The sequence below is a fragment of the Methylobacterium sp. J-043 genome (assembly GCF_022829505.1).
Classification (GTDB): Bacteria; Pseudomonadota; Alphaproteobacteria; order Rhizobiales; family Beijerinckiaceae; genus Methylobacterium; species Methylobacterium extorquens_A.
Window position 1 is genome coordinate 1 of record NZ_JAKSYB010000065.1, and the last position, 204927, is coordinate 204927.

Here is a 204927-nt window from a genome sequence, read left to right on the forward strand (position 1 = left end):
GTGGGCGAGGGTGACGAGAGCCGGCCAGGCGGGCGCGACACCGGCGTGTGCGGCAGCGTCGGTGGGGAAACGATAGTGACGGGCTCCGGCCGCGACACGGTATTCGGCGATGCCCGTCAGGTGCGTTTCGACGCGAAGGGGCTGGTCGAGCGAGCCGAGAGCCTGTACACGGGCATCGGCGGGGATGACACGATCGAGGCGGGCGCGGGCGACAACCTCGTCCTCGGCGGCTTCGGCGGCGATACGATCACCACCGAAATCGGCGCGGACGTCATCCTGGGCGACAGCGGCGAGGTGCTCTACACGGGCGGTCGTCTCGTCCAGGCGCGCAGCCTGGATGCCGGGATCGGGGGTCGCGATGCGATCAAGGCGGGTGAGGGAGCCAACATCGTCATCGGCGGCATGGATGCCGACGTGATCGAGACCGGCTCGGGTCGCGACGTGATCCTGGGTGATAGCGGCCTCGTGCGCCGCGACGCCGACGGCCTTGCGCAGGCGGTGTCGACCGACACCGCCCTGGGCGGCGACGACACGATCCGGGCGGGTGAGGGCGACAACCTGGTCCTCGGCGGTGTTGGCGCGGACACGATCGACACCGGGGCCGGCACGGACATCGTGCTGGGCGACAGCGGTGACGCTCGGTTCGAACTCGGTGTCATCGCCTCGGTGACGACGCTCGATGCCCTCAACGGCGCGGGCGACACGATCCGGGCGGGCAACGGCGACAACCTTGTCTTCGGCGGTCTGGGCGGTGACGCGATCACCACCGGCACCGGCAACGACACCATCGTCGGCGACCAGGGCCGGGCCGGCTTCGCCGGCGGCGTCATGGTCCTGCTCGAGACGATCGACCCGAATGCGGGCGGCGACGACCAGATCGTGGCGGGCAACGGCGACAATCTCGTCCTCGGCGGGATCGGTGCGGACCGCATCGTGACGGGTACGGGTGCCGACATGATCCTCGGCGACAACGGCCGGGCGGATCTCGCCCTGGTCGCGGGTCGCGCGGTGATCCGGCGTGTGGCCTCCACGGATCCGCTCGCGGGCGGCGACGACCGCATCGAGGCGGGTGAGGGCAACGATTACGCTGCCGGCGGTACCGGTGCCGACGTGATCCTGGGCGGCGGTGGCCACGACGTGCTGTTCGGCGACCACATGCTGTACGACCGGGCTCTGCCGGTGAACCAGCGCGCGGTCTCGATCTTCACCGCAATCACCGATGGCGGCGGCAACGACACCATCGAGGGCGGCGCGGGCGACGACTTCCTCTACGGCCAGCAGGGCAACGATTGGCTCTCCGGCGGCGAGGGAGACGACGACATCACCGGCGGGCATAACGTGCTCGGCGGGGCCGACGGCGACGACCTCATCAACGGCGGCGTCGGCGCGGACGTGATCCTCGGCGACAACGGCGTCATCACCCGCAACGTGCTCGTGGACGACGTGAAGTCGGTCACGTGGCAGCGCAATCCCGGCACCTTCGCCGACACGGTGATGCGCGACGTGCTGCGCTTCGATCTCATCGACTTCGTCGGCGGCAGCGACGCGATTGCCGGCGGCGCGGGCGATGACCGGATCTTCGGTCAGATGGGCGACGATCTCATCTATGGTGAGGAAGGGGCCGACGAGATCGTGGGCGGCCTCGGCCGCGACAGGATCGATGGCGGCACCGATGTCGACTATCTCCTCGGTGACGAGGGCCGGATCGTCCGCGCCTTCACCAAGGACGGCGCGGCGGTCCTCAACAGCGACGGCACCTGGCACCGCGACGTGGTGCTGGAGGAGATCGGCACCGTCACGGCTGCCATCGCCACCGACGCGCAATCAGCCGCCGTACGCACCGCCGACCTTGCCGAGAAGCTGGCGCAGGCCGACCTCGTCCTCGCGGTGGGCGCCCGTGACGGGTCGGGCACGCGCCTGACCTCGGCCACGGGGGGAGCCTGGGCGACCTCTGCGCTGACCGTCTCGCTGGCCAGGGCCGACGACGACATCATCGCGGGCGGCGACGGCAACGACGTGCTGTTCGGTCAGCGCGGCAACGACAGCCTGTTTGGCGGGGCCGGCGACGACCTGATCTACGGCGACCGCGCCTCGAACCTTTCGGAGATCGCCTCCGACAAGCCGACCATCGTCAACGCCATCCGGCTCATCGGTGCCGCGGCGGAGACCGGCCTCGTTCTGCCGCTCGGCGGCGAGGTCGTGGTGCCGGCCCTCAACCTCCTGCCCGGCGCGTTCGGCGCCGGGGCCCCGCGGATCGAGGTATATCCCTCGATGGCGGGCGTGGTCTCCGACATCACCGGATCCGATCCGATCCGGCGCGGTGACGGCGCGAGGCTCACCGTCTACGCCTCGCTGGTTCCGAGCCTCTACGGCACCAACAACGTGCTGGCGGGCAACGACGTCATCGAGGGTGGCGCGGGCAACGACACGATCTACGGCGACAGCAGCGAGACCTACACGCTCGACGTGACGGCCTACGCCGCGCTCAACGGACAGATCGACAAGGTCTCGGCCTCGGTCTCCGCTCTGCTCGGTGTCTTCGCCACGCTCAGCCGCGGTGTCGACCTCCTGCAGGGCGGCCCGAGCCGGACGATCACCTACGGCAACGACACCATCACCGGTGGCGAGGGCGACGACGTCATCGTCGGCGATGCCGCCCGCACCATCGTGCAGGGCTCGGGGCCGCTGCGCAGCTTGTCTCTCGATGCCGCCCTCGCGCTCAGCGACGCTCTCTCCGACATGCGCTCGGTCATCACCGACCTCGCCATGACGGGCCGGGTCGCGCAGGCCGCGGTGACGGTGAAGCTGGAGACGATGGCGCAACTGCCGCTGAACCAGATCCTCGCCTACGGCCTGCCGGAGGGCATGGGGAGCAACCACGTGGTGTCGATCGGCAACGACAGCATCGATGGCGGCGCGGGCGACGACCTCGTGGCCGGCGACACCCTCGTCATGTTCCAGCCGGGGGTGGCGCGCGGCCTCGCGATCCACGATCCCGCGACCGCGGCCGGAGCGGCCCAGGTCGAGGCGGCCGTGGCGGCCCGTGCCGCCGAGCGGTTCTCCGCGATGCAGCAGCATCTGACGGCGGACTACCCGGTCGATCTGAAGTCGGTGGCCCTCCACTGGATCGTCTCCATCGCCTCGCGCGGCGACAGCTTCCTGAGCGGGAACGACCGGATCGAGGGCGGCGACGGCAACGATCTGCTGATCGGCGATACCGGCTTCATCCAGTTGCCGGCCGCCAATGCGCCGCAGAGCCAGCGCGTGACGGCCGCGACCCTCGCCGAGGATCGCAACCAGGTCGAAGCCCGCGTGCTCGGCGCTGGCGCCACCGGCCTCGACGGGGATCTCGACGCCTGGAACCGCTCGGCCTGGGACGCCCTGGCCGGGAGCGTCGTCAGCTGGCGCAACCCGCTTTACGGCGGTCTCGCCTGGAGGAGCCCGTTCGGCTTCGGCGGCCAGCAGAATCTGACCGCGGGCTACCGCGGCTGGATTGGAGCTCCGAGGGATGCTCGGCTCGACCTGCAGAGCGTGCTGTTCGACATTCGCTTCATCCTGGGCGTTCCGGACGCGGCGCAGCCGGCCTCCGGTGTCTATGCCGGCGCGATCAAGGCGGGTGAGGACATCATCTCGGGCGGTGCGGGCAACAACCGGATCTTCGGGGCGAAGGCGACGCTCGTCCCGACGGTCGATGCCAACGGTCAGATGGTCGGGCCGAATGCCTTCACGGTGCTGCTGCCCACCAACCTCGGGATGCTGCAGGGAAGCTTCACGCCGTTGATGTTCCCCAACAGCATCGGCGTGATCAACACGGCCGGCGTCGGAACGCAGTTCCTCAACTTCCACTACGGCGTCGCCGTCGCCGGGAAATGGGGTGCCACGTCGCTGGCGACCTACGGGCAGACCTACGGCGCTTCCGCTGCGAACCCGTCGGGGCTCAACGCTGCGGCGCCGCAATACGGGGTTCCGCAGGGGGCGCAGACCGGCGCGGATCAGGTCAGCGAGGGCGACAGCGGCATCAAGGTCATCGGCTTCCATAAGAAGCGGGCGATCTGGTCGTTCGATGCCGGGGTGACCCTGCCGTCCTTCTCGGCGACGGCGGCCAACACCCTGACGCCGACCTCGGTTGCCGGTCGCCCGGCCACGATCGAGGCGATCGCCCACAAGCCGCTGCTGGCCAATGAGGTGATCCGTTCCATCGAGGGCGGCAACATCGTCCTGCGCGGTGCCGACCGGCCGGCCTCCAACCCGTCGAAGTACGACACGTGGTTCTTCGACGAGGCCAAGGGCAGCTTGGTGGAGCAGGCGAAGAGCGAGGATGACATCCTCTTCCTCGCCAAGCGCTTCGGTGATCCGACGCTGCCGACGAAGTGATCGCGGCCCGCAAGGCTACCCGGCGACACCTCGAAGCCGCCGCCCGACTTTGATCGGGCGGCAGCTTCGATCATGGTCGTGGATGCAACTCGGACGGTTCGGCCAGGGCACTCACCGCCGAAACCGGTCTGAGGATCGAGGATCGCCGAAGTCCGGGCGAAGGGATGGGGCGATGCCGTTTCTGCAAACGATCTCGATCGACGCCGCAGAGGCCTCGGTCCATGCCGATGCGCTGACGCGGCTGCGGGAGGATGCGCTTCAGGCTGTTGTCATCCGCAACGTCCTGACGCCGGCCGAATGTGCGTCGATCGTCGCGGATCTCGCGGTCAACCGGCAGGGCTTCCCCACCACCTCGTTCCCGGCGCCGTTCCGGTCGCACTTCTACGGGATGAACCTGAACCTCGCGGATCCGGATCTGCGCGCCTACTTCGACATGGCGCCCGGCTTCACCCGCAGCCTCGGCGACCTGATGGCGCCATGGGGCGGGTTCGAGACCCGCATCCTCGCATTGCTCTCGCGCCTTGATGGCGGGCGGCCCTACGGCCCACCCGCCCTGCACGATGGGCGGACATACATGCCCACGACCCTGCGCTCGCACCACGAGGGCGGATACATTCCCCCGCATTTCGACAACGAGCAGAAGGACCGCCCGAGCTACCGCCACCTCGAAAGCGTGGTCGAGGGTGACATCTTCTCCTTCGTGCTGACCCTGTCCAAGGCCGAGCGCGGCGGGATGCTCGAAGTCTTCGACGCCAAGGCGGAGGCGTGGTCGGGTCGGTTCCAGAATCGCGATCGCCCGAGGGACAAGCCCGACCTCGCGCGGTTTGCCCGCCACGCCTTCGATGTCGAGGCCGGGACCATCGTGATCCTGCGTTCGGGCCGCTTCCTCCACCAGGTCACGCCGGTGGAAGGCGCTCGCCTGCGCTGGACCGCCTGCTCCTTCATGGCCCGATCCCGAATCGATGACGCCGTCCATTGCTGGGGCTAGGCGGGTGGTGCGGGTTCCTGCCTATTTCGATGCGTTCCTCGCGGCGATCGCGGAGGGGGCTGCGATCGATCATGTCCATCTCGGCCATTGGGACGAACCGGGGGCGATCGGCCCGGCCCGGGCGCGGGCGGGTTTCGTGCAGGCACAGGAACGGTTGAGCGCGGCGCTCGTCGCGTGGCTCGGCCTCGCGCCGGGCCACCGCGTGCTCGATGTCGGCTGCGGCTTCGGCGGCACCCTGCAGGCGATCCGGCGGAGCGATCCCGAGGTGGAGGTGATCGGGCTCAACCTCGATCCGCGCCAGCTCGCGATCGGACTTCGCCGGGACGACCGGCCGCGCAACGCTGCCTGGGTCGCGGGTGATGCCTGCCGCCTGCCTTTCGCGGGAGCCGCGTTCGATCGGCTCCTCTGCGTCGAGGCGGCGTTCCACTTCGCCTCCCGGCGCGCCTTTTTCAGTGAGGCGCACCGCGTGCTGACCCGGGACGGGGTTCTCGTGACGAGCGACATCGTCCTTACTCGGCCGCCGGAGCGGTTCGCGCTGTTCGCGGATGGGCTCGAAGCCGCCTTCGGCCCCTGGCCGGACAAATGGGCGGGGCTCGATGCGATCCGGCGCGATGCGGACGCCGCCGGCTTCACCTTCCGGGTCACCGACGCCACGGCGAACATCGAGCCGAGCTATCACACCATTGCCTCGGATCGGCGTGGCCAACCGACCGGTGGTGACGTCTTGCGGGAGCTGCACCGTCTCGGCTGCCTGCATTACCTCTATTGTCGCCTCGACAAGCGATGACCCGAATCGGTCCGCCCAGGCCTCAAGACGATGTGAGGGCGGGACGCGTCGATTGAATTCCTCAAGTTCTGCCGCAGCCTTAAATTCGCTTCCCTCACGCCTGATCGCATCGGGCGTCCCTCCGGTCATCGCGAAACCATGCTAGAGCCGTCCTCCCCCACGCATCGGCGTATCGCCCTCGTCTGCATGACGCCGCGCCCCGATGCGCAGGAACTCGGCGAGCTGCTGCTGCCGAGCTACGGCATCCGGCGCATCCACGCGGCTTTGCTCGGCGATCCCGATCTCGCCGACGCGACCGTGCGACTGTTCGACCGCCGCACCGCCGATATCGAGGCTTACGTCGCCGACATCCTGGAATTCGAGCCCGACCTCGTCGGCTTCTCGATCTATGTCTGGTCGGCGCCGGCGATGATCGCGGTGGCGCGGGCCCTGCGCGCACGCCGCCCCTCGCTCGCCATCGTCTTCGGCGGTCCCTCGGCGCGATCCGCCTTCTTCGATCTCGAACCGTACCGCCCGGCCCATGCCTATCTCGACGCCGTGGTCGAGGGCGACGGCGAGGAGATCATCTGCGAGATCGCGCGGCTGCCGGAGCTCGACCGGGCCGCGTGGGAGCGGGTGCGCGGGTTGACGTTGCCGACCGCAACCGACTGGCTGCGGACCGAGCGGCGCCCGCCCATCACCGCCCTCGACCGGATCGCCTCACCCTACGCACACGGGCTGATGCCGCAGGGGGGCGTCGCCTATCTGGAGAGTTTCCGTGGCTGCCCGCTCTCCTGCCGCTTCTGCGAGTGGGGCACCAAGGAGAACAGCAAGGCCTCCTTCTCGGCCGACTACATCGCCCGCGAGCTCGACGCCTTCCGCACCCTGGAGGCGCCGGCGGTGTTCCTGCTCGATGCCGGCCTCAACCTGAACATCGGCGCCTTCCGCAACCTGCGGCTCGCCAACCAACGGTCGGGCTTCCTCAAGGAGACGCTGCTCTGGGCGGAGATCTACCCGTCGATCGTGCGCGACGAGCATCTTGCCTTCATCGAGGAGATCGGCACCGCCTATCTCGGCGTCGGGATGCAGTCGATGGACCCGGCGGTGCTGCGCTTGCACGACCGCCCCTCGGATTCGCCCCGCTTCGAGGCGGCGGTGCGCGCGCTGGCCCGCGTCACCAATATCGAGCTGCAGATCATCGCGGTGCTGCCCGGCGATACGCCGGAGGGTTTCTTCCGAACCCTCGATTACGCCCTGTCGCTGCCCGCGAGCGTTCGGGTCTATCACTGCCTCGTCCTGCCCGACGCGCTGCTGACCCGCAGCCGGCCCGAGTGGAATGTCCGCTTCGACCCCCACACGCTGACGATGCGCTCCTGCGAGGGATGGAGCGAGGAGTCGGTCGCGCGCACCCGCGCGGAGCTGCGCCGCCGGGCGCTCGCCGCTGGCGGCAAGGCTGGCGAGTTCTGGTGGGCGTTCCCGCGTCAGCCCGAGCGCGTCACCCAAGCCCGCGCGTCGTGGCGGCAGGCCGCCGCGCGATGAGCGCGGCCCGCTCCGGCCTGCGCATCGCCCTGGTGGCGCAGTACCCGGAACGCGATCCGGCGATGCCGAGCTTCGTGCCCAATCTCGGCTTGCGCATGGTCGAGGCCACCCTGCGCGCCGCCGCCCTTCCCGGCCTCGTATGCCGGGTCTGGGATCTCACCGGCGGCGACGCCGAGCGGGTTGCCCGCGAAATCACCGCTTTTGACCCCGACATCGTCGGCTTCTCGGCCTATCTCTGGTCGCTGCCCTTTCTCTGCCGCGTCGCCGCGCTCATCAAGCAAGACGACCCCGCCCGGCTCGTCGTGTTCGGCGGACCTTCCGCGCGGCCGGTCATGTTCGCGCGTCCGCCGTTCTCGAACGCGGCGGACGACATCGACGTCCTCGTCATCAACGAGGGAGAGGAGACCTTCCTCGAGATTGTCTCGCTCGAACAGCGCACGCCGGACGCGCTGGGCACGCTGCGCGGCGTCGCCGTCCGGGACGGCGCGGGCTGGCGCGAGACCCCGGCGCGTCCGCTGGCCAACCTCGACAGCCTCGCCTCGCCCTACACGCTGAACCTCGTGCAGCACGGCGGCCTCGGCGTGCTGCAGACCTATCGGGGCTGCCCGTTCACCTGCTCGTTCTGTGAGTGGGGGACGATGGAATCACCCAAACGCGTGCGGGCGGTCGATCATCTGACCCAGGAGTTCGAGGCCATCGCCGGCCACGATGTCTACGCGGCGCTCCTCGTCGATGCCGGCCTGAACCTCAACCGCAACGCCTTCCTCAACCTTCGGCGCGCAGCCGATGAGAGTGGCTTCTTCGAGCGCCACGGGCTGATCTGCGAGGTCTACCCGGCGGCGGTGCGGCAGGAGCATCTCGATTTCCTCGCCACCGTCAGCAACGCCTATGTCGGCATCGGCCTGCAGAGCTTCGACAACGCGGTGCTGGCCCATGTCGATCGTACCTACGACGAGCGTCGCTTCGACGAGACCTTCGCCCGGCTCGATGCGGTGGCGAGCCTCGCCGTCGAGATCATTCTGGGATTGCCCGGCGACAACCCTGAAACCTTTCGCCGCAACTTCGAGCGCGCTCGCCGGCTCCCCTGCGCGCTCCGGGTGTATCACTGCGTCGTCCTGCCCTCGGGCCTGATGGTGCGTTCGCCCCCCGAGCATCGCCTCGAATACGACCCGGTCTCCCTGAAGATGACCGCCTGTACCGGCTGGAGCGAGGCCGCCCTCGCGGCGGAGTGCCGTTTCCTGACCCGGCAGGCCTCGCTCCAGGGCGGACGCTCGGGCGAGTTCTTCTGGACGTTCCCACCGCCCCGGTGAGACGGTGCGGCGCCTGAGCGACGTCCAAAGCCGCCATCCCGAAGGGATCAGCCGGATTTGGTATGGGGGGCGTTCAACTCACCTCGAAGCTCGTCCACAGCCCCGTGTCGAACCGCTCCAGCACGGTCGCACTGAGCAGCCATCGACCGGGATTGTCCGCGACGAAGGCGATCTGCGCGCTGCGGCCCTCGGGGATCTGCACGGTGTCGAGCCAGTAGGGCTCCCAGCCGTCATCGAGCTGGTGCAGCAGGCGGAAGACGTGGCCGTGCAGGTGCAGGCTTTGGATGAAGCCTGTGTCGTTGCGGATCGACAGCACCACGACCCCGCCGCGCTTGACCGAGAACAAGGGGGCTGCCCCTGCCGCCCCGCTCGCGCCGTTGATCTGCCAGATCTTGGCGGGATCGCCGGAATAGGGCGTCTCGGCGCCGGGCCTCGCCTTGTCGGGCCGCACGCCGCCCGTCAGCACGAGTTCGCGGCGGAGTGCGCTTTGCAGCCGGATCTCGGCCGGCAGGCGCTTGTTCTCGGGGATCGAGCCGATCGCGGCGCGGCCGGATTGCGCCAGCGGCTCGCCGGTGGCGGTCAGCGTCGCCAGCGGCAAGCCCTGGCCGATCAGTGCGGTGATGGTGCCGGCCGGTCCGGCTTGGGCCGGGAGATCGAGGAGCAGGTCGTAGCGCGTGCCCGGCGCGAAGGGGAGGGTGGCCTTCAGCGGCTCGAAGGTATCGGTCGGCTGCCCGTCCACGGCCGCGACATAAGCCTTCACATTGTCGAAGCGGATGCGCAGGCCCCGCGCGTTGCAGGCGTTGGCGAGCCGCAAGCGGAGGCGGCTGCCGGGCCGCGCGTCGAGCGCAAGCGGGATCGGCTGTCCGTTGAGCGTCACGACGCTGCCGAGCCGCCCGGCCGCTGCGGCGAAGGCGACCTGCCCGAAGGGCTGGAGCGCACCGGCCTCGTCGAGGCGCCAATCCTGCACGAGCAGGGCAAGATCCCCATCCACCGGGGGCGGGGCTGGCTCCTCCACGATCAGCATGCCGGCGATACCCCGGCCCGACGGCTCGCTCGATCCGCCGACGACGAGCGGGCGGATCAGGAAGCTGCCGGCATCCGGCGGCGTGAAGTCGTAGGTGAAGCTCGCGCCCGGCTTGATCGGCTCCTGGGTGACGCCGCCGACGCCGTCCATGGCGTTGGCGATCCGCACCCCGTGCCAATGCAGCGAGAGCGGCTTGTCGGTTCCGTTCTCGACGCGCAGGCGGATTGCTTCGCCGAGCTTGATCCGCAGGATCGGCGCCTCCGCTTCGCCCAAGCGCCATACGGCCGTCTCGGGCGCAGGATCGGGCTTCAGGCGGAGCTTGGCCGACGCGGCCTTGATCGATTTCGGCTCCGGGGGAGGGGCTTTCCCGGCGGGCGCTTGGGCCGAGGCCGTCCCTTGGGCCGAGGCCATCCCCGGCATCAGGGCGAGGGCGGCGCTGCCCGCGAGCAGATCGCGCCGTGAGAACGATCCCGGCGCGGGCTCGTCCGTCGGGTCGGGATTTCGCATGGCGTCTCGCGTCGTCGGTCGGTCGGGCTCGCGTTGTAGACAGGCTTCGTCCCAGCCGCCACCGCACGCGGCGCCCCGCAAGTTTTTTGCTGCGGCCCCGAGCCCGCGTGCTATAGACGCGCGCTTCGACGGCCCGGTATCCGGGCTCGTGTCGATGGCGCTCGCGGGCGTGGCGGAACTGGTAGACGCGCTGGATTTAGGTTCCAGTGTCGCAAGACGTGGGGGTTCGAGCCCCTCCGCCCGCACCATGTCCGTATCGGCGTCAGGAACCCGAGCGGTTCCCGCCGGAGCGCCCGCACGGGGCTTCCCTGGCGCAGCGGCACGCGAAGACGAGATTGCGGTTTTAGAAAACAGCGGACGAACGACGATGCAGGTGACCGAGACGACCTCCGAGGGGCTGAAGCGCGAGTTTCAGGTGCTCCTCCCCGCGAACGAGCTTGAGGATCGCCTCAACACCGAGCTCTCGAACATCAAGGGCAAGGTCCAGATCAAGGGCTTCCGCCCCGGCAAGGTGCCGGTCGCGCATCTGCGCAAGGTCTACGGCAAGTCGGTGATGGCCGACGTGCTGCAGAACGCCGTCAACGAGGCCAACCAGCAGATCGTCTCCGACAAGGGCCTGCGCCTCGCGCTCGAGCCGCAGATCGAGTTCCCGAAGGACGAGGAGCAGACCATCATCGAGCGCGCGCTCGATGCCAAGGGCGACCTCGCCTTCAAGGTGAAGCTCGAAGTGCTGCCGAGCTTCGAGCTCGCCGACCTCTCCGACGTGTCGATCAAGAAGCTCGTGCTCAAGCCCTCCGACGAGGAGATCAACGAGACGCTCGAGCGCATGGCCAAGGACAGCCGCTCTTTCGAGCCCCGCGAGGAGGGCGCCGAGGCGCAGTCCGGCGACCGCGTCACCATCGATTTCGTCGGCCGCATCGACGGCACCGAGTTCGAGGGCGGCAAGGGCGAGGACGTCGATCTGGAACTCGGCTCCAACACCTTCATCCCCGGCTTCGAGGACCAGCTCGTCGGGGCCAAGGTCGGCGACAGCCGCCTCGTGAAGGTCGCCTTCCCGGCCGACTATCAGGCCGAGCAGCTCGCCGGTAAGGACGCCGAGTTCGACGTGACCGTGAAGGTCGTCGCCGCCCCCGGCGAGACCCAGATCGACGACGAACTCGCCAAGCGCTTCGGCATGGACGACCTCGAGAAGCTGAAGGAGGCCGTCTCCAAGGCCGTCGGCTCCGATTACGAGGCCCAGTCCCGGCGCAAGCTCAAGAAGGAGCTTCTCGACGCGCTCGACGGCAAGTACGCCTTCGACCTGCCCCCGAGCCTCGTCCACCAGGAATTCGCCGCCGTGTGGGCGCAGGTCGAGCAGGACCTGAAGACCCGCGGCAAGACCTTCGAGGACGAGGGCACGACCGAGGAGGCGTCGCAGGCGGAGTACCGCAAGATCGCCGAGCGGCGCGTCCGCCTCGGTCTGGTGCTTGCGCAAGTCGGCGAGACCGCCGATATCAAGGTCTCGGATGACGAGGTCAATCAGGCCCTGTTCGCCCGGATCCGGCAGTTCCCGGGCCAGGAGAAGCAGGTCTACGACTTCTACCGCAACAATCCGCAGGCGCTCGCCGAGCTTCGCGCGCCGCTGTTCGAGGAGAAGGTCGTCGACCATGTCCTCGCTCAGGTCCAGGTCGTCGAGGAACCCGTCTCCAAGGAGGCGCTCTTCGCCGAAGACGACGAGGCCGACGCCGTGAACGGCGCGGCCGCGACGGACGAGAAGCCGAGCGAGTCCACCAACGAGGCGGCGGCCGACAAGGCTGCCGGCTGATCGCCGACCCACCGGCTCCGCGGCGGGCGGCGATCTTCGAGATCAGGCGGCGTTAACGCTTGCCGTGTTCGCTGTAACCATCCGGCCTCGGGCGATTCGCCCCGAGGCCGGACCCGGAGCCGAGGGCTGATATGAGAGATCCGGTCGATTACTTCCACAACTCGCTCGTGCCCATGGTGGTCGAGCAGTCGAGCCGCGGCGAGCGTGCCTTCGACATCTACTCGCGGCTTCTGCGCGAGCGGATCATCTTCCTCACCGGCCCCGTCGAAGACCAGGGCGCGTCGCTGATCGTCGCCCAGCTTCTGTTCCTGGAAGCCGAGAACCCGAAGAAGGAAATCTCCTTCTACATCAACTCGCCCGGCGGCGTGGTGACCTCGGGCCTGTCGATCTACGACACGATGCAATTCATCCGCTGCCCCGTCACGACGCTCTGCGTCGGCCAGGCCGCGTCGATGGGCTCGCTCCTGCTGGCCGCGGGTGAGGCCGGCCACCGCTTCGCCCTGCCGAACGCCCGGATCATGGTGCACCAGCCCTCCGGCGGCTTCCAGGGACAGGCGACCGACATCCTGATCCATGCCCGCGAGATCGAGGCGCTGAAGAAGCGTCTGAACGAAATCTACGTGAAGCATACCGGCCGCGACTACGAGACGATCCATCAGGCGCTCGAGCGCGACAACTTCATGACCGCCGACGCGGCCAAGGAGTTCGGCCTGATCGACGACATCCTGCACAAGCGCCCCGAGCCGGCCGCCGCCTGAGCGGGAACGGAAACCCGAGGCGCCCGGGGCACGCAGGCCCGACCATGTCGGGTCATGCGTCCTTTGGGCGCCCACCCCAGCCGATAGGTCGGTTGATCCCGAGCCGGCTGCATGATTGCATCGGGATTCGAGCGCCTCAATCCCGACGCATCCGCCCTGTGTGACTGTTTCTTTAGGCGGATGCGCTTACATCGTATGATCGACGCGCGTGCCCTCCTGGCTGGGGCCGCGCCCGCGAACCGGAGACCGACATGAGCAAGACAGGCGGCAACGACTCGAAGAGCACGCTGTACTGCTCGTTCTGCGGCAAGAGCCAGCACGAGGTTCGCAAGCTGATTGCGGGCCCGACGGTGTTCATCTGCGACGAGTGCGTCGAGCTGTGCATGGACATCATCCGCGAGGAATCGAAGTCCTCGCTGGTGAAGTCCCGCGACGGGGTGCCGACCCCGAAGGAGATCCGGCGGGTCCTCGACGACTATGTCATCGGGCAGGACTTCGCCAAGAAGGTTCTCTCGGTGGCCGTGCACAACCACTACAAGCGGCTCGCCCACGCGACGAAGCACAACGACGTCGAGCTCGCCAAGTCCAACATCATGCTGATCGGGCCGACGGGCTCGGGCAAGACGCTGCTCGCGCAGACGCTCGCCCGCATCCTCGACGTGCCCTTCACCATGGCCGACGCCACCACGTTGACCGAAGCTGGCTATGTCGGCGAGGACGTCGAGAACATCATCCTCAAGCTGCTCCAAGCCTCCGACTACAACGTCGAGCGGGCGCAGCGCGGCATCGTCTACATCGACGAGATCGACAAGATCTCCCGCAAGTCGGACAACCCCTCGATCACCCGCGACGTCTCGGGCGAGGGCGTGCAGCAGGCACTCCTGAAGATCATGGAGGGCACCGTCGCCTCCGTGCCTCCGCAGGGCGGCCGCAAGCACCCGCAGCAGGAGTTCCTGCAGGTCGACACCACGAACATCCTGTTCATCTGCGGCGGCGCCTTCGCTGGGTTGGAGCGCATCATCTCCCAGCGCGGCAAGGGTACCTCGATCGGCTTCGGCGCCAGCGTCCAGGCGCCCGACGACCGCCGCACCGGCGAGGTGTTCCGCTCGGTCGAGCCCGAGGATCTGCTGAAGTTCGGCCTCATCCCCGAGTTCGTCGGCCGTCTGCCGGTTTTGGCGACGCTGGAGGATCTCGACGAGGAGGCCCTCAAGAAGATCCTGCAGGAGCCCAAGAACGCGCTGGTCAAGCAGTACCAGCGGCTGTTCGAGATGGAGAACGTCGAGCTGACCTTCCAGGACGAGGCGCTCAGCCTCGTCGCTCGCAAGGCCATCGAGCGCAAGACCGGCGCCCGCGGCCTGCGCTCGATCCTGGAGACCATCCTCCTCGACACGATGTACGACCTGCCCGGCCTCGACTCCGTCGAGCAGGTGGTGATCGGCCCGGAGGTGGTCGAGGGCAAATCCAGGCCGCTGTTCATCCACGGCGACCGCAACAAGGAAGCCCCGGCCAGCGTCAGCGCCTGACCGGCAAACATCCGGGGCCGCACGGTTTTTGAGCCGGCGGCCCTTTTTCGTTCCGGGGGGTGCCCGCGCTTGAAAGCACCTCCCGCAACGACCATTTCAGGCGCAACGCAGGGCTCCACGCTTCATCCCCCGAAAGGTCGGGCCCGCGCCACCAGCCGCAAACTGATTATCCGCTTCCGACCCTTCGCGGCCCGGTCGGCACCTGGCAAGATGCTTGCTCGCCGTTGAGGAGCGACTGCCCGGCGTCAACACATAAGGGAAGAACCCATGACCCAGTCGAAATCGCGCCAGCCGGTCGTTCCCGGTTCGACGGGCTCCTACGCCGTCCTGCCGCTGCGCGACATCGTCGTGTTTCCGCACATGATCGTGCCCCTGTTCGTGGGCCGCGAGAAGTCGATCCGCGCGCTCGAGGAGGCGGTGCGCTCTGACCGTCACATCCTGCTCGCGACGCAGATCAATGCCAGCGACGACGATCCGGCCACCGACGCGATCTACACGATCGGTACGCTCGCCTCCGTGCTGCAGCTCCTCAAGCTGCCCGACGGCACCGTGAAGGTGCTGGTCGAGGGCGCCGGCCGTGCGCAGATCGAGTCCTTCGTGCGCTCGGACGAGTATTACGAGGCGCAGGCGCTCACGCTCACCGACGATCTCGGCGACCGCGTGGAGGCCGAGGCGCTCGCACGCTCAGTGATCTCCGAGTTCGAGAACTACGTGAAGCTCAACAAGAAGATCTCTCCCGAGGTCGTCTCCGCCGTCACGCAGATCGACGAGCCGTCCAAGCTTGCCGACACCGTCGGCTCGCACCTCGCGGTCAAGATCGCCGACAAGCAGGCGATCCTCGAGATCCCCACGGTGGCGCAGCGCCTCGAGCGCGTGCTGTCGCTGATGGAGAGCGAGATCTCCGTGTTGCAGGTGGAGAAGCGCATCCGCACCCGCGTCAAGCGGCAGATGGAGAAGACTCAGCGCGAGTACTACCTCAACGAGCAGATGAAGGCGATCCAGAAGGAACTCGGCGACGAGGACGGTCGCGACGAGCTCGCCGAACTCGAAGACAAGATCGAGAAGACCAAGCTGACGAAGGAGGCCCGCGAGAAGGCCACTGCCGAGCTGAAGAAGCTGCGTCAGATGTCGCCGATGTCGGCCGAGGCCACGGTCGTGCGCAACTACCTCGATTGGATGCTCGGCATCCCGTGGGGCAAGCGCTCGAAGATCAAGAAGGACTTGCTCGGAGCTCAACAGGTCCTCGACTCGGATCACTTCGGCCTCGACAAGGTCAAGGACCGCATCGTCGAGTACCTCGCCGTGCAGCAGCGGGCGAACAAGCTCACCGGCCCGATCCTCTGCCTCGTCGGCCCGCCCGGCGTCGGCAAGACCTCGCTCGGCAAGTCGATCGCCAAGGCCACCGGCCGCGAATTCGTGCGGATGTCGCTCGGCGGCGTGCGTGACGAGGCCGAGATCCGCGGTCATCGTCGGACCTATATCGGCTCGATGCCCGGCAAGATCGTCCAGTCGATGCGCAAGGCCAAGACCTCGAACCCGCTCATCCTGCTCGACGAGATCGACAAGATGGGCATGGATTTCCGCGGCGATCCGTCCGCGGCGCTCCTCGAGGTTCTTGATCCGGAGCAGAACGCGACCTTCAACGACCATTACCTCGAGGTCGATTACGACCTGTCGAACGTAATGTTCGTGACGACGGCGAACACGCTCAACATCCCCGGCCCCCTCATGGACCGGATGGAGGTGATCCGTATCGCCGGCTACACCGAGGAGGAAAAGCTCCAGATCGCTCGCCGCCACCTCATTCCCGAGGCGGTCAAGAAGCATGGGCTCACCCCCGACGAATGGTCGATCACCGATGACGGCCTGATGATGCTCATCCGCCGCTACACGCGGGAGGCGGGCGTCCGCAACCTGGAGCGCGAGCTCTCCAACCTGATCCGCAAGGCGGTGAAGGAGATCTTGCTCACCAAGGTGAAGCAGGTCGAGGCCAACCCCGAGACGCTTCCGGAATTCCTCGGCCCGCCGAAGTTCCGCTACGGCGAGATCGACGCGGACGATCAGGTCGGCGTGGTCACGGGTCTGGCCTGGACCGAGGTGGGCGGTGAGTTGCTGACCATCGAGGGCGTCATGATGCCCGGCAAGGGCAAGATGACGGTCACGGGCAACCTGCGCGATGTGATGAAGGAGTCGATTTCGGCGGCGGCGTCTTACGTCCGCTCGCGGGCCATCGATTTCGGCATCGAGCCGCCGCTGTTCGAGCGCCGGGACATCCACGTCCACGTTCCGGAGGGGGCGACCCCGAAGGACGGTCCGTCGGCCGGTATCGCCATGGCCACCGCGATCATCTCGACGCTCACCGGGATCCCGGTGCGCCGCGATGTGGCGATGACCGGCGAGGTGACCCTGCGTGGTCGCGTCCTGCCGATCGGCGGCCTGAAGGAGAAGCTGCTCGCCGCACTCCGCGGCGGCATCAAGACGGTGATGATCCCGGAAGAGAACGCCAAGGACATCGCCGAGGTGCCCGACAGCGTGAAGAACGGTCTGGAGATCATCCCCGTCTCGCGGATGGATCAGGTGCTGCAGCACGCCCTCGTGCGCCAGCCCGAACCCATCGAGTGGGACGAGCCGCTCCCGGCCAAGACGCCGAAGCGGGATGAGGACGGCGCGGCGGTCATCGCCCACTGATCCTCGGCTCGCAACTCACGGACGAAGCCCCCGGAGCGCTGCTCCGGGGGCTTTTTCGTGCGCTGAGTCAGGGGAAGAGCGCGAGCCCGGCCTTGCGCAGCCGCGATCCCTTCCGTAACGCTTCGCGGCGCCGGTTCGGGCGGTTAGCTCAGTTGGTAGAGCGTCTCCTTTACACGGAGAGGGTCGGGGGTTCGAGTCCCTCACCGCCCACCAATCCGGGCGCAGGATGGTTCAGAGGCGGGCGTGACGGTTCTTGCCGGCTCCGTTGGGCGTCTGCGACGGAACACCCTCGTCGAGACGTTCGTCCGCGATCGGTGAGAGCATGCTCAGTGAGTGAGCATTCCGGTCTGGTATCGAGCAGACGATCGGCATCGTCTGGCGCAGGCGAAAACGCTAAACCAATGTCCTCCTTCGCGTTCCCCGTTCAGGCGTGAGCGGGGGGCGACATGGAAGGTGGGCTGATCTGGCTCGGCCTCATCGCCGGTATCCGGGGATTAAGCGGCGTCGGCGATCTGTTTGCGGCCTGGGCGAAGGCGCGGGGGGAGCCGCGCTGAAATCTGTCGTTCCCGAGGGGAGGGGGGCGAGCCGAGCGCGTGCGCTACCGCGAAGCGAGCGCCGCCTGCCGATTGCGCGGCTCATACCGGTTCGGCGCGTCCCGTGCCGCCGCGTTGTCGTTGTCGCTGGGCTGAGGGCTCGTGTTCCCGGTCCGATCCGTCTTCTCTTTACCGCGAAGCAACAGCGGCACGATGCGTGTCGAGCGTCGGTAGATCCAGGCCTCGTGCCGGCGGCGCAGGGGGCGTCCGTACTGGACGGTTTCTTTTCCACACATGGTCATTCTTCACGGTGCCGTCTGGCTGACTAGTTCCTGACGCTAGCCGCGAACTGCCTCGGCGCATTGCCTGTACGTCCCAAAATTTACGCCGCTGCGCTTTGCCGCACGGATGCGGCGATGTCGCAACGCGGTAGGGAGTGGATTGGCTGGCGTCGAAACCCGGATCGGCATGAAGCGCCGTCAGCCGGAGAAGATTTTTTGCATCGCCGAAACGTCGATGCGGATGAATTGCCCCGGCTGAGCCGCTCAACTCTTTGGTGCAGAAGAAGGCGCATGTCAGCGCCCGCTGCGTTGCGCCGGTTCGACACGAGGGCACCGGCGCGCCGGAATGACGGATTTCCTGTTCGTTCACGACCACTTCCCGGGACCTTTCGGCTTTGTCGCCGAAGCGCTGATGGATCGAGGCCATCGCTGCGCTGCCATTGCCGGAGAGGCCGCACCGGGCTTGGCCAACTTGCCGATCCTGCGGTGGCGTCCGGGGCGCAAGGTGACGCCGGGCCTGTTCCCGCTGGCCCATCCAACCGAATCGGCATTCATCAACGCCACAGCCGCCCTGCGATGCGCGCTCGAACTGCGCAAGCATGGCTTCGATCCGGCCGTCATCGTCGGGCATCCGGGGCGCGGAGAATCGCTGCTGCTCAACCAAGTCTTTCCCCGGGCGCGTCGGCTTGCCTACGCGCCGTATTACCGGGCGGACGGGGATGCCCTCGGCTTCGATTCCGAGTGGACGCGCCCGCCCAATCTCGAGGACCGCGTGCGTGACCGCGCCGGAAATGCGGCGCTGGCCATGGCCTATGCCGAGGCCGAACGGCTGGTCTGCCCGACTGAGTTCCAGCGCAGCCTGCTGCCGGTGGGCTTGCGGGCGCAGGCCAGCGTGATCCACGAGGGGATCGACACGGACGAGGTGCGCTACGATCCCAATGCCGTCGTGCACCTGCCGAACGGACGCACGCTGACCAAGGCGCGGCCGGTCATCACCTTCATCGCCCGGCAATTGGAGCCGCTGCGCGGCTTCCCGACCTTCATGCGCGCCTTGCCGGCGCTGCTCGAAGCCGTGCCCCAGGCGGAGGTTCTGGTGGTCGGGAGCGATGGGCGCCGTGATGCCGCGGCAAAGGGGGTCCAGCCGCGGACGTGGAAGGAACGCCTGCTGGCCGAGTTGGACGGACGGCTCGATCGCGAGCGCGTTCATTTCCTCCCCCGTCTCACGCACGAGGAAATGGTTGCCGCCCTCTCGGTCGCAACGGCGCATGTCGCCTACACCTATCCCTTCTCGCTCTCGCGGGTCTTCCTGAAGGCGATGGCGTGCGAATGCCTCGTGATCGCTTCGGATACCGCGCCGGTGCGGGAGGTGGTGCGGGACGGCGTGAACGGGATCATCCGCGACTTCTTCGATGCCGACGCGCTGGCGGAGGCACTCATCGAGGCCTGCCGCGCGCCCGAACGATGGCGGCCTCTGCGGGAGGCAGCCCGGCGCACGGTGATCGAACGCTACGACCGGCGGCGTCACTGCCTGCCGACTTGGCTCGCGCTCCTGACCTATCTCGCCGACGCGCCGGCCCGTGCGTGAGCGGCGCGGGCTTGATGTATCGGACCGGATATTGGATCCCGGCTCATGCACCAAGCTTTTGGTTTTGCATCCTCTTTTTCCCGAAAGCCGAAAGCCGAAAGCCACCTTTCGGGATGATGATCTAGCGCGCCTGGAACAGGTGGAGGCTGAAGCCGCTGTCCTCGTCGACCCAGAGGCGGACCGGCTCCCAGCCCTGCGCCGAGGCGAGGGCTCGAAACGTATCCGGCGCGTATTTGTGGGAGGTGTCGGTGCGAATGGTCTCGCCCGCTGCGAAGCGGATCGTCCGGTCGCCGAGCTGGTAGGCGCCGGGCCGGGTTGCCACCAGACGGGCCTCCACCCGGAACGGCCCGTCGGCGAGCCGTGCCTCGTGGCGGAAATGGCTCCGGTCGAAATCGCTGCCCAGCTCCCGGTTCATGCGCTCGAGAAGGTTGAGGTGCAAAGCCGCCATCAGCCCGCCGGCCTCTCCGTAGGCACGGTGTAGGCGGGTCGGGTCGTGCGTCGGGTCGGCCCCGACCAGGAAGTGGCTTGCCCCCAGCGTCTCCCGCGCCCGCGCCAGGAAACCCGCCGCCTGCTGCGGCGTGAAGTTGCCGACGCTGGTGCCGGGAAAGAAGCCGAGGATCGGCGGCACGGCCGCCCCCGGCGGCAGGCGGATCGGCTTCGAGTAATCGGCGCAGACCGGCATCATCGTCACGTCCGGATAATCCGGGGCGAGGCGCGCAATCGCCGCTTCAAGATAGGCTCCCGAGATGTCGAGGGCGAGGTAAGAGGCCGGCCCCTCCAAGGCGTCGAGCAGGGTGCGGATCTTCCGGCTGGCACCGCTGCCGAATTCCACGACGCTGACGCCCGGGCCGACCAGCGCAGCCACCTCTGCCGCGACCCGCGGCAGGAGCGCCATTTCCCGCTTTGTCGGATAGTAGTCCGGATGCGCGCAGATCCGGTCGAACAGACCCGAGCCGGTCTCGTCCCAGAGGTATTTGCCGGGCAGGGTCTTCACCTCGTCCGACAGACCGGCAAGAGCGTCCCGAAGGAACTCGGCACGCTCGTCGGCCGCTGCCTCTGCCGCGGTCATCGCGGTCCGCTCGGTCGGGTCGCGGTGAGAATCACGAGCGCGATGCGCTCGGCCGCCGCATAGCCCGGATTGTCGAGTTCCTCGCCATACGCGTCCGGATCGAACTCGCGGTACGAGACATCGAGACCGGCCCGCGCGCCGATCGCGGTCGCCTCTTCCCGGAAGCCGTCATGGCCTTCGACGATGGCCGTGCCGGCGAACAGGACAAGGCTACCGCCCGGCGCCAAGCGTTCGGTCGCCGTCTCGACCACGCGCAGCGACAGCCCGGCCCCGAGCGGTCCGCCGCCGTGCCGGTAGGCCCGACCACCCGAATCCACCATGAAGGGCGGGTTCGAGACGATGAGATCGAACGCTCCCTCGACGCCGCTCAGCATGTCGCTGTGAACGGGCTGCGCGTTGCCCGCGCCCGCGAGCCAGGCATTGACGCGTGCGACGCGGAGCGCCGCCGGGTTGACGTCGATGAGAACGACCTCGGCTTCCGGCAACCGCTTGGCGACAAGGATGCCCGCTGCGCCCGAGCCGCAGCCGATATCGGCCACCCGCCGCGGTGCTGGGTGTCTGGCACTGGCCAGCTCTGCGAGATGGGCGAGGACGGCCTCGGCAAAGCGCATCGTGTCGGGGCCGAAGAACACGGCATCGGCCGCGAGCGGGGGATAGGACCCGTGCAGAAACAACGAGCCGTCGAGGCTCGACAGCCGAATCCGCGCCTTCATGAGAGGACCGTCCGGCCCCTCCGAGCGGTCGAGCACGCCCGCCCGCTCCATCAGGTCGGTCAGGTCCGCCGGGATCAGGCCCGCGCGAAACGGGCGGCTCCAGCCCAGAACGTCCCGTAGCGATCGCGCGAGGGCGTTCTCGGGCCGGGCGTTCACCCGCGCATGCGTGGCGGGCGTGACGGTGGTGAAGCGGTAGCCGGTATCCCGCACCGCGCGAGCAAGAGCGAGGAGCGCGTCCCCGCTGCCTATGTCCGGTTCCTGGGAGGCCGAGGGATGCGTTGCAACATCGGCCCCCGTCATCCTCAACCCTCCATCTGTCCGGCAAGGAAGGCACCCGAGCGCAGATCCGCCGCGACCTGTTGCGCGTCCCATTCCACGGCGTCTGCTTGACGGTGGTAGGGGCAGACCCAATCGTCCGGCACGGCCCGCCCGCTGAATTGCCGCGCGGCAGAGCGCTCGCCATGCTGCGCAAGCATCGGGTTGGCGGACCCGGCCCAGGCCACGTCCCGCTCGACGATCGAATCGCGCAGCCGGTCGTAGCGTCCTTCGGCCCGCAAGCGCTCGAACTGGTCGTGCAGGTTGAACACCAGAACCGGATGCTCGAAGCGGCGCGCCTTGCGGCTCGCGCCGGGATGCAGCCCGACGATGAAGAAGCCTTCGCCCCCGAGGCTCATCGAAAAATGCGTGTCTTCCGGGTTGGCCGACACGCGCGGATCCTGGGCATGACCTAACTCGCTGTCGCGGTCGGACAACGACTGCATCCGCCGCCAGAGTGCCGCCTCGAACGCCTCCTCTGAGAGGTGGTGGGGGCCTTCGAACACCACGGCGAAGCTCTGGAACTGGTCGCGCCGGGCGCGATAGCGGCAGATGAAGGCCAGCAGCGCCGGGTAGATCCGCGCGTCGTCGCCGTCGGAGGCGACGTCTCGGGCGACCAGCACCTTGAGCTGGCCGCGGGACAGAGCGGACTTGGCGCCGACGCAAGGGAAGGGCTGTTGGCGAATGAAGTGCCGGAACCGCTCAGCGAGCGGATGGCCGGTGTCGTCGGTAGGCAGCAGCATGACACCTCGTGGAACGCAGACAAAAGAGCGACGCGACCGAGCCTGTCGGCCCGGCACGGTGAAGATTGTGGGAGAGAAGGCGGCTGACCCACAGTCCGCCGACTCCCGGAAAAGATGAACTGCGCGGAGGAACCTCAGTCTGTGCCCATTGTTCCGCCGGGTCTGGGGATAACTAATGAGCTACGATACGGCTTCATCTATATGTTGTCTTGATCCGCCGCGGCATCGTAGCGCAGTAATCTATCCGATCGTGACCGTTTCTTGGACGCGGAACTTCAAGATTCGATCTCGTAATGGATCGGCTTGAAGGAGAAGTTGTTCGACTGCAGGGCGGAGCAGGCTGTAAGACCGATGACGAGGTCGGCCTCGGCCACGAAACTCACCCGGTCGCCGGCCCGGCTCAGCGGCGGGCGCACCGCGATCTCGCCGCTCTGCCCATCGATGGTAACGTGCATGAACACGTTGAAGGCCACCGGGATGCGGTCCGGCTCGATTCCGTAGGGCGCCAGCGCTTCGGCGAGATTGCCGAAGCAGCCCCGATGGGGGTGCTCGTCGCCGTAGATGATCCGGAAGGTGTCGGCCGAGCAGGGTGTGAGCAGGAAGTCGTGCCGGCCCACCGTGTCCTCGACGATGCGCAGGAGCACGTTGGAGCGGTTGGAGTAGATCGGGTCGCCCGTCGTCAGGAAGATGCGCGAGGCGTAGTCGATGGTGCGGCCCGAGGAGATCACCTCATCGAGGTCGTCTCGGCGGAAAGCCACGAGGTCGGCCACCTGCTCGCCCTGAGGATCGATCACGGTGAGGCGCTGGCCGCGATCCAGCGTGAAGGCCGCCCCCGAGCGCGGTGGAATCTCGTGGCGCATCGGTCGGCTCATCCGTCGTTCTCTCCTTGCAGCGGGTGAGGCCCGCGGGCTCGCGTGCCGATCCGCGGCGGCTCCAAGCTTGGCCGCCGCCGCATCACGACGGGGGATCGGACGAGACCCCCGTTGGGTTCCCGATAAATGTCGACGTCTCGAACAACGGGGCGGCACCGGAGATGCCTGCCCGTGGATGCCCGATCCGACGAACGCTCCCCCCCCGCGTGGCAAGGACAGTGGAGATCACCCTCGCCATGCCGCCGAACTCACCCTCCGAGGGCTTCTGCTCGGGGCGGTGATCACCGTCGTGTTCATGACCGCCAACCTCTATATGGGGTTGAAGACGGGCGTGACCTTCTCCACCTCGATTCCCGCGGCGATGCTGTCGATGGGGCTGCTGCGCCTGTTCGGTGGGTCCGGCATCCTCGAAAACAACATCGTCCAGACGCAAGGGTCGGCGGCCGGCACGCTGTGCAACGTCATTCTGGTCCTGCCGGGCCTCGTGCTGATCGGCCACTGGCACGGTTTCCCGTTCTGGCAGACGACGGCCGTCTGCCTCGTCGGCGGTCTGATCGGCCTCGTCTACTCGATCCCCCTCCGCCGCGCCCTGGTGATGGGCGCCGGGCTTCCGTATCCCGAGGGCACCGCCGCCGCCGAAGTGTTGCACGCGGGTGAGGCCGGCGACCGGGGTGGTCTGCGCATCCTGCTGGGCGCGGCGGGGGCGGGCGGGCTGATCGGCTTCGCCACCACCGGCTTGCGCCTCCTCGCGGACGGCCTCCACACCACCCTCGCCGTGGGACCGGCCCTGTTCCGGTTCGCCACGGGCTTCTCCCCCGCTCTCGTCGGGGTGGGGTATCTCGTCGGGCTCGGCGCCTACCTCGCCCTTCTGGCGGGCGTGGCTCTGGCTTGGGGCGCCGCGGTGCCGCTGCTCACCGCCTTCGGTGACGGGGCCGGCTCCGGCCCTGCTGAGGTGACGGCGAGAGCGGTCTGGTCGGAGAAGGTCCGTCTCATCGGTGCCGGCATCATCGCCGTTGGCGCGATCTGGACGGTCGCCACCCTCGGCCGCTCGATTCTGGGAAGCATCCGTTCCGCCTTCGGTGCCGCGCAGGGCGGTGGGCAGGCTCTGCGCCGGTTGCCGCGCCAGGAGCGCGACCTGCCGATCACCTGGGTTGCGGGCACCTCGCTCCTGCTTACGCTGCCCCTGGCTTGGCTGTTCTTGAATTTCAGCGCGGAGGCCGAACTCGGTGGTCTGCGCTTCGCGCTGGTCGCCGTCGCCACCGTCTTCACGGTCGGCTTCGGCTTCCTGATGGCGGCCGCCTGCGGCTATCTCGCGGGCCTTCTCGGCTCCTCCTCCAGCCCGATCTCCGGCATCGGCATCCTGACGACGCTCCTCGCCGCGCTGCTGCTCCCGCTGCTGCTCGGCCGATCCGCCGGGCCGGAGGGTGAGCGCTTCGTCGTCGCCGCCGTCCTGCTCCTGTCGGCCATCGTCGTCACCACCGCCTCGATCGCCAACGACAACCTTCAGGATCTCAAGACCGGCCAACTCGTCGATGCTACCCCCTGGCGCCAGCAGGTGGCGCTCGCGGCGGGCGTCGTGGTTGGCGCCCTGGTGATCGCCCCGCTCCTCGACCTTCTCTACAACGCCTACGGTTTTGTCGGCGCCCTTCCGCGCGAAGGCATGGACGAGGCCGCCGCCCTTCCGGCACCGCAGGCTGCTCTGATGACGCAGATTGCCGGCGGCATCGTGCGCAACGAGTTGCCCTGGTCGATGGTGGCGACGGGGGCGGGCCTCGGGGCGATCCTTGTCGCGGTGGAGGCGCGTCTGCACCGCAGCGGCCGTTCTTTTCCAGCGCTCACCGTCGGGATCGGCATGTACCTGCCGCTGGAGGTGGTGGTGACGATCGCCTGCGGCGGCCTCGTCGGACGCCTCGCTGAGCGCCGGCTGCGCGGGGCGGGCGACGCGGCGCGGGCCGGAGGACGCCGCCGCGGCGTGCTGCTGGCCTCGGGCTTCCTCGTGGGCGAGAGCGTCGTCGGCGTCCTGCTCGCTGCCGCCGACACGCTGAGCGGACGCGGCGGTTCCCTTGCCTTCGCGGCCGATGCGCTCGGCGGGGGAGGGCCCTGGCTCGGCCCCATCGTCTTCCTGCTGGTGCTCGCCGCCTTCTACCGCATCGCTTCGCGCACGGACGAGACGGGCCGCCGCAGCGACGCCTGACCCGTCCTCGATTTCGTCGCGATTGCAAGCGAGCATAAGGGCGCGACCGCCCCGTTGCGACGGATATCATGAACGCCCACGCCTCGTCCCTGCCGCGCCGGCAGAGCCATCTCGACGTCTACCTGCGCGTCCTCAGCGCCCTGATGCTGCGCGACATGCGCAGCCGCTTCGGCGGAAACTACTGGGGCTACCTAGTACAGGTGCTCTGGCCCTGCGTGCATCTCGGGATCATCGTTGGCGCCATGACATTCCGCGGAATGAAGTCGCCCATGGGTGACGAACCGATGGTCTTCGTCGCTTCGGGCGCATTGCCGGCCCTCGCCTTCCAGTACATCTCCCGCGAGGTGATGAAAGGCTACATGGTCCACAAGCCGCTGACTTACTTCCCGCAAGTAAAGCGCTTCGATACCGTCGTCGCACGCATCCTTGTCGAGATCGTCAGCAGCTTCATGGGGGTCTGCCTCGTTTTTGTGGTCCTTGTCTGCTTCGGTGTCGATCCCGTTCCCGCCGACATGACGACGGCCATCACTGGATATCTGACGGCGATCGCGCTCGGAATCGGTGTCGGGACGATCAATGTGGGGATTTGCTCGGTTTTTCCCGGTTGGGCACTCGGTTACATCTTGGTGACGCTCACCTTGTATTTGACGAGCGGCGTGTATTTTATGGCGTGTTATATGCCTGATGAGATTTATTACTACATGAAATGGAATCCCATCACGCAGCTCATTGAATGGGTTCGCCTCGCCTACGACCCGACCATTCCTGCTCAGATCGACTATCTTTATCTCTTCTGCTGGGTCTTCGGCAGCCTCACCATCGGTCTTCTCATGGAACGCTACGTCGTTCGGGCCCAGCAGTGACCGGACTTCGGTGCTGCCGGGTGTAGCCGGAATCGGTGTTTGAGCTCGGTTTCGGCGGTTCCAGAGAAGATCCGCCGTCGGGCTGGGCCCGGTCGACCGACGTTTTCCAACTGGGCCGTACGGAGATGAGGAGGCGGCTCAAAAATTCGGCGGCGCCCCGAAAAAAGGGGGTTGAGTCCCGCCAATCCTCCCCGTATAGAACCGCCCAACGCCGACGCACTCAGCGCCGCCGGCGAGGCCAGGGACCGGAAACGGTCACGGCAGAAGTGATGGGGCCTTAGCTCAGCTGGGAGAGCGCTTCCATGGCATGGAAGAGGTCATCGGTTCGATCCCGTTAGGCTCCACCATCATATCTTCCCAAGAATGACATAGAGGCTGGGCGGGTCGCGCGATGATGCCGACCGCCGCCGCATGGTTCGGGTTGTCGTTCGGACGAAGTGCCGTCGGCACGGACTTCATCACTCACTCCATCGAAGCCTCTACCATCGCGCATGGTCCGCAGCACGAGCCTCGAAGGTTCTGCTCTGCAGAGCCCTCTCGGATCAGGCTCGATCATCCTGTGACAGCCGCCTGATGCCCGAGCGGGTCCCGTCGTTCCCCGTGGATCCTACTGAGCGATCTGCCAGGGGCTGATGATGCGAGTCGGTTTCGGGCCGGTCTCGGCGCGAGCCTGCCGGGTCAGCGGTTCGATCGCTTCCTCCGGAGCCAGACGGCGGGCTTTCGCGAGCGCTTTACGGGCTTCCTCGGCGGGCATCGCGCCCTGCGGCAGCATCATCGCCATCAACTGGCGGCGGGTCGTCGCATTGATCGCGCGCGAGCGCTTCACATCCTCGAAGTCGCTCATCCGGTGGCGGGCCGCCTTGGCGCCGCGACCGCGATCGTCGTGGCCCATGAACACCTTCGGGCCGCCTGGCATGACGACGATGTCGCCGGGCCGCAGAGTCTCGTCGCGGAGAAGCGCCGCGGTCGGATTGGCCGCGATCGCCTTCGAGTCGACTGGCTGCTTGCCGCTGATCCCAGTACCGTCATCCTTCGGCAGGGCCGCGTAACGCACCTTCGGCCGGCTCCGATCCGCGGTGCTGCGATGCCGTCGCCAGCGATAACGCTCGTTGACCTCGCCGCCGCCGTAAACCTGAATAGGAGCGACCATCGGGGCGGGCGCTGCCCGCTGCGGCGAAAAAAGTTGCTGAAACAGGCCGCCGAGACCGCCCTCTTGAGCATGAACGCCAGCAGCAGTGGAGAGAATGAGGGCGGAAGAGGCCAGGACGAGCGCGAGGCGTCGTCCGGAGCGGCGCAGGGTCGAAGGCATCGACGGCTCCTGAAGCGAGGCGGTCGCGTTCGACCGATGCGTTTTCAACCGGAGCCGATCTTAACGGTTCCGGCGAGAACTTGGCGCGAATGTGAATTTTTCATGAGTACGCCGTTCGAATACGCAGCAGCAGCAGCGGGAAAAGGCTGCTGACGGCCAGCTCACGTCTCTGTGAACCGAAGTTCGGGCCAGACGGTTGCCGAATAGCGCAGCCGTTGATCGCGCGCTGGACGGAGCCCATTCCGCGATGCCTACATCCGATCGCGTCGTTCCCGACGCTGCTGCCGCGGTGGACAACCCCCGCTACCCGACCTTGTGGACCATGGCACTGGCGACGGCGCTCCTCGGCATCGTCGCTCTTCCACGCCGGTCTGCTCAGCCTACTGATCATGATGCGGATCGTGCCGGCGATCACGCGCGCGGCGCGTCGGGCGGCGATGAGGCGCGCCAGGAGTCACCCTCGCACGAGGGCGCCGATGCCCATCGGGTCGCGCGGACCGAGCAGAACCGTGGCCGCTCCGCCGACACGCCGACGGAGGTGCCGGCCGAAGGCTGGAAGGACATCCTGAAGCGGACCTACCGGGATATAGGCGAGAATCGCCTGACACTGGTGTCGGCGGGCGTCACTTTCTTCGTCCTTCTCGCCATCTTCCCGGCCGTTGCCGCGCTGGTCTCCGTCTATGGGCTGATCGCCGACGTTTCGACCATCAACCACCAGATCGAGACGCTGCGCGGCGTCCTTCCCTCGGGGGGCGTCGACATCGTCGCCGAGCAGGTGAAGCGAGTGACGGAGAAGGGTGATACGACGTTGGGGCTGACCGCCCTCATCGGCATCGCCCTTTCGGTCTGGAGCGCCAATGGCGGCGTGAAACACGTCTTCGACGCACTCAACCTCGTCTACAACGAGCGCGAGCGGCGCGGCTTCTTCAGGCTCAACCTTGTCTCACTGGCCTTCACGGCGGGCGCTCTGCTCTTCGTCGTGCTCGCGCTGGCTGGCATCGTCGCGGTGCCGCTGGCGATCCAGTTTGTGGGCCTGTCGGGCGACGCATGGTGGCTGGCCCTGCTGCGCTGGCCGGTCCTGTTCCTGATCGTCATCCTGATGCTCGCGGTGCTCTACCGCTACGGGCCCAGCCGCGACGCCCCACGCTGGCGCTGGGTGACGACGGGCGGCATAGTCGCCGGATTCCTGTGGCTGGCCGGCTCGCTGCTGTTCTCGTGGTACGTCTCGAACTTCGGCAGCTACGACAAGACCTACGGCTCCCTCGGCGCCGCGATCGGCTTCATGACCTGGATTTGGATCTCGACCACGATCGTGCTGCTCGGCGCGCAGCTCAACGCGGAGATCGAGCACCAGACCGCCAAGGATACGACGGTCGGCGCGCCGCAGCCGCTCGGCACGCGCGATGCCCGCATGGCGGATACGGTGGGAGCCGCCGCCTGACGGCCGCTCCCTCTCCATCAGTTCTTCGCTTGGCTCGGGTCGTCGGCCGGATTCAGGTAGTTCACGCCGAACGGCCCGCTTCCGTTCACTTGGAGGACGACCGGTTCCTTGGTCGTCCAGAGGGCATGCGGCATGTTCTCGGGCAGGAACACGAAGCCGCCAGTCCGCAGTTCGACGCCCTTGGCCCGGTCGATCGTCGCGCCGTGCTGGTGATGGATCGAGCCCGACAGGATCGTCAGCGTCTCGGCCCTCGAGTGGGTGTGCGGGGCGATCACCGTGTCGGCGGGGAACCGGATCCGCAGAACGAAGGGGCCGGGTTTGGCCGGATCGCCGGCCAGGGCGCTGATTTCGGTCCCCTTCGGAAGGTTGGGCGGCCCCTTCTCCCATTTCACGGCAGCGCCATCCGGCAAGGTCACCGCGCCGGGTCCGTCTCCATGCGCCTCGCCGGCCGCGCGAGCGGTGCCGAGGGAGAAGGAAAGAGCGAGGGCGAACGCGGCGCTCCCGATGATCGCAGCCGAGCCTGATCGAAGCGTCACGTTCATTCTCCCCTGGGCTTTTCGGTCCCGGCGGTCCGGCCGCCAGAAGCCGGAAGCCATTCCCCGTGCCCTTTCGTGCCCTTCCTGTGGCTTGCACACAAGAGAACGGCGGGGCTCGCGCCCCGCCGTTCCATCGTACTCCAAGAGAGATTCAGCCTCAGTAGGCGGTGCGACCGTAGGAGCCGACACGATCGACCGGCTGGGCGCCGTAGGCCGTGTAACCGGCCGGGCGGCGGACTGAGCCCGTGGCGATGTTGTCCGCCGCATTGGCCGTGCCGCCGACGACACCGCCGACCACGTTGCCGGCCGCATTCACGGTTCCGCCGACGATGTTGCCGGCCGCGCCGATCGTGCCGCCGACGATGTTGCCGGCCGCGCCGGTCACGCCGCCGACGACATTGCCCACGCCGCCGAGGAGGCCGCCACGCTCACGCACCGGGTCGATATGCGCACCCCATACGTTGAGGCTGCCGTCACGGTTGTAGCTGGCGCTGTCGGAAGCGATGCCCTGGGCGAGGCTCGAGGTCGCGGCAAGGCCGAGAGCCAGGGCGAGGGCAGCGGTGATTTTGGTGCGATTGGTCATGATCGATCCTTTATCCGTTCATGCGGGCGACGATCCACTTCGTCTGATCTTACGTTCGATCAAACTAGCTGCGCCCGTCTTCGATGAACGGGATTTGGGGTCGACTGTCTGAGTGACAATAGCGGGTTTGTCGCAGTGCACCATCGATATATTTCGGATTTACCTTTTGCGCCCGAAATTTTGTGCAGCGACATTGCGCGCGGCCAAAAAATCCATTCATTTTGAGGGCGTTGCCTCCGCTGGCTAGGCTCGGTTTTGTGCGGTGCACGAGCGCACATAGGCCCGGTGATCGGCAGTTTTTCGAGCGTTCTGCCTTTCGCGTGGCGTCGGGGCCCCTGCGAGGAACGGGACCGGTTCCGTGCCATGCCGACCATCGCGGACCAGAGAACCGGGGACCTGCGGCATTTCCCGGCGACGGAGCGATGTTCTGAAGCGGCGAAAATGCTCTATGGATCGGCGGCCCCGCCCTTGGGGGCCCGTTCGCCGATGGCTGTTCGACCGATGACCGAAGAGACGCAACTGCAACCGGCCAAGCCCGTCGGCGCCGACGACCGGGTGATCCTCGTCGATGGCTCGTCCTTCATCTTCCGGGCGTACTTCCAGTCGATCAATCAGGACCAGAAGTACAACACCCGGCCCTCCGACGGCTTGCCGACGGGGGCGGTGCGCCTGTTCTGCACCAAGATCGCGCAGTTCCTTCAGGAGGGCGCCGCCGGGGTGAAACCAACCCATCTCGGCATCGTCTTCGACAAGTCCGAGGGCTCGTTCCGCAAGGAGCTGTTCCCCGACTACAAGGGCCACCGCCCCGACGCGCCGGACGACCTCAAGCGCCAGATGCCGCTGATGCGCGATGCGGTGCGCGCCTTCGGGCTGCATGCGGTCGAGCTGATACGCTACGAGGCCGACGACCTGATCGCGACCTACGCCCGGCAGGCTGAGGCGCGCGGCGCCGAGGTCATCATCGTGTCCTCCGACAAGGACCTGATGCAGCTCGTCTCGGACAAGATCCGGTTCTACGATTTCGAGTCGGGCGCCAAGGGCAAGCCCGGCTACCGCCCCGAGCGCAACCTCGACCGCGAGGCGATCATCGCCAAGTGGGAAGGTCTCGCGCCAGAGCAGATCGGCGACGCGCTGGCGCTGATCGGCGACACCTCCGACAACGTGCCGGGCGTGCCGGGCATCGGCCTGAAGACGGCCGCCGCCCTCATCAAGGAATACGGCAGCCTTGCTCAACTTCTGGAGCGGGCCGCCGAGATCAAGCAGCCCAAGCGCCGGGAGATGCTGCTCGCCAACATCGATCAGGCCAAGCTCTCGCGCCGCCTCGTGGCGCTGGAAGAGAGCGTGCCGGTGCCGGTGCCGCTCGACGAACTCGGCGTGCCGCAGCCCGATCCGCAAAAGCTCGTCGGCTTCCTGAAGGCGATGGAGTTCAACACCCTGACGCGGCGCATCGCGCAGATGCTCCATGTCGACCCGGAAGCGGTCAAGCCTGATCCGGCGTTGCTGCCGGGCGCACAGCCCCACGCCTACACCAACGCGGCCGGCGGCAGTGATGCCGTGCCGTTCTTCGGCGACGACGTGCCGGTCGATCCCGAGACCGCCGCCGCACCCGAGCGGACGGCTGGGGAAACCCCGCCCGAGGCGGGCGAGGCCGATCCCTTTGCCGATCTCGATCTGCCGGATCAGGCTCCGGCGAAGAAGCGCGGCGCCAGCGAGCCGACACCTGCGACCCTGGTTGGCGCCCGCGCGGCGGAGTCGGTCAAACCGTTCGATACGGCTGCCTACGAGACGATCTCCACCGTGGAGCAGCTCGAAGCCTGGATCGCCGAGAGCTACGAAGCGGGCGTGATCGCGGTCGATACCGAGACCGACGCGCTCGACGCGGCCAAGGCCGGGCTCGTCGGCGTCTCGCTCGCCACCGCGCCGGGGCGGGCGGCCTACATTCCGCTCGCCCACGTCAAGCCCGAGGTGAAGGGCGGCGATCTGTTCGGCGAGAGCGGGGCAGGGGCGGATGCCTCCGACAAGCAGCCCGGCCAAATCGATTTCGACACCGCCCTCAAGCTGCTGAAACCGCTCCTGGAGGATGCCGGCACGCTCAAGGTCGGCCAGAACCTGAAATACGACCTCTCGGTGCTCAACCGCTACGGCATCGACGTGGCGCCCTTCGACGACACGATGCTGATCTCCTACGTGCTCGATGCCGGCAAGGGCGGGCACGGCATGGACGAGCTCGCCCGCCGCCATCTCGGCCACCAGCCGATCACCTTCGCGGATGTGGCCGGCACCGGCCGCAACAAGGTCACCTTCGACCGCGTGGCGATCGACAAGGCGACGGCCTACGCGGCGGAGGACGCCGACGTCACCTTGCGCCTGTGGCGGATGATGAAGCCGCGCCTCGTCGCCGAGCACCGGGTGACCGTCTACGAGACGCTGGAGCGCCCGCTGGTGCCGGTCCTGGCCCGGATGGAGCGGGCCGGCATCGCCATCGACCGCAACATGCTGAGCCGACTCTCAGGCGACTTCTCGCAGATCCTGGCGCGGCTGGAGGAAGAGATCCAAGACGACGCCGGCGAGCGGTTTCAGGTCTCCTCGCCCAAGCAGATCGGCGACGTGCTGTTCGGCAAGATGGGCCTGCCCGGCGCGAAGAAGACGCCCTCCGGCCAATGGGCGACGCCCGCGACGCTCCTCGAAGAGCTGGCCCAGGCCGGCCACGATCTGCCGAAGAAGATCCTCAACTGGCGCCAGCTCTCCAAGTTGAAATCGACCTATACCGACTCGCTGCAGCAGCACGCCGACCGGGGGACCAACCGGGTACACACCTCGTTCTCGCTCGCGGCCACGACGACGGGCCGGCTCTCCTCCTCCGATCCGAACCTTCAGAACATCCCGGTCCGCACGGAGGAGGGAAAGCGGATCCGCCGCGCCTTCGTCGCGCCCGAGGGCAAGAAGCTGATCTCGGCCGATTACAGCCAGATCGAGCTGCGCCTGCTCGCCCACATCGCCGACATCCCGCAACTGCGCGAAGCGTTCGAGCAGGGGATCGACATCCACGCGGCCACGGCGTCTGCCATGTTCGGCGTCGCCCTCGACCAGATGACCGGCGACCTGCGGCGGCGGGCCAAGACCATCAATTTCGGCATCATCTACGGTATCTCGGCCTTCGGCCTCGCCGACCGCCTCGGCATCGGCCGCGAAGAGGCTTCGGTCTTCATCAAGCAGTATTTCGAGCGCTTTCCCGGCATCCGCGACTACATCGACACCACCAAGCGCTCGTGCCGCGAGAAGGGCTACGTGACGACCCTGTTCGGCCGCGTCTGCCACTATCCGCAGATCCGCTCCAACAACCCGTCCGAGCGGGCGAGCGTGGAGCGCCAAGCCATCAACGCCCCGATCCAGGGCACCGCCGCCGACATCATCCGCCGCGCCATGACGCGGATGGAGGGGGCGCTGGAGGCCAAACGGCTCACCGCGCGGATGCTGCTGCAGGTGCACGACGAACTGGTGTTCGAGGTGCCCGACGACGAGGTGGAGGCGACGATCCCCGTGATCGCCGGAGTGATGGAGGAGGCGCCCGCGCCGGCCCTGACGCTGAGGGTGCCGCTGGTGGTCGAGGCGCGGGCGGCGGGGAACTGGGAAGAGGCGCACTGACCTCTTTCGGTCCCGACTTCAGAAATCGCCGGCCGCCTTGTGCGCGAGGCGGATCGGCTCCGGCAGGCGGTACTTCGGCGAGCAGGCCAGGACCAGTTCGACGGCACTCGGGATATCGGCGCGGTGCCCCGGCGAGATGAACAGCGGAAGCGTGGCGGTGCGCGTGCGGACCACGGCGCCGATGGTCTCGCCCCAGTCGATCAGGGGGACGTGCGCGCCCTTCTAATCGGGCAGGGCAGCGTTGGTACCGACGAGCCGCGTCTTGCCGACGCCGATGGTCGGGCGCTCCAGCCACAGGCCCATATGGCTGGCGATGCCGATGCGGCGCGGATGGGCGATGCCCATGCCGTCGAACAGGAAGACGTCGGGCTCCGCGCGCAGGCGCCCGAACGCCTCTTCCAGAACCGGTCCCTCGCGAAAGCTCAGCAGGCCGGGGATGTAGGGGAACGGCGTCGGCCGCTCGGCGAAGGCGCTCTCAACGAGGAGAAAGCCCGGAAAGGTCACGACGACGATGGCGGCGCGGGAGCGCTCGTTCTTCACGCTGACATCGACGCCAGCTACCAGCCGCACCGCGCCGAGATCGATGGCTCGGTCGGCCACGATCTCGCTGCGGAGCCGGCGCTGGAGCGCGACGGCCTCGGTCGGCGTCAGGTCCCAGGCATGGCGCGGGTGAAGCTCCATGCCGCGGGCCCCGTCAGTTGGCGAAGCGGAAATGCAGCACGTCGCCGTCCTGCACCACGTATTCCTTGCCCTCCAGCCGCAGCTTGCCGGCATCGCGCGCGCCGGCTTCGCCGTTCAGCGCGGTGTAGTCCTTGAAGGCGATGGTCTCGGCGCGGATGAAGCCCTTCTCGAAGTCGGTGTGGATCACGCCGGCCGCCGCCGGGGCACGCGTCCCCTTGGTGATCGTCCAGGCACGCGCCTCCTTCGGGCCCACCGTGAAGTAGGTCACGAGGCCGAGCAGATCGTAGCCGGCGCGGATCACCCGGTTCAGGCCGGGCTCGGTCAGCCCGACCGCCTCCAGGAACTCGGCCTGGTCGGCTTCCGGCATCACCGCGATCTCGCTCTCGATCTTGGCCGAGACGACGACCGCGACCGCGCCCTCCGCCTTGGCCCGGTCGAACACGGCCTGAGACTTGTCGTTGCCCTTGTCAGCGTCGCCTTCGTCCACGTTGCAGACGTAGAGCACAGGCTTGGCGGTCATCAGGCCAAGCTGCTGGAACAGCCGCTCCTCCTCGGGCTTGCGCTCCACGAGCCGGGCCGGCTTGCCCTCGCGCAGCAGCGGCAGGGCGCGGTTGACGAGGTCCAAAAACTCCTTGGCCTCCTTGTCGGCGCCCTTTGCGCGCTTCTCCAGGGCGACGACGCGTTTCTCCAGGCTGTCGAGATCGGCCAGCATCAGCTCGGTCTCGATCGTCTCGATGTCGGCGATCGGATCGACCTTGCCCTCGACGTGGGTGACGTCGCCATCCTCGAAGCAGCGCACCACGTGGGCGATGGCATCGACCTCGCGGATGTTGGCGAGGAACTGGTTGCCGAGGCCCTCGCCCTTCGACGCGCCGCGCACGAGGCCGGCGATGTCGACGAAGGTCAGCCGCGTCGGGATGATCTCCTTCGAGGAGGCGATGCGGGCGAGGTCATCGAGGCGCGGATCGGGCACCGCGACCTCGCCGACATTCGGCTCGATGGTGCAGAACGGATAGTTCGCGGCCTGGGCCGCGGCCGTCTGCGTGAGCGCGTTGAAGAGGGTCGACTTGCCGACGTTCGGCAGGCCGACGATGCCGCATTTGAAGCCCATGGCTGGTCCTAGAGGTCCGTTGTGATCGGTCGGGAGCCGCGCCCGGAAGCCCGCTGCATCGGGGTCCGGCGGCTTCGTGTCAATTCGCGTCGCGCGCTTTCGCCTTGCCGGCCTCGCTAGGCGTCTTCACCGTCTCCCAGCCGCGGCCGGCCATGGCGAGATGCACCTTGTTCTGGAAACTCGCATCCTCGCCCGCCGCGAGCAGGGCTGCGTGGTCGGCGGTGGCGCGGCAGAGATCCTCGACCCAGGGCTCCTCCGACTTGGCGAAGTCGTTGAGGACGTAGGCGTGCACCAGCGCCTTGTCACCGGGATGGCCGATGCCGAGGCGGACGCGGCGGTACTCGTTGCCGCACAGCGCCGTGATCGAGCGCAGGCCGTTATGCCCGGCATTGCCGCCGCCGAGCTTTACCCGCAGCTTGGCCGGCGCGAGGTCGAGTTCGTCGTGCAGCACGATCACGTCGGCGAGCGGGATCTTGAAGAAGCGCTGCGCCTCGCCGACCGATCGGCCGGATTCGTTCATGAAGGTCTGGGGCTTGAGCAGGATCGCGCGCTCGGTGCCGAGCACCACCTCGGCGGCCTCGCCCTGGAAACGGCGGCGGAACGGGGCCGCCCTGTGGACGCGGGCGATCTCGTCCACGGCCATGAAGCCGATGTTGTGGCGGTTGCGCGCGTAGCGCGAGCCGGGATTTCCCAATCCGACGATGAGCCGCATGTGCGCTCCCGATCCATGCCCCGACAAATGGAAATGCCCCGGCCGGGCGGCCGGGGCATCGATGGATGCGCAAGGTGCGGGCGCTCGCGGCGCCCGCTGCGGCTTACTCCTCGGTCTCGTTCTTCTCGCTGGTGGCCTCGGCCTCGGCTTCCGCCTTCTCCTCGGCCGCCTCGGCGGACTGCGCCTCGGCGATCGCGGCTTCCTCGGCCTCGACCTCGGCGCCGAGCACGGTCGGCGGCAGCAGGTTGGCGACCGTGTCGGTCGGCTCACCCGTGTAGGTGCCGGCTGGCAGGCGCAGGTCGGAGGCGTGAATCACGTCGCCGATCTCGCGGCCGGTCAGGTCGACCTCGATCGCATCCGGGATCTGGTCGGGCGCCACGTCGAGGGCGACCGTGTGCAGCGCGACGTTGAGGGTGCCGCCCTTCTGCTTGATGCCGGGGGCCTGATCCTCGTTCACGAAGTGGACGGGAACGTCGACCGTGACGGTCTGGCCGGAGACGACGCGCAGGAAATCGACGTGCAGCGGCACGCCGCTCACCGGATCGAGCTGGTAGTCGCGCGGGATCGCGCGGGTCTTCTTGCCGCCGGCATCGATCTCGAACACGGTGGTCTTGAAGCCGCCGGCGTAGATCAGGGTGCGGGCGCGGATGAGGTCGATGGCGATGGCCTGCGGGGCCTGGTTTCCGCCGTAGATGACGGCGGGAATCTGGCCCTGGCGACGAACGGCCCGGGCGGCCCCCTTGCCGACCCGGTCGCGTGCCACGGCCTCAAGCGTCTTGGTGGCGCTCATGGCGTGATCCTTTTGTAAGATATGGAGCCGGGCCAACGACAAAGGCCGCCCGAAGCGGACGGCCCGACCGTTCCCCAGCGCGCCCGTGCCTCCAAGGGTGTCTCAAGGGCGCGGGCGGGCCATACACGCAATGGGGCCCGGTGGCAACGGCGGACCGGACGATGGGCGTGCTACCGGTTCGCGGTTGCCATGCCGCGGCGGGCTTCGGCCTGCTTGCTGGTGTCGTCGAAGTACTTGGTGGCGTCGCCGAGCTGCACCGAGGGCTGGCAGTCCGGGGTGCAGGAATAGGATTCCCGATCCAGGCCGCGCTGCACGGTGATGATCGACGCCTGCGGCGCCTGCACGCTGATGGTCGATTCGGCGAGCATCGCCCCCTTGCCGTCGAGGGCGATCAGATTGGTGGTGCCGAAGCTCTTGCCCGTCAGCACCACGACGCCGTTCTTCTGCAGCGTGATGTCGGCGATCATCGGGTTGCCCACCACGACGGTCTGGGTCTTCTCCGGCAGGCGGATCACCTTCGCGTTGTCGACCTGCACCGAGACGGTGCCCTGCGGCACCGGCTCGTTCGCGCGGACGGGCGCGGTGAGCGCGAGAAGCACCAGGGCGGCCGGGCCGGCGCGGAGCGGGAGGCGGTGAGGGCGCAGGCGGGGCATGAAGGGTCGGTCCGATCGCGCGTAGGGCAACGCTCTCCGTTGAAGGCTGTGCCGTGTCCGCGGCACGAATCCGGAGCGGAGGCGTCTCTCGTGGCGTGAACGAAACAGGAAACTGATGAAGGAAGCGCTAACCTTGTCCGGAAGTCCAACGCTCACGAGCCTCGTCCGGCGCCAGCGAACCATTCGACCGATCGTCGAAACGCATCATTAACTGCCGCTCGCAAACACCCGGCTAGTGGCTTGGTTAGGAGGTCGATTTAACCCAAATGCAACGCGTCGGGATTACAACTCGGTCTGTCGCCGATCGGGGCTTCTGCAGAATTCCGACGGACGCCCATCGGATCTAATCAAGTGGAGATCATCGTGAAGAATATCGCCAAGCGCTTCATCTCTGACGAGTCCGGCGCGACTGCTATCGAATACGGCATGGTTGCTGCCATGATCGGTATCGCGATCGTCGGCATTTTCGCCAGCTTCAAGACGAACCTGACGACCGCCTTCGCAACGCTCGGAACCGGCCTCAACACGCAGACCACCAAGCTCGGCACCGCCAACTGATCGATCGGTCAGGCGACAGTGGCTTTCAGGGCGTGACGAGTATACTTCGTCACGCCCCGCAAAAGCCTAAGGTAGGTTGGACGCTCTGATGCGTATCTAGACCGACGAACAGGTGGGGAAGGAACCATTCCGTGTTGAGCATGGCAGCCTACCTCCTTCTGTGTGTCGTCTTTCCATTTCTCATGGCTTATGCCGCCGCCAGCGATTTGCTGACGATGCGGATTTCCAATCGCGTGACCGGTCTCGTTTTTATCGGGTTCGTACTCTACGCAGTGGTATCCGGTATGGACTGGAGCGATCTGTCCCGGCACCTGGCGGCCGGCGCCCTAACGCTCGTCATCACCTTTGCCTTGTTCGCCCGGGGCTGGATTGGAGGCGGCGACGCCAAGCTCGCGGCGAGCACGGCGCTCTGGATCGGCCTTGCGAACCTTCCGGAATACTTGATCCTGACCTCGATCCTGGGTGCGCCTCTCACCCTGTCGATCGTGTCCGCCCGCAAGTATCCGCTGCCGAAGCTGGCGCTCAAGCTTCCCTTCGCCGTTCATCTGCACGACACGAAGACCGGGGTTCCCTACGGCATCGCATTGGCCGCCGCCGCGCTGCTGGTGCTCCCGAACTCCGTCGGATTGGATCGGCTCGCTCTGCCTTGATCGGCGGTGAAGGATCCGATCGAGTAGGCCGCCGACGAGGCGGCCATCGTGTTTTGCCCGATCTCGAGCGATTGCCGGTTGGGACACCATTGCGAAGGCCGCTGTGACGATCGGTTAACCCTAACTTGACGAATGCCGGGCAAGTCTCGGAACCAGACGGCGACGGAGCCGTCGTCACGGTCCCGCGCCTGCCATGAAACCAGCCCGTCTTGCCGTCCTGGGGATCGCACTCGTTGCGGGCTGCGGCGCCGCCTTCTTGATGCAAGGGGAGGAGAAGGCGCCGGAGCCTGCGCCCGTCGCGAAAGCCGAGCCCGTCGTGCCGGTCCCGATGAGCGAAGTCCTCGTCGCCGCTGCCGAACTGCCCATGGGCCAGACCCTCAAGCCCGAGGATCTGCGCTGGCTGCCCTGGCCGGAACAGGCGATCTCGCCGGGCCTGATCGAGCGCCGCGCGGCGCCCAAGGGACTCGAGGACTCGGTCGGTGCGATCATCCGCACCGGCTTCTCGGCCAACGAGCCGATCCGGCCCGAACGTCTCGTCAAGGCCGGCAGCGGCTTCATGTCGGCGATCCTGCCGCCCGGCATGCGGGCCGTGGCGATCACCACGGATACCCGCGGATCGAGTTCGGCGGGCGGCTTCATCCTGCCGAACGATCATGTCGACGTCATCAAGACCAGCAACGACGGCAGCGAGCAGTTCGCCGAGACGCTGCTGACCGACGTGCGCGTGCTCGCCGTCGGCCAGATCGTGCAGGAGAAGAACGGCGCCAACGTCGTGACGGCGGAGACCGCCACCCTGGCCCTCACCCCGGCACAAGCCGAGACCGTGACGCTGGCTCAGAAGGTCGGGCAGCTCTCCCTCGTGCTGCGCAGCATCCAGGATTCCGCCCGAACCGCTTCCCTCTCGCAGGAGGCCGACATGCCGCCCGAGGGACCCATGACCGTGGTGCGATTCGGCGTCGCCAAGCAGCAGCGCCGGTGAGGACAGGACCGATGACGACCGCCCCTCGCTTTCGCGGACTTGCCTGTCTCCTGCTCGCCGGCGCTTGTCTCGCCCCGGCCGTCCTGCTCGGCCCGGTCCCGGCGCAGGCCAGCCCTGCCGGCGCTTCTCCCGTCCTGACGATCGGGCCCAACGAGGCGGCCGTGTCCCGGCGGGTCGAGTTGAGCAAGGGCCGCTCGCTCATCGTCGATCTGCCGCGCGACGCCAAGGAAGTGTTCGTGGCCAACCCGGCGGTCGCGAACGCGGTCGTCCGCTCCAGCCGCAAGCTCTTCCTGATCGGCATCGACAACGGCGCGACCTCGATCTTCGTGATGGATGGCGAAGGACGCCAGATCGCAGCGCTCGACGTTACCATTGCCCGCGACATCAACGTCCTGCGGCAGTCGCTGCAGCAGAGCCTGCCCGGCGGCCGGTTCGACGTGAAGGCGGTCGGGGATTCGCTGGTCCTCTCAGGCAGCGTGAACTCGGCCTCGGAGGCGCAGCAGGCGCTCGACATCGCCAACGCCTTCGTCGGCCTCGCGGCCGGCGGCGGTGTCGCGACCCGCGGCGCCGTCATCAACAACCTGACGATCCGCAACAAGGATCAGGTGATGATCCGCGTCACCGTGGTCGAGGTGGCACGCACCGTCCTGAAGCAGTTCGGTATCAGCACCAGCGGCAATTGGTCGGCGTTGAACCCGATGGGCGGAAACGTCCTCACGAACAACACGGGCTTTCCGTTGACCGGGTCACGGAGTCCGGATGCCAATGCTCTGACGGCATCCGTCCAGACGGGCGGGTTTTCCTTCAAGGCCACCTTGCGCGCCTTCGAGCAGGCCGGCGTGTCCCGCATTCTGGCCGAGCCGACGCTGACCGCGATTTCCGGTGAGTCTGCGAAATTCACGGCGGGCGGCGAGATTCCGGTGCCGCTAAGCTGCTCGGCCGCCTCGACCGTCTCGATCGGCACGTCGGTCAGTCAGGGTTGCGTCGTCGCGCTGACATACAAACCCTACGGCGTGAGCCTGGCGTTCACCCCCGTCGTCATGGCCGAGAACCGCATTTCGGTCCGGATCGCCACCGACGTCGTCGATCTCGATCCTCAGAACAGCTTCACCTACTACCTCAACGACCGTCCGACACCCGTGCCGGGCACGACGAAGCGCAGCTCCGAGACCACCGTCGAGCTCGCCTCCGGCGCGACCATGATGACCGCCGGCCTGATCCAGCAGAAGAACCGGGCGGCGATCTCCGGCCTGCCAGGGCTGATGAACCTGCCGATCCTCGGTGCCCTGTTCCGCTCCCGCGACTACCAGCGCGACGAGACCGAACTGATGATCATGGTCACCCCCTACATCGCGCAGCCGATGGAGGCGCGGCAGGTGCAGCGGCCGGACGATGGCTTCGTCGATGCGCCGGACGGGCAGGCGGTGCTGCTCGGACGTCTGAACAAGATCTACGGCACGGTCGGCGGCGGCACCCTCGGGCCGGCCTATCGCGGCCGGGTCGGCTTCATCGCCGACTGACCCCGTCCATCAGGATCGAATCACGATGTCCTTCCCCGTCCGCACCCCCGTTTCCCGCGTCTGGCCGGTGGCCGCCGCCGTGCTTCTGTCCGCCGGGCTCGGTGCCTGCCGCGCGGACCGGGTCGCCACCACCGGCTCGACCTACCCGATCGACGTGCGCACCCGCCACCCGATCGTGCTCGCCGATGCCGACCGCAGCCTCGATGTGTTTCCCACCGGAATCGGCCATATCGATCCGCGCCAGCGTGCCGACATCGAGGCCTTCCTCGTGGAGTACCGGCGCTACGGCCGCGGCATTCTCCTCGTCGAGCTGCCGCGCGGCGTATCTCCGTCTTTGGCCGGGCCCGTCGAGCGCACCGGCGCATCGATCCGGCGCCTCGCGGCGGAGATGGGCGTGCCGGCCGGCGGCGTGCGGGTGGCCGCCTACCCGATCGCCAACCCCACATTGGCCTCGCCCCTGCGCCTGAGCTTCCAGCGGATGCAGGCCAAGGTCGCCGACAAGTGCGGACTCTGGCCGCGCGACCTCGGCGCCAGCGACCTGCGCGCCAACTGGTCGAACGAGCCGACATGGAATCTCGGCTGCGCGATGCAGTCCAACGTCGCCGCCCAGGTCGCCGATCCGATCGACCTCGTACGCGGCCGGCCCGAGGGCCGTATCGATACGGTCCTGCGCACCAAGGATCTCGGCCAGCTCCGCGAGGGCAAGGATCCGTCAACGCAATGGCGTCAGGATGGGCAGACGAATGTCAGCAGCGAAGTGAAGAGCCAGTAGCCTGCCTGGTCGCTCGCGCGCCGCCTCGAACCCTTGTCGATCACCGGCCGCGCCACTCGGCATAAGAACCGGAAACCACGCATCATGCCGGACCCATACGAGGTTTCAGAGCGGACGATCGCCCCGGTGCCGCGGATCACGATCCAGGCTTTCTGCGAAACGCCGGAAACGGCTGCGATGATCGAGGGCATCGCTGCCGAACGCCGGATGCAGAAGGCCCACGTCAAGGTGCAGATGGGCGGGGGAGCGGCAGCCCTCGAGGCGTACCGGCACGCGCCCACGCCCAACGTGATCGTGCTCGAATTCCTGAATCTCAAGTCGCGGCCGCTCGAATGCCTCGATCAGCTCGCCGAGGTCTGCGACGAGGGCACGAAGGTGCTGGTGATCGGCCACGTCAACGACGTGTTGCTCTACCGGCAGTTCATCCAGCGGGGGGTGAGCGAGTATCTGATGGCGCCGGTCGAGCCGGTCGCGATGATCGCCGCCGTCTCCGACCTGTTCGCGGCGCCGGGCGCGAAGCCGGTGGGGCGTACGGTCGCTGTCTACGGCGCGCGCGGCGGCGTCGGCAGCTCGACGGTCGCCCAGAATCTTGCCTGGACGGTGGCCCGCGAGCACGGCACCGCGACGGTGATCGCCGACCTCGACGTTGCCTTCGGCACGGCGAGCCTCAACTTCAACCAGGACCCGCCCCAGGGCATCGCCGAGGCGGTGTTCGCGCCCGAGCGCCTCGATGCCAACCTGCTCGACCGCCTGCTCTCGAAATGCGCCGACAACCTGAGCCTGCTCTCGGCGCCCGCCACCCTCGACCGCACCGTGGACCTGACCGAGCCCGCCTTCGATGCGCTCACCGACCTGCTGCGGGCGGCGGTGCCCTGCATCGTCCTCGACGTGCCGCATCAATGGTCGGCCTGGACCCGCCGCGTGCTGATCAGCGCCGACGAGATCCTGATCGTCGCCCCGCCGGATCTGGCGGGCCTGCGCAACGTCAAGAACCTGCTGGCCCTGCTGCATCAGCAGCGTCCCAACGATGCGCGGGCACGGGTCGTCCTCAACGGCGTCGGCGTGCCGAAGCGGCCCGAGATCGCGGCGGCCGAATTCGCCAAGGCGCTCGACGTCCCACTCCAGGCGGTCATTCCCTTCGATCCGGCCCTGTTCGGCACCGCTGCCAATAACGGCCAGATGATCGCCGAGGTGCAGGCCGGCTCGAAGCCCGCGGAGATCTTCTCCGATCTCGCTGCGGCCGTGACCGGGCGGGCCGAGATCCGCCGGGCCCGGGCCAACCTCCTGGAGCCGCTGCTGGCCCGGCTGACGCGCAAGAAGGCGTCCTGACGGTGTCCTGCGCTCTTTCCTCCCAAGACTGCTGAAGGCGCGGCGCCATGTTCGGTCGACGCTCCAATACCGCCGCGGCGCCCGCCCCGGCCGCACCCGCGGCCGGACCGGTGACCGTCACCCCGCCGGTCCTGCAGCAGGAGGCCGTGCGCGCGCGTCCCGAGCCGCCGAGCGCCCCGGTGCCGCAGGTGCAGCAGCCGAAATCCGAAGATTACTTCCGCACGAAGAGCATGATCTTCGGCGCGCTGATCGAGGCGATTGACCTCGCCCAGCTCGCACGGCTGGAAGGCGAGGCGGCGCGCGAGGAAATCCGCGACATCGTCTCCGAGATCATCGGTCTCAAGAACATCGTGCTGTCGATTGCCGAGCAGGAGGAACTGCTCGACGACATCTGCAACGACGTGCTCGGCTACGGTCCGCTGGAGCCGCTTCTGGCCCGCGACGACATCGCCGACGTGATGGTCAACGGCGCCAACCGCACCTTCATCGAGGTCGCCGGCAAAATTCAGCTCACCTCCGTGCGCTTCCGTGACAACCAGCAGCTGATGAACATCTGCCAGCGGATCGTCAGTCAGGTCGGTCGCCGCGTGGACGAGTCCTCGCCGATCTGCGACGCGCGCCTGCCCGACGGCTCGCGCGTCAACGTCATCGCCCCGCCGCTCGCCCTCGACGGTCCGGTGCTGACCATCCGTAAGTTCAAGAAGGACAAGCTCACCCTCGACCAGCTCGTGCGCTTCGGGGCGATTTCGCCGGAGGGCGCCAAGATCCTGCAGATCATCGGCAAGGTCCGCTGCAACGTCGTGATCTCGGGCGGCACCGGCTCGGGCAAGACGACCCTGCTCAACTGCCTCACCGCCTTCATCGAGCAAGACGAGCGCGTCATCACCTGCGAGGACGCCGCCGAGCTTCAGCTCCAGCAGCCGCACGTGGTGCGCCTTGAGACCCGTCCGCCCAACCTAGAGGGACAGGGGCAGGTCACCATGCGCGACCTCGTCAAGAACTGCCTGCGCATGCGCCCCGAACGCATCATCGTCGGCGAGGTGCGTGGACCGGAAGCCTTCGATCTGCTGCAGGCGATGAACACCGGCCACGACGGCTCCATGGGCACGCTGCACGCCAACTCCCCGCGCGAATGCCTTGCGCGTATAGAGTCGATGATCACAATGGGCGGCTTCTCGCTGCCCTCGCGAACGTTGCGCGAGATGATCACCGGCTCGATCGACGTGATCGTCCAGGCCATGCGCATGCGCGACGGCTCCCGGCGCATCACCCACATCACCGAGGTGATGGGGATGGAGGGTGAGGTCATCATCACCCAGGATCTGTTCGTCTACGATGTGCTCGGGGAGGACGCGAACGGGCGCCTGCTCGGCCGCCACCGCTCCACCGGGATCGGCCGGCCGCGCTTCTGGGAGCGGGCGCGCTATTACGGCGAGGAGCGGGCGCTGGCCGCCGCCCTCGACGCCGCCGTGGTCGATGTGGAGGCGGCATCGTGAGCGCGCTCAACGCCCCTCTGGCGGTCGGGCTCGTGGCGGTGGCCGCCGGTTCGCTCGCCTACGTGTTCCTGATGCCCGCCCTCTCGGGCGAGCGGCGGGCGGACCAGCGTCGCAAGGCGCTGGGGCAGCCGCGGGCCGTCCTCGCGGAGCGCGGCGCGGCCGCCAACCGCCGCGAGCAGGTCGCCAAGAGCCTCAAGGAGCTGGAAGCCAAGAAGGACAAGACCAAGGTCACGCTCGAACTTCGCATCGCCCGCGCCGGCCTCGATTGGAGCCGCCAGAAGTATCAGGTCGTCTCGGCGATCACCGCCGTCGTCCTCGCGCTGGCCGCCTTCCTCGCCTCGCAGAATGTGATCGTCGCCGGGCTCGCGTTGTTCGTGGGCGGGCTCGGCCTGCCCGCTTGGTGGCTCAAGCGGCGGCAGAAGCGGCGGGTCGCAGCCTTCATCGAGGAATTGCCCAACGCCATGGATGTGGTGGTGCGGGGTCTACGCTCTGGCATCCCCCTCGGCGACTGCCTGCGCATGATCGCCCGCGAGGCGAAAGAGCCGCTGCGCAGCGAGTTCCGGGTGACGATGGAGGCGCAGGCGCTCGGCCTGTCGATGTCCGACGCGATCCTGCGCATGTACGAGCGCGTGCCCGTGACGGAGGTGAACTTCTTCTCCATCGTGATCGGCATTCAGCAGAAGGCCGGCGGCAACCTCTCGGAGGCGCTCGGAAACCTGTCGCGGGTGCTGCGCGAGCGCAAGAAGATGGCCGGCAAGATTCAGGCGATGAGCATGGAGGCCAAAGCGTCGGCCGCCATCATCGGTGCCCTGCCGTTCGTCGTCGGCGGGGGGACCTACCTTTCGAGTCCCGATTACACCGCGCTCCTGTGGACCACGGCGATCGGCAAGATCGCCCTCGTGATCTCGGGTCTGTGGATGCTGACCGGCGTCTTCGTGATGAAGAAGATGATCAATTTCGACATCTGAGTCGCGCACCGGATGGCGACGTGAAGGGGCGGTCCGAGCCGCTCCGCAAGGGACGGACTGGGCCGGACACCGATGCTGGATGACTTCGTCAACGCTGCGTTCGCGCCCCGCACCATCGCCGCGGTGCTGGCCGGCATCGCCGCAGCGGCCACGGCTTTCACCCTGGTGCAGCCGCTGCTGGAGGGTGACCCGCTCGCCAAGCGGATGAAGCTGGTCAGCGACGAGCGCGAGCAGATCCGTCAGCGCGAACGCGAGCGGCTCAACAGCCGCGGTACGCTGCGCGTCGAGCCGAAGGCCTACATGAAGCGGGTCGTCGAGCAGTTCAACCTCGGCCGCTGGCTCGGGACGGAGACCGCCAAAGCCAAGCTGATCCGGGCCGGGTATCGCGGTGCGGGGGCGGAGACCGCTTTCCTCTTCTTCCGCCTCGTGATGCCGATCACCCTCACGGCCGTCGCGCTGTTTTACCTGTTCGTGCTCGAAGTGCTCGACCAGCCGTTCGTCATCCGGCTCGGCCTCGTCTTCGCTGCCGGCTTCTTCGGCCTCAAACTGCCGGAGGTGTACCTGTCGAACGTCACCTCCAAGCGGCAGGCGGAGATCCGCCGCGCCTGGCCCGACGCCCTCGACCTGTGTCTGATCTGCGTCGAGTCAGGCATGTCGGTCGAAAACGCTTTCCGGCGGGTCAGCCTGGAGGTCGCGAGCCAATCGGCCGTGCTCGCGGAGGAGCTGGCGCTCCTGACCGCCGAGCTGTCCTTCCTGCCCGAGCGGCGCGTGGCCTATGAGAATCTCGCCCTGCGCACGGGGCTGGAGATCGTCAAGTCGCTGACCACGGCGTTGATGCAGGCCGAGCGCTACGGCACGCCGGTGGGGCAGGCCCTGCGTGTGCTGGCGCAGGAGAGCCGCGACTTTCGCATGACCGAGGCCGAGAAGAAGGCCGCCTCGCTTCCGCCGAAGCTCACCGTGCCGATGATCCTGTTCTTTCTGCCGGTGCTGTTCGTGGTTCTTCTGACGCCCGCGGGTATCCAGGTCTACGAGGCGATGAAGTAGACGGCTTCGGGGGCCGCGGGCCGCCTTGGCCCGAACCCGGATGCACGTGGCCGTTCGATGCTGTAGCCACACGCGGATCTCCACCGCGACGCGGCACCCCATGGCTCTGCTTTCCCTCGACGATCTCGCGCCCGGTCAGGAATACGCGGCCGGGCCGATCACCGTCAGCCGTGACGAACTCGTCGCCTTCGCCCGGGACTACGATCCGCAGCCTTTCCACCTCGACGAGGCGGCGGCGAAGGCGACCTTCGTCGGCACCCTGATCGGCTCGGGCTGGCAGACGGCGGCGGTCGGCATGCGGCTGCTCGCGGACGGCCTCGTCTCGCACGCGACCTCGATGGGGTCGCCCGGTATCACTGCCCTGCGCTGGCTCAGACCCGTCCTGCCGGGTGACGCCCTGAGCGCGGTGATCCGCGTCGAGGAGGTCCGCCCCTCATCCTCGAAGCCGGACCGCGGCATGGCGCGGCTCTCGATGACGCTGACGAACGGGCGCGGCGAGGCGGTGATGACCCAGGCCTTCGCGGTGCTGTTCGCGCGGGCCGGCGCTGCGCCCGCACCGCGCCCGGTCGAGCTCTCGACCGAGACGGCCCCCGTGACGGAGCCGGATGATGCGGTGCCGCTGCCCTACCTTGCGCGGGCGGAGCTTGGCACGACCCGCGATCTCGGTGCCCACCGCTTCGAGGCGGACGACATCATCGCCTTCGCGCGGGCCTACGATCCGCAGATCTTCCATCTCGATGCGGAGGCTGCGCGGACGACGCATTTCGGCGCGCTCTGCGCCTCGGGCTGGCAGACCGCGGCGGTCTGGATGAAGCGGCTCAACGCGACCTTCGACCGGGACATCGCACTCACCGCCCGCTCCGGCCCGGTGCCGCAGCTCGGCCCCTCGCCGGGCTTCAAGGATCTGAAATGGCTGCGGCCGGTCTATGCCGGTGACACGATCCGCTATGCCAGCACACTCGTTGATCGCCGCGCCTCCCGCTCGCGGCCGGGCTGGGGCATCGCCACCCACCACAACACCGCCGAGAATCAGTGCGGCGAGCCGGTCTTCGCGTTCACCGGCACGGTGTTCTGGCAGTGGGAGCCTGCGGCCGCATGAGCGCTCCGTCCGCCCGCCGGATCCTCGTCGCCAGCTTCGTCGGCACCGCGATCGAGTTCTACGACTTCTACATCTACGCCACCGCCGCCGCTCTGGTGATCGGGCCGATCTTCTTCCCCCAGGGCGAGCCCGGCGTTCAGACGCTTCAGGCGTTCGCGACCTTCGCCATCGCCTTCCTCGCCCGGCCGGTCGGCGCGGCGGCGTTCGGGCATTTCGGCGACCGGATCGGGCGCAAGGCGACGCTGGTCGCCTCGCTGATGATCATGGGGCTGTCCACGGTCCTGATCGGCTGCCTGCCGGGCTATGCCAGCATCGGCTGGTGGGCGCCGGCCCTGCTCTGCCTGCTGCGCTTCGGCCAGGGCGTCGGCTTCGGCGGAGAATGGGGCGGGGCGGCCCTGCTCGCGGTTGAGAACGCGCCGCCGGGGTGCCGCGCGCTCTACGGGATCTTTCCGCAGCTCGGCGCGCCGATCGGCTTCATCGCCGCCAACCTTCTGTTCCTCGGGCTCAGCGTGGCGTTAAGCCCGGCGGATTTCGAGGCCTGGGGCTGGCGTCTGCCCTTCCTGGCCTCGGCCGCCCTCGTCGGCGTCGGGCTCTATGTTCGCCTCAAGCTCACCGAGACGCCGGCCTTCCGCGCCGCCCTCGAACAGGCCCCGCCGGAGCGGGTGCCGCTCGCCACGATCTTTTCCGCGCATCGGCGCGCAACGCTGCTCGGCACGCTCGCCATGGTGGCGGCCTACGCGGTGTTCTACCTCTCGACCGTCTTCGCGCTGAGCTACGGCACCGGCACGCTCGGCTACCCGCGAAAGACCTTCCTGCTGTTCGAGTGCGTCGCGATCCTGTTCATGGCGCTGTCGATCCCTCTTTCGGGATGGGCGGCCGACCGGCTCGGGCGCAAGCCCGTAATGCTCTCGGGGCTCGCCGTCACGGGGGCGCTCGGCGCGGTGCTCGGGCCGATGCTCGGCAGCGGCGAGCCCGCCCTGGTGCTCGCTTTCCTCTGCCTCGCTCTCTTTGCCATGGGCTGGATCTTCGGGCCGATGGGCGCGCTGCTGCCCGAACTGTTCCCGACCCGGGTGCGCTATACCGGTGCCTCGGTGACCTACAATCTCGCCGGTATCGTCGGCGCTTCGGGCGCCCCCTTCGCCGCGCAATGGCTTGCCGGCTGGGGTGGCATCGGATGGGTCGGGCTCTACCTGACGGTCGCTGCCGGGATCAGCCTCGCCGCCATCGCCTGCATGCCAGAAACTGGCCACGACGCCTGACGCCGCAAAAGCACGCGATCCCAGGCGGATCAGCCATGCATCGAGCGAATAGATTGTGCGCTATTTATATTGCGCGCAATCTAAATTCTCGATAGGAAGAGGCCAAGCCGAACAGATCGGCCCCGCTCCACTCCCATCACGAGGACAGACTCATGACCGTCGATGTGAAGTACCGCACCACTGCCTCCGCCACGGGTGGCCGCGACGGCTCCGCCCGCACGGAGGACGGCAGCTTCCAGGTCCAGCTCTCGACCCCAAAGGAACTCGGCGGTGCGGGCGGCCCCGGTGCCAATCCCGAGCAGCTCTTCGCTGCGGGCTATTCCGCCTGCTTCATCGGCGCCCTGAAGGTCGCCGGCGGCCAGCTCAAGCTGAAGGTGCCCGCCGACACCACCGTCACCGCCCAGGTCGGCATCGGCCCGCGTTCCGAGGGCGGCTTCGGCATCACCGCCGACCTCAAGGTCAGCCTGCCGGGCCTCGACCGCGCCGACGCGGAGCGCCTCGTCGAGGCGGCCCACCAGATCTGTCCGTATTCCAATGCGACGCGGGGGAATGTCGATGTCGGCCTTACGGTCGCCTGAGCCTTACCCTGATCGATAGCCTCGAAGCGCCCTCGGCCCAAGGCCGGGGGCGTTCTTGCGTCACGTGCCCTCGATCGTCCGTTTCTGCACGCCGCCTTTTGCCATCACCGGCTTCTTCGCGCTGATGATGCGGGAGTTCACCCCGGTCCAGCCGATCTCGCCGGAAAGCCGGCCGTACTCGATCTTCGGGCAGCGGTTCATGATCACCGTGACGCCCGCTGCCTCGGCCCGCGCGGCGGCCGCGTCGTCGCGCACGCCGAGTTGCATCCAGATCACCTTCGGCGGCACCGGCAGCGCCAGTGCCTCATCGACCAGCGGACCCGCCGCAGCGGAACTGCGGAAGATCTCGACCATGTCGACCGGACCGGTCAGGTCGGACAGCCTCGCGATCACCGGCCGGCCGAGCAGGGTCTGGCCCGCCAGCCCCGGATTGACCGGCGTCACCGCGTAGCCGCGCTCGGCCAGGTACTTGAAGACGATATAGCTTGGCCGCGCCGGATTGGCCGAGGCGCCCACCAGGGCGATCGAGCGCGCGTCCTTGAGGACGGCGCGGATCTGCGCATCGGGATAGCGGTCGTGCCGGGTGGCGATGCCGTCGGGCGCGTCGTCGATCGTCGGGATCATACCGCCCTTGTCCGCCATGCGTCGGCGTGCTGCAAGGCAGGGCATGAGCGAGACCGTGTTGAGCCTGGAGGAGACCGCCGCCTTCCTCGAGCGCGACTTTCCGCAGATGAATGCGGGCGAGCGCCACTACCATCTGGAGGCGGTCGGTCCGCTCACCGCGCGGATGCGCCTCGATTACCATGAGCGCCACCTGCGCCCCGGCGGCACCGTGTCCGGCCCGTCGATGATGGCCTTGGCCGATTACGTCCTCTACGCGGCGATCCTCGCGAATATCGGCCCGGTGGCGCTCGCCGTGACGACGAGCCTGAACGTCAACTTCCTGCGCCGCCCCGGCCCCGCCGCCCTCGTTGCCGAATGCCGGCTCCTGAAGCTCGGGCGGCGCCTCGCGGTGGGCGAGGTCGCGATCCGGAGTGCGGGCGGGGAGGCGATCGTCTGCCACGCCACCGGCACCTACTCGATCCCGCCGGAGCGGTGAGGCCGTCGATGCTCGTGATGGAGCCGGTGGGCGGATCTACTCGGCCGGCGCCGCGAGCGGCGTCGAGGGCGATTTCGGCGGCGCGTCCGTCGGGCGCGGCTCGTAGCCGAAGGTTTCCGGCATGAACAGCAGGTAGAGCGCGAAACCCGCCGCCGCGATCGCCGCCAGCACGAGGAAGGCCGCCGAGTAGCCCGCACTCACGATGACCACCCCGGCCAGCGTCGCGCTAAGCGCCGCGCCGAGACCCTGTGCGGTGGCCGCCGCGCCCTGGGCGACGTTGAACCGGCCGGTGCCGCGGGTGAGGTCGGCGACGACGATCGGGAACAGCGCGCCGTAGATGCCGGCGCCGACGCCGTCGAGGCACTGGACCGCCACGAGATAGAACGGGTTGTCCGAGACCGTGTAGAGCACGCCGCGCAGGGCCAGCACGCCGAAGGCGACGAGGAAAATCGGCTTGCGCCCGAAGCTGTCGGCCTTGGCGCCCACCAGCACCGCCATCGGCACCATCACGCATTGCGCGGCGACGATGCAAACCGCGATCAGCGAGGTCGCGTTGTCCTTGCCGACGACCTTGGTGAGCAACTGCCCGACGGAGGGCAGCATCGCCGCGTTGGCGAGGTGGAACGCGGCGCAGAGAAGCGCGAACAGCATCAGGTGGCGGTTGCGCAACAGCAAACTCAGACCCGAGGGCTGCTCGCAGTTCTGGTCTTCGGCGCAGTCGAGGCCGCGGGCGAGGTCGTCGTCGATTTCCTCGGCCGGCACCATCAGCATCGCAACGATCGAGCAGGCTGCGAGAAGTCCCATGAGCCAGAACACGACGACGGGGCCGAAGACATAGGCCAAGCCGCCCGCCAGCATCGCCGAGACCGCGTTGCCCGCATGGTTGAAGCCCTCGTTGCGTCCGATGCGCTTCGAGAACAGCTTCGGGCCGACGATCCCCAGCGTGATGCCGGTCAGCGCCGGCGCGAAGATCGAACCCGCCATGCTGGCCAGCGCCTGCGTGGCGGCCACGAGCGTGAAATTCGAGATCCAGGGGAGAACGAGACAACTCAGCGTCACGACCACCGCCGCGGCGATGACGACGCCGCGCTTGGCATTGGTGCGGTCGATCAGGGCGCCCGCGGGCGTCTGGGCGAGCAATCCGGCAACGCCGGCGATCGTCATCACAAGACCGATCGTCGCCTCGTTCCAGCCCTGATCGGGCCCGCGCACGGCCAGAAGGTAGATGGCGAGATAGGGGCCGAGGCCGTCGCGCACGTCGGCGAGGGTCACGTTGAGCAGGTCGAGCCCACGCAATGCGCGCCGGGAGGGCTGGCGCGACACGGGATCGATCGAGGGAAGTGCGTCGCCACGCATCGGCAATGTCCACGGGTCGGCGCAGCGTCCGGAAGGGCGAAGGTCGGCCTTCGAAAACGACGTTGCGAAATGAGTGTTTCCAGGGGTCGGGCGGCACAAACGGCGTCTCGCGACGATCGCAAGCCCGTTCGATCCCGGCGCTAAAGCCCGCTCGGCCGGATCGTTCCGATCGGAGATGATGGTAATCCCGGCATCGCGATCACGAATGCGTGGAATGTGGATGACGGCGGCCCCCGGTAACGCCGCCTTAGCCATGGTCGGATCGAGCGCCGCCGTCGCGGCCCGGCGAAAGGTTTGCTTAGAGCGCCGCACCGGAAAAGAGGGGACCATTCGTCAGAACGAAGCCGATGCGTACCCCCGAAGGCGAACGGAACTGGATGCGGGAAGGATCGCTGTCGGCGCAATGGCTTGCGCTGGCCCTGCGCGTCCGCTCCGCCCGGAGCTGGATCATCCTCGGCGTGCTTGCGCCGATCGGGATGCTGGTGCTCTCGGCCCTCATGCTACTCGAACTTCGCCAGGACGCTTGGGACAAGGCCGAGCAGACGTCGAAGAACCTGCTTCAGGTGATCGAGCGTGACATCGCCCGCAACGTCGAGATCATCGATCTGTCCCTGCAGGGGGTCACCGACAACCTCAAGGCGGCTGGACTGGCGGAGATCAGCCCGTCCCTGCGCCGCCTCGCCCTGTTCGATCGTGCCGCGACCGCCCGCGACATGGGGGTCATGCTCGTCGTCGACGAGAACGGCGACAGCATCATCGATGCGAACTCTGACACGCCCCGCCGGCTCAACAGTGCCGACCGCAGTTATTTCCAGGATCACAAGACGCATGCCGACCTCGGCCTGCACATCAGCCGGCCCTTGATATCGCGTCTGCTCGGCGAACCGGTCATCGTATTGAGCCGGCGCATCGACAAGCCGGACGGTAGCTTCGGCGGCGTCGTGTTGGCGAGCCTGAAACTGTCCTATTTCAGCCGCTTGTTCGCCCGGATCGGGCTTGGTCGCGAAGGCGGGATCAACCTCTATCTGCGGGATGGCACCCGCGTGATGCGGTACCCTTCCGTTGAGGGCGACATCGGTGCGAACATCGCCGGTGCCCCGACCTTCCAGAATTTCGTGGTCAAGCGCGACGGCAGCTTCAAGGGCGTCTCCGTCCGCGACGGCGTCGAGCGGTACTACGCCTTCACCCAGGTCGGCGATTTGCCGCTCGTTCTCAATGTCGCCCTCGGAACGCGGGAGATCGAGGCCGAATGGCGGGAGAAGGCGGCCGTCATCGGCTTCGCGGTTCTCGCCCTGTGTGGATTGACCGTTCTGCTCTCGCTCCTGTTCGGGCGGGAACTGCGCCGCAGTGCGGCCATGCAGGCCGAACTGGCTCGGCTTGCCCAGACCGACGTTCTGACCGGCCTACCGAACCGGCGATGCTTCGAAACGGTCTTCGCTCAAAGCTGGGAGACGTCCCGGAATACGGGCAGCCCGCTCGCGCTCATCCTGATCGATGCCGACCACTTCAAGCGCTACAATGATCGCTACGGCCACGCGATCGGCGACGCCGTGCTCAAGGGGCTCGCGGCCAGCTTGAGCGCCAGCGTTCGCCGACCAGGCGACCTCGTCGCCCGCATCGGCGGAGAGGAGTTCGCGGTGCTGCTGCCGGGGACCGACCGTAACGGCGCGACTCGCATCGCCGAGGCGATTCACCATGCGATCGCTGGATTTGCCGTGCCCTCCGCCGGCATCGCTCCCCGAACGATCACCGTGAGTCTCGGCCTCGCCGTGCGTTCCGGCAAGGAAACCGCCGAGGATCTCTACCGGCGGGCCGACGCGGCACTCTACGAGGCTAAGGCGGGCGGGCGGAATCAGACCCGATATGCGGCCTGACGAAGCGGCACAGTCGGCCGTATCGGGCGGAGCTTCATCGTCACAGCCGCCCCGACTCGGCCACCCGCGCACCGATATCGTGCGGGCGCGGGTGGAGTGTTGCGCTTACGGGCAGGGGTGGCGGGCGCCATCGTTGCCGAGATAGGTGCCGCTGCGCGCGTCATAGGAGCGGAAGCGGCGGGCGCAGGCCGCCACAGCCTCCGGATCGCCGCCGCCCTGAACCACGACGGGCGCGGCCTGGGCCTGTGAGTTGGCGATGGCACCACCGAGGATGGCACCGGCCGCGAGGCCCGCGACACCGGCGCCGACGGCGGCTCCGACGCCCGGACCGCGGCGATAGCCCCGACCGTAGCCGTAGCGGCGGTGCCCATAATGGCGGTGGCCGTAGCGGCGGTACTGGACATAGTCGGTCGGCAGGTCGCCCCGAACCAGGGCTTCCACCGGGCTCTGAGGCGCGGGTGCAGCCAAAGCCGGCGTGCCGACGAGCAGAGCGGTCATGGCAACGAGGGCGAAGGTCGATTTCATCGGTTTGAATGCTCCATCGGTCGTCGAGCCTCAGTTCGAAACGGGAGCGCCGGCCGGTGCGAACGGCCGGCGCTCCATTCTCTACAACGTGCGAAGCGGGTACCCGCGTCCGGCGGCGGGGAGGCCGCCGGATCGGGGCCGGACCGACGGTTCAGTCGCGAACGGTCAGGGAAGCCGGCTTCGGCGCGGCGAGAAGCCCGCCGATGAAGGCGGCGATGGCGCCGAGGATCAGCGCGATCGCGGCGTAGAGGGCGCCCTGGGTCGCGACGGATTTGGCGGTCTTGGCCGCCTCTTCTGCCTGCTTCTTGGCGGTGGCGACCGCCTGCTCGTACTGCTTCTGGTAGTCCTGGACCTGCTGGCGCGCCTGATCGACCGGGATGTTCTGCGCCTTGGCGAGCGCGTCGGCAGCGCGCGTCTCCGCCTGCTGCTTGTCGGCGGCGTCGCCCGAGAGCAGGGCACGCACGGCCGAGACGGCGGCATCGCGGGCGGCCTGCGGGTCCTGGCCGGCGGCCTGATCCTTCACCCGCCGCTCGATCTGATCGAGCGGGTTGGAGACCTTGGTCAGCGAGGGAGCGGCGGCCTGCGCTGCGGTCTGAATCGTTCCGCCGACGAGGTTACCGGCTCCGCCGAGGGCCGAGCCCACCGTGCTGACGGCGCTGCCGACGATGCCGCTGGCGGCGGAGGTCAGCAGGTAGAGGACGACGAGGGTGGTGACGACCCACGACACGAAGCCGTGCAGCCCGGCGACGCCGCGCAGGGGCTTGCCGGAAAGGCGACCGGCGATCAGGCCGCCGACCAGGGAGGCGATGACCCCGGAGGCGACGAACCACGCGCCGGCCCCGAGGGAGAAGTTCGACGCCGACGGGTTCTCGGCCGTATCGAGGCCGACCGAGGCGAGGCCGGCGGCGACGCCTCCGAGGTTGATGACGACCTGCGTCACCAGCGCGGTCGCGGCGCCTGCGAAGACGGCGCCCCACGAGACCTGATTGAGGGCGACGGTCTCGTGGGCGAGGCTCCGCGTGCCGTCGATGGGCGAGGGTTGGAAGCCGGAAGGGTAGGACACTCTGGTACTCCGAGTCTGGGGCCGTTCGAAGAGGAAGGGGGCAGGCGTCAGTTGCGCCCGCGCACGAGAAGGCCGAGGCCGAAGCCGACGAGGCCGGCAATGAGGAGGGACGTGTGCGGCCACTCGACCGAGCGCTCGTGTCCCTCCTGCAGGGAGCGGCGGCCGCGATCGTAGAGGACCTCGGCGGTGTCGTAGGCCTCGTCCGCGGCGTGCCGCGCGGCGTCCTTGGCCTGACCGTAGACGTTCTCCACCCGGCCCGCGGCCTCGCGCAGGCGGCCCTCGGCCGAATCGTCGCGGGAGCCGGTCAGATCTCCGATCGCGCCCTGAAGCTTTCCGCCCAACTCCCGGGCGGCGCCGGTGATCCTGTTGCCATCGACCATGGTCGCATTCCTCGCTCGAAAAGTCCTCGTCGTGTCGCCTTTCGGGGGGCAGACCGACGTTCGTTGCCGGTCGTGAGCTTGACCGGGCAGCGGTGCACGAACGAGTTGCGAACACTGTGGTTCCGCGGCCGCACTGCGAATCCTGTGTCACAATCGCGCCAGGTCTCCCGCTTCTTTTCAAGGAATGCCGTCTCCTGAAGTGTTCGGATTGCCGCCGGATCGCGTTCAAGGACGGTTCAACCGATTTGCCCTACGTGTCGGGATAGGGCGCGGCGCCCCGCCGCCCCGAGATGTCGGGAGATCGACATGCGTTCGTCTCTGCTGCGCACCATCACCGTTCTGATCGGACTCGCTGCCGCCCCGGCCCTGGCACAGGCGCCGAGTCCGGCCACGCCATCCCCCACCACGAAGCCACCGGCCAGCGCCCCCGCAACCGCGCCGGCCGCCACACCTGCCGCAGCCGCCAAGGCGGATGCGAAGGCGGAATTGATCGACATCAACTCGGCCAGCGCCGAGGAACTGAGCCGGCTCAAGGGCATCGGCGAGGCCCGCTCGGCGGCCATCGTCAAGGGGCGCCCCTATCGCGGCAAGGACGAACTGGTCCGCAAGAAGATCGTGCCGGAAGCGGTCTATGCCGGCATCAAGGACCAGATCATCGCCAAGCAGAAGTAGCGTTTCATCCGCCGGTGGATCGGCGGAGCTATCGGGACGGCGCGCGCGGTGCTACGCGCGGGTCGTCCCGCCCTTCGAGCACGCTTGAACCCACGATGGCCGCCGCCCCTTCCCGGATCCGCCTCCACCACGGCGACCTGCCGCCCGATTTCGAGCCGGGCGAGGCGATCGCGATCGATACCGAGACGCTGGGGCTCAACCCGCATCGCGATCGGCTCTGCGTCGTGCAGGTGTCCCGCGGCGACGGCAGCGCCGATGTGGTGCAGATCCGGCCCGGCGACCCGGCGCCGGAACGGCTCATGGCGGTCCTAGCCGATGCGGGCGTCGTCAAGATTTTCCACTTCGCCCGGTTCGATCTCGCGGTGCTGTTCAACGCCTTCGGCGTCATGCCGGCGCCGGTCTATTGCACGAAGATCGCCTCGAAGCTCGCCCGCACCTACACCGACCGTCACGGCCTCAAGGACGTCGTGCGCGAGCTCGTGGGCGTCGATCTCTCCAAGCAGCAGCAATCGTCCGACTGGGGCGCGGGTACCCTGAGCCAGGCGCAGATCGACTACGCGGCGTCCGACGTCCTTCATCTGCATGCCGCCCGCGAGCGTCTCGATGCCATGCTGGCCCGTGAGGGTCGCACCGAGATGGCGCGGGCCTGTTTCGACTTCCTGCCGACCCGATCCAAGCTCGATCTCGCCGGCTGGCCGGAAGTCGACATCTTCGCCCACGCCTGAGACTCAAGGGCCCTCCAAGGTCAGGGCTGATCCGGCGAAGTAGAGAGCATCTGAGCGAGCCGCGTCACTGCGGTGCCGGGAGCGATGCCGGCCGGCAACGCCGCGCAGGAAGCATGTCGGGATGCGAAGTTTCATGCTGCTTTCGGTGCGAGGGCGCACGCGGGTGCCGTTGATCATTTCGCAAAGACGAGGCCATAACTTTGCCACCGCACCGGGGTATCCGGCCGGCGGGGCGCGACCGCAAGCGCGCCGATCCTTCAGGAACGCGATGCAGGCGGCCGACACCATCCAGGGGGAGACGGATCTCCTCGCGCTCGCCGCGAACGAGAACGCGCGTCGCAAGCGGGCACATGGGCGCGCGCGGCGGCACAGCGCGCAGGTCCGGACGCTGCGCCGGGTGATCCCGGTCACCGCCGGCATCGCGGTGCTGGCGCTTGCTGCGATCGTGCTCTGGAGCCCGCTCACGGGCAGCATACCCAACGTCTCCTTCGGCCCGATCAGCGTTTCTGGCACGAAAGTGACGATGGAGAATCCGCGCCTGTCCGGCTTCCGCAAGGGCGAGCGTGGCTACGAAGTGGTCGCCGACGCGGCGCAACAGGACGTGCGCAAGCCCAGCATCATCGAGCTTCAGGCGATGAAGGGCCATGTCGCCACCGACGACAAGGGCGGCCGCGCCTATCTCCAGGCTCAGGGCGGCGTCTTCGATTCCACCCGCGAATCGCTCAACCTCGAGAACGATATCCGGCTCTGGACCGACAAGGGCGAGGAGGTTCGCCTCTCGGTCGCGACCGTCGATTTCAAGACCGGCAGCCTGCGCTCGTCCAAGGCCGTCACCGTCACGGTGCCGTCGGGCTCCATCGTCGCCGACACCCTCGACGTGGTCGAGAACGGCCGCGTCGTATCCTTCGTCGGCCGCGTGCACGCGGTGTTCCACGGTGACGAGGCCGAGAAGGAGAGCGGTGCCAAGGTCGCCTTGCGGACGGATTCGGAGCGCATCCACACCTCCGCTGCGGAACCCACGCGATGACCCCGCGTCTCGGCCCGGCGCTTGCCGCCGGCCTCGCTCTCCTCCTGGCGCAGCCCGCGACCGCGGCTCCGACCAAGGAGACGGTGAAGGAGAAGCCCGCCGCGCTCGGCACCGTCGGCGGCGGCAAGGGGCCGATCAAGATCGACGCCGACCGGCTCGACGTGTTCGACAAGGAAAACAAGGCGATCTTCGCTGGCAACGTCGTGGCGGTGCAGGGCGAGAGCACGATCCGCTGCTCGGCGATGACGGTCCATTACAAACGCGACAAGGACAAGGACCCGAACAAGGACGCGGCGAAGTCGGAGGCGGAAGCCGCCGAGGACGCGAAGGCCAAGGCGGCGCTCGGTGGCAACGGCATCCGCAAGGTCGAATGCGCCGGCCCCGTGACCGTCGCGCAGAAGGATCAGATCGCCACCGGCGACAACGCCGTGTTTGATCAGGAGGCCAAGCGCATCGTGCTGACCGGCAACGTCGTGCTCAGCCAGTGCCAGAACGTCACCCGTGGCTCACGCCTCGTCTACGACATGGCGAGCGGCCGGGCCAACATGGACCCGGTGGCCGGCGGACGCGTCTCGGCGATGTTTGTGCCGGGCGAGGCCGGTCAGGCCAAGGGCGGTCAGCCGAAGGGCTGCACCCAGCCGGCCATCGCGGCCAAGCCCGGTGCCAAGGGGGCCGACAAGGGTGCCGAGAAGCCGACCGTCAAGACGCGGGCGCAGGCGAACTGACGGTGACGGGGGCCGGAATGCCTGCGGGCGTGCCGCTTCGCGCGGTCGCCGAGCCGAGGCCGGCGAGCCGGGGCCGTAAAGCCTCGTGGTTCGGTCGCCTTCTCGGGCGCGGTGGATCGGAGCCGCAGCCGGCGCCCGGCGGCGCGCTCGCCGAGGGTGGCGGTCCGGGCGTGCTGCACGTGCGCGGCCTTCGCAAGAGCTACGGCGCGCGCACCGTGGTCCACGAGGCCGGGCTCACCGTCCATAACGGCGAGGCGGTGGGGCTGCTGGGCCCCAACGGCGCCGGCAAGACCACGATCTTCTACATGATCACCGGCCTCGTCCCGGCCGACCGCGGCTTCATCAGCCTGGACGGGATGGAGATCACCCACCTGCCGATGTACCAGCGGGCCCGGCTCGGCATCGGCTACCTGCCGCAGGAAGCCTCGATCTTCCGCGGGCTCTCGGTCGAGGACAACATCCGCGCCGTGCTCGAAGTGGCCGAGCCGGACCGCAAGGCCCGCGAGCGCAAGCTCGACTCCCTGCTCGAAGAGTTCGACATCGCGCGCCTGCGCAAGTCGCCGTCCATCGCGCTCTCGGGGGGCGAGCGCCGCCGCTGCGAGATCGCCCGGGCGCTCGCCTCCTCGCCGACCTTCATGCTGCTTGACGAGCCCTTCGCCGGTATCGATCCGATCGCCGTCGGCGACATCCAGGATCTCGTGAAGCACCTGAAGCAGCGCGGCATCGGCGTGCTCATCACCGACCACAATGTCCGCGAGACGCTCGGCCTGATCGACCGCGCCTACATCGCCCATTCCGGCCGCATCCTCACCGAGGGCACGCCCGAGCAGATCGTGGCCAACGAGGACGCCCGCCGGCTCTATCTCGGCGAGGATTTCCGGCTTTAGGCCGGGGCGGCATTCCTCCCTCCTAGCGACGGACGGTAGCGCTACGGAGGCTCAGGTCGGTTCTCGCAGAGGGCTGCCTTGTCTGACGATGCTATATCAGGAGCCTGATGGGTCCTTCGCACGCTGGCCGGGCCGTGGAGACATCCTCCCCTCGTTCGCGCAAAGGACGGCCCGAAGCGAGTTTTCGCCGGTGCGGTAACGACCGCTGAACCATGCTCACCGCTGCAGTTCTGCCGGAAACACTTTCTTCGCACGCCCCTGGCAAATGCAGGCGTGGCGATGCGCCAGTGCTCACCAATAGAATCGGCTGGGGGCGGCTTGCCTCTGTTGCTCGGCTACCGCGGTGCGAGAATTTGGGTGACGGGCGGACAAACCGCTTTGACGTCTCGAACCGATGGCGCTAGATCTAGAAAAGGAGAAGCAAAGAACGTGCCGAGTTCGATGCGGCTCGTGCGCGGGCTGCGATTTTTCAATGATTTCTGAAGGTTGGGCGTCGCGATGAGTCTGCTCCAGCGGCTCGAGATGCGCCAGGGTCAGGCCCTGGTGATGACACCGCAACTGCTGCAGGCGATCAAGCTTCTGCAGCTCTCGCAGCTCGATCTCTCGGCTTACGTCGATGCCGAACTGGAGCGCAATCCGCTTCTGGAGCGCTCCGAATCCGAGGGGGAGCCCGAGCGCGAGGCGCCGGAGGCTTCGGGCGACGGCGAGTATGACGGGGGCGACGGGCCGGAGCCTGAGGGATGGCTCGGTTCCGAGATGACCCAGAGCCGCAGCGAGATCGAGGGCGACCTCGATACGCGCCTCGACAACGTGTTCGCCGACGAGAATCCCACCCCGCGCGAGACCGGAACCGGGGACATGCTCTCGCTGACCCCGGCGCCTTATGGCAATGCCGGCGGCAGCTTCGACGGGGAGCTTCCCGATTTCGAGGCGACGCTGACCGCCGAGACGAGCCTGCGCGAGCACCTCGCCGCACAGCTCGACCTCGCGACGCAAAATCCGTCCGACCGACTGATCGGCAGCTTCCTCATCGATGCGGTGGACGATGCGGGCTACCTGCGCGAGGACATCGACGGCGTGGCCGAGCGGCTCGGTGCCTCGCTCGATGACGTCGCCCGCATCCTGAAACTGGTCCAGACCTTCGATCCACCGGGCGTGGCCGCCCGCGACCTCGCCGAATGTCTCGCGATCCAGCTTCGCGAGCAGGATCGGTTCGATCCGGCGATGCAGGCGCTGGTCTCCCGCCTCGATCTCGTGGCCAAGCGCGACTTCCCGGCCCTGCGCCGCCTCTGCGGCGTGGACGACGAGGATCTCGTCGAGATGCTGTCCGAGATCCGCCGCCTCGACCCCAAACCTGGCCGCGCCTTCGGCGCCCACGCGGTCGAGGTGCTGATCCCCGACGTGTTCGTTCGCCCCGCGCCGGACGGCTCCTGGCTCGTCGAGCTGAACTCCGAGGCGCTGCCGCGGGTGCTGGTCAATCAGAGCTACTATGCGCGGGTCTCGAAGGGGGCGGTGGCGGACGGCGACAAGGCATTCCTGTCCGAGTGCCTGCAGACGGCGAACTGGCTCACCCGAAGCCTGGAACAGCGGGCGCGCACCATCCTCAAGGTCGCCACCGAGATCGTCCGCCAGCAGGACGCCTTCTTCCTGCACGGTGTCGCCCACCTGCGTCCGCTCAACCTCAAGACGGTCGCCGAGGCGATCGGCATGCACGAGTCGACCGTCTCCCGCGTCACCTCCAACAAGTCGATCGGCACCAGCCGCGGCACCCTGGAGATGAAGTACTTCTTCACCGCCGCGATCCCCGGCGCGGCCGGTGCCGCCTCCCATTCCTCGGAATCCGTGCGGCACCGCATCAAGCAGTTGGTCGATGCGGAAGCCGCCGATGTCCTGTCCGACGACGCGTTGGTGCAGCGGCTGCGCGATGAGGGCATCGACATCGCCCGCCGTACTGTCGCGAAGTATCGGGAGTCGCTGCGGATCCCCTCGTCGATCGAGCGCCGCCGGGAGAAGATGGCCACGGCCGCCCGCTGACCCTGGTCGCGTCGACGGTGTGAAAGCCTTGTGCCGGCTCGCCTTCGCGTTTGACTTGCCCCGTCCCCCTTTCTAACTCTCGATGTCCCGGGACGAAGAGCGGAGACGTCGATGGCAGGTTTGCGGGTGACGGGGCATGGCCTCGATCTCGGTACGGCCCTGCGAGGCCGGGTCGAGGACCGCATGGCGGCGACCCTCGCGAAGTATCTCGATCCGCATATGAGCACCAGTTGCACGGGGCACGTGACCCTGCGGCGCGATGGGCCGGCATACCGAACCGATTGCGTGCTGCATCTGGTCACCGGGCTGACGCTGGAAGCCTCGGGTGCGGCGCACGACGTGCATGCGAGCTTCGAGCAGACCGCCGACAAGCTCGAGAAGCGCCTGCGCCGCTACAAGCACAAGCTGAAGGATCACGGCGCGCCGAGCCACAACGGGGCCGACATCGAGGCGGCCTACGCCGTCTTCGCCGCGCCCGACGAGGAGGTGGACGAGGAGCCGCTCGACGCCGAGGCGGAGGAGGGGGCGCACCCCCCGGTGGTGGCCGAGAGCACGCGCACGCTCAAGCGCCAATCCGTCAGCGAGGCGGTCACCGCCCTCGACATGACCGGCGCCCCGGTCGTCGTCTTCGTTCACGCTGGCACCGGGCGCATCAACGTCGTATATCGGCGCAGTGACGGTGCGATCGGGTGGGTCGATCCGCCCGGCGAGCGGGACTGAGACAGAGGCTCGTCTCAAACCCACTCGGACGGGAAGTTCGGGGTCCTTCACGAAGCTCCGGAGACCGGCGCCGGGAACGGTTTCCGGGATCCGGACAGGCTCGTAAGGCGCTCCATGCCGGGGACGTCGAATCTCGGCAGTCGTGCATGGGAACGCGGGATCGCTGGATGGATCCCGCCCACGAGGCGTTTAGTTTTCATGCCGATGCTCGAATTTCTGAACCCGGACTCGGTCGTTTCTTCCTTGCGCGTGCGGGACAAAAAGCACGTCCTGCAGGAACTGGCCGCCCATGCGGTTCGCCACCTCCCGCACCTGTCCGAGCGCGACGTCTTCGAAACCCTGCTCCACCGTGAGCGCCTCGGCTCCACGGGGATCGGCGACGGCGTGGCGATCCCCCACGGCAAGCTCCCCCAACTCGACCGGCTGTTCGGTCTCGTCGCCCGGCTGGAAAAGCCCGTGGATTTCGACGCCCTCGACGGTCAGCCCATCGACGTCGCCTTTCTCCTGCTCGCTCCCGAGGGCGCGGGGGCCGACCACTTGAAGGCACTGGCCCAGGTGGCCCGGCTCCTGCGCGAGCCCGGCATGCTGGAGCGCATCCGCAGCGCCCGCGACGCGACCGCCCTCTATGCCCTGCTGGCCAACGGCCCGACGACGCAGGCCGCCTGACATGGCCGTGTCTTCTCCGAGCGCCGCCCTTGGCGCCGGCCTCGTTCTGGCGGCGCTCCTCGCGCCCGGCAGCCTGCGCGCGGAAGGCGAGGCGGCCTGTGCCCGCGACGTGCTCGTCGCGGGCTCGATGCAGCGGCAGGCGATCGAGCAGCTCGAAGGTGGTGGTGAGGACGAGGCGAGCCTCTGCCGCGTCTGGCGCCGCCACGTCGAGACCATGCGCCGGATCGCCGGCGTCTACGGTCGCTGCCTGTCCGGCCCCGAACGAACCGAGCGCCTGACCCAGGTCCAGACCTCGGAAAAGGAATTCTCGGGCCTCCTGCGCAGCCGCTGCCGCGGGATGTGAAGCGCCGCGCTGTCATGCGAAGCTCGATTGCCCCGCGGTGAGATCGAGCGCGGCTGTTCGTGCCGCGCAATTCGTGCATGATCGGTGCAATCGCCCGTGAGCCCTTTCCGGGCCCCTCCGGCTCAGGAAGCTGATCGCGCGTGCCTGCCTTTCCCTTCACCGCCATCGTCGCCCAGGAGGAGATGAAGCGGGCGCTCCTGATCGCGGCGGTCGATCCGTCCGTCGGCGGCGTCCTCGTCTTCGGCGACCGGGGCACCGGCAAGTCCACCGCGGTGCGGGCGCTCGCGGCGCTGCTGCCGAAGATCCGGGCGGTCGCCGGCTGCCCTTATTCCTGCTCGCCCGACAGCCCGGCCGAGGCCTGCCCGCACTGCGTGCGCGGACGCGGCAAGAGCCACCAGATCCCGGTGCCGGTGGTCGACCTGCCGCTCGGCGCCACCGAGGACCGGGTGGTCGGCGCGCTCGATCTGGAGCGGGCGCTGACCAAGGGGGAAAAGGCGTTCGAGCCGGGCCTGCTGGCGCGGGCCAACCGCGGCTTCCTCTACATCGACGAGGCGAACCTGCTGGAGGATCATCTCGTGGACCTCCTGCTCGACGTGGCGGCCTCGGGCGTCAACACCGTCGAGCGCGAGGGCCTGTCGCTGCGCCATCCGGCCCGCTTCGTCCTCGTCGGCAGCGGCAACCCGGAGGAGGGGGAGTTGCGTCCGCAGCTTCTCGACCGCTTCGGTCTCGCCTGCGAGGTGACGACGCCGACCGACATCGCCACCCGCATCGAGGTCGTGCGGCGGCGCGACGCCTACGAGCGCGACGGCGAGGCGTTCTGTGCCGCGCAAGCCAAGGCGGAAAAGGCGCTCCAGAAGACGATCCTCTCGGCGCGCGAGCGTCTCGGCAGCGTCAGCGTGCCCGACGCGGTGCTGGAGAACGCCGCCCGGCTCTGCCTCGCGCTCGGCACCGACGGTCTGCGCGGCGAACTCACGCTGATGCGCACCGCCCGGGCGCTCGCCGCCCTCGACGGCGCCGAGATGGTGTCCGTCGCGCATCTCAGGCAGGTAGCGCCGAGTGCGCTCCGCCACCGCCTGCGCCGCAACCCCCTCGACGAGTCGGGCTCCACGGCGCGCGTGGCGCGGGCCGTGGAGGAGGTGTTGGGACCGGGCTGAGCTTCAGTCGTCCTGGTCGATGTCCTTGTCGAGGACCGTCTTCGATTCGACCGTGGTGTCGGCCTTGAGCTGGTAGACCAGGGGGATGCCGGTGGCGATCTCGAGGCTGGCGATGGTCTTGGTGGTCATGCCGTCGAGCACCATGACCAGGGCCCGCAGCGAGTTGCCGTGGGCCGCGACCAGCACCCGCTCGCCCGACATGACGCGCGGCAGGATCGTCTGGATGTAATAGGGCAGCACCCGTGCGGCGGTGTCCTTGAGGCTTTCGCCGCCGGGCGGGGGCACGTCGTAGGAGCGGCGCCACTCGTGAACCTGCGCGTCGCCCCAGCGCTCGCGGGCATCGTCCTTGTTGAGGCCGGAGAGGTCGCCGTAGTCGCGCTCGTTCAGTGCCTCGTTGCGGATCGTCTCCAGGCCGCCCTGGCCCATCTCCTCGAGGATCAGCGAACAGGTGTTCTGGGCGCGCCGCAGGTTCGAGGTGAAAGCCACGTCGAATTGCGTGCCCTGGCCCTTGAGCCAGCGCCCGGCGCGGCGGGCCTCGTCGATCCCGAGCTCCGTCAGCTCCGGGTCGCGCCAGCCGGTGAACAGCTTCTTCAGGTTCCATTCGCTCTGGCCATGCCGAGCGAGGACGAGCAGGCGCTCCATGGGACGGGTCTCTCCGGAGAAGGGGACGGGGCGGCCGCACGGCGCCTCGCGATCTTGGGCGGGCCTCTATCAGACGCGGCGGCCCCTCCCAAGCCTAAGCCTGACGTTCCGTTGGATTCGTTATTCGTACGTGAGTCTAGTCGCGAAGCCCCAGCACGTCGTCCATGCCGTAGAGGCCGGGCGGCTTGTCGAAGGCCCATTGCGCCGCCCGCACGGCGCCGCGGGCGAAGATGGCCCGGTCCTCGGCGTGGTGCGAGAGCGTGATCCGCTCCGAGGGGCCGGCGAAGATCACGCTGTGGTCGCCGACCACCGAACCGCCGCGCAGGGTCGCAAAGCCGATATCGCCGGGCCGACGCGCCCCGGTATGGCCGTCGCGGGTCGAGACGCGGGTCTCGGCCAGAGACACGTCCCGCCCTTCCGCCGCCGCCTCGCCGAGCAGCAGGGCCGTGCCGGAGGGGGCATCGACCTTCATGCGGTGGTGCATCTCCAGCACCTCGATGTCGAATTCCGGGCCCAGCGTGGCGGCGACCTTGCGCACGAGGCCGGCCAGCAGGTTGACGCCGAGCGACATGTTGCCCGAGCGCACGATGCGGGCATGGTAGCTCGCCGCCTTCAGCCGCGTCAGGTCGTCCTCGGACAGCCCCGTGGTGCCGACGACGTGGACGATGCGGGCCTGCGCGGCGAGTTCGGCGAAGGCGACCGTCGCGGCGGGGGCGGTGAAGTCCAGAACCCCGTCGGCGGCTACGAACCGCGACAGGGGGTCGTCACTCACCGGCACGCCGAGTTCGCCGAGGCCGGCCAGGATCCCCGCATCCTGGCCAATGACGGCCGAGCCCGCGCGCTCGACGGCGCCGTGCAGCGTGCAGCCCTCGGCCTCCGCGACCGCACGGATTAGCATTCGTCCCATGCGCCCTTCGGCGCCCACAACGACGAGCTTCATCATGATCGACTCTTCGCTCCGATGAATGGCCGGCTCACCCAGCGCTGATCGCACGGGTGGGGGCCGTTGACTTGTCTATACCCGCTGCGCCGCGATAAGCGGCCCCAGCACATCCGATACGCCGCTGACGGTGATCTGCGTGCCGACGCAGAGCAGCAGGAAGGCCGACAGACGCCCGAGCACCCGTGCCCGCACCGATCCGATCAGGGTCACGACCCGGTCCGCCGAGCCGTAGGCAAGACGGATCACCCCGGCGATGGCCAGGGCCGCTAGGGAGGCGCCGAGGAAGAAGCTGGCGAGGTCGCCAGGCTCGGAGGGGCGGTTCGCACCGAGCGCGATGGCGACGGCAATGGTGCCGGGCCCGGTGGTGAAGGGCAGGGTGAGCGGAAAGAACGCGACCTCGGCGAGGTTCTCGCCGGTCTCCGGCTCGGTCTCGACCTCGGCATGCTTGCGGGCCTCCCGCGCCTCGGGGGCGGTGAGCATGGTCCAGGCGAAGGCCGCCACGAACAGGCCGCCGGCGATGCGCAGGGCCGCCAGCGACACGCCGAAGAAGTTGAGGATCGGGGCGCCGGCCCAGAGGGCGGCCAGCATGACGAGGGCGGCGTAGAAGCCGATCCGCCGCGACAGCTCCGCCCGCTCGGCCTGTGAGCGGTCGGAGGTGATCTGCGCGAACATCAGCGCGGAGCCGACCGGGTTCACGATCGAGAACAGGCTGGACAGCGCGAGCAGGAAGCTCGTCAGCACGGTTTCGAAGCCAACGGATGGCAGCATGCTCGCTCGGCTCGACAAGGGGAGGGAAACGCGCCGGCTTTAGCCCGGCTGTCCGGCGGGCACCAGCACCCGCGCCGGCACGCGGCTTTCCAGCCGGCGCACCTGCCGCACGGCGATCGGCCGGTAAAGCTGCTTCGTCGCGTCCACGACGTGCAGGCCGGCGAACGGCATGGCGAGGCCGGTGCCGAACCGCTCCCAGGCTGCGGCGGTGCGGAGCCAGAACCGGCTGCGGATCGGCGGCATGTAGAGTGTCTCGGCCCAGCCCTCCGGCGAGAACAGCGTGTCGCGCATCAGCCGCGAGAGCTGCGACCGGCTGTAGGGCTGGCCGTGGCCGAACGGCGTCGCGTCACGCCGCGCCCAGACGCCGGTACGGTTGGGCACGACGAGGATCAGGCGTCCGCCCGGTGTCAGCACCCGCCACACTTCGGCGAGCAGCTCGCTCGGGCTTTCCACCGCTTCGAGGCCGTGGACGAGGATGACGCGATCGACCGCCGCCTCGGGCAGGGGCAGCATGGTGAGGTCGGCCAAAGCCGTCACCGAGCGCCCGCTGGAGGGCCAGTTCACGACCCCCTGCGTCGCCGGCATGAAGGCCAGCGTCCGCTCGGCAATGACGTGGACGGGGCCGAGATAGGGCGTAACGTAGCCCAGCCCGAGCACGCGCAGCCCCGAGACGGAGCCGAGGAAGCCGTGGATCGTCCGGCCGACGACACGGTGCGTGACGACGCCGAGCGGACTGGCGTAGAACGCGCGCAGGTCCGTGACGTCGAGGCGCATCGGATGGGGTGCCGGCACGGCCGGTTGTCCTCCGCAGGGCTGATTCCGCATCAATGGGGATCGCGCAGACGTCAGGCAAGCGTGGCTGCGTCTCCGATGCCGGAACCGTCGCCGCCATGCAACGGTTCCTCGCCGAGGTTTGCAGTGCGCGTCCCGGCGCCGATCTCTCTCGGCGGCCCTAACCCCGTGACCGCCCGGGCGGAAAAATCAGTTTTCGCGAAAGGTCTCCGATGACGAGAGCAGCCCCCGAAATCCGCACCTTCCTGTGCCGGAGCGACAATATCGGCGTGCTGATCCGCGATCCCGCCAGCGGCGCCTGCGCCGCCATCGACGTGCCGGAGGCCGGACCCGTGCTTGCCGCCCTCGACGCGGAGGGCTGGCAACTCACCGACATTCTCGTCACCCACCGCCACGGCGACCATATCGAGGGGATCCCCGAGGTGGTGGAGCGCACCGGCGCGCGAGTGACCGTGCCGGAGAAGGCACGCGGGGCGGTGCCGGGCGCCGCCCGTACCGTCAAGGAGGGCGACACGGTGACGGTCGGCGGTCTCACCGCCGCGGTCTGGGAAACACCGGGGCATTGCGCCGACCACGTGACCTACCATTTCGCCGATGCCGGCGTGGTGTTCTCGGGCGACACCCTGTTCACCCTGGGCTGCGGCCGGGTGATGGAGGCCGAGCCCGAGACGCTCTGGCACTCCCTCAGCCGCTTCCTCGACCTGCCCGACGCGACCACGGTCTATAGCGGTCACGATTACGTTCTCTCGAATGGCCGCTTCGCTCTGGCCGCCGATCCGGACAACGCCGATTTGAAGGAGCGCGTGGCCGAAGCCGAGCGGCTGGCCGAGCAGGGCCGCTTCCTGATCCCGTCGACCATCGGCGAGGAGAAGGCGACGAATCCGTTCCTGCGCGTGGGCCAGCCGGTGCTCGCCCGCTCGGCTGGACTCGAGCCGGGCTCCGACCCGGCGGCGGTGTTCACCGCGCTGCGGGCCTGGAAGAACCGATTCTGAGAATCGGGCGAGGGGCAACGCACGGCTCTCGCTCGAAGCCTGACGCGGCGGAGCTGGCCGTCGCTGACGGAGGCTGGCACGGAACCGGGGTGATCGCGGTCGAGCGATAGCCTCGGGGTCCGGTGGACGATCCCTTGACCGCGCCGCCTGTGCTCCGCCAGACCTTGCCTTCGAGCCTCCGGCGTGTGATCGAAACCCACGGTTTGCGCATCGCAACACGACCCGCTCGTCCGCGTATCCTCGGCGAAAGGCCGGTTCCCTTGCCCACCCTGTTCCGTTTCCTCGCCACGATCGCGATCCTCGTGGGCCTCGTCTTCGCCGGGATGTTCGCACTGGCGACCTTCGTCGAGCCGACGCCGCGGGAGATCAGCGTCACCATTCCCCCGGCGAAGCTCCAGCCGGGCGGGCGATGAACGCGGACGGTTCCGCGCTGCCAGGCGGAGCGGAGGATCCGGGTCAGCTCTTTCTCGACATGCTCGCCGCCGAACGCGGTGCGGCAGCCAACACCCTGGCCGCCTATCGGCGCGACCTCGACGACTATCTCGGCTACCTCGCGCAAGCCGGGATCGACCCGGAGGAGGCGCAGGCCGATCAGGTTCGCGCCTACATCGCCTCCCTCGAGCCGCGCGGATTGAAGGCGTCGTCGGCCGCCCGGCGCCTCTCCTGCATCCGCGGCTTCCACCGCTTCCTCTACGCGGAGGGCCATTCCGAAACCGATCCGACCGCACCGGTCGCCGCCCCCCGGCGGGCCAAGGGTCTGCCGAAGGTCCTGTCGGTGGCGGAGGTCGATCGCCTGCTCGCGACCGCGCGGGACCGGGTCGAGGCCGCGGGCGACGACCGGGCCGAGGCCCGTTCCGCCGCGCGGATGCTCTGCCTGCTCGAACTCCTCTACGCCACGGGCTTGCGCGTTTCGGAACTCGTGGCCCTGCCGCGCTCGGCCGCCGCCACCCGCGAGCGCTACCTCGTGGTCAAGGGCAAGGGCGGACGCGAGCGCCTCGTGCCGCTCACCGACCTCGCCCGCGAAGCCATGCGCACCCACGTCGCGTACCTCACCGCGGAGGGGGCCTGGCTGTTTCCCGCCGAGAGCGAGAGCGGACATCTCACCCGGCAGGCCTTCGCCCGCGACCTCAAGACCGCCGCCGCTGCGGCGGGTCTGCGGGCCGACCGGGTGAGCCCGCACGTCCTGCGCCACGCCTTCGCCAGCCACCTGCTCCAGAACGGCGCGGATTTGCGCATCGTCCAGGAGTTGCTGGGGCATGCCGACATTTCGACCACGCAGATCTACACGCACGTCCTCGATGAACGGTTGAAGGGCATGGTGCGCGATCTTCACCCCCTCAACGACCGAGGCGAACAGGTCGGGGTGAGCAATGTTTCCCCTAAAGAACCGTATTAAAGTGTACATTGTTGGGTCTTGATGGATAGGGCAATGGAATTTCGAAAATCTGCCTAATAAGCGCTCGGCGATGCTGTTGACATCGAAGTCGCTCTCAGACCAATCTTGAGACCACTAGGATGAGGGGAGGCGGCGCAGCGGTCCGTATGGGCCGGTGCCAGGGATACGATGCGCCTCGATCTCTCGACGCTTCTCTTCATGACGGTCGCCGTCACCTTCGTGGTGGGCGTGCTATTCCTGTTGTCGTGGAGCCAGACCCGAGGCGAGCGCTCCCTGGCGGTCTGGGGCATCGCCCACATCGTCGGCAGTGGCGCGTCGCTGATGCTGGGCCTGCGGGGGCAGATCCCGGACAGCCTGTCCATCGGCCTCGCCAACGCGGTGATGATCGGCGGCTATGGGTTGATCTGGAGCGGCGTGCGCGCCTTCGAGGGCCGCCCGTTGCGGCTCGGCTGGGTCTTGGCCGGCGCGGTGACCTGGCTCGCGGCCTGCTTGATCCCTGCCTTCTTCGAGTCGCTCGCCGCCCGCGTCAGCCTCGCCTCGATCCTCGCCGGGCTCTACTGCGCCTCCGGCGCACGCCTGATCTGGCAGGGCCGCGGCGAGCCCCTGGTCTCCCGTTATCCGGCGCTGGTGTTGCTGGCCACCTATGCCGGCCTCTATTGGATCCGCATACCGTTGGCGTTCGCCATGCCGACGCCGGCCTCGGTCGCGATCGCCTCGCCGTGGATCGCCATCCTCTGCTTTGCCGGCACGCTGTTCTCGGTCGCAATCGCCTTCGTGTTCATGGCGCTGACCAAGGAGCGGGCCGAGCGTGAACAGCGGCTCGCAGCCGAGACCGATTCGCTCACGGGGATCGCCAACCGCCGCGCGCTGGTCGCCGGCGCCGAGCGGCGCCTCGCCGTCGCACCGGCTGCGCTGCTCCTGTTCGACCTCGATCACTTCAAGGCGATCAACGACCGCTACGGCCATAGCGTCGGGGACGCGGCTTTGGCCGCCTTTTGCCATGTCGCCGACCCTCTGCTTCCGCCCGGGGCGGTGTTCGGGCGGATGGGCGGCGAGGAATTCGCGTGCCTGCTGCCGCGGCTCGACGAGCGGGCGGCCTTGCGGGTCGCCGAGGATGTCCGAGCCGCGGTCGCGCGCTTCGTTCATCCGGATTATCCGGAGCTCGCGATGCGCGTGAGCGTGGGCGTGGCGGTCGAAAGCCAGATCCGCGGCAGCCTGGATTACCTGCTGCGCCGGGCCGACGACGCCCTCTACCGCGCCAAGCATGCCGGACGCGACAGGGTGGTCGCCGCGGGCGAGGATCGCCTTCCCTTCGCCGAGACGGCGGGCCCGTGCATCGGCCTTCGCGCCACGGAAGGTCGACGGAGCCGGATGCGGTCGCCGTGAGCGTCACGCGCGCCGTCCACACCGATCTGCCTGCCATTCACCGAACCTGAACCGTGCTCCATCGACGGCGAGCCCCTTCGTGAGGCATCGTCACGCCCCGTGAGAGAGGGCGGTGGAACCGCTCCGGGGAGACGGTGACGATGCGGCGGCCGGCTCGGTGGATCATCCGTGGTGCCGCAGCTTGCGCCGTTGCCCTCGGCGCCCCGGCGATGGCCTCGGAGCCGGCCGAGAGCCGGATCGAAGCGCTGCTCGCCCGGATGACGCTGGAGGAAAAGGCCGGCCAGCTCAACCTGATCTCGCACGAGCCGGTCCTCGACCTCGATGCCTTCCGCCGCGGCGAGGTCGGGGCGGTCATCAACTTCAACAATGCCGGTCTCGTCGCGCAGGCCGACCGGCTCGCCCGCTCCTCGCGGCTCGGCATCCCGCTGCTCGTCGGCCTCGACATCGTTCACGGCTACCGCACCATCTTCCCCCTGCCGCTCGCCATGGCCGCGAGCTTCGATGCCGGGCTCGTGCGCCGCGCCGCCGCCGCGCAGGCGCGCGAGTCGGCGGCGGTCGGCCTCAACTGGACCTTCTCGCCGATGGCGGACGTCGCCCGCGATCTGCGCTGGGGCCGGGTGGTCGAGGGCCTGGGCGAAGACCCGTGGCTGACGGGGCGGCTCACCGCCGCGCAGGTCGAGGGCTTTCGCGATGGCGGACTCGCGAGCACGCTCAAGCACTTTACAGGCTACAGCGCCGTGCTCGGCGGGCGCGACTACGACGCCACCTTCGTGGCGCCCACCGAACTGCACGACCTCCATCTGCCGCCGTTCCGCGAGGGCATCCGGGCCGGCGCCGACGCGGTGATGACGGCGCTGACCGCGCTGAACGGCCTGCCCACCACCGCAGACCCGGCGCTGATGACGGGTCTGCTGCGTCGACAGATGGGCTTTTCCGGCCTCGTCGTGGCCGATTGGCAGGCGATCGCCAGCCTGACGAAGCACGGTGTCGCCCGCGACGGGGCGGAGGCCGCGCGCAAGGCGCTGGCGGCGGGCGTCGACATGGACATGACGAGCGGGCTGTTTCTCCGCCACCTGACCGAGGAGGTGCGGGCTGGGCGCGTTCCCGAACCTGCGGTCGATGCGGCGGTGCGCCGGGTGCTTCGGCTGAAGTTCGGACTCGGCCTGTTCGACCGTCCCGTGGCCGATCCGGACGGGGCTGAAGAAAAGCTTTTGCGCCCCGAGACCCGGAGGCTCGCCCGCGACGCGGCGCGGGCGAGCCTCGTCCTGCTCCAGAACCGCGAGGATCTGTTGCCGATCGATCCGGCCAAGGTGCGCCGCATCGCCGTCGTCGGTCCCTTCGCCGATTCCGCCTGGGATCAGGTCGGGCCGCACGAGGGCACGGGGCAGGAATGGGACGCGGTGACGATCCTGGCGGGCCTGCGCGAGCGCGCCGCCGCTTCCGGCGTCGCGATCGATTTCGCGCCGGGCTGCGGGCGCGTCTGCGACAACCGGGAGGGGTTTGCAGCCGCGGTCGAGGCGGCGGCCGGCGCCGACCTCGTCGTGGCGGTGATGGGCGAACCGCGGGACCGCTCGGGCGAGGGCTCGTCGAGCGCCACCCTCTCCTGGCCCGGCCTTCAATACGATCTGCTCGCAGCGGTCGCCGGTGCCGGCAAGCCGGTCGCGCTCGTCGTGGTCGGCGGGCGCCCGACCGAACTTAGAGATGCCCTTGGGCAGGCGCAGGCGGTGCTGATGGCGTGGCTCTCGGGCACCGAGGGCGGGCCGGCGGTGGCCGAGACGCTGTTCGGCGACGCCAACCCGGCGGGTCGGCTGCCGGTCTCATGGCCGCGCACGGTCGGGCAATTGCCGCTGACCTACGACACCCTGCCGGGCGGGCGCCCGCACATCCCCGGCTCGCGCTGGACCATGGGCTACGCCGACGAATCGCCGCTGCCGCTGTTCCCGTTCGGCTACGGCCTCTCCTACACCCGCTTCGCCTATGGCGAACCGGAGATCGTGACGCCGCATGTCGGCGTCGGGGACCGCTACGACGCGGTGCTCGAGGTGCGCGCGTCGGTCACCAATTACGGCACGCGGCCGGGCCGGGCGGTGGCGCAGCTCTATCTTGGCCAACCGGTGGCGAGCCGCAGCCGGCCGAGGCGGCTGCTGAAGGGCGTCGCGCTCCTCGACCTCGCCTCGGGCGAGACCGGGGTCGCGAGCTTCCGCGTGCCGGCGCGCGACCTCGGCTACCATGAGCCGGACGGCACGCTCGTGGTCGAGGCCGGGACCTACCTCGCCCATGTCGGCGGAGACGCGATCGCCACCCGCAGCGCCGGCTTCACCGTCGAGACCGGCTGGCGCGGGCCGCCGGGCAGCGACGAGGCGCGGCGCTGACGCGATTCAGCCGAAGGTCTTGCGCGGATCGAACGCGTCGCGCACCGCCTCGCCCGCGAAGACGAGCAGGCTCAGCATCGTCGCCACCACGAAGAAGCCGGTGAGCCCGAGCCAGGGCGCGTTGATGTTGTCCTTGCCCTGGGCCAGCAGCTCGCCGAGCGAGGGGGAGCCGGGCGGCAGGCCGAAGCCGAGATAGTCGAGCGAGGTCAGGGTCGTGACCGAACCGTTGAGGATGAACGGCAGGAAGGTCAGGGTCGCCACCATGGCGTTGGGCAGAAGGTGGCGCGTCATGATGCGCACGTTCGACAGGCCGAGAGCGCGGGCCGCGCGCACGTACTCGAAATTCCGCGCGCGCAGGAATTCCGCGCGCACCACGCCGACCAGCGCCGTCCACGAGAACAGCGTGAGTATGCCGAGCAGGGTGAAGAAGCTCGGCACGAGGAAGGCCGACATGATGATGATGAGGTAGAGCGTCGGGATCGCGCCCCAGATCTCGATGATCCGCTGGAAGATCAGGTCGGTCCAGCCGCCGAAATAGCCCTGCACCGCCCCCGCGATCACGCCGATGACCGACGAGACGCCGGCGAGCACGAGGCCGAACAGGATCGAGATGCGGAAGCCGTAGATGACGCGCGCCAGCACGTCCCGCGTGGCGTTGTCGGTGCCCAGCCAGTGCCACTCGATGTCACGGCAGCCGAGTTCTCGCCCATCGGTCTTGACTCCCGCACGCTCGGCGACCGGGCGGCACTCGGCGTCGCTCAGCATCCAGGTCGGCGGCGAGGGAGCCGGGGTCGGCAAGTCCCGCATGAAGGTGTTGTCGGCGTAAGGGATGGGCGGCCAGAGCACCCAGCCGTTCTCCTCGATTTCCTTGCGCGTCTCGGGCGCCCGGTAATCGGTCTGGGCCAGGAAGCCGCCGAACTTCTCGTCCGGGTAATCGACCAGGACGGGAAACAGCCACTCGCCCTTGTACTGCATCACGATCGGGCGATCGTTGGCGATGAGTTCGGCGAACAGGCTCAGTACGAACAGCACGGCGAAGATCACCGCCGACCAATACCCGCGACGGTTGGCCCGGAAATTCGCGAGCCGCCGACGGTTGAGCGGCGACAGGCTGCGGCGGGTGGCGGTCGGCAGAGGCTGCATCTGCGGCGCGTTGCCCGGCGCGGTGACGGGCACCGCATCGGGTTCGGGTCGCAGGTGCTCGTTCATCGGCTCCAACCCTTACGCTCGGGCGGCCGATGCCGGCTCAGTCGAGCCGAACTGCGGTGCCCTCGATCTCGCTCGGCCGCAGCGCACCCTTGCGCTCCAGATGGCGGCGCAGCAGACGCACGTTGCGGCGGTTCGCCTTGAAGGCCGCGTCGAGCAGGTCGCCGGCCAGCGGCACCGAGCCCACCGCACCGTCGATGGCGACGTTGCCCATCATGCGCCAGACGAGCCAGCGCGGCGCGCCGAGCCGTTTCGCCTCGTAGACGATGTACGAGGCGATCGCCATGCCCGCGATGTCGCCGAGAATGGGGACGAGACCGATCACCGCGTCGAGACCGACGCGGCGGTTGATGCCCGGCACGAGGAAGGCCGAGTCCATCAGGTGGGCGAGCTGCTCCAGGCGCAGGAGGCTCGCCTCCGTGCTGGTATCGGTGAGGCGGCGCAGCTGCGCCGCGGCGGCAGACTCGCGAAAGACCTTATCGGAGGTGTGAACGGAGGTGCTCATGGCGACGATGTGGTCCCGGCCCAACCGTTGCACAAGGAAGCGGATCGCGCGGTCGTTCACGTCTCGCGGAATAATCCCGCCAAGCGTTCGACCGCCGCATCGAGGGTGGCGTCCGTCTTGGCAAAGCAGAAGCGCGCGAGGTTCGTCACGCTGCCTCCCTCGTAGAATGCGCTGACGGGGATCGCCGCGACTCCGTGCTCGGTCACGATCCGCTGGCAGAAGGCGACGTCGTCGGCGGCGAGTTCCGCGATATCGACGGTGAGGAAGTAGGTGCCGGCACTCGGCAGCACCGTGAAGCCGATTTCGGACAGCCCCGACGCCAGCCGGTCGCGGGAGCGGGCGAGGTCGGCCCGCATGCCGTCGAAGTATGCGTCGTCCTTGGCCAGGCCGTAGGCGACCGCCTCCTGAAGGTTCGGCGGCGTAGTGAAGGTGAGGAATTGGTGCGCCCGCGACAGCACCCGCATCAGCGACTCGGCCGCCATCACGAACCCGACCTTCCAGCCGGTGAGGCTGAAGATCTTGCCGGCCGAGCCGATCTTCACCGTCCGCTCGCGCATGCCCGGCTGCGCCATCAGGGGCCGGTGGCGCCGGCCATCGAAGATCACATGCTCCCACACCTCATCGCAGATCGCCACCGCGTCGAAGCGCCGGCAGAACTCCGCGAGCAGGGCGAGGTCGTCGGGTTCGAAGACGGTAGCGCTCGGGTTGAGCGGGTTGTTCAGCAGAACGATTCGCGTGCGCTCGGAGAACGCCTCGGCCAAAGCCGCCGCCTCGATCCGGAAATGGGGCGGCTTGAGCGTGACGAAGCGCGGCACACCGCCGGCCCGCCGCACCAGCGGCAGGTAGGCGTCGTACATCGGTTCGAACAGCACGACCTCGTCGCCCGGCCGAACCAGCGCCATCAGCGCGCCGGCCAGCGCCTCGGTCGCGCCCGAAGTCACCATCACCTCGCGCTCCGGATCGAGGTCGAGACCCTGGTGGTGCCGGTAATGGGCGGCGACGGCCGAGCGGAGCGAGGGCAGCCCCATCATCGGCGGGTATTGGTTGCTGACACTCTCCAGCGCTCGTGCCGCGGCGGCGCGCACGTCGTCGGGCCCCTGACTGTCGGGAAAGCCCTGGCCGAGATTGATCGCCCCGTGCTGCCGCGCGAGCCGCGACATCGATTCGAACACGGTTTCCGGCAACTCGGCGAAGACGGGATGGCCGGTGAGCGGGGGGATGCGATTCGCGGCAGGACTCATAAGCGATGTCTTCGCAGAGAGACCGCGCCGCTCCAAGCGCTCCCCGTAAGATGGAATGGAGAAGAGAGCGGGGCTGCGCATGGTATCGCCATCTGCGAAGACAAGAGGCGTCCTGTCGAACCTTGTCGAGAACGTCGGCGTGCCATCAGCGCAGCGTGCGCTCACGCACACGAGTTAGCGAATGAACCGCGAAATCCCGGTTTTGCGCTGCGTCGGCGGGGTGACGAATGTTGACGATCATCAGTCGTAAGCGCATGTTCACCCCACGGTCGGACCGGCCGCCGCGTTCAAGGGACTTCGCCCCCTCGTTTCTTGGATGTGGCAGGCCGGTCCGGTCGTGCTTCATGGAAAAAGGCCGCCGCTCGACACGGCGGCCTTTTTCGTGTCCGATCAGGCGGTGCACGTCCTTGCGGCGGCGCTGTCACCATCGGCGGATCATGCGTCTGGGAACTTGCCTGCTGCTCGCCGCCGTGTCGGGTGTTCTGGGCCTTACCTTGCGTCTTACGCTGCCGGTCACGCCGGCCGATGCGTCGTTTCGCGACGTGATGCGCCTCTATCAGTCGCAGGCTGCGACGACGGGCAGCAACACGCTGGAAACGTCGTCGCCGTAGGAAGACCGCAATGACCGGCGAGGCTCGCCGGCCGTACCAAGTCCGCCCGCCTTGTCCGAAACGGGTTCGAGCCGGATGGATTTTCCGCCGGCCGGATCGTGACCCCGGGCCGGCTCGCGGTGTCTGGCCGTGCTGTCGCCGATGAGTGTGTGAGGGATGAACGAGAGTTCGCCGATACGCAGGGAGACCGCCCGGGAATACCGGACCGCGGACCCGGTGACGACCGCGCCGATCCGCCGGCGCCGCAAGTTCGGCCGCTGGATGCTCGCGCTGCTGATCCTCGGCGGGGCGGGCGCCGTCGCTCACCGCACCTACGACGCCCGGCAGAAGCCGGCCGAGGAGACGGCACAGGCGCCGGGCGGCGGCCGTCCCGGTCACGGCGGACGGCCGGCCGACATGAAGCAGGCGGTCGGCGTCGCACCGATCGTGACCGGCGACATGCCGGTCGTGCTCCAGGGCCTCGGCACGGTGACGCCGCTCGCCACCGTCTCGATCCGCTCGCAGATCAACGGCTACCTCACCAAGATCGGCTTTCGCGAGGGCCAGATGGTGAAGGAGGGCGATTTCCTCGCCCAGGTCGATCCACGGCCCTACGAGGCGTTGCTCGCCCAGTATCAGGGTCAGCTCGCCCGTGATCAGGCGCTGCTGCAGAACTCGAAGCTCGATCTCCAGCGCTACCAGACCCTGAACCGCCAGGATTCGATCGCGAAGCAGAACGTCGACACCCAGGCTGCCCTGGTGAAGCAGAACGAGGGCACGGTCGCGGCCGACCAAGCGCTCGTCGATCAGCAGAAGCTCAACCTCACCTATGCCCGGATCGTCTCGCCGGTGGAGGGCCGGGTCGGCCTGAGGCAGGTCGATCTCGGCAATTACATCACCGCCGGTTCGACCAACATCGTCGTCGTCACGCAGTTGCGTCCGATCTCGGTGGTGTTCGTTCTGCCGGAGGACGAGGTGGCGCGGGTGATGCGCCGGGTGCGCGCGGGCGCTACGCTCACCGTGCGCGCCTACGACCGCAGCGACCAGCACGAGATCGCCGTCGGCCGCCTCGACACGGTGGACAACCAGATCGACACCACGACCGGCACGGTGAAGCTGCGGGCGATGTTCGAGAACGAGGACGAGAGCCTGTTCCCGAACCAGTTCGTCAACGCGCGCCTCACCGTCGAGACGATCCGGAACGCGGCCCTGGTGCCCAACGCCGCGATCCTGCGCGGCACGCCGGGCACCTACGTCTACCTGATGGACGGCGACGAGAAGGTCACCGTGCGCCCGATCAAGACCGGCGAGACCGATGGGGTGAACACGGTGGTGCTCACCGGCCTCACGGCGAGCGACCGCGTCGTCACAGACGGCACCGATCGCCTGCGCGAGGGTGCGCCGGTGCGCGTGGTCGGCCAGACCCCCGGCCCCCAGGCCGGCGCACCGGCAGCAGGCGCCCCCGGTGCGACACTTCCGACGACGCCCGCGGCTTCCGCCGACGGCGCGAATCCGGGCAGCCAGGAGCGCCGGGGACGCCGGCGCCCGGCACCGTAGCGGGATGCGGCCATGAACCCGTCCCGCCTCTTCATCCTGCGGCCCGTCGCGACGACGCTGTCGATGCTGGCGATCCTGATCGTCGGCGCGGTCTCTTACCTGAACCTGCCGGTCTCGGCGCTGCCCGCCGTCGATTACCCGACGATCCAGGTGCAGACGTTCTATCCCGGTGCCAGCCCGGAGGTGATGACCTCGGCGGTCACCGCGCCGCTGGAGCGGCAATTCGGCCAGATGGCCAACCTCAACCAGATGTCCTCGCAGAGTTCGGCGGGGGCGTCGGTCATCACCCTCCAGTTCAACCTCGACATCCCGCTCGACATCGCCGAGCAGTCGGTCCAGGCCGCGATCAACGCGGCCGGCAACCTGCTGCCGACCGACCTTCCGGCGCCGCCGATCTACGCCAAGGTCAACCCGGCCGACGCGCCCGTGCTGACCCTGGCGCTCACCTCCGCGACGATCCCGCTGACGCAGGTGCGCGACCTCGCCGAGACGCGGCTCGCCCAGAAGATCAGCCAGATCGCGGGTGTCGGCCTCGTCAGCATGGGCGGCGGGCAGCGGCCGGCGGTGCGGGTGCGGTTCAATTCCCTGGCGATGGCCGCCTACGGCCTCAACATCGACGACCTGCGCACCACGATCGCCAACCTCAACGTCAACACGCCCAAGGGCAACATCGACGGGCCGACCCAGTCCTACGCCATCAACGCCAACGATCAGGTGCGTGACCCGGCGGTCTATGCCAGCGCGATCATCGCCTACCGCAACGGTGCACCGGTCCACCTCACCGACGTGGCCGAGGTCGTGGACGGGGCCGAGAATACCCGGCTCGGCGCCTGGGCCGACCGCACACCCGCGGTGATCCTCAACATCCAGCGCCAGCCCGGCGCCAACGTCATCGATACGGTGGACCGTATCAAGCGGCTGCTGCCGCAGCTTCAGGCGACGATGCCGGCCTCGGTCTCGGTCGCAACGCTCACCGACCGGACGACGACGATCCGCGCCTCGGTGCACGACGTGCAGTTCGAGCTGATGCTCGCCATCGGCCTCGTGGTGATGGTGATCTTCCTGTTCCTGCGCAGTTTTTCGGCGACTCTGATCCCGAGCCTGTCGGTGCCGCTCTCGCTGATCGGCGCGCTCGCGGCGATGGATGCCTGGGGCTTCTCCCTCGACAACCTCTCCTTGATGGCGCTCACCATCGCCACGGGCTTCGTGGTGGACGACGCCATCGTCGTCATCGAGAACATCGCCCGCCACGTCGAGGAGGGTGACAGCCCGTTCGAGGCCGCGCTGAAGGGAAGCCGCGAGATCGGCTTCACTATCATCTCGCTCACGGTCTCGCTGATCGCGGTGCTGATCCCGCTCCTGTTCATGGGCGACGTGGTTGGTCGCCTGTTCCGCGAATTCGCGATCACCTTGGCTGCGACCATCGTCATCTCGGCGGTGGTGTCGCTCACCCTCGTGCCGATGCTGTGTGCCCGGCTCTTGAAGCCCGTCGCCCACGGCGCCGACACGCCGGCCGCGCGCCGTGGAGGTCCGGTCGCCCGTGCCGGCCGGCGGCTCAACGACGGCGTCATCGCCCTCTACGGCCGGGCGCTTCGCGTCGTCCTGGCCAACCAGGGCCTGACGCTGCTCGTCACCCTCGGCACCGTGGCGCTCACCGCCTACCTGTTCGTGGTGATCCCCAAAGGCTTCTTCCCCGTGCAGGACACGGGCGTGATCCAGGGCATCTCACAAGCCGACCAGAGCGTCTCCTATGAGGCCATGGCGGAGCGCCAGCAGGCGCTGGCCGACATCGTCCTGAAGGATCCGGACGTGGCGAGCCTGTCCTCGTTCATCGGGGTGGACGGGCAGAACGTCACGCTCAATTCCGGCCGCTTCCTCATCAACTTGAAGCCGCGCGATGCGCGCGGCGCCGATGCCAGCGCGATCATCCGCCGCCTCAACGCCGCGACGAGTTCTGTCCCCGGCGTCCGGCTCTACATGCAGCCGGTGCAGGATCTGACCATCGATACCGCCGTCTCGGCGACGCAGTATCAGGTCATCCTCGAGAACCCGAACCTCGGCGACTTCGAGACCTGGGTGCCGCGCTACGTCGAGGCGCTGCGCCGCTCGCCGCTGCTGGCCGACGTGACCAGCGACTACCAGGGCAACGGCCTAGCCGCCTACGTCACCATCGACCGACCCACCGCCGGGCGCTACGGCATCACGCCGGCCACGATCGACAACGTGCTTTACGACGCCTTCGGCCAGCGCATCGTCTCCACCATCTTCACCCAATCGAGCCAGTACCGGGTGATCCTGGAGGCGAACCCGAAGCTGCACACCTCGCTCGCCTCCCTCGACAACCTCTACCTTCCGTCCTCGACCGCACCGTCGGGCCAAGTGCCGCTCTCGGCCGTCGCGAAGATCGAGGAGCGGCGCGCGCCGCTGCTGATCGGCCATCTCGGACAGTTCCCGGCCACGACCGTCTCGTTCAACCTCGCGCCGGGCGTGGCCCTCGGCCAAGCCGTCGACGCCCTGGAGGCCGCGCGAAAAGACATCAACCTGCCGGCGAGCTTCAACGTGGTGCCGCAGGGCTCGGTCTTCGCCTTCGAATCGGCGCTCTCCAACGAGCTGTTCCTCGTCTGCGCGGCGATCGTCACCGTCTACATCGTGCTCGGCGTGCTCTACGAGAGCTTCATCCACCCCATTACCATCCTCTCGACCCTGCCATCCGCCGGCATCGGCGCGCTGCTCGGGCTGATGTGGTTCGGGCTCTCACTCGACATCATCGCGATCATCGGCATCGTGCTCCTGATCGGCATCGTGAAGAAGAACGCGATCATGATGATCGACTTCGCGCTCCAGGCCGAGCGCGAAGAGGGTAAGAACCCGCGCGATGCGATTTACGAGGCCTGCCTGCTGCGCTTCCGCCCGATCCTGATGACGACGCTGGCCGCCCTGTTCGCGGCGGTGCCGATGATCGTCGGCTCGGGCGTCGGCTCGGAACTGCGCCAGCCGCTGGGCATCGTCATCGCCGGCGGGTTGATCGTGAGCCAAGTGCTGACGCTGTTCACGACGCCGGTCATCTATCTCGCCTTCGACCGGTTGGAGCGCCGGATCATGCGGCGGCGGGAGCGGGACGGGCTGGCGCCCGGCGGGGCGGTGCCGTGAGCTTCATGGCAATACCGATGGTGCGCATCCCCTCTCCCCGCACGCGGGGAGAGGGCTTCGGCGACCCCGTCGTCGGCGAAGCAAGGCGGCAGCCGAAGGTGAGGGGGCTTGACCGGCGGCGTCTCATCCGGGGCCGCCCCCTCACCACCGCTCCGGCTTCGCCTGCGCTTCCCGCAGGCACGACAGGGTGCCTACGGGCCTCTCCCCGCGTGCGGGGAGAGGGGGGAGCCGTCGGCCCGCGCGCGAGCCGCTCCCCATGAACCTCTCCGAACCCTTCATCCGCCGCCCGGTCGCGACGACGCTCCTGACCATCGGCCTGTTGCTCGCCGGCATGTTCGCCTATGTGCGGCTGCCGGTGGCGCCGCTGCCGCAGGTCGATTTCCCCGTCATCCTCGTCCAGGCGCAGATGGCCGGCGCCTCGCCCGAGACCATGGCCACCACCGTGGCCGCGCCGCTGGAACGGCGGCTCGGGGCCATTGCCGACGTCAACGAGATGACCTCGACGAGTTCGACCGGCACGGTGCGGATCGTCCTGCTGTTCGGCCTCAACCGCGACATCGACGGCGCCGCCCGCGACGTCCAGGCGGCGATCAACGCCGCGCGGGCCGACCTGCCGACCTCGCTGCGCACCAATCCGACCTACCGCAAGTTCAACCCGGCCGATTCGCCGATCCTGATCCTCGGCCTCACCTCCGATACGTTGACGCCGGGGCAGCTCTACGATTCCGCCGCGACGGTCGTGCAGCAGCGGATGAGCCAGATCGAGGGGGTCGGCAATGTCGATATCGGCGGCTCGTCGCTGCCGGCGGTACGGGTCGAGCTCGATCCGACGGCCTTGTTCCACTACGGCATCGGCTTGGAGGGCATCCGCGCGGGTCTGGCCTCGGCCAACGCCAACTCGCCCAAGGGCGACATCGTCGCGGGCGATCGCCGCTACCAGCTCTACGCCAACGACCAGGGCCGGCAGGCCTCCGACTATCGCGACATCGTCGTGGCCTACCGCAACGGCGCCGCCGTGCGGCTCGCCGACGTCGGCGAGGTGGTCGATTCGGTCGAGGACAAGCGCAACCTCGGCTTGGTCGACGGCAAGCCGGGCGTGATCCTGTTCATCTACAAGCAGCCCGGCTCCAACGTCGTCGAGACGGTGGAGCGCGTGCGTGCGGCGATCCCGCAGGCGAAGGCGGCGCTGCCCGGCGACATCGACCTCAACATCTCCGGCGACCGCTCGGCCACGATCCGCGCTTCGCTGGCGAGCACCGAGGAGACGCTGGTCATCGCGGTCATCCTCGTGATCTTCGTCACCTTCATCTTCCTGCGCTCGTGGCGGGCGACGCTGATCCCGGCGGTGGCGGTGCCGATCTCGATCATCGGCACCTTCGCGGCGATGTGGATGCTCGGCTACTCCCTCGACATCCTGTCGCTGATGGCGCTCATCATCGCGACCGGCTTCGTCGTGGATGATGCCATCGTCGTGCTGGAGAACATCCAGCGGCACATCGAGGCGGGCAAGCCACGGGTCGAAGCGGCCCTGCTCGGCGCCCGCGAGGTCGGCTTCACCGTCGTCTCGATGAGCCTGTCGCTCATCGCCGTGTTCCTGCCGATCCTGCTGATGGGCGGCATCGTCGGCCGGCTGTTCCAGGAATTCGCGGTCACGCTGTCGATGGCGATCCTCGTCTCGCTCGTGCTCTCGCTCACGACGACGCCGATGATGTGCGCGCTGCTCCTCAAGCCCGAGGCGCAGATGCATGCCGGCAAACGCCCCAACATTCTGCTGCGCGGATTAGAGGGCGGCTTCGACGCGGTGCTGCGGGGTTACGAGCGGACGCTCCGTTTCGCCCTCCGTCACCGGCGGCTGACGGTGCTCAGCGTGTTCATCGCGATCGGGCTCACGGTCTACGGCTACATCATCGTGCCGAAGGGCTTCTTCCCCGATCAGGATACCGGCCAGCTCATGGGCGGCATCCAGGCCGACCAGCGCATCTCGTTCCAGTCGATGAAGGACAAGCTGGAGCGCGCGAGTGCCATCGTGCAGGCGGACCCGGCGGTGGAGAGCATCGTCGGATTCACCGGCGGGCGCGGCACCAACTCCGCCAACGTCTTCGTCGGGCTGAAACCCCGCGGCGAACGCGAGCCCATCGAGACCGTGATGGCCCGACTTCGGCCCAAACTCGCCCAGGTCGCGGGCGCGCGCCTGTTCCTGTTCCCGCGCCAGGATCTCAGGATGGGTGGGCGCCAGAGCTTCGCCCAGTACCAGTACACGCTTCAAGGCGACACCGCGGCCGAACTCTACGCCGCCTCGCCGAAGCTGCTGCAAGCCTTGCAGAAGCGCACCGACATCTTCGCCGACGTGACCTCGGACCAGCAGGAGGGCGGGCTGGAGAGCCGCCTCGTCATCGATCGGGCGACCGCCTTCCGCTACGGCATCACCCCGGACCAGATCGACAACACCCTCTACGATGCCTTCGGCCAGCGGCAGGTCTCGACGATCTACAACCCGCTCAACCAGTACCACGTGGTGATGGAGATCGCGCCGCGATACCTCCAGAACCCGGAGGTGTTAAAGACGATCTACGTCTCGACCACGGGCGGCCGGGCGCGGGGCTCGGCCACCACCAACGCAGTCGCCGGCACGGTGGCGGGGGGCGGGACCACGACGGCTTCGCAAGCCTCGACCTCCGGCACGTCCACCACCGACACGGCGGCCACCATCGCCGCCGACTCGGCGCGAAACGCCGCGGGCAACGCCATCGCCGCGAGCCGGGGCAGCGCCTCGTCGAGCGCGCCGGTGTCAAGCGCCAAGGAGACAATGGTGCCGCTCTCGGCCTTCGCCCATTTCGAGACCGGCAACGCCCCCGTCCAGGTGGCGCACCAGGGCCTGTTCGTGGCCACCACCATCTCGTTCAACCTCGTGCCCGGCAAGAGTCTGGGCGAGGCCACCGCAGTTATCGACCAGACCATGCTCGATCTGCAATTGCCGCAGACCATTCACGGCGAGTTCGCGGGCGCGGCCAAGAGCTACCAGGAATCCTCATCGCGCCAGCCGCTGCTGATCCTCGCTGCCCTGCTCGCCGTCTACGCCGTGCTCGGCATCCTCTACGAGAGCTACATCCACCCGATCACGATTCTCTCGACCCTGCCCTCCGCCGGGATTGGTGCCATCGTCGCGCTGCTCACGACCGGAACCGAATTCACCATCGTCGCCCTGATCGCGGTGTTCCTTTTGATCGGCATCGTGAAGAAGAACGCCATCCTGATGATCGATTTCGCCATCGATGCGGAGCGCAGTCGCGGCCTGACGCCGAGGGAGGCGATCTACGAGGCCTGCCTCCTGCGCTTCCGCCCGATCATGATGACGACGCTCGCCGCCATCCTCGGCGCGGCGCCGCTCATCGTCGCGGGCGGCGAGGGGGCCGAGCTGCGCCGGCCCCTCGGCATCGCGATCGTCGGTGGACTCATCGTCAGCCAGATCCTGACCCTCTACACGACACCGGTCGTCTACCTGTATCTCGACCGTCTCCGGCTCTGGGCGAAGCGTCGCCGGGGCGGACCGGCGGCGGTGCCGGCCGAGTGAGGATGGATGTTTCGTGATCCGTGATTTGCGCGAAGGCCGCCTGCGTCGAGCGGGGAGGGGAGGGGCTGCGGCTCTGCTCCGTCTCTCGGGCGTCGCCGTGCTGGCCGCGACCACCTCCGGCTGCCTAGTCGGACCCGATTATGCGCGCCCCTCCGTCGAGACGCCGCTCGGTTTCAAGCAGGGCGGGATGCGCGAGGACAGCCTCGCCTATGTCCAGGCGCAGAAGGGTTGGCGCCCGGCACTGCCGAACGACGCGGCCGAGCGCGGCGACTGGTGGCGGGCCTTCAACGACCCGACCCTCGACCGGCTGATCCGCTCCATCGACGTCGACAACCAGAACCTCCGCGCCCAGGTCGCGGTCTACGATCAGGCCCGCGCCCTCGTCGCGCAGGCGCGCGCCGCCCTGTTTCCCACTGTGATCGGCGCGCCGGGCATCACCCGGTCGCGGGCGCTGGGCGCCGAGCGCACCACCGTCTCGCTCCAGGGGCAGGCGAGCTGGGAACTCGATCTGTTCGGCGGCATCCGCCGCCAGATCGAGAGCGATGTCGCCTCCGCCCAGGCCTCGGCCTCCGATCTCGCCCTCGTGCGTCTCAGCCTTCAGGCGGAACTGGCCACCAACTACCTCCAGCTGCGCTATCAGGATTCGCTGAAGCGGGTGCTGGAGGAGAATGTCGAGGGCTTCAAGCGCAGCCTCAGCATCGCCGAGAACCAGTACAACGCAGGTGTCGCCGCCCGCTCCGACGTCATCACCGCACAGACGCAGCTTCAGACGACCCAGGCCTCGCTGATCGCCGTCGATCTCCAGCGGGCGACCTTCGAGCACGCGGTGGCGATTCTCACCGGCCGCCCACCCTCCGAGGTGAAGCTTCCCTTCGCGCTCCTGCCGGTGCGTCCGCCCTCGGTGCCGGTCGGCATCCCGTCCGATCTCTTGGAGCGTCGGCCCGACATCGCCGGGGCCGAGCGGCTGGTTCAGGCGCAGAGCGAGCAGATCGGTGTGGCGGTCTCCGCCTTCTATCCGACGGTAACGCTCTCGGCCTCGGGCGGCATCTCGGGCGCGACGAGCAACGGTGTGTTCTCGGCTGCCAACCGCGTCTGGTCGATCGCCGCGAACGGCTCTCAGGTGCTCTTCGACGGCGGCGCCCGCGCCGCGGTGCTGCAAACGGCGCGGGCTGCCTACGAGGCGGCGGTGGCCAATTATCGCCAGACGGTGCTGACCGCCTTCGGCGAGGTCGAGAACGGGCTGGCCGGCGTGCGAATCCTCGCCCGGCAGCAGGCCAAGCAGGACGAGGCGGTCGCCTCGGCGCGTCGCGCGGTCGAGATCACCCTCAACGAGTACCGGGCCGGCACGCAGAACTACACCACTGTCGTGACCGCCCAGGCGCTGCTCATCAACAACGAGGTCACCGCGCTCCAGATTCGCCTCAACCGCTTCACCACCGCCGTGGCGCTGATCCGGGCGCTGGGGGGCGGCTGGGATGCCCGCTCGCTGCCGACCGGCGAGGAGCTGAAGGGCGTGCGCCTGCCGATCGACGGAGGCTCGGCCGTTCGCACCGACGAGTAGGTCTTGCAGGGCAGCTCGGCCGGAACAGGAACCGCCGGCCTCTGTTGAAACCGGGATTCCAGCGGCCGGCCTCTTGCCGGCCGAAAGCCCCGGATGGTCCATGCCCGACGCCCCCGTTCACGACACGCCCGACACGCCGAAGACCCCGGCCTGCACCTTCGTGATCTTCGGTGCCGGCGGCGACCTGACGAAGCGCCTCCTGATGCCGGCCCTCTACAATCTCGCGGGCGGCGGGCTGCTCGACGAAGGCTTCTCCGTGCTCGGCGTCGACCACAACCCGCTGACCGACGAAGGCTGGCGGGACGACCTGACGAAGACCATGGAGTCCTTCACCCGGGATCCGTCCGCCGAGTTCCATGCCGAGCGGATCGACCCGCGCCCCTGGGGCTTCATCCGCGAGCGACTGCATGTGATGCAGGGCGATTTCGCCGACGAGGCTACCTTCAAGGATCTCGCCGGGCGCCTTCACGGCAACGTCGTGTTCTACCTCGCGGTCGCGGCACGGTTCTTCGGCCCTGTGGTCGAGGGGCTCGGCAAGGCCGGCCTGCTGAAGCAGACGGACGACGCGTTCCGCCGCGTCGTCATCGAGAAGCCGTTCGGCTCCGACTTCGCTTCCGCGAAAGCGCTCAACGAAACCATCCTGGCGCAGGGCGACGAAAGCCAATTCTACCGGATCGACCATTTCCTCGGGAAGGAGACGGTTCAAAGCATCCTGGCGATCCGCTTCGCCAACGCGATGCTGGAGCCGATCTGGCGGCACCAATACGTCGATCACGTCGAGATCACCGCCGCCGAGACCATCGGCGTCGAAGAGCGCGGCCGCTTCTATGAGCCGACGGGCGCGCTGCGGGACATGGTGCCCAACCACCTGTTCCAGCTTCTCACCATGGTGGCGATGGAGCCGCCCGCTGCCTTCGACGCCGAAATCGTGCGCGACGAGAAGACGAAGCTGGTCAAGGCGGTCCGCCCGATCACGCCGGAGAATGCCGTGCGCGGCCAGTATGCGGCGGGACGCGAGGAGGGCAAGGACGTCCCAGGCTACCGCGACGAGCCGGATGTGGCCGAGGACTCACGGACCGAAACCTACGTTGCCCTCAAGCTTGAGATCGAGAACGAACGCTGGTCGGGTGTGCCGTTCGTCCTGCGCACTGGTAAGCGGCTGGCCGAGCGGCGCACCGAAATCGCGGTGCATTTCAAGCCGACGCCGCTCACGCTGTTCCGCGGGGCGGAGGGCGGCGACCTCACCCCGAACGTCATGCGCCTGCGCCTGGACCCGGCGCCCGGTTCGGCCACGCGCCTCAACGTGAAGCGGCCGGGGCCGCAGATGCATCTCGCCGCGATCGAGACCGGCTTTAGCTACGGCGACTTCTTCGACCCGGCGCCGACCGTCGGCTACGAGAGCCTGATCTACGATTGCCTGATGGGCGACCCGACCCTGTTCCAGCGCGCCGATACCATCGAAGCGAGCTGGGCTGCCGTCGATCCGCTGCTCAAGGCGTGGAAGGACGCGCCGGTCTGCTTCTATCCGGCGGGTACGCCCGGCCCGAAGGAGGCGGATGATCTGCTGGCGCGCGACGGGCGCACGTGGCTGCCGCTGGGAGAGAAGTGACCGCGGCTTCCGGATAAGCGCCGACCGAGCAGAGCAACCCCTCGCCCCGCTTGCGGGGAGAGGGGAAGACAGCGGCGACGGATGTGAAGTAAAGCGGCGAAGATGCGGCGCCCTCAGACCGCCTGCGTCTCCAACTCGCGCAGGATCGCGTCGCCCATCTCGGCGGTGCTAATCGGGGTCTGGCCCTCGCCGACGATATCGCGGGTGCGGGCGCCGGCGGCGAGCGCCCGAGTGATTGCGCCCTCCACGAGGTCGGCGGCGTCGCCGAGGCCGAAGGAGTAGCGCAGGCACATGGCGAGCGAGCCGATCATCGCAATCGGGTTGGCGTAGCCCTTGCCGGCGATGTCGGGGGCCGAGCCGTGGACCGGCTCGTAGAGCGCCTTGCGGGTGCCGCGCGCGTCGGTGGCGCCGAGCGAGGCGGAGGGCAGCATGCCGAGCGAGCCGGTGAGCATCGCCGCGACATCCGAGAGCACGTCGCCGAACAGGTTGTCGGTCACCAGCACGTCGAACTGCTTGGGGCGGCGCACGAGCTGCATGGCGCAGTTATCGGCGAGAACGTGCTCTAGCTCGACCTCGCTGTAATGCTCGGCATGAACCTGTGTGACGACCTCCTTCCACAGGACGCCGGTCTTCATCACGTTGTTCTTCTCGGCCGAGGCAACCCGGCCGGAGCGCTTGCGGGCGAGGTCGAAGGCGACGTGGGCGATCCGCTCGATCTCGGCGGTGGTGTAGACCTGCGTGTCGACCGCCCGCTTCGAGCCGTCTTCCAGCGTGGTGATCTCCTTCGGCTCGCCGAAGTAGACGCCGCCGGTCAGCTCGCGCACGATCATGATGTCGAGGCCCTCGACCAGCTCGCGCTTGAGGGCCGAGGCGTCTGCGAGCGCCGGGTAGCAGATCGCCGGGCGCAGGTTGGCGAACAGGCCGAGATCCTTGCGCAGGCGCAGCAGGCCCGCCTCGGGGCGGATGTCATAGCTCACCCCGTTCCACTTCGGTCCGCCGACCGCGCCAAGCAGAATCGCGTCGGCCGCGTCGGCGCGGGCCAGCGTCTCGTCGGCCAGCGGCTTGCCGTGGGCGTCGATGGCCGCGCCGCCGACGAGGTCGTGCTCGGTTTCGAAATCGGCGAGGCCCGCGCTCTTGAGCCAGCCCACCACCTTCTCGACCTCGGCCATCACCTCGGGGCCGATGCCGTCGCCGGGCAGGAGCAGAAGCTTGTAAGTGGTCATGGGGCTGAAATCCGGGCTGATGGCACGCGCCACGTCGCCCGCGCTCTATCGGCGCGGCCCGGCCCCCGCAAGTCCGTCGCTCGGTCCGGCGCTAACCCGCGCGCTTGCCCGAGCGGAACGGGCGCAGCATCCAGGCCATGCGCCCGACCTCGTCCTCCTCCGGGCGCTTGGCGGGGCGCACGGCCCGCTCGGGCGCGGAGGAGCCGATCTCGTGGATGATCTGTTCCAGTAGAGGCGGAATTTCCTGGCCGTACTCGTCGAGGAGGACGGCGGCGTCCAGCAGGGCCTGGACCTGATCGTCGGGAATGGGACGGCTCATGATCTGCGCGTCGAGCGCCTGATCGGCCAGCAACGTCGCGAGGCGGGAGACCTCCGACAGACCGGCCGGTGCCGAGAGACCGCTGCTCATCGATGGAATACCCTCATGATCGAACGGAGGCCCACGATAATCCGTGTTGGTGAGCCAATCCTTTCACCATGTTCGATTCTCGCGTGCCGAAAACGACCTGATCGTGATGGGAAGCATTGCCACGAGTGCTTTCCGAGCGTGGGCCGGAAGGGCTAAGGTTGCGCCGTGCACAATTCGCGTTTTCCCGACCCCATCGCCGCCGGACGCGGCTCCCTCTCACCCGAGACCGGGCCCGCCCGACGTGGAATGGGGATCGTCGCTGTGCCGCTCGTCCTGCTCGCGGCGTGGGCGGGGCCGTCCCAGGCCGGCGCGCCGCGCGGCGGCGCCGGTGCCTGCTATGTTACCGGGGGCGGCGCTCTGGAGATCTGCCGTTCGGCCGACGAGGCCGAGGGCGTCTACGCTGTGCCGCCGCCCTGCCGGTTCGTTCACGACGTGCAGATCCTGCGGTTGAAGGATACCGGGCCGCCGGGCCCGCTTCAGGTGATCTACCGAGCCGAACCGCCGCGCCAGGGCGCTCGCCGCAGCGACGACGCCTGCCCAGCCGATCTGCGCGCCACCGATCCCGCTTCGGGCGGCGCCGTGCGGATCGGCCGACAGATCGAGACGCTGGCGACGATCCTGCCGCCGACCGATCCGCGCTTCTGGAGCGAAGGGCTCAAGGGTGCCGGTTCGGCGCGGGCCGAACAGCCGCGCCGCCGCAGCCGGGCGACCCGGCAGGCACGGCGGGAGGCCCGCCGGGCGGCGCGCGAGGCGGGCCGAGACGATAAGATGACCTTCCGCGCTCAGGCCTCCGCGCCGGAGGACGATCCGTCCGGCAATGCGATGCTGGTCGCGGGGCGCGATTGGGCGGGCGACCCGTACTACGCCATCCTCGCCACCGCGACGGAGCCGTCCGGGGAGGGCCGCCGCCGGGTGCTGGTCCAGGCGCGGACCTACGATTTCCAGAGCCTCGACCTGCGCGTCGAGTCCGATCCCGGCACCGAATGGCGGCCGTTCGGAGCGCCTGCCACGGAGGAGAAGGGGCGTCGGCGTGGGCGCGCACGACCGGCGGCGATGAAGCCCGCCCCGGTGCTGGACGATACGGGCAAGCCGATCGTCGGAAACTGCGCCGCGCCGGACTTCGAGGCGCGGGGCCTGACCGGTTCGATCAGCGCGGTCGATCGTGTCTACCACTACTTCTATACCGACGTCGTGCCCGCCGATTGCGATGCGCCGCGGAGCCGGCGGCGGATGGCGCTGTACCTGCGCACGAGCCGCGATCCGCTGGCGGAGCGCACGTGGTCGGCCCCCGTCACGCTGATCGAGAGCCTGCCGGCCGAGACCGAGATCCGCGTCGCCAAGGCGCGGGGTATGGACCGTTGGGCCGTGGCCTATTCCTGCTCGCGGCCGGTCACGGTCTCGGGCGGGCCCGTCGCCGACATCTGCCTGCACTACACCGCCGATCTCTCGCCCGGCAGCCTCACCGCCCTGACGCTCTATGCCGAGCCCGTCGCGGCCGGCCACGCCACCGCCTATCTCGGCCTGCGCTCCGGCGGCGACGCGCTCGGGCGCTTCACCCGTGACGGCTTCGGCTGGATGACCGACCGCTACGGCAATCTCGACGCGCCGACGATCTACCCCGACAAGGGCGGCTTCCTGACTTGGCTCGACCGCCGGGCCCCGCGGATCGACGGCAGCGATGCCTCCTCGCTCTACGGCCGATCCGTCTACTGGGCGACATGGACGGTTCGCCCCCGCGCCGCCACGCCGTGATCGCGTGACGATTTCGGGCCCGCGTTCGACAGAGGGATGGATGTCCCCCGTGGCGCCGTCGATGTTCGAGAGACCTTGAACACCCGTCGCCGGGCCGGACATCGTCCCGGCGCGGGTGATGCGTACTCAGATTGCCTCTCGAAGGTGCGGTAAGGAGCAGGCCATGACGGTCACGACACTCGACTCCCAGTCCGAGCGGCGCGGGGCCGACGTTCTGCTGGAGGTGCTGCGCTCGGAGGGCGTCCGGTACATCTTCGGCAATCCCGGCACGACCGAGCTGCCGCTGATCGATGCGCTGACGGACGCGCCCGACATCGCCTACGTGCTCGCCCTTCAGGAGGCGAGCGCCGTCGCCATGGCCGACGGCTACGCGCAGGGCGCACGCCGGCCGGGCTTCCTCAACCTGCACACGGCCGGCGGCCTCGGCCACGGCATGGGCAACCTGCTCAACGCCCAGATCTCCGGCACGCCGCTCGTCGTCACGGCGGGCCAGCAGGATTCGCGGCACGTCATCACCGATCCGCTGCTGTTCGGTGACCTGACCACCATCGCCGCGCCGACCGTGAAGTGGGCGCGCGAGGTGACGCATGCCGACCAGCTTCCGGTGCTCTTGCGCCGCGCCTTCAACGATGCCGCGGCGGCGCCCTCCGGGCCGGTCTTCCTGTCGCTGCCGATGGACGTGATGGAGGCGATGACCTCCGCGCCGCTCGGGGAGGCTTCGAATATCGACCACCACGCGGTGGCCGGCTCCCTCGACCGGCTCGCGGACTATCTCACGGGCATCGCGCCGGGGCGGCTTGCGCTGATTGCCGGCGACGAGGTCGATGCCAGCGACGCCTCGGCCCAGGCGGTGCGGCTCGCCGACCTTCTCGCCGCACCGGTCTATGGTTCGTCCTGGCCGGCGCATATCCCGTTCCCGACCGCTCACCCGCTCTGGATGGGCAACCTGCCGACCAAGGCGAGCGGCATCGCCGAGATCCTGGGCCGCTACGACGCGGTGTTCGCGCTCGGTGGCAAGTCGCTCATCACCGTCCTCTACACCGAAGGCTCGGCCGTCCCCCCCGGCACGCAGGTGTTCCAGCTCTCGGCCGATGCACGCGACCTCGGCCGCACCTACGCGACGCAACTCTCGACGGTGGGCAACGTCCGCGCTTCGCTCGACGTGCTGCTGCCGCTCTTGGAAGCACGGCTCGCGCCCCGTGCCGAGACCTATGCCCGCCTGCGCCGTGAGGCCGTCGCCGCCTACGACGCGCGCCGGGCCGCCCTGGCGGCCAAGGCGCAGGCCGCCTTCGCCGATCCGGTCATTCACCCCCTCGTCGCCGCCTGGGAGATCGCGCGCGTCGTGGGCTCCGATGTCGCGATCATCGACGAGGCACCGGCGACGCTCGGGCATCTGCGCACGATCCTGCACAGCACCTGGACACGGCAGTATTCATCGATCCGCGGCGGCGTGCTCGGCTGGGGCATGCCCGCCTCGGTCGGCTTCTCGCTCGGGCTCGACCGGGCGCCGGTGGTCTGCATCGTCGGCGACGGCGCGGCGATGTACTCGCCCCAGGCGCTCTGGACCGCCGCGCACGAGGGGCTGCCGGTGACCTTCGTCGTCATCAACAATGCCGAGTACAACATCCTGAAGCAGTTCATGAAATCGCAGATGCACTACGCCTCGGTGCGGGCGAACCGCTTCATCGCCATGGACCTCACCGAGCCGCGCATCGACTTCCTGGCGCTCGCCACTTCGATGGGCGTGCCTTCCCGGCGGGTCGAGCGGGCGGCGGACATCGCCGGTGCGGTCGAGGCGGGTATCCGTTCGGGCGCGCCGAACCTCGTGGAAGTGGTCGTCAGCGCCGCGTGACGGCCTCAGTAGCCCGGCCGATGCCGCCGACCCTCGTCTTCGACACGGATTGCGTGCTCTGCGCCGGGATGCTGCGCTTCGTGCTGGCGCATGAGCGCAGCCACAGCCTGCACTTCATGGGCGCGTGGTCCGGCGAGGGGCTCGACCTCGCCGCCCGCCACGGCTTCACCGAAGCCGATCTCAACGGCACCTTCCTGCTGGTTCAGGATGGGCGGGCGCTGACGCGTTCGGATGCCGCGCTCGCCGTGGCGGGGTATCTCAAGGCGCCCTGGCGCTGGTGCCGGGTGTTCGGGATCGTTCCGACGCCGCTGCGTGATCGCCTCTACGGCTTCGTCGCACGATACCGCTATCGCTGGTTCGGCCGTCGAGAGGATTGCGCCCGGGTGCCGCCGGACCAGCAGCACCGCTTCCACGGCGTGCGGCCGGCGGACCCGCCGCAACCAGAGTAAGGAATCAGGCCTTGCGTGCCACGGTGAACCGGGCGGCATCCTTGAGCACCTGCGCCCGCTCGCCCCAGGGGGCGACCGCCTCCTCGCAAACCGCCACCAGCCGGTCGCACTCCGCCCGCGCGCCGTCGAGGCCGAGGCGGTCGACCAGCGTCGCCTTGCCAGCCTCCTTGTCCTTGCCGGTGGCCTTGCCCATCGCTTCCGGGGAGGCCTCGCGGTCCAGAATGTCGTCGGCGACCTGGAAGGCTTGGCCCAATGCCTTGCCGTAGCGCAGCAGTGCCGCCCGCTCGTCCGCATTCGCGCCGCCGACGAGAGCGCCGGCCTCGACCGAGAAAGCGAGGATCGCGCCGGTCTTCATCGCCTGCATCCGCAGGGTGTCGTCGATATCCATGGTGGCCGGGCCGAAGCGCCCCTCGGCCGAGAGGTCGAGAAGCTGGCCGCCGACCATGCCGCCGAGCCCGGAGGCGCGGGCGAGGCCGAGCACGAGTTCGGCCCGGATCGCCGGATCGGGCTGCCAGCGCGGGTCGGCGGTCACCTCGAAGGCCAGCGTCTGAAGCGCGTCGCCGACGAGGATCGCGGTGGCCTCGTCGAAGGCCTTGTGGACGGTGGGCTTGCCGCGGCGCAGGTCGTCGTCGTCCATCGCCGGCAGGTCGTCGTGGACGAGGCTGTAGCAGTGGACGAGTTCGACGCCGGCGCCGGCCGCGAGCGCGGCATCCTCGGCCCCGCCGAGCATCCGCGCGGTCTCGATGGCGAGGAACGGCCGCAGGCGCTTGCCGCCGCCGAGCACGGCGTGGCGCATCGCCTCCATCAGCCGGGGCGGCCGGGCAATCTCGCCCTCTTGCAGGGTCGGCCCGAGCAGATCAACGAGGAAGGTCTCGACGGTGTCGGCGACCCCAGCGAGCCTGTGGGTAAAGTCACCCGTATAGGCGTCCGCCTTGACCGAGGGGTGGGAAGCCTGCGTTGAGGTCATCGGAAGGGGCCTGGATCGGGGAGGGGCGGACGCGACGTGGCGGTGCCGGAGGACAGCGAGGCGGAACGGCACGGGCGCGACCTGCGAAGGATTCCTTCGCCGAAGCCCCTCGCGAGGACTCCCGCGCCGCGGAACCCCGCCCCGAGGCGTCGAACCGGGCTGCGGCGCGCCGCCACCCTGATCACGCTCGCTCCCATTGCCATTCTTGCCTTCACGCTCACGCTCGCGCTCGTCTATAGCGTGGCGACCCCGCCCTCAACCCTGATGCTGGGCCGTTGGTTGACGCTTCAGGGCGCGCAGCGGGACAGTGTGAAGCTGGAGGCGATCGCGCCCGCCCTGGTCCAGGCGGTGATGGCCTCCGAGGATCAGCGCTTCTGCCTGCATAACGGCGTCGATTGGGGCGCCCTGCGTGACGTGGTGGACGACGAGGAGGGCCCGAGCCGCGGCGCCTCGACCATCACCATGCAGACGGTCAAGAACGTCTTCCTGTGGCCGGGCCGCTCCTACATCCGCAAGGGGCTCGAAATCCCGCTTGCGGTGATGGCCGACGCGGTCTGGGGCAAGCGCCGGACGATGGAGATCTATCTCAACGTCGCCGAGTGGGGGGAGGGCATCTTCGGGGCCGAGGCCGCCGCCCGCCACTGGTTCCGCAAGAGCGCACGCGACCTGACCCGGGGCGAGGCGGCCCTGCTTGCCGCCGTGCTGCCGAACCCGATCCTGCGCAGCGCCGGCAAACCGACCCGCGGGGTGCGGGCGATCGCCGGGCGCATCCAGAGCCGGATGGGTCAGGTGGATGGGCTGATGGGATGTTTGAAGCGCTGACCGGCGGAGCCCGGTCTCTGGCGAGCGGGCCGGCCAGCGCCGGGGCACCTGACCGCAATCGTGCCGAGGGATGTCGCCGATCCATGGACAAGATCGACCTGAAGAAGCGCTTCAAGAAACTCTACAGCGCACCGACGCGGGAGTTTGCCGAAATTCACGTTCCGACCCGGACCTTCGTCAAAGTCGATGGCGAGGGCGACCCCAATGTCGCCGAGTCCTACCGCACGGCGGTCACGTGGCTCTACGGCGTCAGCTACGCGATGAAGTTCGCTGCCAAGTCCCTCGGACAGGACTATGTCGTGCCGCCGTTGGAGGCGCTCTGGTGGGCCGACGATCCCGGCAGCTTCGTTCGGCGCGAGAAGGAAAGTTGGCGCTGGACCGTCATGATCTCAGCTCCTGATTTCGTCACGGACACCATGTTCGAGGCCGCCGCGACGAAGATGGGTGACAAGCTCGGAGCGCCGCCGAACGCGATGCGCTTCGAGCCCTACGACGAGGGCAGGGCGCTCCAAATCCTGCACATCGGGCGATACGACGACGAAGGTCCGACACTGAAGCACCTGCACGACGAGGTCATGCCGAGTCGGGGCGTGACCTTCAACGGCCCGCATCACGAGATCTATCTCAGCGATCCCCGCAAGACGGAGCCCGCCAAACTGAAGACGATCCTGCGCCAGCCCATCCGGTAGGAGCCTCGGAGGCGACGCACGTCGTCGGATTTCGCCTCAACCCTTCTCCGCCTCGCACAGCTGCGTCACCGCCCGCTCGTAGCCCTTCGCGTCGAACTTCCTGAGCGAGTTCTCGCTCTGGTAGCGCACGCTCCCGAAAATCTTCCGGGTCTGCCAAGGGCGGTCGTGCAGCCCGAAGATCCAGGCAACGTTGGTGAAGGAGTTCGCGTCGCGCCCATCGAGGAAGTAGCGGTTGTTGAGCCGCAGCGTCCGGGCGAACGCCTCCTCCGGGGAGGGCGACCATTCGAGGATCTTCTTGCCCCAGTACATGCGGAGCTGGTTGTGCATGTAACCGGTCTCGCGCATCTCGCGCATGGCGACGTTCCAGTAATGGTCGTGGGTCTTCCCCTCCGCCAGTTCCTCTTCGGAATAGAGTTTCGGGCGCTCGTCGTCGGCATGCTCAGCCAGCGTCTTGCGGGCCCAGTCGGGCACGGCGTGGGCGTAGTCGTCGTAGCCCTGGGTGTGGAAGACGTGGTTCATCGCCAGTTCGCGCCGGACGATCAACTCCTCGAGATAGGCCGAGCGGTCGTCGGGGTCGCCGTCCTTGGCGGTGCGGATCGCCAGTGCGATCTCGACCGGCGAGATGTGCCCGAAATGCAGGTAGGGGCTCATGTGGGAGGCCGCCCCCGCCTCCGGCTTGTTGCGGCCGGCGCCGTAGCCGGCGAACGCGTCCTTCACGAAGCGCTTGAGATGCCCGGCGGCCTCGGTGTAGCCGCCGCGGAAGCGCTTCACCGGGCCGACCGTGGTGTCGAGCGTCAGCTTCGCGAGAAGCTTGTCCGGGTCCGAGACGTCGAGCCCGTCCTTCAGTTTCAAGCGCTTGAGTAGCCCTTCGGCCGGGTGATCGACCCTGCGCGGTTTGACGGGTTCGAGGTAATCGTCCCAGAGCTTGCGCAGCTTCGGGCGCAGGGTGCGGGCGGCGTATTCGTGCTTGGTCGAGGCGGTCTCGACCGGCACCACCACATCCCCCTCGACCTGGACGATCCGGCCTTGCGCCGCGCGTCCGATCTCATCGTACCAACGCTTCTGGATCGCGAGGTAGCCGCGGTCGAGCACCAGCAGCGCGGCTTTGTCCGAGAGGTCGACGGCGACCTCCGCGGGCGTCGCCCGGCGTACGAAAAAGGCGATGCCGCGCTTCTCCAGGGCGGCGGCCGCGTCGGCGAGCCCCTGGAGCAGGAAGGCGTAGTGCCGGGCATTGGCCTCGGGGAAGCCGTTGGCGCCGTCGAGCAGGCCGAAGCAGACGAGAAGCGGGAGTTCGAGGCGGTTGGCCTCCTCGATCGCGAGTTCCAGCGCCGGATTGAACGGAACGCGCATGGCCTGCTGCATCAGGTACAGCACGTGATCGGCGCCCTCGCGTGGCGGAACGTCGTTCAGCACCCGGATGCGGGCCGGTTGGATCGCCATGGTTCGAAAACGCCCCGTCTCGGCTGCTTCTGTTCGGTCCATCTCCGCCGAGGCAACCGGACGCGCCGATTCGGGCCCCGCCTTCCATTTCGCGGGTCGGACGTCCCGTTCGGGGCAGGGAATGCGTCAGCGCCAAGAACGTTGCATCGGGCTCGGCCCGACGCGCTCCCCGCCTCCGTGCGTCGCCGGCTGCGGATCAGAAATCGCCAACCCGTTCAGGAATTTGTCGTGCGCGAAAACAATGGGCACAGTTCAATTTACTGCATAGATCGCGGCGATCCATTGCATCCAGGCCTCGAATTCATATGCGGCATTTGAGTGACAGACCCCGGCCGACGTGTGCCTCCGCACGCGCAAACGCGACCATTGCCGGCCAAGCGTCTTGCAAAATTCAGGGCAAAGATCATTTTGTGCATTGCGGGAGCGCAGACGGCGTCTGTCTCCCGCTGCCCTCCTTGGGCGTTTCCTCCCTAGACTTCGGGCCGCCCTCACGGGCGGCTTTTTTTTGTCCTGAGTCCGGGGGCGATTATCCGCGGGCGCGGGCGCGGATCATGAAGTTGTCGTAGGTGTATTCGGCCACTTGGAACCAGAGGTATTCCTCGTTCCGGAAGGTCTTCATCGCGTCGTAGATCCGCTTGAAGTCCTGGTTCTTGGCCGAGAGGTCGGCATAGACCTCGTTCGAGGCCTTGAGCGCGGCTTCCATCACGTCCTGCGGGAAGGGACGCAGCTGCGCGCCGCCAGAAACGAGCCGGCGCAGGGCCTGCGGGTTGCGCGCGTCGTAGCGGGCCTGGACGTCGGCATTCACTTGCGCCGCGGCGGCCTGAAGAATGGCCCGGTACGACTTGGGCAGGCCCTTCCAGGCGTCGGCGTTGATCCAGAAATGCAGGAGCGCGCCGCCCTCCCAGAAGCCGGGATAATGGTAGACCGGCGCGATCTTCTGGAGGCCGAGCTTCTCGTCGTCGTGCGGGCCGATCCATTCGGCCGCATCGAGCGCCTTGCTCTCCAGCGCGGCATAAATTTCCGGCCCCGGCGTCGCCTGCACGGCCGCGCCGAGCTTGGCCAGCACCGTGGCGCCGAGCCCGCCGATGCGCAGCTTGAGACCTTGGAGGTCGCCGACCGTCTTGATCTCCTTGCGGAACCAGCCGCCCATCTGCGCCCCGGTATTGCCGCCGGGCAAAGCCACCAATCCGTTCTTGGCGAAGATCTCGACGAACAACTCCGCCGCGCCGCCCTGGAGCCACCACGCGTTCTGGCCGCGGGCGTTGAGCCCGAACGGCATCGCGGTGGCGAGGGCGAAGGCTGAGTTCTTCGCCATGCCGAAGCTCGCCGGGGCGTGGCCCATCTCGGTCTTGCCGCCGCCGACTGCGTCGAGCAGCCCCTCGGCGGGGACCGACTCGCCCGCGGCCGAGACCTGGATCTGGAAGCGCCCGTCGGTCGCCTCGGCCACCGCTTTCGCAAGACTCTCGGAGGCGCCGAACAGGATGTCGAGGTTGCGCGCATAGCCCGAGGCCAGGCGCCAGCGCAGCTCCGGCGCGGGTTGCTGGGCCTGGGCCGGGCTCGCCAGCGTTCCGGCGCTCAATCCGGCACCGAGGCCGGCGGTCAGCACGGCGCGGCGCTGCAAGGATTTCGGCACGGACTTCGGCAGGGGCTTTTCCATGGATCTCCCGGCTCGTCCCGATCGCTCGAACGCCCTTCCGTGGGCCGACCGTTGCCATACACGTGAAGCCCGCCATCCGGAAACCGGGGCACGCCCGGTCGCCTCGCGTGGCGCGGCGTGATAGCAGGCTCGACGTGAACACCGAAAAGCTCCACCTCCACACCGTCTGCGGCCTCGACGAACTCGTCGAGCACCAGGCCCGCGGCGTCAGCCACGTCCTGTCGATCCTCGATCCCGATCGGGCGGACCCGGAGGCGTTCGGTGCCTACGGCACCCATCGGCGCACCATCCTGCGCTTCCACGACGCCATCGAGCCGGCGCCGGGCGTCGTCCTGCCGGAGCGCGAGGACGTCGAGAAGATCCTCGCCTTCGGCCGTGACGCCATCGCCGATGGCGGCGAGATCCACATCCTCGTCCACTGCCATGTCGGCATCTCGCGCTCGACCGCCGCACTCGCGACCCTGTTCGCTGAGGCCGAGCCCGACACGTCGGCGCAAGACCTGATCGCCCGCCTCCACGCGCAGCGGGAGAAGGCGTGGCCGAACGCGCGCATGATCGCATTTGCCGATGAGATGCTCGGGCGGCAGGGCAGCCTCAGCGAGGCGGTGCGCCGTCTGCACGCGCTGCAATTGCGCAAGCGCCCGCATCTCGATCAAGTGATGCGCGACCTCGGCCGCGGCGCGGAAGTGGACGCGGCCCTGCGGGACTGACGGTCCGCTTCAGTTCGATTTGGCCGGCGTAAAGTTGCCGTCGCGCCAGACGTAGAGCACGTAGCCCTGGGCGGTGATGTCGCCCTTGTTGTCGAAGCCGACGGGTCCGAGCACCAGATCGAAGCGCTCGCCGTGCAGGGCCTTGGCGATCGGCGCTGGCTCCGTGCTGTGGGCGAAGTTACCGGCCTCCACCAGCGTCTGGAGCGCGGCATAGCCGTAGATCATCGAGCCGTCGGCCTCGACGCCGTGCGCCTTGAACTCGGCCACCACGCCTTGCGCCTCCGGCTTGCGGCTCGGATCGAGATAGAAGGTCATCAGCACGCCGTTGCTGGCAGGGCCGGCGATCTTGGCGAAGTCCGGCGTGGCAATGGCCGAGGTGCCGAACCATTGCGGGCGAAAGCCCCGTTCGGCCGCGATGCGGACCAGCCGGCCCATCTCCTGCGCGTCGCCGCCGTAATAGACCACGTCGATATTCGCCGCCTTCAATCGGTCGGCGAGGGCCACGTCGTCCGCATCGCTCGGCTGGAAGGCCGTCGCCATCGCCTCGTTGACGCCGATGCGGTTGAGATTGTCCTTGGTCGCCGCCGCGAGGGTGCGCGAGGCCGGCGACAGATCGTTGAGGATAGCGATTCTCCGGTCGCGGAACCGCTCGGCCAGGATCGCCGCCGAGAGCTTGGCCTGGTCGTCGTCCCGGCCGCAGACCCGGAAGATCGTCGGCAGGCCGCGATCGGTCAGCTTGGCGGCGACCGAGGCCGCGGTGATCATCACGATTCCGTTGGCGGCGTAGACATCGGAGGCTGCAAGCGACGCATTCGAGCAGACATGGCCGACAACGAGCCGCACGCCCGCGTTCACGTAATGGTTGGCCACCGCCACAGCCTGATTCGAATCACAGGAATCGTCCTGCACGTCGAGCACGATGAGCTCGCCGTCGATGCCCCCCTTCGCGTTGGCATCCCGCGCCGCCGCCTCGACGCCGCGCAGAACCTGAGCGCCGACGGTGACGTAGGGCCCGGTGCGCGGCACCGCGACGCCGACCTTGACCTCCGCCGCGGCCGGCGCGGCCGAGAGGAGGAGCCCGGCCAGCAGCGCGAGCGAGGCCGAACCGAGGGCGTGGGGGCGTCGGACCGTCATGGCGCCTCTTTCCCAGCCCGCTGCCCCTTTGCCAAGGTCTGCCGGTCCGGACCGTTGTCGTCTGTCAGGACAGCCATCCTGTGCAGGCTCCCGTTCCGGGGCCGGCACAGCCGCGCATCCGACATCACCTTCGCTGCATGGAATGACGCGGGCTGGGCCTTTGGCAAGTCGCGATCTCGACGAAACGGGGCGGACTTTCGCGGGGGAGCGAACGTGCAGGGTCCATCCGCAACCACACGCCACCCGGACGATGCGCTAGGCTTTCGTTCTTGCATCGTCTGTTTCCGAAGGCCGGCGACCACCTTTCGGGACGATGCTTTACCGCGTGACGGTGTAGATCGAGGCGCCCGCCGCGATGGGCGAGGCCACGGTGGAGAACACGCTCAGTACCTTGCCCAGTTCCGCGAACGGCGAGCTCGATACGTAGATGAGATCGCGGTTCCGCATGCGGAAGCTCTGGGTCAGGAACATCCCCTGCGCGTCGCGCAGGTTCACCCGGTACACCACCGGCACCTGCGGTGAGGCCAGGAGCGGCGAGTTCGGCCGCAGCCGCCGCACCACCGCTGCCGGCTCGTAGCGGAAGATGAACACGCCCGCCGGATCGGCCTGGGTCTCGCGCAGACCGGAGGCCCGTGCCAGCGCCTGCGACAGCGTCAGCCCGTCCGCCGTGAACGGCACCTCGGTGGTGTTGCCGAGTGCGCCCACCGAGAGGAAGGTCTGCGGATCGCGCACCAGGGTCAGGGTGTCGTCGGGACGCACGAAGATGTTCTCGCGCGGGTTGGAGACCACCGTGGTCATCGGCACGGTAACGGTGCGGTTACCGCGCGACAGGCGCACGAAGGTCTCGGCCACCGGGGTGCGCACGCCGCCGGCCTGGGCGATGACGTCGAGCAAGCGGTCGCCGCGGCCCGAGAGCGGCACGCGCTTGCCCATGGCCGCCTCGCCGGAGACGGTGACCGATTGCGAGACCGGCTTGGTGACGGAAACGAGCACCTGCGGCTGGATCGCCTTGCCGGCGAGTTCGGTCTCGATCAGCGCCTGGACGTCCTGGGTGCGGCGTCCGACGACCTTGATCCGGCCGGCGTAAGGAACGGTGATGCCGCCATCGGGCCCGACCACCTGCTCGGGGATCGTGGCGGACTTGGAGCCCGCCGAGAAGCGGTCGGAGACGAGCGGGCCGGAGAACAGACCGCCGGCCCCGGCCTCCCAGACCTGAACCGCCACCGAGTCGCCGACGCCGATCACCGGCTCGACCGAGGGGCGATGGTCGCCGAAGGTGACGAGGAGGCTGTCGAGGGGGCGGGTGCGCAGGGCCTCGACGAGGGCGGGGGTGATGTCGATGATCTCGTAGCGGGCGAACAGGCCCTCGGCGGTGGCGACGTCGGCGCCGCCCTCGATCGCCGAGGTGGTCGGCCCCGCGGCCGGAAGGACCGAGCATCCCGGAAGCGCCAGGGAGGCGGCAAGGATCGCCAGGGCCGCAGCGCACTTCATCGGAGACTCCATCCGGGGCGGGGCAGGGCGTAGAGCCACGTCCGTCCCCTTCCCGGTAGCCACGCAGTCACTGCGATTCATTGAATACGGGCCCCGGCCTGATCTTGATTGACGCGTACGATGCGCCGACGGCCGGCGAGGGCTCACGCAGCAATGCGTCACCACCGTGGCACGGCTACGCTTATCCCCCAAATCCTGAACGTTTCGGGGTGACGGCGTCCCGCAGGACACAGCCGAGCTCGGCCGCGGTGAGATCGATCCGGGCGGGTGCCGGGCCGCCCGCCCGGCCAAAACGGAACAGCGCGTAGTCCGTCGCCATCGGGCCGGACTCCGGCGGGCGGAGGTTGGGCAACGACGGCGCATGGTCACCGAACACGCAGAGCGTCGCCCGCCGCCCGGCGAGTCCGTCGATCAGCCGCTCGATCGCTTGGCCGGTATGGGCGACATGGTGGAGGTACTGCGCGAGCGGCTCGTCGATGCCGGTGAGCCGGCCGGGCTTCCAGGGCCCGTGATTCTCCATCGTGACGGAGAACACGAACGTGCGCCCCGTCTTGCTCCCTTGGCCGTTTGCCACCTCCGCCAGGATGCGATCGGCGACGGCGACGTCGCCGATATAGGGGCCGATCCGAGGGGCATCGGAGAAATCCTCCTCCATGACGAGGCGCTCGAAGCCGAGGCGCTGAAACACCCGAGCCCGATCGAAGAAGTCGCGGTGGAACGGATGCACGAACACCGTCTCGAACCCGGCGGCGCGGGCGCGCCGGGCGAGGCTGGTCGGCTCCTCGCCCTTGCGCGCGAGGTAGGGGTCGTAGCGGCCGAAGCCGAGGCTTTCGGGGCCGAGGCCGGTGAGCACGGCGTGCTCGGAACGCATGGTGTAGGCGCCGTGCGCCGGCACCGCGAGCCGGCCGTACTGTGCCGCCTGCGCCCGGATCCGCGCCATCGCCGGAAGATCCGGACCGCCGAGACGGGCCGGATCGAGGAAGGATTCGAGCTGGACGACCACGATGACCTCGTCGTCGGGGCTGCCGTGACCATACGCCGGCACCGGCACCGGCACCGGCACCGGCACCGGCAGCGCATCGTCCTCGCCGAGGCGGCGCAGCCCGTAGCCCATCATCGTCGCGACGAGCCCGTAGCGGGCGACGTCGCGGGCGAGGTCGGGCTGCGGGAAGATGTGGCGCAAGGCCCTCTGCCCCGGCGGCGTCAGGCCCGCGAGCGCGAGAGCCGCCAGCGCCGCCGGTAGGCCGAGGATCGCGAGGATGGATGCGCTCGTCCCGCTCGGCAGCGCGGCGGGTTCAAGGACGTACCAAGCGACAACGATGGCAACGCCGAGGAGCAGAGGCCCGGCGATCCGAAGGTCGGTGAGCGGCAGGGTGTAATAGAGCTGAGGGTGGCGTGGCACCTGCGCGAGCAGCGCGAGGTCGCTGAACACCACCGGCTCACCGATCACCCGGCGCTTCAGCCGGTCCACCACCGAGAGGATGGCGAGAGTCAGCAGGCAGGAGGAGGTCGCGAGCCAGGGCCGCCACGAGAATTGGAACCAGAACAGCGTGATCAGCGCGTAGCCGGCGGCCCGGATCGCCAGATCCCCCGGCCGGAGGCTCGGGCGTTGCGACGAGGCCGCCGCTTCGATGGCGAAGGCGCCGGTGAGCGCAACCGCGAGAGGCACGAGATGGGTCGCGAGGCTCATGGCCGTCTCAGCGGCCGGATTCACTGCGTACGCCGCGGCGGGCGCGCAGGCGGCGAATGACCGGATTGATCAGGGCGTACCGCAGCCGCATCGTCGCGTGACGGACCGCGCCGAGGGCGAGACGCGAGGGCGGCGCTGCGGCCCGAGCTTCGCTGAGCCGGTCGAGGAGTTGCTCCGGCGTGCACGGCTTCATCGCCACCGGATCGAGATAGAGCGGGTAGAGGATCAGCGCTCCCGCCACCAGGGCGTCGAGGGACAGCGTGCGGCCGCGGTCGGCCCCCGGTGCCAGATCCTCGGTCAGCCCCCAGCCCGCGTAGAAGGGGCGGCCGTGGACGGCGACGCTCAATCCGCGAATCAAGGCCTCGAAGCCCGCCAGCGAGGTCATGGTCTCGACGTGGTGGCACCGGTCCAGCAGGTCGACGATGGAGAGGCCGCCGACGACGCGGTCGGCCAGCCGCCGCACCTCCTCCTCCGGGATCGTGCCGGGCCGGAACCCGGCCTCGACATCGGGATGCGGCTTGTAGAGCAGGAACGCGTCCGGGTTCCGGGCGCGGGCGGCCCGCAGCAGGGCGAGGTTGCCGCGCACCTGCGGCGAACCGGTCAGCACCGAGGCGTCGTCCTCGACCTGGCCCGGCACCAGCACGATTCGCCGGTCCGTGGGCCAGTCCTCGCCGACGCCTTCGAGGCCGACATTGTACTTGCTCAGGCGCCGCGCCACGATCGACTCGCGCAGGGCAGCGGCGCGAGCGGTCAACCCGGCCGGGAACTCGGCTTCCTTCAGCGTGCGGGCGAGCCGGCTCTCCACCCGCGGGTCGTAGTAGATGCCGAGATCGTCCACGACGATGGAGGCGCCCGGCTCCAGGCTGGCGCCGAGCCCGACCGAACGCAGGAATCCGTCCTCGATCCGCGCGAAGGGCAGACCGGCCTCCGCGCAGAGGCGCGGAAGCTGTTCCGGGCAGCGGGTCGCCCAAGCCTGGACCCGGCCGCCCTGCGCGCGGGCGAGCGCCACCGCCTCGCCCGCGGTCATCGTGTGGAGCGGTGCTCCCGCCGGCCCGGTGGCGAAGACATCGAGCGCGGCGCGCTTCCAGCCGGACACGCCGACGAGGACGACGCGGCGCTCATTGCCGAGGAAACGGTCGCGCAGCCACGCCACGCGTTCCACCGCATCCGCGAGCGGAATCGGCCGGCGCGTCCACGGATCGAAGCCGTGCACGCCGATGCCGTAACGGAGCGCCAGGAACGCCGCCGCATCCGCCGGGCGCGGACCCGCGGCAGGGTCGGGACAATGGGCCTCGAAGCCGGTCAGCGCCGGCTCGCATGCCGCATCCCACCGCGCCACGTGGATGCGCGCCGCGAGGGGAAACAGCAGCCACGGATCGGCCGGTGCGGCGATCACGGTGAGCCGCGGATCGGTGGGCGCCCCGTCCGGCGGACATCCGTCGGGGCCGGCGGCGACGAAGCGCGTCCCCGGATTCTCGGTGAGAAGCCGTGTCAGGAAACGTCGCAGGGTCGCGCCCGAGGCGGCGGTTTGCGGATCGATCAGGGCGAGGGCGGGCCGCGTTTCTCCCGAGAAGAGGTCCGCCGCGACATCCGGAAGCGAGCGGGCGAACCGGTTGAAGCCGGCGAGCCCGCGCGCGCGCAGAAGGTCGCCGAAATCCGGGGAGGGGGGCTCGCCTCCGAGGGGCTGGCCGGCATAGCTGAGGCGAAGGCTCGAAAGGCCGGCCTCCGGCGAATCGTAAGGGCTGAGGAGCGGGCCCGGCGCGACCCGCAGAACCGCCTTGCCGTCCGCCGCGGCAGACCACAAAGCCGGCGGGCCGGGGGAGCGGAAGGTCAGCGACGCACCCGTTGCCGCCTCGATCTGCGCGCGCAGAAGCCGGACCGTCCGGCCGAGCGGCAGGTAGGAGCGGGGCAGCCCGGTATCCCCGTGCGGCTCGATGGGGCGCAGGTCGGTCATGGCCTGTCGATCATGGTGAGGCCCGCTCCATAGCCCAAGCCCCGTCCTTGGCCCAGGCCGGTTCGAACATGGGCTGCAACTTCCCATGCGGCGATACCGTCGGTACGGCGCGCTTCGGCTACGGCTGTGAAGAATGCACTTTTCCGGGGATGGATTTGCACCTGACATATCGGAGCCGCAATCTGGCGCGAGAGGTGCCTCGACTGATCGTCACAGTCGTGGCGTGATCGATCGGCAACGGAGGCTGCAAATCCCCTCGGTTGCTTCGCGCAGCGGTTGTCGTTCGCGGGGCTGATGTGAGAGGCGTTCGGCCGGATGGTGCAACGCACACCGCTTCACGACTAGGGATTGAGCGCCTGGGAATGTCGCAGCCTCGTGCCCATGCCATAGGCCCCCGCGCCGCCACGTTCCTGTTCCTGCAGGGGATCGCGTCCCCGTTCTTCTCGGTCCTCGGAAACGCTCTGCGCGAGCGCGGCCACGGTGTCCGCCGCATCAACTTCTCGGCCGGCGACTGGTTGTTCTGGCCCTTCCCCGCCGACCATTACCGCGGCAAGCGCGACGGCTGGGACGCCTACCTCGAAGCCTATATCCGCACGCACGCCGTCACCGACATCGTGCTGTTCGGCGATTGCCGGCCCTACCATCAGGCTGCGGTGCTCGTCGCCAAGCCGATGGGCGTGCGCATCCACGTGTTCGAGGAGGGCTACATCCGGCCCTACTGGATCACCTGCGAGGCGGGCGGGGTGAACGGCAACTCGACCCTGCCGAAGCGGGCTGAGGAGATCCGGGAGTTGGCGCGCAAGCTGCCGCAGCCCGGACGGGCCATGCCGCTGACCGGAGACATGGGCCGGCGCAGCCTGTGGGATATCGGCTTCAACATCGCCAATATCGGCTTTCCGTACCTCTATCCGGGCTTTCGCACCCACCGGCCGAACCACATCGCCGCCGAGTATGCCGGCTGGATCCGGAAGTTCGTACGCCGCCGCCGCACCCGCCGCGAGGCGGCGCGGGTGAACGAGATCTACCACGCGATCAACGCCGATTATTTCCTGCTGCCGCTCCAGCTCGACAGCGACTACCAGATCCGCGTCCATTCGCCGTTCCTCGGTGTCGAGGGCTTCATGGACCGGGTGATCGCCTCCTTCGCCAAGCATTCGCAGGCGCCGACGCGGCTCCTGGTGAAGCTGCACCCGCTCGACAGCGGCATCATGAACTGGCGCAAGCGCGCCCGCCAATCGGCCAAGCGCCACGGCTGCAACGACCGGCTCGACTTCATCGACGGTGGCGACCTGCCCAAGCTCATCGACGGCAGCCGCGGCGTCGTTCTGGTGAACTCCACCGTCGGGATGCTCGCCCTCGAGCGCGGACGGCCGACGCTGGCCTTCGGCTCGGCGGTCTACAACATGCCGGGCCTGACCCATCAGGGCGACATCGACACCTTTTGGAGTAACCCGCAGGCACCCGACGCCGCACTGATGCAGGATTTCTTCCGGGTCGTCATGAACCGTACCCAGATCAACGGCGGCTACTTCTCCCGCTCGGCGATCGAGCGGGCCGTGGCCGGCGCCGTGCCGCGTCTCGAGGCGGCACTTCCGCCAGCCGCGCTGGCGGCCGCCCGCGACACGCTGGAGCAGGCCGGGCGCGACGGAAGCCTCTCCCCCGCCTTTTGACCGCCGGCCTTCGACACGGTCACGACCCGGCTCCTCAGCGGAAAGACCCCTCTCCTTGACCGTCATCCTGATCACCGGTGCCTCCAGCGGCATCGGCGCAGCCCTCGCATGCTTCTACGCCGGGACCGGCGCGAGCCTCAGGCTCACGGGCCGCGACCGGGAGCGGCTGGAGGCGGTGGCGCAGGATTGCCGGACGCGAGGCGCCGAGGTGCTGACGCGGCTGATCGACGTGCGTGAGCGGGAGGCGGTCGGCGCCTGGATCCGCGAGACTGATGCGGCGACACCTCTCGATCTCGTCATCGTCAACGCGGCGGTCAACGGGGGGCACCCATCCGGCGGCTTGGAGACGGAGGCGACGGCCTTCGAGACGGCGGATATCAATCTCACCGGCGCGCTCAACGTGATGCTGCCCTGCGTGACCCTGATGAGCGGGCGCGGCCGGGGGCAGATCGCGCTGATTTCTTCCCTGGCCGCCTACGCGCCGCTGCCCGACGCACCGGCCTATAGCGGCGCCAAGGCGGCTTTGCTCGCCCACGGTCTCGCGCTCCGCCAGAAGCTGAAGCCCCTCGGTGTGCGCCTCAGCGTCGTGACGCCGGGCTACGTCAAGACGCCGATGGGCGGCGTGATCAAGGGCTGGCGCCCCCTTGAAATGACGGCGGACGAGGCCGCCGCCCGCATCGCCCGCGGGCTGGAGCGCAATCAGGACGTCATCGCCTTCCCGGCGATCCTCGCCGCGCTCGCCCGTGGCGCGCTGTTGGTGCCCGAATGGCTGCGCAGCGCCGGGCTGAGCGGCTTTCGATTCCGTAACCGGCCGCGGCGGTGATGCCGCCCCTCCGGATCGCCCTGTTCGCCCTGGAGGCGCTGCCGAACGCCCGCGCGGTGCGTCGCTTCGTGGCGGATCACGCCGGTGCGATCGCTTTCGTCGGCCTCTCCAACGCCGAGCGGCCGGCGACCGGTGGGCTCGTCGGTCAGGTCCGGCGGCATCTGGCTCGGTCCGGCCCCGGCTTCCTTCCTTATCTCGGTGTGAATTTCGGGCTGCCGGACCTGCTCCGCCCGCTCGCGCCCCTCACCCAGCGCCTCGGCGGCAGCCGCGGGACGCCCGAGGCGACGCCGCTTGCCGCTCTGTGTCACGGGCTCGGAATTCTGACTCTGCGGGTCGATGACGTGAACGGCGATGATGTCGCCAGAAGCTTCACGGCGCACGCGCCTGACCTGATCGTCACCTTCCACTTCGACCAGATTCTGTCCGCGGCCACGCTCAAGCGTGCTCGGCTCGGCGGGATCAACCTCCATCCGAGCCTGCTGCCGCTCCATCGCGGGCCCGTGCCGACGATCCACGCGCTGGCGGACGGGAAGGGGGCGTTCGGCGTCACCGTTCACCGCCTCGCGCCCACGATCGATGCCGGGGCGATCCTGGCCCAGGACGCCGTCGCGCTGCCCGATGGCACCACCGCCACCCGCGCGGCCGTGCGGCTGCACGAGCACGGCCGCCTCATGGTCGATCGCGTGCTCGGCGAGATTGCCGCCGAAGGGGCGATTCCGGCGGGTCGAACCGTTCCGGTGCTGCCCTATTGCGGCTTCCCCGACCGGGCGCTGTTGGCGCGGATGCGCCGTGAGGGTCGGTTCCTTACCGATGGGCAGGACCTGCGGGACGCAGCGACGCTGTCCCGCAAGGCGTGAGGCTCACGCCCGCAGGGCGGCGTCGAGATCGTCGATGAGATCCTGCGCATCCTCGATGCCGATCGAGAGGCGGACGACCTCGGGGCCGGCGCCCGCCGCCCGCTTCTGCTCGTCCGTGAGCTGGCGATGCGTGGTCGAGGCCGGATGGATCACCAGCGAGCGGGTGTCGCCGATATTGGCGAGATGGCTGAAGAGCTGGAGGTTCGAGACCAACTTGACGCCCGCCTCGTAGCCGCCCTTGAGGCCGAAGGTGAACACGGCACCCGCGCCCTTGGGCGTGTAGCGCTGCGCGAGTGCGTGATAGCGGTCGCTCGTGAGGCCGGGATAGCTCACCCAATCGACATCGGCGTGGTCCGCGAGGAAGGTTGCCACCTTCAGGGCATTGTCGGAGTGGCGCTGCATCCGGAGCGGCAGGGTCTCGATGCCGTTGAGGATCAGGAAGGCGTTGAACGGCGACAGCGACGGGCCGAGGTCGCGCAGGGAAAGCACGCGGACGGCGATGGCGAAGCCGAAATTGCCGAAGGTCTCGGCCAGCACCATGCCGGCATATTCGGGCCGCGGCTCCGACAGCATCGGGTAGCGCGCATCGCCCTGCCACTGGAACGTGCCGCCATCGACGATGAGGCCGCCGATGGAATTGCCGTGGCCGCCGAGGAACTTGGTGGCCGAATGTACGACGATGTCGGCGCCGTGCTCGAACGGCTTGATCAGGTACGGCGTCGCCATCGTGTTGTCGACGATGAGCGGGATGTTGTGGCGCTTGGCGATGACGCTGAGGGCGGCGATGTCGGTGATGACGCCGCCGGGATTGGCGATCGATTCGCAGAAGATCGCCTTGGTGCGCGGGGTGATCGCCCGCTCGAAGGAATCCGGATCGTCGGTATCGGCCCAGACCACCTGCCAGCCGAAGTTCTTGTAGCTGTGATTGAACTGGTTGATCGAGCCGCCGTAGAGCTTGTTGGCCGCGATGAACTCGTCGCCCGGCTGCATCAGCGCGTGCATGGTCAGGAACTCGGCGGCGTGGCCCGAGGCGACGGCGAGCGCGGCGGTGCCGCCTTCGAGCGCGGCGATGCGCTCCTCCAGCACGGCGTTCGTCGGGTTGGTGATCCGGGTGTAGATGTTGCCGAAGGCCTGGAGCCCGAACAGCGAGGCGGCGTGGTCCACGTCGTCGAAGACGAAGCTCGTCGTCTGGTAGATCGGCGTCGCCCGCGCCCCCGTGGCCGGGTCGGGGGTCGCGCCGGCGTGGATCGCGAGGGTGTTGAAGCCGGGCTGGCGGTCGGTCATCGGAAAACTCCTCAAGACGCGTCGTTTACGCTCCTGCTCTTCGGCGGTGCAAGCGCCGCCGTGGCATGCGACCTCTCCCTTCGGTATGGAGCGCTGTTCGGGGATGTGGACTCCGATGCGGGCCGCGACACCGGGATGGTGCGCAGGGGTGACGATCGGAAGGGAACGTTGCGGCACTGCACAGCGCTCAAGCGCAGCAGTCTAGACATGTTCGCATCTGCCATGTCACAGAGCCGCGCGAACCAAACGGTAATCCGGTGACCCACGGTCGCATTGATTGCCCCGGCGCGATGGTGTCTGCCGTTGCGTCAGATCTTGAATTTGAAAGCCTTCAAGGTGCGCGCAGGCGGAGTCGCCGGAGCGCTGCCCAGAAAGGCTCGGCGCGGCGGCTGACGGGAGGACCACCTTGGCGGACGAAGGGCCTCAGGGCACCAAGCGAGATTTCCTGTTCCTCGCGACCGGCGCGGGATTGGCCGTCGGGGCGGGCGCGGTGGCGTGGCCCTTCGTGGCCTCGATGGCGCCCGATGCGGCGACCGTCGCGGCCGGTGCGCCGCTCGACGTGGACCTCACCCCGATTCAGGACGGCCAGATCGTCAACGTGTTCTGGCGCGGCAAGCTGATCTTCGTGCGCAAGCTCACGGAGAAGGAAGTCACGGACATGAAGGCCGTGCCGCTCTCCGAGATGATCGACCCGGCTTCCTATGAATCCCGGGTGAAGAAGGGCCACGATCAGTGGCTCGTCAGCTACGGCAACTGCACCCATCTCGGCTGCGTGCCGATCGGCCATTCCGGCAATTACGAGGGCTGGTCCTGCCCCTGCCACGGCTCGCAGTTCGACGCTGTCGGCCGCGTGCGCCGCGGCCCGGCGCCGACCAACCTGCCGATTCCGCCCTACGCCTTCGAGACCGATACCAAGATCAAGATCGGCGAAGAGGGCGGCAAGGCGGTCGCCTGACAACAGGACACGAGAAGCCGGAGCGGGCAAACCGATGAGCAGCGCACACGCGACCTCGACCTACGTACCCAAGAGCCGCCTCGCGAAGTGGTTCGAGTCACGGCTGCCGCTGGTCGGGCTGGTGCACTCGTCCTTCGTCGCCTTCCCGGTTCCGCGTAACCTCAACTACTTCTGGACCTTCGGCGCGATCCTGATCGCGTTCCTTGGCATCCAGATCATCACCGGCGTCTGGCTGGCGATGCACTACGATCCGAACGCCAGCAACGCGTTCGAGAGCGTCGAGCACATCATGCGCGACGTGAACTACGGCTGGCTCCTGCGCTACGCGCACGCCAACGGCGCGTCGATGTTCTTCGTGGCGGTCTACGTCCACATCTTCCGCAACCTCTATTACGGGTCCTACAAGGCCCCGCGCGAGGTGCTCTACCTGCTCGGCGTCATCATCTACTTGCTGATGATGGCCACAGCCTTCCTCGGCTACACCCTGCCGTGGGGCCAGATGAGCTTCTGGGGCGCCACCGTCATCACCAACATCCTCGCGGCGATCCCGGTCGTAGGCGACACGATCCAGAGCCTGCTCTGGGGCGGCTACTCGGTCGGCAACCCGACCATCAACCGCTTTTTCTCGCTGCACTTCCTGCTGCCGTGGATGATCGCCGGCGTCGTCGTCCTGCACGTCTGGGCGCTGCACGTCACCGGCCAGAACAACCCGGCCGGCATCCCGATCAAGTCGAGCAAGGACGCCGTGCCCTTCACCCCCTACGCGACCATCAAGGACGTGTTCGCGGTGGTGGTGTTCATGATCCTGTTCGCGTGGTTCATCTTCTACCAGCCGAACTATCTCGGCCACGCCGACAACTACGTCCCGGCCAACCCGTCTGTGACGCCCGCGCACATCGTGCCGGAATGGTACTTCCTGCCCTTCTACGCGATCCTGCGTGCGGTGCCGGACAAGCTCGGCGGCGTGATCCTGATGTTCGGCGCGGTGCTGATCCTGGCCTTCGCGCCCTGGCTCGACACCTCGCGGGTCCGCTCCTGCAACTACCGTCCGGTCTACCGGGTGTTCTTCTGGGTGTTCCTGGTCAACGCCATCATCCTCGGTTGGCTCGGCGCCAAGCCCCCGGAAGGCGGCTACGTCCTCGCCTCGCGGATCTGCACCGTCTACTACTTCGCCCACTTCCTCATCGTCATGCCGTTGGTCGGCCTGTTCGAGACGCCTGACCGCCTGCCGGGCTCGATTCTCGAGACCGTGACCGGTCCGGGCAAGCAGGTAAGCGGATCCGGCATGCCCGCGGGTGCTGCGGCCGAACCCGCCAAGCGCGCCTAAGGGCTGAGGGAGAGAACAACGATGCGCATCGCACGCCTCGCCGCCGCGACCCTGCTCGCGGCCTCCCTCGGTGCCGGCTCGGCTCTGGCCGAGGACGGACACGGCACCAATCCGCCGCGGGAGAAGTGGTCCTTCGCCGGCATGTTCGGCCGCTTCGACCAGGCGCAGCTTCAGCGCGGCTTCCAAGTCTACAAGGAAGTCTGCGCCAACTGCCACTCCATGCGGCTCGTCGCCTTCCGCAACCTTGCGGAGCCCGGTGGCCCCGGCTTCACCGAGGGGCAGGTCAAGGCGCTCGCCGAGACCTACAGCGTCAAGGAACTCGACGATTCCGGCGCCGAGAAGGAGCGTCCGGCCCGCCCGGCCGATCGCTTCCCGTCGCCGTTCCCGAACGACAAGGCGGCTGCGGCAGCCAATGGCGGCAAGGCGCCGCCGGATTTCTCGGTGCTGGCCAAAGCCCGCACCTACGAGCGCGGCTTCCCGCTCTTCGTGTTCGATGCGCTGCCCTTCACCGGCTATTCCGAGCAAGGCGTCGATTACATTCACGCGCTCCTGACCGGCTACGAGGACGCCCCCAAGGGCTTCACGATGCCGGAGAGCGGCTACTACAACAAATACTATCCCGGCCACGTGATAGCGATGCCGCCGCCGATCAGCGACGGCCAGGTAACATACCCGAAGAACGACAAGGGCGAGCCGGTCGTGCCGGAGACGGCGGACCAGTACTCGCGCGACGTGTCGGCCTTCATGGCCTGGGCGGCCGAGCCGCACATGATGGCCCGCAAGTCTTTGGGCCTTCGGGTGATCCTGTTCCTCTTCGTCCTGGCGGGTCTGCTGTTCTACGTGAAGAAGCAGGTCTGGAAGAAGGTCGGCGGCGAGGTGCACGGCCTCCAGCCCGAGCTGCACAAGACCTACTGAGCCAGCGCTCCCACGGTCGAACCGACGAACGGGCCCCTCGCGGGCCCGTTTGCGTGTGGGGGAACGCCTACGTTAAAGGTTCCCCAGCACCGGACGAACCGATCCGGGCCCATTCAAAAAATATCACCGCCGGGACCGACGGCGCCCTGCGCACAGCAGATGCGCAGCGTGCCTTTCGGCTTGGCCCATAGACAAGGGTATTCTTGCATGACGGCAGCGGTTCTCGGCGTGATCGGCGGCTCGGGCGTCTACGACCTGCCCGGCCTGGAGGATGTCCGCGAGGAGGCGATCACGTCGCCCTGGGGCGAGCCCTCCGACGCGCTGCGCATCGGCCGCATCGGCGAGACCAAGGTGGTGTTCCTGGCCCGCCACGGGCGCGGCCACCGCTTCTCACCCACGGGCATCAACTACCGCGCCAACATCGACGTGCTGAAGCGCGCGGGCGTGACCGACATCGTCTCGCTCTCGGCCTGCGGCTCGTTCCGCAACGAGCTGCATCCCGGCCTGTTCGTTCTGGTCGATCAGTTCGTGGACCGCACCTTCGGGCGCGCGACCTCGTTCTTCGGCAATGGCTGCGTCGCCCACGTGCCCTTCGCTCATCCGGTCGGGCCGCTGCTGCAGCGGCGCATCGCCGCCGCGGCGGAAGCCGAAGGCATCACCGTCCACAAGGGCGGCACCTACGTCTGCATGGAGGGGCCGCAATTCTCCTCGATGGCCGAGTCGAAGCACTACAAGGCCGCGAATTTCGACGTCATCGGCATGACCAACATGCCCGAGGCCAAGCTCGCCCGCGAGGCCGAGATCACCTACGCGACCATCGCCATGGTGACGGACTACGATTGCTGGCACCCGAGCCACGACAGCGTGGACGTCGCCTCGGTGATCGCCGTCGCCCGCGCCAACGCCGACAAGGCGGCCCAGCTCGTCTCCCGCGTCGCCCGCGACTTTCCGGCGGAGCGCGAGGATTGCCCGGCGGGCTCGCACCGGGCGCTGGACGGCGCGATCATGACGGCGCCCGCGCACCGTGATCCGGAGCTGCTGGCCAAGCTCGACGCGGTGGCCGGGCGTGTGCTGAAGGGCTGAACCGTCATCGCGGGGCGGAGCCGAATCGATCCGGGCCGCGACGTTTCAAGCCGGGCGTCTTACCCGGTTGCGTTGCGGCCCTCGACGGCTTCGCTCCACTCGCCGTGACGGCGGGCGGCTTCAGAAGACATCAGCGTGCGCAGCCGTTCTCGCGTTCCTGGCGCTGGATATCGGCGATGTCGGCGCGCTGGCGGGCGGAGAGCGGCACATCGGCCAGCGCGTCGTACTTGCAGCCGGAATTGCCGAAGGCGCGGATCGCCCGCTCGGTGCGGAAGCAGTAGCCCGCATCCTTGTAGATCGCGTTGCGCTCGCCCCACAGCTCGTCGCAGGGGAAGGCCGCCAGGGCGGGCGAGGCCGTGAGCGACACGAGAATGGCCGCGGCGAGGAAACGCATCGATGGGGCTCCGAGCCGTCGGAGCACGGGCGTCCTCAGGCGGTCTTGAGGGTCAGTGAGCGGCTCGGCTCGCGGCCGAACCCGCGGATTTCCAGTCGGTCGCCCGCGATCTCCACCACGGCAAACGCCGAGCTGTCCGCCGTGTCTACCATGCCGTGGAAGTTGACGTAGTGGATTCCGTCGCGCTCGGCGTAATTGCCCGCATGATTGTGGCCGTTGAAATAGGCGATGACATGCGGCTGCCCCGCGAGCAGCCCCGTGATCCGGCCGGCATCCCAGAGATTGTGCGGGTTGTCGGGCGCGATGGGGTAATGGTTGAGCACGACGACCCGCTCGCCGGCCTTCCGCGCCGCCGCCAGCCGGCGCTCCAGCCACGTGAACTGTGACTCACTGAGCGACCCATTCCAGGGCTTGGCGTTGACGAGGCCGGCCGCATTGGCCTGCTCCAGGCGCTCCGCCGCCAGCCTCCGGCGCGGATCGTCCGGTGGTGGGGCAAACAGCGAGACATCGTTGCCGTCGAGTACGATGAAATGGATGCCGGCGACCGCAAAGTCGTAGTACGGGCCCTCCATGCCGAGCAGGCCCGGCACCCGCCCGAGATGTTCGGGCGCCACCTGGAAATCGTGATTGCCGAGCAGGAACCGGGTCTCCTGTCGCAGCGTCCGGTAGATCAGCAGGATTTTCTCGTAGCTCTCCACGTCGCGGTCGATGATGTCGCCGAGCGTCATGACGAAGCGCAGATCCTCCCCGTTCAGGGTCGCGACCGCTGCGCGCATCTTGTCGAGGCTGTTGGCGTAGTAGCGGCCGAGCGTCAGGTTGGGCGGCGCCTCGGCATATTGCGGATCGGCGATCACGCCGAAGCGTAGGGGCCCGTCGGCGGCTCCGGCGCGGCCGGCAAGGAGCGCGGCACTGGCGGCGAGGACGGAACGGCGGGACAGCATGGCGGCTTCTCGGCATCGGTGAGCCCAGGCAGGCTGGCGCGCCGGCATGACCGGCGGATGACGCCGAGCGGCGTCCCGGGGCGGTTCACGCGGGATCGCCGCCAGGACCCTTCAGCAAGCCCCCTCAAGCAAGACCCTTCAAGACCCTTCCCCCACCGGGCAAAACCACACTACAAGGCAGGCCCGGCCGGCCGCTGAAGGCCCGCTGCCCGTTCCAGGATCAGACGCCCGTATCCGATGCGTACAGCCAGCATCAGCCGCCGCACGGCAGAGACCGACGTGTCCGTCTCGATCGATCTCGACGGCACCGGCAAGGCCGCGATCGCGACCGGCGTCGGCTTTCTCGACCACATGTTGGAGCTGTTCGCCCGGCACGGCCTGTTCGACGTGACGATCAAGGTCGCTGGCGACCTGCACGTCGATCAACACCACACCACCGAGGATACCGGCATCGCGCTGGGCCAGGCGGTGGCTCAGGCGCTCGGCGACAAGCGCGGCATCGCCCGCTACGCCGACATCCACCTGCCGATGGACGAGACGCTGAGCCGCATCGCGATCGACATCTCCGGCCGCCCGTTCCTCGTGTTCCGCACGAGCTTCCGCGTCGAGAAGATCGGCCAGTTCGACACCGAGCTGGTCCGGGAGTTCTTCCAGGCTTTCGCGATGAATGCCGGCATCACGCTGCATGTCGAGACGCTCTACGGCGAGAACGCGCACCACATCGCCGAGAGCGTGTTCAAGGGGCTGGCCCGGAGCTTGCGGAAGGCCGTCGCCATCGACCCGCGTGAAGACGGCCGCGTTCCCTCCACCAAGGGATCGCTCTGAGACCATTTGAGGAGGAGCGAGGATGCGGACCTACACGCTGCACGTTCCCGAAGGCTCGGTTCGGGGTGACCCGCGGGCACTGGAACAGGCGCATCTCGTGCGCGACGGCTTCTCGTGGAACGCCTTCGCGTTCACGGTGCTGTGGTTCCTGCGCCACCGCCTCTGGCTCGCGGCGCTCCTCGTGCTGGTGGGGCTCGTCGGGCTGGCGTTCGCGGGCCGGGCTCTCGGCCTCTCGCCGTTCGCGGCGCTGATCGTGACGGTGCTGGTGAGCCTGCTGATCGGCATGGAGGCGTCGAGCCTGCGCCGCTGGACCTATGGCCGCCGGGGCAAGCCCGCTCTGGACGCGGTGATGGCGAACTCGCAGGAAGAGGCTGAATTGAAGGCCGCCGCCCGGTGGCTCGATGCCGAACCGGTTCCGGGCAGCGCCACGACGGGTTTCCCCACGTCGGCCGTGATCCGCCCGACGCATCGCCGCGGCGATGACGCGGTGATCGGTCTCTTCCCCGCGAGCGAGGGTGGACGGTGAGCGAGCAGACCGTCGCGATCATCGATTACGGATCGGGCAATCTCCACTCGGCGGCGAAGGCGTTCGAGCGTGCGGCGCGCGAGGCCGGGCTCGACGGCACCCGCATCGTCGTCACCGACGTGCCGGAAGCGGTGGCCGGGGCCGACCGCGTGGTGCTGCCCGGCGTCGGCGCCTATGCCGATTGCCGCCGCGGCCTCGATGCGGTGCCCGGCATGGTCGAGGCCATGACCGAGGCTGTCAGGGTGCAGGGCAAGCCATTCCTCGGCATCTGCGTCGGCATGCAGCTCATGGCAAGTCGCGGCCTCGAATACGAGGAGACCGCGGGCCTGAACTGGATTCCCGGCGATGTCGGCCCGATCGAGCCGGCCGACCCGGCGCTCAAGATCCCGCATATGGGCTGGAACACCCTGCATCTCGATCGTGAGCACGCACTGCTGCGCGACATCGCGATCGGGGAGGGCGGGCTCCACGCCTACTTCGTCCACAGCTTCGCGCTGAAGGCCGCCGAGCCGGCCGACGTGGTCGCCCATGCCGAGTATGGCGGGCCGGTCACGGCCATGGTCGCGCATGACAACATGGCGGGCACCCAGTTCCACCCCGAGAAGAGCCAGCGCCTCGGCCTCGCGCTCCTCGGCAACTTCCTGCGCTGGCGCCCCTGAGGGCCGCCTTTGTCCGACACATCGTATTCGCGAGCTGACGCGTGATCCTGTATCCGGCCATCGACCTCAAGGAAGGGCGCTGCGTCCGCCTCGTTCAAGGCGACATGGCCCAGGCCAAGGTTTTCAACGACGATCCCGCCGCGCAAGGGGCGGCCTTCGAGTCGCAGGGGTTCTCCTGGCTCCACGTCGTCGATCTCGACGGTGCCTTCGCCGGAGAGCCCCGCAACGCCGCGGCGGTCGATGCCATCCTGGCGCGCGTCAGCCTGCCGGTGCAGCTCGGCGGCGGCGTGCGCGAGATGCGCACCCTCGAAGGCTGGCTGGAAAAGGGCGTGAGCCGCGTCATCATCGGCACGGCCGCCGTGCGTGACCCCGCCTTCGTCCGCGAGGCGGCTCGCCGCCATCCCGGCCGTATCGCCGTCGGCATCGATGCCAAGGACGGTCGCGTGGCAGTGGAGGGCTGGGCCCAGACCTCCAGCATGACCGCGGAAGAGCTTGGGCGCCGTTTCGAGGATGCCGGTGTGGCCGCCATCATCTACACCGACATCGCCCGCGACGGCATCCTCAAGGGGCTCAACATCGAGATGACGCTGGCGCTGGCCTCGGCCGTCAGCATCCCGGTCATCGCCTCGGGCGGCCTCGCCTCGATTGCCGATGTGGAGCGGCTGCTCGAGCCGGACTGCGCCGTGCTGGCCGGCGCCATCACCGGCCGCGCCCTCTACGACGGCCGCATCGACCCGAGGGAAGCACTCGCCGCCATCGCCCGTGCCAGGGGCCGTGACCAGGGGAGCGCCGCGTGATCGCGGCCCTCCGACCCCCGACAGCCTGAAGGCATTCACGCGTGCTCAAGACCCGCATCATCCCCTGCCTGGACGTGAAGGACGGGCGCGTCGTGAAGGGCGTGCAATTCCTCGAACTGCGCGATGCCGGCGACCCGGTGGAGTCGGCCAAGGCCTACGATGCGGCCGGCGCCGACGAACTCTGTTTCCTCGACATCACCGCGAGCCACGAGGCGCGCGGCACCCTGCTCGACGTGGTGAGTCGCACGGCGGAAGCCTGCTTCATGCCCCTCACCGTCGGCGGCGGGGTGCGGACCGTGGCCGACGTGCGCACGCTCCTGCTCGCGGGCGCCGACAAGGTCGGCATCAACACTGCCGCCGTGAAGAATCCCGACTTCGTCGCCGAGGCGGCGGAAAAGTTCGGCGACCAGTGCATCGTCGTGGCGATCGACGCCAAGCGGGTCTCCGGTCCGGACGAAGCTGCACGCTGGGAAATCTTCACCCATGGCGGGCGCAACCCGACCGGGATCGATGCGGTGGAGTTCGCCCGTACGGTCTCCGAGCGGGGCGCGGGCGAACTCCTCGTCACATCCATGGACAAGGACGGCACCCGCTCCGGCTACGACCTCGCGCTCACCCGCGCCATCACCGATGCGGTGAGGGTGCCGGTGATCGCCTCCGGCGGCGTCGGCGGGCTCGACGACCTCGTGGCGGGTGTCCGTGACGGCGGCGCGAGCGCGGTGCTGGCCGCCTCGATCTTCCACTTCGGCCACCATACGGTCGGCGAGGCCAAGACCCACATGGCCGCCGCCGGACTTGCGATGCGGCTCGATCCGTAACCGGTATCCGGTGGGCGGGTGACAGCGCCCCTTGACCGGGCGCGTGGGCCTGCGCAGGGTTTAAAGTGCCGGTATCCGATCATGCGATGCCGCATGATACGGTTTTCGCTTGCGCGCCTTATGACGAAGTTCAGCCTCGACGACCTTGCCGCCCTCGTGGACAGCCGCGCCGGCACACCTCCCGAGACATCCTACACCGCAAAGCTGCTCTCCGAGGGGCCGGCCAAGGCTGCCAAGAAGCTCGGCGAGGAGGCGGTCGAGGCCGTCATCGCCGCGGTGCAGGGCGACCCCAAGGCGCTCGTCTCGGAGGCGGCCGACGTGCTCTATCACCTTGTCGTGACCTTGAAGGCGGCGGGTGTGCCGCTCGACGACGTGATGGCGGAGCTGGGTCGGCGCACCGCGCAGAGCGGGCTCGCCGAGAAGGCGGCGCGGAGGCACACATGATCGGCGCCCCGATCCCGTCGGCGGGGATCGAACCGGAGGAGCGCCAGAATCCCGTGACCGGCCAGGGGCCGGGCCGCCTCTCGCCCTACCGGATCTTTTCGCGGGACGAATGGGCGCAATTGCGCGCCGACGCCCCGCTGACGCTGAGCGCCGAAGATATCGGCCGCCTGCAATCCCTCAACGACCCGATCTCGATCGAGGAGGTGGTGGCGATCTACCTGCCGCTCTCCCGCCTGCTCTCGCTCTACGTCGCGGCGACGCAGGGGCTGTTCAAGGCGACGCAGCGCTTCCTGCTCGCCGAGCACGACGCCAAGGTGCCCTACATCATCGGCCTTGCCGGTTCGGTGGCGGTCGGCAAATCGACGACGGCGCGGGTGCTGAAGGCCCTGCTGGCCCGCTGGCCCAATACCCCGAAGGTCGATCTCATCACGACCGACGGCTTCCTCCACCCCAATGCCGAATTGCAGCGCATGGGCGCGATGGAGCGGAAGGGTTTTCCCGAGAGCTACGACAGCGCCGCCCTGCTGCGCTTCCTTGCCGACATCAAGGCCGGGCACCGGCGCGTCGCCGCCCCGGTCTATTCCCACCTCGTCTACGACGTTGTGCCCGGCGAGGAGCAGGTGATCGAATCGCCCGACATCCTCATCGTCGAGGGGCTGAACGTCCTCCAGCCGGCGCGCCTGCCGCGGGACGGCACCGCGATTCCCTTCGTCTCGGACTTCTTCGACTTCTCGATCTATCTCGACGGGCACGAGGACGACCTGCACCGCTGGTACGTCAATCGCTTCCTGCGCCTGCGCCAGACGGCCTTCCGCGATCCGCTCTCCTATTTCCGCAAATACGCCGAGGCCTCCGAGAGTGAGGCGCTGGAGATCGCCGACCGGCTCTGGACGACGATCAACCTGCCGAACCTGCGCGACAACATTCTGCCGACGCGCCAGCGGGCCGGCCTGATCCTGGCCAAGGGGCCGAGCCATCGCATCGAGAGCGTGGCGCTCCGGCGGTTGTAACCAGCGGCACTCAAGCGCTCGATTGTAGCCCCCCCCGCGCGTCGCGAGTCCGAGCATGTGCCGCCTGGATCGCGGTCACGCGACACACCCATCGACGGGGATACCCCGCGATGCGCGCTTCGCCTCCCATGCAGGCAGGTCGTCCTCGGTCGTCCCGACACAGAGATGCAATAGCCCTGTCCCGTCATGCTGCGGGCTCGACCCGCCATACAGGCGCTGCGGTGACACGGATGCGCCGCGCCCGAACCGGAGACGCACGTTCCACCCGCCGGCGTCGTAGGTCTGGAGTGTCTCGGACTTCAGAGCGTGCTCGAGACCAATAGCGGATTCGTAGAAGTCATGGGCTCTCTGTCCGTCATCGACGTGTAGCACCGGCTCTATGATGCAATCGGGCCGCAGCATCGCCGATCATTTTCTTCCTTTGAGGGCGCGATGCGGATCGGCGGGCACGGCATTTTCCTCCGATCTTGTCGGCTATGAATTGCAAGTCCGGTGGAAGACACCGGGGACAACTCGCCAAACGGCTCAGCTTGCCCGCAAATCGCCCCGCACTGCCTTGGGGATGCCACAACCTCGGCCGTGTTTGCGCCACATCCGGCGACGTAAGTGTGACCCATACGCCGCTGGCGCCATCACGAAGAGTGAGCGACGACAACGATGCAGGGCCGTACGATCGGATCGCCGCGTACTACCTCGACGCCCCGCAAGAGCGGGCGTCCCACCCCGTCCTCCGACGCCATCACCCTCAATTCCCGGACCGGGCGTGATCACGGCAGCCGCACGGCGCTGGTCCGCTCCATCCTCTCCATGACCCTGCTCGCCGGTGGCTTGAGCGCGGTTCTGCTCAATGCCGGCACCGATTTCGGCCGGGCCGAGGCCTCGACCAAGGTGTCCGACCTCGCCATGCCGAAGCCGCGCCTCCAGGCGCTCGCGCCCGAGATGCCGGTGCCGAGTGTGCTGGCGGCCTCCACGAGCTTCCACCCCGTGGGCGATCTCGACACCGAACTCGGCGCCAACACGGTCGATCGCGTCTCCTACGACTTCCTGCTCTCGCAGACCTCGACCGGCGACCCGAACGACATCCTCGAATTCGGGCCGATGAAGATCCGCCGCCACCTCGTCCAGACGATCGTGAAGGCGTCACAGGCGGTCCAGACCGATCCGGTCCTGCTCATGGCCGTGGCCGACAAGGAATCGAGCTTCATCACCGCCGTCCAGGCCAAGACCTCGTCGGCCACCGGCCTGTTCCAGTTCATCGAGCGCACCTGGCTCGGCGTGATCCGCGACTTCGGACCCCGATACGGGTACGAGAAGGAGGCCGGCCTGGTCGTCCCGGACGGCAACGACCGGCCGTCGATCCAGGATCAGGCCGAACGCTCCCGCATCCTCGACCTGCGCCGCGACCCCTACCTCTCGGCCGTCATGGCCGGCGAGATGTTGAAGCGCGACGCCGGGCGCATCGCTCTGAAGATCGGCCGCGAGCTGACGCTCGGCGAAGTCTACCTCGCCCACTTCCTCGGACCGGACGACGCCGAGAACTTCCTGTCTCAGGTCGTCGACAAGCCCACCGCCGCCGCCGCGACCCTGCTGCCCGGCCCGGCCCGGGCCAACCGTTCGATCTTCTTTGCCGGCACCACCGGCCGGGGCCGCCACCGCAAGCCTGCGAGCCTCTCGGTCGCGCAGGTGCACCAGAAGTTCGAGGCCATGATGAACGCCCGCGGCGACCGCTATCGCGATGTCCGCACCGTGGCCGGCCTCGTCGCGCTCGCCGATGCCGAGGCCGTTCAGTAGCACTGCGGCCGCCCGCCGCGCGGCGGGCCCGCGACGGTGAAAATCTTCCTCCGACGCAACTGAGCGGCACCCGCCGGCTTTGTTATGTTGTGGTGCGGCCCGGACGCGCAGGGGAGGATCGTTTCGCCTTGAACGACACGTTTCGAAACCGATCGCATCGGGGGTCCGCCGATGATCCTCTGCTGCCGAGCATGAAGCTCGATCAAATCGGGCAGGCGCTCGCCTCCTGCTACGACAACCTCGTCGCGGAAGGCATTCCCGACCATCTCGCCGCCCTGGTTCGGCGAGTCGATCATGCTGAACGCGCCATGCCTGCGAAGACCGAGCGCGCGGATGCCCGCATCGCCCTCGTGGTCGAGGATGAGCGCGACACCCGCGAATTGGCCGAAAGCGTGCTCGAAGAGACCGAGTTGCGCGTCATCGGCTGCGACAGCGCCGAGCGCGCGCTGAGCGTCCTGCAGGAGTGCGGCGGTGATGTCGCCCTCGTCTTCGCGGATATCCGCCTTGCGGGAGCGATGGATGGGCTTCAACTCGCCCGGGCCATCGCCACCCTCTGGCCGCGAACCCGGCTGGTCGTGACCTCCGGCGTCGAACCGGAGCACGGCGCGGCGTTGCCGGAAGGGGCGGTGTTCATCCCGAAGCCGTGGCGCGCCTTCGATGTGCTGGTCGAGGCCGAACGGGCCGCCCGCGACCCGTCTCCCCCCGTGAGCTGACCGCGCCGAAGGCGTGGTCAGGATTGTCGAAGCGCCGTCCGAACGGCCCTCAGGCCGCGACCGCATCGCGCCGACGGCGCCGGGGTAGGAAAAAGACGGCTGCGCCGATCAGGCCGACGACGCCGGCACCCATGCCGACATAGACGAGTTCCGCGTCGGTCCTCTCCTGATGCGCGGTGTCATCCAAGATGATGATGTTGTCGTCCGCCCTCAGTGATCCCGCTTCCCCGGCGATGTATTTGATGGGCAGGCGATCGATGGCCAGTTGGTTGTCGACGATGACCTGGGCGGCCAGCGCTTGCGAAATCGAAACCCCTTCGGCCTTTCGCCGCAGGCCGCCGCGATCCATCCAACTCAGGTCGAGCTTGTAGTTCGTTCCGCCGCGACGGCGCTTGACCCGTGTCGCGCTGTCGATCGTCGCCTCGGTCTGGATGCCCATTGCCATCACATCCCGCCGACGATTTCCGTCCTGCCAGCATGCGAAAGCCAAGATCGGTCCGCCGATCGCGCAGAGGACCGTAAGCCACTTCAGTTTGCCGAGGAGCCAACCCACCATACCTTCGACCTCTTCCAAGTTTCGAGGCAATCAGGCTAGGCGGGGCAACCGAAAAAATCAAACGAACCACGGGTTGATTGGGTTCGGTGAAGATTTTACTTCGTGAAGTCATGGCGTTGAGACGGCTCTATTGATGGAAGCTCTCGCGGAGCGCCGCAGCTTTGCCGGCAGGCGGTTGGGCGCAGGCTTCGCCGAATCGGCTCAAGCGATCTCGTTGTGACGCGTCAAGCACTTGGCGACCGCTACAAGCCGACGACGATCGGCAACCGACCGTCCTTGGCAGCGAAGTAAGTCTTGGCTGACGGCCCCAGGCGGGTCACGCGTCGCTCCCGGCCATACCGGCTTCGGGAGTAACCATATCGCAATGGCCAAGCTGATGCGAGCCGCCGCACGGCCGAGTCGTGGAAAATCCGTAAACAGCGTGGAACCGACCAAGCACAGTCACGCTTGTAATTGCAAAGATTACTGCACAGGTAGGCACCTGCGATGAAGACCTTGGCATCTGTTCTCGCCGGCGTTGTCGGCGTCTGTGTTCTCACGATGGGCGCCGCAAACGCCGCGCCCTACGACCCGTTCGGCTCGGACGGCGATGATTATCAGGAGCAGTCGTCGCCCGGCGGCTGGCCGGTCTACGATCCCTATGCCACGCAGCGCGGCGCCGGCGCGCGAGGCTACAGCCAGGGTTACGGAGAGGCTGAGGCTGCTCAGGCACAGGTAGCGCGTATTCCCCGCGAAATCGTGGAGTATGACAGCCGCTACGCACCGGGCACGATCGTCGTCTCCACGGCCGAGCGCCGCCTCTACTACGTGATGCCGGGCGGACAGGCCGTTCGTTACGGTGTCGGCGTCGGGCGTCCGGGCTTTACCTGGAGCGGCGTGAACAAGATCACCGCCAAGCGTGAGTGGCCGGGCTGGACGCCTCCGGCGGCGATGATCGCCCGTCGTCCCGATCTGCCGCGCTACATGGCCGGCGGCATCGAGAACCCGCTCGGCGCCCGCGCGATGTATATCGGCAAGTCGGAATACCGGATCCACGGCTCCAATGAGCCGGACACGATCGGGCAGGCGGTCTCCTCGGGCTGCATCCGCATGACAAACGAGGACGTTACCGACCTCTATTCCCGTGTGAAGGTCGGTGCGACCGTCATCGTCAACTGACGCGCCGGATCATCGAGGCTTTTGAGAAGAGCCGCGCCGGTCATCCCGGCGCGGCTCTTTTTTTACCTCGGTCTAGCGCATCGTGACGCGCCGAGGGCGGTCGTTATCGTGCGAAAGGGCGTTTACGGTGCGACTCGTCCGACGGCCGTCCGCGGGCCGTTCAGGAACGACACCGGCATATCGCAGAAGCAGCGGGCGCCCAGCGGGCGCGGGCCCGGCAGAGGGCAGGAGAACGGCTGCAGGCCGCTGATGCCCGATTGCACCGCATCGCAATTGAGGCCCATGGCTCGGCGCGGCGGCGGACCGCCCCAGTCGCGATCGCGATAGGCGCGTGCGCGGGGCGGAGGCGCATCGTAGCCGTCGTCGTAATATTGTGCCTGGGCGGGCGCGAGGCTTCCGGCCGCGACGGCGATCAGGGCCGCGAGGCCGAGAGTACGAACGGGACGCATCGTGTCCAAAACCTCCGCTGGGCCGCCCCACACGGAGCCGGCGAGGTGTGGAGCCTTGCGGTGTCCGGACGGCGGAAAAGTGGCGGAGCCAGAGACCGCTTTTCTGGATGAAGCTCGGAGACCGAGGCCCGAAACGAGGAACGGCCCACTCCGTCGGGAGCGGGCCGTCGGCCTTACGTGCCGTCCGAGCCGAAGCGCGGAGGGTGCGTCAGGACGTGGCCTTCTGCGCGTCGTTGGCGTTCTCGCGGGCCGTCTCGACGCCCTGCTCGTAGGCCTGACGGGCGTCGGCAGCACCCTGCTGCATGGCGCTCTTGGCATTCTCGGCGCTCTGCTGAAAAGCGCTCTGTGCGAGGCCGCCGAACTCCTTGGCCTGCGCTTGGATCGCAGCGAACTGCGCGCGCACGAACTCGGCCTGGTGCTGCATGGCCTCCTGAACATCGCGCGAGCGCACGAGCTTCTGCGCCAGGTCGAACGCCGCGTTGACGTTCTGCTCAGCGTATTCGAAGCCGCGGGAGGAGATGCTGGTGGCGTTGCTACGGGCGAGGTCGGTCGAGCCCTGGACCGTGTCGGCGGTGCGGCGGGCCGCGCCGATGAAGGAATCGAACGCCTTGCGGGCCTGCTCGACGCTCTTCTCCGCGAAATCGCGCATCTCGGTGGGGACTTCGTAGTTGGGGGTGTTCGTCACGTCTCTCTCCTTAAGTTCGCATCGAGCGCTCGTTGTGCGGCGCACAATGTGCAATGCACAATAGCGCGGGGGTCGCCTTTTTTCCAGCCCCGGAGGACCAATTAAGGTTACCAGTTGATAAACGTGTGTCGGCGGGCTTCAGTGTCCACGTCTGGCCGCAGTTAAGTTACACAGGGCGCACGTGTTCATGCCCCGAACGACCGGCGACAGGGCGATGAAGGGGCTCATGACCAGGGTTCGGATGTCGGACCGCGCAGTGCAGGCTTCTCATCCGGGCGACGATGCGGCCATTCGTGCCGCGTTGGCGCGATGGAGAGGCGACGCGTCGATCGCGCATCTCGTTCGCGAGGGCAGTGCGCTTCTCGTTCTCGACGAGGCGGCCGGTCGCATCCTCCATGCGGCGGGTGCGGCGCTCCCCCTACGGGCCGGCATCGCCGACTCGGACGGCACTGTCCTTTCTGCGCTGCGCCTGTCCGAGCAGATCCGCCGCGCCGGCGTCCTGGACGCGCGGCCCCGCATGGTTCGCTTGCGCGTCGATCCCCGCGGCGTCGCGCCTCCGGTGGTCGCTCTCGCTGCGCGAGCCGAGCTGGGGGAGGGGCGTTCAGTCCTGCTTCTGGCTCCGATCGGAGCCTTGCCGGCCCTGCGGCCGTTCGACAGCGGGCCCGCCAAGGCCGATCTCCCCCCCGCGGATGCGGGTCCGGATGTTGCGAAGCCCGAGGTCCCTTCGCCATCCTCGATGTCGGAAGGGGAGCCGGATGAACTGCCCCTCCGTGTGATCTGGCGCAGCGATGGCGATGGCGTGCTGACCCATGTCTCGCGGACCCATCTCGACCTCGCCGAGGCCCTGTCCGGCCGCACATGGGCGATGCTCGCCGCCGACGGTGTGATCGAGGGCGCGGCGCTGACGCACGCGCTCGCCGACCGGCGTACCTTCCGGGCCCTGCCGCTTCTGGTGCGCGGTCGTGCCTATGAGCACGCGCTCGAAATCTCCGGCGCTCCGACCGGCCGCGCGACGGATGATTTCGCCGGGTTCGGCGGCTTCGCGATCTTGGGCGAGCGTCATGCCCGCGCGATGGAGAGCGCGCACGAGGATGAGGAAGACGAACCGGCGAGCTTCGAGGAAGAGGCGTTAGTCGAAGAGACGGAGGCGGAAGCCGGCCTGTCGGTCAACGAGCATGCCGCTTTCCGCGAGGTCGCGCGCGTTCTTGGCCTGCGGTTCGCCCCCGATGAGGATGGGGACGACGCAGCGCCGATGCCCGCGCGTCCCGAATCCGCGCAGAGTGGCTCGGTGATGCCGTTCCCGATCCCGCAGGGTCGCCTCTCGGAGTGCGAGGCGCGCGCGCGTCTCGCGCTCACCGACCTGCTCGAAAGTCTCCCCCTCGGCGTGCTCGTCTACCGTGGCAGCGAGATGCTGTTCGCCAGCCGCACCTTCCTCGATCTCACCGGCTACGCGGATCTGCCGGCCCTGCGGCAGGCGGGCCTTGCGCATCTCTTCCGTGGCCTTCCGCCCAGGGACCGGGAGATCATCGGGCCGGTTCCCTTCGCGCGGCCCGAAGGCGGTACGGTGGCGCTCCTCGTCGATCGAGCCGGCCTCGTCTGGGAGGGGGCGGCGGCGGAAATCTGCCTCGCGCGGGCGATGCCTGCTGGCGGCGACGTCGATTTCCCGGCCGTTCCGGCCAATGCCGCGCGGCTGCGGGCGGAGAAGGTGCTCGACAGCCTGGAGGAGGGCGTCGTCACGCTCGATGCCGAGGGCCGTGTCGTCGGCCTGAACCCGAGCGCTGCCGAACTCGTCCATGCGCATCCCAAGGAGATCGTGGGCGGGCGCTTCGCCGACCTGTTCGCGCCCGAGAGCCTGTCGGCGCTGGAGACGGCCGTTACCGATTCCCGCCGCTCCGGTGCGAGCGCGATCCACGGCGTGACCGTCCGCACCGGGGCGGCGGCGTTGCGCCTGCGCATCGCCCGGCTGCTCGGAGAGGACGCGCCGGGTTACTGCGCCAGCCTGCGCGAAATCCGCGACGAGGATGGGGCGCCCCCGGCACCGGCCGCGGAAACCGCGCGGTGGAGCGAGCCCGAGGCGGAAGGTGCCTGGAAGGCCAACGCGCTCGCGCGCGTCAGCCACGAAATCCGCCCCTCGCTCAACGCGATTCTCGGCCTCACCGACATGATGCTCTCCGACCGCTTCGATCGGGCGGATGCCGAGCGTCTGGAGGCCTATTTGCGCGAAGTGCGTCTCTCCGGCGGCCGGATCGCCGCCTTGATCGACGACTTGCGCGATCTCGCCGAGATTCAGGCCGGCCGCGGCAAGCTCACCTTCGCCGATCTTGCGCTCAACGACCTCGTCGCCGCCTGCATCGCGGCGCAGCAGCCGAAGGCGGCGCGCGACCGCATCGTCCTGCGCACCAGCCTCGCCCCCAACTTGCCGGCGATGAAGGCGGACGAGCGTTCGATCCGGCAGGCGGCGCTGACCGTGCTCGGAAACGCGATCCGCGTCACCGAGGCCGGCGGACAGGTGATCGTCTCGACCACGCTCGCCGAACGCGGCGAGGTCGCCCTGCGTGTGCGCGACACCGGCACCGGCATGACCGAAGACGAACTGATGGGCGCACTCGAGCCGTTCGGGGCCGATCTTGGCACCGCTCCGGAGGGAGATGGGAAGGGGTTCGGGCTGACGCTGACCAAGGCGCTCGTGGAGGCCAACCGCGGACGTTTTCGCATCAGTAGCCGCAAGGATGAGGGCACCCTCGTTGAGATGCTGTTTCCGGCCGCCTGACGGGTTGGAGCACCGATCGTAGCCGCTGCGGCTGCCAGCCAATTCCCGTGACACGACAAGCGTTTCCCGGTGTTGCTCCGGAAGACCGCCAGTCTGCGCAGCGCCTCCAATGAATTACTGTGCAACTCGATTGCGCAAAACCGCCGAACTCGACTTTTTGGTGCTTGCCGGGTGTATTCATCTGCGCTTAAGAGTTCTGAGGAAGCCCCGGCTGCGCGGACCTTCGCGATACGATCGGGCACCGGCAGGGAAGAAACCAAATGAGCGAGAAGGTCATCGACGTTCAGGATGCCTGGCGGGACCGGGCTCTGATCGACGAAGCCAAGTACAGGGAGATGTACGAGGCCTCCGTTTCTGATCCTGAGGCGTTCTGGGGCGAGCACGGCAAGCGGATCGACTGGTCGACGCCTTTCAGCAAAGTCAAGAATACGAGCTTCGCGCCCGAAAACGTCTCGATCAAATGGTTCGAGGACGGCAAGACCAACGTCGCACTCAACTGCATCGACCGCCACCTCGAGACCCGCGGAGACCAGACCGCGATCATCTGGGAAGGCGACGATCCCAACGAGTCGAAGCACATCACTTACCGGCAGTTGCACGCCGAAGTGTGCCGGATGGCCAACGTTCTGCGCAACCGCGGCGTCGGCAAAGGTGATCGCGTCACGCTCTACCTTCCGATGATCCCCGAGGCCGCCTACGCGATGCTGGCCTGCGCGCGTCTGGGCGCCATCCACGCCATCGTCTTCGGTGGCTTCTCGCCCGACTCGCTGGCGAGCCGGATCAAGGGGTGCGGCTCGAAGCTCGTCATCACTGCCGACGAGGGTCTGCGCGGCGGGCGCAAGGTGCCGCTCAAGGCCAACGTGGACGAAGCGATCAAGCGCCTCGACGCGGACTTCGTGGACCACGTCATCGTGGTCAAGCGCACGGGCGGCAACGTGGCGATGGAGCCGGGCCGCGACGTCTACTACCACGAGGCCGCCGAGCAGGTGACCGATGATTGCCCGGCCGAGGCCGTCGAGGCCGAGCACCCGCTGTTCATCCTCTACACGTCGGGCTCGACGGGCCAGCCGAAGGGCGTGGTGCACACCACCGGTGGCTACCTCGTCTACGCCTCGATGACCCACCAATACGTCTTCGATTACCACGACGGCGACGTCTATTGGTGCACGGCCGATGTGGGCTGGGTCACCGGCCACAGCTACATCGTCTACGGTCCGCTCGCGAACGGCGCGACCACGCTAATGTTCGAGGGTATCCCGACCTATCCGTCGAATTCCCGCTTCTGGGAGGTCATCGACAAGCATAAGGTCAATATCTTCTACACCGCGCCGACCGCGATCCGCTCGCTCATGGGCGGCGGCGAGGGCCCGGTGAAGAAGACCTCGCGCCAATCCCTTCGGGTACTGGGTTCGGTCGGCGAGCCGATCAACCCGGAAGCCTGGGACTGGTACTACCGTGTCGTCGGCGATTCCCGCTGCTCGATCGTCGATACGTGGTGGCAGACCGAGACCGGCGGCATCCTCATCACCCCTCTGCCGGGGGCGACGCGGCTGAAGCCCGGCTCCGCCACGCTCCCGTTCTTCGGCGTGCAGCCGGTGATGGTCGATGCCGAGGGCAAGGTGCTGGATGGCGCCTGCGAGGGCAACCTCTGCATCAAGGACAGCTGGCCCGGCCAGATGCGCACGGTCTACGGCGACCACGAGCGCTTCGAGCAGACCTACTTCTCGACCTACAAGGATCTCTACTTCACCGGCGACGGCGCCCGGCGCGACGCGGACGGCTATTACTGGATCACCGGCCGCGTGGACGACGTCATCAACGTCTCGGGCCACCGCATGGGTACGGCGGAGGTCGAATCCTCCCTCGTCGCCCACCCGAAGGTCTCGGAAGCCGCGGTCGTGGGTTATCCCCACAACGTCAAGGGCCAGGGCATCTACGCCTACGTTACCCTCAACGAGGGTGAGGAGGGTACGGACGAACTGCGCAAGGAGTTGGTCACCTGGGTCCGCAAGGATATCGGCCCGATCGCCTCGCCCGATCTGCTCCAGTTCGCGCCCGGCCTGCCCAAGACCCGCTCCGGCAAGATCATGCGCCGCATCCTGCGCAAGATCGCCGAGGACGATTTCGGCTCGCTCGGCGACACCTCGACCTTGGCCGAGCCAGCCGTGGTCGATGACCTGATCGAAAACCGCCAGAACCGCTCGGCCTGAGCGGATCACGACAAGCGCCCGCCACCTCGCGCGGCGGGCGCCCTTCCGGGCACGGCCTCGATGCCTGGAATCCACGGTGCCGGTCGCCCCCTTGCGGGCGGTCCGGGGCCGGTTTGTGCCGGAGCGGACGCCAACGCTTCGGTCGTCACGATCACAGAACAAAGCAGCCGATCACCCGGCCCCGAGGCCGCGGTGAGACAGGATCGCGCGGGAGGAGATTCATGAGTAGCATCCAGACGGTGAGGCCGTCCGCGACGTCGGACGCCCGCACACTCCATGGGGCGGGCGCCCCCGAAATGCCCGAGCCCGATCAGCGGCTCGACCGGATCGCCGAGCACCCGATCTTCAAGACGTTGGTTCACGAGCGCACGCGCTTCGGCTGGATCCTCACCGGCCTGATGCTGCTGGTCTATTTCGGCTTCATCGGGCTCATTGCCTTCGACAAGGCGCTACTCGCGACGAAGGTCGGCGGCACGGCCTCGCTCGGGTTCTACATGGGCATGTTCGTCATCGTCTTCGCCTTCGTGCTGACCGGCATCTACGTCGCCCGCGCCAACACCCGCTACGACCGGCTCTCGGCCGAACTCATCCGGAGCCTCGCGAAATGATCCGTCCCGTTTGCCGATCCGTCGCGCTCCTCGGCGCGAGCCTCGCGCTCGGCGCCGGTTCGGCGCTCGCCGCCGGCCCCGACATGGGCGCCGTGCAGCAGCAGGCCACGAACTGGCCCGCGATCTTCATGTTCCTGTTCTTCGTGCTGTTCACCCTCGGGATCACCTACCGGGCGGCGAAGGGTTCGAAGTCGGCGGCCGACTTCTACGCGGCCGGCGGCGGCATCTCCGCCCGCACGAACTCGCTCGCGATCGCCGGCGACTACATGTCGGCGGCCTCCTTCCTCGGCATCTCCGGCCTTGTCTATTCCTCGGGGTTCGACGGCCTGATCTACTCGACGGGCTTTCTCGTCGGCTGGCCGATCGTGCTGTTCCTGATCGCCGAGCGCCTGCGCAACCTCGGCAAGTTCACCTTCGCGGATGTCGCGAGCTTCCGCCTCGATCAGACCTCGATCCGCATCATCTCGGCGACCGGCACCCTCGTCGTCGTGGCGTTCTACCTGATCGCGCAGATGGTCGGCGCCGGTAAGTTGATCCAGCTTCTGTTCGGCCTGCCCTACCTCTATGCGGTGGTAATCGTCGGCGCGCTGATGATCATCTACGTCGCCTTCGGCGGCATGAAGGCGACGACCTGGGTGCAGGTCATCAAGGCCTGCCTGCTCCTGGGCGGTGCGACCTTCATGGCTGGCGCGGTGCTCTACAAGTACGGCTTCAGCCCGGAGAAGCTGTTCGCCGCGGCGGTGCAGACCCATCCGAAGGGCGATTCCATCATGGCGCCCGGCGGCCTCGTGACGAACCCGATCGACTCGATCTCCCTCGGCGTCGGCCTGATGTTCGGCACGGCGGGCCTGCCGCACATCCTGATGCGCTTCTTCACGGTGTCGGATGCGCAGGCTGCGCGGAAGTCGGTGTTCTACGCCACCGGCCTGATCGGCTACTTCTACATCCTCACCTTCATCATCGGTTTCGGCGGCATCGCCCTGCTGATGTCCGACCCGAGCTACTTCAAGCTCGGCGCCGACGGCGTCGCCTACGACAAGATCAAGGACATGGTCGGCGGCACCAACATGGTGGCCGTGAACCTCGCCAACGCGGTGGGCGGGCCGTACTTCCTCGGCTTCATCTCGGCGGTGGCCTTCGCGACCATCCTCGCGGTGGTGGCGGGCCTGACGCTCGCCGGCGCCTCGGCGATCAGCCACGATCTCTACGCCCAGGTCTTCGCCCGCGGCCGTACCACGGAGAAGGCGGAGGTGAACCTCTCAAAGCTCTCCGCCGTCGGCATCGGCATCGTCGCGATCTATCTCGGCTACGTGTTCGAGAACCAGAACGTCGCCTTCATGGTCGGCCTCGCCTTCTCGGTCGCGGCGAGCTGCAACTTCCCCGTCCTGGCCATGTCGATCCTGTGGCGCGGTACCACGACCTGGGGTGCGCTCATCGGCGGCCTGGTCGGGCTCGTGGCGGCGGTGGTCATGGTGGTGCTGTCCGATGCGGTCTGGGTGAAGACCTTTGGCTATCCGGCCGCTCTGTTCCCCTATGCCAACCCGGCCCTGTTCTCGATGCCGCTCGCCTTCCTGACGATCTGGGGCATCTCGACCATCGACCGGACCCGCCGGGCCAATCGGGAGCGTGCCGCCTTCGACGCGCAGTTCGTGCGCTCGGAGACCGGCATCGGGGCGTCGGGCGCGCACGCGCACTGAAGCGTCTGTCCTGCAGGAAACGCAAAGGGGCGCGGCCGATAAGGCTGCGCCCCTTTCGCTTGTCCGCTTCTGGCTGATCCGCTCGGGGCACCCCGGAGCCGTCTGTCATCGCGAGGCGGTGCCGAAGCGAACCGAGACGCGACCTTTTCGGCTCAAGCGCATTCCGACGGCGTTGTTACCGTCTCGTCGAGAGAATGCGCGTCGAAACGATGACCTGGATCGCCTCGCTTTCGCTCAAGATGACGGCGCTTCGCAACGCCAGGCGCGTCAATGAAAAAAGCCCCGCCGTGAGGCGGGGCTTTTTTGTTCATTCGGCCGGCGCGCGAGGTGGGGCCGGCGCTCAGTGCCGGAAGTGGCGCACGCTGGTGAACACCATGGCGAGCCCGGCCTCGTCGGCGGCCCGGATCACCTCATCGTCGCGCATCGAACCGCCGGGCTGGATCACGGCGGTGGCACCGGCTTCCGCCGCGGCGAGCAGGCCGTCGGCGAAGGGGAAGAAGGCGTCGGAGGCGACGGCCGAACCCTTGGCAAGGCTCTCGGACAGGCCGAGGCGCTGCGCCGCTTCCGCCGCCTTGCGCGCGGCGGTGATCGAGGAATCCACCCGCGACATCTGCCCGGCACCGATGCCGACCGTGGCCCCGCCCTTCGCGTAGACGATGGCGTTCGATTTCACGTGCTTGGCCACCCGATAGGCAAAGCGCATGTCGGCGAGTTCCGCCTCGCTCGGGGCGCGCCGAGTCACGACCTTCAGCTCCATGTCGTCCACGCTGAGCGCATCCCGGCCCTGGACCAGGAAGCCGCCCGCCACGGTGCGGACGACCTCGCCCTTCGCCCGCGGGTCGGCGAGTCCGCCCGCCAGCAGCAGCCGCAGGTTCTTCTTGGCGCCGACGATGGCGCGTGCCTCCTCGGAGGCGTCGGGGGCGATGATGACCTCGGTGAAGATCTCGACGATCTTTCGCGCGGCCTCGGCGTCGAGCGGCCGGTTGAGCGCAACGATGCCACCGAAGGCCGAGGTCGGGTCGCAGGCCAGCGCCTGCTCGTAGGCCGCCAGCAGATCCGCCCCCTCCGCGACGCCGCAGGGGTTGGCGTGTTTGATGATCGCCACCGCCGCCGTGCGGGCGGGGTCGAACTCGGCGACGCATTCATAGGCCGCGTCGGTGTCGTTGAGGTTGTTGTAGGACAGTTCCTTGCCCTGGACCTGCCGGGCGGTGGCGATGCCGGGGCGCAGGGTCCCTGGCAGGCGGTAGAAGGCGGCCGACTGGTGCGGGTTTTCGCCGTAGCGCAAGCTCTGGGCGAGCGTGCCGCCGAGCGCCTTGAAGGTCGGGGCCGCGTCGTTCCCCTCGACCTCGGCGAGCCAGTTGGCGATCGCCGCGTCGTAGGAGGCGGTGCGCGAAAACGCCTTCTGCGCGAGCCGGCGGCGGGTCGCGGCGGTGAGGTTGCCCCCGTGCGCCGAGAGTTCGGCGAGGATGGTCGCATAGTCCGAGACATCGACCACCACGGCGACGTCGGCATGGTTCTTGGCCGCCGCGCGGATCATCGCCGGGCCGCCGACATCGATGTTCTCGACACAGTCGTCGTAGGCCTTGCCGGCCTTCAGCGTCTCCTCGAACGGGTAGAGGTTGACCACGAGCAGGTCGATCGCGCCGATGCCGTGGGCGGCCAACGCTGCCTGATGCTCGGGGTTGTCGCGCACCGCGAGCAAGCCGCCATGGACGGCCGGATGCAGCGTCTTCACCCGCCCGTCCATCATCTCGGGGAAGCGCGTCAGCTCGGACACTTCCCGGACGGCCAGCCCCGCTCCGGTGAGCGCACGGTGGGTGCCCCCCGTCGAGACCAGTTCGACGCCCCGCTGGCTCAGCGCCGCAGCAAAGTCCGTGAGCCCGGTCTTGTCCGAAACGGAGAGGAGGGCGCGGGTGACCCGGATCTGGTCGCGCGGCATGGGGATCGCCTGTGTGGTCGGTGAGGGAATTTGCGCGCGCGGTAGCACGGAACCGGCTGGGGCGAACAGTTGAAGCGGACGATCTCCGCCTGAAGACGCGGTTGTTTCAACCGCTACACTTAAGAGCTGCGTCAGACCGAGCGGCACGGAAGCCCTCGTCGGGGGGCTTCCGTGCTACCGGTTGAGGCCAGTCGCTCCGCAATTGGGGAGCAATCGGCACAGAGCCGGGTTCACCGCCGACCGAAATCAGACCTGCTCGATCTGCCAGCGTACCAGCGCGTCCTCGTCCACCGTGAGGTGCAGGACGATCTGCGCAGTGCGCCGCGCACCGACGACGCCTGCGAAATACACGCTCTCCTCGATCGCCGCCGTCGCACCCTCCACCGTGAAGCGCCATCGCTCACCCGTCGGCAGGCCCAGCATCACGCTGCCGTCGTCCTGAGGCTGCGCCGCGACGGCGGTGTGTAGATGGAAGCGCACCGCCACCGGCTGGGGCCGCGAGCGCGGGCGCTTGCTGTCACGCCGGAACGCATCCTCGCCTGCCAGACGCACGGGGCTGTCGGAAAGGCGCCAGCGGCGCTCGTGCAGGATCCCGAATTCCGTGGCGTAGCCGTCATGGCGCGCGGCGAGGACCGCGGCGCCGTTCTCCGTGCGCCGCTCGACCGCGACCGGACCGGGGCCGCGCAGGACCACGGGGCCGCGGCGGTGCAGCAGCCAGCGGGCGGCGATCCGGCTGATCCACCAATCCTCCGGCTGGTCGAGGAAGCGGTAGGAGGAGGTGTCGGCGACCGTCGCCGTCGAGTGGGCGGCGGTGCTGCGCGCGGCCCGGCGCAACTCGCCGCCGCTCGCGGGACTGCCGCAATTGACGACGATGCGCTGCGCCCCGCTCGTCAGTTCGAAGGAGAGGCAGCCGGCGCCAGCCTCGCGCGACTGATCCATCGGCGGCGGTGCACCGACATCGCAGACGAGCACGACCCGCCCCAGTTCGAGCCGGGCGTAGCCGGAATGGGAGGCGTACATCAGTGGCTCGGTGCCGGCCCCGTCATAGACCAGCAGCGTGGCGAGATGGTCGGCCGCCGTCACGCCCATGCCGTTGAAGTGGCTGAGCGAGGCATCGCCGTGGCGCAGGAGGCGTAGCGCCGGTAGCATCCGGTCGACGGCGCGCAGGAGCGCCTCCGGCGGATCGACGCTGCGGCTGAGGAAGCTCTGGCGAAGCGGTAGCAGATCGAGCAGCAGCTCCATGGCGAACCGTGGATCGCGGGACTGATGGCCGCCATCCGGCAGGATCTGCGCTTCGAGTTCACGCACGAGGATGCGGGTGGCCCGGCGCAGGATCGGCTCGATGCCCTCGCAGCTTAGGCCGGCATAGGTCAGCGCCACCGCCGCCAGCAGGCGCGATTGCGGCGGTGACGAGCGCCGCAGCGAGCGCTCCAGTTCCCGCGCACCCTTGCCCACGGCCTTGAGGAAGGCCTGATAGAAGGCGTGGTCTGCCCCCTCGAGCACCAACGGAGACTGGCACAGGAACGAGATCAGCCGGCGTGAGGCGACCGGCACCGGGCTGGCGCGGGTGGCCTCGCCGCGTCCGCCCATGAAGTCCGAGACGAAGGCGCGGGCATTGGCGCGGGCCAGGGCCGTGTCGGCAGCCCGCAGGTGGCGCAGCCAGCCGAAGCCGTAGAGCGCGTCCGCCCATTCGGGGGAGGGGGGATCGTAGTCGAAGGGCGAGCGTCCGCTCACCACCAACGAGCGGCCGGCAAAGACGAATAGGCCGGAATAGATGTCGTCGGCGAGCGAGGCGTCGCTGGTCCGCAGGTCGTGCGGCGCGATCACGAGGCCGGTCACCCGCGCGCGGGTGAGGATCTCGGGCCGCGCCGTGAGCTGTGCTGTCCGCTCGCGAACCGCGCGGACGATCTCGTGACCGAGCAGGCGGTAGAGCTGCCAGCGTTCGGGGCCCCTGCCCAAGCCGTATCCTCCGAGCCTTCGAGACGGGCCGTACGGGTCGCCGCCCGGACCCGCACGATGGGCGCCCGGCTGCCGGCTTCGGCCAAGCTTATGCCCGTCCTCTTAACCGCCCTTTAACGCTGTGTCGTCCTCGCCGGGGCCGGCATCCCCGGAATGCACCGGCCCGACGCGGCGGCGCTTCGCCGCTCAGGCGGGGCCGGTCTCGACGGGGCGGGCGGGATCGGCGCCCCACTCCGACCACGAGCCGTCGTAGAGCGCCCGCGGCTCCTTGCCCAAAGTCTCGAGTGCCAGCGCCACGATGGCTGCGGTCACGCCCGAGCCGCAGGTGGTCACGACGGGCCGGTTGAGATCGACGCCGGCCTCCGCGATTGCGGCCCTCAGCGAGGCCTCGTCCCGCAGGCGGCCATTCGCTTGGAGGGCGGCGTAATGCAGGTTCTTGGCGCCGGGCATATGCCCGGGGCGAACGCCGGGGCGCGGCTCCGCCTCCTCGCCGCGGAAGCGCGGGCCGGAGCGCGCATCGACCACCTGCGTCGTGCCGCCGGCCAGGGCGCGGGCGATGTCACCCGCATCCGCCACGGCGCCGTTGTCGAGCCGGGCGGTGAAATGGCGCCGGTCGCGCGGGCGGCCCTCGCCGTCCTCGGTCGGGTAGCCCGCCGCGACCCAGGCGGGCATGCCGCCTTCCAGAATCTTGACCTCGCGCATGCCGAAGGTCTGGAGCATCCAGCGCACCCGCGGCGCCGAGAACAGCCCCATTCCATCGTAGACGACGACCTGCGCCCCGTCGCCGACCCCGAGCGCCCGCATCTTCGAGGAGAACACCTCGGGCCGCGGCAGCATGTGGGGGAGGGCGGATTCGGTGTCGCTCATCGCGTCCAGATCGAAGCGGATCGCACCGGGGATATGGGCCGCCTGATACTCGGCCGCGGCGTCGCGCCCCTGCGCCGGCAGGTACCACGAGGCATCGAGCACGACGACGTCCGGCGCGTTCAGGCGCTGATGCAGCCATTCCACCGTGACGAAGGGCGATGTGGTCATGAATATCCTCGCTGCGCGGGTCTTCGCGGGGAAGACATCACATCCGGCATTGGCGGGAATTCGGCAAGGCCGCGAGCCCAAAAGTCATGGCAATCGCTTCGCGCGATCACCCTGCGTGAAACAGGCGCGACGGTGTGGCGTCCGTTACGCCCCTGCCACCGGCGCGATCTTCGGGTAAGCGCGGGACGACAGCGAAAGGGTGCATGTCCGTGCGAGAAACCTATCACATCGAAGTGCTCGGGCCGGAGGAGCCGGACGCGCCGGGCGGCGTGCAGCAGCGGGTCTCCGTGCGGACGGCGAGCCCGGAGGCGGCGGCGGAGCGGGCCAAGCGGCTGTTCGCCCGGGCGCGAGTGCCGCAACGCGCGCGCACGGCCGCCGAGTCGGTTCGCGTCGTTGACGGCGCGGGCATCGAGATTTTCAGCATGAGCCGATTCGACGAGGCGTGAGCGAGGCGCTCTGACATTCATTGACTTCGCGGGTGCAACGTCGCATATCGCAGTTGCAGCGTCAGCGACCGAACGGGGTCGCTTGAGGGGGCTGCGTGACGGTTCGCGCCTTTTCCAAGGTTGCGCCCCGGCCCCTCTCTTCAACGTGTATGCACCCCAGGCCGCCCCATCACGCGGGCAGCCTCCCGGACCGATGGACCCGCCTTTGATAGTCCCGCGCGATTTGATGCGCCGGATTGCGGGTTCCGCTGCCTTGAAAGTACCGACTTGACCCAATTCACCGATTTCGGCCTCGCTCAGCCCGTGCTCCGCGCGCTGGAAGAGGCCGGCTACGTTACGCCGACGCCGATCCAGTCGCAGGCCGTCCCGCCAGCGATGGAGGGCCGCGATCTCTGCGGCATCGCCCAGACCGGCACCGGCAAGACCGCTGCCTTCGCCCTGCCGATCCTGCATCGCCTGTCGCTCGACAGCCGCCGCGCGCCGCGCCGCGGTTGCCGCGTGCTCGTGCTGTCGCCGACCCGCGAGCTCGCCAGCCAGATCGCCGACAGCTTCTCGGATTACGGCCGGCACCTGCCCTACACCAACACCGTTGTGTTCGGCGGCGTGAACATCACCCGCCAGGAGCGGGCGATCGCGCCGGGCGTCGATATCCTCGTCGCTACGCCGGGCCGGCTCATCGACCTCGTCGATCGCCGCGCGCTGACGCTGGAGGGCGTCGAGATCCTCGTCCTCGACGAGGCCGACCAGATGCTCGACCTCGGCTTCATCCACGCGCTCAAGCGCATCGTGAAGATGCTGCCGGCCAAGCGCCAGAGCCTGTTCTTCTCGGCCACCATGCCGAAGAACATCGCCGGGCTTGCCGACCAGTACCTCAGCAACCCGGTGCAGGTCGCGGTCACCCCCGTGGCGACCACCGCCGAGCGCGTCGATCAGCAGGTCATCTTCTGCCACACGGGCGCCAAGCAGGCCCTGCTCAACCACGTCCTGCGTGATCCGAAGATCGAGCGTGTGCTCGTCTTCACCCGCACCAAGCACGGTGCGGACCGGGTCGTGCGCGGCCTCGACAAGGCCAACGTCGTCAGCGCGGCGATCCACGGCAACAAGAGCCAGCCGCAGCGCGAGCGGGCGCTTGCCGCCTTCCGTGACGGTTCCTGCCGCGTGCTTGTGGCCACCGACATCGCCGCCCGCGGTATCGATGTCGATGGCGTGACCCACGTCGTGAACTACGATCTGCCGAACGTGCCGGAATCCTATGTCCACCGCATCGGCCGCACGGCCCGCGCGGGTGCGGAGGGCCAGGCGATCTCGTTCTGCAACGACGAGGAGCGCAGCTACCTGCGCGACATCGAGCGCACCACGCGTCAGAAGGTGCCCGTCGCCGGGTTCCCCGAGGGCTTCGTGCCGCCGACGCGCCAGGAGGCGCAGGACAACGCCGCCGAGGAGGCGCGCCGTCCGCCGCGTCAGCCGCAGGGTCGCCCCGGCCAGCGGCAGGGTCGTCCGGGCGGCGGTCGCGGCCAGGGTGGCGAGGGACGCGGCGAGCCGCGCGCCCACGACGCTCGCGGCGGGCGTCCCGGCGGACAGCCGGGCCACCGCCAGGACCAGCGCGCCGCCGGTGCACCGCGTCCCGACGCTCAGCGGCAGGACCAGCGCCGCCCCGAGCGGGCCGGCGAGGCCCGCCCGCAGGGTGCGCGTCCGCAAGGAGCCCGTCCGAGCGACGGCCGTCGCGACGGTCGGCCCGCGCGCTCCGGTGGCGAGGGCGGCCGGGCGATCGGCTGGCTCGATCGCGCACCGCGCTCCTGATCGCCGGAAGACCTGACGATCCCGCATCGGACTCTCGCAGCACTGCGCGGCGGGGGACGACGCAGCCGATCCTCGGGTCTCGACGGGGCATGGAAATCGATCTTTTCGGCGCGGGATGCGTTCATCCCGCGCCGTTCTCGTTCGGAGCACGGCCTGTCAGGAGATCAGGCGGGATGCGCTACGAACTCTATCGTGATGCGGGTGGGCAGTGGCGCTGGCGCCTGCGCGTCCAGAACGGCAACGTCATCGCGGATTCCGGTGAGAGCTATGTTCGCCGCGAGGATTGCGAGCGCGGCATCGAACTGGTGAAGGGAAGCGCCGAGGCGTCCGTCGTCGACATGACGACGAAGATCGCCTGACCCCGTTTCACAGGTCACCGCAGGCGCTCATTTTTTGCGAAACCGTTTTGCGGCCTCGTGCGTTCTCGCTCGCGCGGTACGCCGGGTTCGGCGTGTCCGTTCGCCATTGCCGAAGAGGGAATGCCCACTTGCTCAGAAAACTCCTCCTTGCCGCGCTGATGGTCCTGGGCCTCGCTGCGGTGGCACCGCAGGGTGCGTCGGCCGCCCCGGTGGGCCCGTCGGCCGCGCTCGTGACCGAAGCCACACCCGCGACCGTCGAGAAGGCGCAATATTACCGCCGTGGCTGGGGTCCGCGCCCCTATTACGGCCGCCGATTCTACGGCCCGCGCCCGTTCTACCGTCGCCCGTATTACCGTCGTCCGTTCTACGGCCCGCGCCGTTTCTACGGCCCGCGTCGCTTCTACTACTAAGCCGAACTGATCTCTCGGGAGTCATGCCTGACTTCTGAAGACGATCGTTTCCGATCTGAGCCCGGAGTGTCACCGCTCCGGGCTTTTTCGTGCTTACATCTTGGAGCGACCGATCAGCCCCCGCGCTTTTCTAAAGGCCGCAGACCGATATAGGATGGCGTTCAAGCGAGTATGGCCCGCGTCAGACGGGTCGCTCCGGAGGACGTCCCATGATCGATCTCGTGACGCGGCAGCGGCGCGCGATTGCGCCCGCTCGTACCCTGTCCTGGCAGGACATCCCGCTCGAGCTGTTCGTCTGCGCCGCGGCGATCTTTCTCGCGGCCGGGCTGGAGCTTCTCGGCCTGATGCCCTGACGCGGTTCCGCCTCTGGCGCAGGACCGGCGCCCGTGCTTCGCTGTCCGACAACGCGTGCTCGAATCGGCGCGAACGGGGGGATCGATGATGCAGACGATCGATGTGGGCGACGAGCATCCCGTCGGCGACCTGACGGTGCGCACGATCGCCATGCCGGCCGACACCAACGCCAACGGTGACATCTTCGGCGGCTGGGTGCTGTCGCAGATGGATCAGGCCGGCGGCATCGCCGGGGTCGAGCGGGCGCAGGGCCGGGTCGTGACCGTGGCCGTCGATGCAATGACCTTCATCCGGCCCGTGCGGGTCGGGGATGTGCTGTGCGTCTATACCCGGATCGGCCGGGTCGGACGTACCTCCATGAAGATCCACTTGGAGGCCTGGGCGCGGCGCTTCCAGACACGGATTCGCGAAAAGGTCACCGATGCGACCTTCACCTTCGTCGCCATCGACGAGGCGGGCCGTCCGCGCTCGATCCCGGTCGAGGGCTGAGGCGCCTCCCCTTGGCGCCTCCCCTTGGCGCTTCCCGGCGTGACGGTCTAGAACCGGGGCGACATCCTCAAACCGCCGAGTCCGTATGCCCGCCACGCCCCGCGCCGCGATCATCCCGGTCACCCCGTTCCAGCAGAACTGCACCTTGATCTGGGACGACGCCACCAAGGCCGGCGCCGTGGTCGATCCCGGTGGAGACCTGGACCGGATCGAGGCGGCGATCCGCGCGCAGGGCGTGACGGTCGAGAAGATCCTGCTCACCCACGGCCATATCGACCATGCCGGCGGCGCCGCCGAGCTGAAGGAGCGCCTCGGCGTTCCCGTCGAGGGCCCGCACGAAGCCGACCGGTTCCTGCTCGATTCTCTGCCCGAGACGGGCGCGAATTACGGGATCGACGGCGCCCGCGCGGTCACGCCGGATCGCTGGCTCAGCGAGGGCGACACGGTCACCGTCGGCGGCCTGACCTTCGACATCTGGCACGCCCCTGGCCACTCCCCCGGCAGCGTCGTCTTCATGAGCCGCGATGCCCGTTTCGCCCTGGTCGGCGACGTGGTGTTCCAGGGGTCGATCGGCCGGACCGACCTGCCCGGCGGCAGCCATGAGCAACTGATCCGGATGATCAAGGAGAAGGTGCTGCCGCTCGGCGACGACGTCGCCTTCATCCCCGGCCATGGGCCGACCGGAACGCTCGGGCAGGAGCGGATGACGAACCCGTTCCTGCAGGGATGAAACGGTCTGGACCGTCGCCCGCACGGCTTCACCGGCCGGCCACCGTGTCGGGTGAGACTCGAACGGCCGGGCCGGCGGCGTGCGCTATTTGGGCGATGATGCGGGAGTGCTCGACATGACGGCGTCCGATGCCGGTTCGATCCGAGTCTTTCTCGGCCTCGGAGCCGTGCGCGTCCGGCCGCGCATGTACATCGGCGATACGGAGGACGGGACTGGGCTGCACAACATGGTGCTCGCCACCGTAAATCATGCGCTTCGCGAGCGCTCCGGTCGCCGCGCTGGCTGTATTCGGGTCTGCCTCGAGGCTGACGGTTCCTGCACTGTCTCTGACGATGGTCCGGGCTTGTCCGGCGAGCCGGGCAGCGGCGGCGAAATCAGTGAGTTGGAAGCCGCCATGACGCGGCTCGATCCGCAAGATCTCGCGGGCGGTGTCGAACAGACGGGGCTGTGTGTCGTCAACGCACTTTCATACTGGCTACAGATCGCCAGCCGGATTGGGGGCACGTCGTTCGATCTAGCATTCCGGCACGGTGTGCAGCTCTCGCCGCTTGGCATCCGGGCGATCACGGACGATCATTGCGGAACGACGATTTCGTTTCAGCCCTCCGCCGACACCTTCCCGGAACGGAGCTTTGACGGCGCGAGATTGAAAGCCGATCTGGAGGCGCTGTCGCTTCGATCCGGAGCGCGGATCGAACTCAAGGATGCACGCGGGAACCCCGCGACCTGATGTTGTCCATTCGCGCGACGGTGTGCTGAAGAGCCCTTACGCGTCGTTAACGCGATCGGTCCACAAAGAGCACGCAACAACGCTTTCCAGACGCAAAAAGCGATGCAAAATCAGGGGGGAACGCCTATATGAAGACGAGACGGAAATAGCAGGCACACCCGGCCCGTCCGGGCTCGAGAAAAGGCTCAAGAGCCGCCTGCCCGAGGAATTTTATGGCTGAATCCCCGAACACCGAACCCGCCGACAGCTACGGCGCGGAATCGATCCGCGTGCTCAAGGGCCTGGATGCCGTGCGCAAGCGGCCCGGCATGTATATCGGCGATACCGACGACGGCTCCGGCCTGCACCACATGATCTACGAGGTGGTGGACAACGCCATCGACGAGGCGCTCGCGGGCCACGCGGACCTCGTGACGGTGACGCTCAACGCCGACGGTTCGGTGACGGTCTCCGACAACGGGCGCGGCATCCCCACCGACATCCACCGGGAAGAGGGGGTTTCGGCCGCCGAGGTCATCATGACCCAGCTCCATGCCGGCGGTAAGTTCGACCAGAATTCCTACAAGGTCTCGGGCGGCCTGCACGGCGTCGGCGTGTCCGTCGTCAACGCGCTCTCCACCAGCCTGACGCTGCGGATCTGGCGCGGGGGCAAGGAACACCGCATGGAGTTCCGCCACGGCGATGCGGTGGCCCCGCTGGAGGTCGTCGGCCCTGCGGGCGATCGGCGCGGCACGGAGGTGACCTTCCTGCCGTCGACCGAAACCTTCACCATGGTGGAGTTCGATTATCCGACGCTGGAGAAGCGTCTGCGCGAGCTCGCCTTTCTCAATTCGGGCGTGCGCATCGTCGTCACCGATGCGCGCCACGCCGAGCACAAGCGCGAGGAGCTTTGCTACGAGGGCGGCGTCGAGGCCTTCGTGCGCTATCTCGACCGGTCCCGGAAGTCGGTCGAGGGCATGACGAAGCCCGTCACCGTGCTGGGCGAGCGCGACGGCATCCGCGTCGAGGTGGCGTTCTGGTGGAACGACTCGTTCAACGAGACCGTCCTGCCCTTCACCAACAACATCCCGCAACGCGACGGCGGTACCCACATGGCGGGCTTCCGCGCCGCCCTGACGCGCCAGCTCACCGGCTACGCCGAATCCTCGGGCGTCGCGAAACGCGAGAAGGTCTCGCTTACCGGCGACGATTGCCGCGAGGGGCTGACCGCTGTCATCTCCGTGCAGGTGCCGGACCCGAAATTCTCGTCGCAGACCAAGGATAAGCTCGTCTCCTCCGAGGTCCGCCCGGCGGTCGAGAACATCCTCAACGAGGGTCTCTCGACCTGGCTCGAGGAGAACCCGGCCCAGGCGAAATCGGTGATGGGCAAGGTCGTCCTCGCGGCCGCCGCCCGTGAGGCGGCGCGCAAGGCGCGCGAGACCATCACCCGCAAGGGCGCGCTCGACATCGCCTCGCTGCCCGGCAAGCTCGCCGATTGCCAGGAGCGCGATCCGAGCAAATGCGAGTTGCTGCTGGTCGAGGGCGATTCCGCCGGCGGCTCGGCCAAGCAGGGCCGTGACCGTACCTTCCAGGCAGTGCTTCCGCTGCGTGGAAAGATCCTGAACGTCGAGCGGGTACGCGCCGACCGGATGCTGTCCTCGGCCGAGATCGGCACGCTGATCACCGCGCTCGGCGCCGGCATCGGCCGGTCGAGTACCGACCGCGAGGGCTTCAACCCGGACAAGCTGCGCTATCACCGCATCATCATCATGACCGACGCGGACGTGGACGGCTCGCACATCCGGACATTGCTGCTGACGTTCTTCTTCCGGCAGATGCCGGAGCTCATCGACCGCGGTCACCTCTACATCGCCCAGCCGCCGCTCTACAAAGCCGAGCGCGGCCGTCGGACCCTCTACCTCAAGGACGAGCGGGCGCTGGAGGATTACCTGATCGATCAGGGTGTCGAGGGCGCCGTGCTCCGGCTGGCCTCCGGCACCGAGTTCGGGGGTGCCCAGCTCAAGACCTTGGTCGAGGAAGCGCGCGCCTTCCGCGGCATCCTGCACGGGCTCCACACCCGCTACGACCGCTCGGTGGTCGAGCAATCGGTTCTGGCCGGCGCCTTCGCCAAGGATGTGGCCGAGAATCCCGGTGAGGCCGAGGTCCTGGCCGACCGCACCGCCAAGCGTCTCGACCGGATCGCTGACGAGATCGAAAAGGGCTGGACCGGGGCGGCCTCGGAGGGCGGCTACGTCTTCAGCCGGACGCTTCGCAGCGTGACGCAGATCGCCAACCTCGATGCGACGCTGCTCGCCTCGCAGGAGGCACGCCGACTTGCCGAGCGGGCGGAGACCTTGCGCGAGATCTACGAGGAGCCGGTGACGCTCGCCCGCAAGGGGGACGAGACCGAACTCTACGGCCCTGTTGGTTTGTTCGAGGCGGTGATGGCGTTCGGCCGGAAGGGCCTCCAGCTCCAGCGCTACAAGGGCCTCGGCGAGATGACCGCCCAGCAGCTCTGGGAAACGACGCTCGATCGCGACGTGCGCTCCCTGCTGCAGGTAAAGGTCAAGGATACGACCGACGCCGACGACCTATTCGTCAAGCTGATGGGTGACGTGGTGGAGCCGCGCCGCGAGTTCATCCAAGAGAACGCGCTGAGCGTCGCGAATCTCGACGTGTGATGGCGTGAGCCCGAAGGGCCGGTGACGGCTCTCGGGACGATGCAGATGGACGGTGGCCCGGGTCAGGCCCGTGCCGCCGACAATCCATCCGGAAGGCCTTCGTACGAATCGACGAGGAAGGCGCGGGCGCGGCTGACGCGACTCTTGACCGTGCCGACCTGACAGCCGAGCTGCTCGGCCGCTTCCTCGTAAGTGAAGCCCTCGGCACCGACGAGCAGAAGCGCCTGCCGCTGCGGCAGCGGCAAGGTGCCGATCAAGTTCATCACCATCCGCAGTCCCGCCGCGTGCTCCTGGTCGGGGTGAGCGGTGAGCGTGCCGGCATGGACGCCGTCGGCATCCTCAACTTCGCGGCGGCCCTTGCGAATCTCGGTGTAGAACTGATTGCGCAGGATGGTGAACAACCACGCCGTGAAGTTCGTGCCCGGCGTGAACCGCTCGCGGTTGGCCCAGGCCTTCACCATCGTCTCCTGAACGAGATCGTCGGCACGGGTCGGGTTGGCCGTGAGCGAGATCGCGAAGGTGCGCAACATCGGCAGCGCTTTCACCAGATCGTCGCGGAAGATGGCTTCGACCTGTCCGCCGTGGGCGGCGAGAGCTGTCTCGAACTGCCGCAACAGCGCCGCCAGCGGGCTCGGCAACGGAGCTTGCTCCGCCAGATCGAAGTAATCCCGCAAGGCAAGAGCCAACTGGCGCGGAACAGCTTTTGCCGCTTCACCCCGTACAAGACCGGGATCTTCCGGCAATTGGCTGCGAATCAGTTCGTCGGGCATCCGGATGGGCACCTCGGGATAGGGCAGGGCGTTTGAAGTAGTCACCTTTCGGTAGCAATTGAAAAATGAACTGATGCTAAACGGCGACGGAAAAAGCCCCAATCCCTCTAAGCAGCCAGAGCAGATCGCCCGCACAGCCCTCGGAATTGTTTCGGAGTTTTTCTGAAAGATCGCCGGATCGCAGCGCGACAGGGGCCGAAGATTGCAGCGTTCCGCGATTTGCTTTCAGCTTAGCCGTTTGAATTGCGTACGGCTGGTTCGCTTCGCACCGGCGGGAATCGGCAACGCTGCCTGGTGGTAAACTGTCATCGGCAGGGCTTCGTTTTTATCGGCTTGCCTTGGCGGCCACGACCTGCGGCATAGCTGTGCACGCGACGGCCTGCGCCGGAGCCGGTGGTTCAAGGAGTCCAAGTATGTTGGAAGAGTTCAAGAAATTCGCGCTGCGCGGCAACGTGGTGGATCTCGCCGTCGGCGTCGTCATCGGCGCGGCGTTCGGCGCCATCGTCACGTCGCTGGTTCAGGACGTCATCATGCCGATCATCGGCGCAGTGACCGGCGGCCTCGATTTCTCGAACTACTACATCCCGTTGTCGTCCAAGGTGCAGGCGGGCATGCCCTATGCCGAGGCGAAGAAGGTCGGCGCGGTGATCGGCTACGGCCAATTCCTGACGCTCGCCGTCAACTTCACGATCATCGCGTTCGTGCTGTTCATGGTGATTCGCGCCATGAACGTTCTGAAATCCCGGGAAGAGGCCAAGCCGAAGCCTGAGGCCGAGGTGCCGGCCGAGGTGAAGCTGCTGGGTGAAATCCGGGATCTGCTGGCGGCGCGAAGGGTCTAAATCGCTCTACTTCTTCGGATCGCCCGCGTCGGGCGTGACGCCGAAGGCATCGAGAATCCGGTCGAGCGCCTGTTCGACGGCTTCGGTGCCTTCCTCGTGTGTCTTCAGGCGCGTCTCGAGCCGGCGGAGTTGCGGCTCGAATTCCTGCGGTACAGTCGGTTCGTCGCCGAGGAAGCGCGGCTCGGGGGCCGGCTCGGTGTAGACGCTTCGCAGCTCATGACCGAGATGGTCACGGACCGATTCCGGCAGCGGCGGATTTTCGGGAGGGTTTTCGGCGGTTGTGTCGGGGGCGGGCATCGTCAGTCCTGTCCAGGCGCAAACATCGTCTCGGACGGATCAACGAGTGGACCACGCGGAGCGTTGCGTCCGGTGCCTCGCATCTCAGCAACAGCATGGCTGGAACAAGTCGAACACTGATCATCCGGGACCTTGGCCGGTGCGCACAAGCGATGTGTCATCGGGGAGGCGGAACCGGACGGTCGGCGTGCGAGCCCTCAGGGGTAGGTCGGAACTACAAAAAAGGCCCCGGCAACGTTTGCCGGGGCCGGATGGTGCCGCCCGTTGCGGGCGGCCCACGAAAGGAGTGACTAGTCGAGCACTTCGATGATCCGATGGCGGCCATCCACCAGCACCGGACGCTCGTTGACTACGGTGTAGCGGGTTCCGCGGCTCACGTTGTAGTCGTTCGGGACGTCGTAGTACGTCACGCCCGAGGACGGCAGCGTCGAGCCGACGACCACACGACCGTCGTAGTCGTAGGAGCGAACGTTGCGCTCACGGACATAGGAGCGGAAGCGCGGACGATCCTCGACACCGAGAATGCCACCGATCGTCCCGGTCGCCGCACCCACCGCACCGCCGACGATGCCGCCGATCGGACCCGCCGCATCGGAACCTTCCTGAGCGCCGCGCTCCGCGCCGCGCAGCGTGCCTTGCGCCTGGGCGGCCATGGGCAGAGCAAGCGCGATGGCCGAAGCAGCGAGAAGGGTCTTGATCTTCATGTCAGCATCTCCGTCGTTGTGACGTCCGCCGCAGTCTCAGCGCAGCGAAGCATGGGCCGGTAACGCCGCAGCCTCGAATTCGGATGCATGGAAAATCGAGAAAGGCCGAGATTACCCCACGGTGCCTGAAACGGAGGCAGATCTCGCGAAAGCTGTCGCAGGAGCGAACGACATCTTTCGATCTCAGCCCGGCGCGTGCTCCATGAGGAACCGGTTCATCCGCTCCAGCGCCCGGCCGATATTCTCGGCGGAGTTGGCGTAGGAGAGCCGAAGATAGCCCTCGCCGTGCACGCCGAAATCCGGCCCGCCGATCACCGCCACGCCCACCTCGTCGAGGAGTGCGGTTGCCAGGGCCTTCGCCTTCCAACCCGTGCGCGCAACGTTCGGGAAGGCGTAGAAGGCGCCCTTCGGGGTGATGCAGGAGACGTTCGGCAGGCCGTTCAGCCCGTCCACGACGAGGCTCCGACGCTGATCGAACGCGGCGACCATCGCGGTGACGCAGTCCTGCGGTCCGTCGAGGGCGGCGACGCCGGCCCACTGCGTCGCGGCGTTCACGCAGGAGAACGAGTTCACAGCAAGCTTGCGGGCGGCGTCGTAGAGAGGTTTCGGCCAGACCGACCAGCCAAGCCGCCACCCGGTCATCGCATAGGTCTTCGAGGCACCGTCGAGCGCGATCAGCCGGTCGCGGATCTCGGGATAGGCGAGGAGCGAGACATGCGCCTCCCCGTCATAAGTCATGGAGCCATAGATCTCGTCGGACAGCACTGCGATGCCCGGATGGGCGGCAAGACCTCGCACCAGAGCGTCGATCTCGGACTTCGGCGTGACGCCGCCGGTCGGGTTGGCCGGCGAGTTGACGATCAGGAGGCGTGTGCGCTCCGTGAGCAGCGAGAGCGTTTCCTCCGCCGAGAAGGCAAAGCCGTTGGCCTCGCGGATCGGCACCGGCACCGGGGTCGCCCCGGTGAACGCGATCATCGAGCGGTAGATCGGGAAACCGGGGTCCGGATACAGGATCTCGGCACCGGGCTCGCCGAACATCAGGATCGCCATGAACATGGTGACCTTGCCGCCCGGCACGATCATCACTGCGTCGGGTGAGACCTCGACGCCGTGGCGGCGATGGAGGTCCCGCGCCACGGCCTCACGGAGCGGCGGGATGCCGATGGCCGGCGTGTAGCCGTGATGGCCGTCGCGCAGGGCCTTGATGCCGGCCTCGACGATATGGGCCGGCGTCGGAAAATCCGGCTGGCCGATGCCGAGATTGACGATGTCGCGCCCTTGAGCCGCGAGCGCGCCGGCACGGGCGAGAACGGCGAAGGCGTTCTCCTCGCCGATCCGTTCGAAAGACGACACGACAGGCAGCATGGCCTCGACCTTCCGTCAGACGCCGGTCGGGGCCGGGATTCGGCAGAGCCTCACGAAACGCCCGCTCATCGACCGTGCCTCGCGGGGCACGGCAGAGCGGCGGGCGCCGCGTGGAGTCATGCTCGGTCTTAGGTGCGTGCGGCGAGGCGGCTCGCGGCGAAGGAGATCGCGCCACCGACGACGAACAGGATCGCGAAGGTCTTGACCGCTGCGTAGAACAGGGCCGGCTCGATGCCGGTATCCGTGAAGAGAACGGCGCAGACGGCCGCGATCGGGAGGAGCAGCACGACGGAAAGCGGCACCAGCGGGTTCATTCGACGTCACTCGCGTTCGTTGAGGGGTCGCAGCGCGGCCCGAAGAATAATGCGAAGCGGTCTTAGCATCGCCGTTCCGCCTGAGGAAACTCCCGCCGCTTCAGAATCTCCGATCGATCCGCGGGCGTTTCGGTCAGGCGGGGATGCGCACCGTCGCCCGCAAGCCGCCGAGCGGGCTGTCGTGCAGGGCGACATCGCCGCCATGCGCGCGGGCGATGTCGCGGGCGATGGCGAGACCGAGCCCGGAGCCGCCGGCATCCTGGCGCGCATCGTCGAGGCGCACGAACGGCTTGAACACGTCCTCGCGGCTCTCCGCCGGGATGCCGGGTCCGTCGTCGTCGATCGCGACCAGGAAGGCGCGATGCTCGCGTTTGCCCGAGATCGCCACGGTGTCGGCGTAGCGGGCGGCGTTGGCAGCGAGGTTGAATAGGCAGCGGCGCATCGCATCCGGCCGCACCGTGACGAGGGGGCTCCCCTCGATCTCCACCGCCTCGACATGGGCGCCGAGGCGCTCCACGTCGCTGCGCAGGTCCTCCAGCAGGGTCCGCATGTCGGTCTCGGCAGCGGTCTCGGCGGAATCGCCGCGGGCGAAGGCAAGGTAACCCTCCAGCATCCGGCTCATCTCGTCGACGTCGCGCTGGAGATCCTCCACCTCCGGGGTCTGCTCGACCAGGGCGAGCGAGAGCTTGAACCGGGTGATGATGGTGCGCAGGTCGTGGCTCACCCCGTTGAGCATCGCCGTGCGCTGCTCCATGGCCCGCTCGATGCGCCGCTTCATCTCGATGAAGGCGTGCCCCGCCTGCCGGACCTCGCGGGCGCCGCGGGGCTTGAACTCGATCTCGCGGCCCTTGCCGAACCCCTCGGCCACCGCCGAGAGCCGCAGGATCGGCTTGATCTGGTTGCGCAGGAATAGAATGGCCACGCCGAGCAGCACCAGCGAGGAGCCGGTCATCCAGAGCAGGAAGATGTGCGAGTTCGAGGCGTAGGCCTGGTTGCGCCGGGCGGTGACCCGCATCACCCCCTCGGGGATGGCGACGCGGATCTCGATGAGGTTCGAGCGCCCCACCGTGTCGATCCAGAACGGGCGCCGGATCTGGCGGCGGATCTCTTCCGACAGGACCTCGTCGAGAATCGAGAAGAACGGCCGCGGCCCCGGATTCGGTAGCTTGGCGCCCTTCAGGATGTCGATGTCGAGATTCAGCCGCTCCCCGGCGATGCGCGAGAGCGTTTCGGCATTCTTGTCCTGCGGATAGGACTCGTAGATGTCCATCAGCGCGGCGACGTCGGCGGTGACGGCCGCCGAGAGCCGGCGGGTCACGAGCTGCCAGTGCCGTTCCATGAAGGTGTAGGCGATCACCGACTGGAGCAGAACCATCGGCGCGATGATGATGATCAGCGAGCGGGCGTAGAGGCCCTTCGGCAAGGCATCGCCGATGGCGCGGCTGAGGCGCCGCCAGATCTTGCGAACGCGACCGAGCGCCCCGGCGAGGGTGCCGGTTCGAGACGGTGCGGTCGCGGAGGGGCGGGCGGGGGCCGCCATGATGGCCTCAATCGATGGCGAGGCGGTAGCCGACGCCGCGGACGGTGTGCAGGAAGCTCGGATTGGCCGGGTCCGGCTCGATCTTACGGCGCAGACGGTTGATCTGCACGTCGATGGTGCGTTCGGCAGCCAAGCCGCCATTGCCCGCGAGCGTCTCGCGCTCGACATTGCCGCCGCGGGCCTGGGACAGCATGGTCAGGATCTCGCGCTCGCGCTCGGTGATCTTCACCGGCTCGTTCTCGCGCCGCAACTCGCCCCGGTCGGCGCGGAAGCTGAAGGGGCCGAAGGTCACCGCGCCCTCGCCCGAGAAACGCGCCTCCGGCACGGCGATGTGGCGGCGGATGATGTTGTTGAGCCGCAGGATCAATTCGCGCGGCTCGAAGGGCTTGGGCAGATAATCGTCGGCGCCGATCTCCAGCCCCGTCACCCGGTCGTTCGGGTTGGAACGGGCCGTCAGCATCAGGATCGGCACCCGTGAGGTCTCGCGCACCGAGCGGGCATAGTCGAAACCGCTCTCGCCGGGCATCATCACGTCGAGGACGAGGGCATCGAACACGAAGCACTGGCCGCGGCTGCGCGCCTCGGCCGCGTTCGCGGCGGCCGTGACGCGGAAGCCTTGCTCCGAGAGGAAGCGGGACAAGAGTTCCCGTACCCGCCGGTCGTCATCCACCAGTAGGATATGGGGCGCATGGTCGGGAAGCTCGGGGCGCGCCTTGAGGGCGGTCTCGGCCGACATCAGGCACGCCCCGTCGTGCGGCGCGCCATCAGCCGACGGATCGCGGCGCGCTCGGCCGGCTCGATCATGGCGAGCAGAAAATCCTGGGCGGATGCCGCACGGGCCTCGCGTCCGCTCTCGGCCTCATCGTCTTCGGACGGCGCATCGAGCGCCCGTACGATCCGGCGGACCTGGACCCGCGTCAGGTCGGCGGTCAGCGCCCGGCCGGACGGGGTGCAGAACAGGAGCCGCTGGCGTCGGTCGCTCGTGCCGGTCTGCTGCTCGACATAGCCCTGGTCGATCAAATCCTTGAGTACCCGGTTGAGGCTCTGTTTGGTGATGCGCAGGATATCGAGGAGTTCGGCGATGGTGAGGCCGGGATAGCGATCGACGAAGTGCAGAACCCGGTGATGCGCCCGGCCGAAGCCGTACTGCGCCAGAATCCGGTCGGGATCGCCGACGAAATCGCGGTAGGCGAAGAACAGCAGCTCGATCAGGTCGTCGCTGTCGCCGCCCGCCGCGGGACAGTTCGAGGGAGACGCCTCACCGGGACCCTGGACCGCTATGTCGGTATCTGGCGTCATCACACGATTCACGTCGTGAAAACCTCGGTCGGCGGCGGATCGCGGGGCTCCGGACGGCCTGGGAAGATAAGTCAGTGTTGTTGACATATCTCAGCCCCGTTGCTACCCGTCAACCCTGCCGGTCCAGCCGCTCGCTGCATCGTTCCGCGTCCGCGCGCCGGCATTTGCCCCACCCGACGACCCCGCGCTTCGCCGAGGCCGCGCAGAGGAACTTCGAGAGATGTCCGTGATTCCCTTCGATGAGCGCGAAGGCACGATCTGGTTCGACGGTGCCATGGTGCCGTGGCGCGAGGCGAAGATCCATGTGCTCAGTCACGGCCTCCACTACGGTTCGTCGGTGTTCGAGGGCGAGCGGGCCTATGGCGGCCGGATCTTCAAGAGCCGCCAGCATTCCGAGCGACTGCGCCAATCGGCCCAGCTCCTCGATTTCGAGATTCCGTACTCGGTCGATCAGATCGAGGCGGCGAAGGCTCAGGTGCTCGCGACCAGCGGCCTCCAAGACGCCTATCTGCGCCCTGTGGCGTGGCGCGGCTCGGAGATGATGGGCGTCGCGGCGCAGAAGAACACCATCCACCTCGCCATCGCCGCCTGGGAATGGCCGAGCTACTTCGACCCGGCGACCAAGATGAAGGGCATCCGCCTCGACATCGCCGATTACCGCCGCCCCGATCCGCGGACCGCACCCTCGACTTCGAAGGCGGCGGGTCTCTACATGATCTGCACGATCTCCAAGCACCGCGCCGAGAACAAGGGCTATGCCGATGCGCTGATGCTCGATTGGGAGGACAATGTCGCCGAATGCACCGGCGCCAACGTCTTCTTCATCGCCGACGGCGTGATCCACACGCCCCAGGCCGACCGCTTCCTCAACGGCATCACCCGCCAGACCGTGATCGAGTTGGCCAAAAGCCGCGGGATCGAGGTGATCGAGCGGCGCATCCGCCCGGAGGAGATAACCGGCTTCTCCGAGTGCTTCATCACCGGCTCGGCCGCCGAGGTGACCCCGGTCTCCGAGATCGGCCCCTACCGCTTCACGCCGGCGGCCCTGACCAAGTCGCTGATGGACGATTATCTCGCCGAGGTGCAGCCGCAGGCGGCCGCCGCCTGAGGCATGCATGATCGACGGTTCCGGGCGCATCAACAAAGCGCCCGGAACTTAGCGCGGACCCCTGCGTTTTTTAGAACAATCCATGAACGAAGGGGTGTCCCGATGACTGGCAAGACGACCGGCAAGACGACGAAGGACCAAGCGGCGGCCGAGAATCCGAAGGTCGACCCGACCGATGAGTCGAACCGGATCAAGGATCCCGACGAGTGGACGACCGGTGCCGAGCCGATGACGGGCGCGCAGGCATCCTACCTGAAGACGCTGTCGGAGCAGGCCAAGGCACCGGAGGCCTTCGAGGCCGACCTCGACAAGGCGGAGGCCTCCAAGCGCATCGACGCCTTGCGCAAGGACACCGGCAAGGCCTGACTCGGGCGAGAGCATCATGTGCTCCGGGAAGGCTTTGGCCAATTTTCGGGGCGACGCGTGAACTTTGCGCGGGTGAGGCGGCCCCGGGTCCGGAGGGCGGTGGGAGCGGGACACAGGTCCGGCGATCCATCGCCCGTAGCTCCGTCAGCGAACGAATCCACTGCTGAATGAGACGCGTCGGCGGGGAATGTCCCCGCTTTCTTCAATTCCTTTAAGTTCGCTGCAAGTTCACGCTGGCAAGATCACGTCACTGCCACACGTCCGGGACGATGCGCCGTGTCTCTGCTTCCTCCATCCGCGCCCGTCCCGAAATCCGCCTGGCCTTTGTACCCGTCCCTCATCCGCTTCGCGCGTCACGAATCGGGGGCGACCGCCATCGAGTACGGATTGGTCAGTACCTTCATCGGAATTGCGGTCATCGGTGCCTTCCGCGTCTACGGAACCGCGCTGGGGAATTTTTTTCCGAGGATCTTTGAACTGTTCGTGTTCGAGTAGTCATACCAAACCCGGTTGATCCCTTTGGGATGGCAGATTTGGACATCGGGGGATCCCGTACGCCCTGGCGCGGTGGGTACCCACCTCAAGCGCAGCGCGGGCTCGCTGATACGGTCCCCGCTTGGATCAAGCGGAAACCGTATCACGGGCGGTCGGAAGCAGGCCGGGGCCGTGACCGGACGACGCCGAGCGTTGCTCGTCCGGTAAGGCCAGCCTGCCGACGGCTCCCTATTTCGGCCCTGCCGGCTTGCGCTTTGCGGAAGCCGGTTCCCTCCCGGCGGCTGGGGAGGGGGGCGGAGCGGCGCCCGGCTTCGTATTGTCCGGCTTCGGCTGGCTCCAGAACGCGTCGAACGCGTCCTTCATCGCCTTGACGTTCTGCTCCTGAACATCGGCTCCGGTCTGGAGCATCTGCTGGATTACTTCCATCGAGGCTTTGGTCGCATCTGGCGCCGGCTCTGCCTTACGGACGGCCGGGCGCGGCTCGGGCTTGCGCGCTGCAGGCGGGGAAGGGGAGGCCATCTGTCCCGCCGCGGCGGTGAGGCCGTTGAGCCAGTCCGTCCAAAGCGTGCCGACCGGGTACGTGGCGGGTGGAGGCTCGGCGGCCGGCGCCCCGGCGGGCGGGTTGAGGAGCAGGTGGACGATGCCGGCCACGATCATGCCGGCCATGATCGGCAGCATCTGGCGGAGGGCCTGGCTCCCGACGCCGCTCGCCGCCGACGCTTGCTGAATGACCGCCTGGGCGATCATCGGTGAGCCGAACAACCCCGAGAACATGTCCGCACCCGCCTGTGGCGGCGCCTTTCCCGGCTGGCCGAGCCCGAACATGCGCCCGAACCCCATCGGATCGGCCGCAGCGTTGCGCTGCATACCCATCGACAGAGCCGGCATCAGCGCCTCCATGGCGCGGCGAGTCTGGTCCGGCGAAAGACCGAACGGCTGCCCGAGGGCCCGCACGCTCGCGTCGCCCTGGCTCTGGAGGATGTCGAACATCGTGTACATGGCCGGGCGCCTCAGCGAGCAGCAACGGTCCGGGTGCCGAACGCCTCCAGGCCTCGCCATGACAACGCGTGCAAGCGGGCCCATCCTCGTTCCGGACGCGCACCGGTGATGACCGCCGACACTCACATCCGAAGGCTCGCCGGAACGGCCTCGGCCGCGAGTGTGTCGCAACCGGGCGGGACTGGCCAGCGATAACCCCGGTTCCGCAGCGATTTCCCGAGGAAAGGCGGACATTTCGCCCGTGCCGGCTTCCGTCGTCCCTCTCTAGGCTACAACGACATCCCGCTGGAGGGAGCCGCCTGCACCGCCTCATCGGCGGCGGGGGGCTCGGGAGCCGGGCCTGCCGCGAGGGTCATGCCGCGTTCCAGACGGCTCACGGTGCGGAAGGCCAGGGCGAGGCCGGCTACCCCGAAGGCGATCGAGCCGAGGCCGGTGCCCGCGATCACACCCTCCGGTCCGTACCACGCCGCCCCGACGAGGGCGGGTGGGACCGTGCCCAGTGTCGCCCGGCCCCAGTTCAAAAGGGTCGAAATGAAGGGGAAGCCGAGATTGTTGAACGAGGCGTTGGCAAGGAACAGGAGCCCGTTGAAGAACCAGACCGGCCCACTCACCAGACAGAAGAACGCGAACAGGTCGGCCGCCACGCCCTGAAGTTCGAAGGCCCCGGCCAGCGGCGCCCGCGCCAGGGCGAGGAGCAGCCAGACGAGGACGACGTAGAGCGCGGTCACCCCCGCGCCGACCCGGAGCACACCCCGCATCCGGTCGAACCGCCCGGCGCCCCAGTTCTGACCGAGGATCGGGCCGATCGAGCCCGACATCGCGAACAGCCCGCAGAAGGCGACCGGGGCGAGGCGCTCGATGACCACGTTCCCGGCGATCGCCGGAGGCCCGAAGCCGGACAGAGCGTGCGCCACGAAGGCGCTGGCGATCGAGGGGGCGAGGTTGGTGAGTACCGCCGGCCCGGCGATGCGGGTCACCAGCGGCAGATCGCCGATGATGGCCGTGAGGCGGGGCGGTTCGAGCAGCCGGTAGCGCCGGACGCCGGCCCAGCCGACGGCGACGAAGGTGACGCGGGCAACGCAGACCGCGAGCGCGGCTCCGTCCACGCCGAGCCCGAATCCGAAGATCAGCAGCGGATCGACGAAGACGGTGATGACGGCGCCGCCGAGCGTGACGTACATCGCCTCCCGTGCCGCGCCGACCGCGCGCAGGAGCCCCGTGAACAGCATGCCCGGCCCGAGCAGCAGGTTCGACGGCAGGCTGATCCAGAGAAAGCGCCGGGCGACCTCGAGGGTGTGCCCCTCCGCGCCGATGGCCGAGAGCAGCGGGTCGAGCACGGCGAGCAAGAGGGCGGCCAGCAGAGCCGACGCGATCACGCAGTGGATTGTGACCGAGGTCGCGATCCGCCGCGCGTCGGCCGGATCGTTCGCTCCGATCGCCCGCGACACCAGGGCACCGGCCGCGATCATCAAGCCGATATTGAAGGCGATGGCGAAGAACTGGACGATCGAGGCGAAGCCGACCGCTGCGGTGAGCGCCGGGTCGCCGAGCTTCGAGACGTAGAACAGGGACAGCAGATCGACCGCGAAGATCGCCATCAGGCCGACGGAGCCGGTGGCGCTCATCACCACGACGTGCCGCAGGATCGAGCCCGAGACGAAGCGCGCCGCGCCCTCGTTCCTCTCCGGTGCCGCGCCTGTGCCCGTCTCAGGCATTCGGCTCGGCATCTTCGGGTTCGAGCGCGCGGGCGGCGGATTCGTGCGGTTGCTGTTCGATCAGGCCGCGGGTTTCGGCGCTGAGCGCCCGCGAGGGGCTCTTGGGCGCGGTGAGCGGCTCGGGCCGCAATTCCGGCGTGCCGCGCAGCCAGCCCGAACCGTCCGGCATCGCACCCGCCTGCTGGAGCACGAGGCGGGCGACGTCGCGCTTGCGCACGTCTTCGACGCGGCGCGCTGCGGCCTCGGCGGGCAGCCCCAGGCTCTCGAGGGTGGCGCGGCCGAAGCCGAGAGCGGATTCGACGGTCTCGCGGAGCTGAAAATCGACGTCGCGGTTCATCAGCTCGATGGCGTGCGTGCGGTCGTAGGCCCGTACGTAGGTGCGCACGTTCGGGAATTCCTCGTGGACGATGTCGACGATCTTCAGGGCGGCCGGCGCGTCGTCGATGCAGACGCAGATCAAGTCCGCCTTGGCGAGGCCGGAGGCGCGCAGCACATCGAGCCGGGTGCCGTCGCCGTAATAGATCCGAAAGCCGAAGCTCGTCGCGTTGCGGATCTGCTCGACGTCCTTGTCGATGACGGTGATGTTGATGCCTTCCGCCAGCAGCACCTGCGCCAGGATCTGGCCGAAGCGGCCGAATCCCACCACCAGCACGCGGGTGTCGCCGGATTCCTGTGCCTCGCCGACGTCCGAGGGCGGCTCGGCCTCTTTCGGGCGGCGGGCGATCAGCGCGTCAAGCCCCTTGGCTGCGATCGGCCCGACCAGCATGGTGAGGGCGGCGAGCGCCACGCAGAAGCGGGTCACGTCGGAAGCGAAGATGCGCAGGTCGCCCGCCGCCGGCAGGATCACGAACGCGAACTCCCCGGCCGGCGCCAGCACCGCGGCGCCACGCAGGGCATCGAGCCAGGGCGAGCCGAACAGGCGGAATAGCCCGGCCACCAGCGCGATCTTCACCGCGATCGCGGCCATGGTCGCGGCGAGCAGCGCCAGCCAGTGGTTGGTGAGCAGGCCCCCGTCGATCGACATGCCGACGCTCATGAAGAACAGGCCGAGCAGCATGCCGCGGAACGGCTCGATGTCGGCCTCGAGCTGATGGCGGAAGTTCGATTCGGCGAGCATCACCCCCGCGAGGAAGGCACCCATCGCCATGGAGAGGCCGGCCTTCTCCATCACCAGGGCGGTGCCGAGGACGACGAGGAGGGCGGCTGCCGTCATGACCTCGCGCCCGCCTGCTGCGGCGAGCAGGCGGAAGAACGGGTTCAGGCCGTAGCGCCCGACGAGCACCACGCCTGCGACCGCCACCGCCGCGCGGCCGGTGGAGCGCAGGCCCTCGTCGAGCCAGCCGTCCTTCGGCGTGGCGCCGGCCGAGGCCAGCAGCGGCAGCAGCGCCAGGATCGCCACCACCGAGATGTCTTGGAACAGGAGCACAGCGAAGGAGCGCCCGCCATAGGGCGAGCCGAGATCGCCGCGCTCCTCCAGCAGCTGAAGCGCCACAGCCGTGGCCGAGAGGGCGATGGCGATGCCGACGACGCTCGCTGCGGCCGGTGTCAGGCCGTAGGCGAGGGCCGCGCCCGCGATGACAAGGGAGCACAGCGCCAGCTGGGCGGCGCCGAGCCCGAAGATGTCGCGCCGCATCGAGACGAGGCGGGAGATTTCCAGTTCGAGCCCGACGATGAAGAGCAGGAGCACCACGCCGATCTCGGCGACGCTCGCCGCCGTCTCGGGCTCGGCGATCAGGGAGAAGCCGGCTGGGCCGATCACGACGCCGGCTACGAGGTAGCCCAGCACCGCGCTCTGGCCGAGCAGGCGCACGAGCGGCACGCCGATCACCGCCGCCGACAGGAAGGTCAGCACCGGCGGCAGGAAGCTGGCGTGGTCCGTGGCGCTCGCCATGAAAGCCCGTTGCCTCGCTGGTTCCGGATGGAGAAGGGCTTCCCCTTAGCCCGCCGATCACGCCATCGCGAGGGTGATTCGCGTGTCGTTCGTCACATGCCCGGCCCTTCGATTCCGGCAGCGTTGCCACAGCAGCGTGGATGCAGGGCCGCCGGGCGGATGGTGGGGGTCACGGATCGCGTCATCTGTGCTAGGCGAATGATAACGGACAGGCGCGAGCCTGTTGCGGCTTTCGGGCTGGCCGCTGTTGACAGACCCGGCCACCCCTCTCCACATCCGTCGGATCATGAGCGCTGACACCATCAACCTCACCGCCGACCCGAACCGGGTCCCGCATCCGGCCGTGACGGGCGACAAGCCGCCACTGGAGATTCTCCTGTGTGCCCCCCGCGGCTTCTGCGCCGGCGTGGTGCGCGCCATCGACGTGGTCGAGCGGGCGCTGGCGATCTACGGAGCGCCGGTCTACGTCCGCCACGAGATCGTCCACAACAAATACGTGGTCGAGACCCTGAAGCGGAAGGGCGCCGTGTTCGTGCGCGAACTGGACGAGGTGCCCGATAGCGGCGCCCCCGTCATCTTCTCCGCCCACGGCGTTGCCAAGACCGTGCCGCAAAACGCCGACGCCCGCGGCCTCACCACCATCGATGCGACCTGCCCGCTGGTGACCAAGGTCCACCGCGAGGCCGAGATCCATCACAAGCGCGGGCGCCACGTCCTGCTCGTGGGCCATTCAGGCCATCCGGAAGTGGTCGGCACCATGGGCCAGTTGCCCAAGGGTTCGATCACGTTGGTCGAGGACATCGACCAGATCGATGCGCTGAACCCGCCGGCCGACCAGGCGCTGGCCTGGGTGACGCAGACGACCCTGTCGATCGACGACACCAAGCACATCGTCGAGGCGCTGAAGGCGAAGTTCACCGGCATCCATGGTCCGCACAAGGACGACATCTGCTACGCCACCACCAACCGCCAGGAAGCGGTCAAGGAAGTCGCGCCGCGGGTCGATGCCCTGATCGTCGTCGGCTCCTCGAACTCGTCGAACTCGCAGCGCCTGCGCGAGGTCGCCGAGCGGGCCGGCTGTCCGATCACCCGCCTCGTCCTGCGGGCCGAGGAGATCGATTGGGATGCCTTCAAGGATATCCGTCGCCTGGGCCTCACCGCCGGCGCGTCTGCACCGGAGGTTCTGGTCGAAGAGATCATCGACGCCTTCGCCGCGCGCTTCGACGTGACGGTGGATCAGGTCTCGGTCACGGTCGAGGACATGTCCTTCCCGCTTCCGCGCGAGCTGCGCAGCGAGGCCGCCGAATAGGGCGGACGATACGCCGGCCTCCGAACAAGGCCGGCCGAACGACATCCAGGGGCGCCCACGGCGCCCCTTTCTCTTGCGCGAAACCGGCAGCGGCACCGTGGCGGTCTACACCGACGTATCCGACGAGGCGCTGCGCGCCTTCCTCAGCGAGTACGAACTCGGCGATTTGCTCTCCTACAAGGGCATCGCGGAAGGCGTCGAGAACTCGAACTTCTTCCTGCATACGAGCACGGGCAACTACATCCTCACCCTCTACGAGAAGCGGGTGAACGCGGCGGATCTGCCGTTCTTCATCAACCTGATGGGCCATCTCGCGCGGGCCGGCCTCGCCTGCCCGCAGCCGGTGCGCAACCGCGCCGGCACCGCCCTCGGGCATCTTTGCGGCCGGCCGGCGGCGATCGTCACCTTCCTCGAAGGCGTGTCGTTAAGCCGCCCGAACGCCGAGCATTGCCGGGCGCTCGGCGCCGCTCTGGCCGGGCTCCACGCCGCAGGCCGCGATTTCCCGATGGTGCGTGAGAACAATCTGTCGGTGGAGGCGTGGCGCCCGCTCTTCAAGCAGGCGGAAGGGCAGGCCGATACCGTGGCGCCCGGCCTCGCGGCCCGCACCCGTGCCGACCTCGATTGGCTCGAAGCATCGTGGCCTCAGGGCCTGCCGCGTGGCGTCATCCACGCCGACCTCTTCACCGACAACGTCTTCTTCATCGGCGATGCCCTCTCGGGCCTGATCGACTTCTACTTCGCCTGCACCGACGCCTTCGCCTACGATCTGGCGATCAGCCTCAACGCGTGGTGTTTTGACCCCGACGGCACCTTCCACCGCGACAAGGCGGGCGCGATGATCGCGGGCTACGACGCGGTGCGGGCGCTCGAACCGGCGGAGATTGCGGCGCTGCCGATCCTGGCGCGGGGCGCGGCCATGCGGTTCATGCTGACCCGCCTCGTAGACTGGCTCAACGTGCCGCCCGGCGCCCTGGTGCAGCCCAAGGATCCGCTGGAATACGACCGCCGGCTCGCCTTCCACCGCACCGCGACGGATGCGCGGGACTACGGCTGGCAGAATTAAGGATCGTCGAACCCTCCCCGGGACCGGGGAGGGCTCTCGTTGGGTTGCTCAGAGCACCTTCAGCAGGGCTTCGGCCCCCGAGACCTCGGCCTTGGACGGGGTGTCCTCGACGTTGAGGATTCGCACCACGCCGTCATCGACCAGCATTGCGTAGCGCTGGGAGCGCGGGCCGAGGCCGAAGCCGGAGCCATCCATCTCCAGGCCGATCGCCTTCGAGAACTCGGCATTGCCGTCGGCCAGGAACTCGATACCCTCGGCGCCGCTCTGCTGCTGCCACGCGTTGAGCACGAAGATGTCGTTGACCGAGGTCACGGCGATCGCATCGATGCCGCGAGCCAGGATCTCTTCGCGCTTGGCGACGAAGCCCGGCAGGTGGTTGCGGTGGCAGGCCGGGGTGAAGGCGCCCGGTACGCCGACCAGCACGACGCGGCGCCCCTTGAACACATCGTCGGTCGTCTTGGCCTGCGGACCGTCCGGCCCGTTCACCCGGAAGGTGGCCTGCGGCAGGTGATCGCCAACCTGAATCGTCATCCGTGCTCTCCTCGCAAAAGCCAAGCCCTGCAAAAGCTAGGAACCGTTAGACGCGCTTCGCGCGACTGTCGAGGCACGGCCGCGCTGCGTGCGCGTTTGCCTTATGGATCAATGACGGTCGCCGCATTAGCATAGCGCCATGCAGACGCCCGATCCCTCGCTCAATGACTCGGCCTATCTCGACGGCCAGTTCCTCGTGGCCATGCCGGGGATCGGCGACGAGCGCTTCGCACGTTCGGTGATCTATCTCTGCGCCCATTCGGCGGACGGCGCGATGGGCATCATCGTCAACAAGCCGGTCGCGGATCTGAGCATGCCGGATCTCCTGATCCAGCTCGACATCGCCAGCGAGGCCGATGCGATCCGCCTGCGCGAGCGGGTTGGCCACATGCCGGTGCTGATGGGCGGCCCGGTCGATGCCAAGCGCGGCTTCGTACTCCACACCGCAGACTTCCACATCGACCAGTCGACGCTGCAGATCGACGAGGGCGTGTGCCTCACGGCCACGGTCGAGATCTTGCGCGCCATCGCCGACGGGCGCGGACCCTCGAACGCCGTGCTGGCGCTCGGCTATGCCGGCTGGCAAGCGGGCCAGCTGGAGAACGAGATTCTGGCCAATGGCTGGCTGAACTGCCCGGCCGATCCCGGACTGATCTTCGATCCGGGGCTGGGCACCAAGTACGATCAGGTTCTCAAGGCGATCGGCATCGATCCCGCCATGCTCTCGGCGGAAGCCGGACGGGCCTGACGCGGGGCCCGCCCGTCGGCGATCGTTGGGAGGCGTTTCCAGAGCATCGTCCTGGATGCCTGATCCAGGACGATGCTCTAGCCTTTTGTTTTGCATCGCCTTTTCCGAAGGCCGGCAACCACCTTTCGGGACGATGCTCTAGACGCGGCCGTGCACGAGGTTGTGGATGAAGCCGAGCTTCGTCACCACGGCCGGGCCGAGTACGAAGGGGTAGAGGTCGCCCTCGCCCATGGCGCGGCTGACGCTGTTCATCGCGAAGACGAAGGGCAGCCACGCATCGATGATCTGCTCCACCGTCTCGGCTGCGTAGGGGTCGAAATCCACCCGTGTGGCGAGTTCGCCCTCGACATCAGCCTTGGGCTTCACCTGCAGGCCGAAGGCGCTCGCCATCTCCAGCGTATCGACGATGTGGAGGTAGTGCGCCCAGGTCTCGGCGAAGTCTTCCCACGGATGGGTGGTGGCGTAAGCCGAGACGAAAGTCTCCTGCCAGTTCGGCGGCGGACCCTGATCGTAGTGGCGCTGGAGAGCGGCGCCGTAATCCTGCGAATCGTCACCGAAAACCGCTCGGCACGGCTCCAGCTTGCCGGCGTCACGCACGAGGATGTCCCAGTAATGGTGGCCGACCTCGTGGCGGAAATGGCCCAGCAGCGTCCGGTAGGGTTCGCCCATCGCTGTGCGGCGTTTCTCACGCTCGGCCGGGTCGGCCTCCACCAGGGCGATGGTGATGATGCCGTTCTCGTGGCCGGTCATCACGTTGGGGCCGCTCGAATCCGGCGAGTCGGCCAGGAAGTTGAAGATCAGTCCGTGCTCGGGATCCTCGGCGCGGGTCTTCAGCGGCAGGTTCCAGCGCAGCAGAGTGTAGAACAGCCGGTGCTTGGCATGCTCCATCTCGCGCCAGCGCTCGAGATTCACCGGGTCGTTCACATCCGGCACGGTGCCGTTATGGCGGCAGGCGAGGCAGAAGGCGTCGGTCGTCCCCGGCGGCACCATCCAGTTGCAGGTGTCGTGCGCGGCGTTGGTGCAGAAGAAGCTCGGGCGATCCGGCACAGCGAGCGGCGTCCACGCGTTATTGTCGCCCGCCGGCTCGAGCGCCGAGATGCGGCCGAGCTGCGGCAGGTAGGCAAGCCGATGGCCGCAGCGCCCGCAGGAGCGGTTTTCGAAATAAAGGACGTTGTCGCAGGACTGACAGCGAAAGAGTTTCATCGGCTCACGGGACGTTGACGCCCTGTTCCGGATCCAGCGGGGAACCGGGGAACGGGACGTGCCGGGCACAAGGCTCGGAAGCGGCGGGAAGTGGCGGCCAACCAAGCCGCGAACCCGCTCACCGTTCCGTGAGCGCCAAGGTTTTTCTTGGCCCCCGTCCGCCGCGTCGGCGAAGGCCGGTCAGCCCGCGGCCAACGCCTCCGCGATCGCGGCGATCGCGGCGTCCGCACCGGCGCCGTCCGGGCCGCCGGCCTGGGCCATGTCGCGCCGTCCGCCGCCGCCCTTGCCGCCGAGATGGCCGGCACCGGCGCGCACCAAGCCGACCGCGTCGTAGCGCTCGGTCAGATCCTCGGTGACGCCGACCACGAGACCGGCCTTGCCATCCGCGGCAACGCCCACGAGGGCGACGATTCCGGAGCCGAGGCGGCTCTTGCCCTCGTCGGCGAGACCTTTCAGGTCCCGCATCTCGACGCCCTCGACCACACGGGCCATCAACTTCACGCCGTTGATCTCACGGGCCTCGTCGCCGCCGCCCGACGCGCCGCCCATGGCGATCTTCTTGCGTGCATCCGCCAGTTCCTTCTCCAACCGGCGACGTTCCTCGATCAGCGTGGAGAGACGCTCCGGCACGTCCGCGACCGGCGCCTTGAGCAGCCCGGCGAGCTGGCTCAGCGTACGGCTCTCGGTGGCGCGGTGGCGACGGGCGGCGGTGCCGGTCATCGCCTCGATCCGGCGCACGCCAGCACCGACCGCACTCTCGCCGAGAACGGTGATCTGGCCGATTTCGCCGAGCTGCGAGACATGGGTGCCGCCGCACAGCTCGATCGAGAAGTTCGGTAGTCGGCCTTCGACCTCGCGGCCGTCATCGTCCACGGGCCGGCCCATGGAGACGACGCGGACCTCGTCGCCGTATTTCTCGCCGAAGAGCGCACGGGCGCCCGACTCGATCGCCTCGTCCACGGCCATCAGCTTCGTGACCACCGGCGCGTTCTGGAGCAGGACCGCGTTGGCGATCTCCTCGACGCGGGCAAGCTCCGCCTCGTCGATGGGCTTGGGATGGCTGATGTCGAAGCGCAGGCGCTCGGGCGCGACGAGCGAGCCCTTCTGCGCGACGTGGTCGCCGAGCACCTGGCGCAAGGCTTCATGGAGGAGATGGGTGGCCGAGTGGTTGGCGCGGATCGCGGCACGGCGTGCGTGATCGACCTTCATCTCGATCGCTGCGCCGACGGCGAGCGCGCCGTCCTCGACCGTGACGTGATGCACGAACAGGTCGCCGAGCTTCTTTTCCGTACCCGTGACGCGCGCCCGGAGGCCGGTCCCGGAGATCGTGCCGGTATCACCGACCTGACCGCCGGACCCGCCGTAGAACGGCGTCTGGTTGGCGACGACGATGCCGTTCTCGCCCGCCTTCAGTGTTTCGACCTCCGCGCCGTCGCGCAGCAGCGCGCCGACGACGGCTTCGGCGGCCTCGGTCTCATATCCCAGAAATTCGGTGGCGCCGGTGCACTCCTTGATGCCGAACCAGACCGTCTCGGTCGCGGCCTCGCCGGAGCCCTGCCACGCGGCCCGCGCCGCCTGCTTCTGGCGCTGCATCGCCGCGTCGAAGGCTTGCGTGTCGACGCCGATGCCGCGCGCCTTCAGGGCGTCCTGCGTCAGGTCGAGCGGGAAGCCGTAGGTGTCGTAGAGCGTGAAAGCCGTCTCGCCCGACAGATTCTGGCCGGCCCCGAGATCGCGGGTCTCGGTGTCGAGGATGGCGAGGCCGCGCTCCAGGGTCTTGCGGAAACGGCCTTCCTCCAGCCGGAGGGTCTCGGAGATCAGCGCCTCGCTACGGGCGAGTTCGGGGAAGGCCTGTCCCATCTCGCGCATCAGGGTCGGCACCAGCCGGTACATGACCGGATCGCGGGCGCCGAGCAGTTCGAGATGGCGCATGGCGCGCCGCATGATCCGGCGCAGCACGTAGCCGCGGCCCTCGTTCGAGGGCAGCACGCCGTCGGCGATCAGGAACGAGGTCGAGCGCAGATGGTCGGCGATGACGCGGTAGGAGGCGCGCGTCGACGGCTCCGGCGCCCGCGACACGGCGTGGGCCACCGCATCGATCAGTGCACGGAACAGGTCGGTGTCGTAGTTCGAGTGGACGCCCTGGAGGATCGCGGCCATCCGCTCCAGGCCCATGCCGGTATCGATCGAGGGTCGGGGCAGGGGATTGCGAACCCCCGGCTCGACCTGCTCGTACTGCATGAACACGAGGTTCCAGAATTCGAGGAAGCGGTCGCCATCCTCGTCCGGAGAACCGGGCGGTCCGCCCGCCAGCGCCGGGCCCTGGTCGATGAAGATTTCCGAGCACGGGCCGCAGGGGCCGGTATCGCCCATCTGCCAGAAGTTGTCGGAGGTGCCGATGCGGATGATCTTCTCGTCCGAGAAGCCGGCGATCTTCCGCCACAGCCCCGCCGCCTCGTCGTCGTCCGCGTAGACGGTGACGAGTAGCTTTTCGGCCGAAAGGCCGAACTCCTTGGTGATCAGCGTCCAAGCCAGCTCGATCGCATCGGCCTTGAAGTAGTCGCCGAAGGAGAAATTGCCGAGCATCTCGAAGAAGGTGTGGTGCCGGGCGGTGTAGCCGACATTGTCGAGATCGTTGTGCTTGCCGCCGGCGCGGACGCATTTCTGCGAGGAGGTCGCCTTGACGTAGGGGCGCTTCTCGACGCCCGTGAAGACGTTCTTGAACTGCACCATGCCGGCGTTCGTGAACATCAGCGTCGGGTCGTTCTTCGGCACGAGCGAGGACGAGGGCACCACCGCGTGCCCGGCATCCCGGAAGTAGTCCAGGAAGCTCGATCGGATCTCGTTGACGCCGCTCATCGGATAGGCTCGAAAATCATGTCGCGTCGGGGAGCCGGCTGCGGACAGCGCGGCGGCATTCTCGCGCCCTCATACGGGTCCAAGCTGTGCGAGTCACGTCGGCTCAGTACGTTGCTCAGCGCGCAGTTCGTGGCGGCCCGCGAGTTCGGCGAGATAGCTGCGCAGAAGCGTGACCCGCCGCGGGCGGAAGCTCGTGCCCGCCATCCGCACCGCTTCGATGCGGTCCAGCCGGAACATGCGGAACGCCTCGCGCAGGCAACACCACGCCAGCAGGGTCATCTTGCTGTCGAGGTAGACGACGGAGAGCGGCAGGATCTGCCGCTCGGTGACCGCGCCGTCCTTGTCCGCGTAGCGCAGCGCAAGAGCTTCCTCCCGCCAGCACCCGGCCCGGATCGTCTCCATGTCGGGGATCTTGGGGAAACGGGCCTCGAAGCGGCGAACCTGCGAGACTGCGTGGAGCAGGTGCTGTTCGGATCGGTCGGGCAGGGTGGCGGCGACCTTCGCCAGCGCCGAAGCGGCGGCCTGGGCCAGGGCGGGGTCCCCCATCTGGCGGACCTCGGCAAGGCCGAGAACCAGCGCCTCGATCTCCGTCCGATCGAAGGTTTGCGGTGGAAGGGCAACGTCCTCGATCAGACGGTATCCGTAGCCGCGCTCGCCATCGATCTGGGCGCCGGCGGCGCGCAGGCTGTCGATGTCGCGATAGAGGGAGCGCAGCGACACGCCGGTTTCTTCGGCCAGCCGCGCTGCGGTGACCGGAGAGGGCAGGACGCGCATCGCATGCAGTAGCCGGAACAGTCGATCGGTTCGCGCCATCGCCCAACTGACGGAAACTGGCAGGTGCCCTGGGCTACACCCTCGCTTGCTCACCCGCCAGCCAGAGGCCACCGATGATCACGCTGTTCCACGCCCCGCAGAGCCGCTCGACCCGCATCGTCGCGCTCCTCAAGGAACTCGACGCGCTCGACGCCGTGCGGATCGAAGTCGTCACGATACCGCGCATGGACGGCTCGGGCGGGCGCGACGGGCGCAACCCTCACCCCGAAGGCAAGGTGCCGCTCCTCGACCACGACGGCGTTCTGGTGCGGGAGTCGAGCGCGATCATCCAGCTTTTGGCCGAGCTGTTTCCGAAACCCGGTCTGGGTATCCCCGCCGGCCACCCGCAGCGCGGCGCCTATCTCGGCTGGCTCGCGTGGTACGCCGGCGTCGTCGAGCCGGTCCTGACGCTGGAGGCCATCGGTCTTGATCATCCCGCCATTGCCCGTACCTTCCGCACGAGCGCCGACATCAAGGCACGGCTCGCCGAGGCGCTGACGGACAGGCCCTTCCTGCTCGGCGATCACTTCAGTGCCGCCGACCTCCTTCTGCACTCACCCTACGCCTGGTTCGGAAAGCCCGGCGAGCCGGCCATCGATGCCTGGGTCGATCGCTGCACGGACCGGCCCGGCGCCCGTTTCGCGGCCGCGTTCGATGCGAGGCACGCGGCGGCCTGACCGCTCGCCTTCGCAAAAGAAAGCCCGCCGCGATCGCTCGCGGCGGGCTTTCTTTTTCAGATCGTGACGTGAGGCGCTGTTTTAAGCCTCTCCCTCGTCGAGATCGTCGGCGGTCGGTTTGGCGGTCTCGAGGATCCGATCGGCGACGAGGCCCGAGTTCTGGCGGATCGAGGCTTCGATCTTGTTGGCGATGTCGGGGTTGTCGCGCAGGAAGCCCTTGGAGTTCTCGCGACCCTGGCCGAGGCGCTGACTGTCATACGAGAACCACGCGCCCGCCTTCTCGACGATGCCGGCCTTCACGCCGAGGTCGATCAGCTCGCCGACCTTCGACACGCCCTCGCCGAACATGATGTCGAACTCGACCTGCTTGAAGGGCGGCGCGACCTTGTTCTTGACGACCTTGACGCGGACCTGATTGCCGATGGCCTCGTCGCGATCCTTCAGGGTCGAGACGCGGCGGATATCGAGGCGCACCGAAGCGTAGAACTTCAGCGCATTGCCGCCCGTGGTGGTTTCCGGGCTTCCGTACATCACGCCGATCTTCATGCGGATCTGGTTGATGAAGATCACCATGCAGTTCGAGCGCGAGATCGAACCGGTCAGCTTGCGCAGGGCCTGGCTCATCAGGCGGGCCTGGAGGCCCGGCTGGCTCTCGCCCATCTCGCCCTCGATCTCGGCGCGCGGCGTCAGCGCGGCGACCGAGTCGACCACCAGCACGTCGATGGCGCCGGAGCGCACCAGCGTGTCGGTGATTTCGAGCGCCTGCTCTCCGGTATCGGGCTGCGAGATCAGCAGGTCGTCGAGGTTGACGCCGAGCTTGCGCGCATAGACCGGGTCGAGGGCGTGCTCCGCATCGACGAAGGCGCAGACGCCGCCCTTCTTCTGAGCCTCGGCGATGGTGTGGAGCGCGAGCGTCGTCTTGCCCGAGGATTCAGGGCCGTAGATCTCGACCACCCGGCCACGCGGCAGGCCGCCGACGCCGAGCGCGATGTCGAGGCCGAGCGAACCCGTGGAGATGGTCTCGACCTCCTGCACCTTGTCGTTCTTGCCAAGGCGCATGATCGAGCCTTTGCCGAAGGCACGCTCGATCTGCGTCAGCGCAGCCTCGATCGCCTTGGACTTGTCCTTGTCGGCTGCTGCCATTGTCGAGGAATCCACCATCTTCAGCGCAGGCTGGGCCATCGCAAGGCTTCCTTATGCATGGGAGGGGCACGGCGCTCAATCCGCCGGAGCTGATGGATTTCGTACTTGTTTTGTTCTCAATGCGCAAGCCCGACGTCGCGGTTTGCGCCGGAAAGAACAGAATGTGGAAGCGAAGCCGCCGGTCGAGATTCCCTGCGACGGCGAAGGATGCTGACCGTCCTTGTGCCGATGTCGCTCTGACCGAACTTGGAGGCGGATCCCCCCTCTCGCGCGAGCCGCGCGCCAAGCCGCCTCGATGGATACCGACATCCGATATCCCGAAGGAGTTGATCGGATGTCGTACGCTCCCCTCGGGCGCGTTCAGCTCGCCATCGTTTGCTTCACCGTCTCGACGAGCTGCTTCAGGCTGAAGGGCTTGGGCAGGAAGTTGAAGGCCTCGCCCTCGGGCAGGTTCTTGCGGAAGGCGTCCTCGGCATAGCCGGAGACGAAGATCACCTTCAAATCGGGCATGTGCTTGCGCAGCTCGCGCAGCAGGGTTGGCCCGTCCATCTCCGGCATCACGACGTCGGAGACCACCACGTCGATGCCGTCGGCATGCTCCTCGATCAGGCGCAGCGCCTCGATGCCGGAGGCCGCCTCCAACACGGTGTAGCCCCGGGCGGACAACGCCCGGGAATTGACCGCGCGGACCGGATCCTCGTCCTCGACGAGCAGGACGGTGCCCTGGCCGGTATGGTCCGCCGCGGGCTTCGGTGGCGGCTCAGGGGGACGGGCAGCGGGAGAGCCGGACTCCGTGCTCGATTCGGCCGATCCCGCCTCGGCATCGTCACCGGACGCGGAGTTCGGCTCGGAAGCGCTGACTTTCGTCGATCCGGAGGCCAATCGCGGCGGCGGCAGCGGCTCGGGCAGGGCTTCGATGCCGGGCTCGTGGCGCGGCAGGTAGATGCGGAAGGTGGTGCCTTCGCCCACGATCGACTGCACGTCGATCGCCCCGCCGGACTGGTTGACGATGCCGAACACCGTCGAGAGCCCGAGCCCGGTGCCCTTGCCGATCTCCTTGGTCGTGAAGAACGGCTCGAAGATCTTCTGGCGTACCTCCGGCGGGATGCCTTCGCCGGTATCGGTCACCTCGATCATGACGTGATCGCCCGCCGGGATGCCGACCGGGCGCTCGCCATCGACGGGGCAATTGGCGGTGCGGATCGTCAGGCTGCCGCCGCCCGGCATCGCGTCGCGGGCGTTGACCGCGAGGTTCACGATTACCTGCTCGAACTGGTTCACGTCGGCCTTGATCGGCCAGATCTCGCGGCCGTGGCGGAAATCGAGCTGCACGCGCTCGCCGAGCAGGCGCTTCAACAGGAGCGTCAGGTCGGAGAGTGCCTCGCCGACATCCATCACCTCGGGCCGCAGGGTCTGGCGGCGGGAGAAGGCGAGCAGTTGGCGCACCAGGGATGCGGCCCGGTTCGCGTTCTGCTTGATCTGCATGATGTCTTGGAAGGCGTGGTCGGTCGGCCGGTGGCTCGCGAGCAGGAGGTCCGAGTAGCCGATGATCGCCTGGAGGACGTTGTTGAAGTCGTGGGCGATGCCGCCGGCGAGCTGGCCCACGGTGTCCATCTTCTGGGTCTGGGCGACCTGCTGTTCGAGCTGGCGCTGGGCCGTCGTGTCGAGCGCGTAGAGGATCACCCGCTCGCGGTCGCCATCGCTGCCGGCCTGCGCCTCGGCATCGGGGTTCGGCGTCCCGTCGGAATCCGCCGGGCTCATCCAGACCCGGGCCGAGCGATCACCCGGCCCGGACAGGCCGACCTCAATCGGATCCAGGCCGCCGAAGCCGTTGGCGGCCCGCGCCAACGCGCCCTCGATGACGCCACGGTCGCGCTCCAGCACCGCGTCGCGCATCAGCGGATCGGGCGCGTCGCGGCCGGCCTCCGCCGCTGGCTGGCGCGGCATGCCGGCGAACAGGCGCACGAACGAGGTGTTGGCACGGATCACCCGGCCGTCCCGGTCCAGGGTGGCGATGGCGATCGGGCTGTTGTTGAGGAAGCGGGCGAGCCGCACTTCGGCCGCGCGCTGCGGCTCGTCGGCATCCGATCCGGCGGATCGGTTGAGCACGAAGGTGCGCGAGGGGCCGGGCGCTCCGTCCTGACCGTAGGCGACGCGGTGGTAGAGGCGCGTCGGCAGCGGCTGCCCGTTGCGGCGGCGCAGGTCGATGTCGTAGCGGTCGGTGCGCACCTCGCCGGGCAGGCCCGGTGAGGCGGTGAGCATGTCCGCGCCCGGTGCGATCTCGAGGAGCTTCAGCCCGCCGGAGCCGACGGTGGCGAGGTCGTAGCCGAGCCAGGAGGCGAGCGTCGCGTTCATGTAGACGATCGAGCCGCCGGCATCGATCGACAGGAAGCCGGCCGGCGCGTGGTCGAGATAGTCGATCGCGTGCTGGAGTTCCTGGAAGACGTTCTCCTGGCGCTCGCGCTCGTGGGTGATGTCGCTCACGGTCCAGAGCGCGGCGGAGCCGCGGTGGCGCGGGATCGGCCGCACCGCGATGCGGTACCACGCGAAGTCGCGGTCCGGCGCGCCGCCGGGCGGCGGCGACATCCGGATCTCTTCGGCATAGGCGCGGTCGTCGCGGGAGGCCTGGGCGAGCCGGTAGACCGCCTCCGAGACTTCCGGTGCGCCGACGAAGATCCGCTCGATGGAGCGGAGATTCGAGAAGCTGTCGCCGCCGGCAAGGCGCATATAGGCCTCGTTGGCGTAGATCATCCGCCCGTTGTCCTCGACGACGAGCTTACCCTCGGGGGCGGCATCGACGATGGCGCGGGTGATGTCGTCGCGCGAGGCCGGGCCGGCGAGCTGAAGCGCGCCGATCGCCAGGGCGAACAGGAAGAACACGCCCGCCATCGCCAGCAGCGCCAGCAGCGCGAGAATGAGCGGCTGCGCCTGCTCGTTGGCGACGAAGGACAATCCCACCGCCGCGCCGACGAGCAGGCCCGCCAGCATCAGCAGCAGGCCGACCCGGCCGGGCCGTTCCGAACGATCGATCGAACCGGACGCCGGCACCGCTGGTCCGCTGACCTCAGCCATCAGGCCCTACCCATCCCTCGCACATGGACGGCACATGGCTGCTGCGAGCCCTGTGGGTCGTCGAATGCCGCGCCTTTTGCCGGAGCATTGCCGGACAATGGTGCATAAACCGTGGCGCCTGAACGACTTCGCCGTCCCATGCGGAAGCGGATCGAGCCTCAGGCGGCTCGGCGAAGGCGAAGCACGAAACCGATGACCTCCGCAACTGCGCGATAGTGCTCGGCGGGAATCTCGGCATCGACTTCGACCGTGGCGTGGAGGGCGCGGGCGAGCGGCGGGTTCTCCATCACCGGCACGTCGTGATCGGCGGCGACGGCGCGGATGCGCAGCGCCAGCGAGTCGACGCCCTTGGCGACGCAGATCGGTGCCGCCATGCCGGCTTCGTAGCGCAGGGCCACGGCGAAATGGGTCGGGTTCGTCACCACCACGGTCGCGGTGGGCACGGCGGCCATCATCCGCTTCTTCACGCGCGCTTGGCGCAATTGCCGGATCCGGGCTTTCACCTCGGGGCTGCCCTCGCTCTCCTTGTGCTCCTGCTTCATCTCCTCCTTGGTCATGCGCAGGCGCTTGTGCCAGCGATTCCGCTGGTAGAGCGCGTCGCCGAGGGCGATCACCGCATAGACCGCGAGCATGCCGCCCATCATCTTGAGGGCGAGGGTCAGGGTGCCCTGGAGCGCGACGCCGGGATCGAGCTGCGCGAAGGATTCGGCCCGGTCGTGCTCGCTCCACAGGATCGTCCCGGCAATGGTGCCCACCACGACGATCTTGGCGAGCCCTTTGCCGAAATTCACCCAGGCATCCATGCCGAGCAGGCGCTTGGCGCCCGCCATGGGCGAGATGCGCGCGAATTTCGGCATCAGGCTCTCGGCGGTGAAGATCGGCCGGTGCTGGATCAGGCCGGCGGCGATGGCCGCGAGCATCGCGATGCCCAGAGGCACGGCGAGCGCCTTGGCGCAGACCCAGGCCGCGCGTAGCGCCACGCCGAGATAGGTGCCCGAATCCGAAGGCAGGCCGCCGGCATGTTCGAGGAAGCCGCGCATGTCGCGGGTCAGCCCCTCCGCCATGGGCTTAGCCGAGAGCATCAGGGCGAGGGTGAAGGCCGCCAGAATGAAGAAGGTGTTGATCTCGGGCGAGTTGGGGACGTCGCCGCGCTCGATCGCCTGCTCGATGCGCCGTGGCGTCGGGTCTTCGGTCTTGTCCTCGTCGTCGGTCTCGTCGGACACCGGCTCAGGCTCCCCTGTTCCCGATCAGCGCAAGGGGGATCAGCGACCCAGGAACGCGCCGAGATAGCGGCCGAGATCGTCGAGGAACAGCCCCATGATGAGGCCGAGCGCCCCGACGAACAGCATCATGCCGATGATGACCGAGGCGGGAACCGCGAGGAAGAACACCTGCAATTGCGGCATCAGCCGGGAGAGCACGCCGAGGCCGAGATTGAACAGGATGCCGAACACGATGAACGGCCCGGAGATCCGCACCGCCAAGGCGAAGCTGCGGCTGAACGCATCGAGGGCGAGCTTGGCCGCATCCGCCATCGCCGGCACGCCGCTCGGCGGCAGCAGGACGTAGCTGCGCCCGATCGCTTCGAGGGCGACGTGGTGCAGATCGGTCGCCAGAATGAGCGTGACGCCGAGCATCGCCAGGAAGTTGCCGATCGCCGCCTGCTGTCCGCCCATCGTCGGATCGACGGTCATGGCGTAGGACAGGCCGAGCTGCTGCGAGATCACCACCCCCGCGGTCTGGAGCGCGGCAACGATCATGCGCACGCACAGACCCAGCATCAGCCCGATCAGGATCTCGCCGATCAGCAGCCCGATCAGGGAGGGGGCTGCCAGCGCCGCATTGCCCGTCGGCAGCATCGGGCGCACGGTCGGGAACAGCACCAGGGTCACGAGCAGTGCGAGGGCGAGCCGCAGGCGGCCCGCAATGAGCTGCTCGCCCAATCCCGGCATCAGCATCATCAGCGTGCCGACCCGGGCGAAGGTGATGAGGAAGGCCGCCGCGAGGCCGGGCAGCAGCAGGTCGAGCGGCGTGGTCATGCCGGCCCATCCTACACGCTTGGGCCGGCTGCCGCTGCCGCCGCATCATCCGCCCGCCGCGATCCGAGCAGCGATCCGGGCCATGTAGGCGGCCATGGCGTCGCCGATGAAGGGCAGCATCAGGAGCATCACCCCGAACACCGCGACGATCTTCGGCACATAGATGAGCGTCTGCTCCTGAATCTGCGTCAGCGCCTGGAACAGCGAGACGATCAGGCCGACGACGAGGGCGACGATCATCATGGGACCCGCCACCTTCAGGAAGACGAAGATGCCGTCGCGGGCGATGTCGAGGATGGCGAGGCCGGTCATGGGGGTTCGTCTTCAATCTGGGGGGCGTCGCTGAAGCAAGGCGGCAGCCGAGGGTGAGGGGGCGTTTCCATAGAAGCCTCTTGCTGAGGCGCCCCCTCACCCTCGCTCCAGCTTCGCCTCCGCTCCCGGCCCGCACAACGAGGTACAAGTCGGCCTCTTCCGCGCGCGGGGAGAGGGGAAACCAGAACGGAATCAGATCGGCATTCGCATGATCTCTTCGTAGGCGGAGATCACGCGGTCGCGCACGGCGACGAGGGTCTGGAGGGCCGTTTCGCTCTCGGCGACTGCCGTCACCACGTCCACCACATTGGCCTTGCCGGTGGCCGCCGAGAGGGCGGCGCGGTCGGCCTGCGCCCCGGATTGGGCGACGTTGTCGAGGCTCTGCTGCAGGAAGCCGGTGAAGCCGCCCGGCGCGGTCAGGCCCTGGGCCATGCCTTGGACGGGTTTGGCGGCGCCGGGACGGGCGAGGCTTTGGGCGTTGCCGTAGGCGCCGGCGGCGAAGGCGGAGGTCGTCATCGGGGCTACGCCTTCAGGATCTCGAGGGTGCGGGAGATCATCCGCCGGGTGGCGGTCACCATGTTGAGGTTGGCCTCGTAGGAGCGCTGGGCCTCACGCATGTCCATGTTCTCGATCAGCCCGTTGACGTTGGGCAGGCGCACCTCGCCGCGGGCATCCGCCGCCGGGTTGCCGGGATCGTGCTTGGTGCGGAACGGCGTCGGATCGCGCCGCACCCGGCCGGCCTCGACGACGCTGGCGTTCAGTTCGTTGTCGAAGCGGCTGGTGAAGGTCGGGATCTTGCGCCGGTAGGGATCGCCGCCCGCGGTCTGGGCGGTCGAATCGGCGTTGGCGATGTTCTCGGCGATGATGCGCATCCGGCCGGACTGCGCCTTCAAGCCGGAGGCGGCGATGCCGAGGCTCTTCAAGAAATCCATGACCGATCCCCGTTCAGCGATGTCAGCGAGCGATGTCAGCGCTTGCCGACGGCGATTTTCAGGGCGTCGAGGCTCTTCTGGTAGAGCGAGGCGACGAGCTGGTAATCGGATTGGTTGTCGCCGGCCTTCATCATCTCTTCCTCCAGGTTCACCCCGTTGCCGGAGGGGCGGACCTCGAAGCCTTTGAAGCGGCGCGGATCGGCGTTCGGTCCGGCGCTCGCCGTCATCCCGATATGTGTGGAATCGGTGCGGGCGATCCCGTCGCCGCCGACCGAGGCCCCGAGCGGCGTCGCGAGTTTCACCGAGGCCGCGGACGGCTCGGCGAGATCGCGCGGGCGAAAGCCTGGCATGTCGGCGTTGGCAACGTTCTCGGCGAGCAGGGCCTGGCGGGCCTGATGCCACTGCATCCGGGTGCGCAGCATGCCGAGCAGGGGCAGGTCGGTGAGCGACATGGTGCCTCGGGGTCGGCGCGGCTGGCGATGGATTTCGGAAAGCCACAGGTCCGAACCCGGCAGAATCTGCCGCTCACATGGTTAAAGAGCCGTTAACCGGGCAAAACCTGCCGGGTACCCGTGAGGCAAAGTCGCCGCGGATGTTGGAATGGCCGCGGCGGGCCGCACCGAGTTGTTAACGGAGTGTCAACATACGTTGCCGGAGCGCAAAGCGGCGGCGATAATCGCGGCGTGTAATGCGTGGGGCCGAGATTGCGTCTCCCGCCGGCTTCGGTCACCGCCGGACGTCGCGCGGCGGCGTCGGAGCCCCGACTTAGAAAGACGCGGGTCTTGCAAGCGTTCTTCAGTTCCGAGGGCTCCTACGCCTTGCAGTTCCTGGTGATCTTCCTCGTCATCCTGGTGCTGTTCCTGATCGCGGCGCTGCTGTTCATGCGGCTGTCCGGGCGGGGGCTCACGCTGTCGGCGAGCGCGGGCCAACGCGGACGCCAGCCGCGGCTCGGCATCGTCGACATCTACGAGCTCGACCGGCAGCGCCAACTCATCCTGCTGCGGCGGGACAACGTGGAGCACCTGCTGCTGGTCGGCGGCCCCAACGATGTGGTGATCGAGCGCCATATCCAGCGCGGCGCGGGCGCCCGCTACGCGCCGGACGGGAGCGTCCGGCCCGGCGGCGAGGCCGGCCTGAACGATCCGGCGCTGGAGCCGCGCACCGATCCCTTCCTCGATTCCCCGATGCCGCCGACCTTTGCCATGCCGGAGGTGGTCCCCTCGGCGGTGTCCGGTCCCCAGCCTGCCATCGACCGGGCACCGCCCCTCGATCCCGGCCTGTTCGAGCCTGAAGTCCTGCCGGCCGACGCCCCTGCGCGGCCTGTCTCGCCGGTCAGCCGGCTGATGCGGCGCACGGCGCCGCCGGTGGTCTCTCCCCGCCCCGAGGTCTCAGCCGAGCGCCCCGCGCGGCCGGAATCCGCGGCAACCGAGCCGGTGCCGGAACCTGTGCCGGAGGCGCCGGTCATGGCCGGTCGCGGGCCGCGGTCGGTCGATCCGGCCGTTCTCTCGGACATGGCCCGGCAGCTTCAGGTGGCGCTGAAGCGGCCATCATCCGCGGTTACGCCGCCGCCTGCGAGTCCTGCCGAAGCACCGCCTCCGGCCTCGAAGCCGCCCGAGCCGGCGCCCGATCCAGTCGCTGCGGCGATGGCGGCTCCGCCGGCTGCCGCCGCACCGCCGCCGGAGGCTGCACCGGCTCAGCCGGAGCCGCCTCCCGCCCCTGTCCCGGCGCCTCCCCGGCCCGAGCCGAAGCCCGCGGCGCCGGCCAAGCCCGTCGCACCCCCTCCGTTCGTGGCGCCGCCGAAGCCGGAGGCGGCGAAAGCCGAACCTCTAAAGGCGGAGCCGCCAAGACCCGAGCCCGCAAGAACCGAGCCTTCAAGGCCTGAGCCGTCCAAGTCGGAACCGTCGAAGCCCGAACCGCCTGAGCCCACCGCCGGGGGGCAGAACCCCTTCTCTGTGGAGGAGATCGAAGCCGAGTTCGCCCGTCTCCTCGGGCGCCCGCTCGACAGCAAGAACTGAGACGAGCAAGCTGATCCGGGGCTTGGCCGAAGGCTTGTTTTTCCGGAGGCCGCCGACCCTTGTGACGGTGCGGCGGCCCGAACGTTCGTGAGGCAGGCCGCAGGCATGGAGGCGCTCGTCGTCGGGGCAGGGGTGGTGGGGCTGGCGATCGCGCGGGCCCTCGCGCAGCGCGGCGCGTCCGTGATCGTGGCGGAGGCGGCCGAGGCGATCGGCACTGGCGTGTCCGCCCGCAGTTCGGAGGTGATCCACGGCGGGATGTATTATCCCCCCGGCTCGCTGCGCGCCCGCCACTGCGTCGAAGGACGCCGCCGCGTCGTCCATTTCTGCGAGAGCCACGGCGTACCCTACCGAATCTGCGGCAAGCTGATCGTGGCGACGCATGAGGCGGAGTGCCCGGCGCTCGAAACGATCCTGTCCCGCGGCGTCGCGAACGGCGTCGAAGACCTGACCTGGCTCGAGCGCGCCGAGGCGGTCGCCCTCGAACCCACTTTGTCCTGCGTCGCCGCGCTCCATTCCCCCGCCACCGGCATCATCGACAGCCACGCCCTGATGCTGGCGCTCCTCGGCGATCTCGAGGATGCAGGCGGCGTGCTGGCGTTGAATACTCCCATCGAGGCCGCTCGACGCCGAGATGGGCGCTGGGAGGTCCGCTTCGGCGGCGAGGCGCCGGATGTCCTGAGGGTCGATTGTCTCATCAACGCCGCGGGCCTCGGCGCCCAGGCCCTCGCCCGCCGGATCGACGGGGTCGCGTCGGAGGATATCCCCCGGCAGGTTCTGGCCAAAGGCAGTTATTTTGGATGCAGCGGCCGGCCGGCGTTCACGCGGCTGATCTACCCGGCCCCGGTCGAGGGCGGCCTCGGCATCCACCTGACGCTGGATCTGGCCGGGCGCATGCGGTTCGGTCCCGATGTCGAATGGGTGGACGCGCCCGATTATGCAGTCGATCCGGGACGCGCCGACCGCTTCGAGGCGGCAATCCGGCGATACTGGCCCGGCCTGCCGGACGGGCGACTGATGCCGGATTATGCCGGCATCAGGCCGAAGCTCAGCGGTCCCGGCGAGCCGGCGGCAGATTTTCGCATCGATGGTCCGGGCGAACACGGTTTGCCCGGCTTGGTTCAATTCTTCGGGATCGAGAGTCCGGGACTGACCTCCTCGCTCTCACTAGCGGAGGCGGTGGCCGATCAGGTGATGGCGTAGGGTTAGGCGGCCCGCATCAGATCGGTCTTTGTCCCGTCCGCCACCTCATCGGTGTGAACCGTGAAGTTGATCAACCGCGCGGCGCCGAAGCTCGTGGAAATCGCGCAATCAGTCGCGTCGCGACCGCGCGCCATGACGATGCGTCCGATCCGCGGCGTGTTGTGGCGGGCATCGAAGGTGTACCAGCGGCCGCCGAGATAGACCTCGAACCATGCCGAAAAGTCCATCGGATCGGCAACCGGCGGCACACCGATGTCGCCGAGATAGCCCGTGCAGTAGCGCGCCGGAATGTTCATGCAGCGGCAGAACGCGATGGCGAGATGTGCGAAATCGCGGCAGACGCCGACCTGCTGCTGATAGCCGTCGCAGGCCGAGCGTGTGGCATCCGCCTTCTGGTAGTCGAAGCGGATGCGCTGGTGCACATAATCGACGATGGCCTGCACCCGCGCCCACCCTTCCGGCGTCTGGCCGAAGAGCGGCCATGCGATCCCGACCAGTTTATCGGTGTCGCAGTAGCGGCTCGCCATGAGGTAGAGCATGACCTCGTCGGGCAGGTCCTGCACCGGAATCTGGGCCGCCTCCGGCGCGGCCGCATCGGGCAGGCCCGTATCGGCGACCAAGAGGTCCGCCGAGATCGTAAGGCGGCCGGGCGGCGCGACGATTCGGGTACAGACGTTGCCGAACGAATCGAGCATCTGCCGCTGCGGAATCGGCGGATCGAAGACGATGGCCTCCGGGCTGCGCAGGTCGCCCTGGCGGGAGGGGTGGAGGCTGAGGAGCAGCGACATTGGCGTTGCAGCATCAGTCTCGAAGGTGATCTCGTAACCAGTCCTGATCAGCATGCGACAGCTCGTGACTTCGATTTTCAATCCCGAAAAATAAAGTTTGCGCGGGATTAATAATTAAGTCTCCGGACTATCACGCGTTCCAGTATCGCGCTGCACAAATGTTTCGCACCACGCCGACTCGAAAGGCAGGCGCCAGGCGGGACGTCGGCGCGCATTGCCGCTGCAGCGCACTCGGCGGTATGGAGGCTTCCATGTGGACCCCTCTCTGGAACCGCCTCGCCCATCCGGGCCACTTCCTGCGCTGGTCGGGTCTGGCCTTGCCCTGGCTCGCAGCGGCTTCGGTCCTGCTCGTCGCCGCCGGGCTGTACCTGACGTTCTTCGTCGTGCCGCCCGACTACCAGCAGGGCGACACCGTTCGGATCATGTACGTCCACGTCCCGGCCGCGATCCTCGGCATGGGCTTTTATGGCGCGATGACGCTTTCGGCGATCGGCACGATGGTCTGGCGCCATCCGCTCGCCGACGTGTCGCAGCGCGCCGCCGCGCCGATCGGTGCGGCCTTCACCCTGATCTGCCTCGTCACCGGCTCGCTCTGGGGCAAGCCGATGTGGGGCACCTACTGGGTCTGGGACGCGCGCCTGACCTCGATGCTGGTGCTGTTCCTGATCTATTGCGGCATCATCGCCCTGTGGCGGACCATCGAGGATCCGAGCCGGGCAGCGCGCGCGGTCTCCATCCTGACGCTGGTCGGCGCGGTGAACCTGCCGATCATCAAGTTCTCGGTGAACTGGTGGTCGACGCTGCATCAACCGGCCTCGATCCTGCGCATGGGCGGCTCTTCCATCGATTCCTCGATGCTCTACCCGCTGCTCGAGATGGTGCTGGCGATGACCCTGCTCGGCGTGACGCTGCACCTTCAGGCGATGCGCACCGAGATCTACCGCCGCCGGGTGCGCACCCTGCTGATCCGGCAGGCGGAGCGGCTCGATGCCGGCGTGCAGGACGCTGCACCGACGACCCGCGCCGCGACGACCCTTCCCGTGGGCCAAGCGATCTAAGTCGATCGATGGGACGATCACTCTGAGACCCGCCATGGAATTCGGACCTTACGCCCCCTTCATCGTCGGTTCCTACGGCTTCGCGGCCCTGGTGCTCGGCGCCCTGGCCCTCAACGGCTGGTGGGACGGGCGGGCGCAGCGCCGCGCGCTCGCCGAGCTGCAGGACGAGCGGGGAGGTCGCTCGTGAGCGCGCAGGCCCCGCAAGCGACCCCACCCGGCACCGGCGAACGCCCTCGCCGCTCGCTCCTCGCGCTGCTGCCGGTGCTCGTCTTCGCCATCTTGGCCGTCACCTTCCTGGTCCGGCTGCGCTCGGGCGCCGATCCTGCGGCGCTGCCCTCGGCGCTGATCGGCAAGCCGGTCCCCGCTTTCGCGCTGGAGCCTGTGCCGGGCCTTCAGGCCGCCGGCCGGCCGGTGCCCGGTTTGTCGAGTGCGGACCTCAAGGGGCAGGTGACCGTCCTCAACATCTTCGCTTCGTGGTGCGCCCCCTGCCAGATCGAGCATCCGATGCTGATGCGGCTTGCGCAGGAGCCCGGCCTTCGCCTCGTCGGCATCGACTACAAGGATCCGGGCGATGCCGGCCGGCGCTGGCTGGAGCGCAACGGTCTCCCCTTCGCGGCGGTCGGTAACGACGCGAGCGGCCGGGCCGGAATCGACCTCGGCGTATACGGCGTACCGGAAACTTTCATCATCGGTCCCGACGGCCGGATCCGCGACAAGCTCGTCGGCATTCTGACGCCGGAAAATTACGCGAGCGTGCTGGAGCGCATCCGCGCCGCCGGACGGACCGCCCCCGTGACCAACTGACCAAGACAAGGGCGCGCGCTTGGAAACCGGGGGGCGGAGGCGTATGCAGCCCCTGTCCGCTTGAAACCGTTCCAAGGTGGTTAAGCGGTGCAACCGTCTGAAATCACCATCAGAAGAGCGCCATGCGGATCGGACTGTTCGTCCCCTGCTACGTCGATGCCTTCGAGCCCGAGGTCGGCATCGCCACGCTGGAACTGTTGGAGCGCTTCGGCCTGACGGTCGAATACCCTTACGATCAGACTTGCTGCGGCCAGCCGATGACCAATACCGGCTGCCATGGGGAGGCCGCCGCGACCGAGGCGCTGTTCGTCAGGAATTTTTCCGGGTTCGACTACGTCGTCGCGCCGTCCGGCTCCTGCGTGCATCAGGTGCGCGAACACCTCACCGCCATCCCGCAGACCGACGAGGTCAAGCATGTGCGGGCCCGGACGTTCGAACTCGTCGAGTTCCTGCATGACGTGCTCAAGATCGAGGATCTTCCCTGGGCGGAGTTCCCGCACAAGGTTGCCTACCATTCGAACTGCAACGCGCTGCGCGGCATCGGCCATGCACGGCCGTCCGAGCTGAACCGGCCGTTCTTCTCCAAGCCGCTCAACCTTCTGAAGAAGGTGAAGGGGGTCGAGATCGTCGATCTGACCCGGCCCGACGAGTGCTGCGGTTTTGGCGGTACCTTCTCGGTGTTCGAGCCCGCGGTCTCGGCCAAGATGGGCTACGACAAGGTGACCGATCAGGCTCGCGCCGGCGCTGAATATGTGGTCTCGGCCGATTCTTCCTGCCTGATGCATCAGAAGGGCTGCGCCGAGCGCCTCGGCGTGCCGCTGAAATACATCCACATCGCCCAGGTGCTGAACGGAGCCGCCGCATGAGCGCCGACGACCTGACCCCGCGCCAGACCGAGGATGTTCTCCACCCCGAGGTGCGCGCGCCCTCCGACGAGAGCGAGCGCGGGCCCGGCGGCGAGCGGCTCCAGCATGCGGAAGCCGCTTCCAAGCCGATCCGTGCCGACGCTCCCCGCGAGCCGCAACCGCGCGGCGCCAAGGTGCGCGGCAACCGGCCGATCGATCAGGCGGAGGCCGCCGAGCGCTTCCTCGCCGCGCCGATGCACCAGAAGGCTCATGACGAGCGCCTCTGGGACGTGCGCCGCAAGCGCGATGTCGCCGCCCACGGCATTCCCGAATGGGAAGAGCTTCGCGAGATCGCCTCGCAGATCAAGACGCACACGCTCACCCATCTCGACCACTACCTCGAACAGTTCGAGGCGGCTGCGAAGGCGAACGGCGTCCATGTCCACTGGGCCGAGGACGGGGCGGAGCACAACCGCATCGTCCTCGATATCCTGCGCAAGCACGGCGCCAAGTCGCTGGTGAAGTCGAAGTCGATGTTGACCGAGGAGTGCGGCTTCCGTCACTTCATGGCAGCCCACGACATCGACGTGATCGAGACCGATCTCGGCGAGCGCATCCAGCAGCTCGATGACGAGGAGCCGAGCCACGTCGTGATGCCGGCAGTTCACAAGACCCGCCTCGATGTCGCCGAGGTGTTCGCCCGGACGCTCGGCACCGATCCCGACAACGACGACGCCCACTACCTCGCCGAGAGCCAGCGCGAGACGACGCGCCCGCTGATCCTCAAGGCCGATGCCGGCCTCACCGGCTGCAACTTCGCCATTGCCGAGACCGGCACGGTGGTCACTTGCACCAACGAGGGCAATGCCGACCTCTCCGGCAACGTGCCGCCCTTGCAGATCCACTCCATCGGCATCGAGAAGGTCATCCCGCGGGTCGAACATCTCGGCGTGTTCATCCGTCTGCTCTCGCGCTCGGCCCTCGGCTCGCCGATCACCCAGTACACCTCGCATTTCCGCGGGCCGCGGTCGGGCACCGAGATGCACATGGTGCTGGTCGATAATGGCCGCTCCGAGCGGCTGGCGATGGAGGAGTTCTGGACCTCGCTCAAATGCATCCGCTGCGGCGCCTGCATGAACACCTGTCCGGTCTACCGGCGCAGCGGTGGCCTCTCCTACGGCGCCACCTATTCCGGGCCGATCGGGCTCATCATCGATCCGACCTTCAACAAGCGGAAATACTCGACCCTTCCGTTCTCCTCGACCATGAACGGCTCCTGCACCAACGTCTGCCCGGTGAAGATCAACATCCACGAGCAGATCTTCGCGTGGCGCAAGGTGCTGGCCGAGGAACACCAGATCCCGCTGCTGAAGCAGGGCATGATGAAGGCAGCGGGCGCCGTGCTGAGCCGTCCGGCCGCGTACCGCGCTGCGATCCAGACCGCCGATTCGGCCCTGCGCGTCCTGCCGCGCTTTGCCGTCTACAACCCGGCCAACACCTGGGGGAAGAAGCGCGAGATGCCCCATGCGCCGCGCCAGAGCTTCCACGCGTGGTACCGCCAGAACCGGATGAAGAAGGGGGGCGACGCATGAGCGCCCGCGAGGCCATCCTCGGCCGGCTCAAGGCCAACCGCCCGGCCGGCTCGTATCCGTTGCCCGATGTGCCGACCTTCGCACCCCTGGTGGGGGACGATCTCGTCGCCGAGTTCGCCGAGCGTCTGGGCAGGATGGGCGGGCGTGTCGAGCGTGCGGGCAGCCCGTCCGATCCCTTCGCCCCGGTGCGCTCGCGCCTGGATGGGGCGGCGGTGATCGCCTCCGCCGTGCCGGAGTTCTCAGGGAACCGCGACCTTGCCGCTGTCGCTGGGCCGACCGAGGTCAACGATGTCGACGTGGCGGTGGTCCGGGCTCGCTTCGGCGTCGCCGAGACCGGCTCGGTGTTGTTCACGCAAGACGACCTGATCGTGAACGCGGTCGCCTATCTTGCCCAGCACCTGATCGTGCTGCTCGACCCCGCCGACATCCTCGTGAACGTCCAGGCCGCCTACAAGCGTCCGGACTTCGGACAGGCGGCCTATGCCGTGCTCCATACCGGCCCATCCGCCACCGCCGACATCGAGGGGGTACTGATTCACGGGGCGCAAGGCGTGCGCTCGCTGACAGTGCTTCTGCTGCAGCGCAAAAAACAAGCAGACTGAAATCGGAGCCGAACGGACCTCTGCGCGTTTGCGGCAAAACGCCTCGCTCGATCGGGGCGTCTTCCTGCAAAGTTCGGAGCCGTCCCCGTGCGATTCAAGCTCGGTTGCAGTCTTGCCTACGAGGTCAAGGCGCCCACCACCTTCATCTTCAACGTCGAAGTCGCGAAGCTGAAAAGCCTCGAAATCGCCAGCGAAAGCCTGACCCTGGCGCCGGACCCGGCACGGCGCGTCTACGTCACGCCGGACCTCAAGAACCGCTATCTCGGCGTCAACGTGCAGCCCGGACCGTTCTCGCTCGAGTACAATGCCGAGGTGGAGCTGACCGTCGTGCGGGCCGACCCGGCGACGATCTCCGAGACGCCCGTCTCCGAACTCCCCCTCGACATCCTCCCCTTCCTCCTGCCGAGCCGCTTCGTCTCGTCGGACCGGCTCGCCGCCTTCGCCCAGGCCGAGTTCGGCAGCCTTCCGAAGGGCCATCAACGGGTCAATGCGATCTGCAACTGGATCCATGACAACATCGCCTATCGGCGCGGCGCGAGCGATGGCGAGACCACGGCCGATGAGAGCCTGCTGATGCGCGCCGGCGTGTGCCGCGACTTCGCCCATCTCGGCACCGCCTTCTGCCGCGGCCTCGGCATCCCGGCCCGGTTTGTGAGCTGCTATGCCTACGGCCTCGTGCCGGGCGACTTCCACGCCGTGTTCGAGGCCTATCTCGACGGGCGCTGGTGGCTGTTCGACGCGACGCGCCAAGCCCATCTCGACGGTCTCGTGCGCATCGGGATCGGACGGGATGCGGCCGAAATCGCCTTCTCCACGCCCTACGGTGACATGCAGCCGACCGGTATGGAGATCCGCATCGATCGCGCCGACGGAGGCCCGGAGCCCATGGAGCGCACGGTCGAGGCGATTTCGACGGAGGAGCCGGCTCCGCATGCCGGAGCGGCCTGAAGGGGACGCCTCATCATCGACGGCTTACCCGGCGAATCCGGTCGGCCGAGCGCAGTATGAAATTTATCTCGTGTGAGGCGGATTAAACGGCATTATTGCTCGTCAAACATATGTTCCAGGCAAGCCTGGACGAATCTCCAAACTCCGCCCGCCCGGCTTCGTCCGCGGCGGGCTTTTTCGTTCTCGGCCGGGCGTCGATTGGCGAATTGCGAAAGCCGTCACGGCGAGCGAGATGCGGTATCATAATACCTCGATTGCAAAAGCCTTCTAGGGATTGCGTTTTTCTCCGCGGGGCGCTCACCGTCTGCCTTGACGCGAACACCGAATCCCCCTAGTGACCCGGCTGTACGCCGCTGCGTCCTCACCCGACGCGGCGGCGCCTTATTTCCAACGTCACCGGCACGGGAATCGGCCATGAAGACCACTTCGCTGAAGCCCGCCGACGTCGACAAGAAGTGGGTCGTGATCGACGCCGAGGGCCTCGTCGTGGGCCGTCTCGCTTCGATCGTGGCGATGCGTCTGCGCGGCAAGCATAAGCCCGCCTATACGCCCCACGTCGATTGCGGCGACCACGTCATCGTCATCAATGCGGACAAGGTGAAGTTCACCGGCCGCAAGTACGACCAGAAGGTCTACTACCACCACACGGGCTATCCGGGCGGCATCAAGGAGCGCTCGGCCAAGTTCATCCTCGAGGGCCGGTTCCCCGAGCGCGTGGTCGAGAAGGCCGTCGAGCGCATGCTGCCGCGCGGCCCGCTCTTCCGCCAGATCCTCGGCCACCTGCGCGTCTACAAGGGTGCCGCGCATCCCCACGAGGCCCAGCAGCCGCAGGCGCTCGACGTCGGCTCCCTCAACCGTAAGAACGTGAGCGCTTGATCATGGCGACCCTTCAGTCTCTCGCCGACCTCAATCGGGCGAACACCCAGACGAGCAACCCCGAGAACGAGGCGCCCGTCCACGTTCAGAAGCTGGACGCCCAGGGCCGCGCCTACGCGACCGGCAAGCGTAAGGACGCGGTCGCCCGCGTCTGGATCAAGCCCGGCAACGGCACTGTGGTCGTCAACGGCCGTCCGGTCGAGACCTACTTCGCCCGTCCGGTGCTGCGCATGATCCTGCGCCAGCCGCTGGAGATCGTGTCCCGTGTCGATCAGTACGACATCACCGTTACGGTGAAGGGTGGCGGTCTCTCCGGTCAGGCCGGCGCCGTGCGCCACGGCCTTTCCAAGGCGCTGACCTACTACGAGCCGGAGCTGCGCTCCTCGCTCAAGCGCGAAGGCTTCCTGACCCGCGACCCGCGCGTCGTCGAGCGCAAGAAGTACGGTCGCAAGAAGGCTCGCCGCAGCTTCCAGTTCTCGAAGCGTTAATCGCTCGATATCAAGCGCGAAAAAGAGGGTGGGGCCGCGAGGCTCCGCCCTTTTTCGTTTTCGGGACCAATGGGGGGGCGTCGCATGAAGAGGGCAGGGAGCCCGAACCGTCCGAGCGATGCAGTGCTGCCAACGGATCGCCGCGCCGTCCTGACCGAGGCCTTGACCCGTCTCGCGCCGCGTCTTCCGGATTTCGAGGCGGAGGCGGTACTGGACCGGGCGTTGCGCAGCCCCGGTCTACGCGGTGCTGTGCCGGAAACGGCAGCGTGGCTCGCCCTGACGGCGTTCACCCGGCACACTTTCACCGAATACGACGACCTCCTCGACGAGGGCTACGACCATGACAGCGCCCGCCACTTCGTTCTCGACGACATGAACGCGAGGCTGGCCGAATGGGGTTGCCGTCGCCGCGTCTCCGACGAGGCTGACCCCGGCGAGAACGGCTTACCCGAAGCGTGAGGGGAGAGCGGATGGTCTCCGCTTGCCGGCCGGCTGCCGCTGGGGCAGGGAGGGCCATCTCAACAGCGGAGACACCCGTCGATGAAGCTCAGCGCGCGCAACGTCCTCAAGGGCAAGGTCGTGTCGGTCGAGAAGGGCTCGACCACGGCCCATGTGAAGATCGAGATCGCCAACGGTCAGGTCATCACCTCGGCCATCACCAACGAGTCGGTCGATTCGCTCGGGCTCAAGGTCGGCGGCGAAGCCTATGCCGTGATCAAAAGCTCCGACGTCATCATCGCCGTCGACTGAGCCGAGTCGGGGTCGACCTTCCAGGCTCACCCCTCGATCGCCAGTGCGATCCCGTGCCGGGCGGTTGCGCCCGGCGCCAGCAGGCGCTGCGAATCGCGGTCCTCCAAGGCGCCTTCGAAGCCGGCCCAGTCGGCGTGTCCGGTCCAGGCTTCCAGCGACAGGAACGGCGCCGTCGGCTTGGTCCAGACCGCGAGATGGGGAAAGTCCTCCATCCGCATGGCGATGGCTCGCCCGCTCGGCGACACGAAGCGCATCGCCCGGCTCCGCGCGTTGAGGAAGACCAGGGCCTCGGTGAACAACTCCGGATCGAGGTCGAGGCGGGCGCCAGCGAGCGTCAACGCGCGCTCACTGCGCACCAGCAGCCCGCCCGCGCCGACCTCCGGGACGAACGGTCGCTCCGCTTCCTCGAAGATAACCGCGTACCCGCCATCGGCGCGACGCTCGCCCCCGGCGAAAGGCCAGGGAAAGGCGGGGTGGAAGCCGAGGCCATAGGGCAGGGCGGTCTCGCCCGGATTCTCGATCCAGATATCGAAGGCCAGCGTCTTGGCTGCGATGCGAGCGTCGATCGTCAGCTGGAACGGGAAGGGGTACTGCGCCCGCGTGGCCACGCTGTCGGTCAGCCGCAGGGAAACCGCGTCCGCGCTTTGGCTGACGACCGCGAAAGGAAGATCGCGGGCAAAGCCGTGCTGGGCCATCGGGTAGCGCCGGCCATCCACCTGAACGCTGCCGTCGGCTGACGCACCGACGACGGGGAAGAGCCAGGGCGCATGCCGGTTCCAGTGTTCCGGATCGCCATTCCAGAGATATTCGCGGCCTTCGACCTGCCAGGAGACCGGCTCGGCGCCGTGCAGCGCGATCCGTGCCGTACTGCTGTCATCCGCACGGATCTCGACCGTCCCGTCCATTGCCCTTGCCCCCGCATGCGTCTGCTTTGCCTCAGAGCGATAGCCGGGCCGGGGCGGGACCGCTACCGGGTCGGCGCCACGACGGCGCTCGCAGGGGAGGGCGAAGCGGTCGGCTCCGCGATTACCTGCGAGGGCGGCCCCGAGGCGACGATCCGTCCGTCCTCGACGACGTGGACCGTGTCGGCCCGGCGCAGCGAGGTCAGACGATGGGCAATCATGATGATCGTGCGTGTGCCGCCCAGCGCGCCGAGCGCCTCCATCACCGCGGCCTCGGTTTCGCCGTCGAGCGCGCTGGTCGCCTCGTCGAACACAATGACATCGGGGTCGTGGTACAGCGCGCGGGCGATGCCGATGCGTTGCCGCTGGCCACCGCTGAGCCGGGCACCACGCTCGCCGACACCGGTGTCGTAGCCCGCGGAGAGGGCTGCGACGAAGTCGTGCGCGCCCGCGAGCCGTGCGGCGCGCTCCACGGCCGCCCGGTCGAGGCTGTCCGGCGGGATGCCGAGAGCGATGTTCTGCGCGATGCTGCCGTCGATCAGGAACACGTCCTGCGGCACGTAACCGATCCGGTTCTGCCACGCCGGTAGGCTGTCGGCATCGAGCGGACGGCCGTCGACCAGGATGCGTCCCCGCGTCGGCGTGAGGATGCCGAGGATCAGGCCCACCAGCGTCGACTTGCCCGAGCCGGTGCGGCCGACGAGGCCGACGGTGGTGTTCGCAGCAATCGTCAGGTCGATGCCGCGCAGGGTCGGACGACCGGGCTCGTAGTCGAACGCGACATCCTCAAGACGGATCGTCTGCGCGAAGGGCAGGCGCTCGGTGGCGCGAAGCCTGCGCTCCCGCTCCCCCGCCAGCGCATCGACGATCAGGCGCACACCGGGCAGGTGAAAGCGCAACTGCGAGACGGATGTGAAGATGTTCTGGAATGCCGGCAGCATGCGGTAACCGGCGAAGGCGAACAGGCCGAGCAGCGGCAGCATGCCGGCGGTGTCGATCCCTTGCGTCAGCGCGAAGAGAACCACGGCGATCACACCGCCGAAGGCGAGCGATTCGATGACGAAGCGCGGCAATTGCCCGGTGACGAGGCTCGAGGCGAGGGCGTGGGCGTAGGAGCGCGCCGGTGCATCAAAGCTGCTCGTGAACGTCTCGGCCCGACCGTAAAGCTTGAGTTCGGTCAGCGCGCCGAAGGTCTCCTGCACCACTCGGTAGCGGCCCTCGTTGCCCGCCACCGCCCGGGTGCCGAGCCGCGAGAGACGGGCCCGCATCACGATGTAGATCGCGATGTAGAGCCCGCCGAAGCCGCCGCCGAGGATCAGCGCGAGCCGGGGTTGATAGGCAATCAGGAAGATCACCACCGCGAGGGCCGAGGCGCCGCGCGAGGCAATCACCATGGCCGGGGTGAGCACGCCGAGGACGAGGCGGTCGGTCTCGCTCAGCACGTTCTTGGCGAGTTCGGCGCTGTTGGCATGCGCGAAGAATAGGCGCTCGCGATCGACGTAGCGGGCGAGTAGACGCCGAGCGAAACCGTAGCCGACGAGGTGGGCGAACAGGAGTTGCGCATAGGCGAAGGCGGCATTCACTGCGCTGGTGAGCAGGATCGCGGCCAGCGCGGCGAACCCAGTCGCGAGCAGGAAGGTGCGGTCGTCGCTGAGCCCCAAGGCGTCGCGAAGGTCGCCGAGATACGGGATCCTCGTGGCCGCGCCGGGATCGCCGACCAGCGTGAGGAACGGCAGCACCGAGGCGACGCCGACCACTTCGAGCAAGGCGGCGAGCCCGAGCCCGAGCCCGAGCAGCAGGAGCCGCCGTCGGTCGTGCCGTCGCATCACCCGCAGGAGATCGAGGAGGGTCCTCAAACAGTCACCGGGGCGAGAGGGGCTGCGATCCGAAGGACCGACGCGCAATCGCGACGACGCCCGGATCGGTCCGCTCCGGGCCGGATGCTTTCGGAGCGCTGCTTAAGTGGTTGATCACAAACGGACCCTGGGCCCATCTGCGTCGAGCGCGGTCTCTAGCATGGCGGGCGGAGGGGGCGTCAAGCGAATGGAGTTCGAGGTGCCCGGGGGTGATGACCGGATCGAACCCCTGACTGAACGGTCGGGTTGGCGAGAGCGATTCGCAACGTTCCGCCAGGGTGCCTCCAGGCTCCGGGGCACTCGTCCGGGGAGCTTGGGAGATAGATGATTCGAATCTCGCGATGACAGGTTCGAGCGGCCGGAACCAGAACCTTGGCGGTACGTTTCGCAAGCATGGAACACTATAGATCCGTCTTCGCCACCACCGCCATCATGGTGTTCGGTCTTCTCGCGACCTCTCCTCTCATGAGAACGCAGAATTCGGCGCCGTCGCCATCGCGTGCCGAAAGCTTGATCATCAGCGGCGCCGAGGCGGCCGATGGATCCACCTGGGCTGATCCACCTCGATACGCTGTCCGTATGGCTGCGGAGCCCGGTGCAGCGAATCCGAGCACGGACGACCGCGGCGGCGTCCCGGCGCCGAAGCCCGCGACCTTCACTCTCTTGTCACCAGAGACGGTCGCGCTCTTGGCGGCCGACGACCTCGTGGGGATCGACACGACTCAGCGCGTGCAAGCCGTGCGGCGTCACCGTGCTGCAAAGGTCGCGACGCGCGTAAGGCCTGCTCCGGCTACCCAGAATTCTAACGCGTTGCCGCCCTCAAGCGCTGGGACGGCTGCAACACAGCCGCAGCAGGCTGCTCGCATCGATCCGATCGGTGACCTCCTGCGGGGGCTGGGGATCGGCCGGGATAGCTGAGAGCGACGTTCCGGCCCGGTTCCGGCCCAAATCCTTCTTTGGCACGCCAATCTGCCGCACGGCACACCCCACCGTTTCCACTCGTTGATTAACAGGACCTGCCTGAATCTGCGCCGTGGAGTAACCGTGATGTTTCTTGCTGCCGCTATCATGCTGATCGGCGCCCTTGGTGCGATCGCCATCACCGTCGCCGGACGGCCAAGCGCCGACCGCTTCCTGAAGTGGTGATGAATCTCTGTGGCACGCGCACGTGCCAGCCAAGACGGTGAAACTTCCCACGCCCATTTCGCGTTATGGCTGCGAAGAGATGACGCGGAGTTCTGGCTGTGGCGGCGATGGTGATGATGGCAGGCGTGATCGGCGCGGCAGGAACGCTCATCTGCCTGATGCCGCGGCTTGACTCGTTTTTCGAGTGGTAAATTACTCACCCGTTTGAGCCACAGTCGTCGTGGAGTTGATTAGGGTATCGCAGTAGATTTATCGGACGTGATTTCATATTCCGCAAATCAATCAGGTTATATAAGTTATATCTGTTAAAGTTTTTTAAAGTCAGATGCCTTCGTTTCTGACTGATGTGATTGATAATATTTTCCCGTTCTTTGTCTCGGCTCAATTCCGTCCCATCGCGTGGGCTTGCGCGTCAAGTTCGTTATGCCAATCCCGATGCGGGAGGGGGGTGAAATCGCCATCCTGTTTCTCGTTGGTGCAAGCAGGCATGGCAGGGAGTTTGAATACCGGCCCATACCATCCGACCATAGTGCGGCTTCCAGCTGGGCGAGGTGAGTCATGTCCGGTAGCCCGACTTGGAACTCGCGGTTCACCTTTCCCTGTTTCGCATCGCTGAACGGCGGGGTTCGTCAGGGCATCTCGGCGGAACCCTACCAGAGTGTCCCGAAAATTGAGGTCGCGGTCATCAAGGAAGTCGGGAATTCCGGCCAGCAACTCGGCTGATCTGACTGGTATTTTGGGCTGTGCTCGTTGCGCGGCGACTGCATCGCCGCTGCCATAGGTAACCGGAAAGCCAGATCCCGGAAGGTGACGGGTGTGGTCGGTCGGTAGCCCAAGGATGTGTGCGGCCGGACACGATTGTAGGTGGTCTGCCGAAGACCGATCACGATCTGCACCTCCTTCAGCGAGCCGAAGATCTTCTGCCTCAGGCACTCGTCACGCAGTTTTCCGTTGAGGCTCTCACAAGATCCGTTCTCCCACGGTGAGACCGGGGCGATGTACTGGATCTTTGGGCCCGTCTCGGCGACCCATTTGCGGAGTGCCTTCGCGATCATCTCAGGGCCGTCGTCGCAACGGATATGCTCCGGGATGCCCTGCAGGCACACCGCGTCGGCCAATGCCTCGATCACGCCCAGGCTGTTGATGCGCCGGGCCACCTTCAGCGCGAGGCAGGCCCGGCTGTGCTCGTCGATCAGCGTCAGGATGCGCAGACTTCGACCGTCCTTGATGTCACGCCGAGTCAGCGGGGCCGGACGCTCAATCCCCGGCGGTGATCGTCGTCCAGTATCCTTAGCCCCCGACTCCCCTTCTGTTCCGCTCCACACCATCGTCCTGCACACATCCGCAACACGTCGACTGGTTGCAAATGGGAATGGTGGGGTAGCAGTGAGGTCTAAGAGCTCAGTTGCCGGAACATTTTGGCTCGCCTCAGAGCCATCACATGGCCTTCAATTTCATTTCTTTAAAGGAGCTTAGTATCCGAAGCAGCGATTGCGACTCTATGGCTTTTCATTTCTGGCGCTGATCAAATTTCAGTAATTTATCGAATCTAACATAGATTTATTATTATTGTCTTGTGTATTTATACAAAATGTTTTATTTATCTATTACCGTGATTCCTTTCGGCATTGCTGGAAATATGATGACGCTGTCGTTAGCCCTGTACAAAGATACGCTGCGCAACCCATGTCCATTTTGCGGAACCGTACATACACAGACAGGCAAGTGGTTTGCAACAGTCGCTAAGTATCAATGCTATCAATGTGATACTACTGTGAAGTTAAGCTATCAGAGAAAAATCGAGATTTTCGCTTTGCACCAGGCGATCAAGGATAATTTAGGGACATAGACCAAATACTGATCGCAATGTTCGTTTGCTGTGTTGCTTTGATCGATTGGATTCCGGTAACGTACCCCATCTGGCGTCCGCAAGGCGTTTGCGACTGAATTTCAGCTTGGAAAGCTGGGCCGCCGCCCTGCACCCTTTGTGGGTGCTCCGTCTGCATCATGCCGCCCGCATCTCGTCGGCCCGCCGGCGGCCATTTGCACGGGAAATGCTAGCCCGGATTGGCGTAGCCCGGCTTTGACATCGTCGCGCGCCGGTCCTCATCTCGTGCACGGCGGAAGGACATCCAAGCGTTCCGGGCCGGTTTCCCTTCCTCCACGAACGCGCAGGTCACCGCGATCGGTACCGCCTGTGCAGCGCAGGGCCGATCGTTCTCAAATCGGCGGGTGCGCAGCTAGGTGTGCAGCGCCTTCGCGGAGCGGCCTGGGTGCTTGGCGAGGTGCGCGGGCATCGGTGCCGGCTGCGCTCACGGCGAGGTCGCAATCGGCGTCGGACAGGGCGACGAGATCTCTCGGCCATGCGCCGGTCCGCATCGAGGCGCCCGCCCTCGGGTAAGGCCGCCCAGAGCTAAGCGAATTGCTCGGCCGTCGCCGCTGTGAGCCGTCCCGGTGGCGATCACACGACGAGGGGGATGCGCTCGGCCGGTGCCGCTGGGGAATGACCCCGGAATTGTTTCTGAACCGCGCCTCCCCCGGGGGGATAGGAAGATTCTTTTCAGACGGTTGAATCGGACGGATCCTCTATGGGGGTGACTCTCCTGTCACCCTCCCCGCTGACAGCGTTGTCACCCGAGCGCACGGCGAGCGCCGCGCCGACGCATGTGTCCAGACGCTCCGCCGGGCGGTGGCCTATGGCTGTGAGCTGCGCAACCCGCTCGCCCGCGAGCTCCGCCCGCCGCCCGACGTACGCCAAGAGCTGGGCACCGTCCGCAGCGTCGGGCCGGTCGTTCTCGACGAGCGCTCAGGCCTGCCGTGGAAGGCGAACCATTTCTCCCGGACTCTCCGGAAGATCGCGCGCAGCTGCGGCTGGCCGGACGTGGTCTGGAACATGGACAGCCGAGCCGGAGCGGTCACGGAGGGCTTTGCCGCCGGCGCCGAGCCAACCGACATGATGCCGACGGCCACGCAAACGCAGCTGCCGACCACGCTTCTCTACAACCGGGACCGGATCGGCCCCACCTCGCGGGTCCACAAGCTGCGCGCGAAGAGCCGTCAGCGTCGTGGCGAGGACTGATAGAAGTGCTGAGGAGAGAACGTCACCGGCATGGGTACCGCAACACAGACCGTCGCACGGTCAGAACGGCAGAGCTGCGGGTGAGGGGATAAGCCGATGGGGCGGCTTGGCAGTTTGATGGTGCCCAGGGACGGAGTCGAACCGCCGACACTGCGATTTTCAGTCGCATGCTCTACCAACTGAGCTACCTGGGCATCCGCCGCGTCGCGCTGCGTCGTCGGCTGGCGGGGGTATAGTGAAGGGTTTTGGGCCTGTCCAGCCTTCCGACAACCGAAGGCGAAGCTTTTTTGCCGGGTGCCGATCTCGATCTCAGTGCGAGCGATTCTCCTCATCCGAACGGGGTGGGTAGGATAGCTCATCCTCCTCCGGCCCTGGGATGACGTAGCGCTCACCGAGCCAGCGTCCGAGGTCGATATCGGCGCAGCGGGCCGAGCAGAATGGCTTGGTTTCGGTCTGGGCCGGCTTGCCGCAGATCGGACAGGGAGCCAGTGCCTTGCCCGCCGCCGTCCTCTTTACCGGCCGATTCATGTCGCTGCTCCCCAGGCGGCCCGCACGGGAAAGCCCTCGCCTTCGAGCAGGCTCATCGTCTCGTACAACGGGAGGCCGACCACTGCGCTGTGCGAGCCGACGAGCTTGATCGCAAAGGCTGCCGCCAAGCCCTGGATGGCGTAGCCGCCGGCCTTGCCGCGCCACTCGCCCGAGGAAAGATAGCCCTCGATCTCGCGGTTCGAGAGGCGCTTGAATCGCACGCGGGTCTCGACCATGCGTTCGCGGCGTCGATCCTTCGGGGACAGGATGCAAACGGCGGTGAAGACGCGATGCGCCCGCCCCGAGAGCAGCCGCAGGCAGTCGGCGGCCTCATCGAGCAGCTCGGCCTTGGGCAGTACGCGGCGACCGACGGCGACTACGGTGTCGGCTGAGACGAGATAAGCGTCGCGCAAGTCGTCCCGACGGCGCGCCGCAACCTGGGCTACCTCCAGCTTTTCCCGGGCGAGGCGACGAGCCAGGTCACGGGGCGATTCGGATTTCCGGGGGGTCTCGTCGATATCGGCGGGCAACAGTGCATCCGGCTCGATTCCGACTTGTTGCAGCAGGGCCAGCCGGCGCGGAGAGGCCGAGGCCAGCACGAGGGGCGGTCGTGCAGGCGCCCCGGAAACCTGCGGCTTCAGGGCGTCGGAGGTGAGAAGCTCGTTCATCGGCGAGGTCTTACGCCCAAGCCCGGTGGCACCGCAACGCGGTCTCGGCCATCAGACGGCATCCAAGAGCTTGCCAAGGGCAAGGCGTCCGTCTAAGACCCGGCACATTCCATCGGGCGTCGATGCGACGAGGCCGGATGCGACGCCGCAATAGCTCAGCTGGTAGAGCACCTCATTCGTAATGAGGGGGTCGGGGGTTCGAATCCCTCTTGCGGCACCACTTTTTAGCTTTGCTCTGCTTGCCGAAACCCTGCTCCGGTAAGTACCATGACTGAATCCCCCACCGTCCGCGAACTGTTCAAGGCCAAGGCCGTCACCGACGACGAGGTGAACGCGGCCGTCGATGCATATCTCGCTGAGTGCAGCACCACCGCCCACCCGATCGCCGACGGCTACAGCCTCGATCTCGCTCCGGCTTTCGCCGGGGATGGCTGGGCGAGCTAGGTCGTCGCCCACCCCGAGTCGAGCCCTGGCCTGAAGCGTGGCCTCACCCGCACGGCGATCCTGCTGGCGCGGGCACAAAAGGCTTGATCATGCGGAGCATCGTCGAGATGAGCAACGACAGTGCCGCGGCCATAAGCGACGGCGGCAAGGATCTGGCGGACCTGCTGGCCCGTGCGCTCATGACGGGAAGCGATGCGGCTTGGGACAGGCTGCGGCCGTATGGGATCAGCCTATTCGTCGACTGTCACCCAACCGAGCCAGCGAAGGTCGTCGTTGGTGGACGCGAGATCGTGGTCCGGTAGGCCGATGACTGAGGCCGCGGACCAATTCGGCGCTGTGCTGCGCGGTCCGCTCCAAATCGCGCAGTGCCTCAGTCTGGACGAGGCGACCGTACGGAAGATCTACAACGCCGTCGGACGCGAGGCCATGGCAACAAGCGCCAGCGATGACGACCGCATGGCCCAGGTGCGGAAACGGATGCTTGGGGCCGCTACGTGAACGATGGCGCTCCGTGTTGCGACAAGCAAAAGGAGCGAAGTCGCGATATCCTGGTAGGGCGCATGGCTCGCCAATCAATCTTAGTGCACTTCCCACTTAGATCCATTGCAAAAAAGTGGCGCTGCGATCGAGCCTCCACCGGAGAAATTCGTTTGCCGATAGGTAGGAGTAGCATCTAAGTCTGTCACGACAACAAAACTTCCCTTCGTCTCTGGGTTGCATGAAAACAATTTTGTGACGATATACTGTGCAGGCTTGAATGAGCCAGCGGCAACTGAGAGACCATTTCCAACAGTGGCATGTCCCGCGATGTGCGAATTACCACTGATAGTCTCGCCAGATGATGTGATCTTCCCGACAGGATCTACGTTCCATCCTTGACCCTGAACCTGACTGTCCGAATAGCGACCCTCTAGCTGAAGTCCCACTCTGGACGAGCCGGTATGGCGGAACCCTATGCCAGCGCCTCCGTAGCTATTGAAGCTAATTGCTGACGCGGACCCATCGGTAAATGCGGAGCCGGGATGTGCTCCTTGGTTCATGTAGCCGTTGTGCGATTCTGTGAGGTCGAGGACTGTGTTGTCACGGGCAAGTGAAGCACAGCAGATTTCGATTCCATTCACTACCGAGGTGCTTCCAGCCAACGGTTGGTCGTACTGGCCAATACCAATCGCCTTAGAGGACCGATTTGGACCTCCCATGAAGATCTGGAGAGCCGTAGCCGTCGGACCGGCCGGATCACCCGCGTAGTCGCCCCAGTAGTTGTTAAGATCCAGCTCTAGTGTAAATGCAGTTTTCTTCGGACCACCGCTTGCTATCTGATGGGCGAAGGCTCCGGTCCAGGCGGCACCTGATTTAGCCTCCTGATAAGTCATCAGGGCAAGATTTGTCTTCCCCCCGTTGCCTGGACTATAACTAGGTTCGTAACGCCAGACTACACCGCCGTCGATTATGTTTTCTGATGTACCCACTGGGCCTAACCCGACAGCGGCAGTCTTTCCGTAGTAAGACCTTGAGCTGCCTCGGGGTTTGACGCGGTACATCTTGCCTCCGTCGTTGAGGCAAGTTCCGCCCTCTGGATAAAACGTGTTTCTTCTGCAAGCCTCAGGAAAGCCAGTCGCAAAACGAGCGTTCAAAAGGGTGCCATACTCACCCTTGTTGCTATCGCCAGTTGGCGAGAAGTAGCGCACCATCTGCGCCCGAGTTAAGTCCTGATCAAGTCCATGAAATGGGCCAAGGATCGGCTCGGCCTGGAGTGGTGCGTCGTCACCGGTCATAAAGATTCCATTGCTCGGAACGGACGAGATTAGATCGAGCGGCTGCTCATTCCCGATCACTCTGAGAGATCGTTGAACGCCCGGCTCCGTAGCTTCCGGCTCGCCACGCGAAGGGTCCCGAACCGGCGCTTTGGCAGGAGCGGCATCATCCGGGGTTAGCGAGTGCGGGGCACTGTCGTTCGGAGATCCACGATTTGGTTGTTGCTGAGGTGCAACACGAACCTGCGCAAGGGCGCTCGCGGTCAAAAGCAGCAGGACCAGGCTGGCTGACGGAAACGCCGATGCGAAGCCGTGGGATAGGTGCGACCTCATTTGCTCGCCTCTCCTTGCATGACGCGCCGGGATCCGTCGCTAAAGGTTTTCTGGATCTGCGATGTCGCCATTAGGAGCAACAGCGAGGCAGCACGCAAAATGCGCCTGCAGCGTAGCGACCCTGGCGGGCAGAGTTAATTTCGACCATAAGGCAGGCGGCCAACCGCCGGGGGCAGAATGATCACCGACGAGCAAATCATTAATTTTTGCAACACCTTTCTCGCGTCAGGTCCCACCGAACGTCGCGAAATGGCCAATGAAGTGATTGAGAGGGCGGATGAGCCTGATTTCGAGTATTTTGCTGCGCGGGCAATCTATCTATTGCGCCTACAACAGCGCTTGGATGATGCAGAAGTTATCGTTGGCCCACTAATTCCCTGCAGGAAATATCAAGATCAAGCGCTTTGGGAGCTAGGATACGCCTTTGGCGTAGCAGGGCAGCCGGACCGATCGATTGGTTATTTGAATAAGTCAGTCGCCGTTGATCCGCAGCCTCATCGTCTTTTGTGGCTTGCCGTTCAACTTGCGATTTCTAAACAAGATGCTGAGGCACGCGCCGTTCTGACGCGTGTACAGCGAGAGCATCCAGCAGTTGAGCGTGAGGTCGCGATCCATCGTCAGTTTTTCTCCGTGTTGAAGACGTACGACCGCTCGGAAGCGCAACGGCTCCTCCTAGAAGTGCGCGCGCGCTTCGCAAGTTGGTCGGTCTCCGACTTGGAAGCGGACATTCGTGCAGCGCTGGACGCGGGGCGACCATACTTGCTTCTGCGACTTGGAGACGGCGAAGGTGCTTGCATCCGCCTAGGCGCTGAAGACGAGGCAAACAACAGAGATTATTATCGAGCGAACCGCGATGAGTTTGCTGAGATTTGGTTCAAAGACACATCGGTGCTCGACCGCCCAGAATTTCTGGCGGCACTCGACAAATTTAATTCAGCCATAGGCCAAGCCGACGCGATCGGCGGAAGCATGTACGAGGCTGCTATACAGACCGAGTACGACTATGCCTCGCGTCGTGGTATTGCGTGGGTAGTGAACGTGATGCGAAAGCTCCTAGCATTCGCAGACCAAAAGCCGGACTGGGCTAAAAATGTTCCAGTCTACTCACTCACCATTCATTACGACTTGCTGCTGAGCGGCGCACTGGCTCGATTGCTGGAAAAGCGGCCACTCGTAGGGGTTATTTCATGCCAAGACGCTTTGCCATCGGCACTACAGAGAACTTACGGAATCGGTCGCGTTGATCTGATCAAGACGCCAGGCGAGCAAATCCATGCCGGTACACTTGGTGCAAGCGCTGTAGCAGGCCGCCACTGGCCTGACCGATTTAACGAAATAATAGAGAAGCTTAGCGTTCCGACTGATCGAAAAGGCCAGTTATGGCTTGTTGCTGCCGGCATGCTCGGCAAAATTTACGCTGCAAAGCTAAAAGAACAAGGCGCTGTCGTTATTGATATCGGCGCTGTTGCGGATTTGTGGATGGGTAAAGTCACGCGCTCGTTTCCTGATTTGCCTTCTGAAGTCAAGCTTAAATTGGAGCAGAGCATGCTAACATTGGTCGACGTGGGTGGGCTTGGTGGGCTTGGTGAAGAATGGCTGCCGCATCTTAGCTCGGTCCGCGCAGTTCTCTTCGAGCCCAATCCATCTGAAGCAGCGATGGCACGAGCGAAGTTGGAGTCATGTCGCGACGGTATCGTTGTAGAGCGAGCGCTCGGCAATCGCGCTGAAAAGCGCACACTGCACGTCACCCGCAGCCTGGGCTGCACATCGCTTTTAGATCCAAACAACAAGCTGCTTCAGCCATATACAATTGCGCCAGCATTTCGCGTCATGCACGAAATCGAGGTTGAGTGCGAGCGGTACGATACGCTGATGGCTAATGGCGAAGTGCCACAACCTGATGCTATCAAGATCGATGTACAGGGGTTCGATTATCAAGTTCTGGAGGGCTTCGGAAATGCCCTTAATGAGTGCCTGGGGGTCAAAGTCGAGGCGCATTTCAGGCCGATCTATCATGGGCAAAAGCTGCTCCACGATATGGTCGATCTCCTTTCGCGGGCTGGTCTGAATCTGAGACGTCTTCAGCCTGTCGATCACTTCGATGGAGACATCGTCGAGGTTGACGCTTGGTTCACGTGCTCGCCTGAGAGAGCGGCGGCCCTATCGGAGGAGCGTGCAGCAAAGCTCGCATTCATCGAGAAGGTTTGGGAGATACCGCCCCGTCGACTTTCCTTCGGAGCCGATCAGTTTTCCTAGGCCGCGCTGGGGTGTGCCGAGAAGTCAGGCACGAAAAAAAGCCCCGAGGCCGAAGCCCCGGGGCGGTGTGTGGACAGGCGTGAATAGCAGGGATCACTCGGCCCAGCGGCCCGGCGGCCCGGCGGCCCGGCGGCCCGTGATCGCCTGGAGCATCGCTCGGCGGGTCGCGGCCATCTCCTCGCGCATCGAAGTCACGAGGTCGTCAATGCGGCGCTCCATTCGGGTGATCACGTCGCCGGTCACGTAGGTGCGCGCGACTTCGACCTTGGAGCTGTGCAAGGCCTCGTTCTACGCCGCGACTTGGATCTTCACTGCGCCATATCGATGATCAGCGGTGAAACGGCCGCCGCGGTCCCGCCCTCCACCTTGCTGGTGAGCTAATCGACGCCCTTCAGGAGCGTGACGGCGAACAGGGCGAACGCGATCACCTGCACCCAGGTGATCGGGCCGGGCGCGAGGAACGAGGTGTCCATAGGATCAGGCCTTCAGCAGGCGGGCGGCTCTGGCGCGAGTTAGATGTTTGATCCCAGGGTTTGAAGGTGCACTCTTCACACTGGAGTGCAGGGACGCGCTATGGGCCAGGTTCTTCACGGCAGCGCCACGACGACTGAGACGATCCGTCGACCTCCGGCAATCGGCTGATCCTATGGCGCTGCAGGTAGCGATGCAGCGACGAGCGGGTCAGGTGCGGGATCGTGGCCTGCAGCGCGTAGAGGCAGTCGTCCAGCGGCAGGAGCGTGTGACGCCGAAAGGCGACCACCACCGCTTCGTCTTCGGGTGACAGCAC

Annotated in this window: 182 protein-coding genes, 5 tRNA genes and 5 pseudogenes; 114 read left to right on the top strand and 78 right to left on the bottom strand. The window is 67.8% G+C overall.

Annotated features, from left to right (window positions below; translation table 11 throughout):
* The first annotated feature begins 75 nt into the window (after positions 1 to 75).
* The 5 genes from MKK50_RS21210 to MKK50_RS21230 all read left to right on the top strand — a co-directional run bounded on the left by MKK50_RS21210 (position 76) and on the right by MKK50_RS21230 (position 8977).
* Positions 76 to 4374, top strand: a complete 4299-nt coding sequence (locus MKK50_RS21210) for a hypothetical protein (RefSeq protein ID WP_499025143.1) — start codon at positions 76 to 78, stop codon at positions 4372 to 4374.
* A gap of 172 nt (positions 4375 to 4546) precedes the next feature.
* Positions 4547 to 5362, top strand: coding sequence for a 2OG-Fe(II) oxygenase (locus MKK50_RS21215; protein WP_499025145.1), 816 nt, complete (start codon positions 4547 to 4549; stop codon positions 5360 to 5362).
* Positions 5337 to 6149, top strand: coding sequence for a class I SAM-dependent methyltransferase (locus tag MKK50_RS21220; RefSeq protein ID WP_499025146.1), 813 nt, complete (start codon positions 5337 to 5339; stop codon positions 6147 to 6149). The genes MKK50_RS21215 and MKK50_RS21220 overlap by 26 nt, the downstream gene beginning before the upstream one ends.
* Before the next feature lie 138 nt (positions 6150 to 6287).
* Positions 6288 to 7667: a B12-binding domain-containing radical SAM protein gene (locus MKK50_RS21225; RefSeq protein ID WP_499025147.1), complete on the top strand. Its 1380-nt coding sequence runs from the start codon at positions 6288 to 6290 to the stop codon at positions 7665 to 7667.
* Positions 7664 to 8977 carry a B12-binding domain-containing radical SAM protein gene (locus MKK50_RS21230; RefSeq protein ID WP_499025148.1) on the top strand — a complete coding sequence of 438 codons (1314 nt, stop codon included), beginning with the start codon at positions 7664 to 7666 and terminating at the stop codon, positions 8975 to 8977. Before MKK50_RS21225 ends, MKK50_RS21230 begins: the two co-directional genes overlap by 4 nt.
* Before the next feature lie 73 nt (positions 8978 to 9050).
* Here the strand turns inward: MKK50_RS21230 and MKK50_RS21235 are convergent, their stop codons facing one another.
* Entirely contained in the window at positions 9051 to 10508 is a 1458-nt protein-coding gene (locus MKK50_RS21235) for a multicopper oxidase family protein (RefSeq protein ID WP_499025149.1), read from the bottom strand.
* 163 nt (positions 10509 to 10671) lie between these two features.
* Here MKK50_RS21235 and MKK50_RS21240 point away from each other — a divergent pair.
* The 6 genes from MKK50_RS21240 (at position 10672) to MKK50_RS21265 (ending at position 17494) form a co-directional block, all read left to right on the top strand.
* Positions 10672 to 10756 (top strand) — tRNA-Leu (locus tag MKK50_RS21240).
* 119 nt (positions 10757 to 10875) lie between these two features.
* Positions 10876 to 12312: a trigger factor gene (tig, locus tag MKK50_RS21245; RefSeq protein WP_499025150.1), complete on the top strand. Its 1437-nt coding sequence runs from the start codon at positions 10876 to 10878 to the stop codon at positions 12310 to 12312.
* Between the two features lie 131 nt (positions 12313 to 12443).
* On the top strand, positions 12444 to 13070 hold the full coding sequence (locus MKK50_RS21250; protein ID WP_012454265.1) for an ATP-dependent Clp protease proteolytic subunit: 627 nt from the start codon (positions 12444 to 12446) through the stop codon (positions 13068 to 13070).
* A 251-nt stretch (positions 13071 to 13321) separates the two neighbouring features.
* Complete coding sequence (gene clpX, locus MKK50_RS21255; RefSeq protein WP_060769918.1) at positions 13322 to 14593, top strand: ATP-dependent Clp protease ATP-binding subunit ClpX; 1272 nt, start codon at positions 13322 to 13324, stop codon at positions 14591 to 14593.
* A 267-nt stretch (positions 14594 to 14860) separates the two neighbouring features.
* Entirely contained in the window at positions 14861 to 17281 is a 2421-nt protein-coding gene (lon, locus tag MKK50_RS21260; protein WP_253372355.1) for an endopeptidase La, read from the top strand.
* Between the two features lie 137 nt (positions 17282 to 17418).
* Positions 17419 to 17494, top strand: a tRNA-Val gene (locus MKK50_RS21265).
* 509 nt (positions 17495 to 18003) lie between these two features.
* Here the strand turns inward: MKK50_RS21265 and MKK50_RS21270 are convergent.
* The gene (locus tag MKK50_RS21270; RefSeq protein WP_499025152.1) at positions 18004 to 18522 is read right to left on the bottom strand and encodes a hypothetical protein; all 519 of its coding nucleotides are present in this window, start codon (positions 18520 to 18522) and stop codon (positions 18004 to 18006) included.
* Here MKK50_RS21270 and MKK50_RS21275 point away from each other — a divergent pair.
* Entirely contained in the window at positions 18508 to 19680 is a 1173-nt protein-coding gene (locus MKK50_RS21275; RefSeq protein WP_499025154.1) for a glycosyltransferase, read from the top strand. The two genes, MKK50_RS21270 and MKK50_RS21275, sit on opposite strands and share 15 nt — an antisense overlap.
* A 121-nt stretch (positions 19681 to 19801) precedes the next feature.
* Here MKK50_RS21275 and egtD read toward each other — a convergent pair whose 3' ends face one another.
* From egtD to MKK50_RS21295, 4 genes are all read right to left on the bottom strand, one after another.
* Positions 19802 to 20749 carry an L-histidine N(alpha)-methyltransferase gene (gene egtD / locus MKK50_RS21280; protein ID WP_499025156.1) on the bottom strand — a complete coding sequence of 316 codons (948 nt, stop codon included), beginning with the start codon at positions 20747 to 20749 and terminating at the stop codon, positions 19802 to 19804.
* On the bottom strand, positions 20746 to 21762 hold the full coding sequence (locus MKK50_RS21285; protein ID WP_499025157.1) for a methyltransferase: 1017 nt from the start codon (positions 21760 to 21762) through the stop codon (positions 20746 to 20748). The genes egtD and MKK50_RS21285 overlap by 4 nt, the downstream gene beginning before the upstream one ends.
* A 2-nt stretch (positions 21763 to 21764) precedes the next feature.
* Positions 21765 to 22520, bottom strand: a complete 756-nt coding sequence (gntA, locus tag MKK50_RS21290) for a guanitoxin biosynthesis heme-dependent pre-guanitoxin N-hydroxylase GntA (protein WP_499025159.1) — start codon at positions 22518 to 22520, stop codon at positions 21765 to 21767.
* 275 nt (positions 22521 to 22795) lie between these two features.
* Positions 22796 to 23392: a DUF1989 domain-containing protein gene (locus MKK50_RS21295; RefSeq protein ID WP_499025161.1), complete on the bottom strand. Its 597-nt coding sequence runs from the start codon at positions 23390 to 23392 to the stop codon at positions 22796 to 22798.
* Positions 23393 to 23563: 171 nt separating this feature from the next.
* Between MKK50_RS21295 and MKK50_RS21300 the strand changes: the two are divergent.
* The 3 genes and pseudogenes from MKK50_RS21300 to MKK50_RS21310 all read left to right on the top strand — a co-directional run bounded on the left by MKK50_RS21300 (position 23564) and on the right by MKK50_RS21310 (position 26796).
* Positions 23564 to 25586, top strand: a pseudogene (locus MKK50_RS21300) (OPT family oligopeptide transporter).
* Positions 25587 to 25654: 68 nt separating this feature from the next.
* Positions 25655 to 26449, top strand: coding sequence for an ABC transporter permease (locus MKK50_RS21305; protein WP_253372347.1), 795 nt, complete (start codon positions 25655 to 25657; stop codon positions 26447 to 26449).
* A 271-nt stretch (positions 26450 to 26720) separates the two neighbouring features.
* Positions 26721 to 26796: transfer RNA gene (locus tag MKK50_RS21310), tRNA-Ala, on the top strand.
* Between the two features lie 260 nt (positions 26797 to 27056).
* On the opposite strand, the gene MKK50_RS21315 is transcribed toward MKK50_RS21310, so the two are convergent.
* Positions 27057 to 27758 (bottom strand): hypothetical protein, encoded by a 702-nt coding sequence (locus MKK50_RS21315; protein WP_253372345.1) that lies wholly within the window; start codon positions 27756 to 27758, stop codon positions 27057 to 27059.
* Positions 27759 to 28005: 247 nt separating this feature from the next.
* Here MKK50_RS21315 and MKK50_RS21320 point away from each other — a divergent pair, with 247 nt between their 5' ends.
* Entirely contained in the window at positions 28006 to 29199 is a 1194-nt protein-coding gene (locus MKK50_RS21320) for a YihY/virulence factor BrkB family protein (RefSeq protein WP_499025164.1), read from the top strand.
* A 17-nt stretch (positions 29200 to 29216) separates the two neighbouring features.
* Here MKK50_RS21320 and MKK50_RS21325 read toward each other — a convergent pair whose 3' ends face one another.
* Positions 29217 to 29735, bottom strand: coding sequence for a cupin domain-containing protein (locus MKK50_RS21325; protein ID WP_499025165.1), 519 nt, complete (start codon positions 29733 to 29735; stop codon positions 29217 to 29219).
* A gap of 157 nt (positions 29736 to 29892) precedes the next feature.
* Entirely contained in the window at positions 29893 to 30318 is a 426-nt protein-coding gene (locus tag MKK50_RS21330) for a hypothetical protein (protein ID WP_499025167.1), read from the bottom strand.
* A 501-nt stretch (positions 30319 to 30819) separates the two neighbouring features.
* On the opposite strand from MKK50_RS21330, the gene polA reads away from it, so the two are divergent.
* Entirely contained in the window at positions 30820 to 33963 is a 3144-nt protein-coding gene (gene polA, locus MKK50_RS21335; protein WP_499025168.1) for a DNA polymerase I, read from the top strand.
* An 18-nt stretch (positions 33964 to 33981) separates the two neighbouring features.
* Here polA and nfi read toward each other — a convergent pair.
* The 5 genes and pseudogenes from nfi to MKK50_RS21360 all read right to left on the bottom strand — a co-directional run bounded on the left by nfi (position 33982) and on the right by MKK50_RS21360 (position 37910).
* Positions 33982 to 34644 (bottom strand): annotated as a pseudogene (gene nfi / locus MKK50_RS21340) (deoxyribonuclease V).
* Positions 34645 to 34657: 13 nt separating this feature from the next.
* Positions 34658 to 35755, bottom strand: coding sequence for a redox-regulated ATPase YchF (ychF, locus tag MKK50_RS21345; RefSeq protein WP_015822854.1), 1098 nt, complete (start codon positions 35753 to 35755; stop codon positions 34658 to 34660).
* A 79-nt stretch (positions 35756 to 35834) separates the two neighbouring features.
* Complete coding sequence (gene pth, locus MKK50_RS21350) at positions 35835 to 36467, bottom strand: aminoacyl-tRNA hydrolase (protein ID WP_499025170.1); 633 nt, start codon at positions 36465 to 36467, stop codon at positions 35835 to 35837.
* A gap of 103 nt (positions 36468 to 36570) precedes the next feature.
* On the bottom strand, positions 36571 to 37257 hold the full coding sequence (locus MKK50_RS21355; RefSeq protein ID WP_253372329.1) for a 50S ribosomal protein L25/general stress protein Ctc: 687 nt from the start codon (positions 37255 to 37257) through the stop codon (positions 36571 to 36573).
* Positions 37258 to 37427: 170 nt separating this feature from the next.
* Positions 37428 to 37910 carry a pilus assembly protein N-terminal domain-containing protein gene (locus MKK50_RS21360; protein ID WP_253372327.1) on the bottom strand — a complete coding sequence of 161 codons (483 nt, stop codon included), beginning with the start codon at positions 37908 to 37910 and terminating at the stop codon, positions 37428 to 37430.
* Between the two features lie 351 nt (positions 37911 to 38261).
* Here MKK50_RS21360 and MKK50_RS21365 point away from each other — a divergent pair, with 351 nt between their 5' ends.
* The 12 genes from MKK50_RS21365 to MKK50_RS21420 all read left to right on the top strand — a co-directional run bounded on the left by MKK50_RS21365 (position 38262) and on the right by MKK50_RS21420 (position 50162).
* Entirely contained in the window at positions 38262 to 38468 is a 207-nt protein-coding gene (locus tag MKK50_RS21365) for a Flp family type IVb pilin (protein ID WP_499025171.1), read from the top strand.
* A 140-nt stretch (positions 38469 to 38608) separates the two neighbouring features.
* Entirely contained in the window at positions 38609 to 39118 is a 510-nt protein-coding gene (locus MKK50_RS21370) for an A24 family peptidase (RefSeq protein ID WP_499025172.1), read from the top strand.
* A 193-nt stretch (positions 39119 to 39311) separates the two neighbouring features.
* Complete coding sequence (gene cpaB, locus MKK50_RS21375; protein WP_499025174.1) at positions 39312 to 40097, top strand: Flp pilus assembly protein CpaB; 786 nt, start codon at positions 39312 to 39314, stop codon at positions 40095 to 40097.
* An 11-nt stretch (positions 40098 to 40108) separates the two neighbouring features.
* Positions 40109 to 41617, top strand: a complete 1509-nt coding sequence (locus tag MKK50_RS21380) for a type II and III secretion system protein family protein (protein ID WP_499025176.1) — start codon at positions 40109 to 40111, stop codon at positions 41615 to 41617.
* 25 nt (positions 41618 to 41642) lie between these two features.
* The gene (locus tag MKK50_RS21385; protein WP_499025178.1) at positions 41643 to 42389 is read left to right on the top strand and encodes a CpaD family pilus assembly protein; all 747 of its coding nucleotides are present in this window, start codon (positions 41643 to 41645) and stop codon (positions 42387 to 42389) included.
* Positions 42390 to 42473: 84 nt separating this feature from the next.
* Complete coding sequence (locus tag MKK50_RS21390) at positions 42474 to 43718, top strand: CpaE/TadZ family protein (RefSeq protein ID WP_499025179.1); 1245 nt, start codon at positions 42474 to 42476, stop codon at positions 43716 to 43718.
* Between the two features lie 47 nt (positions 43719 to 43765).
* Positions 43766 to 45214, top strand: a complete 1449-nt coding sequence (locus MKK50_RS21395) for a TadA family conjugal transfer-associated ATPase (RefSeq protein ID WP_499025180.1) — start codon at positions 43766 to 43768, stop codon at positions 45212 to 45214.
* Positions 45211 to 46182: a type II secretion system F family protein gene (locus MKK50_RS21400; RefSeq protein WP_499025183.1), complete on the top strand. Its 972-nt coding sequence runs from the start codon at positions 45211 to 45213 to the stop codon at positions 46180 to 46182. The genes MKK50_RS21395 and MKK50_RS21400 overlap by 4 nt, the downstream gene beginning before the upstream one ends.
* A gap of 72 nt (positions 46183 to 46254) precedes the next feature.
* Positions 46255 to 47226: a type II secretion system F family protein gene (locus tag MKK50_RS21405; protein WP_499025184.1), complete on the top strand. Its 972-nt coding sequence runs from the start codon at positions 46255 to 46257 to the stop codon at positions 47224 to 47226.
* Positions 47227 to 47326: 100 nt separating this feature from the next.
* Positions 47327 to 48325 carry a MaoC family dehydratase gene (locus MKK50_RS21410; RefSeq protein WP_499025186.1) on the top strand — a complete coding sequence of 333 codons (999 nt, stop codon included), beginning with the start codon at positions 47327 to 47329 and terminating at the stop codon, positions 48323 to 48325.
* The gene (locus MKK50_RS21415; protein ID WP_499025187.1) at positions 48322 to 49584 is read left to right on the top strand and encodes an MFS transporter; all 1263 of its coding nucleotides are present in this window, start codon (positions 48322 to 48324) and stop codon (positions 49582 to 49584) included. Before MKK50_RS21410 ends, MKK50_RS21415 begins: the two co-directional genes overlap by 4 nt.
* A gap of 152 nt (positions 49585 to 49736) precedes the next feature.
* A complete protein-coding gene (locus tag MKK50_RS21420; protein WP_056192596.1) occupies positions 49737 to 50162 on the top strand; it encodes an organic hydroperoxide resistance protein in 426 nt (141 codons plus the stop codon).
* A gap of 60 nt (positions 50163 to 50222) precedes the next feature.
* Here the strand turns inward: MKK50_RS21420 and MKK50_RS21425 are convergent, their stop codons facing one another.
* A complete protein-coding gene (locus MKK50_RS21425; protein ID WP_499025189.1) occupies positions 50223 to 50786 on the bottom strand; it encodes a CoA-binding protein in 564 nt (187 codons plus the stop codon).
* A 43-nt stretch (positions 50787 to 50829) separates the two neighbouring features.
* On the opposite strand from MKK50_RS21425, the gene MKK50_RS21430 reads away from it, so the two are divergent.
* Complete coding sequence (locus MKK50_RS21430) at positions 50830 to 51261, top strand: PaaI family thioesterase (RefSeq protein ID WP_499025190.1); 432 nt, start codon at positions 50830 to 50832, stop codon at positions 51259 to 51261.
* A gap of 36 nt (positions 51262 to 51297) precedes the next feature.
* Here the strand turns inward: MKK50_RS21430 and MKK50_RS21435 are convergent, their stop codons facing one another.
* Complete coding sequence (locus MKK50_RS21435) at positions 51298 to 52617, bottom strand: MFS transporter (protein WP_253372301.1); 1320 nt, start codon at positions 52615 to 52617, stop codon at positions 51298 to 51300.
* 347 nt (positions 52618 to 52964) lie between these two features.
* Here MKK50_RS21435 and MKK50_RS21440 point away from each other — a divergent pair, with 347 nt between their 5' ends.
* On the top strand, positions 52965 to 54491 hold the full coding sequence (locus MKK50_RS21440) for a sensor domain-containing diguanylate cyclase (protein WP_499025192.1): 1527 nt from the start codon (positions 52965 to 52967) through the stop codon (positions 54489 to 54491).
* 105 nt (positions 54492 to 54596) lie between these two features.
* On the opposite strand, the gene MKK50_RS21445 is transcribed toward MKK50_RS21440, so the two are convergent.
* The 3 genes from MKK50_RS21445 to MKK50_RS21455 form a co-directional block, all read right to left on the bottom strand.
* Positions 54597 to 55016 (bottom strand): BA14K family protein, encoded by a 420-nt coding sequence (locus MKK50_RS21445; protein ID WP_499025195.1) that lies wholly within the window; start codon positions 55014 to 55016, stop codon positions 54597 to 54599.
* A 151-nt stretch (positions 55017 to 55167) separates the two neighbouring features.
* A complete protein-coding gene (locus tag MKK50_RS21450; RefSeq protein WP_499025196.1) occupies positions 55168 to 56079 on the bottom strand; it encodes a PhnA-like protein in 912 nt (303 codons plus the stop codon).
* Positions 56080 to 56126: 47 nt separating this feature from the next.
* Positions 56127 to 56459: a CsbD family protein gene (locus tag MKK50_RS21455; RefSeq protein WP_499025197.1), complete on the bottom strand. Its 333-nt coding sequence runs from the start codon at positions 56457 to 56459 to the stop codon at positions 56127 to 56129.
* Between the two features lie 306 nt (positions 56460 to 56765).
* Here MKK50_RS21455 and MKK50_RS21460 point away from each other — a divergent pair, with 306 nt between their 5' ends.
* The 10 genes from MKK50_RS21460 to bchI all read left to right on the top strand — a co-directional run bounded on the left by MKK50_RS21460 (position 56766) and on the right by bchI (position 65412).
* Complete coding sequence (locus tag MKK50_RS21460; RefSeq protein WP_499025198.1) at positions 56766 to 57131, top strand: ComEA family DNA-binding protein; 366 nt, start codon at positions 56766 to 56768, stop codon at positions 57129 to 57131.
* A 95-nt stretch (positions 57132 to 57226) separates the two neighbouring features.
* Entirely contained in the window at positions 57227 to 57856 is a 630-nt protein-coding gene (locus MKK50_RS21465; protein ID WP_499025200.1) for a ribonuclease D, read from the top strand.
* 268 nt (positions 57857 to 58124) lie between these two features.
* Entirely contained in the window at positions 58125 to 58883 is a 759-nt protein-coding gene (locus tag MKK50_RS21470) for a lipopolysaccharide-assembly, LptC-related protein (protein ID WP_499025201.1), read from the top strand.
* Positions 58880 to 59608, top strand: coding sequence for an LptA/OstA family protein (locus tag MKK50_RS21475; RefSeq protein ID WP_499025202.1), 729 nt, complete (start codon positions 58880 to 58882; stop codon positions 59606 to 59608). The genes MKK50_RS21470 and MKK50_RS21475 overlap by 4 nt, the downstream gene beginning before the upstream one ends.
* A gap of 17 nt (positions 59609 to 59625) precedes the next feature.
* On the top strand, positions 59626 to 60495 hold the full coding sequence (lptB, locus tag MKK50_RS21480) for an LPS export ABC transporter ATP-binding protein (protein ID WP_499025337.1): 870 nt from the start codon (positions 59626 to 59628) through the stop codon (positions 60493 to 60495).
* 498 nt (positions 60496 to 60993) lie between these two features.
* A complete protein-coding gene (gene rpoN, locus MKK50_RS21485; protein WP_499025203.1) occupies positions 60994 to 62529 on the top strand; it encodes an RNA polymerase factor sigma-54 in 1536 nt (511 codons plus the stop codon).
* Positions 62530 to 62640: 111 nt separating this feature from the next.
* The gene (gene hpf / locus MKK50_RS21490) at positions 62641 to 63249 is read left to right on the top strand and encodes a ribosome hibernation-promoting factor, HPF/YfiA family (protein ID WP_499025204.1); all 609 of its coding nucleotides are present in this window, start codon (positions 62641 to 62643) and stop codon (positions 63247 to 63249) included.
* Positions 63250 to 63447: 198 nt separating this feature from the next.
* Entirely contained in the window at positions 63448 to 63915 is a 468-nt protein-coding gene (gene ptsN / locus MKK50_RS21495; RefSeq protein ID WP_499025205.1) for a PTS IIA-like nitrogen regulatory protein PtsN, read from the top strand.
* Between the two features lies 1 nt (position 63916).
* On the top strand, positions 63917 to 64258 hold the full coding sequence (locus MKK50_RS21500) for a hypothetical protein (protein ID WP_253372280.1): 342 nt from the start codon (positions 63917 to 63919) through the stop codon (positions 64256 to 64258).
* 140 nt (positions 64259 to 64398) lie between these two features.
* Positions 64399 to 65412 (top strand): magnesium chelatase ATPase subunit I, encoded by a 1014-nt coding sequence (gene bchI / locus MKK50_RS21505; protein WP_499025206.1) that lies wholly within the window; start codon positions 64399 to 64401, stop codon positions 65410 to 65412.
* A gap of 3 nt (positions 65413 to 65415) precedes the next feature.
* On the opposite strand, the gene MKK50_RS21510 is transcribed toward bchI, so the two are convergent.
* The 4 genes from MKK50_RS21510 to MKK50_RS21525 all read right to left on the bottom strand — a co-directional run bounded on the left by MKK50_RS21510 (position 65416) and on the right by MKK50_RS21525 (position 68539).
* The gene (locus tag MKK50_RS21510; RefSeq protein ID WP_253372278.1) at positions 65416 to 66054 is read right to left on the bottom strand and encodes a 2,3-bisphosphoglycerate-dependent phosphoglycerate mutase; all 639 of its coding nucleotides are present in this window, start codon (positions 66052 to 66054) and stop codon (positions 65416 to 65418) included.
* 136 nt (positions 66055 to 66190) lie between these two features.
* The gene (gene dapB / locus MKK50_RS21515) at positions 66191 to 66994 is read right to left on the bottom strand and encodes a 4-hydroxy-tetrahydrodipicolinate reductase (RefSeq protein ID WP_499025208.1); all 804 of its coding nucleotides are present in this window, start codon (positions 66992 to 66994) and stop codon (positions 66191 to 66193) included.
* Positions 66995 to 67069: 75 nt separating this feature from the next.
* On the bottom strand, positions 67070 to 67765 hold the full coding sequence (locus MKK50_RS21520) for a MarC family protein (protein WP_499025209.1): 696 nt from the start codon (positions 67763 to 67765) through the stop codon (positions 67070 to 67072).
* Between the two features lie 39 nt (positions 67766 to 67804).
* Complete coding sequence (locus tag MKK50_RS21525) at positions 67805 to 68539, bottom strand: class I SAM-dependent methyltransferase (protein ID WP_056192650.1); 735 nt, start codon at positions 68537 to 68539, stop codon at positions 67805 to 67807.
* A 230-nt stretch (positions 68540 to 68769) separates the two neighbouring features.
* Here MKK50_RS21525 and gloB point away from each other — a divergent pair, with 230 nt between their 5' ends.
* The 5 genes from gloB to MKK50_RS21550 all read left to right on the top strand — a co-directional run bounded on the left by gloB (position 68770) and on the right by MKK50_RS21550 (position 74703).
* Positions 68770 to 69549, top strand: a complete 780-nt coding sequence (gene gloB, locus MKK50_RS21530) for a hydroxyacylglutathione hydrolase (RefSeq protein ID WP_499025211.1) — start codon at positions 68770 to 68772, stop codon at positions 69547 to 69549.
* 260 nt (positions 69550 to 69809) lie between these two features.
* The gene (locus MKK50_RS21535; RefSeq protein WP_499025213.1) at positions 69810 to 69962 is read left to right on the top strand and encodes a histidine kinase; all 153 of its coding nucleotides are present in this window, start codon (positions 69810 to 69812) and stop codon (positions 69960 to 69962) included.
* Positions 69959 to 70945, top strand: coding sequence for a site-specific tyrosine recombinase XerD (locus MKK50_RS21540; RefSeq protein ID WP_499025215.1), 987 nt, complete (start codon positions 69959 to 69961; stop codon positions 70943 to 70945). Before MKK50_RS21535 ends, MKK50_RS21540 begins: the two co-directional genes overlap by 4 nt.
* A 168-nt stretch (positions 70946 to 71113) precedes the next feature.
* On the top strand, positions 71114 to 72331 hold the full coding sequence (locus tag MKK50_RS21545) for a GGDEF domain-containing protein (RefSeq protein WP_499025216.1): 1218 nt from the start codon (positions 71114 to 71116) through the stop codon (positions 72329 to 72331).
* 209 nt (positions 72332 to 72540) lie between these two features.
* Positions 72541 to 74703 (top strand): glycoside hydrolase family 3 N-terminal domain-containing protein, encoded by a 2163-nt coding sequence (locus MKK50_RS21550; protein WP_499025217.1) that lies wholly within the window; start codon positions 72541 to 72543, stop codon positions 74701 to 74703.
* A gap of 6 nt (positions 74704 to 74709) precedes the next feature.
* On the opposite strand, the gene MKK50_RS21555 is transcribed toward MKK50_RS21550, so the two are convergent.
* The 4 genes from MKK50_RS21555 to MKK50_RS21570 all read right to left on the bottom strand — a co-directional run bounded on the left by MKK50_RS21555 (position 74710) and on the right by MKK50_RS21570 (position 78058).
* The gene (locus tag MKK50_RS21555) at positions 74710 to 75912 is read right to left on the bottom strand and encodes an ABC transporter permease (protein WP_499025218.1); all 1203 of its coding nucleotides are present in this window, start codon (positions 75910 to 75912) and stop codon (positions 74710 to 74712) included.
* A gap of 37 nt (positions 75913 to 75949) precedes the next feature.
* Complete coding sequence (locus MKK50_RS21560) at positions 75950 to 76474, bottom strand: DUF4112 domain-containing protein (RefSeq protein ID WP_499025219.1); 525 nt, start codon at positions 76472 to 76474, stop codon at positions 75950 to 75952.
* Positions 76471 to 77655 (bottom strand): aminotransferase, encoded by a 1185-nt coding sequence (locus MKK50_RS21565; RefSeq protein ID WP_499025221.1) that lies wholly within the window; start codon positions 77653 to 77655, stop codon positions 76471 to 76473. The genes MKK50_RS21560 and MKK50_RS21565 overlap by 4 nt, the downstream gene beginning before the upstream one ends.
* A gap of 145 nt (positions 77656 to 77800) precedes the next feature.
* Positions 77801 to 78058 carry a hypothetical protein gene (locus MKK50_RS21570; RefSeq protein ID WP_499025223.1) on the bottom strand — a complete coding sequence of 86 codons (258 nt, stop codon included), beginning with the start codon at positions 78056 to 78058 and terminating at the stop codon, positions 77801 to 77803.
* Positions 78059 to 78092: 34 nt separating this feature from the next.
* Here MKK50_RS21570 and MKK50_RS21575 point away from each other — a divergent pair, with 34 nt between their 5' ends.
* The 6 genes from MKK50_RS21575 (at position 78093) to zwf (ending at position 89693) form a co-directional block, all read left to right on the top strand.
* Entirely contained in the window at positions 78093 to 78266 is a 174-nt protein-coding gene (locus MKK50_RS21575) for a hypothetical protein (protein WP_499025225.1), read from the top strand.
* A gap of 156 nt (positions 78267 to 78422) precedes the next feature.
* Positions 78423 to 79802: an MdtA/MuxA family multidrug efflux RND transporter periplasmic adaptor subunit gene (locus MKK50_RS21580; RefSeq protein WP_499025226.1), complete on the top strand. Its 1380-nt coding sequence runs from the start codon at positions 78423 to 78425 to the stop codon at positions 79800 to 79802.
* Positions 79803 to 79814: 12 nt separating this feature from the next.
* On the top strand, positions 79815 to 82952 hold the full coding sequence (locus MKK50_RS21585; RefSeq protein WP_499025227.1) for an MdtB/MuxB family multidrug efflux RND transporter permease subunit: 3138 nt from the start codon (positions 79815 to 79817) through the stop codon (positions 82950 to 82952).
* Positions 82953 to 83208: 256 nt separating this feature from the next.
* The gene (locus MKK50_RS21590; RefSeq protein ID WP_499025228.1) at positions 83209 to 86523 is read left to right on the top strand and encodes an efflux RND transporter permease subunit; all 3315 of its coding nucleotides are present in this window, start codon (positions 83209 to 83211) and stop codon (positions 86521 to 86523) included.
* 73 nt (positions 86524 to 86596) lie between these two features.
* Positions 86597 to 88084: an efflux transporter outer membrane subunit gene (locus MKK50_RS21595; RefSeq protein ID WP_499025339.1), complete on the top strand. Its 1488-nt coding sequence runs from the start codon at positions 86597 to 86599 to the stop codon at positions 88082 to 88084.
* 100 nt (positions 88085 to 88184) lie between these two features.
* Positions 88185 to 89693 (top strand): glucose-6-phosphate dehydrogenase, encoded by a 1509-nt coding sequence (gene zwf / locus MKK50_RS21600; RefSeq protein ID WP_499025230.1) that lies wholly within the window; start codon positions 88185 to 88187, stop codon positions 89691 to 89693.
* 113 nt (positions 89694 to 89806) lie between these two features.
* On the opposite strand, the gene leuB is transcribed toward zwf, so the two are convergent.
* Both leuB and MKK50_RS21610 read right to left on the bottom strand, forming a co-directional pair.
* Complete coding sequence (gene leuB / locus MKK50_RS21605) at positions 89807 to 90916, bottom strand: 3-isopropylmalate dehydrogenase (RefSeq protein ID WP_499025232.1); 1110 nt, start codon at positions 90914 to 90916, stop codon at positions 89807 to 89809.
* A gap of 91 nt (positions 90917 to 91007) precedes the next feature.
* Positions 91008 to 91325, bottom strand: a complete 318-nt coding sequence (locus MKK50_RS21610; protein ID WP_253372248.1) for a hypothetical protein — start codon at positions 91323 to 91325, stop codon at positions 91008 to 91010.
* A gap of 246 nt (positions 91326 to 91571) precedes the next feature.
* Here MKK50_RS21610 and MKK50_RS21615 point away from each other — a divergent pair, with 246 nt between their 5' ends.
* The 3 genes from MKK50_RS21615 to MKK50_RS21625 all read left to right on the top strand — a co-directional run bounded on the left by MKK50_RS21615 (position 91572) and on the right by MKK50_RS21625 (position 95378).
* Entirely contained in the window at positions 91572 to 93077 is a 1506-nt protein-coding gene (locus tag MKK50_RS21615) for a hypothetical protein (protein WP_499025233.1), read from the top strand.
* A gap of 163 nt (positions 93078 to 93240) precedes the next feature.
* Positions 93241 to 94929 carry a thiamine pyrophosphate-binding protein gene (locus MKK50_RS21620; RefSeq protein WP_499025236.1) on the top strand — a complete coding sequence of 563 codons (1689 nt, stop codon included), beginning with the start codon at positions 93241 to 93243 and terminating at the stop codon, positions 94927 to 94929.
* Positions 94930 to 94949: 20 nt separating this feature from the next.
* Complete coding sequence (locus MKK50_RS21625; RefSeq protein ID WP_499025341.1) at positions 94950 to 95378, top strand: thiol-disulfide oxidoreductase DCC family protein; 429 nt, start codon at positions 94950 to 94952, stop codon at positions 95376 to 95378.
* 4 nt (positions 95379 to 95382) lie between these two features.
* Here the strand turns inward: MKK50_RS21625 and MKK50_RS21630 are convergent, their stop codons facing one another.
* Positions 95383 to 96345, bottom strand: a complete 963-nt coding sequence (locus tag MKK50_RS21630; RefSeq protein ID WP_253372240.1) for a polyprenyl synthetase family protein — start codon at positions 96343 to 96345, stop codon at positions 95383 to 95385.
* A gap of 36 nt (positions 96346 to 96381) precedes the next feature.
* Here MKK50_RS21630 and mtgA point away from each other — a divergent pair, with 36 nt between their 5' ends.
* Positions 96382 to 97167, top strand: coding sequence for a monofunctional biosynthetic peptidoglycan transglycosylase (gene mtgA / locus MKK50_RS21635; protein ID WP_499025238.1), 786 nt, complete (start codon positions 96382 to 96384; stop codon positions 97165 to 97167).
* Positions 97168 to 97250: 83 nt separating this feature from the next.
* On the top strand, positions 97251 to 97856 hold the full coding sequence (locus MKK50_RS21640) for a GyrI-like domain-containing protein (RefSeq protein WP_499025239.1): 606 nt from the start codon (positions 97251 to 97253) through the stop codon (positions 97854 to 97856).
* 36 nt (positions 97857 to 97892) lie between these two features.
* On the opposite strand, the gene MKK50_RS21645 is transcribed toward MKK50_RS21640, so the two are convergent.
* On the bottom strand, positions 97893 to 99296 hold the full coding sequence (locus tag MKK50_RS21645) for a deoxyribodipyrimidine photo-lyase (protein ID WP_499025241.1): 1404 nt from the start codon (positions 99294 to 99296) through the stop codon (positions 97893 to 97895).
* 526 nt (positions 99297 to 99822) lie between these two features.
* On the bottom strand, positions 99823 to 100953 hold the full coding sequence (locus MKK50_RS21650; RefSeq protein ID WP_499025242.1) for a TRAP transporter substrate-binding protein: 1131 nt from the start codon (positions 100951 to 100953) through the stop codon (positions 99823 to 99825).
* 134 nt (positions 100954 to 101087) lie between these two features.
* Here MKK50_RS21650 and MKK50_RS21655 point away from each other — a divergent pair, with 134 nt between their 5' ends.
* Complete coding sequence (locus MKK50_RS21655; RefSeq protein WP_499025244.1) at positions 101088 to 101663, top strand: tyrosine phosphatase family protein; 576 nt, start codon at positions 101088 to 101090, stop codon at positions 101661 to 101663.
* Between the two features lie 9 nt (positions 101664 to 101672).
* Here MKK50_RS21655 and MKK50_RS21660 read toward each other — a convergent pair whose 3' ends face one another.
* The 4 genes from MKK50_RS21660 to MKK50_RS21675 form a co-directional block, all read right to left on the bottom strand.
* Complete coding sequence (locus tag MKK50_RS21660; protein ID WP_499025246.1) at positions 101673 to 102797, bottom strand: branched-chain amino acid ABC transporter substrate-binding protein; 1125 nt, start codon at positions 102795 to 102797, stop codon at positions 101673 to 101675.
* Positions 102798 to 103115: 318 nt separating this feature from the next.
* The gene (locus MKK50_RS21665) at positions 103116 to 104288 is read right to left on the bottom strand and encodes a polysaccharide biosynthesis/export family protein (RefSeq protein WP_499025247.1); all 1173 of its coding nucleotides are present in this window, start codon (positions 104286 to 104288) and stop codon (positions 103116 to 103118) included.
* A gap of 181 nt (positions 104289 to 104469) precedes the next feature.
* Complete coding sequence (locus tag MKK50_RS21670) at positions 104470 to 105978, bottom strand: LTA synthase family protein (RefSeq protein ID WP_499025249.1); 1509 nt, start codon at positions 105976 to 105978, stop codon at positions 104470 to 104472.
* Positions 105979 to 105985: 7 nt separating this feature from the next.
* Positions 105986 to 107932 (bottom strand): capsular polysaccharide export protein, LipB/KpsS family, encoded by a 1947-nt coding sequence (locus tag MKK50_RS21675; protein ID WP_499025250.1) that lies wholly within the window; start codon positions 107930 to 107932, stop codon positions 105986 to 105988.
* 362 nt (positions 107933 to 108294) lie between these two features.
* Between MKK50_RS21675 and MKK50_RS21680 the strand changes: the two genes are divergently transcribed.
* From MKK50_RS21680 to MKK50_RS21690, 3 genes are read left to right on the top strand one after another with little or no spacing between them, the layout of a single operon-like run.
* The gene (locus MKK50_RS21680; RefSeq protein WP_499025252.1) at positions 108295 to 109602 is read left to right on the top strand and encodes a capsule polysaccharide biogenesis protein; all 1308 of its coding nucleotides are present in this window, start codon (positions 108295 to 108297) and stop codon (positions 109600 to 109602) included.
* Between the two features lie 55 nt (positions 109603 to 109657).
* Positions 109658 to 110425: an SDR family NAD(P)-dependent oxidoreductase gene (locus tag MKK50_RS21685; RefSeq protein ID WP_499025253.1), complete on the top strand. Its 768-nt coding sequence runs from the start codon at positions 109658 to 109660 to the stop codon at positions 110423 to 110425.
* Positions 110425 to 111282: a formyltransferase family protein gene (locus MKK50_RS21690; RefSeq protein WP_499025254.1), complete on the top strand. Its 858-nt coding sequence runs from the start codon at positions 110425 to 110427 to the stop codon at positions 111280 to 111282. The genes MKK50_RS21685 and MKK50_RS21690 overlap by 1 nt, the downstream gene beginning before the upstream one ends.
* A 3-nt stretch (positions 111283 to 111285) precedes the next feature.
* On the opposite strand, the gene MKK50_RS21695 is transcribed toward MKK50_RS21690, so the two are convergent.
* Complete coding sequence (locus MKK50_RS21695; protein WP_499025256.1) at positions 111286 to 112566, bottom strand: O-acetylhomoserine aminocarboxypropyltransferase; 1281 nt, start codon at positions 112564 to 112566, stop codon at positions 111286 to 111288.
* Positions 112567 to 112972: 406 nt separating this feature from the next.
* On the opposite strand from MKK50_RS21695, the gene petA reads away from it, so the two are divergent.
* From petA to MKK50_RS21715, 4 genes are all read left to right on the top strand, one after another.
* Positions 112973 to 113521 (top strand): ubiquinol-cytochrome c reductase iron-sulfur subunit, encoded by a 549-nt coding sequence (gene petA / locus MKK50_RS21700; RefSeq protein ID WP_253372207.1) that lies wholly within the window; start codon positions 112973 to 112975, stop codon positions 113519 to 113521.
* Positions 113522 to 113555: 34 nt separating this feature from the next.
* A complete protein-coding gene (locus tag MKK50_RS21705) occupies positions 113556 to 114848 on the top strand; it encodes a cytochrome b (RefSeq protein ID WP_253372205.1) in 1293 nt (430 codons plus the stop codon).
* Positions 114849 to 114869: 21 nt separating this feature from the next.
* Complete coding sequence (locus tag MKK50_RS21710; RefSeq protein WP_499025259.1) at positions 114870 to 115763, top strand: cytochrome c1; 894 nt, start codon at positions 114870 to 114872, stop codon at positions 115761 to 115763.
* Between the two features lie 207 nt (positions 115764 to 115970).
* Complete coding sequence (locus MKK50_RS21715) at positions 115971 to 116846, top strand: S-methyl-5'-thioadenosine phosphorylase (RefSeq protein ID WP_499025260.1); 876 nt, start codon at positions 115971 to 115973, stop codon at positions 116844 to 116846.
* Between the two features lie 130 nt (positions 116847 to 116976).
* On the opposite strand, the gene MKK50_RS21720 is transcribed toward MKK50_RS21715, so the two are convergent.
* Positions 116977 to 117240 (bottom strand): YARHG domain-containing protein, encoded by a 264-nt coding sequence (locus MKK50_RS21720; RefSeq protein WP_253372200.1) that lies wholly within the window; start codon positions 117238 to 117240, stop codon positions 116977 to 116979.
* 35 nt (positions 117241 to 117275) lie between these two features.
* A complete protein-coding gene (locus MKK50_RS21725; RefSeq protein ID WP_499025261.1) occupies positions 117276 to 118181 on the bottom strand; it encodes a metallophosphoesterase in 906 nt (301 codons plus the stop codon).
* A 237-nt stretch (positions 118182 to 118418) separates the two neighbouring features.
* On the opposite strand from MKK50_RS21725, the gene hisB reads away from it, so the two are divergent.
* The 9 genes from hisB to MKK50_RS21770 all read left to right on the top strand — a co-directional run bounded on the left by hisB (position 118419) and on the right by MKK50_RS21770 (position 125764).
* Complete coding sequence (gene hisB / locus MKK50_RS21730; RefSeq protein ID WP_060769995.1) at positions 118419 to 119006, top strand: imidazoleglycerol-phosphate dehydratase HisB; 588 nt, start codon at positions 118419 to 118421, stop codon at positions 119004 to 119006.
* A 22-nt stretch (positions 119007 to 119028) separates the two neighbouring features.
* Complete coding sequence (locus MKK50_RS21735) at positions 119029 to 119532, top strand: DUF2628 domain-containing protein (RefSeq protein ID WP_499025262.1); 504 nt, start codon at positions 119029 to 119031, stop codon at positions 119530 to 119532.
* Positions 119529 to 120191, top strand: coding sequence for an imidazole glycerol phosphate synthase subunit HisH (hisH, locus tag MKK50_RS21740; RefSeq protein ID WP_499025263.1), 663 nt, complete (start codon positions 119529 to 119531; stop codon positions 120189 to 120191). Before MKK50_RS21735 ends, hisH begins: the two co-directional genes overlap by 4 nt.
* A 41-nt stretch (positions 120192 to 120232) precedes the next feature.
* Positions 120233 to 120988, top strand: coding sequence for a 1-(5-phosphoribosyl)-5-[(5-phosphoribosylamino)methylideneamino]imidazole-4-carboxamide isomerase (gene hisA, locus MKK50_RS21745; protein WP_253372193.1), 756 nt, complete (start codon positions 120233 to 120235; stop codon positions 120986 to 120988).
* Between the two features lie 41 nt (positions 120989 to 121029).
* The gene (gene hisF, locus MKK50_RS21750; RefSeq protein WP_253372190.1) at positions 121030 to 121806 is read left to right on the top strand and encodes an imidazole glycerol phosphate synthase subunit HisF; all 777 of its coding nucleotides are present in this window, start codon (positions 121030 to 121032) and stop codon (positions 121804 to 121806) included.
* A 120-nt stretch (positions 121807 to 121926) separates the two neighbouring features.
* Positions 121927 to 122250 (top strand): phosphoribosyl-ATP diphosphatase, encoded by a 324-nt coding sequence (locus MKK50_RS21755; RefSeq protein ID WP_012752879.1) that lies wholly within the window; start codon positions 121927 to 121929, stop codon positions 122248 to 122250.
* The gene (gene coaA, locus MKK50_RS21760) at positions 122247 to 123260 is read left to right on the top strand and encodes a type I pantothenate kinase (protein WP_253372187.1); all 1014 of its coding nucleotides are present in this window, start codon (positions 122247 to 122249) and stop codon (positions 123258 to 123260) included. Before MKK50_RS21755 ends, coaA begins: the two co-directional genes overlap by 4 nt.
* Positions 123261 to 123917: 657 nt before the next feature.
* Complete coding sequence (locus tag MKK50_RS21765; RefSeq protein ID WP_253372185.1) at positions 123918 to 125051, top strand: transglycosylase SLT domain-containing protein; 1134 nt, start codon at positions 123918 to 123920, stop codon at positions 125049 to 125051.
* A gap of 191 nt (positions 125052 to 125242) precedes the next feature.
* Positions 125243 to 125764, top strand: coding sequence for a response regulator (locus MKK50_RS21770; RefSeq protein ID WP_499025265.1), 522 nt, complete (start codon positions 125243 to 125245; stop codon positions 125762 to 125764).
* A gap of 49 nt (positions 125765 to 125813) precedes the next feature.
* Here MKK50_RS21770 and MKK50_RS21775 read toward each other — a convergent pair whose 3' ends face one another.
* Positions 125814 to 126338 carry a hypothetical protein gene (locus MKK50_RS21775; protein ID WP_499025267.1) on the bottom strand — a complete coding sequence of 175 codons (525 nt, stop codon included), beginning with the start codon at positions 126336 to 126338 and terminating at the stop codon, positions 125814 to 125816.
* Positions 126339 to 126806: 468 nt separating this feature from the next.
* Between MKK50_RS21775 and MKK50_RS21780 the strand changes: the two genes are divergently transcribed.
* Positions 126807 to 127478, top strand: coding sequence for a L,D-transpeptidase (locus MKK50_RS21780; RefSeq protein ID WP_253372181.1), 672 nt, complete (start codon positions 126807 to 126809; stop codon positions 127476 to 127478).
* Between the two features lie 122 nt (positions 127479 to 127600).
* Here MKK50_RS21780 and MKK50_RS21785 read toward each other — a convergent pair whose 3' ends face one another.
* Together MKK50_RS21785 and MKK50_RS21790 are read right to left on the bottom strand one after the other, a co-directional pair.
* A complete protein-coding gene (locus tag MKK50_RS21785; RefSeq protein WP_015822918.1) occupies positions 127601 to 127927 on the bottom strand; it encodes a hypothetical protein in 327 nt (108 codons plus the stop codon).
* Positions 127928 to 128135: 208 nt separating this feature from the next.
* Positions 128136 to 128612, bottom strand: coding sequence for a phasin (locus tag MKK50_RS21790; RefSeq protein ID WP_253372180.1), 477 nt, complete (start codon positions 128610 to 128612; stop codon positions 128136 to 128138).
* A gap of 241 nt (positions 128613 to 128853) precedes the next feature.
* On the opposite strand from MKK50_RS21790, the gene MKK50_RS21795 reads away from it, so the two are divergent.
* The 4 genes from MKK50_RS21795 (at position 128854) to MKK50_RS21810 (ending at position 135897) form a co-directional block, all read left to right on the top strand.
* On the top strand, positions 128854 to 131382 hold the full coding sequence (locus tag MKK50_RS21795) for an ATP-binding protein (RefSeq protein WP_499025343.1): 2529 nt from the start codon (positions 128854 to 128856) through the stop codon (positions 131380 to 131382).
* Between the two features lie 260 nt (positions 131383 to 131642).
* On the top strand, positions 131643 to 133592 hold the full coding sequence (gene acs / locus MKK50_RS21800; protein WP_253372179.1) for an acetate--CoA ligase: 1950 nt from the start codon (positions 131643 to 131645) through the stop codon (positions 133590 to 133592).
* A 221-nt stretch (positions 133593 to 133813) separates the two neighbouring features.
* On the top strand, positions 133814 to 134200 hold the full coding sequence (locus MKK50_RS21805; RefSeq protein WP_253372178.1) for a DUF485 domain-containing protein: 387 nt from the start codon (positions 133814 to 133816) through the stop codon (positions 134198 to 134200).
* Entirely contained in the window at positions 134197 to 135897 is a 1701-nt protein-coding gene (locus MKK50_RS21810; RefSeq protein WP_499025269.1) for a cation acetate symporter, read from the top strand. The genes MKK50_RS21805 and MKK50_RS21810 overlap by 4 nt, the downstream gene beginning before the upstream one ends.
* Positions 135898 to 136237: 340 nt before the next feature.
* Here the strand turns inward: MKK50_RS21810 and purH are convergent, their stop codons facing one another.
* From purH to sseA, 3 genes are all read right to left on the bottom strand, one after another.
* Complete coding sequence (gene purH, locus MKK50_RS21815; RefSeq protein ID WP_499025270.1) at positions 136238 to 137836, bottom strand: bifunctional phosphoribosylaminoimidazolecarboxamide formyltransferase/IMP cyclohydrolase; 1599 nt, start codon at positions 137834 to 137836, stop codon at positions 136238 to 136240.
* A gap of 246 nt (positions 137837 to 138082) precedes the next feature.
* Positions 138083 to 139795 carry a heparinase II/III family protein gene (locus MKK50_RS21820; RefSeq protein ID WP_499025271.1) on the bottom strand — a complete coding sequence of 571 codons (1713 nt, stop codon included), beginning with the start codon at positions 139793 to 139795 and terminating at the stop codon, positions 138083 to 138085.
* A gap of 186 nt (positions 139796 to 139981) precedes the next feature.
* Positions 139982 to 140830, bottom strand: a complete 849-nt coding sequence (gene sseA, locus MKK50_RS21825) for a 3-mercaptopyruvate sulfurtransferase (protein ID WP_499025273.1) — start codon at positions 140828 to 140830, stop codon at positions 139982 to 139984.
* 209 nt (positions 140831 to 141039) lie between these two features.
* Between sseA and MKK50_RS21830 the strand changes: the two genes are divergently transcribed.
* From MKK50_RS21830 to gyrB, 9 genes are all read left to right on the top strand, one after another.
* Positions 141040 to 141276, top strand: coding sequence for a hypothetical protein (locus MKK50_RS21830; RefSeq protein ID WP_499025345.1), 237 nt, complete (start codon positions 141040 to 141042; stop codon positions 141274 to 141276).
* Between the two features lie 267 nt (positions 141277 to 141543).
* The gene (locus tag MKK50_RS21835) at positions 141544 to 143076 is read left to right on the top strand and encodes a DEAD/DEAH box helicase (protein ID WP_253372173.1); all 1533 of its coding nucleotides are present in this window, start codon (positions 141544 to 141546) and stop codon (positions 143074 to 143076) included.
* A gap of 173 nt (positions 143077 to 143249) precedes the next feature.
* Complete coding sequence (locus tag MKK50_RS21840; protein ID WP_003600744.1) at positions 143250 to 143435, top strand: YegP family protein; 186 nt, start codon at positions 143250 to 143252, stop codon at positions 143433 to 143435.
* Positions 143436 to 143563: 128 nt separating this feature from the next.
* Positions 143564 to 143845 carry a hypothetical protein gene (locus MKK50_RS21845; RefSeq protein WP_499025274.1) on the top strand — a complete coding sequence of 94 codons (282 nt, stop codon included), beginning with the start codon at positions 143564 to 143566 and terminating at the stop codon, positions 143843 to 143845.
* Between the two features lie 209 nt (positions 143846 to 144054).
* A complete protein-coding gene (locus tag MKK50_RS21850; RefSeq protein ID WP_253372170.1) occupies positions 144055 to 144198 on the top strand; it encodes a hypothetical protein in 144 nt (47 codons plus the stop codon).
* Between the two features lie 85 nt (positions 144199 to 144283).
* Positions 144284 to 144688, top strand: coding sequence for an acyl-CoA thioesterase (locus MKK50_RS21855; RefSeq protein WP_499025276.1), 405 nt, complete (start codon positions 144284 to 144286; stop codon positions 144686 to 144688).
* Positions 144689 to 144773: 85 nt separating this feature from the next.
* Positions 144774 to 145418: an MBL fold metallo-hydrolase gene (locus MKK50_RS21860; protein ID WP_499025277.1), complete on the top strand. Its 645-nt coding sequence runs from the start codon at positions 144774 to 144776 to the stop codon at positions 145416 to 145418.
* A 115-nt stretch (positions 145419 to 145533) separates the two neighbouring features.
* Entirely contained in the window at positions 145534 to 146148 is a 615-nt protein-coding gene (locus MKK50_RS21865; RefSeq protein ID WP_499025278.1) for a hypothetical protein, read from the top strand.
* 212 nt (positions 146149 to 146360) lie between these two features.
* Positions 146361 to 148808 (top strand): DNA topoisomerase (ATP-hydrolyzing) subunit B, encoded by a 2448-nt coding sequence (gene gyrB / locus MKK50_RS21870; protein WP_499025279.1) that lies wholly within the window; start codon positions 146361 to 146363, stop codon positions 148806 to 148808.
* 62 nt (positions 148809 to 148870) lie between these two features.
* Here the strand turns inward: gyrB and MKK50_RS21875 are convergent, their stop codons facing one another.
* A complete protein-coding gene (locus MKK50_RS21875; protein ID WP_499025280.1) occupies positions 148871 to 149578 on the bottom strand; it encodes a sigma-70 family RNA polymerase sigma factor in 708 nt (235 codons plus the stop codon).
* A gap of 413 nt (positions 149579 to 149991) precedes the next feature.
* On the opposite strand from MKK50_RS21875, the gene mscL reads away from it, so the two are divergent.
* Complete coding sequence (gene mscL, locus MKK50_RS21880) at positions 149992 to 150417, top strand: large conductance mechanosensitive channel protein MscL (protein ID WP_499025347.1); 426 nt, start codon at positions 149992 to 149994, stop codon at positions 150415 to 150417.
* Positions 150418 to 150423: 6 nt separating this feature from the next.
* Here mscL and MKK50_RS21885 read toward each other — a convergent pair whose 3' ends face one another.
* From MKK50_RS21885 to MKK50_RS21915, 7 genes are all read right to left on the bottom strand, one after another.
* The gene (locus MKK50_RS21885) at positions 150424 to 150714 is read right to left on the bottom strand and encodes a hypothetical protein (protein WP_253372119.1); all 291 of its coding nucleotides are present in this window, start codon (positions 150712 to 150714) and stop codon (positions 150424 to 150426) included.
* A 290-nt stretch (positions 150715 to 151004) separates the two neighbouring features.
* Positions 151005 to 151418 (bottom strand): DUF1236 domain-containing protein, encoded by a 414-nt coding sequence (locus MKK50_RS21890; RefSeq protein ID WP_499025282.1) that lies wholly within the window; start codon positions 151416 to 151418, stop codon positions 151005 to 151007.
* Between the two features lie 183 nt (positions 151419 to 151601).
* Positions 151602 to 152783 carry a pyridoxal phosphate-dependent aminotransferase gene (locus MKK50_RS21895; RefSeq protein ID WP_499025285.1) on the bottom strand — a complete coding sequence of 394 codons (1182 nt, stop codon included), beginning with the start codon at positions 152781 to 152783 and terminating at the stop codon, positions 151602 to 151604.
* Positions 152784 to 152911: 128 nt separating this feature from the next.
* Complete coding sequence (locus tag MKK50_RS21900) at positions 152912 to 153097, bottom strand: hypothetical protein (RefSeq protein WP_056192824.1); 186 nt, start codon at positions 153095 to 153097, stop codon at positions 152912 to 152914.
* A gap of 133 nt (positions 153098 to 153230) precedes the next feature.
* Positions 153231 to 154637, bottom strand: coding sequence for an ATP-binding protein (locus tag MKK50_RS21905; protein ID WP_499025287.1), 1407 nt, complete (start codon positions 154635 to 154637; stop codon positions 153231 to 153233).
* Between the two features lie 7 nt (positions 154638 to 154644).
* Positions 154645 to 155373, bottom strand: a complete 729-nt coding sequence (locus tag MKK50_RS21910; RefSeq protein WP_253372112.1) for a response regulator — start codon at positions 155371 to 155373, stop codon at positions 154645 to 154647.
* Positions 155373 to 155936, bottom strand: a complete 564-nt coding sequence (locus tag MKK50_RS21915; protein WP_499025289.1) for a MarR family winged helix-turn-helix transcriptional regulator — start codon at positions 155934 to 155936, stop codon at positions 155373 to 155375. Before MKK50_RS21915 ends, MKK50_RS21910 begins: the two co-directional genes overlap by 1 nt.
* Before the next feature lie 220 nt (positions 155937 to 156156).
* Here MKK50_RS21915 and MKK50_RS21920 point away from each other — a divergent pair, with 220 nt between their 5' ends.
* The 3 genes from MKK50_RS21920 to MKK50_RS21930 all read left to right on the top strand — a co-directional run bounded on the left by MKK50_RS21920 (position 156157) and on the right by MKK50_RS21930 (position 157905).
* Positions 156157 to 157044 carry a branched-chain amino acid aminotransferase gene (locus tag MKK50_RS21920; protein ID WP_499025291.1) on the top strand — a complete coding sequence of 296 codons (888 nt, stop codon included), beginning with the start codon at positions 156157 to 156159 and terminating at the stop codon, positions 157042 to 157044.
* Positions 157045 to 157146: 102 nt separating this feature from the next.
* Positions 157147 to 157410 (top strand): DUF3072 domain-containing protein, encoded by a 264-nt coding sequence (locus MKK50_RS21925; protein ID WP_253372108.1) that lies wholly within the window; start codon positions 157147 to 157149, stop codon positions 157408 to 157410.
* A 276-nt stretch (positions 157411 to 157686) separates the two neighbouring features.
* Positions 157687 to 157905 carry a Flp family type IVb pilin gene (locus MKK50_RS21930; protein WP_499025292.1) on the top strand — a complete coding sequence of 73 codons (219 nt, stop codon included), beginning with the start codon at positions 157687 to 157689 and terminating at the stop codon, positions 157903 to 157905.
* A gap of 228 nt (positions 157906 to 158133) precedes the next feature.
* Here the strand turns inward: MKK50_RS21930 and MKK50_RS21935 are convergent, their stop codons facing one another.
* The 3 genes from MKK50_RS21935 to MKK50_RS21945 form a co-directional block, all read right to left on the bottom strand.
* Positions 158134 to 158964 (bottom strand): DUF937 domain-containing protein, encoded by an 831-nt coding sequence (locus tag MKK50_RS21935; protein ID WP_499025349.1) that lies wholly within the window; start codon positions 158962 to 158964, stop codon positions 158134 to 158136.
* Positions 158965 to 159173: 209 nt separating this feature from the next.
* Positions 159174 to 160619: an MATE family efflux transporter gene (locus MKK50_RS21940; RefSeq protein ID WP_499025293.1), complete on the bottom strand. Its 1446-nt coding sequence runs from the start codon at positions 160617 to 160619 to the stop codon at positions 159174 to 159176.
* Positions 160612 to 162510: a monovalent cation:proton antiporter-2 (CPA2) family protein gene (locus tag MKK50_RS21945; RefSeq protein ID WP_253372102.1), complete on the bottom strand. Its 1899-nt coding sequence runs from the start codon at positions 162508 to 162510 to the stop codon at positions 160612 to 160614. The genes MKK50_RS21940 and MKK50_RS21945 overlap by 8 nt, the downstream gene beginning before the upstream one ends.
* Positions 162511 to 162796: 286 nt before the next feature.
* Here MKK50_RS21945 and ispH point away from each other — a divergent pair, with 286 nt between their 5' ends.
* Positions 162797 to 163819, top strand: a complete 1023-nt coding sequence (gene ispH / locus MKK50_RS21950; RefSeq protein WP_003600714.1) for a 4-hydroxy-3-methylbut-2-enyl diphosphate reductase — start codon at positions 162797 to 162799, stop codon at positions 163817 to 163819.
* A 97-nt stretch (positions 163820 to 163916) separates the two neighbouring features.
* Positions 163917 to 164882, top strand: a complete 966-nt coding sequence (gene thrB / locus MKK50_RS21955; RefSeq protein ID WP_499025351.1) for a homoserine kinase — start codon at positions 163917 to 163919, stop codon at positions 164880 to 164882.
* Between the two features lie 48 nt (positions 164883 to 164930).
* On the opposite strand, the gene MKK50_RS21960 is transcribed toward thrB, so the two are convergent.
* Complete coding sequence (locus tag MKK50_RS21960) at positions 164931 to 165413, bottom strand: peroxiredoxin (RefSeq protein ID WP_253372100.1); 483 nt, start codon at positions 165411 to 165413, stop codon at positions 164931 to 164933.
* A 139-nt stretch (positions 165414 to 165552) separates the two neighbouring features.
* Here MKK50_RS21960 and MKK50_RS21965 point away from each other — a divergent pair, with 139 nt between their 5' ends.
* On the top strand, positions 165553 to 166161 hold the full coding sequence (locus tag MKK50_RS21965) for a YqgE/AlgH family protein (protein ID WP_499025295.1): 609 nt from the start codon (positions 165553 to 165555) through the stop codon (positions 166159 to 166161).
* A 138-nt stretch (positions 166162 to 166299) separates the two neighbouring features.
* Here the strand turns inward: MKK50_RS21965 and MKK50_RS21970 are convergent, their stop codons facing one another.
* The 3 genes from MKK50_RS21970 to MKK50_RS21980 form a co-directional block, all read right to left on the bottom strand.
* Positions 166300 to 167364, bottom strand: coding sequence for a zinc-binding metallopeptidase family protein (locus tag MKK50_RS21970; RefSeq protein ID WP_499025296.1), 1065 nt, complete (start codon positions 167362 to 167364; stop codon positions 166300 to 166302).
* Between the two features lie 180 nt (positions 167365 to 167544).
* A complete protein-coding gene (gene alaS / locus MKK50_RS21975) occupies positions 167545 to 170220 on the bottom strand; it encodes an alanine--tRNA ligase (protein WP_499025298.1) in 2676 nt (891 codons plus the stop codon).
* Positions 170221 to 170313: 93 nt separating this feature from the next.
* Positions 170314 to 171033, bottom strand: coding sequence for a helix-turn-helix transcriptional regulator (locus MKK50_RS21980; RefSeq protein WP_499025300.1), 720 nt, complete (start codon positions 171031 to 171033; stop codon positions 170314 to 170316).
* Positions 171034 to 171107: 74 nt separating this feature from the next.
* Between MKK50_RS21980 and MKK50_RS21985 the strand changes: the two genes are divergently transcribed.
* The gene (locus MKK50_RS21985; protein WP_499025301.1) at positions 171108 to 171710 is read left to right on the top strand and encodes a glutathione S-transferase family protein; all 603 of its coding nucleotides are present in this window, start codon (positions 171108 to 171110) and stop codon (positions 171708 to 171710) included.
* A gap of 81 nt (positions 171711 to 171791) precedes the next feature.
* Here MKK50_RS21985 and recA read toward each other — a convergent pair whose 3' ends face one another.
* The 8 genes from recA to flgB all read right to left on the bottom strand — a co-directional run bounded on the left by recA (position 171792) and on the right by flgB (position 179660).
* Positions 171792 to 172871 (bottom strand): recombinase RecA, encoded by a 1080-nt coding sequence (gene recA, locus MKK50_RS21990; RefSeq protein ID WP_437178559.1) that lies wholly within the window; start codon positions 172869 to 172871, stop codon positions 171792 to 171794.
* A gap of 342 nt (positions 172872 to 173213) precedes the next feature.
* Entirely contained in the window at positions 173214 to 175925 is a 2712-nt protein-coding gene (gene cckA / locus MKK50_RS21995; RefSeq protein WP_499025302.1) for a cell cycle histidine kinase CckA, read from the bottom strand.
* A gap of 158 nt (positions 175926 to 176083) precedes the next feature.
* A complete protein-coding gene (flhB, locus tag MKK50_RS22000) occupies positions 176084 to 177148 on the bottom strand; it encodes a flagellar biosynthesis protein FlhB (RefSeq protein WP_253372086.1) in 1065 nt (354 codons plus the stop codon).
* 39 nt (positions 177149 to 177187) lie between these two features.
* The gene (gene fliR, locus MKK50_RS22005) at positions 177188 to 177964 is read right to left on the bottom strand and encodes a flagellar biosynthetic protein FliR (protein WP_253372084.1); all 777 of its coding nucleotides are present in this window, start codon (positions 177962 to 177964) and stop codon (positions 177188 to 177190) included.
* A 45-nt stretch (positions 177965 to 178009) separates the two neighbouring features.
* Positions 178010 to 178276, bottom strand: a complete 267-nt coding sequence (fliQ, locus tag MKK50_RS22010; RefSeq protein WP_003603418.1) for a flagellar biosynthesis protein FliQ — start codon at positions 178274 to 178276, stop codon at positions 178010 to 178012.
* Positions 178277 to 178468: 192 nt separating this feature from the next.
* Positions 178469 to 178792, bottom strand: a complete 324-nt coding sequence (gene fliE / locus MKK50_RS22015) for a flagellar hook-basal body complex protein FliE (protein ID WP_499025304.1) — start codon at positions 178790 to 178792, stop codon at positions 178469 to 178471.
* 5 nt (positions 178793 to 178797) lie between these two features.
* Positions 178798 to 179208 (bottom strand): flagellar basal body rod protein FlgC, encoded by a 411-nt coding sequence (gene flgC / locus MKK50_RS22020; protein WP_003603420.1) that lies wholly within the window; start codon positions 179206 to 179208, stop codon positions 178798 to 178800.
* A 35-nt stretch (positions 179209 to 179243) separates the two neighbouring features.
* A complete protein-coding gene (gene flgB / locus MKK50_RS22025; RefSeq protein WP_499025305.1) occupies positions 179244 to 179660 on the bottom strand; it encodes a flagellar basal body rod protein FlgB in 417 nt (138 codons plus the stop codon).
* A 330-nt stretch (positions 179661 to 179990) separates the two neighbouring features.
* Here flgB and MKK50_RS22030 point away from each other — a divergent pair, with 330 nt between their 5' ends.
* On the top strand, positions 179991 to 181223 hold the full coding sequence (locus tag MKK50_RS22030) for a hypothetical protein (RefSeq protein ID WP_499025306.1): 1233 nt from the start codon (positions 179991 to 179993) through the stop codon (positions 181221 to 181223).
* A 105-nt stretch (positions 181224 to 181328) separates the two neighbouring features.
* Positions 181329 to 182423: an NAD(P)/FAD-dependent oxidoreductase gene (locus tag MKK50_RS22035; protein WP_499025354.1), complete on the top strand. Its 1095-nt coding sequence runs from the start codon at positions 181329 to 181331 to the stop codon at positions 182421 to 182423.
* A gap of 2 nt (positions 182424 to 182425) precedes the next feature.
* Here the strand turns inward: MKK50_RS22035 and MKK50_RS22040 are convergent, their stop codons facing one another.
* A complete protein-coding gene (locus MKK50_RS22040; protein WP_499025308.1) occupies positions 182426 to 183265 on the bottom strand; it encodes a transglutaminase-like domain-containing protein in 840 nt (279 codons plus the stop codon).
* A gap of 197 nt (positions 183266 to 183462) precedes the next feature.
* Between MKK50_RS22040 and MKK50_RS22045 the strand changes: the two genes are divergently transcribed.
* The 11 genes from MKK50_RS22045 to MKK50_RS22095 all read left to right on the top strand — a co-directional run bounded on the left by MKK50_RS22045 (position 183463) and on the right by MKK50_RS22095 (position 191174).
* Positions 183463 to 184269, top strand: coding sequence for a heme ABC transporter permease (locus MKK50_RS22045; protein ID WP_499025309.1), 807 nt, complete (start codon positions 183463 to 183465; stop codon positions 184267 to 184269).
* Between the two features lie 34 nt (positions 184270 to 184303).
* Entirely contained in the window at positions 184304 to 184456 is a 153-nt protein-coding gene (gene ccmD / locus MKK50_RS22050; RefSeq protein ID WP_056192892.1) for a heme exporter protein CcmD, read from the top strand.
* Positions 184453 to 185073 (top strand): DsbE family thiol:disulfide interchange protein, encoded by a 621-nt coding sequence (locus tag MKK50_RS22055; RefSeq protein ID WP_253372074.1) that lies wholly within the window; start codon positions 184453 to 184455, stop codon positions 185071 to 185073. The genes ccmD and MKK50_RS22055 overlap by 4 nt, the downstream gene beginning before the upstream one ends.
* A 122-nt stretch (positions 185074 to 185195) precedes the next feature.
* Positions 185196 to 185939: a (Fe-S)-binding protein gene (locus tag MKK50_RS22060; RefSeq protein WP_253372072.1), complete on the top strand. Its 744-nt coding sequence runs from the start codon at positions 185196 to 185198 to the stop codon at positions 185937 to 185939.
* Positions 185936 to 187510: a lactate utilization protein B gene (locus tag MKK50_RS22065; protein ID WP_499025314.1), complete on the top strand. Its 1575-nt coding sequence runs from the start codon at positions 185936 to 185938 to the stop codon at positions 187508 to 187510. The genes MKK50_RS22060 and MKK50_RS22065 overlap by 4 nt, the downstream gene beginning before the upstream one ends.
* The gene (locus tag MKK50_RS22070) at positions 187507 to 188112 is read left to right on the top strand and encodes a LutC/YkgG family protein (protein ID WP_499025316.1); all 606 of its coding nucleotides are present in this window, start codon (positions 187507 to 187509) and stop codon (positions 188110 to 188112) included. The genes MKK50_RS22065 and MKK50_RS22070 overlap by 4 nt, the downstream gene beginning before the upstream one ends.
* 87 nt (positions 188113 to 188199) lie before the next feature.
* Positions 188200 to 189060, top strand: a complete 861-nt coding sequence (locus MKK50_RS22075) for a transglutaminase-like domain-containing protein (RefSeq protein WP_499025317.1) — start codon at positions 188200 to 188202, stop codon at positions 189058 to 189060.
* 414 nt (positions 189061 to 189474) lie between these two features.
* Positions 189475 to 189936, top strand: a complete 462-nt coding sequence (gene rplM, locus MKK50_RS22080) for a 50S ribosomal protein L13 (protein ID WP_004446860.1) — start codon at positions 189475 to 189477, stop codon at positions 189934 to 189936.
* 2 nt (positions 189937 to 189938) lie between these two features.
* Positions 189939 to 190424, top strand: a complete 486-nt coding sequence (rpsI, locus tag MKK50_RS22085; RefSeq protein ID WP_004446858.1) for a 30S ribosomal protein S9 — start codon at positions 189939 to 189941, stop codon at positions 190422 to 190424.
* Positions 190425 to 190508: 84 nt separating this feature from the next.
* Positions 190509 to 190883: a DUF2293 domain-containing protein gene (locus MKK50_RS22090; protein WP_499025319.1), complete on the top strand. Its 375-nt coding sequence runs from the start codon at positions 190509 to 190511 to the stop codon at positions 190881 to 190883.
* A gap of 81 nt (positions 190884 to 190964) precedes the next feature.
* Positions 190965 to 191174, top strand: coding sequence for a TOBE domain-containing protein (locus tag MKK50_RS22095; protein WP_253372064.1), 210 nt, complete (start codon positions 190965 to 190967; stop codon positions 191172 to 191174).
* Between the two features lie 26 nt (positions 191175 to 191200).
* On the opposite strand, the gene MKK50_RS22100 is transcribed toward MKK50_RS22095, so the two are convergent.
* The 3 genes and pseudogenes from MKK50_RS22100 to MKK50_RS22110 form a co-directional block, all read right to left on the bottom strand.
* Positions 191201 to 192079, bottom strand: a complete 879-nt coding sequence (locus MKK50_RS22100; RefSeq protein WP_499025320.1) for an aldose 1-epimerase family protein — start codon at positions 192077 to 192079, stop codon at positions 191201 to 191203.
* Positions 192080 to 192141: 62 nt separating this feature from the next.
* The gene (locus tag MKK50_RS22105) at positions 192142 to 193932 is read right to left on the bottom strand and encodes an ABC transporter ATP-binding protein (RefSeq protein ID WP_499025322.1); all 1791 of its coding nucleotides are present in this window, start codon (positions 193930 to 193932) and stop codon (positions 192142 to 192144) included.
* 1907 nt (positions 193933 to 195839) lie between these two features.
* Positions 195840 to 196301, bottom strand: a pseudogene (locus MKK50_RS22110) (integrase core domain-containing protein); the annotation flags it as partial.
* Positions 196302 to 197767: 1466 nt separating this feature from the next.
* Here MKK50_RS22110 and MKK50_RS22115 point away from each other — a divergent pair.
* Positions 197768 to 198157, top strand: a complete 390-nt coding sequence (locus tag MKK50_RS22115) for a hypothetical protein (RefSeq protein WP_499025324.1) — start codon at positions 197768 to 197770, stop codon at positions 198155 to 198157.
* 118 nt (positions 198158 to 198275) lie between these two features.
* Here the strand turns inward: MKK50_RS22115 and MKK50_RS22120 are convergent.
* The 3 genes from MKK50_RS22120 to MKK50_RS22130 form a co-directional block, all read right to left on the bottom strand.
* Positions 198276 to 198351, bottom strand: a tRNA-Phe gene (locus tag MKK50_RS22120).
* A 115-nt stretch (positions 198352 to 198466) separates the two neighbouring features.
* The gene (gene yacG, locus MKK50_RS22125) at positions 198467 to 198685 is read right to left on the bottom strand and encodes a DNA gyrase inhibitor YacG (RefSeq protein ID WP_499025325.1); all 219 of its coding nucleotides are present in this window, start codon (positions 198683 to 198685) and stop codon (positions 198467 to 198469) included.
* Positions 198682 to 199353 (bottom strand): Maf-like protein, encoded by a 672-nt coding sequence (locus MKK50_RS22130; RefSeq protein ID WP_499025328.1) that lies wholly within the window; start codon positions 199351 to 199353, stop codon positions 198682 to 198684. The genes yacG and MKK50_RS22130 overlap by 4 nt, the downstream gene beginning before the upstream one ends.
* 144 nt (positions 199354 to 199497) lie before the next feature.
* Between MKK50_RS22130 and MKK50_RS22135 the strand changes: the two genes are divergently transcribed.
* The 3 genes and pseudogenes from MKK50_RS22135 to MKK50_RS22145 all read left to right on the top strand — a co-directional run bounded on the left by MKK50_RS22135 (position 199498) and on the right by MKK50_RS22145 (position 200099).
* Positions 199498 to 199573: transfer RNA gene (locus tag MKK50_RS22135), tRNA-Thr, on the top strand.
* A 47-nt stretch (positions 199574 to 199620) separates the two neighbouring features.
* Positions 199621 to 199884 (top strand): annotated as a pseudogene (locus MKK50_RS22140) (hypothetical protein).
* Between the two features lie 2 nt (positions 199885 to 199886).
* Positions 199887 to 200099, top strand: coding sequence for a hypothetical protein (locus MKK50_RS22145; RefSeq protein WP_499025329.1), 213 nt, complete (start codon positions 199887 to 199889; stop codon positions 200097 to 200099).
* 276 nt (positions 200100 to 200375) lie between these two features.
* Here the strand turns inward: MKK50_RS22145 and MKK50_RS22150 are convergent, their stop codons facing one another.
* Positions 200376 to 201572: a hypothetical protein gene (locus tag MKK50_RS22150; protein WP_499025331.1), complete on the bottom strand. Its 1197-nt coding sequence runs from the start codon at positions 201570 to 201572 to the stop codon at positions 200376 to 200378.
* A gap of 489 nt (positions 201573 to 202061) precedes the next feature.
* Between MKK50_RS22150 and MKK50_RS22155 the strand changes: the two genes are divergently transcribed.
* Positions 202062 to 204140 (top strand): FkbM family methyltransferase, encoded by a 2079-nt coding sequence (locus MKK50_RS22155; protein ID WP_499025332.1) that lies wholly within the window; start codon positions 202062 to 202064, stop codon positions 204138 to 204140.
* Positions 204141 to 204233: 93 nt separating this feature from the next.
* Here MKK50_RS22155 and MKK50_RS22160 read toward each other — a convergent pair whose 3' ends face one another.
* Both MKK50_RS22160 and MKK50_RS22165 read right to left on the bottom strand, forming a co-directional pair.
* Entirely contained in the window at positions 204234 to 204419 is a 186-nt protein-coding gene (locus MKK50_RS22160) for a hypothetical protein (protein WP_499025335.1), read from the bottom strand.
* A 316-nt stretch (positions 204420 to 204735) separates the two neighbouring features.
* Positions 204736 to 204927: pseudogene (locus MKK50_RS22165) on the bottom strand (IS481 family transposase); the annotation flags it as partial.

Coding starts and splice junctions, on each gene's coding strand:
- tig (WP_499025150.1), top strand. CDS start 10,876: ATGCAGGTGACCGAGACGACCTCCGAGGGGCTGAAGCGCGAGTTTCAG.
- MKK50_RS21435 (WP_253372301.1), bottom strand. CDS start 52,617: ATGCGTGGCGACGCACTTCCCTCGATCGATCCCGTGTCGCGCCAGCCC.
- MKK50_RS21500 (WP_253372280.1), top strand. CDS start 63,917: ATGGCCGTGTCTTCTCCGAGCGCCGCCCTTGGCGCCGGCCTCGTTCTG.
- acs (WP_253372179.1), top strand. CDS start 131,643: ATGAGCGAGAAGGTCATCGACGTTCAGGATGCCTGGCGGGACCGGGCT.
- cpaB (WP_499025174.1), top strand. CDS start 39,312: ATGAAACCAGCCCGTCTTGCCGTCCTGGGGATCGCACTCGTTGCGGGC.
- MKK50_RS21755 (WP_012752879.1), top strand. CDS start 121,927: ATGACGAAGTTCAGCCTCGACGACCTTGCCGCCCTCGTGGACAGCCGC.
- MKK50_RS21780 (WP_253372181.1), top strand. CDS start 126,807: ATGAAGACCTTGGCATCTGTTCTCGCCGGCGTTGTCGGCGTCTGTGTT.
- MKK50_RS22090 (WP_499025319.1), top strand. CDS start 190,509: ATGAAGAGGGCAGGGAGCCCGAACCGTCCGAGCGATGCAGTGCTGCCA.
- gloB (WP_499025211.1), top strand. CDS start 68,770: ATGACGAGAGCAGCCCCCGAAATCCGCACCTTCCTGTGCCGGAGCGAC.
- fliR (WP_253372084.1), bottom strand. CDS start 177,964: ATGACCACGCCGCTCGACCTGCTGCTGCCCGGCCTCGCGGCGGCCTTC.
- cckA (WP_499025302.1), bottom strand. CDS start 175,925: ATGGCTGAGGTCAGCGGACCAGCGGTGCCGGCGTCCGGTTCGATCGAT.
- MKK50_RS21695 (WP_499025256.1), bottom strand. CDS start 112,566: ATGACCGACCGCCAGCCCGGCTTCAACACCCTCGCGATCCACGCCGGC.
- MKK50_RS21675 (WP_499025250.1), bottom strand. CDS start 107,932: ATGACCGACCTGCGCCCCATCGAGCCGCACGGGGATACCGGGCTGCCC.
- MKK50_RS21270 (WP_499025152.1), bottom strand. CDS start 18,522: ATGGCCTCGATCCATCAGCGCTTCGGCGACAAAGCCGAAAGGTCCCGG.
- MKK50_RS22070 (WP_499025316.1), top strand. CDS start 187,507: ATGAGCGCCCGCGAGGCCATCCTCGGCCGGCTCAAGGCCAACCGCCCG.
- MKK50_RS22045 (WP_499025309.1), top strand. CDS start 183,463: ATGTGGACCCCTCTCTGGAACCGCCTCGCCCATCCGGGCCACTTCCTG.
- MKK50_RS21945 (WP_253372102.1), bottom strand. CDS start 162,510: ATGGCGAGCGCCACGGACCACGCCAGCTTCCTGCCGCCGGTGCTGACC.
- hpf (WP_499025204.1), top strand. CDS start 62,641: ATGGCAGGTTTGCGGGTGACGGGGCATGGCCTCGATCTCGGTACGGCC.
- MKK50_RS21615 (WP_499025233.1), top strand. CDS start 91,572: ATGGGGATCGTCGCTGTGCCGCTCGTCCTGCTCGCGGCGTGGGCGGGG.
- ptsN (WP_499025205.1), top strand. CDS start 63,448: ATGCCGATGCTCGAATTTCTGAACCCGGACTCGGTCGTTTCTTCCTTG.
- gyrB (WP_499025279.1), top strand. CDS start 146,361: ATGGCTGAATCCCCGAACACCGAACCCGCCGACAGCTACGGCGCGGAA.
- flgB (WP_499025305.1), bottom strand. CDS start 179,660: ATGTCGCTCACCGACCTGCCCCTGCTCGGCATGCTGCGCACCCGGATG.
- MKK50_RS22130 (WP_499025328.1), bottom strand. CDS start 199,353: ATGAACGAGCTTCTCACCTCCGACGCCCTGAAGCCGCAGGTTTCCGGG.
- lon (WP_253372355.1), top strand. CDS start 14,861: ATGACCCAGTCGAAATCGCGCCAGCCGGTCGTTCCCGGTTCGACGGGC.
- MKK50_RS21965 (WP_499025295.1), top strand. CDS start 165,553: ATGCAGACGCCCGATCCCTCGCTCAATGACTCGGCCTATCTCGACGGC.
- MKK50_RS21215 (WP_499025145.1), top strand. CDS start 4,547: ATGCCGTTTCTGCAAACGATCTCGATCGACGCCGCAGAGGCCTCGGTC.
- MKK50_RS21580 (WP_499025226.1), top strand. CDS start 78,423: ATGAACGAGAGTTCGCCGATACGCAGGGAGACCGCCCGGGAATACCGG.
- MKK50_RS21810 (WP_499025269.1), top strand. CDS start 134,197: ATGATCCGTCCCGTTTGCCGATCCGTCGCGCTCCTCGGCGCGAGCCTC.
- MKK50_RS22060 (WP_253372072.1), top strand. CDS start 185,196: ATGCGGATCGGACTGTTCGTCCCCTGCTACGTCGATGCCTTCGAGCCC.
- MKK50_RS21915 (WP_499025289.1), bottom strand. CDS start 155,936: ATGACGCCAGATACCGACATAGCGGTCCAGGGTCCCGGTGAGGCGTCT.
- purH (WP_499025270.1), bottom strand. CDS start 137,836: ATGCCGCGCGACCAGATCCGGGTCACCCGCGCCCTCCTCTCCGTTTCG.
- MKK50_RS22035 (WP_499025354.1), top strand. CDS start 181,329: ATGGAGGCGCTCGTCGTCGGGGCAGGGGTGGTGGGGCTGGCGATCGCG.
- coaA (WP_253372187.1), top strand. CDS start 122,247: ATGATCGGCGCCCCGATCCCGTCGGCGGGGATCGAACCGGAGGAGCGC.
- rplM (WP_004446860.1), top strand. CDS start 189,475: ATGAAGACCACTTCGCTGAAGCCCGCCGACGTCGACAAGAAGTGGGTC.
- MKK50_RS21555 (WP_499025218.1), bottom strand. CDS start 75,912: ATGAACGAGCACCTGCGACCCGAACCCGATGCGGTGCCCGTCACCGCG.
- MKK50_RS21460 (WP_499025198.1), top strand. CDS start 56,766: ATGCGTTCGTCTCTGCTGCGCACCATCACCGTTCTGATCGGACTCGCT.
- MKK50_RS21925 (WP_253372108.1), top strand. CDS start 157,147: ATGACTGGCAAGACGACCGGCAAGACGACGAAGGACCAAGCGGCGGCC.
- MKK50_RS21650 (WP_499025242.1), bottom strand. CDS start 100,953: ATGGAAAAGCCCCTGCCGAAGTCCGTGCCGAAATCCTTGCAGCGCCGC.
- leuB (WP_499025232.1), bottom strand. CDS start 90,916: ATGACCACTTACAAGCTTCTGCTCCTGCCCGGCGACGGCATCGGCCCC.
- rpoN (WP_499025203.1), top strand. CDS start 60,994: ATGAGTCTGCTCCAGCGGCTCGAGATGCGCCAGGGTCAGGCCCTGGTG.
- MKK50_RS21330 (WP_499025167.1), bottom strand. CDS start 30,318: ATGACCAATCGCACCAAAATCACCGCTGCCCTCGCCCTGGCTCTCGGC.
- MKK50_RS21895 (WP_499025285.1), bottom strand. CDS start 152,783: ATGCTGCCTGTCGTGTCGTCTTTCGAACGGATCGGCGAGGAGAACGCC.
- MKK50_RS21380 (WP_499025176.1), top strand. CDS start 40,109: ATGACGACCGCCCCTCGCTTTCGCGGACTTGCCTGTCTCCTGCTCGCC.
- zwf (WP_499025230.1), top strand. CDS start 88,185: ATGCCCGACGCCCCCGTTCACGACACGCCCGACACGCCGAAGACCCCG.
- MKK50_RS21470 (WP_499025201.1), top strand. CDS start 58,125: ATGCAGGCGGCCGACACCATCCAGGGGGAGACGGATCTCCTCGCGCTC.
- MKK50_RS21705 (WP_253372205.1), top strand. CDS start 113,556: ATGAGCAGCGCACACGCGACCTCGACCTACGTACCCAAGAGCCGCCTC.
- MKK50_RS21565 (WP_499025221.1), bottom strand. CDS start 77,655: ATGAGTCCTGCCGCGAATCGCATCCCCCCGCTCACCGGCCATCCCGTC.
- MKK50_RS21860 (WP_499025277.1), top strand. CDS start 144,774: ATGCCCGCCACGCCCCGCGCCGCGATCATCCCGGTCACCCCGTTCCAG.
- ychF (WP_015822854.1), bottom strand. CDS start 35,755: ATGGGCTTCAAATGCGGCATCGTCGGCCTGCCGAACGTCGGCAAGTCG.
- MKK50_RS21540 (WP_499025215.1), top strand. CDS start 69,959: ATGAACGCGGACGGTTCCGCGCTGCCAGGCGGAGCGGAGGATCCGGGT.
- fliQ (WP_003603418.1), bottom strand. CDS start 178,276: ATGACCGGCCTCGCCATCCTCGACATCGCCCGCGACGGCATCTTCGTC.
- lptB (WP_499025337.1), top strand. CDS start 59,626: ATGCCTGCGGGCGTGCCGCTTCGCGCGGTCGCCGAGCCGAGGCCGGCG.
- alaS (WP_499025298.1), bottom strand. CDS start 170,220: ATGAGCGGCGTCAACGAGATCCGATCGAGCTTCCTGGACTACTTCCGG.
- MKK50_RS21910 (WP_253372112.1), bottom strand. CDS start 155,373: ATGTCGGCCGAGACCGCCCTCAAGGCGCGCCCCGAGCTTCCCGACCAT.
- MKK50_RS21465 (WP_499025200.1), top strand. CDS start 57,227: ATGGCCGCCGCCCCTTCCCGGATCCGCCTCCACCACGGCGACCTGCCG.
- MKK50_RS21805 (WP_253372178.1), top strand. CDS start 133,814: ATGAGTAGCATCCAGACGGTGAGGCCGTCCGCGACGTCGGACGCCCGC.
- MKK50_RS21920 (WP_499025291.1), top strand. CDS start 156,157: ATGTCCGTGATTCCCTTCGATGAGCGCGAAGGCACGATCTGGTTCGAC.
- MKK50_RS21900 (WP_056192824.1), bottom strand. CDS start 153,097: ATGAACCCGCTGGTGCCGCTTTCCGTCGTGCTGCTCCTCCCGATCGCG.
- MKK50_RS21795 (WP_499025343.1), top strand. CDS start 128,854: ATGTCGGACCGCGCAGTGCAGGCTTCTCATCCGGGCGACGATGCGGCC.
- MKK50_RS22145 (WP_499025329.1), top strand. CDS start 199,887: ATGCGGAGCATCGTCGAGATGAGCAACGACAGTGCCGCGGCCATAAGC.
- MKK50_RS22155 (WP_499025332.1), top strand. CDS start 202,062: ATGATCACCGACGAGCAAATCATTAATTTTTGCAACACCTTTCTCGCG.
- MKK50_RS21625 (WP_499025341.1), top strand. CDS start 94,950: ATGCCGCCGACCCTCGTCTTCGACACGGATTGCGTGCTCTGCGCCGGG.
- MKK50_RS21985 (WP_499025301.1), top strand. CDS start 171,108: ATGATCACGCTGTTCCACGCCCCGCAGAGCCGCTCGACCCGCATCGTC.
- MKK50_RS22095 (WP_253372064.1), top strand. CDS start 190,965: ATGAAGCTCAGCGCGCGCAACGTCCTCAAGGGCAAGGTCGTGTCGGTC.
- MKK50_RS22150 (WP_499025331.1), bottom strand. CDS start 201,572: ATGACCGGTGACGACGCACCACTCCAGGCCGAGCCGATCCTTGGCCCA.
- MKK50_RS21610 (WP_253372248.1), bottom strand. CDS start 91,325: ATGAGCAGCGGTCTCTCGGCACCGGCCGGTCTGTCGGAGGTCTCCCGC.
- pth (WP_499025170.1), bottom strand. CDS start 36,467: ATGCGGCTCATCGTCGGATTGGGAAATCCCGGCTCGCGCTACGCGCGC.
- MKK50_RS21360 (WP_253372327.1), bottom strand. CDS start 37,910: ATGCCCCGCCTGCGCCCTCACCGCCTCCCGCTCCGCGCCGGCCCGGCC.
- MKK50_RS21285 (WP_499025157.1), bottom strand. CDS start 21,762: ATGACGGGGGCCGATGTTGCAACGCATCCCTCGGCCTCCCAGGAACCG.
- MKK50_RS21665 (WP_499025247.1), bottom strand. CDS start 104,288: ATGAAGTGCGCTGCGGCCCTGGCGATCCTTGCCGCCTCCCTGGCGCTT.
- MKK50_RS21960 (WP_253372100.1), bottom strand. CDS start 165,413: ATGACGATTCAGGTTGGCGATCACCTGCCGCAGGCCACCTTCCGGGTG.
- MKK50_RS21585 (WP_499025227.1), top strand. CDS start 79,815: ATGAACCCGTCCCGCCTCTTCATCCTGCGGCCCGTCGCGACGACGCTG.
- MKK50_RS21295 (WP_499025161.1), bottom strand. CDS start 23,392: ATGAGCCGACCGATGCGCCACGAGATTCCACCGCGCTCGGGGGCGGCC.
- MKK50_RS21855 (WP_499025276.1), top strand. CDS start 144,284: ATGATGCAGACGATCGATGTGGGCGACGAGCATCCCGTCGGCGACCTG.
- MKK50_RS21390 (WP_499025179.1), top strand. CDS start 42,474: ATGCCGGACCCATACGAGGTTTCAGAGCGGACGATCGCCCCGGTGCCG.
- MKK50_RS21275 (WP_499025154.1), top strand. CDS start 18,508: ATGGATCGAGGCCATCGCTGCGCTGCCATTGCCGGAGAGGCCGCACCG.
- MKK50_RS21735 (WP_499025262.1), top strand. CDS start 119,029: ATGCGGACCTACACGCTGCACGTTCCCGAAGGCTCGGTTCGGGGTGAC.
- hisB (WP_060769995.1), top strand. CDS start 118,419: ATGCGTACAGCCAGCATCAGCCGCCGCACGGCAGAGACCGACGTGTCC.
- MKK50_RS21440 (WP_499025192.1), top strand. CDS start 52,965: ATGCGTACCCCCGAAGGCGAACGGAACTGGATGCGGGAAGGATCGCTG.
- MKK50_RS21225 (WP_499025147.1), top strand. CDS start 6,288: ATGCTAGAGCCGTCCTCCCCCACGCATCGGCGTATCGCCCTCGTCTGC.
- MKK50_RS21475 (WP_499025202.1), top strand. CDS start 58,880: ATGACCCCGCGTCTCGGCCCGGCGCTTGCCGCCGGCCTCGCTCTCCTC.
- sseA (WP_499025273.1), bottom strand. CDS start 140,830: ATGACCACATCGCCCTTCGTCACGGTGGAATGGCTGCATCAGCGCCTG.
- MKK50_RS21525 (WP_056192650.1), bottom strand. CDS start 68,539: ATGCGCCTCGACGTCACGGACCTGCGCGCGTTCTACGCCAGTCCGCTC.
- MKK50_RS21430 (WP_499025190.1), top strand. CDS start 50,830: ATGAGCGAGACCGTGTTGAGCCTGGAGGAGACCGCCGCCTTCCTCGAG.
- MKK50_RS21645 (WP_499025241.1), bottom strand. CDS start 99,296: ATGGCGATCCAACCGGCCCGCATCCGGGTGCTGAACGACGTTCCGCCA.
- ispH (WP_003600714.1), top strand. CDS start 162,797: ATGAGCGCTGACACCATCAACCTCACCGCCGACCCGAACCGGGTCCCG.
- MKK50_RS21640 (WP_499025239.1), top strand. CDS start 97,251: ATGGACAAGATCGACCTGAAGAAGCGCTTCAAGAAACTCTACAGCGCA.
- MKK50_RS21905 (WP_499025287.1), bottom strand. CDS start 154,637: ATGGCGGCCCCCGCCCGCCCCTCCGCGACCGCACCGTCTCGAACCGGC.
- yacG (WP_499025325.1), bottom strand. CDS start 198,685: ATGAATCGGCCGGTAAAGAGGACGGCGGCGGGCAAGGCACTGGCTCCC.
- MKK50_RS21865 (WP_499025278.1), top strand. CDS start 145,534: ATGACGGCGTCCGATGCCGGTTCGATCCGAGTCTTTCTCGGCCTCGGA.
- MKK50_RS21620 (WP_499025236.1), top strand. CDS start 93,241: ATGACGGTCACGACACTCGACTCCCAGTCCGAGCGGCGCGGGGCCGAC.
- dapB (WP_499025208.1), bottom strand. CDS start 66,994: ATGAAGCTCGTCGTTGTGGGCGCCGAAGGGCGCATGGGACGAATGCTA.
- MKK50_RS21415 (WP_499025187.1), top strand. CDS start 48,322: ATGAGCGCTCCGTCCGCCCGCCGGATCCTCGTCGCCAGCTTCGTCGGC.
- MKK50_RS21850 (WP_253372170.1), top strand. CDS start 144,055: ATGATCGATCTCGTGACGCGGCAGCGGCGCGCGATTGCGCCCGCTCGT.
- polA (WP_499025168.1), top strand. CDS start 30,820: ATGACCGAAGAGACGCAACTGCAACCGGCCAAGCCCGTCGGCGCCGAC.
- MKK50_RS21725 (WP_499025261.1), bottom strand. CDS start 118,181: ATGCTGTCCCGCCGTTCCGTCCTCGCCGCCAGTGCCGCGCTCCTTGCC.
- MKK50_RS21710 (WP_499025259.1), top strand. CDS start 114,870: ATGCGCATCGCACGCCTCGCCGCCGCGACCCTGCTCGCGGCCTCCCTC.
- MKK50_RS21315 (WP_253372345.1), bottom strand. CDS start 27,758: ATGCCTTCGACCCTGCGCCGCTCCGGACGACGCCTCGCGCTCGTCCTG.
- MKK50_RS21220 (WP_499025146.1), top strand. CDS start 5,337: ATGACGCCGTCCATTGCTGGGGCTAGGCGGGTGGTGCGGGTTCCTGCC.
- gntA (WP_499025159.1), bottom strand. CDS start 22,520: ATGCTGCTGCCTACCGACGACACCGGCCATCCGCTCGCTGAGCGGTTC.
- MKK50_RS21235 (WP_499025149.1), bottom strand. CDS start 10,508: ATGCGAAATCCCGACCCGACGGACGAGCCCGCGCCGGGATCGTTCTCA.
- MKK50_RS21425 (WP_499025189.1), bottom strand. CDS start 50,786: ATGATCCCGACGATCGACGACGCGCCCGACGGCATCGCCACCCGGCAC.
- MKK50_RS21660 (WP_499025246.1), bottom strand. CDS start 102,797: ATGACGGTCCGACGCCCCCACGCCCTCGGTTCGGCCTCGCTCGCGCTG.
- fliE (WP_499025304.1), bottom strand. CDS start 178,792: ATGACGACCTCCGCCTTCGCCGCCGGCGCCTACGGCAACGCCCAAAGC.
- mscL (WP_499025347.1), top strand. CDS start 149,992: ATGTTGGAAGAGTTCAAGAAATTCGCGCTGCGCGGCAACGTGGTGGAT.
- MKK50_RS21630 (WP_253372240.1), bottom strand. CDS start 96,345: ATGACCTCAACGCAGGCTTCCCACCCCTCGGTCAAGGCGGACGCCTAT.
- MKK50_RS21770 (WP_499025265.1), top strand. CDS start 125,243: ATGAAGCTCGATCAAATCGGGCAGGCGCTCGCCTCCTGCTACGACAAC.
- MKK50_RS21765 (WP_253372185.1), top strand. CDS start 123,918: ATGCAGGGCCGTACGATCGGATCGCCGCGTACTACCTCGACGCCCCGC.
- MKK50_RS21510 (WP_253372278.1), bottom strand. CDS start 66,054: ATGGAGCGCCTGCTCGTCCTCGCTCGGCATGGCCAGAGCGAATGGAAC.
- MKK50_RS21690 (WP_499025254.1), top strand. CDS start 110,425: ATGCCGCCCCTCCGGATCGCCCTGTTCGCCCTGGAGGCGCTGCCGAAC.
- MKK50_RS21395 (WP_499025180.1), top strand. CDS start 43,766: ATGTTCGGTCGACGCTCCAATACCGCCGCGGCGCCCGCCCCGGCCGCA.
- MKK50_RS22040 (WP_499025308.1), bottom strand. CDS start 183,265: ATGCTGATCAGGACTGGTTACGAGATCACCTTCGAGACTGATGCTGCA.
- MKK50_RS21230 (WP_499025148.1), top strand. CDS start 7,664: ATGAGCGCGGCCCGCTCCGGCCTGCGCATCGCCCTGGTGGCGCAGTAC.
- MKK50_RS21680 (WP_499025252.1), top strand. CDS start 108,295: ATGTCGCAGCCTCGTGCCCATGCCATAGGCCCCCGCGCCGCCACGTTC.
- MKK50_RS21455 (WP_499025197.1), bottom strand. CDS start 56,459: ATGGTCGATGGCAACAGGATCACCGGCGCCGCCCGGGAGTTGGGCGGA.
- MKK50_RS21935 (WP_499025349.1), bottom strand. CDS start 158,964: ATGGCGAGGCCTGGAGGCGTTCGGCACCCGGACCGTTGCTGCTCGCTG.
- MKK50_RS21445 (WP_499025195.1), bottom strand. CDS start 55,016: ATGAAATCGACCTTCGCCCTCGTTGCCATGACCGCTCTGCTCGTCGGC.
- recA (WP_437178559.1), bottom strand. CDS start 172,871: ATGGTGGATTCCTCGACAATGGCAGCAGCCGACAAGGACAAGTCCAAG.
- MKK50_RS21890 (WP_499025282.1), bottom strand. CDS start 151,418: ATGAAGATCAAGACCCTTCTCGCTGCTTCGGCCATCGCGCTTGCTCTG.
- MKK50_RS21575 (WP_499025225.1), top strand. CDS start 78,093: ATGCGTCTGGGAACTTGCCTGCTGCTCGCCGCCGTGTCGGGTGTTCTG.
- MKK50_RS21420 (WP_056192596.1), top strand. CDS start 49,737: ATGACCGTCGATGTGAAGTACCGCACCACTGCCTCCGCCACGGGTGGC.
- MKK50_RS21785 (WP_015822918.1), bottom strand. CDS start 127,927: ATGCGTCCCGTTCGTACTCTCGGCCTCGCGGCCCTGATCGCCGTCGCG.
- MKK50_RS21520 (WP_499025209.1), bottom strand. CDS start 67,765: ATGCTGCCATCCGTTGGCTTCGAAACCGTGCTGACGAGCTTCCTGCTC.
- ccmD (WP_056192892.1), top strand. CDS start 184,304: ATGGAATTCGGACCTTACGCCCCCTTCATCGTCGGTTCCTACGGCTTC.
- rpsI (WP_004446858.1), top strand. CDS start 189,939: ATGGCGACCCTTCAGTCTCTCGCCGACCTCAATCGGGCGAACACCCAG.
- MKK50_RS21250 (WP_012454265.1), top strand. CDS start 12,444: ATGAGAGATCCGGTCGATTACTTCCACAACTCGCTCGTGCCCATGGTG.
- MKK50_RS21940 (WP_499025293.1), bottom strand. CDS start 160,619: ATGCCTGAGACGGGCACAGGCGCGGCACCGGAGAGGAACGAGGGCGCG.
- MKK50_RS21370 (WP_499025172.1), top strand. CDS start 38,609: ATGGCAGCCTACCTCCTTCTGTGTGTCGTCTTTCCATTTCTCATGGCT.
- flgC (WP_003603420.1), bottom strand. CDS start 179,208: ATGGATTTCTTGAAGAGCCTCGGCATCGCCGCCTCCGGCTTGAAGGCG.
- MKK50_RS21405 (WP_499025184.1), top strand. CDS start 46,255: ATGCTGGATGACTTCGTCAACGCTGCGTTCGCGCCCCGCACCATCGCC.
- MKK50_RS21670 (WP_499025249.1), bottom strand. CDS start 105,978: ATGAGCCTCGCGACCCATCTCGTGCCTCTCGCGGTTGCGCTCACCGGC.
- MKK50_RS21320 (WP_499025164.1), top strand. CDS start 28,006: ATGCCTACATCCGATCGCGTCGTTCCCGACGCTGCTGCCGCGGTGGAC.
- MKK50_RS21305 (WP_253372347.1), top strand. CDS start 25,655: ATGAACGCCCACGCCTCGTCCCTGCCGCGCCGGCAGAGCCATCTCGAC.
- MKK50_RS21875 (WP_499025280.1), bottom strand. CDS start 149,578: ATGCCCGACGAACTGATTCGCAGCCAATTGCCGGAAGATCCCGGTCTT.
- MKK50_RS21840 (WP_003600744.1), top strand. CDS start 143,250: ATGCGCTACGAACTCTATCGTGATGCGGGTGGGCAGTGGCGCTGGCGC.
- MKK50_RS21980 (WP_499025300.1), bottom strand. CDS start 171,033: ATGGCGCGAACCGATCGACTGTTCCGGCTACTGCATGCGATGCGCGTC.
- MKK50_RS21410 (WP_499025186.1), top strand. CDS start 47,327: ATGGCTCTGCTTTCCCTCGACGATCTCGCGCCCGGTCAGGAATACGCG.
- MKK50_RS21355 (WP_253372329.1), bottom strand. CDS start 37,257: ATGAGCGCCACCAAGACGCTTGAGGCCGTGGCACGCGACCGGGTCGGC.
- MKK50_RS22100 (WP_499025320.1), bottom strand. CDS start 192,079: ATGGACGGGACGGTCGAGATCCGTGCGGATGACAGCAGTACGGCACGG.
- egtD (WP_499025156.1), bottom strand. CDS start 20,749: ATGACCGCGGCAGAGGCAGCGGCCGACGAGCGTGCCGAGTTCCTTCGG.
- MKK50_RS21970 (WP_499025296.1), bottom strand. CDS start 167,364: ATGAAACTCTTTCGCTGTCAGTCCTGCGACAACGTCCTTTATTTCGAA.
- MKK50_RS21885 (WP_253372119.1), bottom strand. CDS start 150,714: ATGCCCGCCCCCGACACAACCGCCGAAAACCCTCCCGAAAATCCGCCG.
- MKK50_RS21545 (WP_499025216.1), top strand. CDS start 71,114: ATGCGCCTCGATCTCTCGACGCTTCTCTTCATGACGGTCGCCGTCACC.
- MKK50_RS21590 (WP_499025228.1), top strand. CDS start 83,209: ATGAACCTCTCCGAACCCTTCATCCGCCGCCCGGTCGCGACGACGCTC.
- MKK50_RS21550 (WP_499025217.1), top strand. CDS start 72,541: ATGGCCTCGGAGCCGGCCGAGAGCCGGATCGAAGCGCTGCTCGCCCGG.
- MKK50_RS21720 (WP_253372200.1), bottom strand. CDS start 117,240: ATGCGTTTCCTCGCCGCGGCCATTCTCGTGTCGCTCACGGCCTCGCCC.
- MKK50_RS22065 (WP_499025314.1), top strand. CDS start 185,936: ATGAGCGCCGACGACCTGACCCCGCGCCAGACCGAGGATGTTCTCCAC.
- MKK50_RS21385 (WP_499025178.1), top strand. CDS start 41,643: ATGTCCTTCCCCGTCCGCACCCCCGTTTCCCGCGTCTGGCCGGTGGCC.
- MKK50_RS21715 (WP_499025260.1), top strand. CDS start 115,971: ATGACGGCAGCGGTTCTCGGCGTGATCGGCGGCTCGGGCGTCTACGAC.
- clpX (WP_060769918.1), top strand. CDS start 13,322: ATGAGCAAGACAGGCGGCAACGACTCGAAGAGCACGCTGTACTGCTCG.